Origin of the sequence: Actinoallomurus oryzae, assembly GCF_039541955.1 — a bacterium.
Lineage (GTDB): Bacteria > Actinomycetota > Actinomycetes > Streptosporangiales > Streptosporangiaceae > Actinoallomurus > Actinoallomurus oryzae.
Genome location: NZ_BAABHF010000019.1, coordinates 170,936 through 401,621 on the forward strand (window position 1 = coordinate 170,936; position 230,686 = coordinate 401,621).

The 230,686-nt window shown below is 72.2% G+C and carries 199 protein-coding genes and 1 riboswitch (2 of these 200 cut by a window edge); of the genes, 97 read left to right on the forward strand and 102 right to left on the reverse strand.

The features are described from left to right. Positions 1-933, reverse strand: the beginning of a protein-coding gene (locus tag ABEA10_RS15115; protein WP_345463576.1) for an NACHT domain-containing protein. The gene continues 2,226 nt to the left of window position 1, outside the view; only the first 933 of its 3,159 coding nucleotides appear in the window; it begins with the start codon at positions 931-933; its stop codon lies off the left edge, out of view. A gap of 34 nt (positions 934-967) precedes the next feature. Continuing rightward, on the reverse strand, positions 968-4,975 hold the full coding sequence (eccCa, locus tag ABEA10_RS15120; protein WP_345463579.1) for a type VII secretion protein EccCa: 4,008 nt from the start codon (positions 4,973-4,975) through the stop codon (positions 968-970). Between the two features lie 123 nt (positions 4,976-5,098). Between eccCa and ABEA10_RS15125 the strand changes: the two genes are divergently transcribed. After that, a complete protein-coding gene (locus tag ABEA10_RS15125) occupies positions 5,099-6,457 on the forward strand; it encodes an EsaB/YukD family protein (protein ID WP_345463581.1) in 1,359 nt (452 codons plus the stop codon). Here the strand turns inward: ABEA10_RS15125 and ABEA10_RS15130 are convergent. The 7 genes from ABEA10_RS15130 to ABEA10_RS15160 form a co-directional block, all read right to left on the reverse strand. Next, positions 6,442-7,074: a DUF2238 domain-containing protein gene (locus tag ABEA10_RS15130; protein WP_345463584.1), complete on the reverse strand. Its 633-nt coding sequence runs from the start codon at positions 7,072-7,074 to the stop codon at positions 6,442-6,444. The two genes, ABEA10_RS15125 and ABEA10_RS15130, sit on opposite strands and share 16 nt — an antisense overlap. A gap of 164 nt (positions 7,075-7,238) precedes the next feature. After that, entirely contained in the window at positions 7,239-8,336 is a 1,098-nt protein-coding gene (locus ABEA10_RS15135) for an Hsp70 family protein (protein ID WP_345463587.1), read from the reverse strand. Next, the gene (locus ABEA10_RS15140; protein WP_345463590.1) at positions 8,336-9,043 is read right to left on the reverse strand and encodes a response regulator; all 708 of its coding nucleotides are present in this window, start codon (positions 9,041-9,043) and stop codon (positions 8,336-8,338) included. The genes ABEA10_RS15135 and ABEA10_RS15140 overlap by 1 nt, the downstream gene beginning before the upstream one ends. Next, positions 9,034-10,689, reverse strand: a complete 1,656-nt coding sequence (locus tag ABEA10_RS15145; protein ID WP_345463593.1) for a sensor histidine kinase — start codon at positions 10,687-10,689, stop codon at positions 9,034-9,036. The genes ABEA10_RS15140 and ABEA10_RS15145 overlap by 10 nt, the downstream gene beginning before the upstream one ends. Positions 10,690-10,909: 220 nt before the next feature. Next, positions 10,910-11,896, reverse strand: coding sequence for a 1-acyl-sn-glycerol-3-phosphate acyltransferase (locus ABEA10_RS15150; RefSeq protein WP_345463597.1), 987 nt, complete (start codon positions 11,894-11,896; stop codon positions 10,910-10,912). Positions 11,897-11,907: 11 nt separating this feature from the next. Then, on the reverse strand, positions 11,908-12,732 hold the full coding sequence (locus ABEA10_RS15155) for a patatin-like phospholipase family protein (RefSeq protein WP_345463600.1): 825 nt from the start codon (positions 12,730-12,732) through the stop codon (positions 11,908-11,910). Between the two features lie 86 nt (positions 12,733-12,818). Beyond that, positions 12,819-13,736, reverse strand: coding sequence for an SDR family oxidoreductase (locus tag ABEA10_RS15160; RefSeq protein WP_345463603.1), 918 nt, complete (start codon positions 13,734-13,736; stop codon positions 12,819-12,821). Between the two features lie 53 nt (positions 13,737-13,789). On the opposite strand from ABEA10_RS15160, the gene ABEA10_RS15165 reads away from it, so the two are divergent. Next, the gene (locus tag ABEA10_RS15165; RefSeq protein ID WP_329237901.1) at positions 13,790-14,392 is read left to right on the forward strand and encodes a TetR/AcrR family transcriptional regulator; all 603 of its coding nucleotides are present in this window, start codon (positions 13,790-13,792) and stop codon (positions 14,390-14,392) included. A 116-nt stretch (positions 14,393-14,508) separates the two neighbouring features. On the opposite strand, the gene ABEA10_RS15170 is transcribed toward ABEA10_RS15165, so the two are convergent. After that, the gene (locus ABEA10_RS15170; protein ID WP_345463615.1) at positions 14,509-14,907 is read right to left on the reverse strand and encodes a hypothetical protein; all 399 of its coding nucleotides are present in this window, start codon (positions 14,905-14,907) and stop codon (positions 14,509-14,511) included. 499 nt (positions 14,908-15,406) lie between these two features. Here ABEA10_RS15170 and ABEA10_RS15175 point away from each other — a divergent pair, with 499 nt between their 5' ends. Further along, on the forward strand, positions 15,407-16,195 hold the full coding sequence (locus tag ABEA10_RS15175) for an SDR family NAD(P)-dependent oxidoreductase (protein WP_345463618.1): 789 nt from the start codon (positions 15,407-15,409) through the stop codon (positions 16,193-16,195). A 144-nt stretch (positions 16,196-16,339) separates the two neighbouring features. After that, complete coding sequence (locus ABEA10_RS15180) at positions 16,340-16,963, forward strand: hypothetical protein (protein WP_345463621.1); 624 nt, start codon at positions 16,340-16,342, stop codon at positions 16,961-16,963. Positions 16,964-16,982: 19 nt separating this feature from the next. On the opposite strand, the gene ABEA10_RS15185 is transcribed toward ABEA10_RS15180, so the two are convergent. Together ABEA10_RS15185 and ABEA10_RS15190 are read right to left on the reverse strand one after the other, a co-directional pair. Further along, positions 16,983-18,119, reverse strand: coding sequence for an FUSC family protein (locus ABEA10_RS15185; RefSeq protein ID WP_345463624.1), 1,137 nt, complete (start codon positions 18,117-18,119; stop codon positions 16,983-16,985). Between the two features lie 42 nt (positions 18,120-18,161). Then, positions 18,162-19,148, reverse strand: coding sequence for an AraC family transcriptional regulator (locus ABEA10_RS15190; RefSeq protein WP_345463627.1), 987 nt, complete (start codon positions 19,146-19,148; stop codon positions 18,162-18,164). A gap of 58 nt (positions 19,149-19,206) precedes the next feature. On the opposite strand from ABEA10_RS15190, the gene ABEA10_RS15195 reads away from it, so the two are divergent. Both ABEA10_RS15195 and ABEA10_RS15200 read left to right on the forward strand, forming a co-directional pair. Further along, positions 19,207-20,232, forward strand: a complete 1,026-nt coding sequence (locus ABEA10_RS15195) for an aldo/keto reductase (protein ID WP_345463630.1) — start codon at positions 19,207-19,209, stop codon at positions 20,230-20,232. A 125-nt stretch (positions 20,233-20,357) separates the two neighbouring features. Then, entirely contained in the window at positions 20,358-22,358 is a 2,001-nt protein-coding gene (locus tag ABEA10_RS15200) for a protein kinase domain-containing protein (protein WP_345463633.1), read from the forward strand. A 14-nt stretch (positions 22,359-22,372) separates the two neighbouring features. Here ABEA10_RS15200 and ABEA10_RS15205 read toward each other — a convergent pair whose 3' ends face one another. Further along, positions 22,373-23,212 carry an EamA family transporter gene (locus ABEA10_RS15205; RefSeq protein WP_345463636.1) on the reverse strand — a complete coding sequence of 280 codons (840 nt, stop codon included), beginning with the start codon at positions 23,210-23,212 and terminating at the stop codon, positions 22,373-22,375. Positions 23,213-23,218: 6 nt separating this feature from the next. Then, entirely contained in the window at positions 23,219-23,740 is a 522-nt protein-coding gene (locus ABEA10_RS15210) for a MarR family winged helix-turn-helix transcriptional regulator (RefSeq protein WP_345463639.1), read from the reverse strand. A gap of 147 nt (positions 23,741-23,887) precedes the next feature. Between ABEA10_RS15210 and ABEA10_RS15215 the strand changes: the two genes are divergently transcribed. After that, positions 23,888-25,282, forward strand: a complete 1,395-nt coding sequence (locus tag ABEA10_RS15215) for a sugar porter family MFS transporter (RefSeq protein ID WP_345463642.1) — start codon at positions 23,888-23,890, stop codon at positions 25,280-25,282. A 144-nt stretch (positions 25,283-25,426) separates the two neighbouring features. Here the strand turns inward: ABEA10_RS15215 and ABEA10_RS15220 are convergent, their stop codons facing one another. Both ABEA10_RS15220 and ABEA10_RS15225 read right to left on the reverse strand, forming a co-directional pair. Further along, positions 25,427-26,152, reverse strand: coding sequence for a dienelactone hydrolase family protein (locus tag ABEA10_RS15220; protein WP_345463645.1), 726 nt, complete (start codon positions 26,150-26,152; stop codon positions 25,427-25,429). Between the two features lie 185 nt (positions 26,153-26,337). Next, positions 26,338-27,258 (reverse strand): oxidoreductase, encoded by a 921-nt coding sequence (locus tag ABEA10_RS15225; protein ID WP_345463648.1) that lies wholly within the window; start codon positions 27,256-27,258, stop codon positions 26,338-26,340. A gap of 107 nt (positions 27,259-27,365) precedes the next feature. Between ABEA10_RS15225 and ABEA10_RS15230 the strand changes: the two genes are divergently transcribed. From ABEA10_RS15230 to ABEA10_RS15245, 4 genes are all read left to right on the forward strand, one after another. Beyond that, positions 27,366-27,701: an SbtR family transcriptional regulator gene (locus ABEA10_RS15230; RefSeq protein ID WP_345463651.1), complete on the forward strand. Its 336-nt coding sequence runs from the start codon at positions 27,366-27,368 to the stop codon at positions 27,699-27,701. 262 nt (positions 27,702-27,963) lie between these two features. Next, positions 27,964-28,386, forward strand: coding sequence for a Zn-ribbon domain-containing OB-fold protein (locus ABEA10_RS15235; protein ID WP_345463654.1), 423 nt, complete (start codon positions 27,964-27,966; stop codon positions 28,384-28,386). Next, positions 28,383-29,525, forward strand: a complete 1,143-nt coding sequence (locus tag ABEA10_RS15240; RefSeq protein WP_345463657.1) for a thiolase C-terminal domain-containing protein — start codon at positions 28,383-28,385, stop codon at positions 29,523-29,525. The genes ABEA10_RS15235 and ABEA10_RS15240 overlap by 4 nt, the downstream gene beginning before the upstream one ends. 92 nt (positions 29,526-29,617) lie before the next feature. After that, entirely contained in the window at positions 29,618-31,723 is a 2,106-nt protein-coding gene (locus ABEA10_RS15245) for a DUF6351 family protein (RefSeq protein ID WP_345463661.1), read from the forward strand. Here ABEA10_RS15245 and ABEA10_RS15250 read toward each other — a convergent pair. Both ABEA10_RS15250 and ABEA10_RS15255 read right to left on the reverse strand, forming a co-directional pair. Beyond that, positions 31,714-32,202 (reverse strand): DUF6194 family protein, encoded by a 489-nt coding sequence (locus ABEA10_RS15250; protein WP_345463664.1) that lies wholly within the window; start codon positions 32,200-32,202, stop codon positions 31,714-31,716. The two genes, ABEA10_RS15245 and ABEA10_RS15250, sit on opposite strands and share 10 nt — an antisense overlap. A 167-nt stretch (positions 32,203-32,369) precedes the next feature. Next, on the reverse strand, positions 32,370-33,029 hold the full coding sequence (locus tag ABEA10_RS15255; protein ID WP_345463667.1) for a TetR/AcrR family transcriptional regulator: 660 nt from the start codon (positions 33,027-33,029) through the stop codon (positions 32,370-32,372). A 155-nt stretch (positions 33,030-33,184) separates the two neighbouring features. Between ABEA10_RS15255 and ABEA10_RS15260 the strand changes: the two genes are divergently transcribed. Beyond that, complete coding sequence (locus ABEA10_RS15260) at positions 33,185-34,138, forward strand: amidohydrolase family protein (RefSeq protein ID WP_345463670.1); 954 nt, start codon at positions 33,185-33,187, stop codon at positions 34,136-34,138. Positions 34,139-34,228: 90 nt separating this feature from the next. Here the strand turns inward: ABEA10_RS15260 and ABEA10_RS15265 are convergent, their stop codons facing one another. The 3 genes from ABEA10_RS15265 to ABEA10_RS15275 all read right to left on the reverse strand — a co-directional run bounded on the left by ABEA10_RS15265 (position 34,229) and on the right by ABEA10_RS15275 (position 38,761). Beyond that, on the reverse strand, positions 34,229-35,377 hold the full coding sequence (locus ABEA10_RS15265) for a phosphoribosylaminoimidazolecarboxamide formyltransferase (RefSeq protein ID WP_345463673.1): 1,149 nt from the start codon (positions 35,375-35,377) through the stop codon (positions 34,229-34,231). Positions 35,378-35,409: 32 nt separating this feature from the next. Beyond that, positions 35,410-35,494, reverse strand: a riboswitch (ZMP/ZTP riboswitch). Between the two features lie 10 nt (positions 35,495-35,504). Then, positions 35,505-37,604 carry an acetate--CoA ligase family protein gene (locus tag ABEA10_RS15270; protein ID WP_345463676.1) on the reverse strand — a complete coding sequence of 700 codons (2,100 nt, stop codon included), beginning with the start codon at positions 37,602-37,604 and terminating at the stop codon, positions 35,505-35,507. Further along, positions 37,601-38,761 carry an acyl-CoA dehydrogenase family protein gene (locus ABEA10_RS15275; protein ID WP_345463679.1) on the reverse strand — a complete coding sequence of 387 codons (1,161 nt, stop codon included), beginning with the start codon at positions 38,759-38,761 and terminating at the stop codon, positions 37,601-37,603. Before ABEA10_RS15275 ends, ABEA10_RS15270 begins: the two co-directional genes overlap by 4 nt. Positions 38,762-38,928: 167 nt before the next feature. Here ABEA10_RS15275 and ABEA10_RS15280 point away from each other — a divergent pair, with 167 nt between their 5' ends. Further along, the gene (locus ABEA10_RS15280; RefSeq protein WP_345463681.1) at positions 38,929-39,567 is read left to right on the forward strand and encodes a TetR/AcrR family transcriptional regulator; all 639 of its coding nucleotides are present in this window, start codon (positions 38,929-38,931) and stop codon (positions 39,565-39,567) included. A gap of 52 nt (positions 39,568-39,619) precedes the next feature. Continuing rightward, positions 39,620-40,981, forward strand: coding sequence for an NAD(P)/FAD-dependent oxidoreductase (locus ABEA10_RS15285; RefSeq protein WP_345463684.1), 1,362 nt, complete (start codon positions 39,620-39,622; stop codon positions 40,979-40,981). On the opposite strand, the gene ABEA10_RS15290 is transcribed toward ABEA10_RS15285, so the two are convergent. The 4 genes from ABEA10_RS15290 to ABEA10_RS15305 form a co-directional block, all read right to left on the reverse strand. Beyond that, positions 40,978-41,988 carry a hypothetical protein gene (locus ABEA10_RS15290; protein ID WP_345463688.1) on the reverse strand — a complete coding sequence of 337 codons (1,011 nt, stop codon included), beginning with the start codon at positions 41,986-41,988 and terminating at the stop codon, positions 40,978-40,980. The genes ABEA10_RS15285 and ABEA10_RS15290 overlap by 4 nt on opposite strands. A gap of 180 nt (positions 41,989-42,168) precedes the next feature. Then, entirely contained in the window at positions 42,169-42,804 is a 636-nt protein-coding gene (locus tag ABEA10_RS15295) for a CehA/McbA family metallohydrolase (RefSeq protein WP_345463691.1), read from the reverse strand. Then, entirely contained in the window at positions 42,801-43,646 is an 846-nt protein-coding gene (locus ABEA10_RS15300; RefSeq protein ID WP_345463694.1) for a MaoC/PaaZ C-terminal domain-containing protein, read from the reverse strand. Before ABEA10_RS15300 ends, ABEA10_RS15295 begins: the two co-directional genes overlap by 4 nt. A 2-nt stretch (positions 43,647-43,648) precedes the next feature. Next, complete coding sequence (locus ABEA10_RS15305) at positions 43,649-44,566, reverse strand: SDR family oxidoreductase (protein WP_329237973.1); 918 nt, start codon at positions 44,564-44,566, stop codon at positions 43,649-43,651. A 185-nt stretch (positions 44,567-44,751) separates the two neighbouring features. Here ABEA10_RS15305 and ABEA10_RS15310 point away from each other — a divergent pair, with 185 nt between their 5' ends. Beyond that, entirely contained in the window at positions 44,752-45,525 is a 774-nt protein-coding gene (locus ABEA10_RS15310) for an SDR family NAD(P)-dependent oxidoreductase (protein WP_329237976.1), read from the forward strand. Between the two features lie 194 nt (positions 45,526-45,719). Here the strand turns inward: ABEA10_RS15310 and ABEA10_RS15315 are convergent, their stop codons facing one another. The 3 genes from ABEA10_RS15315 to ABEA10_RS15325 form a co-directional block, all read right to left on the reverse strand. Beyond that, positions 45,720-46,124: a hypothetical protein gene (locus tag ABEA10_RS15315; RefSeq protein WP_345463700.1), complete on the reverse strand. Its 405-nt coding sequence runs from the start codon at positions 46,122-46,124 to the stop codon at positions 45,720-45,722. A 58-nt stretch (positions 46,125-46,182) separates the two neighbouring features. Beyond that, positions 46,183-46,704 carry an SPW repeat protein gene (locus tag ABEA10_RS15320; protein ID WP_345463702.1) on the reverse strand — a complete coding sequence of 174 codons (522 nt, stop codon included), beginning with the start codon at positions 46,702-46,704 and terminating at the stop codon, positions 46,183-46,185. Positions 46,705-46,808: 104 nt separating this feature from the next. Then, positions 46,809-47,882 carry a glutamate--cysteine ligase 2 gene (locus ABEA10_RS15325; RefSeq protein WP_345463705.1) on the reverse strand — a complete coding sequence of 358 codons (1,074 nt, stop codon included), beginning with the start codon at positions 47,880-47,882 and terminating at the stop codon, positions 46,809-46,811. A gap of 97 nt (positions 47,883-47,979) precedes the next feature. Here ABEA10_RS15325 and ABEA10_RS15330 point away from each other — a divergent pair, with 97 nt between their 5' ends. Together ABEA10_RS15330 and ABEA10_RS15335 are read left to right on the forward strand one after the other, a co-directional pair. Beyond that, positions 47,980-48,633, forward strand: coding sequence for an MFS transporter (locus tag ABEA10_RS15330; protein WP_345463708.1), 654 nt, complete (start codon positions 47,980-47,982; stop codon positions 48,631-48,633). Positions 48,634-48,739: 106 nt separating this feature from the next. Further along, positions 48,740-49,243 (forward strand): MarR family winged helix-turn-helix transcriptional regulator, encoded by a 504-nt coding sequence (locus ABEA10_RS15335; RefSeq protein WP_345463711.1) that lies wholly within the window; start codon positions 48,740-48,742, stop codon positions 49,241-49,243. 42 nt (positions 49,244-49,285) lie between these two features. Here ABEA10_RS15335 and ABEA10_RS15340 read toward each other — a convergent pair whose 3' ends face one another. After that, positions 49,286-49,945, reverse strand: a complete 660-nt coding sequence (locus ABEA10_RS15340; protein ID WP_345463714.1) for a GntR family transcriptional regulator — start codon at positions 49,943-49,945, stop codon at positions 49,286-49,288. A gap of 321 nt (positions 49,946-50,266) precedes the next feature. Here ABEA10_RS15340 and ABEA10_RS15345 point away from each other — a divergent pair, with 321 nt between their 5' ends. The 3 genes from ABEA10_RS15345 (at position 50,267) to ABEA10_RS15355 (ending at position 53,248) form a co-directional block, all read left to right on the forward strand. Continuing rightward, the gene (locus tag ABEA10_RS15345) at positions 50,267-51,451 is read left to right on the forward strand and encodes an acyltransferase family protein (RefSeq protein ID WP_345463717.1); all 1,185 of its coding nucleotides are present in this window, start codon (positions 50,267-50,269) and stop codon (positions 51,449-51,451) included. A gap of 103 nt (positions 51,452-51,554) precedes the next feature. Then, the gene (gene ligD, locus ABEA10_RS15350) at positions 51,555-52,520 is read left to right on the forward strand and encodes a non-homologous end-joining DNA ligase (protein WP_345463720.1); all 966 of its coding nucleotides are present in this window, start codon (positions 51,555-51,557) and stop codon (positions 52,518-52,520) included. After that, a complete protein-coding gene (locus ABEA10_RS15355; RefSeq protein ID WP_345463723.1) occupies positions 52,517-53,248 on the forward strand; it encodes a maleylpyruvate isomerase family mycothiol-dependent enzyme in 732 nt (243 codons plus the stop codon). Before ligD ends, ABEA10_RS15355 begins: the two co-directional genes overlap by 4 nt. Positions 53,249-53,326: 78 nt before the next feature. Here the strand turns inward: ABEA10_RS15355 and ABEA10_RS15360 are convergent, their stop codons facing one another. Continuing rightward, entirely contained in the window at positions 53,327-54,607 is a 1,281-nt protein-coding gene (locus ABEA10_RS15360; protein ID WP_345463726.1) for a serine hydrolase domain-containing protein, read from the reverse strand. A gap of 210 nt (positions 54,608-54,817) precedes the next feature. Here ABEA10_RS15360 and ABEA10_RS15365 point away from each other — a divergent pair, with 210 nt between their 5' ends. Beyond that, positions 54,818-56,980: a molybdopterin-dependent oxidoreductase gene (locus ABEA10_RS15365; protein WP_345463729.1), complete on the forward strand. Its 2,163-nt coding sequence runs from the start codon at positions 54,818-54,820 to the stop codon at positions 56,978-56,980. A gap of 27 nt (positions 56,981-57,007) precedes the next feature. Here the strand turns inward: ABEA10_RS15365 and ABEA10_RS15370 are convergent, their stop codons facing one another. From ABEA10_RS15370 to ABEA10_RS15385, 4 genes are all read right to left on the reverse strand, one after another. Continuing rightward, complete coding sequence (locus ABEA10_RS15370; RefSeq protein WP_345463732.1) at positions 57,008-57,517, reverse strand: DinB family protein; 510 nt, start codon at positions 57,515-57,517, stop codon at positions 57,008-57,010. Continuing rightward, complete coding sequence (locus ABEA10_RS15375) at positions 57,514-58,008, reverse strand: SRPBCC family protein (RefSeq protein WP_345463735.1); 495 nt, start codon at positions 58,006-58,008, stop codon at positions 57,514-57,516. Before ABEA10_RS15375 ends, ABEA10_RS15370 begins: the two co-directional genes overlap by 4 nt. Positions 58,009-58,114: 106 nt before the next feature. Beyond that, on the reverse strand, positions 58,115-58,732 hold the full coding sequence (locus ABEA10_RS15380; RefSeq protein WP_345463738.1) for a TetR/AcrR family transcriptional regulator: 618 nt from the start codon (positions 58,730-58,732) through the stop codon (positions 58,115-58,117). A gap of 242 nt (positions 58,733-58,974) precedes the next feature. Continuing rightward, a complete protein-coding gene (locus ABEA10_RS15385) occupies positions 58,975-60,168 on the reverse strand; it encodes a DNA polymerase domain-containing protein (RefSeq protein WP_345463741.1) in 1,194 nt (397 codons plus the stop codon). 149 nt (positions 60,169-60,317) lie between these two features. Between ABEA10_RS15385 and ABEA10_RS15390 the strand changes: the two genes are divergently transcribed. From ABEA10_RS15390 to ABEA10_RS15400, 3 genes are all read left to right on the forward strand, one after another. Continuing rightward, the gene (locus ABEA10_RS15390; RefSeq protein ID WP_345463744.1) at positions 60,318-61,226 is read left to right on the forward strand and encodes an alpha/beta fold hydrolase; all 909 of its coding nucleotides are present in this window, start codon (positions 60,318-60,320) and stop codon (positions 61,224-61,226) included. Positions 61,227-61,235: 9 nt separating this feature from the next. Then, complete coding sequence (locus tag ABEA10_RS15395) at positions 61,236-61,823, forward strand: hypothetical protein (RefSeq protein WP_345463746.1); 588 nt, start codon at positions 61,236-61,238, stop codon at positions 61,821-61,823. Between the two features lie 63 nt (positions 61,824-61,886). Further along, positions 61,887-62,453 (forward strand): hypothetical protein, encoded by a 567-nt coding sequence (locus ABEA10_RS15400; RefSeq protein ID WP_345463748.1) that lies wholly within the window; start codon positions 61,887-61,889, stop codon positions 62,451-62,453. Positions 62,454-62,474: 21 nt separating this feature from the next. Here ABEA10_RS15400 and ABEA10_RS15405 read toward each other — a convergent pair whose 3' ends face one another. After that, positions 62,475-63,284: a dienelactone hydrolase family protein gene (locus ABEA10_RS15405; protein ID WP_345463751.1), complete on the reverse strand. Its 810-nt coding sequence runs from the start codon at positions 63,282-63,284 to the stop codon at positions 62,475-62,477. A gap of 124 nt (positions 63,285-63,408) precedes the next feature. Here ABEA10_RS15405 and ABEA10_RS15410 point away from each other — a divergent pair, with 124 nt between their 5' ends. The 4 genes from ABEA10_RS15410 (at position 63,409) to ABEA10_RS15425 (ending at position 68,421) form a co-directional block, all read left to right on the forward strand. After that, the gene (locus ABEA10_RS15410; RefSeq protein WP_345463754.1) at positions 63,409-65,013 is read left to right on the forward strand and encodes a glycosyltransferase; all 1,605 of its coding nucleotides are present in this window, start codon (positions 63,409-63,411) and stop codon (positions 65,011-65,013) included. 3 nt (positions 65,014-65,016) lie between these two features. Beyond that, positions 65,017-66,111 carry a phosphotransferase family protein gene (locus tag ABEA10_RS15415; protein WP_345463757.1) on the forward strand — a complete coding sequence of 365 codons (1,095 nt, stop codon included), beginning with the start codon at positions 65,017-65,019 and terminating at the stop codon, positions 66,109-66,111. 11 nt (positions 66,112-66,122) lie between these two features. After that, a complete protein-coding gene (locus ABEA10_RS15420) occupies positions 66,123-67,082 on the forward strand; it encodes an acyltransferase domain-containing protein (RefSeq protein WP_345463760.1) in 960 nt (319 codons plus the stop codon). A 106-nt stretch (positions 67,083-67,188) separates the two neighbouring features. Continuing rightward, positions 67,189-68,421, forward strand: a complete 1,233-nt coding sequence (locus tag ABEA10_RS15425; RefSeq protein WP_345463763.1) for a DUF4241 domain-containing protein — start codon at positions 67,189-67,191, stop codon at positions 68,419-68,421. A gap of 121 nt (positions 68,422-68,542) precedes the next feature. Here ABEA10_RS15425 and ABEA10_RS15430 read toward each other — a convergent pair whose 3' ends face one another. After that, positions 68,543-69,355 (reverse strand): S1 family peptidase, encoded by an 813-nt coding sequence (locus ABEA10_RS15430; RefSeq protein WP_345463766.1) that lies wholly within the window; start codon positions 69,353-69,355, stop codon positions 68,543-68,545. 397 nt (positions 69,356-69,752) lie between these two features. Between ABEA10_RS15430 and ABEA10_RS15435 the strand changes: the two genes are divergently transcribed. After that, positions 69,753-70,502, forward strand: coding sequence for a hypothetical protein (locus tag ABEA10_RS15435; RefSeq protein ID WP_345463769.1), 750 nt, complete (start codon positions 69,753-69,755; stop codon positions 70,500-70,502). 7 nt (positions 70,503-70,509) lie between these two features. Here the strand turns inward: ABEA10_RS15435 and ABEA10_RS15440 are convergent, their stop codons facing one another. From ABEA10_RS15440 to ABEA10_RS15465, 6 genes are all read right to left on the reverse strand, one after another. After that, positions 70,510-71,151 carry an SRPBCC family protein gene (locus tag ABEA10_RS15440; protein WP_345463772.1) on the reverse strand — a complete coding sequence of 214 codons (642 nt, stop codon included), beginning with the start codon at positions 71,149-71,151 and terminating at the stop codon, positions 70,510-70,512. Then, the gene (locus ABEA10_RS15445; protein WP_345463775.1) at positions 71,148-71,495 is read right to left on the reverse strand and encodes an ArsR/SmtB family transcription factor; all 348 of its coding nucleotides are present in this window, start codon (positions 71,493-71,495) and stop codon (positions 71,148-71,150) included. The genes ABEA10_RS15440 and ABEA10_RS15445 overlap by 4 nt, the downstream gene beginning before the upstream one ends. A gap of 45 nt (positions 71,496-71,540) precedes the next feature. Then, entirely contained in the window at positions 71,541-72,335 is a 795-nt protein-coding gene (locus ABEA10_RS15450; RefSeq protein WP_345463778.1) for an endonuclease/exonuclease/phosphatase family protein, read from the reverse strand. Further along, entirely contained in the window at positions 72,332-75,430 is a 3,099-nt protein-coding gene (locus tag ABEA10_RS15455) for an alpha-mannosidase (protein WP_345463781.1), read from the reverse strand. The genes ABEA10_RS15450 and ABEA10_RS15455 overlap by 4 nt, the downstream gene beginning before the upstream one ends. Further along, positions 75,430-76,785, reverse strand: a complete 1,356-nt coding sequence (locus tag ABEA10_RS15460) for a 6-phospho-beta-glucosidase (protein WP_345463784.1) — start codon at positions 76,783-76,785, stop codon at positions 75,430-75,432. Before ABEA10_RS15460 ends, ABEA10_RS15455 begins: the two co-directional genes overlap by 1 nt. Positions 76,786-76,946: 161 nt before the next feature. Continuing rightward, the gene (locus tag ABEA10_RS15465) at positions 76,947-77,783 is read right to left on the reverse strand and encodes a class II fructose-bisphosphate aldolase (RefSeq protein ID WP_345463787.1); all 837 of its coding nucleotides are present in this window, start codon (positions 77,781-77,783) and stop codon (positions 76,947-76,949) included. Positions 77,784-77,901: 118 nt separating this feature from the next. On the opposite strand from ABEA10_RS15465, the gene ABEA10_RS15470 reads away from it, so the two are divergent. From ABEA10_RS15470 to ABEA10_RS15540, 15 genes are all read left to right on the forward strand, one after another. Next, positions 77,902-79,272: an FGGY-family carbohydrate kinase gene (locus tag ABEA10_RS15470; RefSeq protein ID WP_345463790.1), complete on the forward strand. Its 1,371-nt coding sequence runs from the start codon at positions 77,902-77,904 to the stop codon at positions 79,270-79,272. Further along, positions 79,269-80,033 (forward strand): ATP-binding cassette domain-containing protein, encoded by a 765-nt coding sequence (locus ABEA10_RS15475; protein WP_345463793.1) that lies wholly within the window; start codon positions 79,269-79,271, stop codon positions 80,031-80,033. Before ABEA10_RS15470 ends, ABEA10_RS15475 begins: the two co-directional genes overlap by 4 nt. Then, complete coding sequence (locus ABEA10_RS15480) at positions 80,030-81,058, forward strand: ABC transporter permease (protein WP_345463796.1); 1,029 nt, start codon at positions 80,030-80,032, stop codon at positions 81,056-81,058. The genes ABEA10_RS15475 and ABEA10_RS15480 overlap by 4 nt, the downstream gene beginning before the upstream one ends. A gap of 35 nt (positions 81,059-81,093) precedes the next feature. Beyond that, positions 81,094-82,077 (forward strand): ABC transporter substrate-binding protein, encoded by a 984-nt coding sequence (locus tag ABEA10_RS15485; protein WP_345463799.1) that lies wholly within the window; start codon positions 81,094-81,096, stop codon positions 82,075-82,077. A 41-nt stretch (positions 82,078-82,118) separates the two neighbouring features. Beyond that, positions 82,119-82,919, forward strand: coding sequence for a DeoR/GlpR family DNA-binding transcription regulator (locus ABEA10_RS15490; protein ID WP_345463802.1), 801 nt, complete (start codon positions 82,119-82,121; stop codon positions 82,917-82,919). After that, on the forward strand, positions 82,916-83,857 hold the full coding sequence (locus ABEA10_RS15495) for a 1-phosphofructokinase family hexose kinase (protein WP_345463805.1): 942 nt from the start codon (positions 82,916-82,918) through the stop codon (positions 83,855-83,857). Before ABEA10_RS15490 ends, ABEA10_RS15495 begins: the two co-directional genes overlap by 4 nt. A 439-nt stretch (positions 83,858-84,296) precedes the next feature. Continuing rightward, a complete protein-coding gene (locus ABEA10_RS15500) occupies positions 84,297-85,271 on the forward strand; it encodes a dihydroorotate dehydrogenase (RefSeq protein WP_345463808.1) in 975 nt (324 codons plus the stop codon). Next, positions 85,268-86,527, forward strand: coding sequence for an MFS transporter (locus ABEA10_RS15505; protein ID WP_345463811.1), 1,260 nt, complete (start codon positions 85,268-85,270; stop codon positions 86,525-86,527). The genes ABEA10_RS15500 and ABEA10_RS15505 overlap by 4 nt, the downstream gene beginning before the upstream one ends. A 70-nt stretch (positions 86,528-86,597) precedes the next feature. After that, complete coding sequence (pyrE, locus tag ABEA10_RS15510) at positions 86,598-87,218, forward strand: orotate phosphoribosyltransferase (RefSeq protein WP_345463814.1); 621 nt, start codon at positions 86,598-86,600, stop codon at positions 87,216-87,218. Beyond that, positions 87,215-87,625, forward strand: coding sequence for a hypothetical protein (locus tag ABEA10_RS15515; RefSeq protein ID WP_345463817.1), 411 nt, complete (start codon positions 87,215-87,217; stop codon positions 87,623-87,625). Before pyrE ends, ABEA10_RS15515 begins: the two co-directional genes overlap by 4 nt. Then, positions 87,622-89,031: a Zn-dependent hydrolase gene (locus tag ABEA10_RS15520; protein WP_345463820.1), complete on the forward strand. Its 1,410-nt coding sequence runs from the start codon at positions 87,622-87,624 to the stop codon at positions 89,029-89,031. Before ABEA10_RS15515 ends, ABEA10_RS15520 begins: the two co-directional genes overlap by 4 nt. Next, positions 89,028-89,894 (forward strand): iron-sulfur cluster-binding protein, encoded by an 867-nt coding sequence (locus ABEA10_RS15525; protein ID WP_345463823.1) that lies wholly within the window; start codon positions 89,028-89,030, stop codon positions 89,892-89,894. Before ABEA10_RS15520 ends, ABEA10_RS15525 begins: the two co-directional genes overlap by 4 nt. Positions 89,895-89,970: 76 nt before the next feature. Continuing rightward, positions 89,971-91,407, forward strand: a complete 1,437-nt coding sequence (locus ABEA10_RS15530; protein WP_329238098.1) for a dihydroorotase — start codon at positions 89,971-89,973, stop codon at positions 91,405-91,407. After that, positions 91,404-92,720: an MmgE/PrpD family protein gene (locus tag ABEA10_RS15535; protein ID WP_345463828.1), complete on the forward strand. Its 1,317-nt coding sequence runs from the start codon at positions 91,404-91,406 to the stop codon at positions 92,718-92,720. The genes ABEA10_RS15530 and ABEA10_RS15535 overlap by 4 nt, the downstream gene beginning before the upstream one ends. Positions 92,721-92,804: 84 nt before the next feature. Continuing rightward, positions 92,805-93,635, forward strand: a complete 831-nt coding sequence (locus ABEA10_RS15540; RefSeq protein WP_345463831.1) for an IclR family transcriptional regulator — start codon at positions 92,805-92,807, stop codon at positions 93,633-93,635. A gap of 52 nt (positions 93,636-93,687) precedes the next feature. Here ABEA10_RS15540 and ABEA10_RS15545 read toward each other — a convergent pair whose 3' ends face one another. After that, positions 93,688-94,815 carry a diaminopropionate ammonia-lyase gene (locus tag ABEA10_RS15545; protein WP_345463834.1) on the reverse strand — a complete coding sequence of 376 codons (1,128 nt, stop codon included), beginning with the start codon at positions 94,813-94,815 and terminating at the stop codon, positions 93,688-93,690. Between the two features lie 289 nt (positions 94,816-95,104). On the opposite strand from ABEA10_RS15545, the gene ABEA10_RS15550 reads away from it, so the two are divergent. After that, a complete protein-coding gene (locus ABEA10_RS15550; RefSeq protein WP_345463837.1) occupies positions 95,105-95,812 on the forward strand; it encodes a VOC family protein in 708 nt (235 codons plus the stop codon). 106 nt (positions 95,813-95,918) lie between these two features. Continuing rightward, positions 95,919-96,914, forward strand: coding sequence for a hydroxymethylbilane synthase (hemC, locus tag ABEA10_RS15555; protein WP_345463840.1), 996 nt, complete (start codon positions 95,919-95,921; stop codon positions 96,912-96,914). Between the two features lie 42 nt (positions 96,915-96,956). Here the strand turns inward: hemC and ABEA10_RS15560 are convergent, their stop codons facing one another. The 11 genes from ABEA10_RS15560 to ABEA10_RS15610 form a co-directional block, all read right to left on the reverse strand. Beyond that, positions 96,957-98,393: a M20/M25/M40 family metallo-hydrolase gene (locus ABEA10_RS15560; protein ID WP_345463843.1), complete on the reverse strand. Its 1,437-nt coding sequence runs from the start codon at positions 98,391-98,393 to the stop codon at positions 96,957-96,959. A gap of 13 nt (positions 98,394-98,406) precedes the next feature. Beyond that, positions 98,407-99,006 (reverse strand): DUF5825 family protein, encoded by a 600-nt coding sequence (locus tag ABEA10_RS15565; protein WP_345463846.1) that lies wholly within the window; start codon positions 99,004-99,006, stop codon positions 98,407-98,409. 39 nt (positions 99,007-99,045) lie between these two features. Beyond that, positions 99,046-100,893 carry a RiPP maturation radical SAM C-methyltransferase gene (locus tag ABEA10_RS15570; RefSeq protein ID WP_345463849.1) on the reverse strand — a complete coding sequence of 616 codons (1,848 nt, stop codon included), beginning with the start codon at positions 100,891-100,893 and terminating at the stop codon, positions 99,046-99,048. Positions 100,894-101,008: 115 nt separating this feature from the next. After that, entirely contained in the window at positions 101,009-102,175 is a 1,167-nt protein-coding gene (locus ABEA10_RS15575) for a cytochrome P450 (RefSeq protein ID WP_345463852.1), read from the reverse strand. Between the two features lie 98 nt (positions 102,176-102,273). Continuing rightward, the gene (locus ABEA10_RS15580) at positions 102,274-104,166 is read right to left on the reverse strand and encodes an AfsR/SARP family transcriptional regulator (RefSeq protein ID WP_345463855.1); all 1,893 of its coding nucleotides are present in this window, start codon (positions 104,164-104,166) and stop codon (positions 102,274-102,276) included. A 63-nt stretch (positions 104,167-104,229) separates the two neighbouring features. Continuing rightward, positions 104,230-105,288, reverse strand: a complete 1,059-nt coding sequence (locus ABEA10_RS15585) for a methyltransferase (RefSeq protein WP_345463858.1) — start codon at positions 105,286-105,288, stop codon at positions 104,230-104,232. 305 nt (positions 105,289-105,593) lie between these two features. Then, the gene (locus tag ABEA10_RS15590; protein WP_345463860.1) at positions 105,594-108,608 is read right to left on the reverse strand and encodes an alpha-mannosidase; all 3,015 of its coding nucleotides are present in this window, start codon (positions 108,606-108,608) and stop codon (positions 105,594-105,596) included. A gap of 55 nt (positions 108,609-108,663) precedes the next feature. After that, positions 108,664-109,980, reverse strand: a complete 1,317-nt coding sequence (locus ABEA10_RS15595; RefSeq protein ID WP_345463863.1) for a sulfatase-like hydrolase/transferase — start codon at positions 109,978-109,980, stop codon at positions 108,664-108,666. Beyond that, positions 109,977-110,879 (reverse strand): carbohydrate ABC transporter permease, encoded by a 903-nt coding sequence (locus tag ABEA10_RS15600; protein WP_345463866.1) that lies wholly within the window; start codon positions 110,877-110,879, stop codon positions 109,977-109,979. Before ABEA10_RS15600 ends, ABEA10_RS15595 begins: the two co-directional genes overlap by 4 nt. Next, complete coding sequence (locus tag ABEA10_RS15605; protein WP_345463869.1) at positions 110,876-111,781, reverse strand: carbohydrate ABC transporter permease; 906 nt, start codon at positions 111,779-111,781, stop codon at positions 110,876-110,878. The genes ABEA10_RS15600 and ABEA10_RS15605 overlap by 4 nt, the downstream gene beginning before the upstream one ends. A gap of 9 nt (positions 111,782-111,790) precedes the next feature. Then, positions 111,791-113,074, reverse strand: a complete 1,284-nt coding sequence (locus ABEA10_RS15610) for an ABC transporter substrate-binding protein (RefSeq protein WP_345463872.1) — start codon at positions 113,072-113,074, stop codon at positions 111,791-111,793. Between the two features lie 184 nt (positions 113,075-113,258). Between ABEA10_RS15610 and ABEA10_RS15615 the strand changes: the two genes are divergently transcribed. The 6 genes from ABEA10_RS15615 (at position 113,259) to ABEA10_RS15640 (ending at position 120,714) form a co-directional block, all read left to right on the forward strand. Beyond that, positions 113,259-114,482 carry an ROK family transcriptional regulator gene (locus ABEA10_RS15615; RefSeq protein ID WP_345463875.1) on the forward strand — a complete coding sequence of 408 codons (1,224 nt, stop codon included), beginning with the start codon at positions 113,259-113,261 and terminating at the stop codon, positions 114,480-114,482. A gap of 210 nt (positions 114,483-114,692) precedes the next feature. Beyond that, the gene (locus tag ABEA10_RS15620) at positions 114,693-115,574 is read left to right on the forward strand and encodes a formylglycine-generating enzyme family protein (protein WP_345463878.1); all 882 of its coding nucleotides are present in this window, start codon (positions 114,693-114,695) and stop codon (positions 115,572-115,574) included. A gap of 281 nt (positions 115,575-115,855) precedes the next feature. Continuing rightward, a complete protein-coding gene (abc-f, locus tag ABEA10_RS15625) occupies positions 115,856-117,499 on the forward strand; it encodes a ribosomal protection-like ABC-F family protein (protein ID WP_345463881.1) in 1,644 nt (547 codons plus the stop codon). Beyond that, complete coding sequence (locus tag ABEA10_RS15630) at positions 117,492-119,099, forward strand: ABC-F family ATP-binding cassette domain-containing protein (protein WP_345463884.1); 1,608 nt, start codon at positions 117,492-117,494, stop codon at positions 119,097-119,099. The genes abc-f and ABEA10_RS15630 overlap by 8 nt, the downstream gene beginning before the upstream one ends. Positions 119,100-119,202: 103 nt before the next feature. Then, positions 119,203-119,784: a TetR/AcrR family transcriptional regulator C-terminal domain-containing protein gene (locus tag ABEA10_RS15635; protein WP_345463887.1), complete on the forward strand. Its 582-nt coding sequence runs from the start codon at positions 119,203-119,205 to the stop codon at positions 119,782-119,784. Positions 119,785-119,931: 147 nt separating this feature from the next. Then, entirely contained in the window at positions 119,932-120,714 is a 783-nt protein-coding gene (locus tag ABEA10_RS15640; RefSeq protein ID WP_345463890.1) for a S1 family peptidase, read from the forward strand. A gap of 161 nt (positions 120,715-120,875) precedes the next feature. Here ABEA10_RS15640 and ABEA10_RS15645 read toward each other — a convergent pair whose 3' ends face one another. Next, positions 120,876-121,700 carry a helix-turn-helix transcriptional regulator gene (locus tag ABEA10_RS15645; RefSeq protein WP_345463893.1) on the reverse strand — a complete coding sequence of 275 codons (825 nt, stop codon included), beginning with the start codon at positions 121,698-121,700 and terminating at the stop codon, positions 120,876-120,878. 127 nt (positions 121,701-121,827) lie between these two features. Here ABEA10_RS15645 and ABEA10_RS15650 point away from each other — a divergent pair, with 127 nt between their 5' ends. Beyond that, positions 121,828-122,874: an NAD(P)-dependent alcohol dehydrogenase gene (locus tag ABEA10_RS15650; RefSeq protein ID WP_345463896.1), complete on the forward strand. Its 1,047-nt coding sequence runs from the start codon at positions 121,828-121,830 to the stop codon at positions 122,872-122,874. A gap of 107 nt (positions 122,875-122,981) precedes the next feature. Here ABEA10_RS15650 and ABEA10_RS15655 read toward each other — a convergent pair whose 3' ends face one another. From ABEA10_RS15655 to ABEA10_RS15665, 3 genes are all read right to left on the reverse strand, one after another. Beyond that, complete coding sequence (locus tag ABEA10_RS15655) at positions 122,982-124,232, reverse strand: cytochrome P450 family protein (protein ID WP_345463899.1); 1,251 nt, start codon at positions 124,230-124,232, stop codon at positions 122,982-122,984. 204 nt (positions 124,233-124,436) lie between these two features. Beyond that, positions 124,437-124,733 (reverse strand): MoaD/ThiS family protein, encoded by a 297-nt coding sequence (locus tag ABEA10_RS15660; protein WP_345463901.1) that lies wholly within the window; start codon positions 124,731-124,733, stop codon positions 124,437-124,439. After that, on the reverse strand, positions 124,730-125,845 hold the full coding sequence (locus ABEA10_RS15665) for a WD40/YVTN/BNR-like repeat-containing protein (protein ID WP_345463904.1): 1,116 nt from the start codon (positions 125,843-125,845) through the stop codon (positions 124,730-124,732). The genes ABEA10_RS15660 and ABEA10_RS15665 overlap by 4 nt, the downstream gene beginning before the upstream one ends. 237 nt (positions 125,846-126,082) lie before the next feature. Here ABEA10_RS15665 and ABEA10_RS15670 point away from each other — a divergent pair, with 237 nt between their 5' ends. Then, on the forward strand, positions 126,083-127,321 hold the full coding sequence (locus tag ABEA10_RS15670; protein ID WP_345463907.1) for a serine hydrolase domain-containing protein: 1,239 nt from the start codon (positions 126,083-126,085) through the stop codon (positions 127,319-127,321). Between the two features lie 98 nt (positions 127,322-127,419). Then, positions 127,420-129,000 carry a MocR-like pyridoxine biosynthesis transcription factor PdxR gene (gene pdxR / locus ABEA10_RS15675; protein WP_345463910.1) on the forward strand — a complete coding sequence of 527 codons (1,581 nt, stop codon included), beginning with the start codon at positions 127,420-127,422 and terminating at the stop codon, positions 128,998-129,000. Positions 129,001-129,028: 28 nt separating this feature from the next. On the opposite strand, the gene ABEA10_RS15680 is transcribed toward pdxR, so the two are convergent. Together ABEA10_RS15680 and ABEA10_RS15685 are read right to left on the reverse strand one after the other, a co-directional pair. Beyond that, entirely contained in the window at positions 129,029-129,886 is an 858-nt protein-coding gene (locus tag ABEA10_RS15680) for an NAD-dependent epimerase/dehydratase family protein (protein ID WP_345463913.1), read from the reverse strand. Between the two features lie 103 nt (positions 129,887-129,989). Next, on the reverse strand, positions 129,990-130,787 hold the full coding sequence (locus tag ABEA10_RS15685; protein ID WP_345463916.1) for a DeoR/GlpR family DNA-binding transcription regulator: 798 nt from the start codon (positions 130,785-130,787) through the stop codon (positions 129,990-129,992). 84 nt (positions 130,788-130,871) lie between these two features. Here ABEA10_RS15685 and ABEA10_RS15690 point away from each other — a divergent pair, with 84 nt between their 5' ends. The 5 genes from ABEA10_RS15690 to ABEA10_RS15710 all read left to right on the forward strand — a co-directional run bounded on the left by ABEA10_RS15690 (position 130,872) and on the right by ABEA10_RS15710 (position 135,541). Beyond that, on the forward strand, positions 130,872-132,143 hold the full coding sequence (locus tag ABEA10_RS15690) for a four-carbon acid sugar kinase family protein (protein ID WP_345463919.1): 1,272 nt from the start codon (positions 130,872-130,874) through the stop codon (positions 132,141-132,143). Further along, positions 132,140-133,582 carry an FGGY-family carbohydrate kinase gene (locus ABEA10_RS15695; protein WP_345463922.1) on the forward strand — a complete coding sequence of 481 codons (1,443 nt, stop codon included), beginning with the start codon at positions 132,140-132,142 and terminating at the stop codon, positions 133,580-133,582. Before ABEA10_RS15690 ends, ABEA10_RS15695 begins: the two co-directional genes overlap by 4 nt. After that, a complete protein-coding gene (locus ABEA10_RS15700; RefSeq protein ID WP_345463925.1) occupies positions 133,579-134,460 on the forward strand; it encodes a hypothetical protein in 882 nt (293 codons plus the stop codon). Before ABEA10_RS15695 ends, ABEA10_RS15700 begins: the two co-directional genes overlap by 4 nt. A gap of 226 nt (positions 134,461-134,686) precedes the next feature. Continuing rightward, a complete protein-coding gene (locus ABEA10_RS15705; protein WP_345463928.1) occupies positions 134,687-135,322 on the forward strand; it encodes an aspartate/glutamate racemase family protein in 636 nt (211 codons plus the stop codon). Between the two features lie 15 nt (positions 135,323-135,337). Continuing rightward, positions 135,338-135,541, forward strand: coding sequence for a hypothetical protein (locus ABEA10_RS15710; protein WP_345463931.1), 204 nt, complete (start codon positions 135,338-135,340; stop codon positions 135,539-135,541). Between the two features lie 15 nt (positions 135,542-135,556). On the opposite strand, the gene ABEA10_RS15715 is transcribed toward ABEA10_RS15710, so the two are convergent. The 3 genes from ABEA10_RS15715 to ABEA10_RS15725 form a co-directional block, all read right to left on the reverse strand. Further along, entirely contained in the window at positions 135,557-137,719 is a 2,163-nt protein-coding gene (locus ABEA10_RS15715) for a choice-of-anchor P family protein (RefSeq protein WP_345465147.1), read from the reverse strand. A gap of 514 nt (positions 137,720-138,233) precedes the next feature. Beyond that, complete coding sequence (locus tag ABEA10_RS15720) at positions 138,234-138,707, reverse strand: cupin domain-containing protein (protein ID WP_345463934.1); 474 nt, start codon at positions 138,705-138,707, stop codon at positions 138,234-138,236. Positions 138,708-138,898: 191 nt separating this feature from the next. Further along, a complete protein-coding gene (locus ABEA10_RS15725) occupies positions 138,899-139,120 on the reverse strand; it encodes an AsnC family protein (RefSeq protein WP_345463937.1) in 222 nt (73 codons plus the stop codon). Between the two features lie 582 nt (positions 139,121-139,702). On the opposite strand from ABEA10_RS15725, the gene ABEA10_RS15730 reads away from it, so the two are divergent. After that, positions 139,703-142,912 carry a DUF2961 domain-containing protein gene (locus tag ABEA10_RS15730; RefSeq protein WP_345463940.1) on the forward strand — a complete coding sequence of 1,070 codons (3,210 nt, stop codon included), beginning with the start codon at positions 139,703-139,705 and terminating at the stop codon, positions 142,910-142,912. Between the two features lie 14 nt (positions 142,913-142,926). Further along, entirely contained in the window at positions 142,927-144,633 is a 1,707-nt protein-coding gene (locus ABEA10_RS15735; protein WP_345463943.1) for a family 43 glycosylhydrolase, read from the forward strand. 30 nt (positions 144,634-144,663) lie between these two features. Here the strand turns inward: ABEA10_RS15735 and ABEA10_RS15740 are convergent, their stop codons facing one another. Beyond that, positions 144,664-145,431 (reverse strand): hypothetical protein, encoded by a 768-nt coding sequence (locus tag ABEA10_RS15740; RefSeq protein ID WP_345463947.1) that lies wholly within the window; start codon positions 145,429-145,431, stop codon positions 144,664-144,666. A gap of 264 nt (positions 145,432-145,695) precedes the next feature. Here ABEA10_RS15740 and ABEA10_RS15745 point away from each other — a divergent pair, with 264 nt between their 5' ends. Next, positions 145,696-146,652 carry an NAD-dependent epimerase/dehydratase family protein gene (locus tag ABEA10_RS15745; protein WP_345463950.1) on the forward strand — a complete coding sequence of 319 codons (957 nt, stop codon included), beginning with the start codon at positions 145,696-145,698 and terminating at the stop codon, positions 146,650-146,652. On the opposite strand, the gene ABEA10_RS15750 is transcribed toward ABEA10_RS15745, so the two are convergent. After that, on the reverse strand, positions 146,628-147,017 hold the full coding sequence (locus ABEA10_RS15750) for a MerR family transcriptional regulator (RefSeq protein WP_345463953.1): 390 nt from the start codon (positions 147,015-147,017) through the stop codon (positions 146,628-146,630). The two genes, ABEA10_RS15745 and ABEA10_RS15750, sit on opposite strands and share 25 nt — an antisense overlap. A 95-nt stretch (positions 147,018-147,112) precedes the next feature. Between ABEA10_RS15750 and ABEA10_RS15755 the strand changes: the two genes are divergently transcribed. Continuing rightward, a complete protein-coding gene (locus tag ABEA10_RS15755; protein WP_345463957.1) occupies positions 147,113-148,162 on the forward strand; it encodes an aldo/keto reductase in 1,050 nt (349 codons plus the stop codon). A 16-nt stretch (positions 148,163-148,178) separates the two neighbouring features. On the opposite strand, the gene ABEA10_RS15760 is transcribed toward ABEA10_RS15755, so the two are convergent. After that, a complete protein-coding gene (locus ABEA10_RS15760) occupies positions 148,179-148,442 on the reverse strand; it encodes a VOC family protein (RefSeq protein WP_345463961.1) in 264 nt (87 codons plus the stop codon). 224 nt (positions 148,443-148,666) lie between these two features. On the opposite strand from ABEA10_RS15760, the gene ABEA10_RS15765 reads away from it, so the two are divergent. Next, entirely contained in the window at positions 148,667-149,440 is a 774-nt protein-coding gene (locus ABEA10_RS15765) for a helix-turn-helix domain-containing protein (RefSeq protein ID WP_345463964.1), read from the forward strand. Beyond that, a complete protein-coding gene (locus ABEA10_RS15770; RefSeq protein ID WP_345463967.1) occupies positions 149,437-150,207 on the forward strand; it encodes an MBL fold metallo-hydrolase in 771 nt (256 codons plus the stop codon). Before ABEA10_RS15765 ends, ABEA10_RS15770 begins: the two co-directional genes overlap by 4 nt. A gap of 10 nt (positions 150,208-150,217) precedes the next feature. Here the strand turns inward: ABEA10_RS15770 and ABEA10_RS15775 are convergent, their stop codons facing one another. The 11 genes from ABEA10_RS15775 to ABEA10_RS15825 form a co-directional block, all read right to left on the reverse strand. After that, positions 150,218-151,204 (reverse strand): N-acetylglucosamine kinase, encoded by a 987-nt coding sequence (locus ABEA10_RS15775; RefSeq protein ID WP_345463970.1) that lies wholly within the window; start codon positions 151,202-151,204, stop codon positions 150,218-150,220. Next, positions 151,204-152,463, reverse strand: a complete 1,260-nt coding sequence (locus tag ABEA10_RS15780; protein ID WP_345463973.1) for a 6-phospho-beta-glucosidase — start codon at positions 152,461-152,463, stop codon at positions 151,204-151,206. The genes ABEA10_RS15775 and ABEA10_RS15780 overlap by 1 nt, the downstream gene beginning before the upstream one ends. After that, on the reverse strand, positions 152,460-153,797 hold the full coding sequence (locus ABEA10_RS15785) for a GH1 family beta-glucosidase (protein ID WP_345463976.1): 1,338 nt from the start codon (positions 153,795-153,797) through the stop codon (positions 152,460-152,462). The genes ABEA10_RS15780 and ABEA10_RS15785 overlap by 4 nt, the downstream gene beginning before the upstream one ends. Further along, positions 153,794-155,641 carry a hypothetical protein gene (locus tag ABEA10_RS15790; RefSeq protein WP_345463979.1) on the reverse strand — a complete coding sequence of 616 codons (1,848 nt, stop codon included), beginning with the start codon at positions 155,639-155,641 and terminating at the stop codon, positions 153,794-153,796. The genes ABEA10_RS15785 and ABEA10_RS15790 overlap by 4 nt, the downstream gene beginning before the upstream one ends. Then, the gene (locus ABEA10_RS15795) at positions 155,632-158,262 is read right to left on the reverse strand and encodes a glycoside hydrolase family 2 protein (protein ID WP_345463982.1); all 2,631 of its coding nucleotides are present in this window, start codon (positions 158,260-158,262) and stop codon (positions 155,632-155,634) included. Before ABEA10_RS15795 ends, ABEA10_RS15790 begins: the two co-directional genes overlap by 10 nt. After that, the gene (locus ABEA10_RS15800; protein ID WP_345463985.1) at positions 158,259-160,802 is read right to left on the reverse strand and encodes an alpha-mannosidase; all 2,544 of its coding nucleotides are present in this window, start codon (positions 160,800-160,802) and stop codon (positions 158,259-158,261) included. Before ABEA10_RS15800 ends, ABEA10_RS15795 begins: the two co-directional genes overlap by 4 nt. Before the next feature lie 40 nt (positions 160,803-160,842). Next, positions 160,843-161,430: a D-sedoheptulose-7-phosphate isomerase gene (locus tag ABEA10_RS15805; RefSeq protein ID WP_345463988.1), complete on the reverse strand. Its 588-nt coding sequence runs from the start codon at positions 161,428-161,430 to the stop codon at positions 160,843-160,845. Positions 161,431-161,495: 65 nt separating this feature from the next. Further along, on the reverse strand, positions 161,496-162,473 hold the full coding sequence (locus tag ABEA10_RS15810) for an ROK family protein (RefSeq protein ID WP_345463991.1): 978 nt from the start codon (positions 162,471-162,473) through the stop codon (positions 161,496-161,498). 3 nt (positions 162,474-162,476) lie between these two features. Further along, the gene (locus ABEA10_RS15815) at positions 162,477-163,406 is read right to left on the reverse strand and encodes a carbohydrate ABC transporter permease (protein WP_345463994.1); all 930 of its coding nucleotides are present in this window, start codon (positions 163,404-163,406) and stop codon (positions 162,477-162,479) included. 1 nt (position 163,407) lies between these two features. Further along, complete coding sequence (locus tag ABEA10_RS15820; protein WP_329238263.1) at positions 163,408-164,355, reverse strand: carbohydrate ABC transporter permease; 948 nt, start codon at positions 164,353-164,355, stop codon at positions 163,408-163,410. Further along, entirely contained in the window at positions 164,355-165,713 is a 1,359-nt protein-coding gene (locus ABEA10_RS15825) for an extracellular solute-binding protein (protein ID WP_345464005.1), read from the reverse strand. The genes ABEA10_RS15820 and ABEA10_RS15825 overlap by 1 nt, the downstream gene beginning before the upstream one ends. 307 nt (positions 165,714-166,020) lie before the next feature. Between ABEA10_RS15825 and ABEA10_RS15830 the strand changes: the two genes are divergently transcribed. Next, positions 166,021-166,746, forward strand: coding sequence for a hypothetical protein (locus tag ABEA10_RS15830; RefSeq protein WP_345464008.1), 726 nt, complete (start codon positions 166,021-166,023; stop codon positions 166,744-166,746). A gap of 105 nt (positions 166,747-166,851) precedes the next feature. Here the strand turns inward: ABEA10_RS15830 and ABEA10_RS15835 are convergent, their stop codons facing one another. Continuing rightward, positions 166,852-167,979, reverse strand: a complete 1,128-nt coding sequence (locus tag ABEA10_RS15835) for a LacI family DNA-binding transcriptional regulator (RefSeq protein ID WP_345464011.1) — start codon at positions 167,977-167,979, stop codon at positions 166,852-166,854. A 127-nt stretch (positions 167,980-168,106) separates the two neighbouring features. Between ABEA10_RS15835 and ABEA10_RS51120 the strand changes: the two genes are divergently transcribed. Together ABEA10_RS51120 and ABEA10_RS15840 are read left to right on the forward strand one after the other, a co-directional pair. After that, complete coding sequence (locus ABEA10_RS51120; protein ID WP_425550909.1) at positions 168,107-168,550, forward strand: transposase; 444 nt, start codon at positions 168,107-168,109, stop codon at positions 168,548-168,550. Further along, a complete protein-coding gene (locus tag ABEA10_RS15840) occupies positions 168,468-169,211 on the forward strand; it encodes an RNA-guided endonuclease InsQ/TnpB family protein (protein WP_345464014.1) in 744 nt (247 codons plus the stop codon). Before ABEA10_RS51120 ends, ABEA10_RS15840 begins: the two co-directional genes overlap by 83 nt. A 16-nt stretch (positions 169,212-169,227) precedes the next feature. Here the strand turns inward: ABEA10_RS15840 and ABEA10_RS15845 are convergent, their stop codons facing one another. The 4 genes from ABEA10_RS15845 to ABEA10_RS15860 form a co-directional block, all read right to left on the reverse strand. Continuing rightward, on the reverse strand, positions 169,228-171,042 hold the full coding sequence (locus ABEA10_RS15845) for an alpha-amylase family protein (RefSeq protein WP_345464017.1): 1,815 nt from the start codon (positions 171,040-171,042) through the stop codon (positions 169,228-169,230). A 174-nt stretch (positions 171,043-171,216) separates the two neighbouring features. After that, on the reverse strand, positions 171,217-173,028 hold the full coding sequence (locus ABEA10_RS15850; RefSeq protein ID WP_345464020.1) for an MBL fold metallo-hydrolase: 1,812 nt from the start codon (positions 173,026-173,028) through the stop codon (positions 171,217-171,219). A gap of 90 nt (positions 173,029-173,118) precedes the next feature. After that, the gene (locus ABEA10_RS15855) at positions 173,119-176,244 is read right to left on the reverse strand and encodes an amidohydrolase family protein (protein WP_345464023.1); all 3,126 of its coding nucleotides are present in this window, start codon (positions 176,242-176,244) and stop codon (positions 173,119-173,121) included. Between the two features lie 192 nt (positions 176,245-176,436). Then, entirely contained in the window at positions 176,437-178,515 is a 2,079-nt protein-coding gene (locus tag ABEA10_RS15860; protein ID WP_345464026.1) for a glycoside hydrolase family 3 C-terminal domain-containing protein, read from the reverse strand. A 364-nt stretch (positions 178,516-178,879) separates the two neighbouring features. Between ABEA10_RS15860 and ABEA10_RS15865 the strand changes: the two genes are divergently transcribed. From ABEA10_RS15865 to ABEA10_RS15890, 6 genes are all read left to right on the forward strand, one after another. Continuing rightward, a complete protein-coding gene (locus ABEA10_RS15865; protein ID WP_345464029.1) occupies positions 178,880-180,616 on the forward strand; it encodes a serine/threonine-protein kinase in 1,737 nt (578 codons plus the stop codon). Between the two features lie 405 nt (positions 180,617-181,021). Continuing rightward, entirely contained in the window at positions 181,022-181,612 is a 591-nt protein-coding gene (locus ABEA10_RS15870; protein ID WP_345464032.1) for a TetR/AcrR family transcriptional regulator, read from the forward strand. After that, positions 181,609-182,754 carry a nucleotide disphospho-sugar-binding domain-containing protein gene (locus tag ABEA10_RS15875; protein ID WP_345464035.1) on the forward strand — a complete coding sequence of 382 codons (1,146 nt, stop codon included), beginning with the start codon at positions 181,609-181,611 and terminating at the stop codon, positions 182,752-182,754. The genes ABEA10_RS15870 and ABEA10_RS15875 overlap by 4 nt, the downstream gene beginning before the upstream one ends. A 319-nt stretch (positions 182,755-183,073) precedes the next feature. Next, a complete protein-coding gene (locus ABEA10_RS15880; RefSeq protein WP_345464038.1) occupies positions 183,074-183,574 on the forward strand; it encodes a hypothetical protein in 501 nt (166 codons plus the stop codon). Continuing rightward, positions 183,565-184,209: a DUF6585 family protein gene (locus ABEA10_RS15885; protein WP_345464041.1), complete on the forward strand. Its 645-nt coding sequence runs from the start codon at positions 183,565-183,567 to the stop codon at positions 184,207-184,209. Before ABEA10_RS15880 ends, ABEA10_RS15885 begins: the two co-directional genes overlap by 10 nt. A gap of 262 nt (positions 184,210-184,471) precedes the next feature. Further along, on the forward strand, positions 184,472-185,071 hold the full coding sequence (locus ABEA10_RS15890; RefSeq protein ID WP_345464044.1) for an LURP-one-related family protein: 600 nt from the start codon (positions 184,472-184,474) through the stop codon (positions 185,069-185,071). Positions 185,072-185,138: 67 nt separating this feature from the next. Here the strand turns inward: ABEA10_RS15890 and ABEA10_RS15895 are convergent, their stop codons facing one another. After that, complete coding sequence (locus tag ABEA10_RS15895) at positions 185,139-185,588, reverse strand: type II toxin-antitoxin system PemK/MazF family toxin (RefSeq protein WP_345464047.1); 450 nt, start codon at positions 185,586-185,588, stop codon at positions 185,139-185,141. A 194-nt stretch (positions 185,589-185,782) separates the two neighbouring features. On the opposite strand from ABEA10_RS15895, the gene ABEA10_RS15900 reads away from it, so the two are divergent. From ABEA10_RS15900 to ABEA10_RS15915, 4 genes are all read left to right on the forward strand, one after another. Then, entirely contained in the window at positions 185,783-189,055 is a 3,273-nt protein-coding gene (locus ABEA10_RS15900; protein ID WP_345464050.1) for an FtsX-like permease family protein, read from the forward strand. A gap of 130 nt (positions 189,056-189,185) precedes the next feature. After that, positions 189,186-191,846, forward strand: a complete 2,661-nt coding sequence (locus tag ABEA10_RS15905; protein WP_345464053.1) for an FtsX-like permease family protein — start codon at positions 189,186-189,188, stop codon at positions 191,844-191,846. Continuing rightward, positions 191,843-192,790, forward strand: coding sequence for an ABC transporter ATP-binding protein (locus ABEA10_RS15910; RefSeq protein WP_345464056.1), 948 nt, complete (start codon positions 191,843-191,845; stop codon positions 192,788-192,790). Before ABEA10_RS15905 ends, ABEA10_RS15910 begins: the two co-directional genes overlap by 4 nt. After that, complete coding sequence (locus tag ABEA10_RS15915) at positions 192,777-193,448, forward strand: ABC transporter ATP-binding protein (protein ID WP_345464059.1); 672 nt, start codon at positions 192,777-192,779, stop codon at positions 193,446-193,448. Before ABEA10_RS15910 ends, ABEA10_RS15915 begins: the two co-directional genes overlap by 14 nt. A 140-nt stretch (positions 193,449-193,588) precedes the next feature. On the opposite strand, the gene ABEA10_RS15920 is transcribed toward ABEA10_RS15915, so the two are convergent. Then, positions 193,589-194,149, reverse strand: a complete 561-nt coding sequence (locus tag ABEA10_RS15920; RefSeq protein ID WP_345464062.1) for a NuoB/complex I 20 kDa subunit family protein — start codon at positions 194,147-194,149, stop codon at positions 193,589-193,591. Positions 194,150-194,239: 90 nt separating this feature from the next. Here ABEA10_RS15920 and ABEA10_RS15925 point away from each other — a divergent pair, with 90 nt between their 5' ends. Then, positions 194,240-195,136: a LysR family transcriptional regulator gene (locus tag ABEA10_RS15925; RefSeq protein WP_345465149.1), complete on the forward strand. Its 897-nt coding sequence runs from the start codon at positions 194,240-194,242 to the stop codon at positions 195,134-195,136. Between the two features lie 195 nt (positions 195,137-195,331). Here ABEA10_RS15925 and ABEA10_RS15930 read toward each other — a convergent pair whose 3' ends face one another. Continuing rightward, positions 195,332-196,861 (reverse strand): MDR family MFS transporter, encoded by a 1,530-nt coding sequence (locus ABEA10_RS15930; protein WP_345464065.1) that lies wholly within the window; start codon positions 196,859-196,861, stop codon positions 195,332-195,334. 306 nt (positions 196,862-197,167) lie between these two features. Next, positions 197,168-197,644 (reverse strand): DUF4232 domain-containing protein, encoded by a 477-nt coding sequence (locus ABEA10_RS15935; RefSeq protein WP_345464068.1) that lies wholly within the window; start codon positions 197,642-197,644, stop codon positions 197,168-197,170. Positions 197,645-198,185: 541 nt separating this feature from the next. Between ABEA10_RS15935 and ABEA10_RS15940 the strand changes: the two genes are divergently transcribed. The 3 genes from ABEA10_RS15940 to ABEA10_RS15950 all read left to right on the forward strand — a co-directional run bounded on the left by ABEA10_RS15940 (position 198,186) and on the right by ABEA10_RS15950 (position 200,874). Then, positions 198,186-199,202, forward strand: coding sequence for an alpha/beta hydrolase (locus ABEA10_RS15940; RefSeq protein WP_345464071.1), 1,017 nt, complete (start codon positions 198,186-198,188; stop codon positions 199,200-199,202). Between the two features lie 179 nt (positions 199,203-199,381). Next, positions 199,382-200,098, forward strand: a complete 717-nt coding sequence (locus ABEA10_RS15945; protein ID WP_345464074.1) for an HD domain-containing protein — start codon at positions 199,382-199,384, stop codon at positions 200,096-200,098. A gap of 191 nt (positions 200,099-200,289) precedes the next feature. Beyond that, positions 200,290-200,874 carry a hypothetical protein gene (locus tag ABEA10_RS15950; RefSeq protein ID WP_345464077.1) on the forward strand — a complete coding sequence of 195 codons (585 nt, stop codon included), beginning with the start codon at positions 200,290-200,292 and terminating at the stop codon, positions 200,872-200,874. Positions 200,875-200,986: 112 nt separating this feature from the next. Here ABEA10_RS15950 and ABEA10_RS15955 read toward each other — a convergent pair whose 3' ends face one another. After that, on the reverse strand, positions 200,987-201,889 hold the full coding sequence (locus ABEA10_RS15955; protein ID WP_345464080.1) for an alpha/beta fold hydrolase: 903 nt from the start codon (positions 201,887-201,889) through the stop codon (positions 200,987-200,989). Here ABEA10_RS15955 and ABEA10_RS15960 point away from each other — a divergent pair. Further along, entirely contained in the window at positions 201,876-202,553 is a 678-nt protein-coding gene (locus ABEA10_RS15960) for a TetR/AcrR family transcriptional regulator (RefSeq protein ID WP_345464083.1), read from the forward strand. The two genes, ABEA10_RS15955 and ABEA10_RS15960, sit on opposite strands and share 14 nt — an antisense overlap. On the opposite strand, the gene ABEA10_RS15965 is transcribed toward ABEA10_RS15960, so the two are convergent. Beyond that, positions 202,522-203,298 carry an AraC family transcriptional regulator gene (locus tag ABEA10_RS15965; protein WP_345465151.1) on the reverse strand — a complete coding sequence of 259 codons (777 nt, stop codon included), beginning with the start codon at positions 203,296-203,298 and terminating at the stop codon, positions 202,522-202,524. The two genes, ABEA10_RS15960 and ABEA10_RS15965, sit on opposite strands and share 32 nt — an antisense overlap. Positions 203,299-203,304: 6 nt before the next feature. Between ABEA10_RS15965 and ABEA10_RS15970 the strand changes: the two genes are divergently transcribed. Continuing rightward, entirely contained in the window at positions 203,305-203,676 is a 372-nt protein-coding gene (locus ABEA10_RS15970; protein ID WP_345464086.1) for a DoxX family protein, read from the forward strand. Between the two features lie 17 nt (positions 203,677-203,693). Here ABEA10_RS15970 and solA (ABEA10_RS15975) read toward each other — a convergent pair whose 3' ends face one another. Genes solA (ABEA10_RS15975) through ABEA10_RS15985 form a run of 3 tightly spaced genes read right to left on the reverse strand, consistent with a single transcriptional unit; the run spans position 203,694 to position 207,438 of the window. Continuing rightward, positions 203,694-204,824 (reverse strand): N-methyl-L-tryptophan oxidase, encoded by a 1,131-nt coding sequence (solA, locus tag ABEA10_RS15975; RefSeq protein WP_345464089.1) that lies wholly within the window; start codon positions 204,822-204,824, stop codon positions 203,694-203,696. A gap of 20 nt (positions 204,825-204,844) precedes the next feature. Beyond that, positions 204,845-206,032: an N-methyl-L-tryptophan oxidase gene (gene solA / locus ABEA10_RS15980; protein ID WP_345464092.1), complete on the reverse strand. Its 1,188-nt coding sequence runs from the start codon at positions 206,030-206,032 to the stop codon at positions 204,845-204,847. A gap of 50 nt (positions 206,033-206,082) precedes the next feature. Next, complete coding sequence (locus ABEA10_RS15985) at positions 206,083-207,438, reverse strand: MFS transporter (protein ID WP_345464095.1); 1,356 nt, start codon at positions 207,436-207,438, stop codon at positions 206,083-206,085. A 143-nt stretch (positions 207,439-207,581) separates the two neighbouring features. On the opposite strand from ABEA10_RS15985, the gene ABEA10_RS15990 reads away from it, so the two are divergent. From ABEA10_RS15990 to ABEA10_RS16000, 3 genes are all read left to right on the forward strand, one after another. Continuing rightward, the gene (locus ABEA10_RS15990) at positions 207,582-208,472 is read left to right on the forward strand and encodes a LysR substrate-binding domain-containing protein (protein WP_345464098.1); all 891 of its coding nucleotides are present in this window, start codon (positions 207,582-207,584) and stop codon (positions 208,470-208,472) included. 67 nt (positions 208,473-208,539) lie between these two features. Then, positions 208,540-209,094 carry a hypothetical protein gene (locus ABEA10_RS15995; protein WP_345464101.1) on the forward strand — a complete coding sequence of 185 codons (555 nt, stop codon included), beginning with the start codon at positions 208,540-208,542 and terminating at the stop codon, positions 209,092-209,094. Next, on the forward strand, positions 209,091-209,531 hold the full coding sequence (locus ABEA10_RS16000) for a DUF3592 domain-containing protein (protein WP_345464104.1): 441 nt from the start codon (positions 209,091-209,093) through the stop codon (positions 209,529-209,531). Before ABEA10_RS15995 ends, ABEA10_RS16000 begins: the two co-directional genes overlap by 4 nt. A 15-nt stretch (positions 209,532-209,546) precedes the next feature. Here ABEA10_RS16000 and ABEA10_RS16005 read toward each other — a convergent pair whose 3' ends face one another. Genes ABEA10_RS16005 through ABEA10_RS16015 form a run of 3 tightly spaced genes read right to left on the reverse strand, consistent with a single transcriptional unit; the run spans position 209,547 to position 212,767 of the window. Then, entirely contained in the window at positions 209,547-210,569 is a 1,023-nt protein-coding gene (locus tag ABEA10_RS16005) for a LacI family DNA-binding transcriptional regulator (protein ID WP_345464107.1), read from the reverse strand. Between the two features lie 32 nt (positions 210,570-210,601). Beyond that, complete coding sequence (locus tag ABEA10_RS16010; RefSeq protein ID WP_345464110.1) at positions 210,602-211,462, reverse strand: DUF6807 domain-containing protein; 861 nt, start codon at positions 211,460-211,462, stop codon at positions 210,602-210,604. A gap of 51 nt (positions 211,463-211,513) precedes the next feature. After that, on the reverse strand, positions 211,514-212,767 hold the full coding sequence (locus ABEA10_RS16015) for a Gfo/Idh/MocA family protein (protein ID WP_345464113.1): 1,254 nt from the start codon (positions 212,765-212,767) through the stop codon (positions 211,514-211,516). Positions 212,768-213,033: 266 nt separating this feature from the next. Between ABEA10_RS16015 and ABEA10_RS16020 the strand changes: the two genes are divergently transcribed. The 4 genes from ABEA10_RS16020 to ABEA10_RS16035 all read left to right on the forward strand — a co-directional run bounded on the left by ABEA10_RS16020 (position 213,034) and on the right by ABEA10_RS16035 (position 217,645). Next, positions 213,034-214,005, forward strand: coding sequence for a carbohydrate ABC transporter permease (locus tag ABEA10_RS16020; protein ID WP_425550915.1), 972 nt, complete (start codon positions 213,034-213,036; stop codon positions 214,003-214,005). Continuing rightward, the gene (locus tag ABEA10_RS16025) at positions 213,992-214,858 is read left to right on the forward strand and encodes a carbohydrate ABC transporter permease (RefSeq protein ID WP_345464116.1); all 867 of its coding nucleotides are present in this window, start codon (positions 213,992-213,994) and stop codon (positions 214,856-214,858) included. Before ABEA10_RS16020 ends, ABEA10_RS16025 begins: the two co-directional genes overlap by 14 nt. Positions 214,859-214,935: 77 nt before the next feature. Further along, a complete protein-coding gene (locus tag ABEA10_RS16030) occupies positions 214,936-216,189 on the forward strand; it encodes an ABC transporter substrate-binding protein (protein ID WP_345464119.1) in 1,254 nt (417 codons plus the stop codon). Between the two features lie 64 nt (positions 216,190-216,253). After that, the gene (locus tag ABEA10_RS16035; protein ID WP_345464122.1) at positions 216,254-217,645 is read left to right on the forward strand and encodes a Gfo/Idh/MocA family protein; all 1,392 of its coding nucleotides are present in this window, start codon (positions 216,254-216,256) and stop codon (positions 217,643-217,645) included. A gap of 61 nt (positions 217,646-217,706) precedes the next feature. Here ABEA10_RS16035 and ABEA10_RS16040 read toward each other — a convergent pair whose 3' ends face one another. From ABEA10_RS16040 to ABEA10_RS16050, 3 genes are all read right to left on the reverse strand, one after another. Next, positions 217,707-218,567 carry a DUF6745 domain-containing protein gene (locus ABEA10_RS16040; RefSeq protein ID WP_345464125.1) on the reverse strand — a complete coding sequence of 287 codons (861 nt, stop codon included), beginning with the start codon at positions 218,565-218,567 and terminating at the stop codon, positions 217,707-217,709. A gap of 232 nt (positions 218,568-218,799) precedes the next feature. Continuing rightward, positions 218,800-219,081, reverse strand: coding sequence for a hypothetical protein (locus tag ABEA10_RS16045; protein WP_345464128.1), 282 nt, complete (start codon positions 219,079-219,081; stop codon positions 218,800-218,802). 149 nt (positions 219,082-219,230) lie between these two features. Then, positions 219,231-219,713, reverse strand: coding sequence for a hypothetical protein (locus tag ABEA10_RS16050; RefSeq protein ID WP_345464131.1), 483 nt, complete (start codon positions 219,711-219,713; stop codon positions 219,231-219,233). Between the two features lie 369 nt (positions 219,714-220,082). Here ABEA10_RS16050 and ABEA10_RS16055 point away from each other — a divergent pair, with 369 nt between their 5' ends. From ABEA10_RS16055 to ABEA10_RS16065, 3 genes are all read left to right on the forward strand, one after another. Further along, positions 220,083-220,766 (forward strand): hypothetical protein, encoded by a 684-nt coding sequence (locus tag ABEA10_RS16055; RefSeq protein WP_345464134.1) that lies wholly within the window; start codon positions 220,083-220,085, stop codon positions 220,764-220,766. Positions 220,767-220,966: 200 nt separating this feature from the next. Next, entirely contained in the window at positions 220,967-221,734 is a 768-nt protein-coding gene (locus ABEA10_RS16060) for a 3-hydroxybutyrate dehydrogenase (RefSeq protein WP_329238403.1), read from the forward strand. 109 nt (positions 221,735-221,843) lie between these two features. Then, on the forward strand, positions 221,844-223,709 hold the full coding sequence (locus ABEA10_RS16065; protein WP_345464142.1) for a helix-turn-helix domain-containing protein: 1,866 nt from the start codon (positions 221,844-221,846) through the stop codon (positions 223,707-223,709). Here ABEA10_RS16065 and ABEA10_RS16070 read toward each other — a convergent pair. Genes ABEA10_RS16070 through ABEA10_RS16090 form a run of 5 tightly spaced genes read right to left on the reverse strand, consistent with a single transcriptional unit; the run spans position 223,699 to position 228,264 of the window. Then, the gene (locus tag ABEA10_RS16070; RefSeq protein WP_345464145.1) at positions 223,699-224,706 is read right to left on the reverse strand and encodes a branched-chain amino acid ABC transporter permease; all 1,008 of its coding nucleotides are present in this window, start codon (positions 224,704-224,706) and stop codon (positions 223,699-223,701) included. The two genes, ABEA10_RS16065 and ABEA10_RS16070, sit on opposite strands and share 11 nt — an antisense overlap. Continuing rightward, the gene (locus ABEA10_RS16075; protein WP_329238410.1) at positions 224,703-225,566 is read right to left on the reverse strand and encodes a branched-chain amino acid ABC transporter permease; all 864 of its coding nucleotides are present in this window, start codon (positions 225,564-225,566) and stop codon (positions 224,703-224,705) included. The genes ABEA10_RS16070 and ABEA10_RS16075 overlap by 4 nt, the downstream gene beginning before the upstream one ends. 10 nt (positions 225,567-225,576) lie before the next feature. Then, positions 225,577-226,818: an ABC transporter substrate-binding protein gene (locus ABEA10_RS16080; protein ID WP_345464150.1), complete on the reverse strand. Its 1,242-nt coding sequence runs from the start codon at positions 226,816-226,818 to the stop codon at positions 225,577-225,579. A gap of 11 nt (positions 226,819-226,829) precedes the next feature. Next, positions 226,830-227,522, reverse strand: a complete 693-nt coding sequence (locus ABEA10_RS16085; RefSeq protein ID WP_329238416.1) for an ABC transporter ATP-binding protein — start codon at positions 227,520-227,522, stop codon at positions 226,830-226,832. Further along, a complete protein-coding gene (locus ABEA10_RS16090; RefSeq protein ID WP_345464153.1) occupies positions 227,509-228,264 on the reverse strand; it encodes an ABC transporter ATP-binding protein in 756 nt (251 codons plus the stop codon). Before ABEA10_RS16090 ends, ABEA10_RS16085 begins: the two co-directional genes overlap by 14 nt. A gap of 309 nt (positions 228,265-228,573) precedes the next feature. On the opposite strand from ABEA10_RS16090, the gene ABEA10_RS16095 reads away from it, so the two are divergent. Both ABEA10_RS16095 and ABEA10_RS16100 read left to right on the forward strand, forming a co-directional pair. Further along, positions 228,574-229,926 carry a tannase/feruloyl esterase family alpha/beta hydrolase gene (locus ABEA10_RS16095; protein WP_345464156.1) on the forward strand — a complete coding sequence of 451 codons (1,353 nt, stop codon included), beginning with the start codon at positions 228,574-228,576 and terminating at the stop codon, positions 229,924-229,926. Between the two features lie 31 nt (positions 229,927-229,957). Beyond that, on the forward strand, positions 229,958-230,686 hold the 5' portion of the coding sequence (locus ABEA10_RS16100) for an extracellular catalytic domain type 2 short-chain-length polyhydroxyalkanoate depolymerase (protein ID WP_345464159.1). Its footprint extends 285 nt past the window's final position; only the first 729 of its 1,014 coding nucleotides appear in the window; its start codon is at positions 229,958-229,960; the stop codon falls past the right edge of the window.

The following is a 230,686-nucleotide window of genomic DNA, read 5'->3' on the forward strand; positions in this document are numbered from 1 at the left end:
GGTGAACCGCCGCGTCTGCAGGACGGTGGCGCCCTCGATCGGCGTGGCCTCATAGCCGCGGGGCCGCGACGTGATGACGTAGTCGTTCTCCGGATACTCCCGGATCTGGAGCTCGATCCAGTCGGCGACCCGCCGGCGGTCCGCCTCGGAGGCGACCTCGTCGAGACCGTCCAGCAGCACGAGGCAGTTTCCGTCGCGGATCTGCCGTTCGAACCAGCCGGACGGCTCGTCGGGGCCGAGCCGGCCGAGCGTGTCGTGCACGACCTTGTCCAGCGCGATCCGCGGTGTGGTGTTGATCGTGTGGATGTGGTCGCGCAGGTACAGCAGGATCGGGACCGTCCGTCGCCGGCCCCTGCGGTGCTGGCAGATCCGGCGCGCGGTGTACCGCAGCAGCGTGGTCTTCCCGCTGCCGGGCGCCCCGACGACCGCGATGACGGCCGGAGTCACCCGGTCGAGGAAGTCGGTGATGGAGCGGCGTTCGGTCGACTCGGAGGCGGCGTCGGCCAGCAGGTCGCCGCGTATCTGGTTCGGCGCCCTGACGGCCAGGCTCACGTCGATGTACACGTCGTCGAGGTCGGGCGTGTAGAACCCGGGCGTCGACAGCCCCTTCTGGTCGATCTTCTGCAGGTTCTGCGCGAGATGGTGGAGGTACTTGCCCTTGAACCGTGTGAGCCTGATGCCCAGCGCCCGGTCGGCGCCCTCGATCCACGACGCGCGCCGGCGCTGGACCAGGTCCCGGACCATGCCGGCGACGAACCGTCCGACCGTGACCACCGCCCAGTACGCGATGACCGAGAGAACGGCGATCACCGGATGCTCGCGGACGAGACCGTGCGCCAGCGCGGCCACGGCCGACGGAGGGAGCAGCAGCGTCACGAGCCACGCCAGCTTCGGCAGGCCGGACCAGAGGTTGCCGTCTTCCTTGCCGGGCATCGATGTGAGTCTCTCCCTGGAGGCCATGTCCGGGCTACACGTCGGTGGGCGTCTCGAGGGCGCGGCCGACGCCGCCCGGCTCCCCACCGCCGTACAGGGCGGTCTGGACGACGCGGGACCCCGACCGCCGATCGGTGAGAACGCCCCGGCCCTGGGGGAACGGACGGGGTCTGACGCCGGCGAGAACGCCCTCGTCCCTGCCGCCTGACATGATCAGCGCGGGTGACGCCATATCGGTGACGCGCTGGATGATCGGGTCGAACATGCCCCGGCCCGCGCCCCCGATGCCGCGCGCCACGATGACGTGCAGGCCGACGTCACGCGCGGTGGAGACGAACTCCGCCAGCGGCAGCAGCGGGTTGCCCGAGGGCGCGGCCACGAGCTCGTAGTCGTCGGCGAGCACGAACACCTCCGGCCCCTTCCACCATGACCGGGCCCGCAGCTGCTGCGGCGTGACGTCCGCCGACGGCAGCCGCCGGGCCAGCGAGTCGCGTACGTCCCGCACGAGCCTCTCCGCCGCCGACACCGACGCCGCGTAGCCGATGCGGTGCTCGCTCTCGGTCGCCTGCAGCAGGCTCTGGCGGTAGTCGAAGACGACGAACCGGGCCTCGTCCGGGGTGTACCGCTCGGTGAGCGCGCTCGCGATCTGCCGCAGGAGATTCGACTTGCCGCATTCGCTCTCGCCGATGACCAGGAAGTGCGGCGCGGCGTCGAAGTCCAGCAGCACCGGCGCCAGCGCATCCTCGTCGATGCCGATCGGCACCCGCCGCCCGGTCTCCTCCGCCGCCGGAAGCGCGGACGACGGGAGCACCGCCGGCAGCATCCGGACCTGCGGCGCGGCCGGGCCCGTCCACGACTCGCTCACCGCGTCGGCCAGCCGCCGCACGCCGTCGGCGAGGTCGTCGGTGCCGGACACGCCGTCGATCCGCGGAAGCGCGGCGAGGAAGTGCAGGCCGTCCGGGGTGATCCCCCGCCCCGGCCGTCTCTCCGGGACGTTGGCCGCCGCCTTCCGGTCGAACGCGGAGTCGGCCGGGTCGCCGAGCCTGAGCTCCAGGCGGGAACCGAACATGTCGCGGATGCTCGCCCGGAAGTCGTACCACCGGTTCGCGGAGGCCACGACATGGACGCCGTAGGCCAAGCCGCGTGTCGCCAGGTCGGTGATGACCGTCTCCGCCTGCTCGAAGTCCTGGCGCACGCCGAGCCAGTTGTCGACCACGAGGAACACGTCGGCGAGCCCCGAGCCGTGCGCCCGCCGGTACGCCTCGACGCCGTCGACGCCCTGCTCGGCGAACCGGCGTTCCCGCTCGGCGAGGATGGCGGCGACCTCGGCGAGCGTACGGTGGACGCGGTCGGGATCCAGCCGGTCCGCCACGCCGCCGACGTGCGGCAGCGCCCTGAGGCCGCCGAGAGCGCCGCCACCGAGGTCGAGGCAGTAGATCCACACCTCCTGCGGCGTGTGGGTCAGCGCCAGTGAGGCGATCAGCGTCCGCAGCACCGTCGACTTCCCGCTCTGCGGCGCGCCGACCACGGCGACGTGCCCGGTGGAGCCGGACAGCCCCAGCCACAGCGTCTCGCGGCGCTGGTCGGACGGCCGGTCGACGGCGGCGACCGCGGCGTTCAGCCGGCCGCGCCCCTCCCAGTCCGCCGTGGTCAGGCCGAGGTCCGGTGTGGTGCGCAGAGGAGGCAGGAGCCGGTCGAGCGTCGGGGACTCTTCGAGCGGCGGCAGCCAGATCCGGTGTGCCGGCGGACCCTGGCCGGCGAGCCGTTCGACGACGACGTCGAGCACGCTTCGCTCGTCTTCCTCGTCGTCCCGCACCGTCGGCGGGCCCGGAGTCTCGGTGGCCTCCGGGTCGACGCGGCCGGTCACGAACGGCACGACCTGGGCGGCCCGCGCGTCGTCGCGGCCCTGCCGCGCGTACGGGCCGGGGGCCCCGGACCGGCCCGGTTCGTACGCTCCGGAGACGCTCGCCGCCATGAAGCGGACCATCGAGTCGTTGTTGATCTTCAGGTATCCGTTGCCGGGGGCCCGTGGGAGCTCGTACGCGTCGGGGACGCCGAGGACGGCCCGTGACTCCGAGGCCGAGAAGGTGCGCAGGCCGATGCGGTACGACAGGTAGGTCTCCAGGCCGCGGAGCTTGCCCTCCTCCAGGCGGTGCGAGGCGAGCAGGAGGTGCACGCCGACCGACCGGCCCAGCCGGCCGATCATCACGAAGAGGTCGATGAAATCGGGTTTGGCCGACAGCAGCTCGGAGAACTCGTCCAGCACCACGAACAGCGTGGGCATCGGCGGGATCTGGGCGCCGCGCTCGCGCGCGGCCTCGTAGTCGCGCAGCGAGGCGTGGTTACCGGCCGTCCGCAGGAGCTCCTGCCGCCGCACCATCTCGCCGTGCAGTGCGTCGTACAGGCGGTCGACCAGCGGCAGCTCGTCCTCCAGGTCGGTGATGAGCGCCGCGACGTGCTGGAGACCGTCGAGGCCGAGGAAGGTCGCGGCGCCCTTGAAGTCGACGAGAACGAAGTTGACGACCTCCGGGGAGTGCGTCATCGCCAGGCCGAGGACCAGGGTGCGCAGCAGCGAGGACTTCCCCGAACCGGTCGCCCCGATGAGGAGGCCGTGCGGGCCGTCACCGCCCTCGGCGGACGCCTTGATGTCGAGCTCGACCGGGCGGCCGTCGGTGTCGACGCCGATGGGCACCCGCAGGCGGTCGCGGTGCGCCCGCTGCCTCCAGAGGACCTCCGGGTCGGCGCCGCGGGCGTCCGGCACGCCGAGCAGCGACGGCAGCGCCATGCTCGCGGCGGTGTAGTCCTCGCCCGGCGTGCGCACCGGGCTGATGCGCAACGGCGCGAGCTGGCGGGCCAGGGCCTCGGCCTGGGGAAAGCCGACGTGGTCGGGTGTCCACACCGGCTCGCCGGCCGGGTGATCGCGCACGCGCACCTGGTCGTAGGAGACCTCCAGCGACAGGGTCGTGTCGTCCGGCCACCCGCTCGTCGCTCCGCTCGTCGCGCCGCCGACGTCGATGACGCACACTCCGGCGAGGCCCTCGGCGCCGAGGGAGGAGTCCGGCGTGACGACGCCACCGTCCAGGATGACGACGTGGAACGGCGCCTGGAACGGGTCGCCGTGCCGGCTTCTGCGCGGGCGGTAGCCGAGATCGAGGAGATTCTCCAGCTCGGTGAGATCGTCGGCGAAGAGCCGGGTGGGCCCGGCGGCGTCGCGGGCGGTCGGATGCGACGCGTGCGGAAGCCATTTGATCCATTCCCAGTAGGGGACCCGGTCCGTCGACGCGCAGACGGATATCCGCAGATCCTCGGGAGCGTGGAATGCGGCGAGCTGCATGATCGCCGCGCGAAGCATGCCGCAAACGGCGTCTCTTTCTCCGGACAGGACAATGCGGCCGAACGCCTGAAGAGCGATTCCCACCGGGGCGTCCGGCAGAATGGAATGGCTGGCGAGGAGACGGCGAAGGGCTTCCGCGCTGACCGGTTCGAGATCATCGACCGGCGGCGTCTCCGGCCGGACGAGCTCTGCCGCGAGTTGCTGCGGGCCGGTGCCGAAACGGGCGACGCCGAAATCGGAATCGTCCGGACGCCTCTCCCAGAGCCTTGAGCTCGTGACGAGCGACCACAGGCGTTCGGGGGCCGGATGCATCCAGGTCAGCGCGGCGCGCTGGTCCCGGGCGATCCTGCTGAGCCTCGTGTGTATTTGCCGCAGGTAGCGCAGATAGTCGCGCCGGGCGGCCGCGGGACGCATGCTCGCCGACGGCTCGTGGGCGCTCTTGCGGCCCAGCTGACCCGCGACGGCCATCATCACCGTCAGCGCCAGGACGAGGATCGCGATCTTCAGCAGGCGGTCGGCCCGGTCGTCGATCAGGACCAGGACCATCGTGGCGCAGCCACCGGCCAGCGCGAGATACGTCAGCGTGTTGTGAAAGCCCGTATCCGTGGTTCGCGGGAGTTCGGGAGGCGCCTCGATGACGATCTCGGCGCGCGGCATGGTGGGAGGAACTCTGCGCGCCTTGCGCCGGACGAGGACGGTGCTCGGCAAGCCACCACTCCCGATGCGTTGGATTCTCGAGTCAACTTCCGCCAGTCTAGGAACAGACCGCCCCGGGTCGCATCAGTTCGGCGATCCTGCTCGGCGACGGTAATACGGCAATGCGAGGCCCTGGTGAATCTTGCGGAAGACGAGGAGCTGTGCCGGGTCACGGTCGAAGGACCCCAGCGCCGGGTCGACATGGCCCTTCCGGTCGACGTGCCGTTCGCCGATCTCCTTCCGGTGATCCTGAGTTACTCGGGCCGGGACCTGGCCGAGGTGGGGCTCGAACACGACGGCTGGGTCCTGCAGCGGCTGGACGAGACCGCCATCGACGCGAGCATGACGCCGGCACAGGTCAGCCTCACCCACGGCGATGTGCTCTACCTGCGCCCGGCGATGCGGCAGCTCCCCGAGTTCTCCGTCGGCGAGGCCGGCGCGCCCGAGGGCGCCGACTCCGGCTCGGCGGAGGGCCTCTCCACCCTCACGGTGAGCGTGACGGGCGGCGTGCCCGCCGCCGCGGTGGCGGTTCTGCTGCTCGGCGGATTCCCCTGGATCGCGGCGACGGCCGTCGCCGGTGCGCTCGCCCTCGTGTTCCTCGGCCTGGGCGCGGTCGCGGCGCGCCGGCCGTGGGCGTCCGGCATCGGCCTCGCCTGCCGCCTCGGCGCTCTTCCTCTGGCGCTCCTGTCCGGCCTCCACACCACCGACCTCGCCCACCTCGACCTGCCTCACGCCCTGACGGGCCTGGGCGCGCTCGCCTCGGCGGCCCTGGCCGGCGCGGTGCTCGCCGACGGCGCGGTGCCGGTGTTCTCCGCGGTGGCCGGCGTAGCGCTGGCCGGTACGGCCGCCACCGGTCTGGCCCTCATCGTGCCCGAGCTGTCGGTCGCCGCCGCCGTGGCCCTCGTCACCACCGTCGTGCCGGCGGTCCAGCGGACCGTCCAGTGGACCACGCGGCGGATCAGGGCCAGGACACCGCACGTGCCCATGCAGCTGGAAGAGGCGCCGCCCGAGCCGCGGGGCGCGTGGTCGTACCGCGCGGAAGGCGTGGTGACCGGGTTGGCGCTGTCGACCGGCGTCACCGGTGCCCTCGCCGTGGGGATCCTGGCCTTCTCCGGCGGCGGGTTCGCCTGGGCGGTGGGCGCGGCGCTCCCCTTGGTCCTTCTCATCCGCGCACGCGACACCCGGAGCGACCTCACAGGTCACACGCTGGTGCTGTCCGGCACGGCGGGCCTCGCGCTGCTCCTGATCGGCCTGTCCCGCGCGTCCTTGCCTCTCGCCGCGGTGCTGCTGGCCGTGCTGATCGCCGGAGCGGCCACGTTCGTCGCCGTGTGCCTCTGGCGCAGCCGCCGGCCGCGGGAGCCGTACCCGTCCGTGATCCGCCGGCCCGCCCCCTGGAGCCGGACCCTGGGCGTCACGGAGGCGACGCTGATGCTCGCGAGCGTCCTCCTGGCAGTGGCGCTGGCGGGCGTCTTCGCCGGTCACGGCGGGCTGTAGTCCTCCCGCGCGTCCCCGGCGCCATGCGCCGGCGCGGGACGGGCCGGGCCGAGCACGGCGACGAGCACTCCGGCGACCGTCGCGCCGGACAGGCCCAGCACCTCGTCGCCGATCGTGTCGCGGTAGATGCCGATCACCTCGTCGGTGTTCATGATGAACGTCGCGTACTCGGCCAGCTCCCACAGGATCGCCGCGATCGCGCCGAGACCGGCGCAGGAGAACGCCAGCATCCACCGCGGCAGCGCCGGACCCCGCCGCAGCGCGGCGCCGAACGCGGCGCTCACCAGGGTCCAGTTGGCGAAGTGGCAGAAGTCGTCGAACCAGGTGAGGGTGTCGTAGAGGTTCGCGGCGTTGCCCGCGACGTCGATGACGAACGGGGCGACGACCAGCGCGTCCACGTCCCAGGGGTACCGGGCCGACCCGCGCAGGCGGCGGGCGATCGACCAGACGACGGGGACGAGCACCGCCGCGATGGGGTAGGTCATCGCGCGGATGCCCATGGCCTTGTCCGCGAAGCGGTCCCAGTGCGGGTGCGCGAGCGCGAACAGCAGCAGCCCCGCCAGCGCCGCCTTCATCGCGAGGGACAGGGCGGCCCACCACGTCGTCGCACGGTTCACAGCCGCCATTATCCGGTCGGCCGCCGGGCGGTCCCCGATCCTCGGAGAAGTTCCCCGCCGCGGTCCGCGGTGCCGACGGCCAGGCGGCGCTCCACGCGGTGCCGGCGGTCAGGTCACGAGCCGCACGGTGCCGATGGCCAGGCCACGGACCGCCGCATCGGCGGTCAGGTCACGAGCCGCGCGATTCCGGTGGTCAGGGCGCGGGCCGCGGTGCCGGTGGTCAGGGCGCGGGCCGCGATGGCGGCGCCGAGGGCGACCGCCTGGTCCGGGTCGACGGTCGTGTCCGCCACGCCGCCGAGCCGGCGTTCGATCATCCGCCGCACCATCGGCATCCGCGTCGACCCGCCGACGAGCAGGATGCGGTCGATCCGCGACCAGCCCACGCCCGCCCGGCCGAGGACGTCGTCGGCGACGTCCGCGGTCCGCTGCAGGAGGTCCCGCGTCATCTGCTCGAACCGCTCGCGGCTGACCTCGACGGTGTAGCTCCGGTCGGGGCCGCCGAGGAACAGCCGTGTCTGGAACGCGCGGCTGAGCGCGTGCTTGGCCTGCTCGCACCGCTCCCGCAGCTCGGCCTGGCGGCAGCCGCCGTCGAGCAGCTCGGGCCCGGCCAGTTTCCGCACCTCCGAGGCCACGTGCTCCATGAGCCGGCCGTCGAAGTCGAAGCCGCCGAGCCGGCGGTCGCCGCCGGTCGCGACGACCCGGGTCTCCTCATCGCCGACGGTCATCACGGTCACCTCGAGCGTCCCGCCGCCGAGGTCGTACACCATCACCGTGCCCGGCGTGACCCTGAACGCCAGGCCGGCCGCGACGGGCCCGTCGACCAGCCCGGCCACGGTGAGGCCGGCCGCCTCGGCCGCGCTCCGCAGTGCCCGCCGGCCGGCGTCTCCGGCGCGGGCGGGCACGGCCAGGACGAGGCCGCCGGCCGGTTCGCCGAGCGCCGCCGCGGCGTCCTCGGCGAGCCGTCGCAGGATCAGGCCCTGGATCTCCGCGGCGCCGCGCACGCCGCCGTGGGAGCCGGTGAACGTCCAGCCGGGGGCGTCGTCCCGCCGTTTGACCAGTTCGACGCAGTCGCCGGGGACGTTCTTCGTCGCGTGCTTGGCGGTCTTGCCGACCAGGGCCTCGCCCGCGCCGGCGAGGAGGACGACGGAGGGTGTGAGCAGGTCACCCTCGTGGTTCCACAGCAGCTCCGGCCGGCCGCCCGGCCGGGCCGCCGCGACGGCGGAGTACGTGGTCCCCAGGTCGATGCCGATCGCCGGTGCCATCACGCCTCCCGGTCCCGGGCCGTACGGGCGCCGGGCGGGCGCGCCCCCGCGCTGCGCAGCCAGGCCAGCACGGCTAGGACGCGTTTGTGGTCATCGGGCGACGCCGGGATGTCGAGGGTCTTGAACACCTCGCTGAGGTACGCCTCGACGGTCGGGACGGCCACCTTCATCCGCTCGGCGATGGCCTTGTTCGAACGGCCCTGGGCGAGCAGTTCCAACGCCTCGCGCTGCCGCGCCGTGAGCAGGGCGATGGGGTCCTGGACACGGCGGGTCCGCAGCATCTGCTCGGCCAGCGCACCGTCGATGACCGTCTCTCCGGCGGTGACGCGGGCGAGCGCGTCGACGATCGTCTGCGCGTCCTTGATGCGCTCCTTGCCGAGGTAGCCGATGTGCGTGCCGTCGCCGATGGCGGTGATGCGCCGCAGGTACGCGGGCGTCATGTGCACCGAGAACATCACGATGCCCAGCCGCGGATCGTCCGCGCGCAGCCGCTCGGCGGCGTGCAGCCCGTCGTCGTCCTGCGGGCGCCCGAGGTGCCCGCCGAAGTTGATGTCCACCAGCACCGCGTCGGGCCGGTGACCGCGGACCTGGACCAGCAGCTCGGCGGTCGTGGCGGCCTCGGCCACCACGTCGACGCCGAGGGCCTGGATGCTCTGCCGGTACAGGTCGCGGAGCATCGGCACGTCGTCCGCGACGATCACACGCACGGGATCCTCGCGATCACGTGCGTGCCCGCGCCGCGCGGGCTGCGGACGTGCAGGCGCCCGCCGTACGCCTCGATGCGGTCGCGCAGCCGGGCCAGCCCGGGCCCCTCGCCGTCGGCTCCGCCGACACCGTCGTCCTCGACCTCGGCGACGATGACACCGCCGGACCGCCGGACGTCCACCTGGACGTGGATCGTGCCGGCGTACTTGTGCGCGTTCGTCAGCGCCTCGCTGACGAAGAAGTAGACGGTCTTCTCCACCGTCGCCGGCAGGCGGTTCTCCGGGACGGTGAGGTGCACGATCAGGCCGAGGCCGTCGGCGGTCTCCTCGATCGCCGCCGCCAGGCCCGCGTGCGTCAGCGTGTGCGGGTAGACGCCGTGGGCGAGGTCGCGCAGCTCCCGCAGGGCACCCGCCACGAGCCGGTCGGCCGTCTCCACGAGCGCCGGAACCTGCCCGGGCCCGGCCTGTTCGATCTTGGACAGGGCCACGCGCAGCGCACACAGGTCCTTCTGCGCCCCGTCGTGCAGGTCGGCGACGATGAGCTGGCGCGCGTCGTAGTCGGCGGTCAGCAGGCGCCGCGACAGCATGAGGTTCTCCAGCGCCAGCTTGCTGATCGCCACCGCGGCCCCGGCCAGGTCGCCCTCTCCGGCCACGCCGGCGTCGACGACCAGTAAAGCCAGCCGCCGGCCGCCACGGCCGTGCACCGGGATGGTGCGGCGGTCGCGCGAGGAGGCCGCGACGTCGGCCGGTTCGCCGTCCACCGTCAGGTAGCCGCGATCGGCCTCGGACCAGACCAGCAGGTCCAGGCCGGGATCGCGCAGATTGTGCCGCAGCAGCTCCCGCAGCAGGTGCGTGGTCGGATACCGGGTGTCGAACACGGTCATCAGCGAGGACAGCCGGGTCAGCCGCCGCTGCGCGAACGACACCAGGAACGCGAGGGGCACGCCCAGCTCGGCCATGCCCTCGATGGCGAACACCTCTTCGTGCCGGCCGGCGAGCGAGGTGATGACGACCACGGCGCCCGAGGCCGCCGCCGCCAGAATGCCCGCGGTGGCCACCGGCAGCCGCACGGTGCGGTCATGCCGGCCGCCGACGCGCAGCCCCCGCAGCATGAACGCCAGGAAGCCGAGCGCGAGCAGCGCGCAGCCGACCGCCAGCGTGTACTCGAGGACGTCGTAGAGCCGCCGGTCCGGCCACAGGTTCGGCCACCAGGTCGCCGGCGTGGCATGGGGAATGCCGACCCACGCCGGCCGCGCGACACACGCCTCGATCGCCGGAAGGCCGAGCACCCAGACCGCCATGACCACCATGAAGCGGCGCCGGTGCCGTCCCAGCGACGGCGCGGGATAGCGCAGCAGCGCCCACGCGGTGAGGGTGATCGGCAGGTACTCGAAGACCTGCGCGTACAACGGGCCGGGGCCCGACGCCCACTCATCCGCCCATTCCAGTGGTCGGGTGACCCCCGACGCGATCAGGACGTACCCCGTGACCCGCTGTTCCGCATCCCCTGCCAGGAGCGCCCCCGCTCCGATGGCCCCAGCGGATACCAGCAGGTTGACCACGGTCGTGAGTGGGTGCCGGACCCAGAGCCCCCCCTCGGCCACCGCGGGGACGAGCACGGCTGCCACCAGCGCCGCCTGGACCGTCACCGATCTCCACCGCGGCGAGCCCGCCATCCAGGCCGACGGCCGATACCGTCCGGTCCGAGTGGAGGGAACCGCGGCTGTCATGACACTCCCCTTTGCCAATCCACCGGCTGACGGTCCCCGGTTGCCGGGCACCAGCTTGCCGTCGGATCCGACCATTAGATACCGGGCTACCCCGGTAGAAGTACCGAGAACTATGCGCTAACCCCACACAGCGGGGCCATCATCCCTGCTCACGGCCTTCCGGACGGTTCTCTGCGACCCAGGCGTCGATGGTCTCCCACCAGTCGAAGAGCCAGCGTTCCCGGTGCTCCGCCGGAATCTCCTCGTGGGGAATCCTCCACCAGCGGGCGCGCAGAGGCTGGTCCATCGGGATGTTCCGCCAGACGTCGGACGGGGAGAGCAGGTCGTCCGCGCCGGTGTGCGCGACGAAGACGACGTCGGCGTGCGGCGCGGCGGCGAGCGCGGTGAGAGTGCCGGTCGCGCGGGGCGGCAGGACGTTCGGCATGGCGCGCGCCCGTTCCGCCGCGGCCCGACGGCCCCTCCGGCGCAGGCTGCGGATCGCGCGTACGCGGCGGCGCGGGGTGAAGTTGCCGCCTTCGGGGAAGATCAGCAGCGCGTCGCGGCCCTCCAGCCCGGCGGCCAGCCGTTCGATCTCGGCCACCGGCCGCCCGCCCGGCTCCTCGTTCCCCGTGACGAAGACGTTGGGCAGCCGTCCCAGCACGACGTCGACCGCCGGGTCGAGCCGCAGGGCCGCCTTCATGACGATCCGTGGCCGGCGCCCGTACACGTTGAGGAGGAAATGCACGATCAGGAACGAGTCGCCCGGTCCGGCATGCCGGCTCAGCACGATCACCGGCCGGTCCGAGGAGGCGTTCAGTGGTTCCTGGACCTCGATCGTGAGAGCGAGCGCGCGCGACCCGACGCCGTACATCCGGCCGAGGAACCAGGCGCACAGCGCGTAGTGCCGCTCGCGTACGGTCTCGGCGTCGCCGCGGGCGGGCCACAGCGCGAGGGCGGCGCAGAGCACGACGCACTCCATCACCAGCCACGACACCACGATGACCGTCACCCGCGCGACGCGGCGGCGGCCACGCGAGACGACCAGCCCGAGGAGAAGGACCGGCGTGCCCACCGCGACGGCGACGGCCGTGAGCACGACCAGCAGCGGGATGAGGGCCAGTCGCCGGACGAACCGTGGCGGGATCATGAGCCCGACGCTCAGTCACCCGCGAGGTACGCGCTGGTCGCGCGGTACGCCCGCTCGATGTTCGCCTCGACCCGCGAGGCGTCGCGGTAGCGCAGCTGCGACAGGCCCGCGCCCGCCACGGCCCCGCCGGTGGGGAGCACGTGGACGGTCACGTCATCGGGCAGTTCCGCCATCTCCTCGGCGAACCGGTGCCGCCGCGCGATCTCGAAGGCGACCAGGCCGACCTGCCAGGGCCGGGTCGGCCTGGTGAGCGGGGTCTCGATGCGGCCGACCTGGAGGACGTAGATCGTCCGGGCGCCCTGGCGCAGCGCCCGGCCGATCGGAATGCTGTGCACGAGCCCGCCGTCGTAGAAGTGCTCGTCCCCGATCCGCACCGGCGGAAGGACGCCGGGCACCGCGCAGGACGCGAGCACCGCGGGAACCAGCGGCCCGTGGGTGAACCACCGGGCCTCGGCCCGCTCGATGTTGGCCGCCACGCAGTGGAACGGCACCGCCAGGTCCTCGATCCGGTCGACCGAGATGAGCGTGTCGAGCGCCGTGGCCAGGAGGCTCGTGGAGTGCAGGTGAGTGCCCGACCGGATGAGCGTCGACACGCGGGTCAGGAAGGAGCCGGAGAAGACCGAACCCGCGCCGTCCCCCAGCCACGCCGTGGCGAGCAGGTCGGCCGCACCGCCCGGGTCGGCGGCCACGAAGGCCCCGTTGAACGCGCCCACCGAGGTGCCGACGACGAGGTCGGGCCGGATGTCCGCCTCGGCGAGCGCGCGCAGCATGCCCACCTCGTGGGCGCCCAGCAGACCACCGCCACCCAGCACGAACGCCGTTTTGGGACCTTCCACATCGTCTCCCGTCGAACGACCGCAGCTTGCTCCTCTTACCCAATCGGGACGATCGATCACCGGCTCGCCCGGCCCGGCTCAGGGGCTCAGACCCGTACGGGGACACGCGACGGCTTCCGGCGGGCCAGCTCGGAGTGGTAGCCGCGGCCGATCCGGTCGGCGTTCTCGCGCAGGTAGTCCGTCAGGCGGGTCGGGCAGGTGGCCTCGCCCTCGACCATGATGAGCTCGGCCATCAGCCCGTCGATCTCGTCGCGGGTCAGCACGACGTCCCTGGTCACCAGCGACAGCCCGCGCAGGAGCAGCGAGACGGCCGCCGGCGGGAGGTGGACGGGCCGGAACCGCCGGCCGATCGCGCCGGCGATGGCGCCGACCAGGTCCTCGAAGGTGAACCACTCGGGCCCGACCGCGTCCACCACCGTGTCGTTCTCCTCCGCCCCGAGCCGGACGCACAGTTCGGCGAAGTCCTCGACGTACACCGGGCGCAGGCGGTACCGCCCGTCACCCGGGATGCCGAACACGCCGAACCGGCGCAGCAGCCAGGCGATGTTGTTGAGCAGGATGTCCTCTCCGCCGAAGATGACACCGGGCCGGACGATGGCGTACGTCATGCCGCTCTTCGCGACGAGGTCCTCCACCTCGGCCTTGCCGCGGTAGTAGTCGTAGAAGGAGTCGGCGTCCGGGTTGGTGATGCTGACGTGGACGACGCGCTCGACGCCGGACCGGGCGGCGGCCTCCAGCAGCGCGGCGGTGTTGGCGACGGCCTGCCGGTGGCTGGTGCCGCCCGGCGCGTACCGCACCCAGTAGGTGTTGTAGAAGGTGGTGACACCCGCGAACGCCTCGTCGAGCGCGCCGGGGTCGTCGAAGCGGTAGGGGAACGCCGCGATGTCCGCGTCGGCGGGTGCGTGCCCCGTCAGCGTACGGACCGTGCGGCCTGCGCTCTCGAGGCTCCGCCTGAGATAGGTTCCGGTGTATCCGTACGCTCCGGTCACAAGATCGGTCGGCATGACGTCACCTTTTCTCCCTGGAGGAATCGCGTCCATGGAAATCATACATACGTATGAGTGAACGGCAGGAGATCACGCGCGCCCGCCTGTTGCGAGCGACGCTGGAGGTGCTCGGCCGGGGCGGCGTCGCGCGGACGACCTCGCGGGAGATCGCCGCCGCGGCCGGGGTGAACCTCCAGGCGATCACGTACCACTTCGGTTCCAAGGACGACCTCGTCGCCCAGGCGCTGGTCGACGCGGTCCGCACCTGGATCGAGCCCGCGCGCACGGCGCTGACCGGCATCGCGGGCGACCCGCTCGGCGGCCTGTTCGCCACGATCGAGGCGCTGCGGGAGGCGCTCGACGAGGCGCACGCGCACGTCCCGGCCTACCTCGAGGCGCTGGCGACCGCGGCACGCGACGAGGCGGTCCGCGCCCCGATCGTGGCGCTGCTGACCGAGCTGCGGGAGGCGCTCGCCGCGAGCATCGGCGAGCTGCGCGACGCCGGGCTCCTCGCCTCGTGGGTGGAGCCGGAGCCGATGGCCGCCCTCATCGTCGCGGCGGGAGACGGGTTCGTGCTGCACACGACCCTGGACCCGGAGGCACACGCCCCCGGCCCGGCACTGGACCAGGTCACCCGGCTGCTGCTGGCCGCGATGCGCGACCAGCCCGAGTGACCCGGGGCGCGCCCGAAAGCCCGGCGGGAGCGGAGCGGGCGCCGACGTGGCCGGCCCGCTCCCCCGTCGACCGGGGAAGCGGGCCCAGTGGTTCGGTCCGATCCGGCGCCCCCTCTTCAGCGGTCGCAGGCGGACCTGATCCGGTCTCCGGCACTCATCAGGCTGGTGCCGGTCGCGGGGTACTGCGGTCCGCCGCGGTCGCCGCGGTCCATCGCCGTGAGCTGCTGGCTGAGCTGCTCGAGCGCGGAGGCGGCGTCGTTCGCCGCGCTCTCGACATCGCTGTCGCCGGAGTCCCGCCCTTCCTGCCTCATCGCGGTGGCGCTGTTGTAGTAAGTGCGAGCGAGCCCGTTCGGATCATTGTTCTGGGAAATGCCACTCTGGCTCACCTGCGAAATCGTGTCCTGGAGCTTGTCACAGGCGGATTTCTTGTCATCGTTGCCGCACGCGGCCGCGGACGTCGCCAGTGTCGCGGCGAGAGCACACGCTCCGGCGATTCGTATCGGTGTTCTTCGCATCGAACTCGACTCCTTTCGGGGGCCGGCGACGAGCTACCGCCGCCCGTCGTGGTGCCGTGTCAAGATCTTTCGTTCACCTCCTTCGATCTGGAAACATCATGCATCACTCTACGTGTTCGTCCCATCACTTTCGGGTTAGGTCTCAGGACCGGTGAATCCGCGCCCTTCGAAAAGGGCTGACCTGCGGAAATGTGAAAGGCGCCGAAGGAAATACCGGCCGGTCCGGCCGTATCGATCACTCCGCGGCCGTGAGAAGGGCCGCGGACCCGGCCTTTCCCTCACCCGGCAGACGGAAGATCGCGATGCGGCGACGCGACAATTGCGGCGATCCGTCGCCGCGGCGAAGACCAACAGCGCGCCCCGGCGACCGGTGTACCGCTTCCGGCCGGTGAACGTCCCGGCGCCGCGGCCACGCTCCGGGGTGGGTGATGCATGAGACCCGCTCCCGCGTTCGTAGAGTAGGCGATCGCTCACCGTTCGCTGGGTACGGAGGAACTCTATGGACATCGATCTGAGCGGACGCACCGCCCTTGTCAGCGGATCGACCAAGGGGATCGGCCGGGCCATCGCCGCCCGGCTGGGCCGCGCCGGCGCCGCCGTGGTCGTCAACGGACGGAACGCCGACCAGGTGGCCGCGACCGTACGCGACCTCGCCGGCGACGCGGGCCCCATCCGGGGCATCGCGGCGGACCTGGCGTCCGCCGAGGGCGCGGCCCGGCTGTTCGACGAACTCCCCGAGGTCGACATCCTCGTCAACAACCTCGGCATCTTCGGGCCCCGGCCCGTGCTGGAGATCGACGACGACGAGTGGCGCCGCTACTTCGAGGTCAACGTGCTGTCCGGCGTGCGGCTCACGCGCCACTACCTGCCGAAGATGACCGAGCGGGGCTGGGGACGCGTGCAGTTCATCGCGAGCGACTCGGCCGTCGTCATCCCCGAAGAGATGGTGCACTACGGCATGACGAAGACGGCGCTGCTGGCGGTGTCGCGCGGGTACGCGAAGGCCGCCAAGGGCACGGGGGTCACCGTCAACGCGGTCATCGCCGGGCCGACGCACACCGAGGGCGTGGAGGACTTCGTCGCCCAGCTGGTGGGCGCCGACGTGCCGTGGGACGAGGCGCAGCGGCGCTTCATGACCGAGCACCGGCCGAGCTCCCTGATCCAGCGCTTCATCGAGCCGGAGGAGATCGCCGACATGGTGGTCTACCTCAGCTCGGAGAACGCCTCGGCCACCACCGGCGGCGCGCTCCGGGTGGACGGCGGCTACGTCGACAGCATCCTGCCCTGACGGACCCGGGACGCCGCCTCACGGCTTGGTCTGCGACCGGTACCGATCATCACCAGCAGTGGCAAAAACGCGCGTCCGGCTCTCCACGCGGGCCGGACGCGCGTGATGACGTCTCTCCGAACACCAGAACTCGGAGGACTCTTGATGATCAGATCTCTGGCCGGATACGCGGTGACGGCCGCCACGCTCGTGACCGGCGGCGGCCTCGCTCTCGTCGCCGCGCAGGCGCCCGCGTACGCCGGCGGCTTCTCCACGGTCTACTCCTGCGACGTCCCGATGCTGGGATCCACGACCGTCGTGCTCGACGGGTGGCTCTCCTCGCCGGGCCAGACGGCGGTCACCCGGCCGACCGGCGTCCGCCTGCACCTCTCGCGGCTCGCCGTCAACGCTCCGGTGCCCATCGGCTCCTGGAGCGCCTCGGCGTGGATCAACGTCGGCGGCGCGGAGAACACCGCGTTCCGGGTGGCCGGTGCCGGCGGCTACGTGCCGGTGGGCCAGCCGATCCGCGGCGACCTCACCGGCGACTGGACCCCGGCCGTCGGCGGCACCGACACGCTCAGCGTCGGCCGCCTCAAGATCACAACGAACAGCCCGGCCATCGGCACGGTGACGGCCCGCTGCGTGCCGAACGACCGGCCGACGGCCGAGACGCTGGCGGTCCTGCCGTCGTACCACCCCGGCTGGAGCGGTCCGATCGTGCCGCCGTACGCGGGCTGGGCGCGTCCCGTCGCGCCGTACCGGCCCAGCTGGAGGGGCCCGCTGGCGTGACGCCGCGCCGGGACCTGGCTCACGGCTCCCGTCCGTGGGACAGGTCCTGGTCGGCCGCGAGGCCGGTGAGCATCCGGTCGATCTCGATGAGGAGCGGTCCGTGGATCAGCCATCCGTCGAGCCGGAACTCATCGGCCCGCAGCCGTTCGTGCAGATGGCCGCTGCGCTCGCGCGCGGACTCCAGAACCTCCGGCAGGTCCGGGGCACCGGTGCCGAGGAACCTGCGCCGGTAGGCGCGCACGACCGTGGCGCCGTGGCGCAGCATCTCGGCGTAGACGGCGAGGAACCGGGGGTCGGGATCGGGCATGCCGTCCGCGCCTGCGTCGACGAGGGTCCGGCAGATGCCCTGCGTCTGCTTGGCCACGATCTCCAGGGGCAGCAGCACCGGCGACAGGTCCTCGCCCCGGCCGCCGGGCCGCGGGCGCGGGTTCATCCGCATGCTCTCCCGGCCCCGCCGGATCGCCGCCCACGCGTCCTCCGTACGGGCCCTCAGGTCGTCCGACCGGCGCAGCCAGTCGCGCGCGTCGTCCGCGTCCCACTCGCCGGCGAGGCCGTCGCCGAGCCGGTCGAGCTGACCGGCGATCTCCTCCGCCACGCCGGTCACCGACTCGTGGGCGTCGCGCAGGTGCGTCGGAGGCAGGATGAGGGCGTTGACCAGCACGCCGACGGCGATGCCCAGCCCGGTCTCGACAAGACGCCAGGCCATGGCGTGCCCGGTCGGCTGCCCCGAGGTGATCACAAGCACCGCGGTGAGCGGACCGTAGATCCCCTGATCGCCGAAGGTCCGCCAGTTGACCAGCGGCATCGTGACGAGCAGCACGACGATGAGGGCCGTCGTACGGTCGCCCGTCACCGCGTACCCGCCGGTCGCCACGACCACGCCGAAGACCACCGCCAGGGCCTGTTGCAGGCCCTTGACCACCGAGCGGTACACCGTCGTGTGCACCATGACGAGGGCGGCCCACGGCGCGAGGGACGCCAGGGGCGCGTGCAGCAGCTCGTACGCGACGACCCACGCGACGGCCGCCGCGACCGCGGACTTGACCGACTGGACGAGCAGGTCGCGCTCGCGGCTCGGGCCGCGCAGGGCGCGCCTCAGCGACCGGAGTCCGTATCCGGCGTGCCAGCGCAGCCACTCGACCGGGCGTACCACCATGGAGCACGACTGCCCGGACAATCGGACGATTAACGCGAGCTGCTACACACGGTCGCCGTGGACGCCGCGCAGGGTCAGCTCACGGTGGCGGGCCGGCGGGTGGCCGGTCATTCGCTTGAACGCGTTGCTGAAGGCGCTCTCGGAGCTGTACCCGAACTCGGCGGCCACCGAGCCGACCGTGCGTTCGCTCGACCGGAGGACGCGCGCCGCCGAGCGAATGCGCCAGCGCGCCAGGTAGTCCAGCGGTGGCAGGCCCACAAGCGTCTTGAAGCGCAGCGCGAAGGTGCTGCGGGACAGGCCCGCCGCGGACGCCAGCTCGGCCACCGTCCAGCGCCGGGCCGGCCGACGGTGGATCAGCGCGAGCGCGACGCCGATGCTCTCGTCGGTCAGGGCACGCAGCCAGCCGGGCAGCTCGCCCCCGCCACCAGAGACCAGCAGGGTGCGCAGGGCCTGGACGAACAGGATTTGGGTGAGCTGCTCGCGCATGCTCGCCGCACCGGGCGCGTCGCCGAGGGTCTCCTCGCCGAGCAGCTCCAGGATGGGCCGCAGCACCTGAGCACGGTGGCTGTCCGCGCCGATCCGCACGCAGGGTGGCATGTGGTCCAGTAGCAGGGCCGCGGTCGTGTCGTCGAACAGAACCGCGCCGCCGACCAGCACCGTACGGTCGCCGGCGTGGACGTTGTACCGCACCGTCTCGGGCCAGGCGCCCTCGAACACGGCGTAGCCGTCGACGGGCTCGGTCTCCAGATCCGAGGCCGAGGAGTACGGCCTACCGCTGGAGAGCAGGTAACAGTCGCCGGTCTCCAGGCGGACCGGCCCGGCGCCGTCGGCGATGATCCAGCACCCGCCCGCCAGAACCGCCCCGATCTTGATGTGCCGGTATCCGCGGTCGAAGCGCAAGGCCCACCGGCCGCCCGCCTCGAAGCGGGACGGCGACGCGACGTGCACGTCGAGCAGCGCAAGTACCTCGGAGAGCGGATCCACATGGTCCCCCGGACGGTCGAGCAGGCATTCCGGACGCTGAGTCATGGTGGGCCCGGATCGGCGTTCCTAGCCTGATCAGCGAGTCTACGAAAGGACAAAGCCGATGCGGTTCGCACAACTCGGGGCGACGGGCGTCTATGTCTCCCGGATCGCCCTAGGCACGATGACCTTCGGCGGCGCCGGCAGGCAGCCCTGGGACACCATCGGCGCCCTCGACCTCACCGCCGCGGACCAACTGCTGGGCGTGGCCCTTGACCACGGCGTGAACCTGATCGACACGGCCGATATGTACGCCGACGGCGAGTGTGAGTCGATGCTCGGCCGGCTGCTCGCCAAGCGCCGCGACGACGTCGTGCTCGCCACCAAGCTGGCCGCGCGGATGGGGACCGGGCCCAACCATGTCGGCCTGTCGCGGCTGCACGTCATGCGGGCGCTGGAGGACAGCCTGCGCCGGCTCCGCACCGACCACATCGACCTTTACCAGATCCACAGTGCCGACCCGATCACCCCGATCGAGGAGACCCTCTCCGCGCTCGACGACGCCGTACGGCAAGGCAAGATCCGCTACATCGGCGCGTCGAACCTCGCGGCGTGGCAGTTCGCCAAGGCGCTCGGGGTCGCGGATCGGCGCGGCCTGTCCCGGTTCGTGGCGTCGCAGTCGTACTACTCGCTCGCCGGCCGCGACATCGAGGCCGAACTCGTGCCGCTGCTGACCGAGGAGAACGTCGGGCTGCTCGTGTGGAGCCCGCTGGCCGGCGGATTCCTGACGGGCAAGTTCGACCGCTCAGGCGGCACCGAGGCGAACGCCCGGCGGTCCAGCGCCGACCTGCCGCCGGTCGACAAGGATCGCGCGTACGACATCATCGACGTGCTCCGCGACATCGCGGACCGGCGCGGCACTACCATCGCGCGGGTCGCGCTGGCGTGGGTCCTCGCCCAACCGCCGGTCACCAGCGTCATCGTGGGTGCGCGGCGTCCGGCCCAGCTCACCGACAACCTCGGCGCGCTGGAGTTGGAGCTGAGCACCGATGACCTGCGGCGTCTCGACGAGGCGAGCCGTACGCCGCTCGGCTACCCGGGCTGGATGCAAGCCGGTGTCGCCACCTGGCGCCATCCACAGACCGCCTGACCCTCGCGGACCGGTGCTGCACGAGCTACGGTCGTCGAGACGGGACGCGACGAAATGGGCTGCGGGTGGACGGTCGACGACGTACGGGCGCGAGGACACCGTTACGGCCCGGCGATCCCGAGCGGGTGGGTCCGTACACACTCCTGGCGCGGCTCGGCGAGGGCGGCATGGGCGCCGTCTACCTCGGGCGCGGCCCGGACGGGCGCCAGGTGGCGGTCAAGGTGGTACGCCCGGAGCTGGCGCAGGACGCGGGGTTCGCCGCGCGCTTCCAGGACGAGGTGAACAACGCCCGGCGGGTCGCCTCGTTCTGCACCGCCCAGGTGCTCGACCACGGCGAGTCAGGCGGCCGGGCGTACATGGTGACGGAGTACATCGACGGGGTCTCGCTCAAGGACTACGTCAGGCAGAACGGCGAGCTGTCGCCCGGCATGCTCCACGGCGTGGCCGTCGGGGTGGCCGCCGCGCTGGTCGCCATCCACGCGGCCGGGCTGATCCACCGCGACCTCAAGCCGGCGAACGTCATGCTGTCCTACTCCGGTCCGCGCGTCATCGACTTCGGCATCGCGCGGGCGCTCGACGCCGCCGCCGGGCTCACGATGACGGGCCGGCTCGTCGGGAGCCCGGGCTGGATGGCGCCGGAGCGCATCCTGCGGCAGCAGGTGACGACCGCCGCCGACATCTTCTCGTGGGGGTGCGTCGTCGCGTTCGCCCGCACCGGCGTCAATCCCTTCGGCACCGGCGACTTCTCGGTCATGTCCGCGCGGCTGGTGCACGGCGAGCCGATGATCGGCGACCTGCCCGCTCCCCTCGACCGGCTCGTACGGGCGGCGCTGGACAAGGACCCGCGCAACCGGCCGACCGCCCGGGACCTGCTGCTGGCCCTGGTCGGCGGTGAGACCGGTGATGCCGGCGAAGCCGCGGTGCTGGGCACCCTGACGGCCTGGCAGGACGCGGTACCGCCGGCGGGCCCCGACCCCGGTCACGGCCCTGTCCCCGGTCAGGGCTCCGTGCCACCCGCCGGGCCGGGCACGCCCGACGGGCCCGGTCACACCGTCGCGGCCGGGTCCGGCCTGCCCGGCGGACCGGGGCGGACCGTCGAGACCACGCCGGACCGTACGGCCCCGGGCGGGACCGTCGCTCCGGGTGCCACCGCCCCCGGCGGGTCCCGGCGGGGCAGGGTGCTCCTGGCCGCCGCGGCGGCGGTCGTCGTCGCGGCGGCGGTGACCGGCTGGCTGGTCACCCGCGACGACGGAGGAAAGCCCTCCGGGGCCACGGCCGGGGCGGGACCGGCGCCGTTGCCGAGCGACGCCCTGCTCGTGCGCATCGACCGGCAGAGCGGCTGGCCGAGCCGTTGCCACGGCAGCATCGGCAGGCTCGTCCCGACGACGCGTGTGGCGACCAAGGTGATCAGCGACGACGACAAGTGCGACATCCTGCCGCGCTGGTCGCCGGACCGGAAGCGGATCGCCTTCACCCGGAACGTCAGCGCCACGGTCAACGAACTGTGGATCACCAACGCCGACGGTTCCGGGACGCCCCGGATGATCACGAACATCATCGACGGCCGCACCCGTACCGCCTGGTCGCCGGACGGCAAGAAGGTGGCGATCGTCGCCAAGACGCCGTCGGGACGGCAGATCGCCGTGATCACGCTCGCCCGCCCGCAGACGCCGTTGCTGCTCACCGGCGACGGCGACGACAAGGACGACCCGGCCTGGTGCGGGAGCCGCATCGCGTTCTGGAGCACGAAGAGCGGCACCCAGCAGATCTACACCGTCGACGCGGCGACGGCGGGCGGCCGGTGGACCCAGGTCACCCATGACGAGCACGACGTCAACGACCCGTCGTTCTCGCCGGACTGCAAGACGATGGCCTACACCGAGCAGCCGGCCAAGGACGCCCGGCACATCTGGCTCACCCCGTCCGACGGCACCGGCACGCCGCACCGGCTGACCTCGGAGGCGACCCGCGACATGGACGCGACCTTCTCGCCGGACGGCGCGTGGATCGCGACCGCCCGCGGCGAGACGGCGCACCAGAGCATCTGGGCGGTCCGCGTCGACGGCACGGGCGCGGTGCCCGTCTCCTCCGGCGACCTGGGCATCGCCCACCCCGACTGGTCCTGAACGGCGACGCCGCCCTAACCGAGCGTGAGGAGGCCGATCGCGGCGGCGGCACCGAGGAGGCCGGCGGTCTGCGGGACGTTCAGCCGCTCACGCAGCGCGGTGATGCCCAGCAGGACCGGGATCGCCGGGTAGAAGGAGGACAGCACGACCGCCACGACCAGCATCTCCTCCCGCGTCGCCGCCAGGTAGAACATCAGCGCGGTGGCGGCCAGAGCGCCGGCGCCGGCCGCGAGGAGCACCTGGCGTACGCCCGCGCGCCGTGCGGCGGTGCCGGCCGTCAGGAGCAGCGGGAGGATGGTGAGCGCGGCGGCCAGGCGGCCCGTGACGACCGGCCAGGCGCCCGCGCGCGGCGCGGCCTGGGCCAGCGCGACGTACTGCAGGGCGATGCCGGTGCCGGCGACCAGGCCGTCGAACGCGGAGGCGCCCGTACGCCGTCCGCCGGCCGGACCACCGCGGGAGACCAGCCACAGGGCGGGCACGGCCACGGCGATGCCGAACCAGGACAGGGCCGAGGGGTGGTCGTCCAGCAGCGCGACGCCGACCACGGCGGGCAGCGCGACACCGCTGACCGCGCTGACCGGCACCACCACGCTCATGGCGCCACGGCTGAGGCCGCGGAACAGCGACAGCATGCCCACCCCGGTTCCGACTCCGGACAGCGCACCCCAGCCGAGGTCGGACGGCGGCACCGCGGTCACCGGGAACGCCGGGGCGGCGGCCAGCGCGAGCACGAGGCCGCCGACCTGCCCGGCGAGGGCGACGGCGACGAAGCCCGCGCGGCGTGAGAGCAGCCCGCCGCCGAAGTCCGACAGCCCGTAACACACCGCCGACGCGAGCGCGAGAAGCGTACCCACGCCCGCTCAGTCCGGCCGATCGCGCTCGGCCTGACCGACCGGGCAGACCGCGTCGTCCGTGCAGGCGCCGCGGTCGCAGAACCGGCAGAGCAGCTCGGTGTCGCCGATCTCCCCGTACGCGCGGGCCAGCAGCTTGGCCAGCAAGACCGCCAGCGCCTGGTGCTCCTCGTCGTCGAGGGCGCCGAGCAGATGGGTGAGCGGAGCGTCGCGCGCGGTCAGCAGGTCACGCGCGAGCCGCCGCCCGGCGCGCGTGGACGTCACGGTGACGCTCCGGCCCTCACCGGGCCGCCGCTCCACCAGGCCGGCGGCCTCCAGGGAGTCGACCATGCGGGCGGCGGCGGACTGGGTGAGCCCCACCCGGCGGCCCAGCTCGGTCACGCCGACGCCGCGCGACCAGTACAGCACCACGAGGGCCGACGCTCCGCTGACGCTCACACCCGCGGCCCGCGCGGCACCGGCCAGCGCGAGGTCGCCCACGGCCAGAGCGGTGGCACCCAGGAGGTTGGCGGTACGCGCTCTATCATGCATGACTCATGCATATCACAGCCCGGCGGACTCACGGCGCGTACATGAAGGCACGCAAACCGGGTAGACGCGATGACCGGTGCGGAAACGCCGCGGCTCGCGACGTCCGCGCCGATCGGCGGCGTGAGAACGTCGAGAGGAGTACATGGCATGCCGAGTTTCACGCGCGAGGCGGCGCGTAATCCGTTCATTCTGAAGATCTCGCTGCTGGCCGCCCTCGGCGGGCTGCTGTTCGGCTACGACACGGGCGTCATCTCCGGCGCGCTGCTGTACATCAAGAAGGATCTGCACGCCGGCGACCTCGCCCAGTCGTGGATCGTGGCCGGCCTGCTCGTCGGCGCGGTGTTCGGCGCGCTCGCCGGCGGGCGCCTGGCGGACCTCATCAGCCGGAGATGGACGCTGCTGGTCAGCGGTCTCGTGTACGTCGTGGCCGCCTTGGCGGCGGCGTTCTCCCAGTCGTCCGGTCAGCTCGTCGCGGCACGGATGGTGCTGGGCCTGGCCGTGGGGGCGGCGTCGGCCGTGGTGCCGCTCTACATCGCCGAGCACACGCCGCCGAAGATCCGTGGTGGCACCGTGTCGTACAACCAGCTGATGGTCACCGTCGGCATCCTCGTGGCGTACCTCGTCGACTTCGCGCTGCGCGGCATCGGCTCGAACTGGCGCTGGATGCTCGGTCTCGGCGCCCTGCCGGGCGTGTTCCTGGTCCTCGGCATGCTCTTCGTGCCCTACTCCCCGCGCTGGCTGATGCAGCGGGACCGCCGGGACGAGGCCCGCGAGGTGCTGCGCCGCACCCGCGGGGGCGAGGACTACGAGGAGGAGATCACCGAGATCGAGTCGGTGCTGTCGGAGGAGCGCCGCGCCGGGCTCGGCGCGCTGCTGCGGCCGTCGCTGCGGCCGATGATGGTCGTCGGGATCGGCCTCGCCGTCATCCAGCAGGTCGTCGGCGTCAACACGGTCGTGTACTTCTCCCCGACCATCCTCACCTACACCGGCCTGCACGCCAACGACGCGATCGCCCAGGCGCTGTCGGTCGGCATCACGAACGTCGTCTTCACCGTCATCGCGGTCCTGCTGCTCGACCGGGTCGGCCGCCGCGTGTTGCTCATCGTCGGCACCGTCGGGCTGACCATCGCCCTCCTGACGCTCGCCGCGTTCTTCGCCTTCCACTGGCAGCACTCCGCACCGTGGGTGGCGCTGGTCGCCCTGGTGGTCTTCATGGCCTCGTTCGCCGTCGGGCTCGGCCCGGGGTTCTGGCTGATGATCTCCGAGATCTTCCCGCTGGGCGTACGGGGCACGGCGATGGCGGTGTGCAGCGTGTTCAACTGGGCCGCCAACTTCGTCGTCTCCTACTACTTCCTGCAGCTGGTCGACGCCATCGGCAAGGCCTGGACGTTCAGCCTGTACGCGGTGATGGGGCTCATCGGCATCGCGTTCTTCGTCACCAAGGTCCCCGAGACCAAGAACCGCACGCTGGAGCAGATCGAGCGCGACCTCGGCGCCCCATCGTCACCCGCGCGCGCGAGCACGCGCCACCGGACGGCCTGACTACGGATCAGCAGGTCGAGGGTTCGAATTCCTCCGGCTGCGCCCAGGTCGGCGGCCGGTTCCTCCCGCTGCGCGACCCGGACGCGCCCGAGCTGGACGAGCACGACGACGGCGGGCAGCAGTGAGCGTCAGAAGCCGACCAGATCACTCCGTTACGGGCAGGCATTCGGCGAGCAGGTCGACGACGTCGCGCCAGGCTCGCTGCGCGTGACGTGGGTGATAGCCGACGCCGGGTACCACGGCATGGTCGACCGGTGGGTGGTGGAAGGCGTGCAAGGCTCCGCCGTAGACCACGAGGCGCCAGTCGACGCCTGCGGCCTGCATCTCGGCCGTGAACGCGTCCCGCTGCGCGGGAGGCATGATCGGGTCTTCGGACCCGACCCCGGCCCACACCGGGCAGCGAATGCCTGCCGCCTCGCCCGGTCGGCCCGTGGTCAGTGCGTTGACTGTCCCGATCGCGCGCAGGTCGACGCCGTCGCGCCCGAGTTCCAGCGCGATCGCGCCCCCGGTGCCGTAACCGATAGCGGCGATCCGGTCGGGGTCGGTCCGCGGTTCGGCGCGCAACACGTCGAGCGCTGCGTGGCCGATGCCCCGCATCCGGTCGGGGTCGGCGAGCAGCGGCATGCAACGGGCCAGCATCTCCTCGGGGTCGCCCAAATAGCGCCCGCCGTGGATGTCGAAGGCCAGCGCCACGTATCCCAGCTCAGCCAGGGCCTCGGCCCGACAGCGCTCGACGTCGCTGAGCCCCAGCCCCTCGGGCCCGACCAGAACCGCGGGCCGACGGTCGACACCGGTGGGGAGCGCGAGGTGTCCGATCATCGTTAGGCCGTCGGCCGGGTATTCGACCGTGCGTGTTGTGACCGTCGTCATGAGGCTGGACTGTAGTGATCCGTCGAGCCGGTCGGGCCGGTGTTCGCCGCCGGCAGACGAGGTGCCGCATGGTCGGCCAGACGGGTTGACCAAGGCCGCGGAGGAGGTGGCCGGCGCCCCGGCCGCCCCGCAAGTTGAGCTCTCAGGCTGCGGTGAAGCCTCCAGCGACGGGCAGGTGAGCGCGCTCACGAGTGCTCCACGAGGTCGTAGCGGACGCCGGTCAGTTGCGCGGACCGCAGCCACAGGCGGCGCTGCAGGTCGGCGTCGTGGGACTCTGCGCTCGACTCTCGGCGGACCGGATGTCCCTTGAATTCCATGCGGCCGTCCGGGCAGTAGTACTCTCCGCCACGGGCCGCCGGGTCAACGGCGGCGCGCACCAGCGACAGCGCTCCGATCTCGGCGGGATGGGTGATCGGCCGCCAGATGCCCCATGAGGCGCCGCGGGCCAGGGTGTAGACGGGCATGTTCCGGTTGAGCTCGGTGCGGGCGCCGCCGGGATGCGCGGCCAGTGAGACGGTCCGCGCGCCGGACGCTTCGAGGCGACGCTGCAGTTCGTAGGCGAAGAGCAGGTTGGCCAGCTTGGACCGGCTGTAGGCCGATCCCGCCCGGTACTTGCGCTCGGACTGGAGATCGGTGAAGTCGATCCCGCCGCGGGTCTGGCGATGCGCAGGGCTGGTCACGGTGACGACGCGGGCGCCGTCGACGTCGTGCAGCAGGTCGAGCACCAGGCCGGTGAAGGCGAAGTGGCCGAGGTGGTTGGTGCCGAACTGCATCTCGAAACCGTCTTCAGTACGCCCGTACGGCGTCCGCATGATCCCGGCGTTGTTGATCAACAGGTCCAGCTTCGGGTAGTCCCGGTGCAGGTCGGCGGCGGCCTGGCGGACCGAGGCGAGGGAGGCGAGGTCGAGGTGCAGGATCTGTGCTCCGCGGCCGATGCGGGCGGCGGCGGTGGCCGCCTTCTCAAGGTCCCGGCAGGCCAGCACGACGGTCGCACCGTGCTCGGCGAGGAGCCGTGCGGTCTCGAAGCCGGTGCCGGTGTTGGCCCCGGTGACGACGGCGATCCGTCCGTACAGGTCGGCTATGTCGGCGGCGGTCCATCGGGTCATGACATCCTCCAGACGTCCGGGTAATAACCGGGACGCACGTCCCGGTTACTTTCCCGACGAAGGAGTCGCTCGTCGAGGCGGTCCTGCTCAGTCGGGTAGAAGCGATCGTGGAGCGGGCGGAGTCGCTGCTCGAGGCCGACGATCCGGGAGCGGCGTTCTTCGACTTCTTCGCCGGCCTGGTCGCCGAGGGGGCGGCGAGCCAGGGCCTGGCCGAGGCATTGATCGGTGCGGGATTCGATCTGGAGGCCATCTCCACCGGCGACGACTACAACGTGATGGGCCTGCTGCAACGATTGCTGGTCCGAGCCCAAGGGGCCGGGGCCGTCCGGAGAGACGCCGAAATCAGCGATCTCAAGGCACTGATCGGAAGCTGCACGTCGCGGCGGGACGAGGTCGCACGGGAGCGGATGGTCGCCATCGTCCAGGCCGGGCTGCGCCCCTGAGTTACGCCGGGCTGCGCCCCTGAGTTACGCCGGGCTGCGCCCCTGAGTTACTTCGCGGCACAGGACGAACTCCGTGACCGCGTGACCGACGAGAGCGCCGGCAACGCCGCACGAACTCGGCCGCGGGACGCCGGGGCCCATGGTCGCGGAGTGTCACCGTCGGTGCGAATCGCGACGCTGGCCATCTTTTAGAAAAGCGTTCTAGAATCGGGATCGCATCCGCGAGGGGGTGCTCAGGCAGCTTCCACGGAGGGGGCGAGGCATGTCGGCCGACCGGCCCAAGGCGATCCCCAGACCGACACCCGAGACGCGACCGTTCTGGGACGGCGCCGCAGCCGGTGAGCTGCGGATCCAGCGCTGCGTCGCCTGCGCCCGGCACTACTTCTACCCGCGCCCGCTCTGTCCCCACTGCGGGTCGGGCGAGGTGGAGTGGGTGACGGCCAGCGGACGGGCCAGCCTCTACTCCTACGTCATCAGCCACCGCCCGGCACCGGGCTTCGCCGGCGACGGCCCGTACGCGATCGCCGTCGTCGAGCTGGAGGAGGGCGTGCGGATGATGACCAACATCGTGCACACCGAGATCACTCCGGAGAACCTCGAGCTGGACATGCCGCTCCGCGTGGTGTTCGAGCCACGCGGCGACGTCCACCTCCCCCTCTTCGAGCCGGCGCGGGAGGTGTCGTGACCGCGGTCATCGTCGGTGCGGCCGAGACCGACGAAGTGGGCCGGCTGCCGGAGCACTCGGCGTTCCGGCTGCACCTGGAGGGCGCGCGCAACGCGCTCGCCGACGCGGGCCTGACCAAGGACGACGTCGACGGGGTCGCGACGGTCGGCACGCCTGGGCCGGTGCAGGTCGCGCACGCGCTCGGCATCACCCCGGCGTGGCTCGACGGCACCTCGGTCGGCGGCACGTCGTTCCTGTTCCACGTACGCCACGCGATGGCGGCGATCGAGGCCGGGCTGTGCCACACCGTGCTCGTCACGCACGGCGAGTCCGGGCGGTCGCGGGTCGGCGCGCCGCCGCGGGCGTTCGGCTCCGACTCGCTGCTGGGCCAGTTCGAGCTGCCGTACGGGACGATGGGGCCGGCCACGACCTTCACCGTCACCGCCCTGCGGTACATGAAGGAGACCGGGCTCACCCACGAGCAGCTCGCCTCGGTCGCGGTCGCCCAGCGCCGGTGGTCCAGCCGCAACCCGCGCGCCGCGATGCGCGACCTGGTCACCGTCGAGGACGTGCTCGCCTCACGGCTCGTCGCCTACCCCTTCCACCTGCTCGAATGCTGCCTCGTCACCGACGGTGGCGGGGCTCTGGTCGTCACCTCGCGCGAACGCGCCGAGGCGCTCGGCACCCGCAAGCCGCCCGTGTACGTGCTGGGCGCCGGCGAGTCGGCCGAGTCGCCGATCATCTCCCAGATGGAGGACTTCACCACGTCGCGGTCGTTCCGCCTGTCGAGCCAGGCGGCGTTCGCCGAGGCGAAGATCACCCACGGCGACGTCGACCACCTGATGATCTACGACGCGTTCGCGCACGTGCCGATCTACGGGCTGGAGGACATGGGATTCGTCGGCCGGGGCGAGGCCGGCGCCTTCATCGCGGAGGGGCACACGTCCCCGGGCGGCCGGCTGCCGATGAACACCAACGGCGGCGGCCTGTCCTATACCCACACCGGGATGTACGGCATGTTCGCGATGCAGGAGTCGATCCGGCAACTCCGCGGCGAGGCCGCCGCCCAGGTGCCCGGCGTCGAGATCGGCGTCGTCCTCGGCAACGGCGGAATGTTCATGTCCGCCGCCACACTGGTGCTGGCGAACCGCCTGCCCTGACACTGGTCCCCGGCATCCGCCCGTGCCTCCTCGGGCGGTGACCGGTCCCCCGGCGCCGCGCCCCGCGGTGCCCCGACTGAGCGGAGTGGCCCGTGGCAGATCCACGACGGCTCCTCACCGTCGCCTGCGTCACGCTGGCGACGGCGTTGTCTCTCGTGCCGGGCGCGGCGAGCGCGTCGCCGGCCTCGCACGAGCGCCTGACCATCACGTCCGTGTCCAATCCCCGGCCCGACCTCGTCAGCGGCGGCCAGGTGCTGATCCGCGTCGTCCCGTCGGGCTCCTCGGGCTCCCACCGGGTGACCGTCACCGCGAACGGGCACGACGTCACCGCGGCGCTGCGCCGGGAGCCCGACGGCAGCCTCCTCGGCACGGCCGGCGGCCTGCGCGATGGCGCGAACACGATCGAGGCCCGGCAGTCCGGCGCCCGCGCCACGCTGCGCGTCGTGAACCACCCGATCACCGGACCGGTCTTCTCCGGCCGGCAGCAGCTCCCGTTCTACTGCGAGACCCAGGCGTTCGGGCTGCCGGCGGCCGGCCAGCCGTACTGCTCGGCGCCCACGCAGGTCACCTACCAGTACCGCACGACCGCCGGGACGTACGCGCCGCTCGCCGACCCCTCCGCACGGCCGGCCGACCTGGCCACCGCGACGGTCGACGGCACGAAGGTCCCCTACGTCGTGCGGGTCGAGCGCGGCACGATCGACCGCGCGGTGTACGAGATCGCGGCGCTGTACGACGGCGCCGCGCCCTCGCCGACCACGCCGGACCGGAGCTGGAACGGCCGGCTCGTCTACACCTTCGGCGGCGGCTGCAACGCCGGATACCACCAGGGCCGCTCGACCGGCGGCGTGCTGAACGACCTGTTCCTGGGGCAGGGGTACGCCGTCGCCTCCTCCACCCTGAACGTCCTGGACAACAACTGCAGCCCGATCATCTCCGCCGAGGCGGCGATGATGGTCAAGGAACACTTCGCCGAGACGTACGGGCCGGTCGCCCACACCATCGGCTGGGGCGGCTCCGGCGGCGCGATACAGCAGTACGACATCGCCGAGAGCTACCCGGGCATCGTGGACGGCATCATCCCGGGCGTCTCCTTCCCCGACCCGCTGACCACGCTCGGGCCGGTGACGGACTGCCGGCTGCTGGACCGCTTCTTCGCCGGCGCGGGGGCCGCGTTCACCGACGCGCAGAAGAAGGCGATCGCCGGGTTCAACGACTTCACCACCTGCCCGTCGTGGGACCAGACGTTCGCCAGCCGCGCCACCGCGACGGACAGCTGTGACACGGCCATTCCGGTCTCCGCGCGCTGGAACGCGGTGACGAACCCCTCCGGCGTCCGGTGCAACGCCGACGAGCAGTTCGCCAACCAGCTCGGCCGCGACCGGCGGACCGCGTTCGTCCGCAGCACGCTGGACAACACCGGCGTTCAGTACGGCCTGGCCGCGCTGAAGGCCCACGCGATCACGCCGGCCCAGTTCACCGCGCTCAACACCGCGATCGGCGGCCTCGACTACACCGGCAGGCCCGTGGCGGCCCGCACCGAGGCCGACCCGAAGGCGCTCGCGGCGGCGTACGCGAACGACATCGTCAACTCCGCGGCGCAGGGCCTGCGGCAGACCCCGATCATCGACCAGCGCACCGACCTCGACCTCGCCGGGCCGGGGAACGACATCCACACGACCGAGTGGTCGTTCGTGATGCGGCAGCGCCTGCTGCGGTCGAACGGCACGGCGGCCAACCAGGTCATCATCGAGAGCGACACGTCCCCGGCGCAGGTCGCGGCGGCGGCCGCGTACGAGCTGGACGCGATGGACCGCTGGCTCACCGCGATCGACGCCGACCACTCGGGCCGTGACCTGCGGCACAAGGTCCTCACGGACCGGCCCGCGGATCTGGCCGACGGCTGCTACCTGTCGGCCACGGACCGGATCCGCGAGCCCCTCACCTACCCGTCCGGCGGGCGGTGCGGCGCGCGGTACCCGGTGGCCTCCGACACGCGCATGGTGGCCGGGGAGCCGCTCGCCATGAACGCCATGAAGTGCGCGCTGACGCCGCTGGACTTCCGCGACTACCCGGTCACCTTCACCGCGGACGAGCAGCGGCGACTGCGGGCGACGTTCCGCACGGGCGTCTGCGACTACGACCGGCACCCCACCGGCTGGCGCAAGCCCACCGGCACCTGGCTCTCCTACCGCTGAACCCCGCCGCCCCGTGCGGTGCGGCGTTGATACGCACGCACCGCACGGGCGTGGGCGCCGGTGAGGAGTTTCCGCGCCGGCTCCGCGGTCCTCTCCCCCGGGTTGAGGATGGCGACCCAGGACTGGGCCGCGTACACCGGGTGCGGGAGCAGCGTGTCCAGCGCGGTGTAGTCGACGTCCGCCGGCGGGGAGGGGTGTCCGCCGATCAGCTCCTCGAACGCCGCGCGGCCGACGGCGATGTTGAGCCGGAACACTCCGGGGCGGTTCAGGTCCGAGGCGGTGTCGAAGCCGTCGTAGTCCTTGGTGACGATCGTGGCGAAGGGCATCCGGCGGTCGGCGGGCGTGTCGCCGTCGGGGTCGTGGAAGAAGAACGTGTCGCCCCAGGCGACCTCCGGCGCTCCGGTCTCGGCGCTGGCGGTCTCCGCCACGACGCCGGGCAGAGCCGTCACGAACGCGATGATCTCATGCTGCGATTCCATGCCTTCGAGCGTCTCATTGAAGCACCCAGTGAGACTTTCCCCGCGAAGTCGCAGGAAGAGCACCGCCGAACCCTCAATGCCAGGAGATCAGGCAGCGCTCGAGAGTCCGGGGCGCCGTACGGCTCCACCGCCTCGACCTGGCCGAGCCCGTTCGTGAGGAAGACTCGTCACCGGTCCGGCCCGCCGGCGGCGAGACCGCCGAGGACCAGTTCCAGCTTGGCCGACAGCGCCGGGCCGAGCGCGAATGGCGCCGGCCCCCCGGTGATCTGCGGCAGGACCCAGCGACTGACCGTGTCCGCGTAGCAGGCCGAGAGCACCTCGGCGACCGTCTGTGCCGGTACCGCGGCGCTGAACTCCCCTCGGTCCTGGCCCAACCGCACGACGGCTCGGAGCGGCTCGAAGGTCGGGAACGGCTCGCCGGCGTCACCGATCTCCGTCATCCGGCCCTGAACCAGCACGATCGTCAACCGGACATCGGACTCGCTGAGCCGGGCGAGCAGGGCGAACTGTTGCCGGAGGAGCCCGGCGGCGGACACCTGCCGGCCGTCCTCCTCCCCCGCCACGCCCGGCAGAGCGGCGGCGAGCCGCTCGCCCCGCTCGGCTCGCCAGGCCGCCAGGATCGCCTGCTTGGCGGGGAAGTGGTTGAACAGTGTCCGGCGGGCGATGTCCGCGCGGTCCGCGATGTCGTCCATCGTGGCGTTGGCGTACCCGCGTGTGCAGAACAGCTCCAGCGCGGCCTCCAGGATGCGGCGCCGGGTGCGCTCACGCTGCCGGGCCCTGCGGTCGGCGACCGGGGGTGCCTCGCTGTTGCCGGTGACGTTATTCATCTCCCTCATCATCCCAGTTACCGCCGCTGATCGCTCGACTGTGGTGCACTCCAGTGCATTGTTGCACTAGAGTGCACTCATGGCGAGCGTCCACGCCCGCCCCGCGACGGTCGTCGTCATCCCGTCGTTCGATCCGCGATGGAGAGGAATCACCGATGTCGGCTCGCAGCTCGGCCATCGACTTTCACGCGCACTTCGTGCCCGACTTCTACCGGGACGCAGCCGTGGAAGCCGGATACGGGAATCCGGACGGCATGGCGGGGTTCCCGCACTGGAGTGTGGATGAGGCGCTGGCCATGATGGACCGGTGCGGGGTCGCGGTGGCGGTGGCCTCGGTGTCATCGCCCGGAGTCCACTTCGGCGACGACGCCGCGGCGCGGCGGCTGGCCCGCGGCGTCAACGAGTTCAGCGCGACCGTAAGGGACGAGCACCCGGACCGGTTCGCCTTCCTGGCCTCGCTGCCGCTGCCCGACGTCGAGGGCGCGCTCGCCGAGATCGCCTACGCCTGCGACGTGTTGCACGCCGACGGCGTCACGCTGAAGACGAACGCCCACGGGCTGTACCTCGGAGATCCGGCGATGGAGCCGGTTCTGGACGCCCTCGACCAGCGGCACGCGCTCGTCGTCCTCCACCCGACGTCGCCGCCCGGCGGGGAGGTGGTCTCGCGGGGCTGGGGGCGGCCGATGATCGAGTTCCCGTTCGACACCACGCGGGCCGTCGCCGACCTCCTCCTGCGCGGTGGGCTCATCCGCCATCCGGGCATCCGGATGGTGGTTCCGCATGGCGGCGGCGCCCTCGCGACGTTCGCCGACCGCGTCGACGAGTTCACGCGCATCTTCGGCGTCGCCGACGGTCCCGACGTGGCCGGCCAGCTCCGGAACCTCTACTACGACCTCGCCGGTTTCCCGGTCCCACGGCAACTGCCATCGCTGCTGGCGATGACCGATCCCTCCCACCTGCTGTACGGAACGGACTGGCCGTGGACGCCCGAGGCGGTCATCGCCGCCGTCACCGCCGAGATCCAGGCGACCCCGCTCCTCGATCAGGACCAGGTCACCGCCATGATGACGACGAACGGCCTCCCGCTGCTCGACCGATTCGGCGCCTGAGAAAGCGCGTCGGAACCGCACCACGCCCCGTCCGAAGCCATCCGGTCGACGGCCGGCGGGCCGCCGCGCCGCTCACGCGTGCACCCCGGCTCAGTGGTGGAAGAGCCGGAGCCCGGTCCGTACGAGCGCGATCCCGTGTTCGCGGCAGGCGTCGGCGACCTCGCCGGACCGGATGGAGCCGCCCGGCTCGGCGATGTACGCCACGCCGTGGCGGCGGGCGTGGTCGACGTTGTCGCGGAAGGGCAGCGCGCCGTCGGAGGCGAACGCCACGCCGGTCAGGCGGCGCGCCCACTCCTCGCGGTCCGCCGCGGTGAGGCCGGTGACCGGGCCGGACAGCGCCTCGGCCAGCCGCCGTTCCTCGTCGGGGGTCAGGCCGCCCTCGGCGTACCGGATCCGCCAGTTGAGCCGGTCCTGCGGCCGGGCTCCCGGTACGAAGGCCAGGCCCCGCACGGCCGGATGACGCCGTAGCCACCAGATGTCGGTCTTGCCCCCGGCCAGGCGGGTGCAGTCGACGCGCGACTGCTGCCCCGCGCCGACCCCGAGCGTCATGCCGTCGCGCACGTAACAGACCGCGTTGGACTGGGTGTACCGGAGCACGACGAGCCCGAGCAGCAGGTCCCGCACGGCGGTGCCGGGCGGCGCCGCGTCACCGGCCGGGTCGAGCAGGTCGCGCGAGATCGGCGCCTCGTCCCGGTCCTGCGTCAGTTCGACGCCGAAGACCTCCCGCCGCTCGCGCGCCGGCGGGGCGAACGTCTCGTCGGCCTCGAAGACCACGAAGCGGTCCTTCTTCTTGCGGCTCAGGGCGGCCACGGTGCCGGGGGCGTAGCCGGGCGCCACGATGCCGTCGCTGAACACCGGGCCCAGGGCGTCGGCGAGCTCGGCGTCGACCGGGTGCGACACCGCCACGAAGTCGCCGTAGGAGGACCGGGGGTCGGCGTCGCGGGCGCGCAGGTAGGCACTGGTGAGGTCCCCGACGTCGCCGAGCCCGTACGGCTCCGCGGCGACCGCGTCGACCGGCCCGGACACGGCCGCCCCGGCCGGCGACACGTGCTTGAACGACGCGGCCGCCGGGCGGCCGAGCACCCGGCTCGCCTCCCGGACGAGCTGCCAGCCGTGGAGCGCGTCGAGCAGGTTGATGTAGGAGGGTGTGCCGTTCAGCGGCCGGAGCGGCGTGCCGCCGTCCTCCACCGATGTCGCCCGCGCCTCCTGGTGCGGGTTGGTGCCGTAACGCAGCTGCATGCCGTGGCCTCCTCAGCGGTCGATGTCGCTGATGGAGGCGCCCAGGCGGTCGGCGCCCGCATCGATGGCAGGCCGCTTCCCGGTGGTGATCCACCCTCGCCAGTCGCGGCCGCCGCCAGCGTACCGGTCACGTACGCCAGGTCACCAGGGCGTCCAGGGCCTCGATGCGTGAGCCGCGGACCAGCAGCGGGTTGATCTCCAGCGACTCCAGGTCGTCGCCCAGCGCCCCGGCGAGGTCCGCGACGCGCGTGATGACCTCGGCGAGCGCGTCCAGGTCGGCCGGTTCGGTGCCCCGCGCGCCGGTCAGGAGCTTCGCGCCGCGCAGCTCGCCGAGCGCGCGGCGGACCTCGGCGGCGTCCACCGGCAGCAGGCGCAGCACCGAGTCCTTCAGCACCTCGACCCACACGCCGCCGAGGCCGACCGCGAGCACGAGGCCCCAGGCGGGGTCGCGCACGACGCCGGCCAGCAGCTCGACGCCGCCCTCACGCTGCGGCTGGACGAGCGTGCCCAAACCGGACGCGCCGACCGCCGCGAGGATCTCCCGGTGCGCGCGCCGCACGTCCTCGGCGGAGCCGAGCCCGAGGCGTACGCCGCCGACGTCGCCCTTGTGGCCCAGGCCCTCCGCGGCGGCCTTGAGCACGACCGGATGGCCGAACCGCTCGGCGGCGGCCACGGCCGCCTCCTCGTCGGGCGCGAGCTCGGACGGCACCACGGGCACGCCCGCCTCCGCCAGGAGCGCGGACGCCCGGTGCTCGGCCCACACGCCGGTCCGCTCGCCGCGCACCACGGGAGGCGGCGTCGCGGCGCGCGGGCGTACGGCGGCCCGCTCGCGCGCCGCCGACCAGCGGACGGCGGCGCCGATGGCCGACATGCCGTGCTCGATGCCGCCGACGACGTGCGGATACCCGGTGCGGTCCTGGAGGGTACGGGCGAAGGAGCCGACGTCGGTCAGCACGTTGCCGACGATGACGACCGGACGCGGCGACTCCGCGATGATGCGCGTGCTCTTCTCGTACAGCCGGAACACCGGTTCGGGGTCGGGCGGCTCGGCGCGCGGCAGGTCGGACAGGAGCATGACGACGTCGATGCCCGGGTCCTCGGCGACGATCCGCAGCGCGCGGGAGAGCAGGGTGCGGTCGACGACGACGTACCCGGTCACGTCGAGCGGGTTCGCGGGGCTGCCGAAGTCCGGCATGATCTCGGTCAGCCGGGCGACGGTCTCCTCGGCGAACGCCGGCAGCTCCAGCCCCTCGTCCTCGGCGCGGTCGGCGATGATCTCCGATGCGCCGCCCGACGGCGTGACGACGCCGAGGCGGGGCCCCGGCAGCGGCCCGGACGACGCGAGCAGCCCGGCCGTGATGATCAGATCCTCCAGCGAGCGGACGCGGATGACGCCGAGCTGCCGGAAGGCCGCGTCGATGACGGCGTCGTCACCGACGAGAGCGCCGGTGTGCGCCTGCGCCGTACGGGAGGCGAGCCCGCTACGGCCGATCTTGAGCGCGACGATCGGCTTTCCCGCCGCCAGCGCGCGGCGCGCCACCCGGGCGAACTCCTCCGGCCGGCGGATCGACTCGAGGAAGAGCGCGATGACGCGGGTCGCCGGGTCGTCCACGAGGTGGTCGATGACGTCGGTGACCGAGACCACGGCCTCGTTGCCCATCGAGGTGAGCAGGCTCAGGCCGATGCCGCGGGCCTGGCTGAACGCGAGCACGGAGCTGGCCAGCGCGCCGCTCTGCAGCACGACGCCGACCGATCCGCGCAGCAGCGGCGGCGGGATCGGCAGGCCGTACGGGGTGATGCCGGCCCCCGCGTTGATGTAGCCGTTGCCGTTCGGACCGAGCACGGTCAGGCCGTTCGCCCGGCAGAAGGCGGTGAGCTCCTCCTCGCGCTTGCGTCCCTCCGCCCCGGTCTCGCCGAAGCCCGCGGTGAGCACGACGTAGTGGCGGATGCCGAGCCGCGCCCCCTCCTTGAGCACGTCGAGCACGACCGGCGTCGGCACCATGACGTAGACGAGGTCGACCGGTCCGGGCAGGTCGCTCAGGCTGCGGTAGGCCCGCTCGCCGTGCACGATCTCGGTGCGGGGGTTGACGAGGTGGACCGGACCGGCGAACCCGTGCCGCCGCAGGTTGGCGAAGGTCGCCACCGACCAGCCCGACTTGTCGGTGGCGCCCACCATGGCGATCGAGGCGGGCGCGAACAGGCCGCGTACACCCTCCCCGGCCGTCATTCGCCGATGCCGCCGAGGCGAACGTGACCCTTCAGGAGGTTGCGGGCGATCGTCCGGCGCTGGATCTCGTCGGTGCCCTCGTAGATGCGCAGGAGGCGCAGCTCGCGGTACCAGCGTTCGATCGGCAGCTCCTTGGTGTACCCCATGCCGCCGTGGATCTGCAGCACGCGGTCGACGACCTTGTTGGCCATCTCGGCGCCGTTGAGCTTGGCGATGGAGGAGGCGTGCCGGGCGTCGAGGCCGTTCTGGACGCGCCAGGCGGCGTACAGCGTGAGCCACTTGGTCGCCTCGATCTCCACCTGGGAGTCGGCGATCTGCCACTGGATGGCCTGGTACTCCCCGATCAGGTGGCCCATCGACTTGCGGAGGCCCGCGTAGTCGATCGCCATCTGCAGGAGGCGCTCGGCCGCGCCGATGGCCCTCGCCGGGATCATGAAGCGGCCGTTCCTGATCCACTGCATGGCGAGCTCGAAGCCCTTGCCCACCTCGCCGAGCACGTTGTCGTGCGGCACGCGTACGTCGTCGAAGACCAGGGACGCGGGGCCCCACTCGCCCATCGTCGGGATCGGCTCGGACTTCCAGCCCATGTCGCGGTCGACGAGGAAGCAGGTGACGCCCGCGTCGGGGACCACCGCGAAGACCATGACGAAGTCGGCCTCGTTGCCGTTCGTGATGAAGGTCTTCTCCCCGTTGATGATCCAGTCGCCGCTCGCGTCCTTGACCGCGCGGGTGGTGATGTTGCGGGCGTCGGAGCCCGCGCCGGGCTCGGTGATGGCGAAGCAGGACCGCCGCTCCCCCTCGATCGTGGGGATCAGGTAGCGCTGCTTCTGCTCCTCGGTGCCGGCGTAGAGGATGTTGTCCGCGCTGCCGCCGAAGGTGAAGGGCACGAACGTACGGCCGGTCTCGATGGCGAGGATCGCCGACATGACCGCGCCCGCGTTCAGCCCGCCGTACTCCTCGGGGGTGTTGATCCCCCAGAAACCGGCCTTCTTGGCCTTGCGCTGCAGCTCCTTGATCACGTCGGGGGCGAGGCCGGGGCGGCCGGCGCGCTCGTTGCGCAGCACCTCGTCCTCGAGGGGCATGACCTCTTTGCCGATGAAGCTGCGGACGGTGTCGCGGATCTGCCGCTCTTCGTCGCTGAGCGAAAAGTCCACCATCGGACGACCCCTCCACACGAGAAACAAGTTTCTAGAACGTGACTCTAAAACCAGCCTGCCCGCCGCCCCGGAAGGTGTCAAGACCGCAGCAGAGGACCTGTTCGGCCTGTTAGCGCCGATTTTGGAATACGGTTCCGTAACCTGGGAGGGACGACACGAGGTGTGTGATGGCACGCAAGACGAACAGCCGCGCGGCGAACGCGAACGCATGGCGGTGGAGCCGGACCGCCGAGACCCGCCGGGGCATGCTGGAGGCGGCCCGCGAGGTGTTCACCGAACGCGGCTTCGCGGACGCGAGCGTGGCCGACGTGGTCGAACGCGCCGGATCCAGCGTCGGCAGCCTCTACCACCACTTCGGCGGCAAGGCCGAGCTGTTCCTCGCGCTGTGGGAGGACCACCAGGCCGCCCATGAGGCGGCCGCGTCGGCGGCCGTCGCGGCCCTTCGCGAGGCAGGCGAGACGAACCCGCTGGAGCTGTTCATCGCCGGGGCGCGGGCGTTCCTGGAGGGCTCGTGGCAGCGGCGCGACCTCGTACGGCTGCTGATGGACGGCGACGGGCCGCCGGGCTTCGAACTGATGCGCCGCACCCGCAACCGCGAGTGGGTACGCCAGAACGCCGTGCTGCTGGGCGCGGGCACCGACCCGGTGGACCGCGTCACCGTGACCGTGCTGACCACCGTCATCGGGGAGACCGCCCGCGAGGTCGCGGCCTGCGAGACGAAGGCGGAGGCCGACACGGTGGCCGCCGCCGCGATCCACCTGATCCGCCGCCTCGACCCGCTGACGGAGGTCGAGCAGCACGACTGACCGCGCGCGTCGCCGCCGTTCCGGCGGGATCGAAGGCGCGTAGCATCGTGTCGTGCAGACGGTGACCCTTGTGGGCGCGGGGATCGTGAATCTGATCACCGCGCTCGACCTCGTCCGGCACGGCTACGACGTGGCCGTCTACGAACGGGCACCGGACCCCCGGGCCGGAGCGGACTGGACCGCGTACGGATGCACGCGGGGCGGCGGGGACGGCCGGATGTTCACGCTGACCGAGGCCGACAGCTACCACAACCGGTCCTGGCACGCGGACGGCACATCCAATGGCCTGCTGAACCAGCCGATCTCCGACCACGGGTGGCTGGTCGCGAAGGCCGGCAGCCTGACCGAGGCCGAGCGGCGCTGGGCCGACGCCTTCCACGGCGTGCCGCCGGAGCTCGCGCAGACCTACAACGACGACATCTTCGCGGTGAACCGGGAGGCCGGGGAGCTGTGGACGGCCCTGATCGACGCCGAGCCCGCGCTGTTCGGCGCCGACACCGGATACACCGACGGCGTCCTGCGCCTGTTCACCGAGGACGACTACTTCCGCTGGCACGTCGCCCGCAACGAGCGCGTCGGCGCCACCCGGCGGGTGCTCACGCCCGGCCGGATCGCCGCCGGCTACCCCGCGCTGGAGGCGGCCTGCTCCGACGGCACCATCGCCGGCGGCATCGAGGTGGTCGGCTTCACCGTCAACGTGCACCGGTTCGTGACGCGCCTCGTCGACCTGCTGGAGCCGGAGGTGCGGTTCCACTGGAACACCGAGGTGGCGCGGATCCGGTGGGCCTCGCCCGGCGTCGCGGCCGGGCTGGAGCTGGCGAGCGGTGACCTCGTGAGCGGCGGCCACTGCGTGCTGAGCCCCGGGGCGTACGGCAACGACCTGCTGCGGGGCACCGCCTCGTACGAGCGGATCCAGGGCATGCTCGGCGTGTGGTTCACCGTCCCGAACGTCGAGCCCCGGCTCGAACACTCGCTGAAGATCGCCCGGAAGGGACACCGGGCCGAGGAGACCAACGTCACCCTCGCGACGGCGGCGGACGGCGAGCCCGTGCTGGTGTGCGGGTCGGGCTACGGCTGGACCGGGCTGCGCCCGGGCAACATCGACCTGGCCGAGCTGGACGTGCTGTACGACTCGCTGGAGGACACGATCCGCCGCTTCTTCCCCGCGACGCACGCGGCGGCGCACGACGCCGGCACCTTCACGACGAGCCGCCGGCTCTGCGTGCGGCCGTGGACGGCGTCCTGCCTGGGAGTCTTCGAGCGACTCGCGACCACGACCGGCGGGAGGCTCATCGTGACCGGCGGCCACAACACCGGCGGCTTCGCCCAGTCACCCGCGATCGCCGAGGCCGTACGCGCCGCCCTCGAAGGCCGCGAACACTCCATGCACGCCCGGTACGCCCCGACGCGCTAGTTCTTCCGTCCCCCGACCAGTTTGAGGATCACGTGGTTGTCCTCGCCGTACTTACGGCTGAACAGGTTGTGCACGGTCGCGTAGTCCTCGGTGCTGGGCTCCAGGGTGACCAGTGAGAACGGGCCGCGTCCGATCTGCTCGCCGGTGACGTTGTCATCGAAGGTGCGGACCACGAGCCCGGAGATGCCGTTCTCCGCGTTGGCGGCGATGATGGGCTGCCCGCTGATGAACGTGTCCTCCTCCGACATCACGAACCCGACGTCGTAGGTCTGACGGTCCGCGCCCGAGTCGACGATGATCGTCGTCTTCCAGAACTGGTCCAGGGACCGGGTGCTGCCGGCCTTCCAGAGCTCGTCGAACTTGTCGCCGACGAACTTGCCGAGCTGGCTGTCCGGGCTGGTCAGGTACTGCGTGGCGTTCCAGGAGGTGACGTTCACGGGATAGAACGAGACGGTCACCTGGGTGTCGACCTGGTACATCTGCACCGGCGGCAGCGCCGAGTAGACCCGCACGTCGATGTTGTGGCGGTGCACCTCGGGGATGCCCGTGTGCACGAACTCGTGCAGCACACGCAGGTTGTCGAGGATGTCGCCGACCACGTTCGTCTGCCGCAACAGCTCGTCCGCCCGCTGCTCGGCCGCCCGCGCGTCCGGGCTCAGCAGCAACATCTTGATCTTGACCTGCTGGCGCAGCGCCTCGCGCAGGGATTCGAGGAACCTGTCCTGATAGGTGCCCTGGAGGAGGTCCGTCCACAGTTCGAGGATGAGGATCTCACGGCGGGCGTCGCTGGCCCGCTTGATGAAACCGCCGCGGTCGAAGCCGTCCCGCACCGTCTCGCGCTGCCCCTCGACGCGGGCCATGAACGGCGAGACGGCGAACAGCACGATGATCGTGCCGATGAGGTCGGCGCCGAGGTTCAGGCTGAGGTTCTTGCCGTAGTCGGGCAACGAGGCCGAGAGCACGAGGAGCACCGCGACGACCGCGCCGAGCACGACGGCGATCCACAAGTAGGTCTTGCGACGCTGTAAGTAAGCCCAGATGTAGCTTCCAGGCCTCGGGGGCCGGCCTTCCTCGCTCACCCAGAGATCTCCCACGTCTTCGGTCTGACCACACATCGGTATATCACGCTGGTGTTCCGCACGGTGTCGCTGAGCGACATCCGGATCCGGGCCCCCCGCCGGTGGTCGTCATCGCCCGAGGTAGCCGACGTGCGGGCGGTACTCGCCGACGATCCGCCCCGCGCGGAGGGCCGCGAGGAAGTCCTGGGGACCGTCGAAGTCGGGCATCTCTACGTAGGCGGCGCCGACGCCCTCCGGGTCGTGGGCGTCCGAGCCGGCGCCGCCCGGCAGGCCGTACGCCTCCGCGAAACGCGCCGCCCGGCGGTTGAGCTCCTGGTCGGCGATCTTGGCGTTGAAGACCTCGACCGCGTCGAGCGCGCCCGCGGCGTGGAGCGCGGCCAGCCCGTCGGCGCCCAGGCCGGCCCGCGCGGGGTCGTACGGGTGCGGGGCGTAGACCAGCCCGCCCTGCTCGCGGACGCGGCGTACGGCGTCCGCGAGCGGCAGCACGTACGGGATGCGCCCGGTGAGGAACAGGCCGATCACCTCGCCGGCACCGGTGCGGATCTCCTCACCGACGACGATCCTGGCGCCGACGTCCCGCTCGATCGCCTCGTGCGCGCCCCGCAGCGTGTGGTGGTCGGTCACGCACACGACGTCGAGCCGTTCCGCCCGTACCCGCTCGGCGAGCCGCTCGACGGTCGTGACGGCGTCGCCGGAGTGGACGGTGTGCAGGTGGCAGTCCACCCGCACCCGTCGCCGGCTCACCGGAAGCTCGCCCGGCCCCGGTCGATGACGACCGTTCCGTCCTCCTTCGCCGTACGGAACAGGGCGGTCGTCCCCTCGGCCCAGATCGACGTGGTCAGCGACTCCCCCGGCATCACCGGGCTGCTGAACCGGCCCGACATCGCGGCGAACCTCGCCGGGTCCGAGCCGGCCATGGTGTGCAGCAGCGCCCGTCCGGCGACACCGTACGTGCACAAGCCGTGCAGGATCGGCCGGTCGAAGCCGGCGCGGGCGGCGAACGCCGGGTCGGAGTGCAGGGGGTTGCGGTCGCCGGACAGCCGGTAGAGCAGTGCCTGCTCGGGCCGGGTGCGGTACGTGACCTCGTGGTCCGGCGCGCGGTCCGGGAGCTTCCAGTCGTCGCGCGGGCCCCGGTCGCCGCCGAAGCCGCCCTCGCCGCGGATGAACACCGAGCCGCGCGAGGTGATCAGCCGCTCGCCGGTGTCCGGGTCGACCGCGGTGGACTCGGTGACGACCAGCGCGCCCGAGCCCTTGTCGTAGATGCCGGTCACCTTCGCGGTGGCGCGCAGCGTGCCCTCGGGGGGCAGCGGCCGGTGCAGCTCGAAGGCCTGCTCGGCGTGGACGAGCATCGCGGGGTCGAAGTCGCCGATCCGGCGGGCGCCGGGCACCTGGGCGAGCAGCACCGCGTACGTCGGCAGCACCCGCTGCGGCGTGCCCCCGGTGTTCTCGGTGGTGAAGGCGAGCTCGCTCAGCGGATCGTCGAGACCCGCGCCGACGCCGACCGCGTACAGCAGCGCGTCCTTGGAGGTCCAGGAACGGTCGTGGGGCGCGGACTCCACGCCGATCGCACCGTGGTCGAGTGGCATGGTCAGCTCTCCGGCGTACGGCCGTCGGGCATGACGTTCGGCGCGGCCTTCTCGACCAGGCCGGGGATGACCTCGCCCAGCTCGGCCGGGTCCCAGCGCGCGCCCTTGTCGGCGCCGGGACCGGCGCGCCAGCCCTCGGCGACGCTGATCACCCCGCCACGGACGTTGAACACCCGGCCGGTGATGCCACGGGCCTGGTCGGAGCCGAGCCAGACGACGAGCGGGGCGATGTTGTCGGCGGCTCGCGGGTCGAAGGCCTGCGGGTCGTCGCCGCCCTGCCAGCGCACGAGGTTCTCGGTCATGCGGGTGAGCGCGGCCGGGGCGACCGCGTTGACGGTCACGCCGTAGCGGCCGAGCTCGCGGGCGGCGATCACGGTCAGCCCGGCGATGCCGGCCTTGGCCGCGCCGTAGTTGCCCTGGCCCGCGTTGCCGTAGATGCCCGAGGACGACGTGGTGTTGATGATCGCGGCGTCGACCGGTTCGCCGGCCTTGGACCGGGCCCGCCAGTAGGCGCCGGCGTGCCGCAGCGGCGCGAACGTGCCGCGCAGGTGCACCCGGATGACGTCGTCCCACTCCTCGGCGGTCATGTTGACCAGCATCCGGTCGCGCAGGATGCCGGCGTTGTTCACCAGGACGTGCAGGTCGCCGTAGGTCTGCACGGCCGTCTCGATCAGCCGCTTGGCGCCCTCGAAGTCGGCGACGTCGTCGCCGTTGGCGATCGCCTCGCCGCCGGCCGCACGGATCTCGTCCACGACCTCACCGGCCGGGCCCGTCGACGAGCCGCTCCCGTCCACCTCCGCCCCGAGGTCGTTGACGACCACCTTGGCGCCCTGCCGGGCGAACTCCAGCGCGTGCCCGCGGCCGATGCCGCGCGCGGCGCCGGTCACGATCACCACGCGGCCCGCAACGATGCCGCCCATTAGCCCTCCTTCGCCGGAGGAGTGACCGGACGCGCGCACCCTTCGCCCGCTCCGTCACTCATGAGACCTCGGCCACTCCGACTCGCCGTTGTTTTTAGAATGAACTTCTAGAAAAGTCTCCGGAGGACTAGCCTTCGTGTCAACCCTGGGAGATCCGTTCCCCGGCTTCGGCGAAAGGACCGGTCATGGGCATTCTCGACGGCAAGGTGGCGATCGTCACGGGGGCGAGCCGCGGCATCGGCGCGGCCATCGCACGGCGGTTCGCCGCGGAGGGCGCGACGGTCGCCGTGACCGCCCGCACCGTCGACCCCGCCCAGACGCGTCTGTCCGGCACGATCAACGAGACGGTGGCGCACATCGAGGCGGCGGGCGGCCGGGCCCGCGCGTACGCCGCCGACCTGTCCGACCCGGCCGCCCGCGTGTCGCTCGTCCGCGACGTCACCGACGACCTCGGCCCGGCCGACATCCTGGTGAACAACGCCGCCGTCACCTACTTCTCCCCGGTCGCCGACTTCACCGACCGCCGGTACGCGCTGATGTTCGAGGTGCAGGTCACGGCGCCGTTCCACCTCGCACGCCTCGTCCTGCCGGAGATGCGCTCGCGCGGGCGCGGCTGGATCCTCAACATCTCCTCGCTGGCCTCGCGCCATCCCGCGCTCGAGCGGAACCATCTCCCCGGCGGCACGGTGTACGGCATGTGCAAGGCGGCGCTCGAACGGTTCACGACCGGACTGGCCGCGGAGGTCCACGGGGACGGGATCGCGGTCAACTCCCTGGCGCCGAACCGCGTCGTGCCCACGCCGGGCACGCTGTTCCACCGGCTCACCACCGAGGACGACCCGAACGCGGAGCCGCCCGAGGTCATGGCCGAGGCCGCCCTGGCCCTGTGCGGCGGCGCGGACCTGAGCGGCCGCATCGCCCTGTCCCAGGACCTGCTCACCGAACTCGCCGGACGGTGACGGCCGCCCGGTTCGCGGCGACAGGGATCTTGTGACCACGTTGTCATTGATGTCATTGATGATGAAGTTTTTGGGGATGCGTCGCCTTAGGGTTGGTTCGTGGTCAGTGAACAGCACGCAGCCGACGGCGGACCGCGCGGCCCCGCTCTTGAGAGGGGCCGGGCGGGTGGCCATGGCCGGCTACGGGCGGCCGTTCACGCGCGGCTGGAGGAGATGCGGTTCCGCCACGGCGTCCTTTTGATGGTCGCGGGGGCGGCGGTGCTCGTCGCGGCGGTCACCGGCCTGACGCTGGCGCTGCCCGGCGGCTCGTCCGGGAAGAGCCCGGGTGCGGGCCCGCCGCCGGTCGCCGCGCCGTCCGCGTCGTCCTCGCACGCTTCGAGCCCGGCGGACTTGACGCCGGAGCCGCGCGGGTCGGCCCCTCGCCCGCAGGCCTCGTCCTCGACGCGCGTGGGCTCGTCGAGCCCGCGGCCGACGGCCCGCCCCAGCGCCTCCCCGACGGCGAGCGGCCCGCCGGCCTGGTGGCCGACGGACGACCCGTGGCCGGGACGTTCGCACCGGCACCGCGGCCCGCCTCCCTGGTGGCACGGCCGCTGAGTCAAGCCGCGGGCCTCACGAAGATGCCTCCGTGAGGCCCGATCGTCTCGGCTACCGCTACCGCTACCGCATGGCGGTGGCCGCACGGGCTCGGCCGCGGCGGCGCATCCCCATCATCGCGACGGTCGCCAGACCCAGAGCGGTGGCGACGAAACCGACCGCGACATTGTTGGCGACGATGCCCGCCCGGGCGCCGTGCCCGGCGGAGACCACCCAGGGCGAAATGATCATCCAGACCCCGAGCGGAACGATCACCCAGCCCAGGCCGAGCGTCCGCTCCGGAATCAGCGCCAGGCCCAGACCGATCACGGCGAGCGCGATGCCGATGATGAGGTTGTTCACCGTGTTCATGTTGCCGGTGTGAAAATGGATGACCCACGGCGAGATGGCCAGGTACAGACCGGTCATCAGGACCAGACCCTCGAGCATCTCCATCCGGCGGCCCTCGACCAGCCGTGCGTAGCGTTCGCGCATCTCGGCTGCGTCGGGATGCCCTGCCATCCCCGAAGAATGGCGAGAGATACCAGCCATTCCGATCGCCTTCTTTCGGAAAGAGGATGAGTCCCCTGATTCATCCTCTGTCATTATCTCTCGTACTCCATACCCGGGATCAGCGGGGTGACCTGGTCATACGTCATCGGGAACGCCGCCCGGCGCGACGGCGGGGCCCCGGGCGGCGCGCCGTCGGCTCAGCCGCGCAGGGTCTGTTCGACCGCCGCGCGTACGACGGCGGCCAGGTCGCCGGTCCGGTCGTAGGTGAGGCGTTGCCGGCTCGCGCCGTCGCCCCGGTCCAGCAGGCGGGCGGTCAGATCGAACGCCGCCTGACGATCGCCCAGATCGGTCAGCGCCGGCGTCACGTGGTCGAGCAGCGCCCGTACCGCCTCCCTCGCCGGGACCGGGCGCAGGGTCACCGGGTGTACCAGCTCCCCCTCCAGCCCCGAACGGCTCGCCCGCCAGGAGGCCATGCGGAGCAGTTCCGTCCGCACCGGCGGGGGCGGGTCGCCGGCCCGCCATTCGCGGGCGGCGGTCTCGACCAGCGCGCGTACGAGCGCCGCCAGCAGGACCGCGTCGTCGGCCACCGTGCACACGTCCGCGATCCGGATCTCCACCGTCGGATAGTGCCGCGACAGCCGGGCGTCGAAGTAGATCATGCCCTCGTCCAGCAGCACACCGCTGTCGATCATGGCCTGGACGGTCTCGTGGTAGGTCTTCGGCGTGCCGAACAGCTCGGCCGGGCCCGCGGACGGCCAGCGTCCCCAGACCTGCTGCCGGTAGCTGGCGTACCCGCTGTCGTGTCCCTGCCAGAACGGGGAGTTGGCGGTCATCCCGAGCAGCACCGCCAGCCACGGGCGGATCCGGTCCAGCACCGCGACGCCCTCGTCATCGGACTCCACCCGTACGTGGACGTGACAGCCGCAGGTGAGCTGTTCCTGCGCGGTGAGGGCGTACTCCTTGGCCATCCGCAGGTAACGCTCCTTCGGCATGGTCGACGGGTACACCGCCAGCGGCGAGGTGGCCAGCGCGACGACCTGGCAGTTCTCGCGCCCGGCGGCGTCCGCGGCGGCCCGGCGGCGGGCACGCAGCTGGCCGGCCAGCTCGTCGAGCGTCGTGCACGGGACGGTGTCGGTCTCGACCTGCTGGCGTTGCAGCTCGGCCTCCGGCCCGCCCTCGGCGCCGCCGGTGACGACCTCGGCGAGCGCCACCGTGGCGCCGCTGCCGGGATCGACGAGCAGCATCTCCTCCTCGACACCGAAACTACGCACGGTGAACCTCCATGCTCGCGAACGTGACGACCCGGATGCTCCGGTATCCGCTCCGGGGAAGGTCCCACTACCCGATCCGTGCCCTGAATATAGAGACATGGCCCACATCCACCGTTCCGAGGACGATCGGCGCCCGGACCCTCCGGCGTGCGCGCCCGAGAGCCCCGCGGCGGAGCTGCCCATCGACCACTCCACGGAGTCCACCCACGCCGTCGAGCCACCCGAGACACCCCGTACGGAGCGGATGGAGGGCGCGCTCACCCGCGCGCTGCGGCCCGCCCCCGTGGTGCCGCGCTGGATCGGCCGGCTGATCATCGCCGTCGGCCTGCTCATGCTGCCGTGGGTCGCCGGACTCGTCTTCATCCTGCCGACGCGACACGAGGCGGCGCACTACGGGGCGTCCTGGATCGGTTTCGATCTCGCCCTGTGCGGGATGCTGATCCGCACCGGCTGGCTCGCGCAGAAGGGGCGCGAGCACATCGAGCTGAGCGCCGCGATGACCGGCACCCTGCTGCTGGTCGACGCCTGGTTCGACGTGGTGACGGCCGACAGCCACCGCGAGCTGGCGATCGCGCTGCTCTTCGCCTTCTGCGGCGAGCTCCCGCTGGCGGCCTTCTGCCTGTGGATCGCCGGACGCGTCGAGTTCCGCCGGCAGCGGCGCGCCGAGGCGATGTCGCGCCTGGTGCGGCAGTGGTCGGCACGCCTCTCGTACGACCGGCGCGCCCCCTCCGCGGAAGATCCCGAACGGTGACCTCTCCGGCGCGGAGGCGGCGGGACCCTCAGACCATCGCCTGAGAGGTCTCCAGCACCTCCCGCAGACGGGCGGCGTACGCGCGGGGGTGGGACAGGTCGCCGTTGTGGCCGCCGGGGAACTCCGCGGGCTCGGTGCCGAGCGCCTTGGCCAGTTCCTCGGAATCGAGCTGTTCCTGCTGGGGCGCACGCTGATGAAGCTCGGCGAGGAGGCCATCCCGGCCGAAGGCGTCGGCCGGCGCTCCACGAGTCACCGGTCGGTCCTCATCGTCGCGAGCGAGATCCGCGATCGGCCGGGCATCTCGGTCGGCGAGATCGCGACGCGCACGGGCTTTCCGCAGAGCAAGGTGTCGGCGTGCGTGGCGCGGCTGCGCGAGGCGGGCGCGATCGTCACGGAGACGGATCCGGCCGACCGGCGGCGGCTGCTGATCCGGCCGGCCCGGGAGGCCTCCGCGCGCGTCGCGGAGATCCGCGCGGTCTCCGTCGACCGGGCCGTCGGCGCGGCGCTCGGCACGGACGACCCGGAACGGATCGCCGAGGTCGTGGGTGCGCTGGAACTGCTCGCGAGCCGCCTGTCCCCCGCCGTCGCCGAGGACGCCCGCCGACCCTGATCCGGAGGGCCGCCGGAGGCTCCCGTCGCGGGGGCCCGCGGGCTACGCGGGCTCGGCGTGCCGGCGGGCGGTCTCGGGAAGAGTGCGGATCACGCTGCGCAGGTGGGCGCGGGCGGCGGCTTCGGCGGCCTCCGCGTCGTGGGCGCGGATCGCGTCGATGATGGCGAGGTGTTCGGGCAGGGAGACCGTCGGGCGGCCCGGGTGCATCGCCAGGCGGAACTGGTGGCGGACGTTCTGGGCACGCAGGCGTTCGAGTACGGTCGCGGCGGTGTGCTGGCCGCTGATCTCACGGATCCGGCGGTGGAGGCGCTCGTTCAGGCGCGAGTAGCCGAGCACGTCGCCGGACGCGACGGCCTCACGCATCTTCTCGCCGATCTCCTCCAGCTCCTCCGACTCGGACTCGGTGATCCGGGTGGCGGCCTTCGCGGCGCACAGGCCCTCCACCACCATGCGCACCTCGGAGATCTCGATCGCCTCTTCGAGGCGTACGGCGCGGACGCGGGCGCCGCGGTTCTGCACCCGCTCGACGAGTCCCTCGTTGGTCAGTTCGAGCAGCGCCGCACGCACCCTGGCGCGGCTCGCGGCGAAGCGCTCGGACAGGTCCGCCTCGACCAGGCGCTGGTTCGGGACGAACTCGCCGGTGAGGATGGCCTCCCGGATGTCGGCCACCACGGGCCGGTCGTCGCCGTTGTCCTCCCCCACACGGTCCCCCTGGCCACCGAGATCGTCTTGTGGATCCAACTCTAGCCATGAGCGGACCCGCCCCGAGCGCCGACGGCCCTCCCGCGTGCGGGCGCACGCGGGTCCCCAGGTCCGGCCGTGGCGACGGCCCACGCGAGATCGCCCCGAGCCTCGCCGGACCCCGGACCCCCTGTCCCTTCGTGCACCGCGAGTTCCCGATTGGTCCCTGAGAGTTCGCCAAGTCCGGTTCGCCGGGGCGGCCGGAGTGGGTAAGGTCGGCGACGCCAGTTCGGTCCTGGAGCCGCCGGGATCGATGAAGCCGGACGACCGAAGTAGATCGTGATGAGCACCCCCCAGTCATCGGCGTTCGAGCCGCTCCCGCGGCCTCCGGCCGCCCTGCCGGCGCCGTCGTCACTCGCGGAGCCGGTCACGGAGCCGGCCGCCGCAGAGCCCGCCCGGAAGCCGCGACAGCGCGACCCGTTCTTCGACAACGCCAAGTTCTTCGCGATCCTGCTGGTCGTCGCGGGTCACATCATCCAGAACCTCCGCGACGTCCACTTCGCGCACGCGCTCTACCTGTTCGTCTACACCTTCCACATGCCGGTGTTCATCGTCATCACCGGCTACTTCACGCGGCGGTTCACCTTCGCGGGCGGGAAGGCACGCAAGCTGCTCACCAACGTGGCCGTGCCCTACTTCGTGTTCGAGACGGCGTACTCCACCTACCACTGGGCGGTGGGGCACTCGAAGTTCGAGCTCAGCCTGCTCGACCCGTACTACCTCACCTGGTTCCTGATGGCGCTGTTCGCCTGGCGGCTGTCCACGCCGGTCTGGCAGCAGATCCGCTTCCCCATCGCGGTCGCCGTCGTGATCAGCCTGCTCTCGGGGATGAGCCAGTTGCCCGGCACCCTGGAGATGAACCGCGTCTTCGGACTGGTGCCCTTCTACGTCCTCGGCCTGTTCCTCAAGCCGCAGCACTTCGAGATCCTCAAGAAGGGCTGGGCCGCCGTCCTCGGCGCGCTGACCATGGTCGGCGGGTTCGCCGTCACGTACCTCTTCGTCGACCGGCACATGGCGACCGAGTGGGTGTACTGGCGCACCGGCAACCCGAAGCTCCACGTGAACAACCTCGTCGGGACGGGCATGCGGCTCGGCCTTCTCGTGGCGGCGACCGTGCTGGTCATGGCGTTCCTGACGCTCGTGCCGCGGCGACAGCACTGGTTCACCTCGCTCGGGTCGGCCACGTTGTACGCCTACCTGCTCCACGGCTTCGCGACCAAGCTCGCGGACTACTACGGCTGGTACGACGTCGCCTTCCTGCACACGGTGCCGGGCGTGGTGGCGGCCGGGGCGGCCGGCGCGCTGCTGGCGACGCTGCTGTGCACACCACCGGTGCGCTGGCTCATGCACTGGGCCCTCGAACCCAACATGGCCTGGGCGTTCACCGCCCTGCGCCGGCCGAAGAACTACCTGTACTCCGGACGCCGCCGACGACACGCACAGGCCGAGCCGGAGCAGGCCGGCTGACCTTCCGCGCGGACCGACCGCGACCGCCCGCGCTCCGTCCGCTCACCCGGCCGCGGGCGTACGGGACTTGACCCGGCGTCCCGGCGCCCGCCAAGGTGAGCGGATGAGCGGCGCGGGGGAGACGCGGGACGGGGTGTCCCTGACGAACCTCGATCAGCCGCTGTTCGCGGGCGCGGACGCCACCAAGCGCGACCTGGTCGACTACCTCGACGCGGTACGCGACCGGATCCTGCCCGCGCTGCGCGGCCGGCCGCTCTCGGTGGTCCGCGTGCTGCGCGGCCAGGACCCCTTCATGCAGAAGAACGTGCCCAAGTACGCGCCGCCGTGGGTGGCCACGGTCACGCTGTGGGCCGAGACGTCCCGGCGCAAGGTGTCCTACGCGCTGTGCGACGACCGCCGTACGCTGCTGTGGTTCGCCAACCAGCGGGCGGTGGAGTACCACCCTGCGCTGATCCGCGCCGGCGACCGGGCGCACGCCACCCACCTCGTCCTCGACATCGACCCGCCGGACGGCGGCGCGTTCACCGAGGCCGCCGGCGCCGCGCGGCTCGTGCGCGAGGTGCTGGCGGACGTGGGCATGGCGGGTGCCGTCAAGACCAGCGGCGCGAAGGGCCTTCACGTGTTCGTGCCGATCACGGAGGCGCCGCACGAGGAGGTCGCCGCCGCGACCCGCGCGGTAGCGGCGCGGGCCGAACGCCTCGACCCCGGCCTCGCCACCACCGCCTTCATCCGCGAGGACCGCGCGGGCAAGGTGTTCCTGGACTCGACCCGCTCCGGCGGCGCGACGACCGTGGTGGCGGCCTACAGCCCGCGCGTACGTCCCGGTGCGCCGGTGTCCTTCCCCGTGTCGTGGGACGACCTGGACGCGGTGACGCCCGCCGACTTCACCATCCGTACGGTGCCCGGCCTGGTCGCGGACCGCGACCCGTGGGCGGAGGAGATGCCCGCGCCCCGCCCGCTCGACCCGGGCCTGGTCGAGGAGGGGCGCACGATCCCGGTCGCCCGGGTCCAGGCGATGCACGAGGGCAAACGCCGCGCCCGCGCCCGCCGCGCCAAGGAGGATCCATGACGATTTTCGATGATCTGACCGCCGAGCAGGACCGGCTGGAGGACATCCTGGCCGGCCTGGACGAGGCGCAGTGGGCCTCGCCGTCCGGAGCCGAGGGGTGGACCGTCGCGGACGTCGTGCTCCACCTCGCCCAGTCCGAGGAGGGCGTGTCGGCCTCGGCGGCCGGCGTGGGCGAGGCGATCCGCCCGTCGGAGGGGTTGTCGGTGGACGAGACGATGGACCGTCTCGTACGCGCGGAGCGCACGGCGCCGGAGCAGGTGTTCCGCCGGTGGCGCGAGGCACGGCGCGCCGCGGTCGCCGCCCTGCGGTCGGCCGATCCAGGGCGCCCGCTGCCGTGGGTCGAGGCACCGCTGAAACCGGCCACGCTCGCGACCACCCGGCTGGCCGAACACTGGGCGCACGGCCTCGACATCACCGGTCCGCTGGGCCTGCCCTTCCCCGACACCGAGCGGCTGCGTCACATCGCCTGGCTGGCCCACCGCACGCTGCCGTACGCCCTGGCGCTGACCGGAGCCGGCGACCATCCGGTGTCGTGCGCGCTGACCGCCCCGGACGGCACGAGCGTGTGGCGGTACGGCCCGGACGACGCGGAGTCGGCCATCACCGGGCCCGCCGGGGCGTTCTGCCGCGTCGCGGCCCAGCGGCTGAGCCCGACCGAGTCCGGGCTGCGCACCACCGGCCCGTACGGCGCCGCCGCCCTGAACGTCCTGCGCACCTACGCCGCGTAACCGCCGGGCCTCCTCGGCGGCCCGCGCGGATCCCGGGCGGATCCCGGGGGGTCCATCGGTCCGGGAGAAGCGGCGCGGTCAGAGGCGCGTGCCGGTGACGTCGCCGGACGGCCAGTCCGGCATGTCGTCCGCCGTGTCGTGCAGGGCCGTGTCGATGTCGCGATAGGGCTCGCCCGACGGGTCGTCCCGCTGGTCGAACATGACCGCCCAGGTCAGGCCGTCGAAGCGGCGGACCAGCAGGGTGTGGGTGCCCGGCAGGCTGCCGCTGTGCCAGGTGACGGGGCCGCGGTCGGTCCGCCGCACGTGCCAGCCGCAGGCGTAGTACCGGCCACGGGCGGCGCCCGTCTCGGGCACCGCGAGCGCCTGGGCCACCGACGCCGCGGACAGTACCGGGGTCACGCCGTCGTACACCCGCGCGAGCCGCACCAGGTCCACCGCCGTGGCCAGCCATCCGCAGTTGAACGCGTTGTTCTCCTGGTTGAAGGTGCCGTAGGGGGCGGCCACCTGCGCGCCCGAGGGGTCCATCACGGTCGTGCCCTTGTACTGGGAGTAGTAGGGCACCTCGCCGGCCGCGGGCAGCAGGGTACGGCCGAGCCGCATCCGCGTGATCCCGAGCGGGGCCAGCACGGCGTCCCGCACGTACGCCGCGTACGGCCGTCCGGTGACCTTCTCGATGATCCGGCCGAGGAGCAGGTAGCCGTAGTTGCTGTAGGCGAACGCCGTGCCCGGCGCGTGGTCGAGGGGCCGCGCCGTGACGTACCGGACGATGTCGTCCTGGCCGATCGGCAGCGGCCGACCGAGCGCCGTGGCGATCGCCGCGTCGTTGAACATCGGGTCGCCCGACACCTCGCGGTCCCAGCCGCCGAGGTGCCGGAGCAGTCGCGCGACGGTGACCTCCGCGAGGCGCGGGTCGGCCGGCGCGCCGACCTTGAGCAGGTCCGTCATCCGGTCGGACGGCCGGAGCCGGCCGTCCTGAATGAGCCGCAGGACGGCGGCGGCGGTGACCGGCTTGCTGACGCTCGCGGTACGGAACAGGGAGGCCGGCCCGGTGTCCCGCGTCGCGCGGGCCCCCCAGCTGTAGCCGCGCGCCAGCAGCAGCCGGCCGCCGCGCGCCACGGCGAGCGAGCCGCACGGGATGGAGCGCTCCTGCATGAAGGCCCTGACGGTGTCGTCGAAGTCCTCCAGGCCGCGCAGCATCGGCCCGGTGACGCGCCAGAGGCCGCTGTCCCCGGCGGGCAGGGTCGCGCCGGTGCGTACGGTGGCTCGCGCGGTACCCGGCCGGGCGGGTAAGACGGCGGCCGCCCCCGCGAAGCCCGCGAGCCTGCCGAAGTCACGCCGGGAGAACCGGTCGGCCGTCAACGCCCCTCCAGAAAACGCGGTCCTGCCAGGGCGGCGGGTCACCGGCCTGGTAAAACTGCGCGATCCACAGTCATCGCGGGCTACGTGACCAGGCGGCGGCCCGGCCACGCGGCCGATCGGGGCGGCTACCGCTTCTCTTTCCCGTCCCGGCCCGCGGATACGCCGCCACCGGACAAATGCCCTTCAAAAGTGGTTACTTACAATGCGGTTATGGCCACCGAGGAACGGGTCACCTACTGCCGGATCTGCGAGCCGCTGTGCGGCCTGATCGCCACGGTGGAGGACGACCGGCTGGTCCGGCTGCGGCCCGACGACCGGCACCCGCTGTCGCGCGGTTTCGCCTGCCCCAAGGGCATCGCCATGACCGACGTGCAGAATGACCCGGATCGCGTACTCCGCCCGTTGCGCCGTCGCCCGGACGGCTCCGGGTTCGAACCGGTGAGCTGGGACGACGCGCTCGGCGACATCGGCCGGCGGCTGCGGCGGATCCTGCGCGACCACGGCGGCCCGGCGGTCGGCTGGTACTTCGGCAACCCCGGGGCGTTCTCCTACTCCCACGCGCTGTGGCTCCAGGGGTTCATGACCGCGGTCGGCTCGCCGAACCTGTTCACGGCCGGTTCGCAGGACATCAACAACCGGTTCGTCGCGAGCCGTCTGCTCTACGGCTCGCTGACCCGCGTGCCCATCCCGGACCTGGCCCGCACCGAGTTCCTGCTGATCGTCGGCGCCAATCCGCTGGTCTCCCACGGCAGCGTCGTCAGCACGCCGCGGATCCGGGACCGGTTGCGCGCGATCACGCGGCGCGGCGGCCGGGTGGTCGTCGTCGACCCGCGCCGGTCGGAGACGGCACGCGCCTTCGAACACGTGCCGGTACGGCCGGACGGCGACGCCTGGCTGCTGTTGTCCCTGCTGCACGTGATCTTCGCGGAGGGGCTGGAGGACGGCGCGGCCATCGCCCGGCAGGCGCGGGGCCTGGACGAGCTGCGCGCCATGGCCGCCGGCCATCCGCCGGAGTCCACCGAGGGCCGTACCGGCGTGCCGCCCGACGTCGTACGCCGGCTGGCCCGCGACCTGGCCCGGGCGGGCAGCGCGGTGGCGTACGGGCGCACCGGCTCGTGTCTGGGCCGGCACGGGACGCTCGTGGCGTACCTGCTCGACGCGCTGAACGTCGTGACCGGGAACCTCGACCGGCCCGGCGGCGCGGTGTTCGGCTCCTCACCGCTCGGGATCGAACGGCTCGCCGACCGCTTCGGCCTCGCCTCGTACGCCAAGCGGCGCTCCCGCGTGGGCGGCTTCCCCGACGTGCTCGGCAGTTTCCCGGCGGCGCTGATGGCCAAGGAGATCACCACGCCGGGCGCGGGCCGGGTGCGGGCGCTGTTCGTCTCGGCCGGGAACCCGGTCGTCTCGGTGCCGGACGGCGACGAGCTGTCGGCCGCCCTGTCCGGGCTGGAGTTGTTCGTCTCGATCGACCTGTACGTCAACGACACCAACCGGCACGCCGACTACGTGCTGCCGGCGGCGACCTTCCTGGAGCGCGAGGACCTGCCGGTGGCGAACCTCGGCCTGTTCACCACCCCGTTCGCGCAGTTCACCGAGCCGGTGCTGCGGCCGTACGGCGAGGCACGGCAGGAGTGGCAGATCATCGACGCGATCGCCCGCCGGGCCGGGCTGCTGCTCTTCGTCCCGCGCCGGCTGGGCCGGGTCCTTGGCCCGGCGCTGCGCCGCTTCCCGTCGCCGTCGCCGGTGTTCCTGCTGGATCTGGCGGTCCGGCTGGGCCCGGGCGGCGACCTGTTCGGGCTGCGGCGGGGCGGCCTCAGCCTGCGGGCGCTGCGGCGGCGTCCGCACGGCGTGGTCCTCGCCGACCACGTACGGACGGGGGTGCTGCGGTCGGTGGTACGCCACCGCGACCGACGCGTACGGCTGGACCCGCCGGAGATCCTCGCGGAGTGCGCACGGCTCGGCGCGGAGGAGGACCCGGCCTACCCGCTGCGCCTGATCGGGCTGCGCGAGCTGCGGTCGCAGAACTCCTGGATGCACAACTCCGTGACACTGATGCGCGGCGACCGGACGCACACGGCACGGATCCACCCGGCGGACGCGGCCGAGCACGGACTCACCGACGGCCGGCCATGCCGGATCACCTCGCCGTACGGCACGATCGAGCTACCCGTGACGGTCACCGACGAGGTCATGCCCGGGACGGTGGCGGTCCCGCACGGCTGGGGCCACCGAGGCGGCGGCTGGCGACGCGCCAACCGGGCCGGCGGCGCCAACGTCAACGTACTGACCTCCTCCGACCCCGCCGACCTGGAACGCCTGGCGGGCATGGCCCACCTCAACGGCGTACCGATCCGCCTGGGCCCGCCCGGGTGACCGGCGGGCCCTCACCCGGTCACCGAGCTAGCCGGCGTAGGGGTCACCGCCGAGCCAGGTGGTGCCGTCGACCAGTTCGCGCACCGCGTCCAGATGGCCGCTGTGGCAGGCGACCTCGGTGAGCACGTGGATCAGGATGTGCCGCACGTCAGGCAGCCGCCAGGTCGGCCAGATCTCCACGGGCCAGGCGGCGGGCTCCTGTTCGGGCGCGGCGGCGGCGAGCACGGCGTCCGCGCGCGCGATGGCCGCCCGGTAGCCGGCGAAGACCTCCTCGGCACTCATCCCCTCGGGTACGTACCAGTGCGTCTCCGCGCCCGCCGTGAGCTGTCCGGCCACCTCCGGCTCGCCCGCGATCACCCCGGAGAACCAGAAGCGTTCGACATCCAGGGTGAGGTGGCGCAGCAGTGCCAGGCAGCTCCAGCCGCTGGGCAGCACCGGCCGCCGCAGATCCTCCTCCGAGAGGCCTTCGAGAATCCCGACGACGTGCTCACGCTGGCGGTCCAGAGCGCTCTTGAGGACGTCGAGTTCGGCGTTCACCGGGCGGCGCACAGTCCGGCGAGGCGTTCCAGAGTGCTCGCCATCTGCTTCTGCCACCAGGCGCGCCCGCTGTCCACTTCCGCGCGTTTGTCCTCCGGCATGCGCGAGCCGTCGAAGATCTCGGTCACGACCGTCGCCTCCGCCCCGTCCGGGACCAGGTCGAAGATCCACCGGTGGCCCCACGCGGCCCCCGGCGCGATGGCGTCCGGGTGCCCGCGACCGGGTCTCGGCTCCCAGCCGATGCGGCGGTCCGGCTCGTACTCGACGACGTGGTTGTTCATCTCGTAGTCGCCATAGCGCTCGTAGTGCATCCGCATCACGAAGACGTCCCCGACGCCCGAGATCACGGCGTCGGAGACGCCACCGCGCAGCATCCCCGAGCCGTCGAAGTCCGGATGCCGTCCGGGGTCGGCCAGGATCCGGAAGATGTCCCGCACCGGGGCCCCGATGCGCCGGGACACCGCCACGGGCTCGTCCGCCGTACTCGTCATTCACGCGCCTCCGTCAACCGCAGACCATGCACCTGACTGCGGCCTGGACGCTACACCGGAGGCACGACAATGCCTGGCGGTGACGTCGCGGGGGCGGTGAGACGTCCTATGCGCCGGCGCCTTCGAGGAGGTGGGAGTCGATGATCTGGTGCAGCGTCGCAGGGAGTTCGGCGACCGTCGACCGGCCGGTTCTGGCCAGCAGGATCAGACCCTGGAACTGAGCGAGCAGGATGCGTGCGAACAGGACGGGGTCCACACCCGGCCGCAGCGTGCCCTGGTCGGCCGCGTGGCGGCACAGGACGGCCAGCCGCTCCTCCCACTCGGCGAACACGCCGGCGAGGTGGTCCCGCACGGACTCGTCGGCGATGGCGAGCTCGGCGGCCAGGTTGCCGAACGGGCAGCCGACCGGCGCGCCGAAACGGCGTTCGAAGTCCGCCTGGATGTGGCCGACGGCGTCGGCGACCGCGTGCAGACGCCGGGCGGCGTGGTCGGTGCCACCGCACGCGGCCCCGGCCTCGATGCGGGCCCACAGTGCCAGGGCGTGCCGGTCGATCACCGCCTTGACCAGCTCGGTCTTGGAACGGAAGAAGTAGTAGAAGGTACCTCGGGGGACGCCGGTGGTGGCGCACAGCTCATCCACCCCGACGGCCTGGTAACCGCGTGCCAGGAACAGCCGGGCCGCGGCTCTGACCAGCCGCTCCCGCGCGTCGCTCGAACGACCCACCCGCCGAAAATCCCCGATGGCGACCGGTCTGTCAATCGGCCGTGCACTCACGGTGATAAACAGACCACGCACCGGACATTCGTCGGGGGAAGTACAAGCCTCCAGCCCTACGAGCCGAGGGAGCGATTCGGTGTGACCGGCGGTCCTGGCGGTCGGCTCCACGTATGGCTGGACCACCCAGGTCACGAGCCGAGTCCCGTCAGCCGGTCCACCTGACTGCTCCGAGGTAATCGTGCATACGTTCAGCCGGACCACGGGTCGTAGTCGATCTCCAGCGGTTCCTGCGGTGGGCGTTCGTTCTCGGGGACGTGCTGGAGGTTGACGCGGATGCGGTACCAGACCGAGCTGCGGCCGCGCATCCCATCGGTCAGGATGTCGGCGGCCTCCAGATGGCGCACCACATCGGAGTGGCGGGCCTTCCAGCGATCCAGCGCCGCCAGCGCCTCGTCCTTGGTACGGGCGCGGGCGATTTCGATGAGGGGCATCGTCGGCTGCCTGCGGCCCTTGCCCTTCGGGGGCTTCTCCGCCGGGCCCAGGCGTTCGGCCAGCTCCAGCAGCGGTTCCAGGGAGCCCGCGGTGCCTTCCATGTCCGCCCAGGGGTCGCCGATGGACGCATACCGTCCGGGGACCGTGGTCATGGTGTACTCCCCGGGACGGCAGCCGGGCACCTCGTCCCAGGTGAGCGGGGTGGACACGCGAGCGTCTCCGGTCGGCCGTACGGAGTAGGCCGAGGCGATCGTGCGGTCCTTGGCGTTCTGGTTGAAGTCGACGAAGACGCCCTGCCGCTCCTCCTTCCACCAGCGGCTGGTGGCCAGGCCGGGGGCGCGGTTCTCCACCTCGCGGGCGACGGTCTCGGCGGCGAGCCGTACGTCGCGGTAAGGCCACCGGGGATCGATGCGCGTGTAGATGTGGAATCCGCGCGAGCCGGACGTCTTGGGCCACGCGGTCAGGCCGTGGTCCTCCAGAACCTCCTTGGCGACCAGGGCGACCTCCACGATCTGTCCCCACGGGACGCCGGGCACCGGATCGAGGTCGATCCGCAGTTCGTCGGGGTGGTCGAGGTCCTCCGCGAGCACCGGGTGCGGGTTGAGGTCGACGCAGCCGAGGTTCACCACCCAGGCGAGCTGCGCGGCGTCCCGGACGACGACCTCGTCGGCCGAACGGCCCGACGCGTACTGGAGCCGCGCCACCTCGATCCAGTCCGGCCGCGTGGCCGGGGCGCGCTTCTGGAAGAAGGCCTCCTCGTCGATCCCCTTGACGAAACGCTTGAGGATCATCGGCCGGCCCGCGACGCCGCGCAGCGCGCCGTCGGCGACGGAGAGGTAGTAGCGAACGAGGTCCAGCTTCGTGTGACCGCCGGAGGGGAAGACCACCTTGCCCGGGTTGGTGACCGTCACCTCACGCCCGGCGACCTCCAGGACCTGCGACTTCGGCATGCGCTCACCATAGATCGCCACGTGCGCGGAAAGAACACCCAACTCGGGAGCGGCTTGCTCCCGACACCTACATTATACCAAAAGAATCGCATTTCAGCGACCATTAATGGGAAATGCGAAAATCAATTTGGTCCGCTATATTCGCGGCCATGAATTCCACGGAAAGGACCTTCGTCAACTCGGCCGGGCTGCGCCTGTGGACCGAACGGTTCGGCGCTCCGGAGGATCCGGCGATACTGCTGATCATGGGGACCGCCACACCGGCGATCGGCTGGCCCGGCGAACTCGTGGAGACGCTCGTCGGCGGCGGACACCAGGTGCTCCGCTTCGACCACCGGGACACCGGCAGGTCCGACTGCGTGGACTTCGCCACCCACCCGTACACGCTGGCGGACCTGGCCGCCGACGCCGTCGCCGTGCTCGACGGACACGGCGTCGCCGCCGCGCACGTCGTGGGGGCCTCCCTCGGCGGCGCGATCGCCCAGTGGCTCGCCGTACACCGCCCCGAGCGGGTCCGTACGCTGACCGCGATCATGACGGGTCCGATGGGCGCGGACGCCGGTCCGGCCTGGGCACGCGCGCTGGCCGGGCAGGCGCCCGACCCCGACGACCTGCCGCCGCCCGCGCCCCGGTTCCTGGAGCACCTGGCCCGGAAGGCGCGGATGCCGCGCACGACCCGCGAAGAGCGCATCGCCGCGGACCTGGAGACCTGGCGCGTGCTGAACGGCGACGTGCTGCCCTTCGACGAGCCGGCCGCCCGGCGGCTCGTGGCCGACTCCCACGACAGTGCCGACGACCCCGCCGCGGCGGCCAACCACGACCTGGCCTCCCGGCGGATGACCGACGACCGGCGCGTCCCGCTGACGTCGATCACGGCGCCGACGCTGGTCGTGCACGGCACCGAGGACCCGCTCCGGCCGCTGCCGCACGGCGAGGCGCTCGCCGCCCAGATCCCCGGCGCCCGGCTGCGGACGGTTCCGGGCATGGGGCACACGTTCCTCTCCCCCGGCCTCCCCCGCCGGGTCGCCGAACTCCTCCTGGAACACACGATGGTTTGATGGACGGTCATGAAGGGGTTCGCCCGGCGGGAGTTCCAGCTCGTCCTGCTGCGGCGCATGGCCGACTACCAGCCCGACCTGGTGGCCGGGGCGATGCGTTCGCTGGGGGCCTCGCGCACCGAGATGCGGCAGGTGAACGCCCGCTGGCAGCGGATCCTGCGGTCGCGGGCCTTTCCCGGCGGTGAGCGCCGGCTGCGCCTCGTGCTCGGGCCGCCCGCCGACGGCGCCGAGCGGACGGTCGGCGACGTGACCTGCCGTACGGACTGGTGGGACCTGCCGCTCTGGCCCGATCTGCGGTTCGAGGCCCTCATCGGGCCCGACGGGTCGGTGCTGCACGAGTGGCTGGTCCGGCCGGAAGGGGCCCCGGGACCGCGGATCGACGGCGTCGCGGACCTGACGCCGTGGTCGTGTGTCGTCTCCGACGTGGCGGAACGCTTCCCGCCGGCCCGCCACCAGGCCGACACGGTGCCGAGCCGGTGGAAGGTGGGCTTCACGGCTCCCGGCGAGAACGCCGCCGCGCGCTCGTACGTCGCCCATTTCGTGTGGGGACTGTTGCAAACCGTGGAACAGGACGGTCCCCGCGCCGTGTCACCATGAGGGGACTCATGCGAGTGCCGGGACGCCCCCCGCCCCGGTGAATGAGGCAGCGAGGACTCCTCAGTGGCAAAGCTCGACATCACCACGCTGACCCAGGCCGCGGACGAACTCCTCCAACGCGTCGAGAACCCGCACCGCCGGCGAATCTTAGAGAACTACCGCCGCCACGCGCTGCTCCAGGTGACCGGCCGGTGGAAGCAGATCTTCGTCCCGCAGATGACGGTCGAACACCCCGTCTGCTACCTCAACCTCAACCGCACGAGCGCCACGCTCGACGGGCCCGATGAGGTGGCCGCCTTCTACCGGACGCTGGCGAACAGCGGGACCAACGTCATGGTGCTCCAGGACGAGCAGCTGGCGGTGGCCGACTGGGGGCTCGCGACGGAGGCGACCTTCAACACCTACGCCCGCGGCCACGTGATCCCGGACGGCGACCCCGAGGGGTACTACCTCGTCCGCCAGCGGATCGCCATGCACTGGCCGTACGACCGGCGCGGACGCCTGGTCGGCGGGCACTTCTACGAGCATGCCGACCTGACCGAGGTGCGGCGGATCGCGGAGCCGGACTTCATCACCGTCGCCGACGCGCGCGCCGGCCTCGACCCGCTGATCCGGCCGCTGCCCGGCTGACGGACCGGCTGACGGACCGGCTCAGCCCGGGATGAGCCGCTCGCGCAGGAACTCCACGACCCGCTCGCGGGCGGCGAGGGCCGGGTGGCCGGGCTCCTCGCGCACCTCGGCGGTCAGCACCGAGTGCGCCGCCCGGCCGAAGCCGCCGGCGTTGCCCGGCGAGGAGTCCAGCTCGATGATCTCGAACGCGTCGCCGAGACGCTCCCGCAAGGTCGCGAAGCGGTCCGGCGGACACATGCGGTCGGCGCTGAAGCGCAGCCCGAGCAGGCACAGGCCGGATGCGGTCGTACGGTCGGCCACGGTGGCGAGCTCGTCCTGGGAGAGCCCCGGATCGCGCCGGCGGGCGCCGCCGACCGGGAAGGGCACCGCCGGCTGGCTGAGCACCGAGGCCAGCACCACCTCGTCCACGGCGGTCGCCAGGGCGAACCCGCCGGTGAAGCACATGCCGATGACGCCGACGCCGGGACCCGGCGTGCGGGCCGCGAGGTCGCGGGCGAGTTCGCGCAGGTAGTCGGCGACGGGCCGGTGCGCGTTGGTCGCGAAGGCGCGGAACTCGGCCGACACGCAGAGCCGGGCGATCGTCCCGGCGGAGTACGGGCCGGTGACCGGCCGGCCCGGCGTGCCGAACAGCGACGGGATGACGACCGTGAATCCCTGTTCGACCAGGTGGTCGGCCAGGCCGAGTACCTCGGGCGAGATGCCTGGGACCTCCGGGACGAGCACGACACCGGGCCCGTCGCCCTTCTCGTACACGTCATGCGTGATCCCGGCCCCGGTGAACGGGGCGCTCTTCCAGCCGCTGAGCTCCGAAGTCGGCGCCGAACCCGTCACGATGCCTCCCTAGTCGTCGCGTGTCCGGGTCATCATCGCGAACCGGGCAGGGCGCGTCGAGCGGAATCGGTTTCCTCCTCCGGCCAGGGGAACCGTCGGGCGGCGATTCACGTCTCATTCGCTGATGCCGGGCAAATCGTGGGAAAGCAACAGCATTCGCAAGGGGACCGGTGTCACGCTCATCGTGGCGTCCCTGATCTACGCGGGCTGGATCGTCGCCGACCTCACCGTTCGCGACCTGTGGGTGTCGCTTCCCTTCCTGCTGGCGAACGCCTTCCTCATCGGCCTGCTGTTCGTCACCGTGTACGACAACTGGAACCGGCTTCCGCTCGCCGTCGCCGCGCCGCCCGACCTCGCCGAACCGTACGTCGCCGTGCTCGTGCCCACCTACAACGAGCCCCCGGCGATGGTGCGGCGGACCCTGGAGAGCGTGCTCACCCAGCGGTGGCGCCACGACCGCCTCGTCGTGGTGATCGGCGACGACGGGCACCGCCCCGCCGTACGGACGATGGTGGAGGACCTGCGGCGGCGCTTCCCGTCCGCGCCGCTGCACTACCACCGTCCGCCGCGCCGGCACACGCCGGAGCGGCGAGGCGACGCCAAGGACGGCAACCTCAACTCCATGCTGGACTTCGTCGCCCGCGCGTACCCGGAGGTCGAGTTCGTCGAGACCCGTGACGCCGACGATCTCGTGGGCGACCCGGACTTCCTGCGGCACACGGTCGGGCACCTCGTCCGCCATCCGGGCATCGCGTACGTGCAGACCGTCAAGGACGCGCACGTGAGCCCCGGCGACCCGTTCGGCAACCGGCGCCGGTTCTTCTACCGGGGCATCATGCTCTCGCGGGCCGCGGCCGGGGCGGCGTTCCCCTGCGGCAGCGGGCTCGTGTGGCGGCGGTCGGGCCTGGAGACGATCGGCGGCTTTCCCACCTGGAACCTGGTCGAGGACCTGTACTCCGGCTACCTCGCGCTCCAGCACGGCCTGCTCGGGGCGTACCTGCCGATCGACGGAGCGGTCGGCCAGGTCGCGCCCGAGGACCTGCCCAACGTCCGCAAGCAGCTCGGCACCTGGGCGATGGACACCATGAGGATCTTCTTCTGGAAGTCGCCGCTGACCGCGCGCGGCCTGTCGTTCCGGCAGCGGCTGCAGTTCCTGGAGGTCGGGCTGTTCTACCTGTCGAGCGTGCCGACGCTCGTGCTGATCCTCACCCCGGCGTGCTGCCTGCTGTTCGACGTGCGCATGTTCTCCCAGCACGTCGTCGCGCACGTCGTCTACTCGGCCGGGTACGTCACGCTGCTCGCGGTGTACATGTACCTGCTGGGCAACGGCACGTCCTGGCGCGAGGTCGTGCGGGCCAAGCAGATGTGGGTGGGGCTGATGTTCGTCTACATCTCCGCCTGCCTGCGGGCGCTGCGGTACGGGCCGCGCCGCAAGCCGGCGTACCGGGTCACCCGAAAAGACCGGCGGGCCGGGCTGTACCTCAAGGAGGTGGCGCCGCACATCGCCCTCGTCGTGCTGCTCGCCGCGGCCGTCGCCCGCCACCTGCTGTCGCGCTCCGGCTGGCACCGGCTCGACCTCGGCTCGATCTTCTGGGCGGTCAGCTACGGGACCCTGCTGTGCGCCTTCATCCGGCGGAGCTGGTACGGGCTCGGAGAGCCGCCGCCCGCGCCCGCCGCCCCTGCCACCGAACCGGCCGCCGACGTCGGCGAGACCGCGCTGAAGGGCTGACCCATGACGCCGAGAACCTACTCCGAGCGCCTCGGGCGGATCACGGACCGCCAGCTCCAGGCCGCCCTCGACCGTCATCGGCTGGGCCGCCTCGTCGACGCCGAGCCGATCCCGCACGGGCACTTCGGGCAGAACCTCTTCCTGCGCAGCACCGGCGGCGAGTACGTGCTGCGCGGCAACCCGTCGTTCCCGGGCCAGTTCGCCACCGAACGGTTCCACGTCGAACTGCTGGCCGGGGCGACCCGGGTGCCGGTCCCGTCGCCGTACCGGATCGACCCGGATCCCGGCGTGTTCGGGTGGAGCTACGTCATCATGCCGCGCATGCCCGGTCTCCAGCCGTCCGCCCCGGAGGTCCGCGACCGCCTGGGCAGCGCGGAGAAACACGGCATCGCGCGGGCGCTGGGCGCCAACCTCGCGGCGATGCACGCGGTCACGAGCGACCGGCCGGGCCGGTTCGCGGCCGAGACCGGGGCGGCCGGGCCGCTGGAGGCGCCCGGCGAGTCGACCTGGAGTGCCGGGCCCCGCAGGCCGTGGACCGGCCCGTACGCCCGGTGGGTCGCCGAACGCGTCACGCACCGGCTGGAGACGGCCCGCGGCCACGACGGGCGCGCCACCACCCCCGCCGACCTGGCCTGGGTACGCGGACTTCTCGCCGACGGCGCCGAGGCGATGGCCGAGCCGTTCCGGCCGTGCCTCGTCGTGGAGGACTACAAGGAGGGCAACCTCGTGGTGACCGGCGAGGGCGCCGACTGGACGGTCAGCGGCGTCTTCGACCTGGTCGAGTGCTACTTCGGCGACCCGGAGGCGGACCTGGCGCGGACGGCGTGCTCCTATCTCGACGAGGACCCCTCCCTGGCCCGTGCCTTCCTCGGCGCCTACCTGACGGCGCGCCCGCCCCGGCCGGGGTTCCGGCGGCGCGCGACGACCTACCTGCTCCAGGACCGCGCGCTGCTGTGGGAGTTCTTCCAGCGCAACCGCCTGCGCTGGTGGCCGGAGACGTGGACGTTCCGCGACTGGGCGGGCCGCTACCTGTCCCTTCTGGAGCCGGTCCTGAACGCCGCCGGAAACCCGGAGACGGAGGTCCGGCCCGGCGGATAATGAATCGGGTGATGAGCCGACGGAACCCCAGCGAGGTCGCCGAGCGACTCCACCTGCCGCCGGAGGCGGCCGCCCGGGTGCGCGGGCTGGACGGCGAGGCGCCGCCCGAGCCGCGCCTGCCGCCGTACGCGGAGGCACCGGCGCTGCTCGACCGGCTCGCGGTCGCCCCGCGGGACGCCGCGGAGATCCTCGCGGGCTGGCCGTCCGGCGACTGGCCGCCCGAGCTCGGCTGGCTCCTCGGGAAGGTCGTCGCCGCCGTGCGCGCGGACCTGGGCGGGGCCGCGTGGCTGGTGCCGGGCCCCTCGCTGCCGCGTGACCGCGGTCCCGCCTGGCGGCACTTCTACGTCTACGCCTACCTCGCCCTGCTGAACGACGTGCGCGCGTACCACGCGCGGCACGGCGTCCCGGACGACGTCTCGTGGACCACGCTCGCCGACCTCGGCCGCAACCTCGCCATCGACCGGCGCATGAACGGCGAGGGCTGGCCCGTGATGCTCCAGTGGCTGACCCTGCACGTCCGCGGCGGCATCTACGAGCTGGGCCGGCTCCAGTTCCAGCGGCGGCAGACCCCGGAGTCGCGGGCGTTGGCGCTGCACATCCCCCGCTCCGGCCCGCTCACCCCGGGAGCGTGCGACAGGTCGTTCGCGTGGGCACGGGAGTTCTTCCCCCGGCACTTTCCGGACGAGCCGTACGACGAGGTGACGTGCGGCTCGTGGCTGCTGGACCCGACGCTCGCGGAGTACCTCCCCGCCGACTCCAACATCCTCCGTTTCCAGCGCCGCTTCGAGCTCCTGCCGGGCGGCGAGGACGGCACCGAGGACTTCCTCCGCTTCGTGTTCGGCACGCTCGCGACACCGCTGGACGAGCTCACGGCACGGACCTCGCTCCAGCGCGCCGGGCTCGCCCACCTCCGCGCGGGCGGCCGCTGGCTCAACCGCAAGGGCCGGGTCGCCCTGAACGGCCGGCCGTGAGCGTCCGCCGACGCGGACCGAGCGACCGGCCGGAGGCTCTTTGTCGGCCCAGATGGCTAGGTTGGTCCGCCGGCAGGTGCGGACGGAATGCGGTGATGACGTGCTCGTGGATCAATTGCTGGTCTCCTACTGCGAAGGCTGGGACGCCGGGGGGCGGCGAGCCGTCGGCCCCCTGTCAGCGGCCCGGGCGGAGGAGCGCGACCGGGACGGCGAGCAGTACACGGTGCTGCTGTCTCTCGGCGAGCGGCCGACGGCCACGATCGATGTGGCCTGGACAGAGCACTACTGCGCGGTCTGGCTCTTCGACGAGCGGCTTCGTCGCAGGTATCAGGCGGAGTTTCGGCGTCTGGCCCAGGACCGCATGTTCTTGGCGCACGCCCGTCGATGGGATTACGGCGACGACGCGCAGGCCGAGTTCGACGAACGGGCCGTGACGCGTACGGTGACGATCTCACTGGACGGCCGCATGACGATCGAGGACAGGCCGGAGGGCCGGTGCGGCGGCCTGGCCGTGACGAATCAGAACGTGTCGCCGGAGGACTGCTGGGACGTGGTCCCCGTGTTCGGCGAGTGGCGGCGCCTCGTGGAGACGGTCTTTCGCGCCATCGGGTACGACGCGGCGCCGGATCTCGTCCTGCATGACGCGTCGGACCCTCAGGGGCAAGGGCTCTCCGCCGACGAGCGGCCCTGGAGGCCGCCCCGGCCGCTCCGGCCCGCACCGCTTGAACCCATGTTCGCCAAGGGGACTCGGTACCGGCTCGAACACGGCGCCGAGGTGGTCGTCGAGACGCGTCAGGCGGGCGCGTTGCGCATGACCTCCGGGATGCCGGCCGCCGCCGACCCTGGTTGGCTGCGCCCCGACGTCGCGCCGTTCACCGCCGCCGTCGCCGCCGGCGAGTACCCCGTGGAGCTCTCGCTCATCCGGTTCGCCGCCGAACCCGGCCACCGTCGTGTGGCGGCGGCCAGGCTCACCGTTCGCGACGAGCCCGTCGCCTCCTGGGAGCTCGCGCTCCGCCCGGACCAGGATCCACGTCTTCTGGGAGACGGGGAGTTCTTCGGCTTCGGCGTCGATGCCGGCATGGGGTGTTTCGTCGACGCCGAAGCGGCCGAAGCCCTGGCGGACATCGTGGAAGAGACCTACGAGGACGCCTTCGAGGACCTACTGAGCGACCAGGCCGTGGAAGTGTCCGATCCGGCGACCGGCGCGAACCTGATCGCGTTCCCCAGCGGCTGGGGCGACGGGGCGTATCCGACATGGATCGGCCGGACCACCGACGGTGAGGTCGCCTGCTTCGTCGCCGACATGCTGGTGCTGCACACAGCGACGATGCTGTCATAGCCGGACGCGCACCGGCACGCCTACGCGACCGACGGTCACGCGGCGCCCCGGCCGGCCACCTCCCACGCGGGCGGACGGCGGCTCGACCGCGTCGGCGGGCCGCGCCGAGCGCGCTCGCCGGTCAGTAGACGGTCAGGCCGTAGGCGTTGAGGATCTCGATGATCGGCTGGAAGAACGTGACGCCGCCCGAGGTGCAGTCGCCGGTGCCGCCGGACAGGATGCCCAGCAGGGTCGAGCCGTCGTACAGTGCGCCGCCGCTGTCGCCCGGCTCGGCGCAGACGTTCGTCTCGATCAGGCCGTTCACCGTGCCCTCGGCGTAGTTCACCGACGCGTTCAGGGCCAGTACGGTGCCGCAGTGCACGCCGGTCGTACCGCCCCGCATGCAGACGTGCTCCCCGACGTACGCGCCGCCGGCCCCGGTGATGTCCTGCTGGCCGACCGTGCCGTCGTGGGACACGTTCCCGGTGTAGCGGACGATCGAGTAGTCGTTGCCCGGGAAGCTGGTGCCGGCGGTCGGGCCGATGAGGGCGCCGCCGAGGGTGTACCAGGTGCTCGCGGCCGTTCCGCAGTGCCCGGCGGTGACGAAGTAGTACGCGCCGCCGCCCGTGACGTTGGCGCCCGCCGTGCAGCGGTACCCGCCGCCGGTCACCGGGTCGCCGCCGCTCAGCCGCAGGCCGAGGACGCCGTCGATCCGCCGCAGCCGCACGGCGTCGCCGTAGGGCCTGGTCGCGGCCTCGACCCGGTCGAGCCGCGCGCCGGTCACCGTACGGTCGGCGAGCACGACGACGGTGTCCGCGCGGGGGTCGAGCAGCCAGGCGGTGCCGGGGACCGCGCCCAGCGCCCGGGCCACCTGCCGGGCACGCGTCTCGCCGGAGGCCGTGTCCGCCCGTGCGGCGGCCGGGACGAGCAGCGCGGCGGCGACCAGCGCGATCACCGCGCCGATTCCTCTTCCGATCCGACGACGCCGTGGTCTCACGTGGTCCTCCTCATGCGCCGGCACGCGCGGCGGGGTGCGCGTTCCCGGCCATAGTGTGAATCCGCGCTCAGCCGCCGTACAGGTCCGTCCGAGACCGGTTCGGGCCAGGTCGCAGGCCACCTTGGACGATCACCGAGGAGAGTGGATTCCGGTCCGGGATCCGGTGAGGTGAACCGAACCCCGAATCCTCGTGATCGCACGATCGCGCCCGCCGGCGCGCGCCGGGACCATGAACGCGTCCGGACACCACAGCGGAGCCGTCCACGCGGTACGGCTCCCTGGAAGAGGCGTTCCCGACCCTGACCTCGGCCGCCGCCGAGCACCGCGGCCGGCCCGTCCGTGAGGAGAGCACGTCATGACCACCACCGTCCACCGTTTCGCCGCCGCGTCGCGGATGGAGTGGATCAAACTGCGGACCCTGCGCTCGACGTGGTGGACGCTCGCGGTCACGGTCGCCGGCGCCACCGGGATCGGGGTCGCGGTGGGCGCGAACAGCAAGGACGCGTCCGCCGACCTGACGAACAACGTGCTCGCCGGGGTCGCGCCCGGCCTGCTGCTGGTCGGTGTCCTCGGCGTGCTGACGATGACCGGCGAGTACTCCTCGGGGATGATCCGCGCGACGCTCGCCGCCGTGCCGGACCGGCCGCTGCTGCTGACCGCCAAGGCGACGGTCTTCGGCCTGGTGACGCTCGTGCTCGGCGAGGTGACGGCGTTCGTCGCGTTCCTCGCCGGCCGGGCCGCGCTGCACGGCCGGCTGACCGCACCGGGCCTCGGCCAGCCGGGCGTGCTGCGCGCGGTCGTGCTCTCCGGCGCGGGCATCGCGCTGATGGGGTTGTTCGGCCTCGGGCTGGGCGCGATCGTCCGTCACTCGGCCGCCGCGCTCGCCACGTACGTCGGCGTGGTCTTCGTCGCCGGGCAGTTGCTGCTCGCCGTCGCGCCCGCGGCGGTCCGCTGGGTGCCGCCGGCCATCGTCGGCGACTCCCTCGGCGTGTCCCGGACGGCGTCCGGCGACCTGTCGCCCTGGGCGGGGCCGGCGGTGCTGTGCGGGTACGCGGCGGTGGCGCTGGGCGCCGGGGCCTGGACGCTCACCCGCCGCGACGGGTGAGCGGCGGTCAGGACTCCTGCGGGGGAACGGCCGTGTAGGCGGCGGTCGTGCGGGCCGCCGCCGCGCGGGCCTCCTCTTGCGGTGCGCCGCCGGCGATGTGCGCCTCGCACCAGCGCTCGCTGCTCACGGTCATGAAGCGCCGGGCCTCGTCCGAGGCGGCCCACGCGGCGCCCTCGGCCGGGTCGAAGGTTCCGCCCGAGGACAGGTGGAGGTCGAGGCCGAGCAGCCCCATCTCCCATCCGATGCCGACCGCGCCCGGGCCGAACTGGGCCCAGTGCTCGTCCACCGGGATCGTGTGTTCGAGCTCGAACCGGGTGCCGCCCGCCGGCTCCGGGACGAGGCGGACCTCGATCCGGCTGTGCCCGCCGGCGAACTCCCACGTCGTCGCGAAGCTCTCCGGCGGGTCGCAGCGCTCGATCGTGCCGCCCGCGTTGCCCTCGAACTGGAACCGGCCGCCCTCCTTCAGCTCGCCGGAGATCGGCAGGAACCAGCGTGGGATCCGCTCGGGGTTCGTGCAGGCGTCCCACAGCTCGTCGACGGTGGCGTCGTAGGTCCGGGTGAGGGTCACGACGCGGGCCTCACCGGCCTCCAGGACGCGGTCGCCGACGGTGCGGGTGACGCTGTTGAGCTGCTCGATGACGTCGATCACTGTTCCTTCTCCTTCGGCTGACGGCGCTCGCGCCGGCCTCGGGCCAGTTCGGTGGCCAGCGCGTCCAGGTGCGGCGTCCAGTAGCGACGGAACCGGCCGAGCCACTCGTCCACCTCGCGCAGCGGGGCGGAGTTCACCGCGTAGAGTCGCCGGGTCCCCTCGGGCCGCACGGTCGCGAAACCTCCGTCGCGCAGCACCCGCAGGTGCTGTGACACCGCCGGCTGAGAGATGCCGAACTCCTCCTGGATGACCGCGCAGACGGCACCGGAGGTCTTCTCACCGTCGGCGAGGAGCTCCAGGATCCGCCGGCGCACCGGGTCGCCGAGAACGTCGAACGCGTGCACGGCGGTCACGCTATCGGCATCCGCTTATATAAGTCAACGCGAATATTAGTCCGCCGCTATGACGACGTCGCTGACCAGGCCGAAGTGATCCGAGGGCCACACGCCTGCGGTAGGCGTGGCGAAGGCGAGTTCGGTGTGGCGCGGCTCGCCGAGCAGGCCCGTACGGCCGGTGAAGATGTAGTCGATACGCCGCGACGGCTCGCGGGCCCGGCGGGCGTAGTCGTTGACGCGGGAGAACGTCTCCCCCGCCGACCCGTCGCCGCCGTGGATCCACGCGTCCGCGAAGCACACGCTCTCCCCGTCCACCACGTGCAGGCCCCGCAGGTAGCGGATCTCGTCGGCGTCCGGCTCGGCGTTGAAGTCGCCCATGATCACCGGTGGCAGGTCGCCGGTGAGCTCGGCGGCCCGCGCGGCGATGAACCGGACCTGCGCGAGGCGTGCCGCTCCGTGATCGCCCTGCCAGTCCAGGTGAGTGACGAACACCGGGAGCAGGCCGGCGGCCGACTCGACGGCAGCGTACAGCAGCGCCCGCTCCTCGGCGCCCGGCGGGGTGGGCAGCGGCAGGACGCGCTGCTCGCGGATCGGCAGCCCGCTGAGCAGCGCGTTGCCCAAAACGCCTTCGTCGAACCGCGCGGCGGGCGCGTACGCGACCTCGTACCCGAGCCCGGCGGCGATCGCCGCGGCCTGGCACGAACCCGACCGTTCGTCGCGCATCACCTCCTGCAGGCCGACGAGGGCCGGCGAGAGCCGGGCCAGCTCGGCCTGGATCAGGCCGAGCCGGTCCTTCCAGGGGCCGCGCCGGCCCCAGAGGTTGAGCGTCGCGACGCGTACGGTCGTCATCCGGCCGGGCGCAGCCGCAGGGTCAGCACCTGGAACGGGCGCAGGGTGAGCGGGACGCTCCCGTCGCCGTCGAGCGCCACCGGCCGGTCCGGCAGCGGCCGCTCCAGCAGGTCGGTGACCTCCACCGAGGCGACCGGGAACGACGTGTGCAGCCGCGTACTCGCCCGCCCGCCGAGGGACTCGTACACGCGCACGACGACGTCGCCGGACCGGTCGTCGGCCAGCTTGACCGCTTCGACGGAGGCCGCGTCGCCCTCGACGGACACCAGCGGCGCCGGTCCGGACCCGCCGGCGCTCACCCGCAGGGGCAGGTTGAGCGCGTACCCGCCCGCCACCGCGCCGGCGACGGTCGCGCCGGGCAACAGGGTGTGCGACATGCGGTGCCGGCCCTGGTCGGCCTCGGGGTCGGGACTGCGCGGCGCGCGTACGAGGCTGTAGCGCGCGGTCGTCGTCGTACCGCCGTCCTCGCGGGTCGTGCGGGTGACGTCGTGGCCGTACGTGGCGTCGTTGGCCAGGGCGATGCCGTAGCCGGCCTCGGCGAGGTGGATCCAGCGGTGGCAGGAGATCTCGAACCGGGCCGAGTCCCAGCTCGTGTTGGTGTGCGTCGGCCGGTACACGTGGCCGAACTGGATCTCGGCCGCGGACCGGTCGGCGTGCACGTCGAGCGGGAACGCCAGCTTGAGGATCTTCTCCCGCTCGTGCCAGTCGATCTCGGTGTCGATCCGCACGGCGGGGCTGCCGGCGGTCACCGTGATCGTCTGGGTGATCCGGGAGTCGCCGAACGAGCGGTCCACGCGCACGGAGGCGACCAGCGGTCCCTCGTCCACCACGGTCACGGAGTCGGCGTCGGTCAGGTCGGTGTGCCGCCGCCGGTAGTGCCGGTCGACGTCCCAGGCGTCCCAGTGGTTGGGCAGGTCGGTGTGCAGCTGGAGCAGGTTGCCGCGGGCACCGGATGCGAGCAGCTCACGATCGGCCACGAGGTCGCGTACGGAGGCCAGCAGGCCGTCCGCGTCGACCTCCACCCGGACGAGACCGTTGTCGAGGAGGCGCCCGTCCACCGTGACCGGCTCGGGCGGTGCCGAGGCGCCGAGCGGCGCCGCCCCCGAGCCCGGGACCTCGGTGAACACCGCCACCGACCCATCGGCGAGGGGCTGGGCGCCGGTGTCCGGGGCGAGCTCCGCGGGTACGGTCACGACCTCCGCGCGCGCCCGCGGGCTCGTGTTGAACACCCGCCCGGGACCGTTCTCCCCCGCCAGCGCGGCCGTCGCGGCACGCGTGATCTCCTCCAGCTCGGCGTGCACCCGCGCGTAGGTGGCCTCCGCCTCCCGGTGCACCCAGGCGATCGAGGAGCCCGGCAGGATGTCGTGGAACTGGTGCAGCAGCACGGTCTTCCACAGCCGGTCCAGGTCCTCGTACGGGTAGTCGAAGCCGGCGGTCAGCGCGGCGGTGGCCGCCCACAGCTCCGCCTCGCGCAGCAGGTGCTCGCTGCGGCGGTTGCCCGCCTTCGTCCGCGCCTGGGTGGTGTACGTGGCGCGGTGCAGCTCCAGGTACAGCTCGCCCGTCCAGACCGCCGCGTCGGGGTACTCCGCACGGGCGGCGGCGAAGAACGCGTCCGGGTTCTCCACCACGACCTTGGGCGATCCTTCGAGGTCGCGCAGCCGCCGGGCCTTCTCCAGCATCTCCCGGGTGGGGCCGCCACCACCGTCGCCGTGGCCGAACGGCAGGAGCGAGCGGGTGCCGCCGCCCTTGTCGGCGTAGTTGCGCACCGCGTGGGCCAGCTCGGCGCCGGCGAACGTGCCGTTGTAGGTGTCGGCGGGCGGGAAGTGGGTGAAGATGCGCGTGCCGTCGATGCCCTCCCACCAGAACGTGTGGTGGGGGAACTTGTTCGTCTGGTTCCAGGAGATCTTCTGGGTGAGGAACCACTCGTTGCCGGCCAGCACGGCGAGCTGCGGGTACGCCGCGGTGTAGCCGAACGAGTCGGGCAGCCACACCCCCCGGGTCTCGACTCCGAACTCCTCCAGGAAGAACCGCTTGCCGTGGATGAGCTGGCGGGCCAGCGCCTCCCCGCCCGGCAGGTTGCCGTCGGCCTCCACCCACATGCCGCCGACGGGCGCCCACTGCCCGGCCTTGGTGGCGTCGCGCATCCGCTGGAAGATCTCCGGGTAGCGGTCGCGCACCCAGGCGTACTGCTGCGCCTGCGAGCAGGAGAACACCAGCTCGGGGTAGTCACCGGCGAGCGCGGTGACGTTGGCGAAGGTCCGCGCGGTCTTGCGCTGGGTCTCGCGGATCGGCCACAGCCAGGCGCTGTCGATGTGTGCGTGGCCCGTGGCGGAGATGGTGTGCGCGCTCGCGTGCGCGCGCCGGGAGAGCACCTCGGTCAGCGTCGCGCGCGCCCGCGCGGCCGTGCCGGCGACATCGTGGATGTCCAGCTCGTCCAGCATGTGTTCGAGCGCGCGCAGGATCTCGTGGCGGCGCGGGTCGTCCGTGGACAGCTCGTGCATCAGCTCCGACAGCACCTCGACGTCGAGCCGCAGGTGCCAGACGTCCTCGTCGAGCACGGCGAGGTCGGCGCCGCCGAACCGGTAGAGCGGCTCGTCGCCGGCGGTCGCCAGGTCGCCCAGGGGCGTCGGGACGAACCCGTCGCCGAGGATGTCGGGGTTGGCGGCCATCTCGACGAGCAGGCCGACCTCTTCCCCACCGGTCACGGCGTCGCCGACCGGGACGTACTGGTTCAGCGGCTCGATGCCCTTGATCGGCCGGCCGTCGAGGTCGTGCACGAGCCCCTCGGCCTGAAAGCCCGGCCCGCGGCCGGTGAACCCCAGGTCGAAGACGGCCTCGACGCGGCGGCCCGCCCACTCCGCCGGCACGGTCGCGGTGGCCCGCAGCCAGCTCGTCGCCCAGGCGCGGCCCCAGCGGTCGCCGGGCGCGAACGGGGTGTACGCGGCGGCGAGGGCCTCGGCGACCGGCACCGGCTCGCCTGGAACGTGCCAGACCTCGGCCGTCATCGGCAGCCGCTCGGCGTACGTCGCGGGCGCGAGGCGTTCGCGCACCACCCGGTCCAGCCGGTCCTCGACCTGCCTGCGATCGTCGTGCATCAGCGATCCGCCTTCCCGCGTAGGTACCCGAGATGAGGAGAGTCCGTCTCGTAGCGTTCGAGGAGCCGTCGCGCCACCGCGACCGAGTCGACCAGCGGATGGGTCGCCAGCGCGCGCAGCGCGGCGGCCCGCGAGCCGGTGGTGGCGGCCGCCAGCACCGCGCGCTCGACCGCCTTGATCGTGGTGACCAGGCCCAGCGCGTGGCCCGTGAGGGGGTCGGCGGTGACCGGCCGGGCGCCGTTGCCGTCGACGAAGCAGGGCACCTCGACCACCGCGTCGTCGTCGAGACCGGCGAGGGCACCGCGGTTGCGCACGTTGAGGATCAGGGTGGTGCGCTCGTCGTGGGCGATCGCGCGCATGAGCGCCAGCGCGACCTTCTCGTATCCCCCCGACTCCAGGTCGCTGGCCGCACGCTCACCGGCGCCCGCGGCCTCGCGGTTCTCGGCCATGTAGGTGGACTCGCGCGCCCGCCGCGTGGCCTCCCACGCTTCCAGCGCGGAGCCCGGACCGCCCGCGGGGCGCGCGTAGAAGTCGCACTGCTGCTCGAGCACGAGCGCGCCGCGGCTGCGCTCCGCGGCGCGCATCGCCGCGACCGCGTCGCGGTTGAAGTCGTAGTAGTGCAGGTACTCATTCGGGATCGCGCCGATCGCGCGCAGCCACTCGGCGCCGAACAGCCGGCCCTCCTCGAAGGAGGTCAGCGCCGCCTCGTCCGCCAGCAGGTCCGGCAGCACATCGCGCCCGCCGACGCGGACGGCGCGCAGCCAGCCGAGGTGGTTGAGGCCCGCGTAGTCGAACCAGGCGCTCGCCGGGTCGACGCCGAGCGCGGCGGCGACGCGCCGGCCGAGCCCGACCGGTGAGTCGCAGATGCCGATCACCCGGTCGCCGAGGTGCCGGGACATCGCCTCGGTCACCAGGCCCGCCGGGTTGGTGAAGTTGATGACCCAGGCGTCCGGCGCGACCGCGGCGACCCGCCGGGCGATCCGCACCGCGACCGGGACGGTGCGCAGGCCGTACGCGATGCCGCCCGCGCCGACCGTCTCCTGGCCCAGGACGCCTTCCTCCAGGGCGATGCGCTCGTCGGCGACCCGCCCCTCCGTGCCGCCGACGCGGATGGCGGAGAAGACGAAGTCGGTGCCGGTCAGGGCCTCGTCGAGGTCGGTGGTCGCCGTCACCGACGGAGGGTCCGGGACCCCGGCGGCCTGATCCGCCAGCACCCGGCCGATCACCGCGGTGCGCGCCGGATCGAGGTCGTGCAGGACCACCTCGGTGACGCGTCCCTTGCCCTGGTCGGCCAGGAGGGCCCGGTAGACGAGCGGCACGCGGAATCCGCCTCCGCCCAGGATGGTCAGCCTCATGCTCGGATCACCATGCGAGCACGGTAGCGCGCGTGCGACCGGTCCTCGTCGCCGCGCACGGCGGTCTGTGTCCTGGAGTTCGGCCGGCGCTCCTCATCTCCCGGACATTAGAACCTGACTACACGTAAAGGATCAACGCCTCTCCCGGCTCCGGGGCCGGGTCACCCGCCGGAGATGGTGCGGAGAATGCCGGCGACCGCGGCGGCCACTCCGTCGCGCGCGGGCCGGAGGTACTTGCGGGGATCGGTCAGGCCCGGGTCGGCGAGTGCGTCGCGCACGGCGGCGGTGAAGGCGACGTTGAGCTGGGTGCCCACGTTGACCTTGGTGAGACCGGCGGCGACGGCCTGCCGCAGGTCCTCGTCCAGGACGCCGCTGGAGCCGTGCAGCACGAGCGGGACCGGCACGGCGGCGCGGATCTCGCCGACCAGGTCGATGTCGAGGCGCGCGGCCTTGACGGTCATCGCGTGCGAGCTGCCGACCGCGACGGCGAGGGCGTCGACGCCGGTGGCGGAGACGTACTCCGCGGCCTCGGCCGGCTTCGTACGCGCGGTCGGCGAGTGCACGCCGTCCTTGCCGCCGACCTCGCCCAGTTCGGCCTCGAGCCAGAGGCCGTTGGCATGGGCCCAGTCGGCGGCCGACCGGGTGGCGGCGACGTTGTCGGCGTAGCCGAGCCGCGACGCGTCGTACATCACCGAACCGAAGCCCGCGTCCGCCGCGCGGTGCAGCAGGTCCAGGTCGTCGACGTGGTCGAGGTGCAGGGCGACCGGGACGCCGGCGGTCTCGGCGAGCCGGGCGCAGGCCGCCGCGAGCGGCTCGACCCGGCCGTCGTGGTAACGGACCGCGTTCTGACTGATCTGCAGGATCACCGGTGCGCCGGCCAGCTCCCCGCCGGCCACGATGCCCTCGGCGTGCTCAACGGTGATCACGTTGAACGCTCCGACGCCGCGGCCGGCGTCGCACGCGGCGGCGACCAGCTCGCCGGTACCGGTCAGGGACACACGCCCTCCATCGAAAAAGAGCTCTGAACTGGGGGTTGACGATTCCAACGAATCCCAACTATAACCATGTGATCCCGAATTAACCAGGATGAAACGCAACTTCGATTGGTGGCTCACCGTGCCTGACCTGCTGGTTGGCCTCGATGTGGGGACCAGTTCCGTCAAGGCCGCCGTCTGTACGGCCGAAGGCCAGGAGCTCGCCCACGGAAGCGCTCCGCTCGCCTGGCGCACCGTGTCCGTCGGGACGGCTCTCGGGACCGAGACCGACCCCGGGCAGGTGCTCTCCACGGTACGTGCCGCCCTCGCCGAGGCGCTGGCGCGGGCACCGGAAGGCCAGGTCATCGGCCTGGGCGTGGCCGGCATGGCCGAGTCCGGGGTGCTGCTCGGGCCGGACGGCCGGCCGGTCGCGCCGCTCATCGCCTGGCACGACGGCCGCGACCGCGAGCAGGCCGCACGGCTGGCCGACGACCTCGGCGAGGAGGAGTTCGCGGCGGCGACGGGCCTGCCGCTCGGCACCCAGTGGTCGCTCACCAAGCACCGCTGGATGCGCGAGCACGACACCCGGATCGAGCGGGCCGTGCGGCGGCTGAACGTCGGGGAGTGGGTGGTGTACGCGCTGGGCGGCGAGCAGGCGTCGGAGTACTCCCTCGCCTCGCGCACGGGCTGGCTGCACCTGCGCGACCGGACGTGGTGGGAGCCGACGCTGGAGTGGGCGGGCGCGGACCGGTCACTGCTCCCGCCGCTGGTGCAGGCCGGGACGCCGCTCGGCCGGGCCGCCCCGGACCGGGCCGGCGACCGGCTCGCCGGCGCCGTGCTCACCGTCGCCGGGCACGACCACCAGGCGGCCGCCGTCGGCGCCGCCGCCACCGGAGACGGCGACGTCCTCGACTCGTGCGGCACCGCCGAGGCGCTCGTGCGCACCGTGCCGGCGCCGCTGCCCGAACCCGCGGTCGTCGAGCTCACCCGGCACGGGGTGACCGTGGGCTGGCACGCCCTGCCCGGCCGGCTGTCCGTCCTCGGCGCCACGCGCGGCGGCCTGCTGCTGCAACACGTTCTGCGGCTGCTCGGCCGGGAGCGCGCCGACCTGCCGGAGCTGGACCGCGCGGCCCTGGAGACGGATCCGGGTCCGCTGCGCGTCCGGCTCGCCGACGACGGCACCGCGACCATCTCCGGCGCCGGGCGCGACGGAACGCCGGCGGCCGTCTGGCGGGCCGCGCTGGATCAGGCGACCGCCGAGCTGGAACGCCTGCAGCAGATCATGTCGGCCGCCGCGGGCCCGTACGGGCAAGTGGTGATGACCGGCGGATGGGCGCACAGCGAGGCGATGGTCGAGCTGCGCCGCCGGGCCTTCGGGGGCGCCCGGCGGAGCACGGCGATACAGGCGGGCGCACGGGGCGCGGCGCTGCTGGCCGGTCAAGCGGCGGGCGTGCGCGCCCCCATCACCAGTCCGGTCCCCCCGATGAGAACCCCAGGCGAGGAGAGTTCATGAGTGAGCCGCTGCTTGAGGCCCGCGGCATCCAGAAGAGCTTCGGGCAGGTCCACGCGTTGCGCGGCGCCGACTTCACGGTGCACGAGGGCGAGATCGTGGCCCTGATCGGCGACAACGGCGCGGGCAAGAGCACGCTGGTCAAGATCCTGTCCGGGGCCGACCAGCCGGATGAGGGGCAGATCCTGGTCGACGGCGGGCCGGTCTCGATGCCCAGCCCGCACGCCGCCCGCGACCTCGGCATCGAGACCGTCTACCAGGACCTGGCGCTCGCCGCCGACCTGGACCCGGCGGCCAACCTCTTCCTCGGCCGCGAGATCTTCCGGTCGGGGCTGCTCGGCCGCCTGGGCTTCCTCGACAAACGCGCGATGGCCCGCGACACCGCGAACGAGATGGCCCGCCTCGGCGTACGGCTGAAGGACGCCACCGCCCCGGTCGCCGCGCTGTCCGGCGGGCAGCGGCAGAGCGTCGCGGTGGCGCGGGCCGCGATGTGGGCCAGCCGCGTGATCTTCATGGACGAACCGACCGCGGCGCTCGGCGTCGTCCAGACCGAACAGGTCCTCCAGCTGGTCCGCCGGGTCCGGGACGAGGGGATCGCGGTCGTGTTGATCAGCCACAACATGCCGCAGGTCCTGGAGGTCGCGGACCGGGTCGAGGTGCTGCGGCTCGGCGCCCGGGTGGCGCGGTTCACCGCGGCCGACGCCACCGTCGACGACCTCGTCGCGGCGATGACCAGCGGAACCACAGAGGAGCGTGCCGCATGACGACCGTCGACTCCAGCACCACGACGCAGGGACCGGCGCCGGCGTCGGCCTGGCGTTCCCTCGGTGACCGCGTGCGCCACGGCGAGACCGTGCGCATCTTCGGCGCGCTCGTGATCCTGTGCGCGGCCTTCTCGATCCTGCGCCCGCACGCGTTCCCGACCACGGCGAACATCGTCAACATCGCCTCGGACGCGTCGGTGCTGCTCGTCCTCGCGGTCGGCGGGACGTACGTCATCCTCACCGCCGGAATCGACCTGTCCGTGAGCGGCGTGCTGGTCTTCGCGGGCGTCATCTCCGCCAAGATCATGGCCGCGCTCGGGGGCCAGTCGGTCGGCGTGCTGCTCCTCAGCCTGGCCGCCGGGCTCGTGGCCGGGCTGGCGTGGGGCCTGATCAACGGGGTGCTGGTCGCCAAGGCGCGCATCCCGGCGCTCATCGTCACGCTCGGCACGATGGGCGCCTCCCAGGGCGCCGCGCTGCTCATCACCAATGGCGTGGACGTCCGCGACGTGCCGTTCAACCTGGTGCTCAGCGTCGGCTCCGGCAAGGTGGCCGGGGTGCCGTGGCTGGTGGTCATCGCCCTGGCCGTGGCCGTCGTCGGCGGCGTCATCCTGTCGCAGACCAGGTTCGGCCGGTACACGTACGCCGCCGGCTCCAACGCCGAGGCGCTGCGCCGCACCGGTGTCGCCTCCGCCCGCCATCTGATCAAGGTGTACGCGGTCGCGGGGCTCCTGGCGGGCCTGGCCGGGTACCTGTCGCTGGCGCGGTTCGCCACCACGACCCTCGGCGGTCACGCGACCGACAACCTGTCCACCATCGCGGCCGTGGTCATCGGCGGTACGAGCCTGTTCGGCGGTCGCGGAACCATGATCGGCACGGTCATCGGCGTCTTCATCCCGACCGTGCTGCAGAACGGGTTCGTCGTCCTCGGCGTCCAGGCGTTCTGGCAGCAGGTCGCGGTCGGCGTCGTCCTCATCGCCGCCGTCTACCTCGACCAGATGCGACGGGCCGCCCGACAACGGCCCTAGGCAGCTCCCCTCATTCGGAATCTCACGGAGGAACGATGCACACCACGAAGGTGCTCGGAGTGGCGGCGGCGCTCGCCCTCGGGCTGGCCGCCTGCAGCAGCGGGAACAGCGGAGGCGGCGGCGGGTCGACCGGCGACATCAAGGGGAAGACGATCTCCTTCGTCCCCGGTGTCTCCGGCGACAGCTTCTACATCACCATGCAGTGCGGCATCCAGGCCGAAGCGGCCAAGAACGGCCTGAAGGTCGACATGCAGGCGCCGCAGCAGTTCGACGCGTCGCTGCAGACCCCGATCGTCAACGCCGTCGTCGCCAAGAAGCCGGCCGGGATCCTGATCGCCCCGACCGACGCCAAGGCGATGGTGCCGCCGCTGCTCCAGGCCAAGCAGGCCGGCATCAAGATCGGCCTGGTCGACACCACGCTGGCCAAGGACGGCATCGCCTCGTCCAGCGTCTCGACCGACAACCTGGTGGCCGGCGCCGCGGCGGCGGACGCCCTGGCCAAGCTCATCGGCCAGAAGGGCAAGGTGCTGGTGATCGCGTTCAAGGCGGGCGCCTCCACCTCGGACGACCGTCAGCACGGCTTCGAGCAGGAGATCAAGAAGTACTCCGGCATCAAGTACCTCGGCGCGCAGATCAACGACAACAGCCCGGCCAAGGCCGCCTCGATCATCTCCGCCACGCTGTCGGCCAACCCCGACCTGAAGGGCGTGTTCGCCACCAACCAGTTCGCCGCCGAGGGCGCGGCGACGGGTCTGCGCAACGCGGGCAAGCAGGGCACCGTCAAGACGGTCGGCTTCGACGCCGGGCCGGTGCAGATGCAGCAGCTCAAGCGCGGTGACGTCCAGGCGCTCGTGGCCCAGCAGCCGTACCAGATCGGCACGCAGGCGGTCGACCAGCTCGTCGCGTCGCTGACGGGAAAGAAGCCCACCGCCAAAATCGGGACAAGCACCACCACGATCACCCAGGATGACCTGTCGAAACCGGCAGGTCAGCAGGCCGCCTACAAGACGTCCTGCTAGGGGGTCGCGCCGCGCCCCCGTGCACCATGAAGAAGGGACCGATGGTGGCATCGAGCGATCGCGTACGCCGATCCGGCCGTCCTCCGTACGCCGCGCAGCGTCAGCAGATCCTGCTGCAGACGCTGCGCAGCGCGGGGCGCATCGACGTCACGGACATGGCGGAGCGGCTCTCCGTCTCGACGGAGACGATCCGCAAGGACCTCAGCGAGCTGGAACGCCAGGGCCTGCTGCACCGCGTGCACGGCGGTGCGGTGGCCGTGGAGGACCTGTCGTTCGAACCGGCGGTCGCGGCGCGCACCGAGTACACCGAGGAGAAGCGGCGGATCGCGGGGGCGGCGCTGGCCGAGGTGCCGAGCGAGGGCGCGGTGCTCATCGACGCCGGGTCGACGACCGCCTGCCTCGCCGAGCTGATGCCCGGCGACCGCGACCTGGCCGTCTTCACCAGCGCCCTGACGATCGCCATGACGCTGGCGACGCGTCCGCGGCTCACCGTCCACACCCTGGGCGGCCGGGTGCGCAGCCGTACGTTCGCCGAGGTCGACAACTGGGCGATCCGCGCGCTGTCGGAGATCCGGGTGGACGTCGCCTTCCTCGGCTCCAACGGGTTCACCGTGGAGGACGGCCTGCGGACTCCGGACGAGTCCGAGGCGACGGTGAAGCGCCTCATGCTGGGCGCCGCGCGCCGCCGGGTGCTGCTCGCCGACCACAGCAAGGTCGGCCACATCAGCCTCTACAAGTACGGCGACCTTTCCGACATCGACCTGCTGATCACCGACACCGGCCTGTCCGACGCGGACGTCCGCCGGTTCGAGGACGTGGGAGTAGAAGTGAAACGCGCATGATCGTGACAGTCACCCCCAACCCGAGCGTCGACCGGACACTCGCCGTGGGCCACCTGAGCCACGGCGAGGTAGTGCGGGCGAGCACCAGCTGGAGCGAGCCGAGCGGCAAGGGCGTCAACGTGTCCCTGGCGCTGAACGCCCACGGGTACGCGAGCCGCGCGGTGGTCCCCGTCGGCGGGGCCGAGGGCGCCCGCCTGGAGGCGATGCTGCGCGAACGGGGCCTGGAGTACGTCACCGTGCCGATCGCCGGCGAAGTGCGCAGCAACATCAGCGTCCTGGAGCCCGACGGCACGGTCACCAAGGTGAACGAGCCCGGCCCGCGCCTGTCCGACGCGGAGCTGAAGGCGCTGGTCGAGGCGGCGATCGGCGCCGGCGAGCGGGCCGAGTGGCTCGTCGGGTGCGGCAGCCTGCCGGTCGGTGCCGGACCCGGCTTCTACGCCGAGCTGGTCGGCGCGGCCCGGCACACGCCGGCGCGCATCGCGGTGGACAGTTCAGGGGCGCCCCTCGCCGCGGCGCTGCCCGCCGGCCCGGACCTCATCAAGCCGAACGCCGACGAACTCGCCGAAGCGGCCGGCCGCGCCATCGAGACCCTCGGGGACGCCCTGACCGCCGCCCGCCGTCTCCGGGAACTCGGCGCCGGAACCGTCCTGGCCAGCCTCGGCCCGGACGGCGCGGTACTCGTGGAAAAGAACGAGGTCGTGCACGGGGAGGCCTACGTCGCCGATCCCCGAAGCACCGTGGGCGCCGGTGACGCGCTGCTCGCCGGCTTCCTGGCCGCCGGCGCACGCGGGCCCGAGGCGCTGCGGACGGCGCTCGGCTGGTCCGCCGCCGCCGTACGGCAGCCGGGCACCGTACTGACCGCCGACGGCACCGACACCACCGCGGACGTCACCCTGCACGACCGCCTGGACGTACGGCGGCGCCTCCGCCATTCCTGACGCTCGCCGACGCGCCCCCTGACCTCGGGCTCAGGCCGGCGGGGCGGACGTGACAGCGCGGCACGGCGGCACGCCGCCCCAGCACCCGGCACGCCCGACGCCCGCGCCCGGACCGTTCAAGCGCCCGGCGCCCCACGCCCGGACCGGTGCCCGGCACCCGAACGATGCACGGCGTCCGGTGCTCCGCGCCCGGCGCCCCAACTCGACGCCCCACGCCCGGAGCCTGGCGCCCCGGACCGCTCCAGCGCGCCCGCGCCCAGCCACGCGCCTGCGCCTGCGCCTGCGCCTGCGCCATGAGTATCAGCGTCACCAGTTCCGTACAGCGGAAGCGTCTCTTCAACCTGAACGAAGTAGATGCCGGGGAACTCTTGACTCAATCCCGTGAGCTCACCAATCATTGGTCACCTCACGGAAGGGGTCCTTCGGTTTGACGGAAGCCATGCAAGAAGTGTCACTCGACGGCCCGGGCCCGACCGCGGCGGAACGGCTGGTGACACGTCTGGGTCCCCTGACGCTGCGCAACCCGGTCCTGCCCGCGTCCGGCTGCTTCGGCCCCGAGCTCGCCTCGGTCATGCCGGTCGACCGGCTCGGGGCGGCCGTCACGAAGACGGTGTTCAGCGACGTACGGTCCGGCAACCCGGCGCACCGGATCACCGAGACGCGGAACGGGATGCTCAACTCGGTGGGCATCCCGTCGATCGGTGCGACGCGTTGGCGGGCCGAGACCCTGCCCGCCCTGCTGGACTGCGGTGTCCCCCTGGTCATCAGCCTCGGCGGGCTCGCGGAGGCCGACTACCGCCGGGTGGCCGAGGATCTCACCGGCGTCCCCGCCGCCGCCTTCGAGCTGAACGTCTCCTGCCCGAACCTGGAGGCGGGAGGCGTCGAGCTCGGCGCCGACCCGGCCGCCGTCACCCGGACCGTCGCCGGAGTGCGCGAGGTGACCGACCTTCCGCTACTGGTCAAGCTGACGCCCAACGTCGCGTCCGTCGTGGAGCTGGCCCAGGCCGCCGTACGCGGTGGGGCCGACGCCGTCGTCGTCGCGAACACGTTCGTCGGAATGGCCATCGACCTGCACCGTCGCCGGCCGGTGATCGGCAACGGTGTCGGCGGGTGGTCGGGCCCGGCGGCCAAACCCCTCATCCTGCGCATGGTCTGGCAGGTCGCCGAGGCGGTCGACGTCCCCATCGTCGGCTGCGGCGGCATCACCAGCGCCCACGACGTCGCCGAGTACCTGGTCGCCGGCGCGAGCGCCGTGCAGGTGGGCACCGCGACCTTCACCCGCCCCCAGATCATGACCGAGATCATCGCGGACCTCCCGCGCGTCCTCGACGAGCTGGGCGTCTCCCGAGTCACCGAGCTCATCGGCACGCTCCGGTCGGACGCCCGTCCTTCCCCAGAAAGGACCACGCCTTGACCGACGTCGACCACCACGCAATGGCCGATCCCCCCACCAGCCGTACGGCGGCGGCCGACGAGAAGCCGAGCCGGTACGGAATCCAGGCCGTCATCGGCGCCGCCGTCGGATACGCGATGGACGGGTTCGACCTGCTCATCATCGGGTTCGCGCTCACGGCGATCAGCGCGACGTTCCACCTGTCCGACACCCAGGCCGGCAGCCTGTCCACGTTCACCCTGGTCGGGGCCGTCGTCGGTGGCGTCGTCTTCGGCATCCTGTCCGACTACCTCGGCCGCGTCCGGGTGCTGACCTGGTCGATCCTCATCTTCGCCGTCTTCACGGGGCTGTCGGCCGCCGCCTGGAACTACGAGTCGCTGCTCGCCTTCCGCGTGCTCGCCGGGATCGGCCTGGGGGGTGAGTTCGGCATCGGCATGACGCTCGCCGCCGAGGCGTGGCCGGCGAAGAAGCGCGCACGCGCGACCGCCTGGGTCGCCAACGGCTGGCAGGGCGGCACGCTGCTGGCCTCGGCGGCGGCCGCGATCCTGATCCCGATCGGCGGGTGGCGGCTGCTGTTCGTGGTCGGGATCTTCCCGGCGATCATCGCCTACCTTCTGCGCCGGCGGCTGCACGAGCCCGACATGTTCACCAAGCTCAAGGCGGAGAAGGCGAAGACCGACTTCCCGGTGCGCAAGCTCTTCGCCGATGTGCGCACCACCCGGACCACGATCGGGCTGCTGGTCCTGACCTCGGTGCAGAACTTCGGGTACTACGGCGTGATCACCTGGATGCCCACGTACCTGTCCCGCTCGGTGGGCAGCTCGTTCAACAAGTCCGTGGCCTGGACCGCCGTCACGGTGGTCGGGATGATCATCGGCGTCTTCATCTTCGGCAAGATGTGCGACACGGTCGGCCGCCGCAAGAGCTTCTTCGTCTTCGAGATCGGTGCCATCGTCGCCGTCCTGGTCTACGCGAACCTGTCGTCCAGCACCGCGCTCCTGTTCGGCGGCCTCGTCATGGGTGCCTTCATCAACGGCGCGATGGGGGGCTTCGGCGCCCTGCTCGCCGAGCTCTACCCGACCGAGGCGCGCGCCACCGCGCAGAACGTGCTCTGGAACCTGGGCCGCGGCGTCGCCGGCTTCGCGCCGCTCATCATCGCGGCGGTCGAGACGGCGCACGGCTTCCCGTTCGCCATCAGCACGCTCGCCGGCATCTACGTCCTGGCGATGATCGCGCTGCTGGTCATCCCCGAGCGCAAGGGGGCCGAGCTCGCCTGATGCGTACTCCCGAGCGGCCCCGTTGCCGGCAGGTCACGAGACAGGTCACGAGAAAGGACAGGGCGATAGCATGACGGTGTCGCTTCGTGAGGCGCTCGCGTCGGGCGGCCCGGAGGTCTTCCAGGACCCCGGCGACCGGCGAACCGAGCTGGCCCGCGACGTCGTGGCGGCCGCGTACCTGCGCGGTGACTACGTGCTCTCATCCGGGCAGGCCAGCGACTTCTACTTCGACAAGTACCTCTTCAACACCAAACCGACGGTGCTCCGGCGGCTGGCGAGCCTGCTCGCCGAACGGCTGCCGGCCGACGTCGACCGTATCGCCGGCCCGGAGCTCGGCGCGGTGCCCCTGACGACGGCCCTGTCGCTGGAGACCGGGACGCCGTTCGTCGTGGTGCGGAAGGCACGCAAGAAGTACGGCACGGTGACCCGCCTGGAGGGCGAGCTCCACGCCGGAGAGCAGGTGGTCCTGATCGAGGACGTCGTGACCACCGCGAGCCAGGCACTCGCCGCCGCGAGCACGGTCACGGCCGCCGGTGCGAAGGTCAGCACGATCATGGCCGTGGTCGACCGCGAGCAGGGCGGCGGCGCGGCGATCGCGGCCGCCGGATACCGGTTCGACCCTCTGTTCCGCCTCTCCGAACTGCTCAACGTCAGGGCGAGCGCCGACGATCCGAAGGAGAACCGTCCATGAATTCCACGTCCGCGACCCCGTCGTCACTTCGCGACCCGAAGCGCACGGAACGGGTCGGCGCGGCCCTCGCCGAGCGGCTGCGCCCGCACGAGCCGGCCTTCGTCGTCTGCTGGGACACCAGTGAGGACGTCGTCCTGGCGCACGTCGTCGCGCGCGAGCTCGGGGCCGACCTCCTCCTCGCCAACGAGATCGAGGGCATCGTGGCGCTGGAGTACGCGCTTCCCGACGGCGCGACCGTCGTCCTCGTCGCCGAGTCCCTCGACTCGCCGACGGCCGTGGCCGGCCTCGCCGGCGTCGTCGATCACGCGAAGGCCCGGGTGGCGGCGGTGGCGACCGCGCACGGCCGAGTCGAAGTCGCCGGTACCAAGGCCGAAGGGGTGGCGGTCGTCACCGCGGAGGAGGCATGAGCGTCACCTCCGAAACGCGTGCGGCCACCGGCCGCACCCGAGCGGATTCGCCCACGGCCGGTGCGGCCGGCCGTTCCAAGCGCGGTGCCTCGCCACGGCGCGGGCCGGACGCGCCGCCGGCGGGGGCCGGCGGCGCCTCCGGACCGCTGCCGGCGAGCGCGCCGCGGATCGCCGACGCCCTGGAGGAGCTGGCCGGGCTGAGTGAGGGCGGCCCCGGCGTGACACGGCTCGCGTACTCGCCGCTGGAACGGCAGGCGCACGAGCTGTTCGCCTCGTGGATGCGTGCCGCGGGATGCACCGTGACCGTCGACCCCGCGGGCAACACGATCGCCACCCGGCCGGGACGCCGCGCCGACGCGCCCGCCCTCGGCACCGGCAGCCACCTGGACTCCGTCTACAACGGCGGCCGTTTCGACGGGATCACCGGGGTCGTCGCGGCCGTCGAGGTCGCCCGGCTGCTGGCCGAGGCGAAGATCGAGACCGAGCACCCGCTGAAGTTCGTCGCCTTCGCCGGCGAGGAGGGCGCCCGGTTCGGCCAGGCCTGTCTCGGGTCGAAGCTGGCCGCCGGGCTGTCCTCGGTCGCCGAGCTGAACAGCCGGCGCGACCGGGACGGCGTCTCCGTCGCCGACGCGATGAGCGCGCTGGGCTTCGACCCGGCGCGGGCCGTCGCGAACCCCTGGCGCCCGCAGGACTGGGCGGCCTTCCTCGAACTCCACGTCGAGCAGGGCAGCGTCCTCGAACGCGGTCAGATCAGCGTCGGCGCGGTCGATCTCATCTCCGGCTCGACACGGCTGGAGCTGACGCTCGACGGGCAGGCGTCGCACACCGGCGGCACGCCGATGCGCGGCCGGTCCGACGCGCTCGCGGCGGCGAGCGAGGCCGTGCTGATCGCCGAGGAGCTCGCGCTGGACACCCGGCATCGCGGTACGCGCGCGACCGTGGGGCGGCTGGAGGTCTACCCCGGATCGATCACCACGATCCCGGGCCGGGTGACGTTGAGCGTCGACGTCCGCGACATCGACGCGGACCGGCAGCGGCTCACCGCCGCCGAGATCGTACGGCGCGTCCAGGCCGTCTGCGACCGTCGCCGCGTGCGCCTCGACGTCCGCCTGCTGGCCGACACCTCGCCGGTCGTGCTTCCCGTCTGGGTGCGGCGGTTCATCACCACCGCGGCGAGTGAGCTCGACGTCAGCTACCGCGTCATGACGTCGGGCGCGAGCCACGACGCACAGATGATCAATCGGATCACTCCGGCGGGGATGGTCTTCGTGCCGAGCCGGGCCGGCCTGTCGCACGTCCCCGAAGAATGGACGGCACCCGACGAGATCGCGACGGGCGTCCAGGTGCTGGCCGCCGGGCTGCTCCGGCTGGACCGCGACCTGACCGAGCTGGCGGGCCGGCGATGAGCACGGTCACGCCGCCGGTCGGGCGGGCCGCGACGAGCGGCATGGCGTCCGGAGGCGCGCTGACGGTACTCCCGGACAACCGGCGCCCGCGCCCCGTCAGCGTCGACGCGCCCGTCGTCGCCAACCGGCACCTCACCGACCGGTACTGGCGGCTGACCGTCGAGGCCCCGCAGGTCGCGACGACGTTCCTGCCCGGCCAGTTCGTCATGCTGACGGTCACCCGCGACGTCCGCGAGGGCCCGGTGCTGCCGCGGCCGATGGCCGTGTACGACGCCGATCCGGGCACCGGCCGCGTCGACGTCGTCTACTCGGTCGTCGGCGCGGGCACCCGCGCGCTCACCACCTTCACGACGGGCGAGCACATCGGCCTGGTCGGCCCGCTCGGCCGGGGCTTCGACCAGCCGGCGGGCGACCTGCTGCTGCTCGGACGCGGTATCGGCACGTGCTCTCTGACCTCGCTCACCCTGCGGCCGGCCGCCGGCACGACGCTGACCGCGGTCGCGTCCGGCCGCCACCCCGGCGCGGTCATCGGCCCGGAGCTGTACGCGGCGCGCGGCGTCCGCTGCCTGCCGGTGAACGACACCGACGGGTCGTCCGATCCCGGCCGGCTGGGACTACGGCTGCGCGCGCTGCTCGACGGCGCCCCTCCGGCGTTGATCGCGGCGTGCGGCTCGGCCCGGCTGGAGGCGCTGGCACAGCGGCTGGCCGGGATCTGGGGCGCCGAGGTCCAGGTCGCCCTGGAGGCGCACATGGCCTGCGGCCTGGGCTACTGCCACGGCTGCTCGACCGGTGACCGTACGGCGTCGTCCGAGGCGCCGCTCGTCTGCCGCGACGGCCCGGTCTTCGGGCTGCCTCCGGCGTAGGGCCGCCCGGGCCCGCTCACCGCCGACATCCACCCGGCCCATCGCGGCCGACGTTCGTTCGAAAGAGGAGTTCGTTTTGAAGCTACTGGTCCGCAACGGCACCGTGGTCACCGAGAGCGGTCTGGTCGACGCCGACATCCTGTGCGTGGACGGCCGGATCCAGGAGCTGCTGGACACGGGCACCCCGGTCGCGTCCGACGAGGTCGTCGAGGCGCGCGGCCGGCTCGTCTTCCCCGGTTTCATCGACCCCCACGTGCACAGCCGCGATCCCGGTTCGACGCACAAGGAGACGTTCGAGCACTCCACGCTCGGCGCCCTGTGCGGCGGTATCACGACCGTCCTGGAGATGCCGAACGCGATCCCGGCCGTGGCCGACCTCGCGACCTTCCACGCGCGGCGTGCCGAGCACGAGCCGCGCACCTGGGTCGACTTCGGCCTGTGGGGCCTGGCCCTGGGACCGGACAACGCCGACGAGATCGCGCGGATGTTCGAGGCGGGCGCGGTGGCGGTCAAGCTGTTCTGGGGCTACGCGCTGCACCGCGAGACCAAGGGCCTGGTCTACAACTTCGCCGACGAGCCGCCGGAGAACCTGCTGCTGCCGCCGGAGAACGGCGAGGTCCTCGAACTCTTCCGCGCCGTCGCGGCGACCGGCGGCGTGCTCGCCGCGCACTGCGAGGACCGCCACGTCCTGGCCGAGTCGGCCGAACGCCTCGGCCACCCGATCGAGACCTACGCCGACCTGCTGGCCGCGCGACCGGCCGTCGCCGAGGCCGCCTCGATCGCGGTCGGCGCCCAGTTCGCCCGCGCCACCGGCTGCCGCTTCCACGTGGTGCACATGGCCTCGCGGATGGGCGCCGACACGGTACGGAAGGCGCGCGAGCTCGGTGCGCCGATCACCGCCGAGACGTGCCCGCAGTACCTCACCCTGACCGACGCCGACGCCGAGCGCCTCGGGCCGCTCATGAAGGTGTACCCGCCGGTGCGCGAGGCCGACGACCAGGACGCCCTGTGGGCCGCGATCAACGACGGGACGATCTGCTCGGTCGGCTCCGACCACGCGCCGCACACCCTCGAGGAGAAGAACCTCGGGTTCGGCGCCGCACCGGCCGGGGGCGTCGGCATCGAGACGCTGGCGCCGCTGCTCGTCGACGCCATGTCCCGGGGCCGGCTGACGCCGGGGCGGCTTTCGGAGGTGCTGTCCAGCGGCACCGCGCGGCTGTACGGCCTGTGGCCGCGCAAGGGCGTCATCCGCCCCGGAGCGGACGCGGACCTGACGATCGTCGACCCGGCCGCCGAGGGTGCCGTGCGCAACGACCGGCTGCACGCGCTGAACCCGGTGAGCACCTGGGACGGCACTCCCCTGAAGGGCGTCATCACGGGCAGCGTCCTGGGCGGGCGCCTCTCCATGAGCGACGGCGAGCCCGTGGGCGAACGCCACGGCCGGTTCGTACGGGCCGACCACGCCGCGACGCGTGCCGCCGAGGCCGCGCGCACGGGGGCGCGGGTCGCGTGAGCGGACCACTGCTCGACGACCTGGTGGAGGCCGCCCGCGGGCTGGCCGAGCGCGGACCGTCCGCGGACGTGCGGCGGCACGCGGCGCTGCTCGCCGCCGACACGCTCGGCGTCATGCTGGCGGGCGGCCGGCGCCCGGAGGCGGTGGCCCTGGTCTCCGGCGATCCGCTGACCGGGCCCTGGGCGCGCGCCCAGCCGGGCTCCGGGCCGGCCGCGCGGTTCATGACGGCCGGCGGCGGCTGGGGCGCGCCCGACCGCGCCGCCTACGTGAACGCGACCGCGACCTGCGCGCTCGAACTCGACGAGGGCATGCGGCCGACGGGGCATCCGGCGGCGCACGTCCTGCCCGCGGCGCTCGCCGCCGCGGAGGCGCTGGACCGCGACTGGGACGAACTGCTGACCGCGTTCGTCGCGGGTTACGAGGTGGCCGCCGGGCTGTTCGCCGGCATCCGGCTGCGGCCTCCGACGCATCCGCACGGCCACCTGGGCGCGGCCGGTGCGGCCGTGGCCGTCGCGCTGCTCGCGGGCGACGACCCGCTGCCCGCGGCGCGCGCCGCGACCACGATCCCGCTGCTCACCACGTGGGCGCCGTGCCTGGAGGGCGCGAACGTCCGGAACTCCTGGGCCGGGCACGCCGCGGCGGCGGGCCTGCTCGCGCGGCGGCTCGTCCACGCCGGGTACCGCGGGGCCGGCACCGCGCTGGAGACCGCCTTCGACGGTCTGGCCGGCGACCGGACCGAGGTGGACCTGGGAGAGGTCGGCACCCGCATCACCGGCGGCTACATCAAGCTGTACTCGGCGTGCGCGATCACGCATTCGGCGGTCGAGGCCGCGCTCTCCCTGGCGCCGGTCTCCCCCACGTCGGTCGCATCGGTCCACGTGACGGTGAACGCCAACAGCATGAAGACGGCGGCCCAGCCGGCCGGCAACGACCTGTCGCGGCGCTTCTCCATCCCGTACGCGGTCGCGGTGGCGCTCCTGCGCGGCGACGCGGATCCCGCGCGCTTCGACCGGCCCGACGCCGAAGCCCTGGAACTGGCCGCGAAGGTGACCGTGGCGGAGGACCCGGAGGCCACGGCGGCCTGGCCGGAGTACGCCCCGGCCACCGTCCGCCTGACGCCGGCCGACGGCCCGGTCCGCACCGCGCACGTCGACGACGCTCTCGGGCATCCGGGAAACCCCGTCGGCCCGGACGCGGTGCGCAACAAGTTCCTGCGGCTGAGCGGCCGCCCCGCCGAGGTCTGGGATCTGCTGACCGGCGGTCACTCGTCGCGGAAGGTCCGGCATGTCCTTGACGCCGTCACCCGTACATGACTCGGGCAGGTCTCGCGCGGCCCGGCCTCGTCGATGCCGGCCGCATCGGCGGGGGCTACTCTCTCTCCGGGGAAGGAGAAGATCATGCAACCCGTCACGCGCGCGCTGTCGGTTCTGAAGACGCTGGCGGCGCATCCCGAAGGCCTGCCGCTGGCCACGCTCTCCCGGGAACTCGGCGTGCCGCAGGGAAGCATGCATCGGCTGCTCGCCGTGCTCGAAGGCGAGAAGTTCATCTCCCGGTCGCCGTCCAACCGGCACTTCTTCCTCGGCCCCGCCGCGCGGCAGCTCAATGACGAGAACGCCCGTCACCACTCGCTGCTCGTCCCCTCACATCCGGCCCTGGCCAAGGCCGCCGAGGACAGCGGCGAGACGGTCTTCCTCACCGAACTCGTCGGCGATCGCGCGGTGTGCGTCTCCCTGGTCGAGTCGTCCCACGCGCTGCGGATGTTCGTACGGATCGGCCAGGAGATGCCGCTGCACGCCGCGGCGTCGGCGCGGACGCTGCTCGCGCACCTGCCCCCCGAGCAGGCGCGCAGGCTGCTGACCGGCCGCGAGCTGCCGGCGTACACGGCGGGCACGGTGACCGACCCGGACGAGCTGATGGGCCTGCTCACGCTCATCCGCGCCCGCGGCTACGACGTCTGCGACGACGAACTCGACCGCGGCGTGTGGGCCATCTCCGTGCCGGTCCGCGCCTCGACCGGCCGGGTCGTCGCATCGGTCACGCTCGCCGGCCCCGGCCACCGCATCACCGAACCGCATCATCGCGACAGCTACCGCGAACTCGTCTTCGAGGCCGCGCGCTCGATGAGCGCCGACCTGGGCTACGCGGACCAGGAGAGCGAACCGGCCATGGCCGGCGAACCTCCGGTCCTCGACGACATCCAGGGCCTGTCCGAAAGTCCCCGTCCGTAGCGAGCGGCGTCCAGGCGTCGCGTCGCGAGGCGGAGGAGCGCGAGCGGGTCCCTCACCCGGCGACGGCCGCGCGGTACGCGTCGAGGTCCGTCACGCCCTCGGTGCCGACCACCAGGACCGTGCCCTCGCCGGCGTGCGGGAACGCCTTCTCCCGCAGGAGTACGGCCAGGCCCGCGAGGCCGGCCGCGCCGCTCTCGCTCGACGCGATGCCCTCCGCCGCGAGCCGTCGCATCGCGTCCCTCACCTCGTCGTCGGAGACCGCCACGGCGGCGCGCAGGCCGCGCCGCAGCACCGGCCACGCGACGTGCGACACCTCGCCGCAGTTGAGCCCCGCCATGATCGACTCGTGCGGGCCCGGAACCGTGACCGGCCGTTCCGCGGCCAGCGACCGCCGGACGCAGTCGGCTCCCAGGGGCTCGGCCGTGACGACGTCACAGCCGCCGGCGGCCAGGCTCTGGACGGCGGCCGCGGCGAACGAGCCCACGCCCGCGGGCACCAGAGCCAGCGTGAACCCGGCCGCCTCACCGGCCGCCTCCCCGAGCTGGGCACGGGCCTCGCGGAAGATCGTCCCGTACCCCTCCACGATGGCCGCGGGGATCGTCTCGTATCCGGGCCAGGAGGTGTCGGAGACGAGCAGCCGGTCCGCGTGCAGGCGCGCGTCGGCGGCGGATCGGCGGACGGCGTCGTCGTAGGAGCCGCCGACGACCACGATGTCCGCTCCCTCGTCCTCGATCGCCGCGATCCGTTCCTCCGACAGCCGGAACGGGACGAAGACCCGGCAGCCGAGCCCGAGCAGGGACGCCATGTGCGCGATGGCCCGCCCGTGGTTCCCGTCGGTCGCGGTCGTGAGCGTCGTGCCGGACGGCAGCGACCGCGCCGCGGCCAGCGTCGCGTCGAACCGCGGCGGCAGGGCCGTGCCGAGCCGCTCGGCGATCGCGCGGTGCACCGCCCACGCCGCCCCGACGATCTTGAATGACGGCAGACCGAGGCGCTCGCGCTCGTGCTTGACGAAGAGCCGCCCGACCCCCAGGCCGGCGGCCAGCCGGGGCACCTCGACCAGGAGCGTGGCCTCGAACCCGGGCAGCGAGTCGTGGAACGCCTCGACGTCGGCGGCGTGCGGCGCCGGGCCGCTCACCTCGCGCCCGGCCCAGCGCGCGTTCATCGAGACCCGGTCCGGCACGGGAATACCTCCATCGACATCGCTCATCGGCACTGCCGACAGCGTGATGGCTCGGCGCCGCCGAATCTTCGTCTCCGGCTCCCAACTCCACGCCGCGGGTTTGGCCGTACGTACTGATCCGGGCTCCGCCGCGCATCGGCCCGGAGGAGACCGGGCGACCTCGGAACCCGGCCGCACGCGGGAGTCTGCCAAACTTGGCGATCATTCGTACGGTCCGGCGCACGGCAGAGGGCCGAGCCGGTCGGCGCCGGACCGGTATCGCCGTACGCACGACGGGAGGTTCGGTGGCGTGTCCTTCGCGCACGAACAGACGGGGCCGGTCGGGGTCGTCTTCGAGGCGCTCGACCCGGGAGCGCTGGCCCGCTTCTGGGCCGGGGCTCTGAACGGGACGACGCCCGAGGAGAACCTCGGCGGCGAGCAGACGGTCATCCGCACGGGCGACGCCGTCCTGCGGCTGCGGTTCACGCCGGCCGCCCGGCCGAAGACGACCAAGAACAGGCTCCACCTGGACCTGGCCGGCGGGTCCGACCCGGCCCGGGAGGTGGAACGCGTCCTCACGCTGGGCGCCTCCAGGGCCGACATCGGACAGGGTGAGGTGCCCTGGACGGTCCTCGCCGACCCCGAGGGCAACGAGTTCTGCGTGCTGCCCGAGGAGGGTTCCGCGGGAGGTCTCGCCGCGATCTGCCTGGACGCCGCCGATCCGGACGTACAGGGCCGGTTCTGGGCTCCGGCCCTCGGGTGGCGGATCGTGGATCAGGGCGACTGGGGGATCAGCCTCCGCTCGCCGTCGGTGCGAGGCCCCAGGATGGTCATGGGTCCCCCCGCGGCCGCCAAGGCGGGAAGGAACCGCCTCCTCCTGGAGATCGCCGTCCACGGCGACGACCCGGCGACGGCGGCGGACCGGCTGACGCGGACGGGCGCCACGAGGGCCGATGCCGAACGGACCGGCCTCCTGGCGGATCCCGAAGGGAACGAGTTCCTCCTCGCGGCACGGTGATGGCTGCCGGGATCGAGGGGGCGGGCGCCGCCCAGATCATCACCTACGACGCGGCGGACGCCGCCGGGACGCTCACGACCGACCCGTACCGGACAGGGATATCGCTGTGACCGACACGACGACGACCGTCACCGACCGCTCCTTCGAAGAGGCGCTGCCGAAGCGGCGCCTGCGGATGGGGAGCCGGACCTCGCATCTCGCCCGCGCGTACGCGGGTCGGGTCGCCGACGCTCTGCGTCTGGTCGCTCCGAACGTCGATGTCGAGATCGTCGGCATCGAGACCTCCGGTGACGCGTGGAAGGGTGACCTCGCCCGGCTCGGCGGTAAGGGCGCCTTCATGAAGGAGATCGACAAGGCGCTGGCCCTGGGCGAGATCGACATGGCCATGCACGCGATGAAGGACGTCCCCGGCGACGTGCCGCTGCCCCGCGGCCTGGTGTTCGCCGCCTACCTCGAACGCGACGATGTCCGCGACTGCGTCGTCTGGCGCGCCGGCTCCCGGTACGAGTCCCTCGACGATCTGCCGCCCGGCACGGTGATCGGCACGTCCGCGGTGCGCCGCAAGGCGCAGATCCTCCGGCGCCGGCCCGATCTTCAGGTCGTACCGTTCCGCGGGAACGTCATCCCTCGCCTGGCGAGGCTGGACGAGAACGACGACGGAATCGAGGCGATCGTCCTGGCCCACAGCGGCCTGATGCGCGCCGACGCCGGCGACCGGATCGGCGAGACCTTCCCGATGGACATGATGTGCCCGGCGGTCGGCGCCGGCGTCATCGGCGTGCAGTGCCGCGAGAGCGACGAGGGCGTCCGCGGGCTGCTGCGGCTCATCGACCACGACGAGACCCGCCGCCACATCACGGCCGAACGCGCGATGCTGCACGGCCTGCAGGGGCACTGCAACAGCCCGATCGCCGGTCACTGCTCGACGACCCCTGACGGCCGGCTCTCGCTGACCGGCATGGTGTTCTCCCACGACGGCGGCGAGTTCGTCCACGCGCACGGGCAGGACGAGCGCGACCGCGCGCACGAACTCGGCGCACACGTCGCGGCCACGCTCGCCCGTGAGGGCGCCCGCGACATCATCGCGGGCATCCCGCACTGAGCCGATGCCCACCGTCCTGCCGATCCGGCGTACCGGCTGCGGCTACGGGGCCTTGGCCTGACGCACGTCCGAGGTGTCCATGGCGAAGCGGCCGATGGTCCAGGCGATCGCCGGCACGTTCTCGTCCAGGGCCTGGAGGCTCAGGTTCGCCACCCGGTCGCACGTCTGGTGATAGCAGTGGTCGTACTGCTGCCCCGCCTGCCCGCCGAACATCGCCGCCTCCTCCGGCGTCTTCAGGCCGATCGTGCCCATGTCCATCCCGCCGACCGCTATGCCGGCCGTCACGAACGGTGCCTGGTCCGAGCCGACGCCCGTCACCGGCTCGGTCTCGAACGGCAGGCCGGCGCGGGTGAAGTACTGCTCGAACACCTTCGTGACGGTCGCCGATCCCGGTGCCTCCGGCACGTCGCCGTCGATGAGGAAGCGGGCGAAGTTCGGCGAGGCGATCAGCTCGAAGTTCTCATAGAGGTCGATGGCGGCCCTCTCGGCGGACGACAGGTGCTCGACGTAGTAGTCGGAGCCGACGTCGACCTGCTCCTCCGCTCCCCAGAAGGCGAACCGCACCTTGTCGCGTACGCGGTTCTGGAACGGGGCGAGCCGCTTGGCCGTCGCCAGCAGGGCGGCCACGCTGCTCGCGTTGTCGTCGATGCCCGGCCCCTCGGGCACGCTGTCCAGATGGGCGCCGGCCATCACGATGTGGTCGGCGGAGCCGCCACGCGTCTCCGCGAAGAGGTTGACGGTCTTCTTGTCCGCGACGTGGCCGCGGAGTTCGAGGTGGAAGGTGACGGGGTGCTGCGCGGCGTCGGCGCTCAGTTGCCCGGCCTGCGCGGGCGAGATGGTCGCCGAGGGGATCGTGAAGTCCGAGGGGGTGAAGACGTGCAGCCGGTAGATGTTCTCCGGATCCGGCACCGGCAGGTACATCAGCATCGCCAGGCCTCCCAGCCCGGCGATCACCTTCTGCTGGTTGGCGTACCCGCAGGAACTGCGCGGGGTGAGCACGATCGCACCGCGTACCGGAAGCCCGTCGTAGTCCGCGGCCGTGCATCCGCTCGTGCCGTCGGCCTTGACCGGCGCGAGGACCAGGGGCGCCGTTAAGCCGCCCTCGGGGGTGACCGGCGAGCCGTCCAGCATCAGCGTGCGGATCGTACGGGCGTGCGGGGCGGTCTCCCGGCCGGACTCGGCGTCGAACACGAACTGCCGGTAGGGCACCGTCTGGCTCTTCACCCGGTAACCGGCGGCGGTGAGTTGCTCGGTGACGTAACGCGCCGACGCCGCGAATCCCGGCGTGGCCGTCGCGCGCTGGCCGCCGTCCTCGTCGGCGATCCGTTCGAAGACGCGCAGGTGAGCGAGGGCTTGCTGCCCGGACGTGGTCTTGGCGAGGTGGTCGGCCAGCCAGAGATCGTCGTCCGGGGCCGAGGTGGCCGCGGTCAGCGAGCCGGTGATGGCCACCGCGGCGACGGCGGCGAGAAGGGTTCTCATCGGACTCCTCGGGTCAGATGGCGGTGCACGGTATCGGCCATCGACGTAGCCGATAGGGCAGACACAGCGCATCACGGCCGTTACTGATGATCAAGCCCGACCGCACCAGCCCGATGAAGGCGGAGGACTCTTCCGAGGGCCCCGGGCGGTCGAGATTCCGGACGAGCCTGATCTCCTGCGTTCCCCGGAGGGTGATGGGCACGGCCGGGCCGCGCCGCTGATCGGTGACGGTCACGAATCCCGGCCCGACCCGGTAGTGACACAGCCCGTACCGGTAGGCCGAGCGCCACGACGGGTCCCCGGCCCGTGGGGGCAGGTGGTACAGGAGCCGGGTGTCGCAGCCGAGATCGCCCGCGCTCTCCCAGACGACGTCGATGCCATGGCTCGCCGCCTCGCGCAGGAACCGGAGGAAATGGAGGAGTCCGTCGTCGGCGCCCACGGTCTCCCGTATCCGCACCTCCCGTACGCCGGCCTGCCACAGCAGGTCTCCGGCCACCGCGTCCAGGCCGGGTTCGTACGGGGTCCCGGTGACGATCAGGACCGGGGCGCCCGCGCCGCCCGCGAGGCGTCGCGACAGCTCCGACGTGCTCACCTCGAGGCGATCGCCGGGCACGGCGCCGGGCCTCCGCACGGCGAGTGTGGTGTCGATGACTCATCCCCCCTCGGCGACGCGCAGCGGCCTGCGGTCGGTGGCCAGCGCGACGACCCGGCCGTCGTCTTCGAAGACCAGCCCCGCGCCGCGGAGCTCACCGACCCATTTCCGCAGCGTCTCCTCGCTCGTCGCGAACCCCTCCGCCGCCAGCTCGCGTGCGAGGGCCGCGATCGTGCGCGGCCGTTCCAGCAGCCGGTACGAGCGGGCCTGTGCCGGATCGCTCAGGACGTACTCGCATCGGGGCCGGCCCGCGCGGCCCTCGTCGATCACCAGCCCGTCTTCGGTCTCCCGCCAGGTCAGCGTGCTGGCCGCGTGGTCGTGCCGCCAGGCCGCGATGGCGGCACGGAGGTCGGACGCGACGTCCTCGCCGATGCCCTGCGGCGGCGCCTCGAACTGGTACGCCAGGTCTTCGAGCTCGGATTCGGGCAGGTCGTAGGCGTGCTGGTACATCCGCGAGGGGCGTCGCTCGGCGAAGCCCCGCTCGGGTGACCGGAAGTGCGGGCTGAACCGCTCGATCAGGACGCGGACGGATCCGGACGGAGGCTGCAGGTGCACCATCGCCGGTATCTGCTCGATGACCGGGCGGTAGTCGCCGGCCCGCTCGTCGGGGAACCCGTACAGGTAGTTCCAGTCCACCGTGAGCTGATGCTCTTCGCTCGCGCGGAGCAGGAACACGTTCTGCGTCCCGTGCACGCCCTTGTCCATGAGCCGCAGCGCGCGGGAGTTCAGGCTCTCGATACCGGGCTGGATGTGCGTCACGCCCGCGTCCCGCAGCACGGCGAGCTGGTCGGGCTTGAGGTTGGCCTTGACCTCGTACCGGACCCGCAGGTCCCAGCCGGACTCCCGGATCCGCGGCATGAGTTCGGCGAGGTAGGCGAGGTCGAGGATGTTGTCCACGGTGACGATGTCGAGCACGCCGTGGGTCTCCACCAGGTGGGTGATGTCGTCCCAGACTCGTGTGGCCGGCTTGGCGCGGAACTTCATGGTGGTGCCGTTCAGACCGCAGAACGTGCAGTGGTGCTTCTCGCCCCACCAGCAGCCACGGCTCGCCTCGTACAGCAGCACCGGGCTCAGCCGCTCGGCGAACCTGCCGGCGCCGTAGGCCGACCACCAGGCCGTGAAGTCGGGGCGGGGCACCATGTCGATCGGCACCATCGCGGCCGGCGGTCCCGCGACGCTCTCGCCGTCCGGCCCCCGGGTGACCACCCCCGGCACACCGGCCGGCGCCCGTCCCTCGCTCAGCGCGTCGAGCAGCGCGACGAAGGCGAGCTCGCCCTCGCCGCTCACGACGTGGTCGACGAAGGGGAAGTTTCGGTGCAGGGCCGCACCCATGGGACCGTCGCAGTTGCCGCCGCCGAACACCACCTGGACGTCCGGGCGGAGCTGTTTGATGCGCCGGGCGACCGCGAGTGAGGAGACGTTCTGCTGGAAGGTCGTGGTGAAGCCCACCAGGTCCGGCCGCTCTCGCAGAATCTCCCGGGCGGCCAGCTCGACGAAGCCGGCGGCGTGCTCGCGCATGCGCAGCGAGGCGCCGGGTTCGAGGTTCCGTGCCTCCAGATAGGCGCGGTACGTGTCGACCCGCCAGGCCGGATCGTCGTACAGCGCCCCGGCGAAGATCCACTCACCCATCGCGTGCCAGACCCCGCGGTCGGCGACGTAAGAGTACTCGGCCTCGGCGATCTGACCGCCGGAGACGTCGAGGAGGTACTCGGCCCAGCGCAGGTTGCCGTAGTAGTCGACCACGGTGTGCGGGTCGCGGCAGGCGCCGACCCGGGCGCGCAGCAGCCCGATGGGCAGGCACGGCGTCTCGAGCAGGTGCCAGGGCATCGAGACGAGGCAGACACGCATGGGGCCTCCCGGGACCGGTTGGGGGGCGGCCCTGTGCCCCGGGCACCAGGCCGCGGGGCACAGGGCCGATCACTGGGTTCAGTGCACGTAACGCATCGCACACCTCCTTCGAGTGCTAGACGACGCGGGCCTCGAACCGAGACGGCCCGCGGAGGGTCAGGTTGCGCCGGTAGACCGGCGCCGTGACGGCACGGATCCGGCCGCACTCGGCGGCGAGGATCCCCAGGACGACGCCCGCCTGTAACGTCGCGAGAGACTGTCCGAGGCACGAGTGCGCGCCACGGCCGAAGCCGACGTGCGGGTTCGGATCACGGCCGAAGTCCAGTGCGTCCGGGTCGGAGAAGCGCGCCGGGTCCCGGTTGGCCGCGCCGAGAAGCATCGTGACCGCCTGGCCACGGCGGATGACGGTCCCGCCGATCGAGGTCTCCTGGACACAGGCCCGGCCGTCGGCCTGCACCGGCGAGACGTAGCGGACCAGTTCCTCGACCGCCACCGGCGTCTCGGCCGCCGCGAACCGGCCGAGCGCGTCCGGCACCGCCGCCATCACGGCGAGGGCGCCCGCGAGCAGCCGGCCGGCCGACTCGAATCCCGCGTGGAACACCGCGCGAAGCGTGTTGAGCAGGATCGGCCGCTCGATGCCCGAGTCCGCGCCGTGGGCCGCCACGTAGCCGACGAGACCGGCGTCCGGCGGATCGGCGAGCCAGCCCTCGGCGAGTTCGGCGAGCCGTGCGCGCGCCACCACCGCCGGCTCGTACGTCTCCGGCCACACCCCGGCGTCCATGCCGTCGACGATCGCCTGGGAGGTCGGCAGGAACCACTCCGGATCCGGTCGCGCGACGCCGAGCACCGCGACGATGGTGTCGAGGGCGATCGGGGCGGCGAACTCGGTGACGGCGTCGAAGGAGTCCTGGCGGCGTACCCGCGCGAGCCGCTCGCGGACCCGGTCGGCGATCATCCGCCGGAGCGCCGGATAGTCGAGAGTACGGACGGCGTTCACCATGAAGTGGCGGATCAGCGTGTGCTCGGGCGGATCGAGCGACTGGATGCTGAGCAGCGGAGTCGGGATCTGCTCCCCCGTACGGCGCCAGTCCGACGCGAACGCCCGTGAGTTCCGCAGGACGGCGGCGCAGTCCTCGTAACGCGTCAGCACCCAGGAGTCGATCGCCTCGCTCCAGTAGACGGGTTCGGACTCCCGCAGCCGGGCGTACGCCGGATACGGATCGCGGAGTGTCTCCGGCTCGGCCAACGCGAGGATCCGGTCGGTCGACAGGGTTTCGGGCATCGGGGAGCAACCTCCTGAGGACATCACACGCGGTCCGCAGCCATACGGAGTCTTGGCCGACGGCTTGCACGTCCGCTTTACATCTGCTTTACGCGAGGTCAGAGGACGGAGTTCAGCATGTGGGCCAGGGCCCGATCGCTGGGACCGCTCCAAGTCATAGGGCGAGCGCCGACCGTGCCGACCGCGCGCCGTACGTCCGCCGGCTCCTCGACGTGAGCTCGCTCCAGGGCGAAGGCGCGGAGGATGCCGTCGAAGAAGTAGCGAACATGCCCTCCGGGCACGCGCACCGACTCCAGCAGGTGATGCTGGGCGAGATGGTCGAGCAGGCGGCCCGCGCACGTGACGCCCTCCCCGGTCACCGCCGCGCAGATCCAGTCCGCGAAGTGGGAGGTGTGCAGCAGCGCGAGCCTCCGGAAGGCCCGCTTGGCCCGTGAGTCGAGGCGTTCGTAGCTGAGGCGGATGCTGGAGCGCATCGACAGGTCGCCGATCGCGAGCTCGTCCAGCGGGGCCGTGCGGAGCCGGCCGGCGACGCCGTCGAGCGTCGCCGCAGGGCTCACGGCCAGCATGGATCCGGCGATCCGGATCGCGAGCGGCAGGTGCTGGCACAGGCGGACGACCTCGGCGGCCGTACGGGTCTCCGACACCGCAGGCTCGTGGCCGGAGACGCGCGAGAGCAGCTGGACCGCCTCCTTGGGGCCGAGCGCCTCGACGACCAGATGCCGGGCGCCTTCGAGGCCGGCGAGGCTCTGGCGGCCCGTGATGATGACCGCGCAGCCGGCGGACCCGGGCAGCAGCGGGCGGATCTGCGCCTCATCCGCGCAGTTGTCCAGGACGAGGAGCAGACGACGGTCGGCCGTGAGGCTCAGGAAGCACTCGCGGCGTTCTTCGACGTCGCCGGGCAGGTCGGCGGCGGGCACGCCCAGCGTGCGCAGGAAGCGCTCGAGTACGTACGAGGGCTCCAGCGGGCGCGGGCCCAGGCCCTCCAGGTCGATGAACAGCTGGCCGTCCGGGAAGTCCCGGCGCACCTGGTGCGCGATCCGGACGGCCAGCGTCGTCTTCCCGACTCCCGGTTTGCCGACGAGCTTCAGGACGGGCAGGGATCTCCGCCTGCCCGGCCGCCGGTCGCCCCGCAGGACCTCGCAGCCGTGGGCCACCTCCCGCGAGCGTCCGGTGAAGTCGCCGATGCAGGAGGGGAGCTGGGCGGGGACGGGCCACCGCGCGACCACGCTCTCGGGCGCGGTGAGGTTCGGGGCGGAGTTGAGGATGGCCTCCTGGAGGCGGCGCAGTTCGTACCCCGGTTCGACGCCCAGCTCGCTCATCATCATGCGCCGGGTGCCGCGGTACTGCTCCAGCGCCTCGGCCTGGCGGCCGGAGCGGTACAGCGCGAGCATGAGCTGGCCGCGCAGCCGTTCCCGGAAGGGATGGATGGCGACCAGCGCCGTCAGCTCGCTGACCAGCCCGGTGTGGCGGCCCAGCACCAGCTCCGCGTCGAGCCGCTCCTCGATGGCCCGCAGCCGCTGCTCTTCGAGGCGGCAGACCTCCGCGGCCACCGCCGGCATCCCCTGGACGTCGAGGAACGGCGCCCCGCGCCACATGTGGAGTCCGTCGCTCAGGAGCCGCACCGCCGCCTCGTGCCGCCGTTTCGCCAGTGCGTCGCGCGCGTCGTCCAGCATCGACTCGAAGCGCGCCGAGTCGAGGTCGGCGCCGTCGCAGCTCAGCAGATAGCCCGGTCCGCAGGTGCGCAGGCTCTCGGCGGCCGCGTCATCGCCACGGTCGCGCAGCTGACCTCGGATGCGTGAAACGTACTGCTGAACGAGGTTGTTCGCCGATTCGGGCGGCTGGGAGCTCCAGAGTTCGTCGACGATTCTGGAGGTGGAAAGGACATGATTTCGATTGATGACGAGTAAGGCGACGATAGAGCGTTCTCTGGGGCGTAAAACAAGCGGTTCGCTGCCGGTTACCGTAAGTGCCCCTAATACACCGTACTTCATACGAAGAAATACCCCCAAGATCCTGACGAGCCATTGGGTGTCTGGTGTCCCACTGATTCCCGGTCACACGTCCGGTTTCGCGTCGAGCAGGCAGAAACCGGAGGGCGCGGTCAGCGTCTGTTCCACGGAGTATCCGGCCCGTCGCAGCAGCTCCTCGTACTCCCCGACCGAACGGCTCTGACCCCCGAGGAGCACGAGCATGGCCAAATCCCGGATCGCCGCTTCCAGCGCATCGTCGATCTTCAGCGCGCGCTCGATGAGGAGCAACCGTCCGCGCTCGCCGATCGAGGTCCGGCAGTTGCGCAGGATGCGCAGCGCCGCTTCGTCGTTCCAGTTGTGGATGACCGACTTGATGACGTAGAGGTCGGCCCCTGGGGGAACCTCGGCCAAGAAGTCGCCCGCGACGAGTTCGCACCGGTCCGCGACGGCGCGGTCCTCCATCGTCCGCCGCGCGATGCCGATGGTGGCGGGCTGCTCGAACGCGATGCCGCGCAGTTTCGGGGCGCGCACCAGGAGCTCGGCCAGCAGGGTGCCGTCACCCGCGCCCAGGTCGGCGACCACACCGTCGTCCGGGAAGTCGTACAGCCCGAGGATCTCCTGGAGGAAACGCTCGGTGTTGAACCGCATGGTGCGCGCGAACGACACCGCCGCGTCATCGTCGCCGTCGAAGTGACGCCACAGATCACGGCCGTAGCGGTGCTCGAAGGCGGACTCCCCGGTCCGCAGCGCGTAGTCCAGCTCGGACCAGGCTCCGTAGTACTCCGCGCCCGCCATCAGCGCGTGGCCGTAGAGGATGCCGGTGTCACGGCGGAGCGACTCGATCAGTGCCGTACCGCGATACGCGTTCTCCCCGGCCGGCTCGACGAGTCCGAGCCCTTCCAGCGCACGCAGGTACCGGCGCAACGTCGGGACGCCGATACCCGTCAGCCCGCTGAGCTCGGCGTCGGTGAGCGTCCGGTCCGCGAGATGGTCCGGGATCCGGAAGCGGACCGCCGACGCCACCAGCTGGGTGCGGATGTGACCGTCCAGCAGGGCGCTGAGACGCTCGAACACGGCCATCACGCGGACACGCGCGTCGCCGGCCACCCCCGCTCGGGCTGGGCCGATAACGCGTATCGGCATGCACCGAACGTGACCTCATCGACCGCGCGGTCCGGCATTTCGGAAGCCGGTTCGGCCAGGAGCGCGCAACCGGTATTGAAAGCGCGGAGTTCGATCGGATCGACGGCGTCAGCGGTTGCGGGCACTTTTCCTCCATGGTCGGCGTACACGAGCACATCCGGCGCATATTCGGCCAGATGTCCGGATTACTGCACCTTCCGACCTCAGCACGGATTCATCCCATTTTCACGCGACGTTACTGACCGGTATCGGCCGCTCGTGCGGGATTGACGGTCCGTGCTCACGGCCACCCGTGCGGCCCCCCGCTAACCCCGCCGCAACCGCAGCGTGACGATCTCGAAGGGCCGGAAGGCGATCTCGATCGGTTCCCCGGCCGCCCACGCGGAGGACTGCACCACGGTGTCGGCGAGGCCGGCCGCGTCCCGTTCGAGCAGGTCGGTCGTCCAGGCCCGCTCGACGGGCTCGGAGACCTCGACGCGCGCCCGCGTCCGGCCTCCCCGCGCCTCGTAGAGCCGCACGACGAGGTCGCCGGAGCGGTCCTCGGCGAGCTTGACGGCCTCCACCACGACCGCGGTCGAGGAGACCGTGACGAGCGGGGCCACCGGGCCGCCTCCGGTCACCGTGCGCACCGGGAGGTTGAGCCGGTAGCCGGTGTCGAGGGCCTCCAGCACGGTCGGGGCGGGCCGCAGCGCGGTGCGCAGGACATGTTCTCCCTGGTCGGCGTGGGGGTCCGGGAAGCGCGGCGCGCGCAGCAGCGACTCGCGCACGAGCGTGACCGTCGAGCCGTCGGGCGCCCACCGGCGGGTGATGTCGTGACCGTAGGTCGAGTCGTTCGCGACGGCCGCGCCGAAGCCCGGTTCGCCGACGTGCACCCATCGGTGCGCCGCCGTCTCGAAGCGCGCCATGTCCCAGGAGGTGTTCGCGTGGGTGGGCCGCTGCACGTGCCCGAACTGCACCTCCGACGACGCCCGGTCGGCGTGCACCGCGAGCGGGAACGCGAGCTTGAGCATCTTCTCCCGCTCCTGCCAGTCGGTGCGGGTCTCGATCTCCAGTTCGGGCGAACTCTCCGCGAGCCGGAAGGTCTGCGTGAACGTGGAGCGGTGGAACGAGCGCCGTACGATGAGCGCCTCGCCGGTGGCCTCCACGGCGTCGGCCTCGCGCAGCTCGGTCACGGTGTGCCGGTAGTGCGCGTCGATGTCCCAGGCGTCCCACTGGTTCGGGGTGTCGCGGAACACCTGGAGCAGGGCCGCCGCCTCGCCGGCCGCCACGAGCTCCCGCCCCGAAGAGGCTTCGACGAACGAGACGAGCAGGCCCGTGGCGTCGAAGACGGCCCGGACGACGCCGTTGTCGAGCACCCACCCCGGATCGGCGACGACGGGCGCCACGCGGGCGGGCACGGGCCCGGCCGCCGCTCCGAGCGCGGGCGCCCCGGCCGCCGCGACCGGTGCCGTGTTGAAGACGACCGGCGCCGAGCCCGGCCCGGCGAGCGCCCGCTGCGCCTCGTCGATCAGCGGTTCGAGCGCGGCGGCGACGGCCGCGTAGTTGCGCTCCGCCTCCTGGTGCACCCAGGCGATCGAGGAACCGGGCAGGATGTCGTGGAACTGCTGGAGCAGCACGGTTCGCCACGCGTCGTCGAGCGTCTCATGCGGATAGTCCGCGAGGCCGCGCCAGGCCGCGGTCGCGCTCCAGAGCTCCGCCTCGCGCAGGAGGTGTTCGCTGCGCCGGTTGCCCTGCTTGGTGTTCGCCTGGGAGGTGTAGGTGCCCCGGTGCAGCTCCAGGTACATCTCCCCCGACCACGTCGCCGGCGCCGGGTGGGTCTCCCGCGCGAGTTCGAAGAAGCGCTGCGGCGTGCCGACCTCGACCCGCGGCGACCCCTCCAGCGAGCGCGTACGAGCGGCGGCCTCCATCATCTCCCGGGTCGGCCCTCCTCCCCCGTCGCCGAATCCGAACGGCGTGAGCGAGACGTTGGAGACGCCCTTCTCGGCGTACTGCCGCTGGGCGCGGGCCAGGTCGGCGCCGGAGAGGTCGGAGTTGTAGGTGTCGGCCGGGGGGAAGTGCGTGAAGATGCGGCTGCCGTCGATGCCCTCCCACCAGAACGTGTGGTGCGGCATCCGGTTGGTCTCGTTCCAGGAGATCTTCTGGGTGAGGAACGCGTGCGCGCCCGCCGCACGCGCGATCTGCGGCAGCGCTCCCGTGTAGCCGAACGAGTCGGGCAGCCACACCTCGTCGGGCTCGAAGCCGAACTCGCGCAGGAAGAAGCCCTTCCCGTACACGAACTGGCGCGCGAGCGCCTCGCCGCCGGGCATGTTCGTGTCGGACTCGACCCACATCCCGCCCACCGGCACGAACCGCCCCTCGGCGACGCGCCGGCGGATGCGCTCGAACAGCGCCGGATAGTGCTCCTTCATCCACGCGTACTGCTGGGCGCTGGAACAGGCGAACACGAAGTCCGGGTACTCGTCCATGAGCGCGAGCACGTTCGAGAACGTACGGGCGCACTTGCGGATCGTCTCGCGCGTCGGCCACAGCCAGGCCGAGTCGATGTGCGCGTGCCCCACCGCGATCACCTGGTGCGCGCTGGAGTAGGCGGGCGAGGCGAGCACGTCCGCCAGGGCCTCCCGGCCCGCGGCGGCGGTCTCGGCCACGCGGTCGGGGTCCACGACGTCGCACATCCGCTCCAGCGCGCGCAGGATCTCGGCGCGGCGCGGCAGCGACGCCTCCAGCTCCTCCATGAGGCCGGCGAGGGTCCGGCAGTCCTGGAGCAGGCCGTAGACGGTCAGGTCGCGCTCGACGAGGTCGACGCGGCGGAGCGTGTAGATGGGCTCGGTGCCGGCGGTCGCCTTGTCGCCGAGCGGGGTGGGCAGGTAGAAGTAGTGCCCGCCCACGTCGGGGTTGGACGCGGCCTCGATGTAGAGGTCGACCGGCCCGGGCCCGACGGGCACGGCGTTGTTCAGCGGCTCCAGGCCCTTCACGATCGTGCCGTCGGGCCGGTAGATGAGGCCCTCGGCCTGAAAGCCCGGCTGCCGTGCCGAAAAGCCCAGGTCGACGACCATCTCCAGCGCGACGTCCGGGCCTCCCCACCCCTCGGGAATCTCACCGGTGACCCGGAACCAGGTCGTCCCCCACGGCCTGCTCCAGGACGTGCCGGGCTTGAAGACGGTGAAGCTCTGCGCCGCCGCCTCCGCGAACGGCACCGGCTCGTCGGGCACCTCCCACGCCGTCACGTCGAGCGCGACGTGACGGCGCTCCACGGCGGGCGCGATCCGCTCGCGTACGAAGCGCTCGACGCGCATCTCGATCTGGGGGGTGGTGTCGTGCATGAAGGCTCCTGACCGTGGCAGAGGTGAGGGAACGGAATGCGGCGGAACGAGCGGGCTAGCGAACCGGCGCCTCGCCGCGCCAGCCGGCGCAGCGCTCCGCCCAGCGTTCGAGTTCCTCGCGCATCTCGCGGAACCGGTCCGGGTGCGTCCGCGACAGCTCGCGCCGCTCCCCCGGGTCGTCGAGGAGGTCGTAGAGGCCCTCGGGCACGGCCACGTCCACCTGCATGCTCTCGCAGGCGTCCAGCACCACCTTCCAGCGGCCGAGCCGGCCGGCGAGCTGCCCCTCGTACTCCCAGAACAGCCAGCGGTCGGGGCCGGCCTCGCCGCTCTTCAGCAGCGGCAGCAGCGACGTGCCGTCGATCGTCTCGTCGGCGGGCTCGGCGCCGTCCACGGCCTCGAGCACGGTGGGGACGACGTCGGCCATGCAGCCGACCACGTCACCCGGCCCGCCGGCCGGAATCGCCGCGGGCCAGGAGATGATGGCGGGCACGCGGATACCGCCATCGAAGAGCGAGCCCTTGTGGCCGCGCAGGCCGCCGGCCGAGCCGCCGTCGTAGGAGACCTCCTCCCCGTCGAGCCAGTTGCGCTCCTCGATCGACGGGCCGTTGTCGGAGGACATGAAGACGATGGTGTTCTCGCGCAGGCCGAGCCGGTCGAGGGCGTCGAGGATCTCCGCGACGCCGTCGTCCATGGCCTTCACCATCGCCGCCATCATGCGCCGGCCGTCCGGCAGGTGGGCGAACCGCGCCATGTACTCCTCGGGCGCGTGCAGGGGGTAGTGCGGCGCGTTGAACGGCACATAGCAGAAGAAGGGGCGTTCGGCGTTCCGCTCGATGAAGTCGACGGCCCGGCGCGCGATGACCGTGGTGAGGTACTCGCCGTTCAGCCAGACCTCGTCCTCGCCCTCCCACAGGTCGTGGATCGGGTTGTGGTCACCCCAGTAGTAGATGTGGGAGTAGTAGTCGACGCAGCCGGCGCGGAAGCCGAAGTGCTCGTCGAAGCCGCGGTGCAGCGGCCCGTAGGCCGGGTCGGCGCCCAGGTGCCACTTGCCGAAGATGCCGGTCGCGTAGCCGCGCTCCCGCAGGGCGCTCGCGAGCGTCGGCTGGGGCGGGAGTCCGGGGGTGCGCCGCGTCCCGCCGAGGATCGCCTCCACACCGGCGTGCGCGGGGTGGCGGCCCGTGAGGAGCGACGCCCGGGAGGGCGAGCAGACGGGCGCGTTGGAGTACCACTGCGGCAGGCGGACGCCGGAGGCGGCGAGCCCGTCCAGCGCGGGGGTGTCGAAGTCGTCGGCGCCGAAGCAGCCGAGGTCACCCCAGCCCAGGTCGTCGGCGTAGATGACGACGACGTTCGGGCGTTCGTCGATCGGATTCATTCTTTGACGCTCCCAGCGGCCATTCCGGCGACCAGCCGTTTCTGTACGACGGAGAAGAGGACGATGGTGGGGACGGTCGCCACCGTGGCGGCGGCCATGATCACGCCCCAGTCGCTCGTGTACTCCCCGAAGAAGGACGACAGCCCCACCTGCACGGTCTTCAGGTCCTCGCTCGTGTTCAGCACGCTCGCGAAGAAGTACTCCTCCCACGTCGCGATGAAGGTCGTGACGATCACCGTGACGATGCCGGGCAGTGCGATCGGGAAGACGACCCGGAAGATCACGCCCACGTTCGAGCAGCCGTCGATGCGCGCCGCCTCGTCGAGCGCGATCGGAATGGTGTTGAAGTAGCCCATCAACAGGTAGATCGCGAGCGGCAGGGTCATCGCGGTGTACACGATGATCAGGCCGACGTAGGAGTTGAGCAGGCCGAGCTCCCCGAACGAGAGGTAGATCGGCGTGATCAGCACGACGAAGGGCAGCAGCTGCGTCGCGAGGACGACCATCATGATGGTCCGGCGCAGCCGGAAGGCGAACCGCGACAGCGCGTAGGCCGCCAGGCTCGCCAGCACGACGGTGCAGACCGTGCTGACGGCGGAGACCAGCAGGCTGTTCCCGATGTACCGCGCGAAGTCGGAGTTGCCGAACAGCCTGGAGTAGGCGCCGAACCCGAGCCCGTCGAAGTACCGGCTCCAGGGCAGCCGGGCGGCGAGCGCCGTCGTCGGCCGCAGTGAGGTGAAGACCATCCACAGGACGGGGAAGACGATCACGAGCAGGATCGCGAAGGTCGGCACGATCACGAGCAGGTCGCGCGGCCGCCGCCGGTTCGGGTCGCGCCTCGGGGCGGGCCTCTTTCGCTCGTCACGGCGGGCCGGCCTCGACGTCACGTCGGCGGTCATGCGGACCGTCCTTCCCGGTCACTCGTCACCCGCAGGTAGACCAGGGCGAACACCGCCATCGTCGCCGTCATGACGATGCCGATCGCGGCGCCCTGTCCGAGGTCGTTGGCCACGAACGCGGCCGAGTACAGCTGGGTGGCGAGCACCTGCGTGTACGTACCCGGCCCTCCCCCGGTCGAGAGCCAGACGTAGACGAAGTTGTTGAACGTCTGGATCACCGTCATGAGCACGACGACGACGATGACCGGCCGCATGTTGGGCAGCGTGATGTGGAGGAAGGACTTCCAGCGCCCCGCGGAGTCGATCGCCGCCGCCTCGTACTGCTCCTTGGGGATCGACTGCAGGCCCGCCATCATCACGACCACGACGAAGGGCAGCTCACGCCAGACGATGATGGCGATCACCGACCACCACGCGGTGCTCGTCTGGGCCAGGAAGGGCACGCCCTTGGACACGAGGTGCGTGCTGACCAGGAACTGGTTGAGCACTCCGGTGTTGGCGTCGAAGATCGACTTCCAGCAGGCGACCGCGACGACCGGCGGGAGCATCCACGGGACGAGGACGAGGGTGCGGCACAGGCCCCTCAGGTGCCACCGCTGGAGCACCCGGCTCTGCAGAAGGAGCGCGAGCGCCAGGCCGAGCACGAGCCGGATCGCCACCGTGAGCGCGGTCAGCCAGAAGGCCGTGTTGAGCGTGGCGCTGCCGATCTGCGGGTCGCTGAAGATCGCTTTGAAGTTGTCGAACCCCACCCACTCGGCGTCGCCGGGCGCGTCGTACGGGCTCAGCTTCTGGAACGCCAGCACCACGTTGTACACGCTGGGGAAGACGAACAGGACGCCGATGACGATGAGAGCCGGTGTCGTCAGCGCGTACGGCTGACGTCGTGCGGAGCGGGAGGCCATCGGCACCGCTCAGCCCTTCAGGCCCTTGGTCAGCCCGGAGATGATCGCCCCGGCGGCCTCCGAGCTGGACGACTGGCCCGAGTAGACGGCGGAGAAGTGCTGGTTGACGAGCTGCTCGATCGAGGCGACCGTCATGTCGGAGCCGATGTAGCGGGCGAACGAACGGGAGTGCGGCAGCTGCTTGACGTAGCCCTGCTGCGACTTCGGCACCTTCAGCTCGGTGAGGGTGCTCGTGGAGGCCGGGTACTGGGAGTAGGTCTTGAACGTCGTGGCGCTCATCAGGTACTTGATGACCTGCCACGCCTCGTCCGGGTGCTTGCTGTTGCGGTTGATGCCGAGGGCGCGACCGCCGAGGTGCGTCGTGCCGTCGGTCAGGCCCGAGGGCATCGGCGCGGTCGTCAGCGTCGTCCCGGCCGCCTTCGCCTGCTTCTCCAGGGACGCGAAGGTCTCCGGCGGCTCGTAGCTCATCGCGCACGAACCGGTCGCGAGGCCGTTGACGATGGAGGGGTCGCTGTAGTCCTGCACCGCCTGGTCCGCCTTCGGTGAGGCCCCGGAGGAGAACAGGTCGGCGAAGTACTGGATCGCGCTCGCGAGCTGGGGCTGCGCGATGCCGGGCTGCCACGTGCCCGAGGCGTTCTTCTGCACGAGCGTGCCGCCGTGCGCCCAGATGTAGTAGTTGATCGCGTTCCACTGGGAGCTCGTCGCGGAGCCGGAGGCCGCGAAGCAGAAGCCGCTGGTCTTGCCGGAGCTGTGGGAGCTGATCTGCTTCGCGTCGGCGGCGAGCTGCTCCCAGGTGGCCGGCGGGCTCGAGACGCCCGCGTCGGAGAGTGCCTTGGGGTTGTAGACGAGTGCCATGGTGTCGGCCGTCCAGGGCATGGCCCAGGTCTTGCCGTCGAAGGTGACCATGTCCTTCGCGAGGAGGCTGTCCGTCCCGCCGGGCAGGGGGTCCTTCTTCATGAGGTCGTCCAGCGGCAGCAGGATCTTCGGCTTGGCGACGAACGCGACGTCGGCGTAGCCGATCTGGTCGATGTCGGGCCCGGACCCGGAGTTGGCCTCACGCGCGAACTGCTGCACGTTGTTCGGGCTCAGCGTCTGCATCTCGACGTGGATCTTCGGGTGGCTCTTGTTCCACGCGTCGATCGCGGTGGTGAGGCCGGCGACCTCGCCCTTCGGGTCGAACTGCCGGAAGACCAGGTTCACCGAGCCGGATCCGGAACCGGAGCCCGAGCACGCCCCGAGGGGAAGGACGAGGCTCAACATTGCGGCGGCCACGGCCGACTTCGTGAACTTCATGCTGCAACTCCTTCAGAGGCACTGGCCCGCAGCGGGATTCCAGGACGCTAACACAATCAATTTGATTTACAACAGACTCTTCCGTGACCTACGATCTCCGCCGTCAGCGTGTGATCTACGATCTGTTTGCGTCAGCGCGGAAGCGCGCGTGACGGCCCCCACTCGCCGGACCGGGAGGATCGCGATGGAGCGACGGGGATCGAATCTTCCGCGCGTCGGCGACTACAACCAGCTGCTCATCCTTGATCTGGTACGCCGAAGCTCGAACATCAGCCGTGTCGAGCTGTCCGAGCGCACCGGCCTGTCGGGGCAGACCGTCTCCAACATCTGCCGTCGCCTCGTCGACGCGGGGCTCATCGAGGCCGCCGGGCGCGTGGCGGCCGACACCGGAGCGCGCCGGACGATGTTCAGAGTGGTCCCGCAGGGCCGGTACTCGGTCGGTCTGCACATCGACCCGGCCCGGATGACGCTCGTACTCCTCAACCTCGCCGGTGAGGTCGAGGACCGCGCCTCGATCGTGACCCCGACCACGGACGGCCCGGAGGACGTGCTCAAGGCGATCGTCGACGCGGTCGCCGACCTCGTGGGCCGCCGGGGCATCCCCCGGCAACGCGTGTCCGGGCTCGGTGTGTCGGCTCCCGGGCCCATCAAGGCGGACTCCGGCTCGCTGGTCGGGCCGCCCAACCTCCGCGGCTGGGGCGTCGTACGGCTCCGCGACGAGCTCGAGAGCCGCGTCGGCCTGCCGGTCGTGCTGGAAAAGGACACCATCGCCGCCGCCACGGGCGAACTCTGGGCGGGCGGCGGCACGCTCTCGAACTTCGCCTGCATCTACCTCGGCACCGGGATCGGCGCCGGCGTCGTCCTCGACGGCGAGGTGATGCGCGGCACGTCCGACAACCTCGGCGAGATCGGCCACCTCAGCGGCGATCCCGACGGACCCCGCTGCCCGTGCGGCGGGCGCGGGTGCATCGCGATCACCTCCGCCCCGGTTCACCTCGTCTCCGCGGCCGCCGGCTCCGGCACGATCCCGTCGGTGGACCTCGACGATCCCCTGGCCGTCGAGACCGCGTTAAGGCATCTCTGCGCCCTCGCCGACGGAGGCGACGAACAGGCGCTCGCCATCGTCGAGAAGTCGGCGCGCGCCATCGCCCGCATCGCCGGCAACCTCGCCAACATCCTGGACCTCGACGCCGTCGTCCTGGGCGGGCCGAGCTGGTCCGCGCTCTCGCGGATCTACCTGCGGGTCGTGCCGCCGATCACCGCCTCACTGCTCACGGTGAGCGACGTGCACACGGTCGAGGTGCGCGGCACGACCCTGGGCGAGGACGGCGGCGCCATCGGCGCGGCCTCGCTCGTCATGTCGTCGATGGCCTCGGCACGCTCCGACCACCTGCTCGTCCCCCATTGATCGGAAGCGATGTCACCGGCACGCGCCGCCCGGCCCGTACGCGGACGGCAGGTGTCGCCCGGCCCGAACACGGACGGCAGGTGTCGCCCGGCTCGTACGCGGACGGCACGCACGCCGGTGACCCGGTCGGCCGCCAGGGCGTGGGCCTTGACATGATGCGGGTCACGCACGCCAGGAGGTTGCTCGTGCACGTCAGGAGGTTGTTCGCGCATGTCCGGATGCTGTCCCCCCTCGCGCTCTCAGGGCCGGGAGGTCCCGCATGACCTGCCGAGCCGCGGCCACGCCTCCGGCGACCTGATCACGCTGCCGGGCGGCACGTTCCTGATGGGCACCGAGGACACCGACGGATTCCCCGACGACGGCGAGGGGCCCGTCCGCGAGGTCACCGTCGCGCCCTTCGCCATCGATCCGTACGGCGTGTCGAACGCGCGGTTCGCGGAGTTCGCCGACGCGACGGGCTATCGAACGGATGCCGAGGAGTTCGGCTGGACCTATGTCTTCGCCAAGTTCCTGCCCGGCGAACTGCGCAAGAGATCGCCGAGGCCGCCACAGACGCCATGGTGGTGTGGCGTCTCTGGAGCGTACTGGCGGGCGCCGGAAGGGCCCGGGAGCACGGTCGAGGACCGCTGGGACCACCCGGTGGTACACGTGTCATGGCGTGACGCCGTCGCGTACTGCGCCTGGGCCGGCCGGCGGCTGCCGACGGAGGCCGAGTGGGAGTACGCCGCACGTGGCGGTCTGGAGCAGGCCCGTTACCCGTGGGGCGACGAGCTCACCCCCGACGGCGAACACCGGTGCAACATCTGGCAGGGCCGCTTCCCGGTGCGCGACACCGCGGAGGACGGTTACGCCGGCACCGCTCCGGTGGACGCCTTCCCGCCCAACGGCTTCGGGCTCTACAACGTTTCGGGCAACGTGTGGGAATGGTGCGCCGGACGGTTCCGTACGAGCGACGCCGAGCGTCCGATGCGCGGCGGCTCGTACCTGTGCCACGACTCCTACTGCAACCGCTACCGGGTCGCCGCACGTACGTTCAACAGCCCCGACAGTTCGAGCGGCAACCTGGGCTTCCGCTGCGCCGCCGACGTCTGACCGGCACTCCGCCGCGCTCCGCGCCGGATGCCGGTCAGACCTCGCTCTTCGCTCTCCTCCGACGAGCTACTACGGCGAGCCGAGCTCCTGGTAGCGTTGGCGGACGACCTCGGGAAAAGGGAGAGCCGAACATGGCAGGTGACGACGACATCTCCGGGTGATGCCCGGAAGTAGTCGGCCGCAGGCAGGCGAGACGCCGCCGTGGCCGTTCTGTCGTCGTCCCCTTTGAACCCTTGCCGGGCGCCTTGGGCGCGCCCGCGTCATTTCCGAGGACCACCTCCATGTCCGACGCATGCATCGTCTGCTCGAACCTGTCCTTCTCCTGGCCGGACGACACGCCGGTCTTCCAGAACCTGTCCTTCACGGTCGGCGGTGGCCGTACGGGCCTGGTCGCGCCGAACGGCGCCGGTAAGAGCACTCTGCTCAAGCTGATCGCGGGTGAGTACCGGCCCGGCGGCGGGACCGTCTCTGTCGACGGAGTGGTCGGCCATCTGCCGCAGAGCCTGCCGCTCACCGGCGACCTGACGGTGGCCGAGGTGCTGGGGATCGCCCCGATCATCCGGGCGATCGACGCCGTCGAGTCCGGTGACGTCGATGAGGCGCACTTCACCACGATCGGCGACGACTGGGACATCGAGGAGCGCACCACGGCCCAGCTGGACCGGCTCGGTCTCGGCGACGTCGCCCTCACCCGGCGCTTGGACACCCTCAGCGGCGGCCAGGTCGTCTCCCTGGGCCTGGCCGGCCGGCTGCTGAAGCGCCCCGACGTCCTGCTGCTGGACGAGCCGACCAACAACCTCGACCTCGACGCGCGTCACCGGCTCTACGGCGTGCTCGACGATTTCAGCGGCTGCCTGCTGCTGGTCAGCCACGACCGGGCGCTGCTCGACCGCATGGACCGCATCGCCGAGCTCGACCAGGGTGAGGTCCGCTCCTACGGCGGGAACTTCACCGCCTACCAGGAGGCCGTACGCACCGAGCAGGAGGCCGCGGAAAGGACCGTCCGCAACGCCGAGCAGCAGGTCAAGCGGGAGAAGCGGGAGATGCAGCAGGCCCGTGAGCGGGCCGAGCGGCGGGCGAGCAACGCCGCGCGCAACCTCGACAGCGCGGGGCTGCCGAAGCTCTTCGCCGGGAACATGAAGCGGCGCGCCCAGGAGTCCGCGGGCAGGGCGAGCCAGACGCACTCCGCGCGGGTCAGCGATGCCAAGGCCCGGCTCGATGAGGCCGGCCGGGCCCTGCGCGACGAGCAGAAGATCGCCCTGGAGCTGCCCCGCACCAACGTCCCGGCCGGACGCACGGTCTTCCGCGGCGAACGCATCCAGGTCCGCCACGGCGACCGTGCCGTCTTCGCCGGGGACGGGGCCGGCCTGACCGTCCAGGGGCCCGAGCGGATCGCGCTGACCGGGCCCAACGGCTCCGGCAAGTCCACTCTGCTCCGCGTAATAAGCGGCGAGATCGAGCCGGAAGGCGCCACGATCAAGCGCTTCGACGGCCGGATCGCGTACCTGTCCCAACGGCTGGACCTGCTCGACCTCGAACGCACCGTGGCGCAGAACCTGGCCGCCTTCGCGCCCGGCATCCCCGACGCGCAGCGGATGAACCTGCTCGCCCGCTTCCTGTTCCGGGGTTCCCGCATTCACCTTCCGGTCGGCGTGCTGTCGGGCGGCGAGCGCCTGCGGGCCACCCTCGCCTGCGTCCTGTACGCCGAACCGGCGCCGCAGCTCCTGCTCCTGGACGAACCGACCAACAACCTCGACCTGGTGAGCGTCGGCCGGCTGGAGAGCGCGCTCAACGCCTACGAGGGCGCGTTCGTGGTGGTCAGCCACGACGAGCGCTTCCTGGCCGAAATCCGGGTCAACCGCCGGCTCCGGCTGTCCGAAGGCCGGCTCGTCGAGACCGGTGCGCCGGCGGTGCCCCATGCCTGAGCCGGCGCTGCTCGCCCACGATCTGGTTCGCACGTTCGGAACGCGGCGAGTGCTCGACGGTGTCTCCCTCACCGCCGCCCCCGGGCAGCGGATCGGGCTGATCGGCGAGAACGGCGCGGGAAAGTCGACACTGCTGCGGCTGCTCGCCGGGGCCGACGAACCCGACGCCGGTACCGTCGTACGCCCGCCGGACCTCGGCTTCCTGCGCCAGCAGATGCCGTACGAGAGCAGGTCGACGATCGCCGACGTGATCGACGACGCCCTGCGCGGAGCCCGCGAGGACCTCGCCGACCTGGACCGGCTCACCCGGGCGCTCGCCGAGACACCGCAGGACTCCCCCGGCCACGCTCACCTTCTCGGCGAGTACGGCGAGCGGCTCGAACACGCGCAGGAACATGAGGTCTGGGACGCCGACCGGCGCGCCGAGATCGTTCTCAGCGCCCTCGGGCTCGGCGGGCTGAGCCACGACCGCACGCTCGGGTCGCTGTCCGGCGGGCAGCGCGGTCGGCTCGCCCTGGCCGCGCTCCTGGTCCGGCGGCCCGCGGCGCTGCTGCTCGACGAGCCGACCAACCATCTCGACGACGCCGCGGCGGCCTTCCTGGAGGAGCAACTGCGGGGGCTGCCCGGCGTCGTCGTGGTGGCGAGCCACGACCGGGCGTTCCTCGACGCCGTCTGCACGGACCTGGTCGACCTGGATCCCTCGGTGTCCGGCCCGATCCGCTACGGCGGCGGCTACACCGCCTACCAGGCGGAGAAGCGTGCCGAGCGGGAACGCTGGCAGAGACGTTTCGCCGAGGAACAACAGGAACTCGCCGACCTGCGCCGTACGGTCGCGGTGACCGCGCACCGGGTCGCGCCGGACCGCGAGAGGCGCGACAACGAGAAGATGGGATACGGGCACTCCGGCGGCCGGGTGCAGAAGCAGATCTCGCGGCGGGTGCGCGACGCCGCCCGCCGGCTCGACCGGCTGGGGCGCGACCAGGTCGGCGAGCCGCCGGAGCCGCTGCGGTTCCGTGCCGCGACGCTCGCCTCCGAGTCCGCCGACGGAACCCTCCTGTCGCTGCGCGGCGTCCGCGTACCCGGACGGCTCGCCCTCGACCGCCTCGACCTCGCGGCCGGCGAACGGCTCCTGGTCACCGGGACGAACGGAGCGGGGAAGTCGACGTTGCTCCTGCTGCTGGCCGGCCGGCTGGAGGCTCGCGGCGAGGTACGGCGGCGCTGCGGGCTGAGGGTCGGGCTGCTCACCCAGGACACCGTGTTCGCCCGGCCGGACCGCACCGCGCGGCAGACCTACGAACAGGCGCTCGGCGTCGAACGCGCCGAGTCCGTACCACTGCGGTCCCTCGGCCTGATCGGCGACCAGGACCTCGACAGGCGGGTGGGGGAACTGTCCGTCGGGCAGCGTCGCCGGCTCGCCCTGGCGTTGCTCATGGCGGACCCGCCGGAGCTGCTGCTGCTCGACGAGCCCACCAACCACCTGTCGCCCCGGCTCTCCGACGAGCTGGAGGAGGCCCTGGGCACGACCGCCGGCGCCGTCGTGGTCGCCAGCCACGACCGATGGCTGCGCTCGCGCTGGACCGGCCGCGAACTGCGGCTGTGAACCGCCGGGGAGGACTTCCGGCGCTCGGCCGGCGGACTTGCCGATCGCCGTCATCGCGTTCTCGGCCCCGCCCGCGGCCGATGGCGTGGATACTTAAAAAATCATGAACGTCGACGACACGTCCGAACCACCCTCGCCGTCCAGTGCCGACTCCCTACGACGCCAGGTGGTCGAGGTCGCCACCGAGATGATGCGGGGCCCGGCCGCCCCGGCGCGCGGGGGCTCGGAGTCATCTGACCAGTCCGCGATGACCCTCTATCTCGCGCTGCTGACCGACCGCCTGCCGGTCTACGCGCGCACGATGATGGAGCTGGAGTCGCGGGCCGGCAAGGCGAGCGTCGAGGAGAACCTCGTGCCCGTCGCCCAGGCGACGATCCGGTTCTACTGCGAGATCCTCGCCGCCAAGGTGAGCGTCTTCACCAAACCCGACCAGCTCCTCCAGCTCCGGCGGGTGCTCACGTCGCGCGGCATGGGACCGCAGGCCGCGGACACGCGGGTCGCGGCCTACCTCGGCCAAGAGCGCGAGCTGGGCCGCATCGCGGCCGACGTCGACTGCGACGCCGCCGCCCAGCTTCTGATCGGCACGTGCGTCAACTACGCGTTCACCAAGATGCTCCTGGACGACGTCATGCCGCAGGAGCACTTCATCGACCGGGCGATCCGGGGACTCCGCCTCGCGCCGTGAGACCGGTCGGCCCGGCGACGGGCTGCTCGGCCCGAGAGGCACGTGCACCGTCCCTTCTCGCCGTCGCGGGAACGCGCTCCGATCGCACGGCGAGGCACCTGACGAAGTCGAGATCCGATCGGGATCTTCGCTGTCTACCGTGAGCTCATGCGAAGACGATTTGTTCTTGCCTCCCTCGGATTGGCCGCGTCTCTCATGGCCGTGGCCGGCCCCGCCTCCGCCGTCACCTACGGCTCCCCCGACGGAAACGCCCATCCGGAGGTCGGAGCTCTCATCGCCGACCAGGCCTACTCTGACGGGACATGGGCCTACTGCAGCGGCACGCTCGTCTCGCCGACCGTTTTCGTGACCGCCGCCCACTGCGGTGACCCGGGGCAGACCACCGCCCGGGTCTCCTTCGCGAGCAAGTACCAGCCCGGCGCGACGACCTACAACGGCCGGTACATACCCAACCCGGAGTACAGCGGTAGCCAATCCGACCCGCACGACATCGCCGTGGTCGTCTTCGACAAGGCCGTACCGAAAATCACGCCCGCCAGGCTTCCCACCGCCGGCCTACTCGACGGCATGAAGATGGCCGGGACCCTGCAGACGTCGACGTTCACCTCGGTCGGATACGGCTCGCTCGCCCCGGTGAACGGCCCCGGCGGGAAGACCTACGTCTACACGGACACCCGCAACCAGGCGTCCGGATCCCTCAACAGCCTCACGAACGCATGGCTCCGGCTGTCCCAGAACCCCGCGACGGGCAACGGCGGCACGTGCTACGGCGACTCGGGCGGCCCGAACTTCCTCGGAGACACCGGCTGGAACCTCCTGGTCGCCACGACGATCACCGGTGACACGGCCTGCCGGTCGACGAACGTCGATTACCGGCTGGACACCCCCGACGCCCGAGCCTTCCTCGGCCAGTACGTCACCCTTCCCTGAACCACACCGAACCTGGGGCAGGAATTCAGCAGCCGGGCTCGGAGATCTCCTCCCTGGCCACACTTCATACCTGGCCGCACGAACGACCCTGGGCGCGATGCGCTCAGGGTCTTTCAGGCGTCCAGAGAGTGGGCAGAAGCGCGGGTGAACCGCCGATGGCGTCAGTGACCGCGGTGTCGGGTCGCGGCCATCGTGGCGAGCAGGGCCAGGGACTGCTCGTCCGGCGAGCCCGGCCGGGCGTGGAGGACGGTGAGCACCTGGCCGTCCTCCAGCGGCATCGCGTGGAAGCGGAGGCTGATCACGCCCAGCTCCGGGTGTCGGAAGCTCTTCGCGCCCGCCGTGGTGGTGCGGACGTCGTGACGGGCCCACAGTTCCCGGAACTCCTGGCTGTGCAGCGAAAGTTCGCCGATGAGTTCGGTCAGCTCGGGGTCGTTCCGCTCGGTTCCGATCCGGGCCCGGAAGTTGGCGACCGCGTCCGACGCCGCCGCGTTCCAGTCCACATGTGTCTCCCGAGTCCCAGGGTCCAGGAACACCGCGCGCAGCAGGTTCGTCCCGGGCACGTAGCAGGAGGCCAGCTCGCATGCCAGGGCGTTCGATCCGACGACGTTCATCCGGCGGCTGGTCACCGTGGCCGGTGTCGTCGTCCAGGCGTCCAGTAGTTCCTGCACGGTGTCCGACACCCGCTCCCGGGTGCGCGTGGCGGTCGGTGCCGGGCGGGCCAGGGCGTACAGGTGCTCCGTCAGTTCCTCGTCCAGTCGCAGCGCCCGGGCCAGCGACTCCAGGACGCTCTCCGAGGGCCGGTGGCCGCGTCCCTGCTCCAAGCGTACGTAGTAGTCCGCGCTCACTCCCGCCAGGAGGGCCAGTTCCTCGCGCCGCAGCCCCGTCACGCGGCGGCGGGCGTCGCCGGCGTCGCCGAGGCCCACGTCCTTGGGCCGGACCAGGGCTCGGCGAGCCCGGAGGAACTCTGCGAGAGCGGCGTTGTCCATCGCTTCAGGCTACGTCCGGCCGTCCGGTACGAGGGTGGCCCTGGGATTCCCAGTCATCGGCCACCGATGGTGGGACGGCGCGGTCCGGCGCCAGCATGGGCGTGTTGTGAACGAGAGGAGATCCACCATGCGAACGGTCAACGGCTGGGCCGCCCAGGCGCCCGGGTCGGCGTTGGCGCCCTGGCGCTTCGAGCGCCGTGAGCTGCGACCCACCGACGTCGCGCTGCGGGTGACGCACGCGGGGCTGTGCTTCACCGACCTGGAGGCCGTGCGGCCCCAGCCGGGCCACGAGTGGCCGGACGTCTTTCCGCTGGTGCCGGGCCACGAGATCGTGGGTGAGGTGGTGGCCGTCGGCGGTGCGGTCACCGGCTTCCGGATCGGCGATCCGGTCTGTGTTGGGAACATCGTCGATTCGTGCGGGGTGTGCGAGGCCTGCCACAACGGTGATCAGGAGTTCTGCGCGGAGTTCCCGACCCTGACCTACGGGGGGCGCGATCGGCACGACGGGTCCCTGACCCAGGGCGGGTTCAGCGACGAGTACGTGGCCGACCAGGCGTTCGTGTACCGGCGTCCCGAGGGGCTCGACCCGGCCGGGACCGCGCCGCTGATGTGCGCGGGGATCACCACCTGGGTGCCGCTCCGGCGGTGGGAGGCCGGCCCGGGGCAGACGGTCGGCGTCATCGGCCTCGGCGGGCTCGGGCACGTGGCCGTGAAGCTGGCCAAGGCGCTCGGCGCCGAGGTCGTGGGCTTCACCACCTCACCCGACAAGGCGAAGGACATGCTGGGACTCGGTGCCGACGACGTGGTGGTGTCGACCGACGCCGAGGCCATGGCCGCGCAGCGCGGGAGATTCGACCTCATCCTCGACACCGTGCCCCGCGCGCACGACCTCTCGCCCTACCTGACGGCGCTCCGCTTCGATCGGACCCTGTGCACGCTCGGCATCGTGCCGGAGCTGTCCTTCACACCTCAGGCCCTGCGGTTCGGACGCAAACGGCTGGCGGCTGCGGGCAGCGGCGGCATCACCGACACCCGGGAGATGCTCGACTTCTGCGCCACCCACCACGTGACCGCGACCGTCGAGGTACTGCCGGTCGCCGAGGTCAACACGGCACTGGACCGGCTGGCCGCCGGCGACGTCAAGTACCGGTTCGTCCTCGACCTCACGTCCTGACGAACGCGACGCCTCCCCCTGCCTGGCGGTCGACCTCCCCCCAGGTGCGTGAATCGCTGTCGCAAGAAAAGCCCTGAGACGCATGATCTCAGGGCTTTCCATGCCGATCAGACAGGTCGGCAGGGGCGGGGTCGAACCGCCGGCCCTCCGCTTTTCAGACGGACGGGCAGGCTTTGGGAGGTGTTGGTGAACAGGGACTCCGTGGGCGTGAGTGCGGTCGGCTCGACGGCCAGAGCCAGGTCCGGATAGCGGGTGAAGAGCGCGCGAAGCGCGACGGTGGCTTCGAGCCTGGCCAGGGATTCACCGAGGCACACGTGGGGGCCACCGCCGAAGGCCAGGTGTTTGGTCTTCTCTCGGGAGATGTCGAATCGGTCGGCGTCGGGGCCGTGCTGGGCCGGGTCGCGTCCGACCGCGCTGTACGGGGCCAGGATCGCCTCCCCGGCGGGGATGGTGACGCCGGCGATGGTGATGTCCTCCTTCGGGTAGCGGGCCATGAAGTTGCCGATCGAGGCGTCCCATCGCAACACCTCCTCCACCACGGCCGCCCAGGTCGCCTCATCACCGCTCTGGGCGAGGGCTCGCTGGTCGGGATGGGTGAGAAGAGCCCGGGTGGCGTTGAGGATCAGGCTGAGCGTGGTCTCGTGGCCGGCGGTGAGCAGCAGCCACAGCGTGTCGACCAGCTCGGACTCGGTGAGCGCGTCGGGATCGTGGGCGCAGGCGGTGAGGAGCGCGCTGGTCAGGTCATCGCCGGGCCGGTCACGCCGCAGCGTGATCAGCTCGTGCAGCAGCCGGACTCTGTCGTGCTGAGTCCGGGTCACCTCATCGGGAGTGGTGGTGGAGCGGAAGATGGACTCCACCAGTTCCCGCAGCCGAGGCCGCCACGGCTCAGGCACGCCGGTCAACTCGCAGATCACCTGCATCGGCACCTGAACGGCGAAGTGCGGACGGAGATCGACCGAGCCGTCAGGGGCGGTGTGTCCGGGCAGGGCATCGAGCAGGTGCTCGGCGATCTCGGCGATGCGAGGCCGGAGTTCTTCGACGCGGCGGCGGGTGAGGGCCTGGGTGACGAGCCGCCGCAGACGGTGGTGGCGGGGGCCGTCGGCGGTGACCATGTTGTCGACCTTCAGCATGCCGATCAGCGGCCAGTCGTCCGGGATCCGGCCGTCCCGGATGGCGGTCCAGTTACGCCAGTCCTTGCTCACGCGCTGGTCTTTGACCAGGGCGGCGAGTTCGATGTGGCGGGTGACGGCCCAAGCGTGGACGCCGCCGGGGAGGATCACGCGGACGACCGGACCGGCCGCACGGAGGCGTGCGGCCTCGCCGTGGTGGTCGGCACCGGTGGGGTCGAGCGTGATCACCGGGATCGACGGTAAAGCCTCATGGGGGGACGTCATCGGCTGCCTCCAGAAAACGCGCACGGTCGCCGGGTGCGGGGGTCATGCCCGAGGTCCACCATGCCTCAGGCAGGTGTTGAAGCGCACGGGCGAGGCCGCCGGGCGTCGGGGTCCCGGCGGCCGCCCGGCACCGTACGGCCGGTATGGCCGGTATGGCCGGTATGGCGGTCAGCCGCCCGCCATGGCGCCGACCACGAGGAACGGCTCGGCACCGCTGACGACCGCGTCGGGCAGTGGGGCGTCCGGTGGGTCGTGGGACAGGTCGTCCTCGCAGGCGTAGAACCGGATGAAGGCGCGGCGCCGCCCGGTGCCGTGGTCGCGGATCGTGCCGCGCAGCATCGGATACCGCTCCTCGAGCGCGTCGAGCACCGAGTTCTGCGTGACCTCCCCGTCGACGTCCAGCTCGACCTCGGCGCCGGCGTGCGCGAGGACCCGCAGGTGCGCCGGGAGCACGACGCGGATCACGGCAGTGTCTGGACTTCGACGGACAGGACGGCCGGCAGATCGCGCACGATGGGCGCCCACGTGTCGCCGGCGTCCGGCGAGGCGTACACCTGCCCGCCGGTCGTGCCGAAGTAGATGCCGCAGGAGTCGAGACCGTCCACGGCCATCGCGTCGCGCAGCACGTTGACGTAGCAGTCGCGCTGCGGCAGGCCGTTCGTGAGCGGCTCCCACTCGTCGCCGCCCGTACGGCTGCGGTAGACGCGCAGGCGCCCCTCCGGCGGGTAGTGCTCGGAGTCGCTCTTGATCGGCACGACGTAGACGGTCTCCGGCTCGTGCGCGTGCACCGCGATCGGGAAGCCGAAGTCCGACGGCAGGTCACCGCTGACCTCGCGCCAGGAGTCGCCCCCGTCGTCGCTGCGCATGACGTCCCAGTGCTTCTGCATGTACATGGTGTCGGGGCGCGCGGGGTGCAGCGCGATGCGGTGCACGCAGTGGCCGACCTCGGCGTCCTCGTCGGGGATGCCGCCGGACCGCAGCCCACGGTTGGCCGGCTGCCAGGTCTCGCCCGCGTCGTCGGTGCGGAAGACGCCCGCGGCCGAGATGGCGGCGTACATCCGCGCCGGGTCGTCCGGGTGGAGCACGATCGTGTGCAGGCACATCCCGCCGGCCCCGGGCTGCCACGAGGAGCCGGAACCGTGTCCGCGGAGGCCGGGCAGCTCCTGCCAGGTCGTGCCCCCGTCGGACGACCTGAACAGGGCGGCGTCCTCGACCCCGGCGTAGATCGTGTCCGGGTCGGTGGGCGAGGGCTCCAGGTGCCAGACGCGCGCGAACTCCCAGGGGTGCGGCGTGCCGTCGTACCACTGGTGGGTGCCGGTCTTCCCCTCGTACCGGAACTCGTTGCCGACCGGCGACCAGGTCGCGCCCCCGTCGTCGGACCGCTGGATCAGCTGGCCGAACCAGCCGGTGGACTGGGCGGCGAACAGCCGCGAGGGGTCGGCGGGCGAGCCGGTGACGTGGTAGATCTCCCAGCCGCCGAAGTGGGGGCCGCTCACCTCCCACCGCTCGCGCCGGCCGTCCGACGTCAGGATGAACGCGCCCTTGCGCGTCCCGACCAGTACCCGTACTCCGCTCATGAGCCCTCCTTCGGGGGGATGACCAGGGCTGTCGTGTCGCCGACTCGCTCACCGCGTGCGCTCACTGGTGCTCCCTCGTTCGTACGGTGACCGCCGGTCGCGGCTCACCAGGGATTCTGACCGATGCCTCCGACGAAATTCATCGGTACGCGGCGATGTCCCAAATGTCGGCCGCCGCGGCCCGCACCGCCATCATCGACTGAGCCCCCATTCATCTCACTCACCAGGAGGAGACACATGCACGGTCCGGCGGGCACCTCACAGGCTTCCCGAACCCCACGTGCCGACGGCTGGGCCGCGCCCGGCTTCGAAGCCGTACGCGACGGCTTCGAAGCCGGGCAACGAGACGATCCGGGAGCCGCTCAGCTCGCCGTCTACCAGGACGGGAAGCAGGTCGTGGACGTGTGGGCCGGCGCCGACGTCATCGGCGGGCGGCCGGTGGACGGCGGCTCCCTGAGCGTGGTCATGTCCGTGACCAAGGGCGTCGTCGCCACCTGCGCCCACCTGCTCGCCCAGCGTGGACTGCTCGACCTGGAGGCGCCCGTCGCCGCCTACTGGCCCGAGTTCGCCCAGAACGGCAAGGAGGACGTCAAGGTCGGCGACCTGCTCGCGCACCGCTCCGGGCTCTCCGCCTTCCCGCCGGAGGCCCGCGTCGGCCTTCCGCAGCTCCTCGACTGGGACCACTGCACCCGCGTCCTCGCCGCCATGGCCCCGCTCTGGCGGCCGGGCACCGCCTGTCACTACCACGCCTTGACCTACGGCTATCTGGTCGGCGAGGTGATCCGCAGGATCACCGGGCACAGCGTCGGAGCCATGCTCGCCACGGACCTGTCCGCCCCGCTCGCACTCGACCTGTGGATCGGCCTGCCCGCCGCCGAAGAGTCCCGCGTGCTCGCGCAGTTCACCCGCGAAACGCGCCCCACCGCCCGGCAGGTCGACGAGGAGCTGGCACGCTTCGGCCTCGGCCGGAGCGACCCGCTCGTCGGCGGCACGCTGGCGACCATGGCCTCGGTGGCCGAGGCCACCGAGGCCTTCAACAGCCCCGCCGCCATCGCCGCCGAGATCCCGGCCGCCAACGGAGTCGGCAACGCCCGGTCCCTGGCCCGCCTGCATGCCGCGCTCATCGGACCCGTGGACGGGACGCGGCTCCTGACCGCGGACACCGTGGAGCGCGCCACCGCCCCCCAGACCGATCATCTGCCGGCCCCGAGCCCTTTCGACCGCCTGCCCGCCGACAGCCGGTCCCGCCACGCATTCGGCTACGAGCTGCCCGCCTCCCACCTGCCCATGCTGGGAACCGGTTCCTTCGGCCACGCGGGCGCCGGCGGGCGCCTGGCCTTCGCCCAGCCCCGGACCGGAACCGCCGTCGCCTACACCTGCACCACCCTGGCATGGAACCCGGCGGCGGGACCCGACCCGCGGTGGGTCCCCTGGACCGCCGCCCTGCGCGACCGCCTCGGCATGCCCGCGGTGTGACGTCACGGCTCCCGCGGTGTCCGGTACCCGCCTGGAGCCCGCCGGGGACCGTCGGGGAGCCTGGTGCCGTGGGGCGAAGGCCGAAGTGAGGGGGCACGATGGCCGGAGACCGTACGGAGCGGGGCGGCTCGGGGCTCGATCTGCACCTCGATCTGCGTCTCGAACCGGCCGAGGGCGGGGTCGGGCGTGCGCTGGAGCGGGCGCTGCGCGAGGCGGTGGGCTCCGGGCGGCTCCCCGCGGGGACGCGGTTGCCCGGCAGCCGTGGTCTCGCCGCCGACCTCGGGCTGTCGCGGGGCACGGTGGTACAGGTGTACACGCAGCTCATCGCGGAAGGATGGCTGACCGGGACGCCCGGATCCGGCACCCGGGTGGCGGGCCTTCCGGCCGGACCGGGCGAGCCGCCCGCCGGGCGGCGGCCGTGGCCGCGCGCCCGCCTCGGCGTGCGTGACGCCTCCGGAGCCGGAGGGCGTTCTCCCGGCGGCCGGGACGCTCTGGACCACGGCGGCCCCGGCGCCGGGTCACCGCCGGATGATCAGGTACGGCCCGGCACGGTCCTGGGCGGTCACGAGCCGATGCCGCACCAGGGCTGGGCCGACCTGCGGCCCGGCCGGCCCGATCTCAGTTCCTTCCCCCGTGCCCTGTGGGCGGCGAGCGTCCGGCGAGCGGCAGCCGCGGCGGATCCCGGCCTGTTCGACTACGGCGAGCTCGCCGGCGTGCCGGCTCTCCGGGCCGCCGTCGCGGGCTACGTCTCCCGTACGCGCGGCGTGCGGGTCACCGCCCGGACCGTGGTCGTCACGGCCGGGTTCTCGCACGGACTGGCGCTGCTGGCCCGTACGTTCGCGCGTCTCGGCGTGCGGCGGGCCGGGATCGAGGATCCCTGCCTCGCCCGTCACCGCAGACTGCTCGAAGTCGCGGGCCTGGAGACGGTTCCGCTGGCCGTCGACGCGGACGGCGCCGACCCGGCCGCCCTGGACGGCGGCGTCGGAGCGGTCCTCCTGACGCCGGCGCACCAGCATCCGCGGGGCGCCGTCCTCGCGCCCGGCCGCCGCACCGCCTTCGTGGACTGGGCACGGCGCAACGGCGCGTACGTCATCGAGGACGACTACGACGGCGAGTTCCGCTACGACCAGCGGCCGGTCGGGGCGTTGCAGGCGCTGGCGCCCGACCGCGTCGTGTACGGCGGGACCACCAGCAAGGCGCTGGCGCCCGGCACGCGCATCGGCTGGCTCGTGGTACCGGAGGAGCTCCGCGGGCCGCTGCTGGACACCATCGAGCACACCGCCGCGACGGTACCCGTCATCGACCAGCTCGCGCTCGCGGACCTCATCGGCCGCGGCGACTACGACCGCCACATCCGGCGGCTGCGCCTGGCCTACCGCCGGCGCCGTACGGAGCTGGCGGAGCGGCTGGCCGCCGTCACGCCCACACCGCTGGAGGGGATATCGGCGGGCCTGCACGCGCTCCTGCCGGTCGCCTCGGTGGAACGGGAGCGAGCGCTGGTCACCGCCGGCGTGCGGGCCGGGGTACTGACGCACGGCCTGCAGTCCTCGGACGAGTGGCACACGACGGAGACCCGCACGGCGGCTCTCATCCTCGGGTACGCGACGTCGCCGCCCCACGCATGGCACCGCACCCTCGACCTGCTCACGGAACTGATCGCGACCGTCGGCGACCGTTGAGCCCAGGAGGCGACGACCGTCCCTGGTCTCACGGCGGGAAAGCGGCGAAGCCCTTTCGCCAGGAGGGCCGGCCGGGAGTCCAGCCGAGTTCTTCGCGGGCACAGGCGTTGTCTGCCCCGCGGGCCCAGCCCTGGCGTTCGGCGTTCCCGGGCGCGGGACGCGGCCCGCCGACCGCCTCGGCGAACACCGAGACCCAGTCGTCCGCCGGGGCGGGTTCGTCGTCGCAGATGTTGACCGCGGCCGACGGCCAGGTCAGCGCCCGCACGGCCGCCTCGGCGGCGTCGTCGGCGTGGACGAAGCTCGTCACGTCGGCGCCGCCGGTCAGCCCGCCCGCGCGTGCCCGATCCGCCATCATGCCGTCCGCCGCGTACCAGGTGCCCGGCCCGTACAGCATCCCGTACCGCAAGATCACCCACTCGGGAAGCTCCCGTACGGCCGCCTCCAGGGACCGTACGCCCTCGACGGACGTTCGGCGCGGCTCGGGCGCGGTCAGGTCGAGCGGCACGGACTCACGGGCCGGCTCCTCGCCCGGCTCGTACGCCCACGCGATGCTCTGCGCGACGATCCGTGGCACGCCCGCCTGCAGCGCCGCGTCCACCAGGTTGCGGGTGCCGGCGACGCGGATCCGCGCGTTCGCCTCGGTGACGCCGCGGCTCAGGTCCGTGAGCTGGTGCATCACGACATCGGGTGACGCGACGCGCACGACGCGCGTGAGCGCCTCCGCGTCGTAGACGTCGGCGAGGGCGGGCACGGCGCCGAGCGCGAGCAGGGACGCGCCGCCCTCCGTCGTACGGGTCAGCGCGGTGACGCGGTGGCCCTCGGCCACGAGCAGCGGAACGATCCGACGGCCGAGAACGCCCGTCGCGCCGGCGAGGAACACGTGCATCCGGAGGACCTTTCGGGATCGTCGCGGAACCGGCATGTCGTTCACGTTAGGAAGCGACCGGACCGGGCTCATAGACCACTTGCGAGCCGATCCGGTGTACCGGTCAGATTTCCGCGACCAGCAGCCTCGTCCCGGGCGGCAGCGCGGCCCGCTGGGCCTCGGTGATCCCGGCGTCGGTGACGAACGCGTCGATCTCGGAGTGGTCGCAGATCGGAACGGGCGCGGTCTGGCGCAGCTTGGCGGAGTCGGCGAGCAGCACGACGTGGTCGGCGATGCCGATGAACGCGCGCTTGACCTCGGCGTCGAGAGGCGTGGCGCAGTACGCTCCGCGGTCGCCGAGCCCGCTCGCGGCCAGGAAGAACGTGTGCACGCGCAGCCGGCCGATCGCGGCGACGGTGTCCGGGCCGGTGAACGCCTTCGTCGGCGGATGGTGGAAGCCGCCGAGGCCGATGAGGCTCGTGCCGGAGCGCTCCCCCAGCACCGTCATCGCGGGCAGGGAGTGGGTCACGACCGTGACGTCGCGATCGTCGGGCAGGAGCCGGGCCAGCTCCAGCGTCGTGGTGCCCGCGTCGAGGCCGACGGTCGCGCCGGGCTCGACGAAGCGCAGCGCCAGCTCGGCGATGGCGCGCTTCTGCTCCGAGCGCGCCTGCGACCGCACGCCGAACGGCGAGCGCGGGGTCACGCCGCCCGGGGCCAGCGCGCCGCCGTAGACGAGCTCCGCGAGGCCGAGTTCGGCGAGTCTCTGCAGGTCGCGCCGGACCGTACGCTCCGAGACGGCCAGCTCGGCGCCGAGGTCGGGAGCCGACACGTAGCCGGTCTCACGGAGCCGGCGCAGGATCTCCTCGCGACGCTCGGGCGCGGAGTTGTACCGCAGCTCGCCGCCGCGCTCTCGGGTGACCACGGCTCGACCGTACCCGCCCTCTTGCCAAAATGTCCGAAGTCGGACGACAATTGTCCAAAGTTTGACACCTTTCGGGGAGGACGAGTGCGGGAGGCGACCTGGCGGGCGGAGATCGCCGCCGACGACCGGTTCACGGTGATCGTCGACGACGACCCCACCGGCACCCAGGCCGTGAGCGACGTCGACGTGATCCTGCGCCCCGGCCGGGCCGCGTTCGACGCCGCCGCCGCGCACCGCTCGGTGTTCGTGCTGTCCAACAGCCGGGCGCTGCCCGAGCGTGAGGCCGCCGCGCTGGTCGCCGGCATCGCCCGTACGGCACAGGACGCGGCTCGCGCCGCCGGACGTCCGCTCCGGCTGGTCCTGCGCGGCGACTCGACCCTGCGCGGGCACGTGTTCGCCGAGGTCGACGCCGTGTCACCGGGGACGCCGGTGCTGTTCGTGCCGGCGTTCGTCGACGGCGGCCGGTTCACCGAGGGCGGCGTGCACCGGCTGCGCACACCGTCCGGGCCGGTCCCGGTCGCCGAGACCGAGTTCGCCCGCGACCCGGTCTTCGGCTACACGAGCCGCGACCTGGCGGGCTGGGTCCGCGAGGTGGGCGGCGGCCGGCGGCACGCCGTGACGGTGCCGCTGGCGCGGCTGCGCGAGCGCGGGCCCGACGCCGTCGCGGACGCCCTGGCGGAGGCCGGACCTGACGCCGTCATTGTGCCCGACTGCGTCACCGAGTCCGACGTGCTGGCGGTCGCGGCGGGGCTGGTGCGCGCGGAGCGCCGGGGCGCGCGGGTGCAGGTCCGCTGCGCCGCGTCGCTCGCCGCCGCGCTGGCCGGTCTCGCCACCCGGCCGCTCGACCGCGTCGCCGTGCCGCCGCCCGGGCGGGTGCTGGTCGCCTGCGGATCGTTCACCGAGGCCAGCACCCGGCAGCTCCGCGCCCTGGACGGCCTGTGGGAACGCCGCGTCGAGCTGCCGGTCGCCCCGCATCCCGGCGACGACCGCGCGCTCGCCCGCGCCGTGCGCGAGCGCCTCGCCGAGGACGGCCGCGCGCTGCTGGCGACGGACCGCGCGCCCGGCCACGACCGGGTCCCGGCGGCGCCCGCGCTCCTGATGGACACCCTCGTCGCGACGGTGCGGCACCTCGCGCCGGAGGTGGACCTGGTCGTCGCCAAGGGCGGCATCACCTCGGCCCGGCTGGCCACCGACGCCCTGGCCGCCACGAGTGCCCACGTACGCGGCCAGATCCTGCCCGGCGTCCCGGTGTGGGACCTGCACACGCCACTGGGCCGGCCGGCGTACGTCGTCGTGCCCGGCAACGTCGGCGCCGACGACACGCTCCACCGCATCCTCGCCCAGGTCGGCCCGTGACACTCCCTGTGTCGACCATCACGCTCGCGGGCGTCGACATCGGCACCACGCACACCAAGGCCGCCGTCTACCGGCCGGACGGCACGTGCCTCGCCTCACGCCGGGCCGCGACGGCCGGCGACGCGGACGCCCTGCGGGCGACGGCGCTGCGGCTGCTCGCCGAGTGCGTGGCCGAGACCGGGACACCGCCGGTCGCCGTCGGCGTGGCGAGCATGGCCGAGACCGGGGTGCCGCTGGACGCCCACGGTGAGCCGGACGGACCGCTGCTGGACTGGCGCGACGGCAGCGCGGCGTACGAGGCCGATGAGCTGGCGCGCGCGGTGGGGGCCGAGTCCTTCTTCTCCCTCACCGGCCTGCGTCCGGGCGCGAAGCTGCCGCTGGCCCGCTGGATGCGGCTGCGCCGCCACGCCCCGGACGTGCTCCGGGACATGGCCCGCTGGGCGAGCGTCGCCGACCTCGTCGCCGCCTCCCTCACCGGCGTGCTCGCGACCAGCCCCACGCTCGCCTCCCGCACCGGCGCGTACGACATCCGCCGGGGCGCGTACCGGGCCGACCTGCTCGACCTGGCGGGCCTGTCCCCCGATCGGCTGCCGCCGGTCGTCGCCGGCGTGGCCGGGCGGGTCGGTACGGCCGCCGCCGGGCGTACCGGGTTGCTCTCCGGCACGCCGGTGGTGGTGGCCGGGCACGACCACATGGCCGCGGCGTGGGCGGCCGGGGTCCGCGCGCCGGGTCGGGTGGCGGACTCCATGGGTACCGCGGAGGCGATCGTCACGCCGGTCGCGGCGGTACCCGCGCGGGTCGTCGCCGGCGCGACCGTCGGCCCGTTCGTGGACGGCGCGTCGTACTGCCTGATCAGCGGCCTGCCCGCGAGCGGCGGCCTGGTCGGCTGGCTGCTCGGCCGGTTCGCGCCGGCCGGGCATCCCGACCCGCACCGGTGGTTCACCGAGCTCGTCGGCCCGCCCGAGGCGCCGCCGACCGGCATCACCGTGCTGCCGTACCTGCGGGGCCGCGCCACCCCGGAGCCGGATCCGCGCCGGACGCTGTCGGTGCACGGCCTGCGGCCGTCGCACACCCTCGCCGATCTGGGCCGCGCCGTGCTGGAAGGGCTGTCGATGCAGGCCCGGTGGATGCTCGACACGGCGAGCGGCGGCGTACGGCCCGGCGCGGTCACGGTCTTCGGCGGCCCGGCCGCCAACCCGACCTGGATGTGGATCAAGGCACGGCTGACGCCGGCACCGCTCGCGGTGGTGCCCGGCGCGCACGGCGCGGCCCTCGGCGCGGCCCAGCTCGCCGGCCGCGCGATCGGCGTTCCGGACACCTCCGTGCCCGCTCCGCCCCAGGCTCCCGTCCCGGCACCCGAGTGGGAGGAGGCGTACCGGTCGAGGTTCCTGCCGCTGGCCACCGCGCCTTCTCCCTCCGACGAAGAGGAAACACAGTGACAGCTCCGACCCTCGACCGCCTCGCGCGGCCGTCCGGGACCTTCGCCATGGTCGCCATGGACCAGCGCGAGAGCCTCCGTGCGATGTTCGCCGAAGAGGGGCATCCGTCCGACGACGCGACGCTGACGGCGTTCAAACTGGAGGTGGCGGACGTACTCGCGCCGCTGGCCTCGGCGTTCCTGATCGACCGGCACTACGCGTACGCCGACCTCGTACGGGAGCGGCCGCTGCCGTCGAGCTGCGGGCTGATCCTCGCGGCCGACGCGCTGACCCACATGCCGGGCGGCGTCGTCGAGGACACCGAGCTGGACCTGGCGGTCGACCCGGGGCACGCGCGGAGCGACGGCGCCGTGGCGCTGAAGCTGCTCGTCATCTGGAAGCGCGACGGCCAGGAGGCGCGCCGGGAGGAGATGACCCACCGGTTCGTCGCCCTCTGCCGCGACGCCGGGCTGCTGTCGGTGCTCGAACCGGTCGCCGTCCCGGCCCCCGGGCAGACCGACTTCGACCTGGACGCGGCGATCCTCGACGCGGCCTCCGTGCTCGGCCCGTCGGGACCGAGCCTGTACAAGGCCCAGGTGCCGAGCCGGGGACGCGGCTCGATGAGCGAACTGGTGGCCGCCTGCGAGAAGCTGGACGGCCGGCTCTCCCGGCCCTGGGTCGTGCTGTCCAACGGCGTGGAGGCGGCGGACTTCCCGGCCGCCGTCGAGGCGGCCTGCCGCGCGGGCGCCTCGGGCATGCTCGCCGGCCGCGCCCTGTGGCGCGACGCGATCGCCACCCCTGACCCGGCGGCGGCACTGCGGGCGCGCTCCGCCGACCGGCTGCGACGCCTGGGCGAGACCGTCGACCGCTACGGCCGCCCGTGGACCGAGGCCGGCTGATGCCCGCTGTGAGAAAGCCCATGACCGAGCGCGGCGAGAGAGTCGAAGGCACCGTCCCCTCGGTCACTTCCCCGACGAAGGAGGGTCCATGACCGAGCGAAGCGAGGGAATCGAGAACACAGCCCCTGTGGTCACCCCCTCCGACGCAGGAGGACCCATGACCGAGCGAAGCGAGGGAATCGAAAACACAGTCCCTGTGGTCACACCCTCCGACGCAGGAGGACCCATGACCCGGGTCTGTCTTCTGCACACCGTCACGAGCCTGCCCGCCGTCTTCGCCGGCCTGCTTCCCGCCGAGGTCGGTGCCGTCGACGCGGTCAACATGGTGGACGAGACACTGCTGCGGGACACGATCGAGTACGGCCTGCTGCCCCGCACCCGCCGCCGCGTCGCCGCGTACGCGCGCTTCGCGGCGGAGTCGGGCGCGGAGGCCATGCTGGTGACATGCTCGTCGATCGGTGAGGCGGCGGAGGAGGCGGACGCGGAAGCGGGCATCCCGGTGTACCGGGTGGACGCTCCGATGGCCGCGGAGGCGGTGCGCACGGGTGGGCGGATCGGGATCCTGGCCACGCTCGCCGCGACACTGCGGCCGACCGGCGACCTGCTCCGGCGCGAGGCGGCCGGACCTCGGGAGATCCGGGAGTCGGTGTGCCCGGGCGCGTTCGAGGCGCTGAAGGCGGGCGACACGACACGGCACGACGCGATCGTCGCCGCCGAGGCCCGCCGCCTGGCCGCCGAGGTCGACGTACTCGTCCTGGCCCAGGCCAGCATGGCCCGCGTGGTCGACGCCCTCCCGCCCGGAGAGGTGAACGTCCCGGTCCTCACCTCCCCCCGCTCGGGAGTCCGCCAACTCCGCCCGTAGGCCACCCTCTGACCGGTGGTGTCAGAACTGATCACCAATGCGGTCCAGGAAGTCGCCGAACTCGCCGCCGACATCCGCGACATGCTCGACAGCAGCGAGGCATCCACGGGCGCACACACCTGGCCCAAGGCCGGCATGGCCTGCGTGGCCGACCTGACGGCGCCTGAAGCCCGGCCGAGGCCGGGCGGAGCTACGCCGCCCGGCCTCGGGGTTGGTTGATCCAGGTGGGTTGGGTTATGGGCAGTTGCCGATATCGCTCTCGGAGGACGCCAGGACGACATTGGTCTTGGCCAGGCCGAGGGCGTTGACGGTGACGTGTACGGCGTTGACGGTCAGGCCCTTGTCGGGGGTGGTGATCGGGGTCTGCTCGTTCAGAACGAGCTTGACGACGCCGACGTTGACCATGGTGTTGGGTTGGATCACGGTGGGTTCCGGGATGATCACGGTGTTGCCGACCTTGAGGTAGGCGATCGTGGTGGTTCCGGTGGATCCGGTGCAGGTGGTGGTGGAGCCGGAGTTGATGGTCTTGACGCTGATCACCGGGATGCCGCTGATCCCGATGGTGGTGTCGTCGATGGAGGCGGTGGCCACGGACTTGCCGGGGAACTCGGTGGTGGCGACCTTGGCGCACAGGGCGTGCGCGCTGATCAGTCCGCTGAGCGTGGCGGTGCAGGGCACCGAGGTGCTGCTGGTCGAGGTGGTGGAGATGTGGCCGGTGTCGGGGGTGGGCGCGATGTGCACCAGTTGGATCCCGGCCAGGTCGGCGTCGGCGGCCAGGCCGTAGGCCCGTCCGGTCAGCCGCTGCGGTGTGACGGTGACCTGTTCGGCGCTGCACGGTGAGGTGACGGAGTTGTTGTCGGCGTCGCCGCCGTAGGTGGCGGTCCACCGGTAGGTGCCGGCCGCGCCGATGGTCACGTTGCCGGATGCGGCGGTGCCGCTGCCGGACAGCGTGTCGGTGCGGGTGGCGATCGGCGTCGTGCAGGTGGTGTCGCCGGGGGCGTACAGCTGGAACGTGACGTCGCCGGTTGGGTGGTACCCGCCGGAGATGGTGGCGGTGTCGGACACGACGCCGCCGGCAGGCACGGTCCCCGAGGGGGTCGTGGCGATGCCCGGGGTGGCCTTGACGACCACGACCTGTTCATCGCCGCACGAGGAGGTGACCGGGTTGTTGCTGTCATCGCCGCCGTAGGAGGCCACCCACCGGTAAGTGCCTACGCCGCCCGCGGCGATGTTCCCGGACGCCGCGGTGCCGCTGCCCGACACTGTTCCGGTGCGAGTCGCGATGGGCGTCTTACAGCCGGTGTCGCCGGGCCCGAACAGCTGGAACGTGACGGTGCCGGTCGGGTGGTAACCGCCGGTCAGAGTCGCTGTATCAGAGACGTTCCCGCCCGCGGGCGCCGAGTCCGATGGCGTGGTGGCGATCGACGGGGTCACCTTCGGGACGTGTTCGGTGATCGTTTCAGTGAAGCCTGGTTGCAGGACGCCGTTGAGCAGGAAGTCCACCTTGCAGTTCAGCGTGCCTCCCGGTGCGGCTCCGGCGCCGGCGGAGACGACCTCGGTGAAGTTGGCGTCATCGCCGCTGGTCACCGTCCGGCTGTCCGGGGTCAGGGAGACCGACAGGTTCGGGTCGCAGTCGCGCAGCCGGTGGGTGACCGTGACCGGCAGGTTGTGCAGGGCCGCCAGGATAGTGCTGCTGACCTGCGAGGCGTCGATGCCGGAGAACAGCTGTCCACCCGTGGCGTTGGTGATCGCGGTCGCCTGCCCGGTCGAATCCAGCCCGGAGAGGTCGAGCGCCAGCACGGTGATGCCGGCCGCCTGCAGAGCGCTGGTCGCATCGGCCAGCGTATGGCCGTTGCTGGGGTCATGGCTGGGGGCGTCCCCGATCAGCAACACGATCCGGGAGCTGTTCGACCGGAAGTCGACCGCCCCGGACGCGACCTGGAACAGACCGTTGATGCCGTCCTCGGGGTAGTCGCCGCCGCCCGTCGCGACCAGCGAGTTGAGACCGTTGGCGACGTCGGTCTGGTTCGCGGTGAGGTTCTGCGCCACCCGGAACGATGTCGCGTCCGTCGACACGTCCCTGTACTCGGCGACCGCGAACTGCGCGTCCGGCTGTGCCGAAGCGACGTTGGACAAGATGGTGTTCGCATTGGCCTGGACGTTCGAGATGACCCCGCCCATGCTCCCCGTCGTGTCGATCAGGAACGTGATATCCGGCTTTGGCGGGATCGCCGGAGTGGACACAGTCTTGGCGATCGTCGCCGATTCGCCCGGGGACAGGTTCAGCGTTACGTCGGACGGGGTCACCCCGGGCGTGGCGGACGCCGTCCCCACCCCGGCCACCAGCATTGCACCAGCCACCACCACGCACACGGCGGCCCGTAATCTTCGCGTCATTCTCACGGTGTCATTTCCTTCTGGCATGGCGTCATGCCATAACTAATTTGGGATCGCTGGCCGTGCAGAATATCTGTGATCGCGCCGCCCGGAATGCCCCCTTTTCACGTCCTGGCGCACGCGGATACCAAATGACATTGCTTGACAACCCTCGGCGACCCTTTCAGCGCCAGCCGCTGATCAACGAGGTAGGTGTGGCCACGGCCATAGAGTGACCGGTCGCCAAATAGATGTAAATAGGCCCTTTACTGTAAGTTCCCGACTGGCCACAGTAGGCCACGCTGCGGCGATGAAATGCCCACGAGAGAGGCGGTGATCCTTTTTTGGGTATGCCCGATGAAATGACTGATCCGCAGTTTGCCGCTTCGAAAGAGAGCGACCGTTTCCGGTCCTCTGGACCGCCTGAATTGCGGTTATGGGCATCGCCGCAGAGCCGACCGACGACTTCTCGCGCGGCAATCAAATCCGGCCGGCTCAGCTCGATCGGTGCGCACTCGCCGGAAAATCGGGGCGGTCAACGCTCCGGGAGTGGGCCGATCAGCTCGATGCCGTACTCGGCACCCAGTGCACGGAACCGCTCCGGCGTTCCCGCGTCCTTCTCGAGGACGCGGTGCACGTCGCGAAAGAAGCCCTCGGATCCGCCGGGGATCATCATGGTCAGTTTGCGTCCGCCACCCGGGCCCGCGCGCAAGCCGTGGGGCAGGCCTCCGGGGACGAACACCACGGCTCCGGTCTCGGCCGGCATCCACTCGCCGGCGACGTAGAAGTCGTAGTGACCATCGAGGATGTACCAGAGTTCGGCGACGTCGTGCCGGTGCAAGGGGGTGGCGAAGCCGGGCGCATCCATGCCCTCCAGCAGACCCAGGCCGCCGCCGGTCGACTCGGCGGACGCCTTCAACCTCATGACCGAGCCCTCGGGCGCCGCCGCCGGTTCTCCCTCGCCCGCGGCCAGGGCGTACGGGCGGAGCATCTCGTTCTCAGCGACCATCGTTACGCGTCCACAGGCCCGGTCGTCACGCCCCTACGGCACGGTGCAAAGGTCAAAGCAAGGAATGTACACCCATGTGCCCGCATAAGACGATCTTGGCATGGCCGTGATCATCGGGCTCACGTGCGTCCCTCGATAAGGGCGCCGACGTGCTTGACGGTGCGGATGATGGGGCGGTCTCGTCGACGGGGTCACGGACAGCCACAGCCGGCCGTCATCTCGATGCCGAACAGCGCCGCGTCGTGCACGCCGACGGTGTGCGGCCAGCGGTAACGGCGGGCGAACGTCTGGTCGGAAACACCCGGGACCGCGGCGACCCGGCGGACCGGGATCCGGCCGTCGATGACCAGGGCATTGGAACAATCGCCGATCCAGGCCGTCGATCGTGACGGATTCCGGCTCAGACACGCCATCGGCCTCGGATACCGCCAGATCATCCTCTTCCCGTGAGGACACCTCCGCGCCGGTGTGGCCGCCCCATGTCCGGATCCGGTCGTTGACAGCGGTACGTCCAATTTCTAGGTTCTCGGTCAGAAATCGATTTCAGAAATCGATTTCTCACCCGCCCGGTGTCCCGATCGCTCGGCCCCCGACCGTCGCCGGCAGGCGAGGAAAGTGAGTCGGAGATGGCATCTCCCCGACGAACCGAAGGTCGCGGAAGGGCGCGCCGGTCCGGGTCCATCGCGGGGCGTCCGGCGCACCGGACGCGGCGCGCGCTCGCGGGACCGTTTCCGGTCCTGCTCGCGCTGGTCGTCTCTTCGCTCGTCGCGGCCCGCCCCGCCTCCGCGTCAGCGCCCGCCTCCACCGCGGCCCGGCCCGCCTCCGCACCAGCGCCCGCCTCGGTCACCGGCCGCCCCGCCTCCCTCGCGGCTCGGCCCGCCTCCGCACCAGCGCCCACCTCCACCGCGCCGCGCACCCCCGCCCCGGCGGGGCCCGCCGCCGTCGCGGCCCGCCCCGCCTCCGCGTCAGCGCAGCCCGCCGCCGCGGCGCGGCCCGTGTCCGTCGCGGCGCCCGGCTCGGCCGCGGCGCCCGCGCCCGGTGGCAAGGGGCCGGTCGGCTGGGACACCTACCGGCACCTCGACCGGTTGCCCTACCTCACCACCGGCGTCACCACGCACGAGTTCTCCAGCTACGACCGCGCGGGCGGCAACGACGACGGGTTCAACGGCACGTACTCCTGCCTGCGCACCACCGGCGGCGGATGCGTGATCGCCGAGGACTCCGGGCCCGGGGAGATCAGCTCGATCTGGTTCACCCGCGACAACGGCGACGTGTCCGCCACCGGGCGGATCACGATCGTGCTCGACGGGAGGACGGTGCTCGACGACTCGCTCCAGAACGTCGTGAACGGCGGCCACGGCGCGCCGTTCGTCAGCCCGCTCGTCGCCGACGCGGACCAGAGCTCCGGCGGCGTCTACATCAAGGTGCCGATGCCGTACCGCACCTCCATGACCGTCACCACGCAGAACAAGCCGCTCTTCTACCACGTCACCTACCGGCACTTCCCCGACGCGGACGGCGTCGCCACCTTCGACCCGGCCGACCACGCCGACGACGTCGTCGCGATGCTCAGGGCGGCCGGCACCAAGGACCCCAAGCCGACGGCGTCCGGGGCGACCACGCGTACGGTCGGCCTCTCCCCCGCCGCGGGGGTCACGGCGAGCATCGACCAGCCCGCCGGGCCGGCCGTCATCACCGGCCTGCGCGTCAGGCTGCCCGACCGGTCCGACGACACGCTGGAGAAGGTACGGCTGCGGATCGCCTTCGACGGCCGGACCACGGTGGACGCGCCGATCGGCGAGTTCTTCGGCGCGGGGCTCGGCGAGCAGAAGGTGAGCGCGCTGCTGTTCGCCGTCGACCCGGCGAGCGGCTGGTACTCGGCGTGGTGGCCGATGCCGTACCGCCAGGAGGCGACCGTCGCGCTCGTCAACGGCACCGCGCACGCGCTGAACGGGATCAGCGTGGAGCTGACCTCGGCCCCCGACTCCCAGTGGACGAACGCCCTCGCGCCGAGCGGGCCGGCCGCCTACTTCACCGCCTCGGCGCACCGCGCCGTCGCCACGCCGGGTGACGACTGGCTGTTCGCCGACACCGGCGGGCGCGGCAAGTTCGTCGGCGTCTCGGAGACGATGCGCGGCCGCATCCCGGACACCAGCGACAACACCCGCGCGTACCTCGAAGGCGACGAGCGCGTGTACGCCGACGGGTCGAGTACGCCCGACCTGCACGGCACCGGGACGGAGGACTTCTATGAGTCCGGCTGGTACTTCAACCGGGGCACGTTCACGGCGCCGTTCAACGGCGAACCCGGCCACGAGAAGAACGGCGGCGGCTGCGACCACGAGTGCGACGGGGCGTACCGGCTCATGCTCGCCGACGCGGTGCCGTACGCGCACGCGCTGAGGTTCGGGATCGAACACGGGCCGCAGGACGACGCGGACGCGGAGTACTCCTCGACCGCCTTCCTCTACACCCGGACGACCGTCGCGAACCACCGGACCGACACCGTACGGACCGGCGACGCGGCGAGCCGGACGGCCCACGCCTACACCGAGTCCACCGCGGCGAGCCAGTACGCCCTGGACTCCTCCTACGAGGGCGACGACGACGGCGTGCCGGTCACCGCGCAGGTGCGGAGCACCACCGGCCAGGTCGCGTTCAAGCTCGGCACGGACGCCGCGAACCAGGGTGTCCTCCTCCGCCGTACGTCCGACCAGCAGGCGGCGTACCAGAAGGCCGACGTGCTGGTCGACGGCACCGCGGTCGGCACCTGGGTGCAGCCGCAGGGCAACGGCACGCACCGGCTGCGCGACGACGCGTTCCCGCTGCCCGCCTCGGCGACCGCCGGCAAGACGTCGGTGACGGTCACGCTGCGGCCGGTCGCGGGCGCCCCCGCGTGGACCGCCGCGCGGTACACCGCCGACAGCCTCGTCACCCCGTACGCCGACGCCTCGCCGCCGGGCGCGCCGACCGGCCTGGCGCGGACGGGCGGGCGGCGGCACGCCGTCCACCTCGCCTGGGCCGAACCGGCCGACGACTCCGGCGTCACGGCGTACCGGATCTACGCCTCGGCCTCGGCGGACGTGCCGATCGGCCCGTCCACGCTGGTGGGGACCTCGCGCCTGCCGGTGTTCACGTACGGGTCGCGGCCCGCGCGTCAGACGCTGCACTACCGGGTCGTCGCGGTCGACAGCGCCGGGAACGCCGGACCGGGCTCGGCGGTGCTCGGCGCGACCACGGCGAACCCGGTCCGTACGGACCTGGACGGCGACGGCCGGGACGACGCGCTGACCTTCACCCGGGGCACGGACGCCGACGTGTACGCCTCGCTCTCGGACGGCACGAAGTTCGTGCAGGACGGCTGGAAGTGGGACGACTACTTCGCGGCGGGCACCGAGGTGCCGGAGACCGGCGACTTCAACGGTGACGGCAAGGACGACATCGTCACGTTCACGCGCGGCACGAACGGCCAGGTCTGGGTGGCGCTGTCGAACGGCTCCGGCTTCGGGGCGGCCACGGTCTGGCACAGCCACTTCGCGATCAACGACGAGATCCCGGCGGTCGGGGACGTCGACGGCGACGGCCGGGACGACATCATCACCTTCACCCGCGGCGACGCCGCCGACGTCTTCGTCTCCCTCTCCGACGGCACGAAGTTCGTCCAGGACGCCTGGAAGTGGCACGACCACTTCGCCGTGGGCACCGAGATCCCGGCCGTCGGCGACGTCAACGGCGACGGCCGCGCGGACATCATCACGTTCACGCGTGGCACGAACGCCGACGTCTACGTGTCCCTGTCCGACGGCACCAGGTTCGTCCAGGACGCCTGGAAATGGCACGACCACTTCGCCGTGGGCGACGAGGTTCCGGCCGTCGGGGACGTCGACGGGGACGGCCGGGACGACATCATCACCTTCACCCGCGGCGACGCCGCCGACGTCTACGTGTCCCTCTCCGACGGCACGAAGTTCGTCCAGGACGCCTGGAAATGGCACGACCACTTCGCCGCCGGCACGGAGATCCCCGGGATCGGCGACTTCGACGGCGACGGGCGCGCCGACGCGGTGACGTTCACGCGCGGCACGGCCGCCGACGTCTACGTGTCCCTGTCCGACGGGACCAGGTTCGTCCAGGACGGCTGGAAGTGGCACGACCACTTCGCCGCCGACACCGAGTGGCCGCAGCCCAGCAGGCTCCTGCCGTGAGGAAGTGACAACAGGTGCGCAGAACGCTTCTCGTGGCGCTCGCCACTCTCGCCGCCGCCCTGACCTGCGTGCCCGCCAAGGCGTCGCCGGTCGCCGGCGCCTGGGTGACGGCGGGCGCGTTCACCAGGGTCTACGACCCGAGCACGCCGACCCAGCAGTGGTACATCAACGACCACACGTTCGTACGGGACGACGCGGGCACCTGGCACATGTTCGGCATCACCCACGCCGAGCCCGCCGACCCGGTCAACGAGGTCGAGTTCGCGCACGCGACCGCGCCCTCGCTCGGCGGCCCGTGGACCAAGCAGGCGCCCGCGCTGACCGTCGACCGCTCCTACTTCGGCGAGACGCACCTGTGGGCGCCGCACGTGATCCACGTCGGCGGCACGTACTACATGTTCTACAACGGCGGAGGCACCGACCTCACCGACACGGCGATCAGCCTGGCCACCTCCACCGACCTGGTCCACTGGACCCGGCTCGCGAGCGGTCCGCTGTTCCGCGACGGGTACGAGGCGCGGGACCCGATGGTGACCCGCGTCGGCGACCGGTGGGTCATGTACTACGACGCGACCAGCGCACCGTCGGGCGGCAACCACGTCGTCGCGTACCGCACCAGCACCGACCTGATCCACTGGAGCGGGCGGAACATCGCCTACACCGATCCGACCACCGGCGACTGCTGCGGGAACACCGAGTCGCCGTTCGTCGTGCACCGCGGCGACTGGTGGTACCTGTTCATCGGCCCACGGCTGGACTACTCCGGCACCGACGTGTACCGCAGCCGCGACCCGTTGCACTTCTCATCGGCCGACACGGTCGGCCACATCGCCTCGCACGCCGCCGAACCGGTGCTGGACCAGAACGGCACCTGGTGGATCAGCGCCGCGGGCTGGGGTAAGGGCGGTGTCTACCTCGCCCCGCTCACCTGGCATGACGGTCCGGTCAGCGGCCCTCACCTGTACGCGATGCCCGCCGACCGGTCCGCCGTGTCACGCTGGGACGGTTCGGCCTGGACCGTGGTCGGCGGCCCGGCGGGGCATCTGTACGGCGGTGGGTACGGGCTGTTCGCCACGGACCCCGGCACCGGCGACATCTACCGCTACAACGGCACCCCGGGGAACTGGAGTCGCGTCGGCGGACCCGGCGCCTCGTTCGCGGTGAACGCCGGCGCCCTGTACGGGCTGGCCCCCGACCACTCCATGGTCCTCCGGTGGAACGGCGACGGCACCGCGTGGACGAAGATCGGCGGCCCGGCGGGCCAGATCTACGCCGGCGGCGACCAGCTGTTCGCCACGAACCCCGACACGGGCGACATCTACCGCTACAACGGCACTCCGGAGAGCTGGACCCGGGTCGGCGGACCCGGCGCCTCGTTCGCCGTGAACGCCAACGGCCTGTACGCGCTGGCCCCCGACCACTCGAAGGTCCTCCAGTGGACCGGGCACGACACGACGTGGACGCAGATCGGCGGCCCGGCGAGCCACATCCACGCGGGCGGTGAGGACTTCTTCGCCACCGACCCGAACACCGGTGACATCTACCGCTACCTCGGAGTGGAGAACTTCTGGGCCCGTGCCGGCGGCCCGGGCGACGTGTTCGCGGTGAACGACACGTCGCTGTACGGCGCCTCCCGGGCGGGCCTGTTCGCCTGGTCCGGCACCGGTACCGCTTGGACCCGCATCGGCGATCCCGTCTCCGAGGTCGTGGCAGGACCCTGACCTGTGAATTCGGAGCGCGGGGATGACCGCCTACCGGCCGAGGTCCGCCAGAGGCGTCCAGTCGCCGTCCCAGAAGACCATGGTGGCCGGGGAGATTCCCAGCCGCCGCAGGGTCGCCGAGAACGCCGGGAGGGCGACGGCGGGCGCGTTGGTCTTGGGCACGAAGAACTCGATTCGGTGCCCGTTCTCATCGGGTTCGCCGGAGTCGGCCTCGCCCTGGACCGCCCGCGCGATCTCGGCGATCGCCTCGTCCGGCACGGTTTCACCGGCCGGAGTGATCATGACGATGTCGTAGTCGGTCCGCTGGTCGCTGCCGAAGGGCCGGACCTCGGGCGAGATCACGCCGAGGAGTTGTTCGAGGGCGAGCAGGCCGTCGTCGGCGAAGACACAGGACGTCGCCAACACCTTGCGCAGCCGGTCGCGGTCGACGGGCGGCGCTTCCGCCGTCCGCGCCCAGGCCATGATCCGGTCGAGCAGGTCCTCGTCCTCGGCCGGCTCCGACTCGGGCAGGGGAACATCGAGTTCGGCAACGGCCCGTTGGTGATTGATGTAGGCGTTCCACCGGGGCGTACCGTCCAGATAGCCGGTGATCCCGGCGAAGTCGCTGTCACAGACCGCCGACAGCAGAGCCGGGCCGGGGATGCCCGAGAGCGCGGCTTCGAACTGCTCGTAGTTCGTGATCTCGCCGGTGAGGTAGGTCCACCCGTCCACCGCCACAGCGGCGCGCTCGTGATCGGGAAACCGCACGCGCCCGTCAGCCGGAGCGCGAAACGCCAGATAGGCGGCCCAGGTACCCATGTCATCACCCTTCGTCGCAGGTATGGCGGCACGGTAACGACGAGGTACGACATCCGCGGCCCTCAACGGCCCATGGCCGCCCATGAAGCCGGGTGAGGGGGTCCCTGATCGCGCTCTGGCGCGGTCAGGGACCCCCTCACCATCCCGGCTCGCAGGACCGCGCTGGCCCGATCTCTTTTGCCGTTTCGGCAAAGGGGGTTGGTGTCGCGTCATGTGCGGGCCGAGGCTGCGCGTTGAAGCGATCCCCAGCCTGAAAGGCATTCGATGCACGTCTTCGTCACCGGCGCGAGCGGCTACATCGGCGGCACCGTCGCCACTCGTCTGGTCCGGGCCGGTCATACCGTCACCGGGCTGACCCGGGACCGGACCAAGGCCGAGGCGCTCGCCCGTATCGGCGTCCGGCCGGTGGTGGGTCTCCTGGACGACCCCGATGTCCTCACCGACCAGGCGCGCCGCGCGGACGCGGTGATCAACGCGGCCGACAGCGACCACCTCGGCGCCGTCCGGACACTGGTCGCCGCGCTCGCCGGCTCGGGCAAGCCGCTGATCCACACCAGCGGCTCCAGCATCGTGGGGGTGGGCACGGACGGCGAGGCGTCCGCCACGGTCTTCGAGGAGGACGTCCTCGACGAGGGATCCGGCTGGGAACCGAACCATCCCGTACGCCGGGCTCGCGTGGCCATCGACCGCCTGGTCCTGGCCGCCGCCGAGCAGGACGTACGCTCCGCGGTCCTGTGCAACAGCCTCATCTACGGCCACGGACGAGGCCCGGCCCGGGACAGCGTCCTGATCGCCGCGCTCGTGAACCAGGCCCGCGCCGCCGGCGTGGTCCAGCGGGTGGGCGCCGGCCGCAACGTCTGGTCCAACGTCCACATCGACGACGTCGCCGACCTCTACCTTCTCGCCCTGGCGAAGACGCCCCCCGGCACCTTCTACTTCGTGGAGAACGGTGAGGAGTCCTTCGCCGCGATGACCGACGCCATCGCCGCCGCGCTCGGCCTGCCCGGCCCCCGGCCCTGGGACCCCGACGCTCCCGGCAACCTCTGGCACCCCGAGTTCGCCCGTCACGCCCTGGGCTCCAACAGCCGGGTTCGCGCCACCCGAGCCCGCGGCCTTCTCGGCTGGCGCCCGCGGCATCGGTCGATCACCGGCTGGCTCACCACCGGCCTCGTCCCGGACTCAGGTGGTCCCGGGGGTCACTCCGCGGGCCGGTCCAGGTGATCCTCGTAGACGGCGATCTTGTGGTTGATCACGTCGAGACAGCGGTGGAGGTCGGCGATCTGGGCGAAGATCCGCCCCTGCTGCTCGCGCAGCAGGGCCAGCCGGTCCCCCTCGGTGCCGGCTCCCTGGCGCGCCAGTTCGGTGTAGCGGCGGATCGCCGGGATGGGCATGCCGGAGGAGCGCAGCACGATGCAGAGGTTGAGCCAGTCGACGTCGTGCTCGGCGTAGACCCGCCGGCCCCCGGGCCCGCGCCGTACGGGGTTGGCCAGGATGCCCTCGCGTTCGTAGAAGCGCAGAGTGTCCACGCTCAGGCCGGTACGGACGGCGACTTGGCCGATGGTCAGGCTCTGTGGGGAATCGCTCACGGACCCAGGATGGGGCTTGAGCTGGAGTCGGGTCCAGCTCCTAGGGTGCGGCGGACGGGCCAAGGCCACTTCCGATCTTTCACAGGAGCCTCACCTTGCGTTACCGCTATCTCGGCCGTACCGGTATGGAGGTCAGCGTCCACTGCCTGGGCACCATGATGTTCGGCGCCGTGGGCAACCAGGACCACGACGACTGCGTTCGCATCGTGCACGCCGCGCTGGACGCCGGCATCAACTTCGTCGACACCGCCGACATGTACTCGGCGGGCGAGTCGGAGGAGATCGTCGGCAAGGCTCTGCGGGGGCGACGCGACGAGGTGGTGCTCGCCACCAAGGTGCACTTCCCGATCGGCGAGGGCCGCAACCGCGGGGGCAACGGCCGGCGGTGGATCACCACGGCGGTCGAGGACAGCCTGCGGCGGCTGCGCACCGACTGGATCGACCTCTACCAGGTCCACCGGCCGGACCACGCCACCGACATCGAGGAGACCCTGTCCGTGCTGACCGACCTGGTGCGGCAGGGGAAGATCCGCGCGTTCGGCTGCTCGACCTTCCCCGCCGAGGAGATCGTCGAGGCCCACCACGTCGCCGAACGCCGCGCCCTGCACCGGTTCCGCACCGAGCAGCCCCCGTACTCGATCCTCGCCCGAGGCGTCGAGGCGAACGTGCTGCCGACCTGCCGGCGATACGGGATGGGCGTGCTGACCTGGGGTCCGCTCGCCTCGGGCTTCCTCACCGGCCGCTACCGCAAGGGGCAGGCCATCGATCTGAGCACCGGGCGCGCCGCGCTCACCCCCGGCCGCTTCGACCCCGCGCTGCCGGTCAACGCCACCAAGCTGGACATCGCCGAACGACTCGTCGAGGTCGCCGACGGCATCGGGAGCACCCTGCCCGAACTCGCGGTGGCCTTCGCGGCGGCGCACCCGGCCGTCACCTCGGTCATCGTCGGTCCGCGCACCATGGCACAGCTGGAGGCGCTGCTCAAGGGAGCGGCACTCACGCTGGACGACGACACGCTGGACCGCATCGACGCGATCGTGCCGCCCGGCACCAACGTCTACCAGCCGGACGGCGCGTGGACCCACCCGGCTCTGGCCGAGACCGAGCAGCGCAGACGGCCCCTGCCGGACCGGCCGGCGGCATGACGCCCGGCGGCCCCGCTCAACCGGCGGGACGGTGATGGACGTACTCCACCACCGCCCCGTCGGGGTGCCGCGCGGTGAAGCCGGCGCCGACGGGCACCTGCTTGAGCGACCCGACGACCTCGGCGCCCGCGCTCAGCAGCCGTTCGAGGTACGGCTCGACGTCGTCGACGAGGAGCGTTCCGGTCGTGGCGCGGAACGGGCGCAGGGACTCCTCGTCGCCCTCGATGATCAGGAACGCGCCGACCGCGGCCAGGACGAGGTTCTTCTCGGGATAGGGCATCCGTATGTCGACGGTCGTGCCCTGCGTCTTCTCTAGAAGCCGATGGCCTCCTCCAGCTCGCCCGGTCCGACGAAGACCCGGATGAGGACACGGGGTTCCGTCCGGTGGGACGAGTCGGGGTCACGGCGCCAGATCTGTTCTGTCATGACGGTCAGCCTGTCGCGCGCTCCGCGATCGTGGCAGTACACGAAATGTCCTGTTGGCCAGACTCATAGGCTGGCCGTATGTCCCCCGGCATGTCCTCCGCCCCGCTCCGCCGCGAACTCGGCGGGTTCCTCCGGGCGGTGCGTGAGCACACCGCACCCGCCGACGTCGGCCTGAGCACGGGCGCGCGGCGCCGTACGCCGGGGCTGCGCCGCGAGGAGGTGGCGGCGCTGTCCGGCGTGAGCATCGGCTGGTACACCTGGCTCGAACAGGGCCGGGTCGCGGTGTCACGGCAGGTGCTCGACTCGGTGTGCCGGGTCCTGCGCATGGACCCCGGGTCCCGCCGCCACGCCCTCGAACTCGCCGGATACCACGAGGAGACGGCACCACCGGCGGACCGCGACCACCTGCGGCGGCTCATCGGCTCCTGGCCCGGCACCCCGGCGCTGATCCTCGACGAACGCCTCGACCTCGGCGGGTGGAACCCCGCGTACGCCGACCTGGTGCTCGACCTGTCCACGGTCGCACGGGAGCGGCGAAACCTCCTGCTCCTGCTCGTCGGTGAGCTACGCGACGCGGTCCCGGACTGGGCGCGTCTCGTCCGCGGCCTGTACGGCCAGTTCCGTACGGGCACCGACCGGCGACCGGACGATCCCCGCGTACGCGACATCCGCCGGCTACTGGCCACCCAACGCCCCGACCTCGCGCACTGGTGGGAATGCCGGTCGGTGGCGGACTTCACGCCGACCACCGTCGAGGTGCGCGGCGTCCCGATGACCCTCTCGCTGCTGCGACCGGTCGGCACCGCGGACGCCTCGGTCCTCGTCCACACCCCCACGGACGGCCACGAATGATCAACGATCCCCTCGATCTCACCGTGCTGGGCTCCGCGACGCCGTACCCGAGTGTGGACAATCCGTGTTCCGGCTACCTGGTCTCCAGTGCGGGTACCCGGGTGTGGGTGGACGCCGGCACCGGGACGCTGGCTGAGCTGCGACGACACGTCCGGCTGGACGAGCTGGACGCGATCTGGATCTCGCACCTGCACGCCGATCACAGCGCGGACCTGCTCACCGCCTACTACGGCGCCCTGTACGCCGACGTCCGGCTCGCGGCCCCCATCCCGCTGTACGGCCCGCCGGGCGTGGCCGACCGGCTGGCGCACTTCCTCACCAACACCTCCACGCGCAGCCCCGTCGAATCCGCCTTCGCCGTCGACGAACTCCACGACGGCCACCAGGTGCGTGTCGGCACGCTCACGCTGACCAGCCGGGCGGTCGCGCACGGCATCCCCGCCTTCGCACTGCGCGTCGAAACCGGGGGACGGTCACTGGTCTACTCCGGCGACACCGCGCCCTGTGCCGGCCTGACGCAGCTGGCGGAGGGATGCGATGTGCTGCTGTGCGAGGCCGACAGCGCACAGGTAACCCGAGAGGAGGAACGGGTCCACCACACACCGGAGGAGGCCGGTGACACCGCCGCCGCGGCCGGGCCGGGACGGTTGGTCGTCACGCATGTCGGGCCTTTTCTCACTCCGCGGCAGGCGGTCGCCCGCGCCTCCACCCGGTTCGATGGGCCGGTCGAGTACGCCGCGCCCGGCGCCACCTTCTCGATCGGCTGAGCTTCGCGGATCAACCGAGGTTCGCCGGCCGATCCGGGACCGCGGTGCGGAAGGCCCGGCGGACGGCTTCGGCGGGCACCGCGGCGCCGGTCCGGTCCAGGCCGAGCAGCGCCGCGCCCGCGACCGGGGGCGCGTCGACCACGGTGAGGGTGAACTCCTGCTGCAGATCCGGTGCCGCCTTCCACACCGCGCTCAGGAGACGGCCCGCCGGGTCGGCGAACAGGCCGCCGCCCAGCACGAGCGTCCACGGGCCCTCATCTCCCAGGCTCCGCCGCGCCGCGCGGGCCATGGTCGCGACCTCACCGGCCAGTTCGCCCACCACCGACGCGGCGACCGGGTCGCCGGCGACCGCCTGGTCCAGGAGCACCGGCACCAGGACGCCCAGTTCGTCCTCGGTCAGCGAGCCCGCGAGCAGCGCCTCTCCCACCGCGCGCACCGACGCGACGCCCAGCGTCGAGCAGACCGCGTCGCGCAGGGTGGTCGACGGGCCCCGGCCGTCCTCGGCGCGGGCGGCGACGCGTACCGTCTCACGGGCCAGGAAGTCGCCGGCGCCGCTCAGGTCGCCCGTCTGCCAGCCCAGCGACGGCAGCTCCCAGGCGGAGGAGCCCGCCCGCGCGACGCACTTCAGGCCCGCGCCGCACACCACGCCGACGGCGGGCGCCCCCGACGGAGCGCCCAGGCGCAGCAGCGCCCACGCGTCGTTGCCGACCTCGACGGAGCCGAACACCCCGAGTGAGGCCAGCGCCTCCCGCCGCTCCGACGCCTGCCACGGCACGTCCACCCCGGCCAGGTAACAGGCGGCGTGCACGTCCGACAGGGTCACGCCCGCGGAGGAGGCCGCGACGCCCGCCAGCCGGGCGATCAGCGCGGCCACGGCCGGTGCGGCGAGGGCGCAGCCCGGCCCGCGGACCCAGGCCAGGAGCGTCCCGTCGCCGTCCAGCAGCGCGACGTCGGTCTTGGAGTTGCCGCCGTCGACCGCCAGGACCGGCGACGGCATCACGCCGCCCAGGGCAGGGCCGCGCGGTTCGCCTCCAGCAGCAGTTCGGTGAGCCGGTCGGCGACCGCGTACTGCCCCACGAGCGGGTGGGCCAGCAGCGCGCGGAACACCCGGTCGCGGCCCCCGTGCACGGCGGCCTCCAGCGCGAGGTGCTCGTACGCGGTGACGTGGGCGATGAGCCCGGACAGCAGCGGCTCGACCGGCGCGACGGGCAGTGCCGCCGGGCCGTCGGCGCCGACGGTCGCGGGGACCTCGATCACCGCGTCCTCGGGCAGGAACGGCAGCGCGGAGCCGTTGCGCAGGTTCACCACGTGCGTGCGTCCGTCGCCGTCGCGCAGGGAGGCCATCAGGTCCAGCGCCGCCTCGGAGTAGAACGCGCCGCCGCGCCGGGTCAGCAGCTCCGGCTTGGTCGTCACCGAGGAGTCGGCGTACGCCTCGAGCAGCCGGCCCTCGATCTCCATGACCTCCTGCGCGCGCACGCCGTTCGCCTTCTGCTCGGCGACCACCTCATCGTGGGCGTAGTAGTAGTGCAGGTAGTAGGAGGGCACGGTGCCGAGCCGCCGGACCAGGTCCACCGGCAGGCCGGTCGCGGGCGCCACCCTCTCGCCGTACTCCCCGAGCAGGCGCGGGAGCACGTCGACGCCGTCGAGCAGCACGCGGCGCTCCCACGTCAGGTGGTTGAGCCCGACGTGGTCGAGGGTCAACCGCGACGGATCGACGCCGAGCACCTTGGCGAAGTGCCGCTGGAACACCACGGCCGCGCTGCACAGGCCGACCACCCGCGTGTGACCCGCCTGGAGCAGCGCCCGGGTGACGATGCCGACCGGGTTGGTGAAGTCGATGATCCATGCGGACGGGTTGACCGCGCGTACCCGCTCGGCGACGTCCAGCATCACCGGCACGGTGCGCAGCGCCTTGGCCAGGCCGCCGGCGCCGGTGGTCTCCTGGCCCAGGCAGTCGCAGCGCAGCGGCAGCGTCTCGTCCTGGAGCCGGGCGGCCTGGCCGCCGACGCGCAGCTGCACCAGCACGATGTCCGCGCCCTCGGCCGCGGGGGCCAGGTCGGTGTGCGTGGTCACGGACGCCGGGTGACCGCCGGCGGCGAACATGCGGCGGCTCATCGCGGCCAGCACGTCCAGCCGGCCGGCCGACACGTCGTGCAGGGCGACCTCGGTCACGTCGAGCCGGTCGCGCATGCGGACCAGGCCGTCGATCAGCTCCGGCGTGTACGTCGAGCCGCCGCCGACGATGGTGAGCTTCATTCGTCCTCCTGGAGGTCGACCACGGCGTTCGCGGCGATCACGCGGGCGTAGTAGCGGGCGCTGTCCTTGACGCGCCGTTCCTGGGTGGCGCGGTCGACGTGGACGAGGCCGAAGCGCTGGGCGTACCCCTCGGCCCACTCCAGGTTGTCCAGCAGCGACCAGTTCAGGTACCCGAGCACCCGCGCACCCTCGTCCATCGCCCTGGACAGCGCGAGCAGGTGCCGCCGGAGGGCGTGCGCGCGCCCGGTGTCCCGTACGCGCCCGGCGGCGTCCGGCTCGGCGTTCCACACGCCGCCGTTCTCGGTGATCAGCAGCGGGATCCCGTAGTCGCGGTGCAGCCGTACGAGCAGGTCGTGGAAGGCGCCGGGCACGTCCTCCCAGCCGCTCTCGGTGCGCGGGACGCCCTCCTCGGCGCGCAGCACCTTCCAGGGCAGGCCGTCCTGGGGCGCGGCGGCGACCCGGCGGCGCGTGTAGTAGTTGACGCCGAGCAGGTCCGAGCGGGTGCCGATGACGTCGAGGTCGCCGGGGCGCACGAAGTCCAGCGGGCCGACCAGCCGCTCGAACAGCGCGACCATGTCCGCGGGGTACTCCCCACGCAGGACGGGATCGAGGAACCAGCGGTTGGTGTACCCGTCCGAGCCCCAGGCCGCCTCCGCGTCCGCCTCCGAGGCCGGGTACGTGGGGTAGAGGCTCAGCGGGATGCCCGCCCGGGCGTCCGGGCGCCGCTCCCGGATGCGGCCCATCGCCAGACCGTGCGCGAGCAGCAGGTGGTGGGCCACGAGCACGGACGTGCGCAGATCCCGCTCCCCCGGCGCGTGCAGGCCGAGCCGGTAGCCCAGCACCGACACCACCCACGGCTCGTTCACCGTCAGCCAGGTCGGCACTCGGTCGCCGAACGCGTCGAGGCAGACCTCGGTGTAGGCGGCGAAGGCCTCCGCCGTCTCGCGCGACTTCCAGCCGCCGCGGTCCTCCAACGCCTGGGGCAGGTCCCAGTGGTAGAGGGTCGGCACCGGGGTGATGCCGCGTTCGAGCAGACCGTCGATCATCCGGTCGTAGTGCGCGAGGCCGGCCGGGTTGACCGGGCCGGTGCCCGCCGGGACGATCCGCGGCCAGGCGAGAGAGAACCGGTAGGCGTTCATGCCCAGGCCCGCCATCAGGTCGGCGTCGGCCGGCCAGCGGTGGTAGTGGTCGCAGGCCACCGCACCGGAGTCGATGCCCCGCTCGGCGGTGAAGGTGTCCCAGATCGACGGGGCCCGGCCGTCCTCGGCCACCGCGCCCTCGACCTGGTACGCCGACGTCGCGGCGCCCCACAGGAAATCCGGCGGAAAGTTCACCAGTCCACTCCCGGGAGGTTCAGGGCGGCCTCGCAGCCGAGGAGGAGAACGCCGACGCTCCACGCGTGCGAGAGCGTGAGCAGCATCCCCTTCGCCTGGAAGCACGCCGTCTGGTAGTAACGTTCGCTGGCCATGCCCTTGTAGGCGTTGAAGTCGCCGTCCTCGCGGGCGATGAACTGCCGGAAGCAGGCGAGGTTCTCCCGGGTCAGCTCCAGGTAGTACGGATCGCCGGTCGCCTCGGCCAGCTCGACCATCTCCGGCAGGCAGATCAGTCCGTACGCGTGCAGGTGCTGGTTGCTCGGCGACGCCTGGTCCGCGCCCCGGCTGCGGAAGCCGTACGCCCCCAGCAGCGTGTGCGGGTCGAAGCGCACGTCGTAGGTGTAGCGGAAGGTCAGCATCCAGTCCGCGGCGCGGCGGGCGAGGTCGCGCCAGCGCGCCTCGCCGGTGACCCGCCACAGCGCCATGTACGCGAGGATCGCGGCGTACCCGTCCTCGGACGTCGGCGCCAGGTCCACGTCCTCGGGCGCGCCGTGCAGGAACTCCTCGTCCACGAAGTGCGCGTAGTGCTCACCGCCGCGGACCGCCGCGGGCAGGTAGGCCGGATCGAGGTCGGCGGCCTCCGCGAGAGCCGCCACCCAGGTCAGCCCGGCCGCGCCTTCGCGCGACAGGACCCGCCCGTCCTCGGCGTGCAGCATGCTGCCGAGGTTGCCGTCGGCGCTCTGGCTCTTGACCGCGACGTCCAGGTTGCTGCGCACCGCGCGCTCCCAGGAGTCGCGGGCGACGCCCGCCGCGCGCTCCGCGAGGACCGCCCGGTGCAGGAACAGCGTCGCCTCGGCGAGAGTGCGGGCGTGCAGGCCGCCGGGCACCGGCGTCCAGCTCCCGACCCAGCCGCGGCTGCCGCCCCACTGGCCCCAGAACGTGCCCGACGGCGCGAGGTTGGCGCAGATGTGGTCGATGACGGCGGCGCCGGCCGCGACCTCCTCGGGCAGCCTCCGGCGGCGGCCGTGCGCCAGCAGCGCGTGCGCGTACGGGATGCCGCTCACCCAGGCGACGTGCATCGCCTCCCGGTCGCCGAGGCCGCGGACGTTGCCGTTGAACTCCCGGTCGAACGCCGCGGTCTCCAGGAGCACCGCCGGGTCCGGCCGGTAGTGCCAGCGGTGCAGGCCGTATGCGGCCAGGTCGGCGGCCTCGGCCACGCCGACCCAGGGCCGCAGCGGCTCGGTGGCCGTCCGCGCGTGCCGCTCGCGGAGCACCGGCGCGTACGCGTGCCGGTCCGCGGCCAGCGGGTAGACGCACAGCTCGACCGTGTGCCGCTCCCCCGGCCGCCACAGGTGGGTCCGCGCCATCGGCGGCAGCGGCACCTTGTCGCCGTAGTAGCTGACCGGCGCCTCACGGTAGGGGAACTCGGCGTGCAGGGTCGCGGTGCCCGCCTCCCAGGCGAAACCGATGCCGGTCAGGCCGAGAGAACTGTTCTCGTCGACGGCCAGCGCGAGCCCGCCCTCGCCGGTCCAGGCGAACACGGCGGGCGTCGCGGCGCGGTCGGCGCGGAAGCTCCACGCGGGCGAGACGAACCTTTCGGTGTCGGCCTCCCGCGCGTACCGCGGGTACAGCCGGTCGTTGCCCTCCGGGCGGTTCTCGCCGTAGAACAGCCCGGGGATCAGCCAGTACGGGTCGTCCTCGGCGGGCAGGCTCGCCGACACCCGCAGCCGCCCCTCGGCGGGCTCGGTCCCCCGGTAGGTGGCGGTCACCGTGACGGTGACGCCGCCGGCCGGGGTCGGGCCGGCCGAGCGGTCCAGCTCCACGTCGAACACACCGGGGTCGAGCCCGGTGACGGTCAGGTCCATGTCCGCTCCCCCTCGGAGTCCTCGGTCAGTACGCGGGTTCCCCGGCCGGCGTGCGGGTCCTCGGTCAGCACGCGGGCGGGAACGTTCCAGCCGTCGAGCAGCACGCGCCGCTCGGCGGGCGGCACGCCGTCCCACCGGCACCGCAGCACGATCTCCTCGCCCGGCAGCAGGTCGACGGCGTTGTCGTCCCAGCGGGCCCAGCCGGGCCGGTCCGCCGGGCGTCCGTCGAGCAGCCGCACGAACGGCGCGGCCGGGCCGTCCTCGTGCCGCAGCCGCAGCGCCCACTCGTCGCCGGAGGCCGACAGCCGTACGGCGATCCGGGCCGGCGGGAGCGCGAGCAGCGCGCCGAAGCCGGTGCCGGCGGTGAGGAGGTACCGGTTGCGGTACGTCCGCCCGCCCACCCGCAGCGCCAGATCGAGGAGGAAGGGCGCGCCCGCCGGCGTGGCCGTGGCGCAGCGAATCTCGCCGAGGGGCCGCAGGCCGCCCACCTCGCGCCGAGATCCTTCCGCTTCGCCCCACGATCCGTCCGCACCGCCGCGCGATCCGCCCGCCTCGGTCGCGGGGCCCTCTGCCTCGCTTCGCCACGCGGCGGACGCGATCTCCTCGCCGTCCAGGCTCAGCACCCGCGCGGTGACCTCGCCCGGCGCGGCCCACACGGTGGCGGTGAACTCCTCACCGGTCACGCGCGGCGCCGGAAGGGCCGCGCAGACGAGCGGCGAGCGGTACGCGCGCCGCACGTAGTGATAGGCCGCCTTCGGCTCGCCGAAGTAGTCGACGGCCGCCGTGCACCAGCCGTTGGGGAAGGACTCGTTGAGCTGCCACGGCAGCACGCCGCAGCTCTCGGGCCGCCGCCGGTTGGCCTCGACCGCGTACCGCAGGCCGTCGGCCTGGAGGAACTGGCTCGCCCGCGACATCGCGGCCAGGTCGCCGATCGCGTCGTCGAAGGCCGCGCGTACCAGGGGCTCGTTGTTCCACCACCGGCCCAGGTGGTCCCAGACCGGGTCGCCGTGCGTGGGCAGCGTCGCGCCGGGCACGACCGAGGCGATCGCGCGGACGTTGCTCATGCCCTCGACGCCGAACTCACTGAGCAGCAGGCCGCGCCCCTCGTCGTAGAGCCGGTAGTGGTCGTCCAGTCCCTGGTGCTCCCAGGGGCCGTGCACGTCGTGCTGCTCGGGCACGGTGCGCACGCTGTCGAGGGTGTTGCCGAACACCGGCCCGGACGGCGAGGTCGGCAGCCACCGCCGGTCCGGGTCCAGGCGCGCGACCACGTCGTGCAGCGCGGCCAGCACCGGGGAGTCGCCGTCCGTCAGCGGGACGCCGCCGGCGTTCTGCAGCTCGTTGCCGCCGCACCAGATCGCCAGGCTCGGATGGTTGCGGCGCGCGGGCACGATCCGCTCCGCCTCGGCCCGCATCCGCGCGACGAACGCCGGGTCCGCGCTGGGCACGCTGCTCATCCCCGAGCTGGACTGGGCGAACTCCTGCCACACGAGGATGCCGTACTCGTCGCACAGGTCATAGAAGGCCTCGCTCTCGATGAGGCCGCCGCCCCAGACCCGCAGCATCATCACTCCGGCGTCGCGGGCGAGCGTGAGCAGATGGCGGAGCCGGTCCTCGCCGGCCGCTCCGTACATCGCGTCGGCGGGCACCCAGTTCCAGCCCAGGATGTCGACCGGTTCCCCGCCGACCGTCAGCCGGTACGGCAGCGCGCTCGCCGGGCCGCCCGGCTCGCGGACGAAGCCGATGTCGCGGAAGCCCACGCGGACCCGGCGTTCGTCGCCGGGCCGGCCCGAGCCGTCCCGTACGGCCGTGTCGAGCGTGTACAGGTACGGCTCGCCGAAACCGTTCGGCCGCCAGAGGCGCGGCGAGGGCACCTCCAGGACGAGCTCGGTGACCGCGCCGGTGAGCGGCACGACGGACTCGGCGACCGCCGCGCCGTCCGCGTCGCGCAGCACGCACGCGACGGCCGCCCCGGCCACGTCGCCGTCGGCGGTCACCGTGACGGTGAGCCGGTCGGCCGCGGGCCGCGCCCACACGTCCGCGAGGCGCACCGCGCCGGTGATCCGGAGCCGCGCCGGGCCCCACAGCCCCTGGTGGACGAGGCGCGGGCAGAAGTCCCAGCCGTAGCCCATCCGGCCCTTGTGCACGGTCACGGCCTCGGTGTGGCCGACCTGCGGTTCGCTGACGGGAGCCGGGTCGACCACGACCGCGAGGGTGTGCTCGCCGGCGCCGAGCCGGCCCGTCACCTCGGTCACGAGCGGGACGAACGTGCCCTCGTGCGCGGCCACCCGCTCGCCGTCGAGGTGCACGGTCGCGGAGTGGTCGACGCCGTCGAACTCCAGGAACGCCCGCTCGCCGTCCGCCAGGGCGGGCGCGCGCAGCGTCGTCTGGTACACCCAGGTCCGCTGCGGCACCCACTCCGACAGCAGGCTCTGCCGCGCGACGCGCGGATCGGGCACCTCGCCCGCCGCGAGCAGGTCCGCCAGGACCGAGCCGGGCACCCGCGCGGGCACCCACCGGCCGCCCACGTCGCGGGCGTGCAGCTGGGCGCGGTGGAGCTGCCAGTCGTCGCCGAGGAAGCCGCGCAGGCGCCAGCCCTCGTCGAGGGCGACCACGGACGTCATTCCGTACGGTCCAGGGTGGTGTCCTCCGGGCGGTCCTCCGACCCGCTCAGCGGGCGTTCCAGCAGGTCCGTCTCGACCACCGGCAGCGCCCGGTCGTCCGGCACGAACAGGGTCTTGATCTCGTGCGGGTCGAACTCCGCGATCACCGTGCGCCGCAGGAACGGCAGGTGGACCGTTGCGGTCGCCGCCGCGCCGTCCGTCTCGTAGCCGCGCACGATGTGGCCGCCGCCGTCCTCGGCCCGCTTGACCACGGTGATCACGACGTTGCCCGCGTCGCGTACGTCGGCGAAGGACCGGTGCTGGGGCAGCGGACCGTCGTGGAAGGACTCCAGCAGGGCGACCGGGCGCTGGTCCAGCTCGGCGGCCGCACGCGGCGTGCCGGCCGCGCGCCAGTCGCCGTCGTGCGGCAGCAGCCGGTACGTGAACCGCTGCACGCCCTGGTCCATCGCCTCGAAGTCGCCGTCCTCGGGCAGCGGCTCCGGGGTGTGCCAGGCGTACGGCGGGCTGCGCAGGACCGTGACGCCGAGGTCGCCGCCGGACACGTCGCCGCCGTACTTGGCGTCGTTGAGCACCGACAGCCCGGCCGGGCCGGCGGGCGTCTCCCCGGAGACGTCCACCCAGGTGTGGCTCACCGTCTCGTGGCCGTCCGGGACGCGCTCCAGGTGCCCGTACGGGATGGCGTGCGTCGCGGTCACGCCGGTCAGCGCGGTCGGGAAGCGCAGCTTGAGCATCCTCAGCCGCTCGTGCCAGTCGACGGTCACCCGGACCTCCAGGTGTCGCGCGCCCGCGACCAGCACGTAGTCCTCGCGCATCGTCGAGGAGCCGTACGCGCTGTCGACCCGCACCACGTGGCGCACCGGACCGGACTCGACCACGCGGACGGACGTCGGGGTGAACCGGCCGATCACGTCGCGGTAGGAGACGACGCTGTGGCCCCAGGTGTCGGTCCGGTCGTCCAGGACCGCCGCGTGCGCCGCCCGCGCCGCCTCGTCGTCGATGAGGTCGACGCCGCTCGCCTTGTGCACGAGGCTCGACAGCCAGCCGGTCTCCGGGTCGATCTCGGCCCGCAGGTGCTCGTTCTCCAGGACGGTGCCGCGCTCGGCGACCGGGCCGCTCGCCGGGTCGGCGTACAGCCGGTAGAGCCGGTAGCCGAGCGGCGGCAGCTCCACCGGCACCACGAGCACGCGACGCCCGCCGCACACCGTGGACGAGCGCGCGACCTGCACGGGCACGCGCCGGTCCGCGTCGTCGACGGCGACGATCGCGCCCCGGCCGAGCTGGGCGCCGAACTCGACCTCGACCGTGGTCGCCACCGGCCAGGGGTGCGGGTTGAAGACGGCCAGCGGCGCCATCCCCTCCTCGGGCGCGACCGCGATCTGGCGGCTGATGCCCTGGATCGCCCGGTTCTGCAGACGTGCCGCGATCGAGCGGGCCTCGCCGAGCTGGTCGCGCGCGTCGTCGTACGCGCTCGGCAGCGCCGTGCCGGCCGCCGTGTCGTGGAAGTGGTTGAACAGGACCTGCCGCCAGGCCGTCTCGAACTCCCCGGTGACCGGCGCCATTCCCGCCACCTCGCCGGCGATCGCCGCCCACTTCTCCGCGGCGGCGAGCGCGTGCTCGGTGGTGCGGATCAGCTTCTTGATCCCCGAGTGCGCGGAGTAGCAGCCGACTCCGTGCGGCTGGATCTCCCCGGTGTACTCCGGCAGGTCGCCGTCCGCGGCGTCGTCGAAGAACGCGGCGGCCGTGGAGAAGATCATCCGGGGGAACTGGTCGCTGCCGTTCAGCTCGACGATGCTGTCGATGTTGGCCCGGGTCGGGCCGCCGCCGTGGTTGCCCACGCCGTAGAAGCACATCAGCGGCTCGGTCGTGTGCGGGAGCTGGGCCAGGGCCTTGCCGACGTGGGTGCCCAGGTGCCCGGCCGGGCTGCAGTACTCGTGCGGGATCCGGTAGGTCAGCACCCGGGAGCCGTCCGCCGCCCGCCACCAGAACGTCGGGCCGGGCAGCTCGGCCTCGTGCGGCTGCGGCCGCATGAAGGCGTACGTGTCCATGCCGGACTTGCTGAGCAGCTGCGGGATCACGGCGTTCTGGCCGAAGGGGTCGACGTTGCAGCCGACCGAGGCCATCCTCCCGAACCGGTCGACCAGGAACCGCTGGGAGTACAGCGCGTGCCGGACGAACCCCTCGCCTCCCGGGATGTTGCAGTCGGGCTCGACCCACCAGCCGCCGACGATCTCGAACCGGCCCGCGCGCACCTGTTCGCGCAGCGCGTCGAACAGCTCGGGGTCGTGTTCCTCGATCCACGCGAGGTACCCGATGGAGTCGCAGGTGAAGACGAAGTCGGGGTACTCGGCGATGCGGTCGAGGGCGGCGCGGAACGTCGCGCGCGCCTCCTGCAGGCCCTCCTGCCACGGCCACAGCCACACCGCGTCGATGTGCGCGTTGCCGATCATGTGCAGGGGCCCGCGGGTGGCCTGCCCGATCGGCGGCGCGGGACGGGCGGGGGACGCGGTACGCGGCCGGGGGTCCGGTGTCGCGCTGATCATGGTGAAGCGGGGATTCCTTCCAATGGGGGGTGCCGGTCCCTTACGAGGACGCGGCGGCCCAGCGGTCGATGTGCTCGCTGAGCAGGTGCAACAGCAGGACGTGCGCCTCCTGGACGCGTGCCGTACGGTCCGAGGCGACGGCGAGGACCCGGTCGGCGTGCTCGGCCGCCGGTCCGCCGCCGCTGTCCGCGTGCCCGGTGAGCAGCACGGTCAGCGCGCCGGCCTTGCGGCCCGCGGCGAGTCCGGCGACGACGTTGGGCGAACGCCCGCTCGTGGTGAACCCCACGACGACGTCGTCCGGGCCGGCCAGCGCGGTGACCTGGCGGGCGAAGACGTCGTCGAAGGAGTAGTCGTTGCCGATGCACGTCGAGACGGTCGGGTCGGTGGACAGCGCGACGGCGGCGAGCGGCCGGCGCTCGCGGCAGTACCGGCCGATGAGCTCGCCCGCCAGGTGCTGGGCGTCGGCGGCCGAACCACCGTTGCCGAAGGAGTAGACGACACCCCCGCGCTGGAGACGGTCGCTCACCTCCTCTCCAAGCGACTCGACCGCGGGCACGAGGCCGCGGACCGACTCGATCACGGCGAGGTGCTCCTCGAGATGCTCGGCGAGTGCAGGCTGATCGGTCATGGAATCCTCCTTCGTCGGAGAGGGTGACCACAGGGGCGCGTCTTCGATTCCCTCGCTTCGCTCGGTCATGTGGATGCTCCGGTGGAGTCGTCGAGGTGGAGGAAGGCCGAGGCCGCCGCGCCGACCACGCCGACCGTGTCGCCGTGCGCGGACAACTCGACGCGGGCGGCGGCGCCGGCCGGCCGCATGGCCTGCGACAGCGCCGCGCGGCGTACCGGCAGCAGGAGGGCGTCGCCGGCGCGGGTGACGCCGCCGCCGAGGACGACGAGCCGGGGCTCGACCACGTTGATCATGACCGCGAGGGCGCGGCCCAGCGCGGCGGTGGTCTCGTCCCACAGGCGCCGGGCGAGCGGGTCGCCCCGCATCGCGTGCGCGGAGACGGTCTCGGCGGTCACCACCGGGACGTCCCGCATGGAGGACGCCTCGCCGCCGGCGAGCGCCTCGTTCGCGCGCCGGGCGATCGAGCTGCCCGAGGCGTACGCCTCGATGCAGCCGCGCTGGCCGCAGCCGCAGCGGCGGCCGTTCCAGTCGATGATGACGTGCCCGAACTCCCCGCCGTTGCCGGCCGCGCCGCGGTACAGCCGGCCGTCGAGGATGACGCCGCCGCCCACCCCGGTGGAGACCGTGAGGTAGAGCATCTGGCGCACGTCGCCCCAGCGTCCGTAGTGGTATTCGCCGAGGGCGGCGGCGGTGGCGTCGTTCTCCAGGAACGACGGCCGGCCGTACGCCGCGTCGACCAGGTCGACGATGGGCACGTCGTCCCAGCCCGGCAGGCCGGGCGGGCCCTGCACCCGGCCGGTGACCGGGTCGAGCGGGCCGCCGCAGCCGATGCCGACCGCGGCCATGTCCTCGGCGCCGCAACCGGCCTCGGCCAGGGCGTCCCGGCCGAGGTCCAGCAGGCGTTTGACGGTCGTTTCCGGGCCCTCCTCGACCCTGGTCGGCGTCCGTACGAACGACCGTACGTCACCGGCCCGGCCCACGACACCGGCGGCCAGTTTGGTGCCGCCGATGTCGAGGGCGAGTACGTGATCCCCGAGTGTCACGTGTCAGCCCTTCCGGCCCGTGGTGGCGATGCCCTCGATGATGTGCCGCTGGGCGAAGGCGAAGATCACGATCATGGGTATGGTCGCGATCAGGCTCGCCGCCGAGATGATCTCCCAGTGGTGCTCGCCGCCGTTGCCGAACGTGTCGATGATCGACTTCAGGCCGCGGGGCATCGTGAACAGCGAGGTGTTCTGCAGGTAGATGAGCGGTTTGAGCAGGTCGTTCCAGCTCGCCTGGATCTCGAAGATGAAGACGATCGCCAGCGCCGGCCGCGCCAGCGGCAGGGCGATGCGCCAGAACAGACCGAAGAAATTGCAGCCGTCGACGCGAGCCGCCTCGAACAACTCCCGTGGCAGCGACAGGAAGAACTGCCGCAGCAGGAAGATGTAGAACGCCGAGCCGAAGATGTTCTGCGCCCACAGCGGGACCTGGGTGCCGGTCAGTCCGACCTTGTTCCAGATGATGTAGACGGGGATCATCGTGACCGCGCCCGGCAGCATCATCGTCGCCAGCACCAGGCCGAACAGCACGTTGCGCCCGGGGAACCGGAAGTAGGCGAACCCGAACGCCACGACGGCGCTGCTGATGGTGACGGTCGTCGCCGCGGCGATGCCCACCACCGCGCTGTTCAGCAGCCAGTGGAGCATGTCCCCGTAGTGCCAGACGTCGGCGAAGTTGGCCGGCCGCCAGCGGTGCGGGATCAGCTTGTTGTCGAACACGTCGGTGCGCGGTTTGAACGACGCGCTGATCAGCCACAGGAACGGATAGGTGAACAGCACGCTGACCAGCGCGAGCAGCACCACGTACGGCGCGCGCTTCCAGGGCGGGACGCGCTCGCGGCGCCCGGCACCCGGCCGGGCGGCCTTGGCATTCCGGGTGGCCGGGCCCTGGGACGCGGGCGTGGCGGTCAGGCCCGCGGGAGAAGCGGCCATGTCAGTCCCTCTCCCCCTCGTAGTAGACGAACCGGCGCGAGACCCGCACCTGGATCGCGGTGATGATCATGATGACGATGAACAGCAGCCAGGCCAGCGCGGAGGCGTAGCCCATGTGCAGGAAGCTGAAGCCCTGCTGGAACAGGTAGATGACGTAGAACAACGCCGCGTCGTTGGCGTAGGTGCTGTTCTGCTGGCCGCCGAAGAACATCGTGTACGCCTGGTCGAACATCTGCAGCGCGGAGATGGTCTGCACGATCAGCGTGAAGAACAGCGCGCCGCTGATCATCGGCAGCGTGATCTTGCGGAACCTCATCCACGGGCCCGCGCCGTCCAGGGCCGCGGCCTCGTACAGGTCCTTGGGCACCTGGCGCAGCGCGGCGAGGTAGATGACGACCATCCCGCCGACGCCCCACAGCATCGTGAGCGCCAGGCCCGGCTTGACCCACGCGGTGTCGGTGGTCCAGTTCGGCCCGTCGATCCCGACCACGCGGAGCACGCGGTTGAGCAGGCCCTGGTTGCCGTTGAGCAGCAGCAGGAACAGCGCGCCCGCGGCGACCGGCGGCGTCATCACCGGCAGGTAGAACACCGTGCGGAAGAAGCCCGACGCCCGGCCGACCCGGTTGAGGATCATCGCCAGGATCAGCGCCACGACCATCGCGGTCGGCACGTACATGACCGCGTAGATGAGGGTGTTGGTGAGCGCCTTGCCGACCTTCGGGTCCGAGAACATCTGGCGGTAGTTGTCCCAGCCCACGTTGCGGGGAGAGCTGATGGCGTCGTAGTCGGTGAACGACAGCACCAGGCTGGCGATCATCGGGCCCAGCGTGAAGACGATGAACCCGACGATCCAGATGCCGATGAAGCCGTACGCCGCGCGCGTCTCCCGGCGGCGGTTGCCGCCGCTCCGCTTCCGGGTACGCCCGGCCGTCGCGGTGACCGCCGCCATCACTTCACCGCGCTGAACGCCTTGGCGGCCTCCGACTGCGCCTGCTTCATCGCCGCGTCGGGCTTCTGCTGACCGGACAGGGCCCGGTTCACCGCGTCGGTCCACGCGGTCTTGATCTCGCTGCTCGCCTTGGACGGCGGGATGCTGAAGGCGTAGTCGGTGGAGGCGTAGTAGTTCTGGATGGCCTTGTCGAAGCCGGTCGTGCCGGGCTTGACGTACTTGGCCTTGATCTGGGCGTCCGCGGTCGGGTTGGCGGTCCACAGGCCGGTGAAGATGGACTTGTTCTTCTCCACCGTCGCCTGGCGCGCGGCGGCGGCCTTGAGCCACGTGTCGGTGGCGGTCATGAACTTCATGTAGTTGACCGCCGCGGCCGGGTTCTTCGAGCCCTTCGGCAGGCACCACGCGCTGCCGTTGGAGAAGCTGATCGGCTTGCCCTGCCGGTCGGTGAAGGGAATCGATTCCAGATCGAGCTTCGGCGTCGCCTGCACGAGGACGTTGACGTACCAGCCCTCCCAGGGGAACGCACCGGCCTGTCCCTTGTTGAACTCGTTGCCCGAGCCGAACAGGTCCCAGGCGTCGCGGAAGGCCTTGAACTTCGACCAGCCGCCCTGCTCGCCGATGAGGCTGAGCGCGTACGTCAGGGCCTCGATGATCCTGGGGTCGGCGAGGTTCGGCGAGCCGTCGGGGTTGATCATGTCCGCGCCGTTGGCCTTGGCCCACAGCGGGAGGAACTCCGGCAGCTTGGGGTCGAACCCGATGCGGGTGATCTTGCCGCCGCTCACCTTGTAGAGCTTGGCGGCGTTGGTGTGCAGCTTGTCCCAGTCGGTCGTCGCGAGGTCGGCCGCGGTGAGCCCCGCCGACCGCAGCACCTTGCCGCTCATGAGGATGTTGCGGGTGTCGTAGAACTCCGGGACGCCGTAGACCTTCCCGTCGATCGTCACCTCCTTCGCCGCCGCCGGGCGGTAGAGGCTCATCTTGATGCCGGCCTTGTCGATGAGGTCGTCGAGGGGCTGGATGGCGCCCTTCGCCGCGTAGGAGCCGACGAGGTCACGGTCGAGGTACACCAGGTCCGGCGGGTTCCCGCTCGCGATCGCGGACAGGAACTGCTGCGGGTCGAAGTCGCCCTCGTTGATGTTGACCTGGACCTTGGGATAGGCGCTCTTGAACGCGTTCCGGCGGGCCCCGCCGACGTCGTCGGGCTTGCCCAGGCCCTGGATCGACACCGTGCCGGTGTCGCCCTTGGACGCACCGCCGCCGCTGCTCGTGCTCTTGCCGCCGACACCGCCGCAGGCGCTCGTGACGGCGCCGAGTGCGAGCGCTCCCGCCGAGCCGGTCAGAAAACCGCGTCGGGTGATCATTGCTCACTCCTCACAACCAGGCGAATGTCCGGGCCAGGCGTGAAGAGTACGCGGTGACCTGCGGTTTCCGGTTAATCGGGGCACTGCAGACGCGTGGAGGACCGGCCGGGACATTGAATGTGGCATCGTTACCACAGTGCGGTGACCATATTTTCGGCCCGCAGTCACTGTCAAGACCGTGTTTCGGACGCATTAACGCGCCGTTCCCGGCGGCGGCGCGGGCCGCCGGACCGCCCCTCCACGCTCCCATTGATCACGCAACGTCACAGACGGGCGAAGCCGCACACGCTGAAATCGCCGTGCTGCGATGCTGGACCCGACCTCGCCACCCCGGGCGGATATCGGATCAGATCATGATGAGAGGTGGCCCGCGGAGATGTCGTTGAGAAGATCGGCTGAGCACCTTCGCCGGAAGGCCGAACCGCATATACGCGACGCGGACGCGAATGCGGCAGCCGGCAGGTACGGCGCGGCGCTCTCGGCGAACACGACCGCGGTCCAGGTCGTAAGACGCCTCCGCAAGGTGGAGCCGGAAAACCGCCGGCACCTCGCGGTTCTGGGATCGCTGTATTACAACCAGGCACTGCTGCTGGAGAAGAACGGACGGGGACTGGACGGCATCACCGCCGCACGCAGGGCGGTCCTGTACTACGAGTCACTCGACCCGACCCGACGTGGGGAAAGAAGCGTCTCCGAAGCCGTGACCGACGACGCCCTCATTGCAGGTGACGGCGACCCGATCGACGCCGCGCGGCTCATCGCCCATCTCGCCGACAGCCGGGCCCGTCTCGCGCGCCTTCTCGGCAGCCATGGACACCCGGACCATCACCGCGACCGCGAGCTACGGCGATTCGACCTGGATCCACGGCTCACTTTGCGACACGAGATCAACGTCCTCGACGCGCAGGCATGCTTGACCTATAAAGCGCTGGTCGAATGCTCCCGTTACACCGAGGCGGATTACGAACGGGTACTCCAGGAGAGCGGCGAAGGGCTCGGGCGATACCACGCCCGATTTCCCAATGATCGATGACTCGGTCCGAGGCGGGCCGACACCCCGCACGCCCCCCTGTTCATCACCCAGCGTCACGGTCGCCGGAGCCAGGGAAGGCCCGGCCCGGCGCGAGCGGCGTGGGGGTCAGGCCGTCGGCGCGGCCGTGGCCGGGCCGGGGTCGGGGCGGACGGAGGCGGCCGTCGTCGTGCGCGGCGGTGCGGTGGAGGCGCGTACGACGATCGAGGGCTGGATGTAGCGCACCGTCGTCTGCCCGGCCGGGGCCCCGGCGATGCGGTCGACGACGAGCTGCGCGCAGGCCCGCCCGAGGTCGTCGGTGTGCTGGTCGACCGTGGTGATGCCCGGCGAGACCATCGACATCCACGGCACGTCGTCGAACGCGACCAGCGAGACGTCCTCGGGCATGCGGTGGCCGCCCTCCTGGAGCGCCTGGAACGCCCCCTCGGCCAGCCGGTTGTTCGCGGCGAACAGCGCCGTGACGTCGGGCCGGCGTTCCAGCAGCGCGGTCACCGCCGCACGCGCCGTGTCGGGCTGGAACCTGGTCGGCACGATGAGGCCCGGATCCACCGGCAGGCCCGCGTCGCGCAGGGCCGCGCGGTAGCCCGCGAGGCGGCCCGCGCCGGTCGTCCAGTCGGTCTCGTCGATCAGCAGCGCGATGCGCGTGTGCCCGAGCTCGATCAGGTGGTCGGTGATCCGCCGCGCGCCCTGGACGTTGTCGACCAGCACGCCGTCGGTGGTCAGGCCGTCGACCATGCGGTCGGCCTGCACGACCGGGACGCCGTCGTCCATCAGCATGCGCACCGCGCGGTCCGACACCGGCGTGATGATGGCCGCCGAGACGCGCACGGCGAGGAACGTCCGGGCACCCTCGGCCTCGGCGTCCTGCTCGCCGTCGTTGTTGACGACGATGACGTGGTAGCCGGCGGAGCGCAGTCGCTGCTCGATGCCGGCCGCGAGGTTGGCGTAGAACGGGTTGCGCAGGTCGGAGATGAGCACGCCGACCGCGCGGCTCCGGCGGTTGCGGAGAGTACGGGCGTTGATGTCCGGGACGTACCCGATGCGCTCGGCCGCCTCCAGCACCCGCGCCCGCACGTCGGCCCCGACGTAGCCGTTGCCGCTCAGGGCGCGGGACGCGGTGGAGGGTGAGGTCCCGGCGGCGCGGGCGAGGTCCTGGATGGTCGGCCGCCGGCGGGGCCGGGGAGGGGGTGTGCCGTTCGGCCGGTGTTCGGCACCGTCCTCACGTCTACGCCCCATCGGGCACTCCCGTGCAGACCGTCGCTTTCAGACGACGGGGAAACCGCAGCGGTATGGCCGCCAGGTCTTGAATGTGCGTTGACCCGTCGGGTCTGCGCATCAGGAGTCTCCATTCATCGCGCGTGAGATGTGCGGCGCTGTTATTGATGATGGTGTGACTCGTCGGGTGCGTTTACTCGGTGCGGCGTACGGCGTCAGGCACCACATGTTGCGGTGCCGGAAGCACCGCCGCCCCGTCCTCGGCGTGCGCGTTGGGACCCGCCCGAAGCAACCGCTCCATACCAGGGCCGACGAGCATGCTCGGCAGATCACGGCTTTCCAGATGATGCCTGACCGTGTGGGGCTGTTCGTCATGGCACGCTTGAAGCATTCACCGGTGTCCGTAGCCAGCCAGTTCAAGTGTTCCATCTCCCATCACTTCGCCACCGAATTCGCCGTCTCGCGCTCCCATTTGCCCATGGCGTGGTGCGTGTCTGGAAGATCATCGGGTGCTGTACAACGCGGCGTTGGAGCACCGGCGTACCGCCTACCGCACGGGTGTGAGCGTCCGGTATGGCGACCAGTCGGGTGAGCTGAAGGATATCCGCGCCGATGATCAGGATGGGCAGGGCCGGTGGTCGTTCTCTTCTCAGCAGGCCACGTTGCGTCGTTTGGACAAGGCGTTCGCGGCCTTCTTCGCCCGTGTGAAGGCGGCCTCCGCCGAGCGTCTGGCCGCCGCTCAGCGCGGCCTCGCCCGGAAGAAGCGCGGGTCCAAGCGGCGCCGCAAAGCCGTCGCGAGGGTCGCGGCCCTGCACGCCAGGGTGGGCAGGCAACGCCTGGACAGCGCACACAAGGCCGCGCTGGCGCTGGTGCGCGCCTACGACCTGATCGTTCATGAGGATCTGCGGGTGGCGAACATGACCCGCTCCGCCTCGGGCACGGTCGAGCAGCCGGGCCGCAACGTGGCTGCCAAGTCCGGGCTGAACCGTTCGATCCTGGACGCGGGTTGGGGGGTGTTCCTGTCGGTCCTCGCGGACAAGGCTGAAAGCGCCGGTCGTGAGCTGATCGCAGTCGAGCCCCGCAACACCTCCCGCACGTGCTCGCGATGCGGGCACTGCGCACCGGAGAACCGCCGCACCCAAGCAGCATTCGCCTGTACGGCCTGCGGTCACACCGCACACGCCGACGAGAACGCGGCGATCAACATCCTCAGGGCAGGGCTTGCCCTTCGCGACGCTGCGAAAGCGGCTTAGCGAGAAGCCGCTCCCATCAAGGAGCGGAGGAGTCACGGCGGTCGATTCTATGTCGCGGCGCGGTGAGCCCATGCTCCGCGCGGTAGGCCGCCCAGGCGTCCGCTACCGCCGCCCAGGTCGCCGCCCCGACGCGTCCCGGCTCCCAGTCCATCCCGTCGGCGTAGTACAGCGCGGGCACGCCCAGGCGCGGCGCGGCAGCGGCGTACGCCCACAGGTGCCGCTCCCCGGGCAGGCGCCAGCCGTCGGTGTCCACCGGCATCTCCGGGCACGCCGCGTGCACGACCCGGGCCCGGTAGGTCATCTGCTCGACGACGGCCTCGTCCGAGGGCGGCACCAGCCCTTCGGGGTGGTCGTTGTGCAGCGCGTCGTTGAGCCGGATCATGTCGGTGACGTCGAGGAAGCCCGGATCGGGCGTGTGGGTGACGATGAGCGAGTCCGGCTTGACCCGCTTGGCCGCCCGGTAGGCGACCGCCAGCAACTCGTGCAGCAGGTCGAACCCCCACGACGGACCGGCGTGGCGCAGGGCCGTGCCGGACGGCGTGCGGCCGGTGAAGTCGATCTTCAGGCCGTCGGCGTTCAGCCCGTCCGGGCCCAGCATGGACGCCATGGCGTCCTCGATGACCGCCCGGCCCTCGGGGCTCTCCGGGTCGATGGCGAGCGGTGTGCCGTCCGGGGCGCGCACGCACGCCTCGGCGGGGGCGCCCTCGGGGTCCCAGGCCTTCCACCAGAGCAGCACCCGCTGCCCCCTCGCCTGCCGGTCGGCGACGAACCCGGCGAGGTCGGGCCACTTGGCCGCGTCGGGCCGGCACGTGGCGTACCGCTCCTGCCACTTGTCGTCCACGACGATCGTCCCGGGCACGATGCCGCGACCGGCCAGGGCGTCCAGCCACTCCTCGTACAGCGCGCGGCGCGACAGCGCGGGCGCGGGTGACCCGTCCGCGGCGGCCAGCGCGCACTGGGCGCCCCAGCCGCAGAAGATCGGCTGGAGCCGGTCGCCGTCGGGTGGACGTGCGGCGACGGCGGGCGCGAGGCCGCGGGCGGCCAGCTCGTCGCGGTACGCGCGCAGCCCCGCGTACGGGTCGGCCGCGCCGAACAGCAGCAGGACCTCGGGTGTGGTGAAGACGCCCTCGGCGGCCGTGTGCCCCTGGTACTCACAGCGCAGGCTGAACCCGCCGGGCGTCGGGTCGTAGACGACGTCGACGAACGTGCGCCGCGCCGACGCGAGCCCGAGCATGAGCCAGGGTCCCTCGGGCAGGCTCCGCTCGTCGGCGGCCCGTGCGCGGGACAGCCCGAAGCAGGTCGGCGCGGGCGTGAACAGCCACCGGCCCACGCCCGGCTCGCCGCCCTCGCCGTTGACGCTGATCACGGCGGGCTCTACCGCCGGGCGGGCGACGCGCCAGGGGTGGTCCGGGTTCGGGGAGAAGACGGTGTGGTGGGCCGCTCCGCTCGGCAGCACGCCCTGTGGCAGCCGCGCCCCGCCGAGCAGCCGCACCGTGGTGACGCGGCCTTCGCCGCGCACGGTCGCACCGAAGGTGATCCGGCCGGGGTGGAACTCCACCACGTGCGTACGCGCGGCCCACAGCGAGCTGGCGCAGGACACGGTCAGCCGTACGCACGACTCGGTGGACTCCCAGGTGACGTCCTCGACGCGGGTCGTCTCGTCCGGGCCGTCGAGCGTGTCGACGGAGGCGAGCAGCCGCAGCATCCCCCAGGACCCGCCGTCCGCCCCGGTGACGTCGGCCAGGAGCCGGCCGCGGTCGATGACCGCGGTGTAGTGCCCGGCCCGGATCTCCAGCCGACCGCCGGCCTCCACCGCCGCGACGCGTCTCATTGGTCGCTCACCCTCCTCACTCGCTCCGCGGCCGGACTCGTACCTCGCCCGGCCACTCCACTCGCTACGTCGGGCTCACTCCGGCTCACTGGTCGTTCACCCTCCTCACTCGCTCCGCGGCCGGACTCGTACCTCGCCCGGCCACTCCACTCGCTACGTCGGGCTCACTCCTGGTCATCGCACGTCCACGAGGGCTTCGGCCTGCTGGCCGAAGTCGCGGTCGCCGGCGGTGAGGTTGGCGGCCAGCCGGGCCCTCCGTCGGCGGCCCGGCGGCGGTACGACGGTGAACCGCGCCACCGCCTCGCCGCGTCCCTCCGCCTCGACGACGCGGGACGCGGGGGTGACCCGCCATCCGGCGGGCGCCACCAGGTCGACGCGGAGCTCACAGCGCTGCCGGAACGGGTTGACGACCTCCACCTCGAGCTCCTGGCTCTCGCCTCCGGCCACCACCGACCGGTACGGCAGGATCCGCGCGCCGAAGCCCTCCGCGCCGAAGTCGACCTCGTCCAGCGGCAGCAGCGCCCGGTGCAGCCGGGCCAGTTCCTCGCCCTTGGCCAGGAGCATGTCGAGGTACCGGTCGTCGACCGCGCGCGGCTGCCAGTGCCCGCTGATCATCAGGTCCGGCGACAGCCGGCGGTAGAGCAGCGCGGAGTCGACGAAGTCGTCGAACCGGAACCGGTTGCGGTACTGGAAGTTGAGCACCTCGGTCCGCTCGCCGTCGACCCACCCGCCGTCCTGCTGGTCGCCGGTGGCCAGGACCTTCCTGCCGTCGGCCTCGAACGCGATCGCCACCGCGTACAGCGTGTGGCCGGGCAGTGGGTACATGGTCAGCTCGTACTCGTGCCACCGCACCGGGACGCCGGGCGCGACCACGCGGTCGACGGGCAGCGGGTCGTACCAGAGGCACGGCAGGTCGTACCGGCGCGGATCGCGCAGGATCGGCGCGATCGACTCTCCGGCCCAGATCTCGGCGCCCTCGACCTCGTGCAGCAGACCGAAACCCGCCACGTGGTCGTCGTGGTAGTGGGTCGGGATCGCCACCTCGACCCGGTCGACGCCGTACGTGCGCTTGAGGGCGTCGAGCGAGGCGAGCCAGGGACGGCGCGAGGACCGGTCGTCGCCGACCGGCAACCCGGTGATCATGTCGAGCCCGTAGTCGATGAGCAGCGCGGCGCCGGAGTCCGACAGCAGGGCGTAGCTCGTCGCGAAGGAGGTGCGGTTGCGCAGCAGGTGCGGGGTGACCTCCTCGTACGGCCGCCGCAGCCAGGCGTCGAGGTCCCACGGCTCGTCACGGCGGAAGTCGACCAGGGCCTGCAGGTTGCGCCGGGTCTCGGCGATCGCCTCCGCCGGCTCGGCGATCGGGCGGCCGTGCGAGGGCAGCACGAGGTCGGGGGCGCGCTCGGCGACCAGGCCGAGGGAGATGACCGACGCGGCGGCGCCCTCCAGCGCGTTGTAGCCCCGTTGCAACGCCGACACCGACCAGATGGTGCCCGGCCCGTACAGCAGGTCACCGGTGAAGGCCATCCTCCGGCCGTCCAGCTCGGTGACGTAGCTGACCGATCCCAGCGTGTGCCCGGGGGTGGGCATCGCGTGGACGTCGACCCCGCCGATGCGCGTGGTGCGGTACTCGGGAACGACGCCGTGGACCGGCACGTCCTCCAGCAGCGAGAACCGGTCCTGGCGCAGGTCGTAGTAGTTGTCGATGACCCGCGTCTGCCAGTGCGTGCCGACGTCGGCGAACAGGTCCCGCTCGGTGGAGGGCACCCAGATGCGTATCCCGGCGGCCGCCGCGCGCGCCAGTCCCTGACCCTGGTCCCGATGGTGATGCGTCATCAGAACGTCGGTGATCCGCTCGATCCCGTGGTCCGCCAGGTGGTCGAGGACCGAGCCGGAGCCGAAGTCGATGGCGACGGCGTCCGTGCCGGTGACGAGCAGGTAGACGTTGCAGGTGTCATCATGGACGCGCAGGCTGTCCGTAATACGCATATGGGAACGATTCCATACGGATGGACCAGCGGGGAAGTATCCCCGCCGGGCCCATCCCGGCATTTCGGTCTCGTACGGACGCCGGCGCGGTCAGCCCTCCGCGCAGCAGGACCGCTTGCTCTCCTCCAGGTAGTGGGGGTCGTGCCACCAGTACTTCCGGTTCGCCGGGTGCTCGGGGAGCTTCGGCAGCATCCGGCCCTTGGGCGCGGCGACCGTGCGGTCCGGGGCGGCGAACGGCGCGAGCAGGTCGTCCACCGTGTGCAGTTCGCCGTTCACCATCACCTGCCGCACGTCGGCCGCCCGGGTGATGTCGGTGAGCGGGTCGCCGCCGAGGAAGGCCAGGTCGGCGTACATGCCCGGCTTGATCTGGCCGAGCGGCTCCGCCAGGAACTCCCCCGGCACCCGCGTGGCCGTGGTCAGCGCCTCGTACGGCGTGAGCCCGTACTTGACCAGGGCGCGCAGGTTCATGTGCGTGCTGACCGCGGTGTGGTCGATCGGCGAGTCCGTACCGGTGATCACCCGGCCGCCGGCCCGTACCGTCGCGACGACCTGGGCCACCTGGGCGGCGAGGTTGCGCTCGTTCACGGTCTGGTCGGTGGTCTGGGCGGTCTTGACGGCGGCCTGGAGCGAGGCGTACTCCCAGGAGGGGTACAGCGTCTTCACCCGCCGGTCGGTGACCAGCGAGGTGTCCTCGCGGAACATCGTCGCCGCGACGAACAGCGTCGGCGTCCGTACCGCGCCGGAGGCGGTGAAGATGTCGATGACGTCGCGGTACCCGGTGCCGAGCGCGGTGACGGTGCGCGAGTAGCCGAACCGGTTCGTCGCGCCGATGTGCTCCATGCCGTCGCCGCCGAACGCGGTCGCCGGGTAGTGGTAGTGCGACGTGGCGTGCACGCCGTGCTCGTGCGCCCAGGTGATGACCTTTTGCTGCCACTCGGTGGGCAGCCGCACGTAGGCCTTCATCAGGTCGTAGTCGAGGGCGCCGGCGCGTTCGAGCTCGAGGGCGAGCTGGTCGTCGTCGAACGTCGGCCGCATGAAGTTGTAGAAGATGCGCGGCCCGTCGACGGCCTCGCCCGTGGCGAAGTAGCGCGGGGCGACGCGGGCGCCGGACTGGAACGACTCGCGCGCCTCGACCATGTGGTACGCCGGGCTGCCGGGCGAGCGGGTCGTGGTGATGCCGAGCGACAGCCAGAGCCGTCCCTGCCGGTCGCCGTACTCATATCCCTGCATCTCCCGGTGGTTGTGCATGTCCACCAGGCCCGGGACGACCACGGAGTCGCCCGCGTCGACGACCTTGTCGCCGCGTCCGTGGCCGCGCGGCTCGACCGCGGCGATGCGATGCCCCTCGACCACGATGTCGACGTTGTCGCGGAGCTTGCGGCTGCTGCCGTCCCACATGCGCGCGGCGCGGACGACGGTGCGCCCCTTGGAACGGGTGTTGGCCCAGGTCAACGGCATCGGCAGGGTGCGGGTACGGCCGCCGTCGACGGTCACGAGGCGGAGCCGCCCGTTGTTCAAGTACAGCAGCTGCCGCGAGTCGCCGCTCCAGCTCACGGCGTCGGTCACCTCGTGGGTGATCTGCCGGGGCTTTCCGGCGGGCGTGCCGTCGGGATGGACGTCGACCACCCACAGCACGCTCGCGACGACGAACGCCATCTTCGTGCCGTCGGGCGACCACACGGGGCCGTCGTCGCCGCGCGTCTGGATGGAACGGTCCGGCAGCGGGTCGACGTACGTGCCGGCGCCGGTGTGGCGGTTCACCAGGAGGATCTTGCTGAGCCCCTCGCGGTAACGCGCGGAGTACGGCTTGATCGCCGCGAGGGCGATGACGTCGCCGTCGGCGGACCAGGTCGGCCGCCCCGGCTCGAAGGTGGCGGTGTAGACCTGCTGGACGTCGCCGGAGTCGACCTCGACGGTGTAGAGGGCGCCGGTCTGGTCGAGGAAGGCCAGACGCGAGCCGTCACGGGACCAGGTGCCCGACACGGCGGCGGCGTCCGGCAGGTCGGTGAGGCGGCGGTCGGTGCCGGTGCGCAGGTCGCGGATCCAGATGTCCAGCTTGCCGGCCCGGTCGGTGGAGTAGGACAGGTACCGGCCGTCCGGCGACCAGGCCGGGGCGCTCTTCCACCAGTGGTCACGGGTGAGCGGGCGGGGCGCCTGGCCGATCGTCATCGTGTAGATGTCGTTGAGGGCGCGGAACGCCACCTGCCGGCCGTCCGGCGACAGCACCGGGCTGCCGATGCCGACGACGGGCCGCGGCTTGGCGGAGTCGAAGTCGCGCCGGCGCTTCCGGTACGCCGGTGCGGTGACGGTGACGCCCGCGGTGAAGCCGATGTCCTTCCGCGTGCCGTCGCCTACCGAGCGGCGGCGGATCTTCCCGTCGGCGGTGTAGAGGAACTCGTCCCGCGAGCGCCATGACACGCGGAAGGGGAACACCTCCTCGCCGGTCACGAGCGGCTCGCCCGAGCGCCAGAGCTCGGTGTGGCCCGGTCGGGTGAGGGAGTACACCAGATCCTGGCCGTCCGTGGTCCAGGCCGGACTGTGGATCACCTGGTCGGCGGGCACGGTCACCGGGGTCGTACGCTCGCCGGTACCGAGGTCGATCACGTCGATCCGCGTGTTGGCCACGACGAACGCGATGCGCGTGCCGTCCGGCGACCACGCCGGTTCGTACTCCTCGTCGGTGGTGTCGGTGAGCGCCGTGAGGTCGCCCGACGCCACGTCGAGCGTGTGGATGCCGTAGCTGCCGGTGAGGTCGGAGGACAGCACGATCCGCCTGCCGTCCGGGGAGAAGCGCGGCTCGCGGTGGTCGTACGGCCCGTGGGTCAGCCGGCGCGCCCCGGACCCGTCCGGGCGGATCATCCAGATGTCGAAGACGCCCTCGCGGTAGGACTGGAAGGCGATCCACCTGCCGTCGGGCGACCACTCGGGCTGGGCGATGTCGTACAGGTCGCTGGTCAGCCTGCGGGCCTGGCCGCCGGAGGCCGGCAGCACCCACAGCACACCGACGAGGTCGATGGCGATGAACCGCCCGTCCGGCGACAGCTGCGCCGCCACGTCGGTGCCCTCACGCAGCCGGACGGTGCGGCCACGGCCGGGCGACTCGGGCGCGGCGGCCTCGGCCGGGCGCGCCGCGCCGACGTTGATACCGCCGATTCCGGCGATCGCGGCGGCGCCCGCCGCACCCGTCAGGAGGCTGCGCCTCTTGATGCCCGCCATGTGCCCTCCGTCCTCGCGCGGACCGCGCGGACGCCCGGCGGGGCCCGCCGAGCGCCGATCGTTCCGGTGAGGAAACTAGCCGCCGAAACAACCCCTGAACAGCACAATGTCCTGTTTCGGCCCTGCCGCGGGAGCGGGCGATCCGCTGACCTGGGCGTTCTGTTGGTAACGATCTGACAATGTCCCGACCGGTCAGTATGTGGGCAGAGTCACGGACGCCGACAACGGCAGGTTCCGCGAGGAGTCGCCGGCCGCGATCGTGTACCGGCCGCCGGGGACGGTCCAGCGCTGCGCGGTGGTGTCCCAGACCGAGAACGCCCGCCGGTCGAGGGTCAGCCGCACGTGCCTCACCTGACCGGGCCGCAGCGTGACCTTCGCGAACCCCTTGAGCTGCCGCGGCGGCTCACCGGCCGACGCGGGATCGGCCACGTACACCTGGGCGACCTCCGCGCCCGTGCGCGAACCGGTGTTGCGCACGTCGAGGCCGACGGTCACGCGCCCGTCGCGATCGGGCCGGCCCACGGTGAGGTGGCCGAACGAGAATCGCGTGTACGACAGGCCGTACCCGAACGGGAAGAGCGGGTCCTGGCCCTGCGCGTCGTACCAGCGGTAGCCGACCTGGAGCCGCTCGGAGTAGGTCGCCACGCCGTTCACGCCCGGGTAGCGCTCCGGCGAGCTCACCGGCGTCTGCGTCTCGCCGCGCGGGAAGGTCACCGGGAGCTTGCCCGAGGGGTTCACGTCGCCGAACAGCAGCGCGGCGAGCGCGTTGCCGTCCTCCTCGCCCGGGTACCAGGCCTCGAGCACCGCCGGGACGTCGTCGATCCACGGCATCAGCACGGGCGCTCCGGTGTTCAGCACCACGATCGTGTGCGGGTTCGCGGCGACGACCGAGCGTACGAGGTCGTCCTGGGCTCCGCTGAGCGACAGGCTCGTACGGTCCGTGCCCTCCTTCTCCGTGTCGCCGACGATGACGACGGCGACGTCCGAGGACTTGGCGAGCGCGGCGGCCGCGGTGGGGTCGGCGCCGTCGGAGCTCCGCACGGTCACGCCCGTGCCGGCACGCTTGGTGATGCCGTCGACGGGGCTGACGGTGTAGAGCGGGTTGACGTGGGCGCTGCCGCCGCCGCCCGGGTGCGCGGCCTGGGCGTACGGGCCGACGACCGCGATCGAGCGCAGGTGGCGCGCGTCGAGCGGCAGGGCCGCGCCGGCGTTCTTGAGCAGCACGCCGGTCTGCTCGGCGACCGACCGCGCCACCGCTCCGCCGGCGGCGGCGTCGATCGGCGTGACGGTCCGCGGGTGGTCGAACAGGCCCGCGCGGATCTCCACCGCGAGCCGCCGCTCGATCATCGTGTCGAGCCGGCCCATGCTCACCGTGCCGTCGAGGACGGCCTGCTTCAGCTCCTGGTCGTACGGGCCGTTGTCGCGCAGCTCGAGGTCCTGGCCGGCCCGGGCCGAGCCGACCGCCGTGTGCGTGGCGCTCGCGTCGGACTGCACGAAACCGCCGAAGCCCCACTGGCCGCGCAGCACGCCGGCGAGCAGGTGCTCGTTCTCGCACATGAAGGCGCCGTTGACGGACGGGTAGGCGCACATCACCGAGGCGACGTGTCCCTCCTTCACCGCGGCCTCGAACGCCGGCAGGTGGATCTCGTGGAGGGTGCGGTCGTCGATCTCCTCGTCGATGGTCCTGCGGTTGGTCTCCTGGTCGTTGGCGGTGTAGTGCTTGACCTCGGCCAGCACGCCCTGGCTCTGGATGCCCCGGATGTCGGCCACGGCGAGCCGCCCGGCGAGGTAGGGGTCCTCGCCGTAGTTCTCGAACGCCCGGCCGTTGCGGTAGACGCGCACCATGTTCACGTCGGGGGCCTCGATCAGGCTGTGCCCGACGTCACCGGTCTCGCGGCCCTCGACCTCGCCGTACCGCCGGGCCAGCTCCGGGTCGAACCCGGCCGCGAGGGCGACGGGCGCGGGCAGCGCGGTCGCGTTCGGCTGCTGCGGCACCGCACCGGTCCCGACCCCGGCCGGTCCGTTGGAGATGAGGAAGTCGGGGATGCCCAGCCGCGGGATCCCGGGTACGAAGCGGGAGACACCCCCGGCCCCGGTGCCGGTCGTGTGGACCTGGGAGATCTTCTCGTCCAGCGTCATCTGGGCGACGAGGGCGGCGGCACGCCGCTCGGGCGTCGGAGGCGCGGCGCCCGCCTGCGCTCCGTTCCCCACGGCGAGCGCGCCGAGCGTGAGGGCCGCCGTCGCGGCGAACGCGGTGGGCAGGCGTCTCATGAATCCTCCTTCGTCGGTGGGGCGATCCCGGGTCGCGCGCCACTGATTCGCTCGCTCCGCTCACTCATGAGACCTCCCTCGCCGAAGGGGCGATGGTGCTTCTTGGAGATCGGCCGGGCGGCTGTCAGACAAACACCAGACATCCGATGCGTCAATACCGCCGCGCCCGCCAGGCCTGCGAGAAGTGCCAGGTGACAGCCTCAAACGCGGACATACATCGGATCTCTCGCCAGCCCCTTAACCGGGATAGATCATTAGAAAAGAACACGAACAGTGACGTTCAGGTTGCGAGGGGCTGTGGTCGGTTGCAAGATCTATGCCCCAAGAAGATCAGTAATCGGCGGGGGTCGAGAAAGGCGTGCTCGTGGACAGACCGTCCGCACCGAAGACCATCGGCGGCGAAGTCCTGCCTCCCGGCGCGGAGCCGCTGGAGGCCGGCGACCCGGCCGAGATCGGCGGCCACCGTCTGACGGCGCGGCTGTCGACCGACGGCACGAGCATCGCCTACCTGGCGTCCGGTGCCGACGGCGGGCACGTCGTGGTGAAGACGACGCGTGCACCCGACCAGACCCAGGCGCGGCGGGATCTGCGGATCGAGGCGTCCTGCGCCCGGCGTCTTCCTCCGTTCTGCACGGTCGCGCTGCTGACCGACGGCACCGACCACACGCCGCCGTATCTCGTCCGGGAGTACATCGAGGGTCCCTCGCTGGCCCAGTACGTCGAGACTCTCGGCCCGCTGGACGCCGAGCAGCTCATGGCGCTGGCCGTCGCTCTCGGGCGGGCGATCGCCGCCGTCCACGGCGCGGGCCTGATCCACTGCGACCTCAGGCCGGCCAACATCCTCCTGGCGGCCAACGGCCCGCGGATCATCGGCTTCTCCATCGCGCAGGAGGCGCCCGTCTCCGGCCGTCCCGCCGAGCTCGGCACCGTGCCGTACGAGCCGGGGTGGGTGGCGCCGGAGCGCGTCGACGGCTTCCCGGCCGGCCCGGCGTCCGACATCTTCGGCTGGGGCTGCCTCATCGGGTACGCCGCGACCGGGCACAGCCCGTACGACGGCAACGGCGGGGACGGGCGGTGGAGCGTCGCCGGCGAGGAGAACCTGGCGGCCCTGGACGAGCCGATCCGCGGACTGGTCGAGGCGGCGCTCGCGGTCAACCCGGCCGACCGGCCCTCCACCGGCGAGATCGCCTCCCGGCTCGGCGGCACCGCCGAGAAGCCGCGTCCGATCTCCCCGCCCGCCCAACGCGCGCTGCCCGCGCGTCCCGTCGAGTCGTCCGTCGACGCGCCGACGGCCCCGATGTCCATCGTGGCGCCGGAGATCCTCGCCGAACTCACCGGCGAGGCGCCGCCCGCCCCGTCCGCGCCGCCGGCGGCACGCGAGCCGGTGCCCGACCTGCCCCGGCGCCGTCCCCACCACGTCCCCGAAGCCGTCGGAACCGACGCCTTCCCCACCTCCGCGACCGACGCTCTGGCGACCGAGGCTCTGGCGACCGCCCTGACGACCGAGTCCCTCGCGGCCTCCGGTCTCCAGGACGACGGGCATGACGACGCTCCGGTCGCGTCTTCGCCGCACCCCGCCGGGTCCTCGCTCCGGAACGAGGCGCCGCCGCGGCGTGTCGACTACTCCTCCGGCACCGCCGGACGGCCGCGCAGGGAACCCGAACGACGTCCGCGGCGGCTCCGTGCCGTCGCCATGGTCGCCGCGCCGGCCGCGCTCGTGGCCGTCCTCGCCACCGTGATCGCGATGGTCGCCACCGGCGCCAAGGACCAGCCGGCCGGGCCGAGCAGCGCCGTACGGCCGGGCCAGGGCCCGGCGGACTCCGGGGCTCCGACGCCACCCGCGCCGGACGCGCCCGGCCGCCGGTCGTACCGGCCGCGTCACGCCGCCGCCGCGCCCGCCCCCTCCGGCTCACCGACACCCACACGTCGCCGGCCCACCGCGACGAGTTCGGCGCCGAGCCGGCCGAGCGGCGGGCACAAGCCAGGGTCGCCGCACCCGTCCTCTCCGCCGCCCAAGTCGCACACGCCGACGCCGACCCCGACGCCCACGCCGACCGAGACGGCGCACACGAGTGAGACGGCGTCCGGCGTCTCCGGCTGACCGGACGAGATCTTCATTCACTTCTGAGCGACGGTTCTCCGGCGCTCCTGGGGCCGTGGTGATCCGGACCGGCGCCGCGGCTCCCGGTCATCGTTGAGGCGGTAGTCGCCTCGGTCGTAGGGCCGCTCCCGATGCGATGCCGTTGCCGCCGGGCCGCCGGACCGTCTCGAACGACCTCACCACCCCGCGGCCACCTCCGATGGTGCGACCGGGACGCAGGCATGGAATCCGCGCCGAGCGGCGTCGGCTCGCCGCGCGTGGCCATCGGCATCGAACCGGACGGCCCACCTGGACCGGCACGTCCTCGGCGCGCAGCGCCGCATCACCACTCTCAGCGCCGACGGCTCAGAGACGTCTGTCCGGCCTCGATCGCGGCAAGGGCTATTTAGTGTTAACTTGATTGACATGAATTCCCGCTCTTATCGGATGCGGGCCAGGGCGGAGGCCGCGGAGGACACGCGGCGGCGGGTGTTCGACGCCGCGGCCGACCTGCTCCGCCGGCGGCTGCGCGTCGACATCCGGCTGGAGGATGTCGCCGCCGGCGCGGGAGTGTCGGTGCAGACCGTGCTGCGGGTGGCGGGCAGCAAGGCGGATCTGTTCCGGGTGGCCTTCGACCAGGTCCTCTCCGAGATCACCGGGCAGCTCAGTGACGCCGAACCGGGTGACGTCGACGCCGCCGTACGGACCTGGTTCGACCACTACGAGCAGTTCGGCGACGTGGTGATCCGCACCCTGGCCGAGGAGGCGGATTCGACCGTCGTCGGCCCGATCGTCGAGGTCGGCCGGACGAAGCACCGGCAGCGAGTCGAGCAGCTGCTCGGCCCGCTACTGGCCACGCGGCCCGCGGAGCAGCGAGACCGGGCCATCGACGCCCTGGTCTGCGCCTGCGACGTCTACACCTGGAAGCTGCTGCGGCGTGACTTCGGCCGTCCGCGCGCCGACGCCGAAGCGACCATGCGGCTGATGATCGAGTCGATCGTGGAGACGCGAGAATGACCGGATTTCTGTTCCTGACCTGGCCCGGTGCGGGCAACCAGGTGCCCGAGATCGGCATCGCCGCCGCGCTGCGGGCCGCCGGGCACCGGGTGACCTTCGCCGGGTACGCGGCGCAAGCCGGGCGGTTCGAGTCACTCGGGTTCGCCTTCCGCGTGCTGCCCCACGCCCAGAGGAGGTGGCCGGCGCAGCCGCCGCAGGACTGGATGCCGGCCCTGGTCGACGCGGTGTGGGCATGCGGCGGCCATCTGGACGATATTCCGCGACTGCTCGCCGACGAGCCGGCCGATGTGCTGGTCGTCGACTGCCTGATGTTCGGCGCGCTGACCGCCGCTGAGCGTGTCGGCGCCCGGACGGCGGTGCTGGTGCACAGCTCCCCGGGTGCGTTGTCGCCACCCGGCGGGCCCTTGGAGCGGCTGCTGCTCCCGGCCGTCAACGAGGTGCGCGCCGCCGGGGGGCTCACGCACCTCACGCGGTTGTGGGACGCGTGGACGCCGTTCCCGACGCTGTGCACCAGCGTGCGGGAGCTGGACCCGCCGGCCCAGCCGCTACCGGCGGAGTTCACCTTCGTCGGTCCCGTCGACGAGCCGTCCGGGCCGTCCGGCTGGACGTCGCCCTGGCCCGCGGATGACCCGCGCCCGCTGGTCGTGGCCGGCTTCTCCACCGGACCGGCGTGGGACCAGGCATCCCGGGTGCAGCGCACGCTCGACGCACTCGATGACGGCTGCTACCGGCTACTCGTGACCACCGGCATGGTCGACCCGCAGCGGGTCCGCGTGCCGGGCGACGCCGCCGTCGTTCCGTTCATTCCACACGGCGAGGTGTTCCCGGGTGCGTCCGCCGTGGTGACCCACGCGGGCCACGGCACGGTGGCGACGGCCATGCGGCACGGTGTGCCGGTCGTCGGTCTGCCCAACCCGGCCGCCGACCAGCCGGCGCTGGCCGCCCACCTCGCCGAGCGGGGCGCAGGGATCGCACTCGACGGAGAACGAGCCACCTCGGCGGAGATTCGCGCCGCCGTCGACAAAGTGCTGAACGACAACGGCTACCGTGACGCGGCCGCCACCATCTCCGCGGCGATCGCCGCCGCGCCCGGTGCCGCCGGGGCCGCCGACCTGCTCGCCAGGCTCGGCGCGGAGCGATGAATCCTCTGGTGCCCATGACCGAGCGAAGCGAGGGAATCGATAGACGCGCCCCTGTGGTCACCCTCTCCGACGTAGGAGGGCTCATGACCGAGCGAAGCGAGGGAATCAAAAGACGCGCCCCTGTGGTCACCCTCCCCGACGCAGGAGGGCTCATGACCGAGCGAAGCGAGGGAATCAAAAGACGCGCCCCTGTGGTCACCCTCCCCGACGTAGGAGGGCTCATGACCGGACGACGCCGCGGCGGCGGATCCGCCCAGGGCCCTGGTTCGCACCGCCGGGTCTCCAGCACCGGCCGGGCCGCGTTCCGGCAGAGGAAGCCATGACACGGCAGCCGTCAGGAAGGCCCGCACCGTGGGTCGTCACGATCGCCTGGGCGGGCTGTCTTCTGCTCGGACTCGTTCTGGCCGGGCTCGGAATCGCCGCGCTGGTCGCGGCTCTCCGCCCGCACCACGATCTCCCCGGGGTCGTCATCGGGGTGGTCGCGCTGCTCGGCCTGCCGCTGGGGGCGGTCACCATCACGGGAGCGCTCCAGGTCCGCGGGCGCGACCCCGGCGGGTTCGGTCCCGCGAACATGGGCCTGAAAATCGCGGGAATCTTCGCGTTCGGCACTATGGCCTACGGCATGAAGAACGACGACTGGGCGCACTTCTGGTGGTCGCTGGCAGTGGCCGCCGTCATCGGACTACTCCTTTTCACGCTGTTCTATGTGCGGGAAACACTGGCCCAGAACACCCGAGCCCCGACGACAGGCCGGTCGCGAAATGAGATAACACGTCTTGAGCGGGAACATGTGAGCCAAGGTCACGAAAGGTGCTCCTGATCATGGCGCTCGAATCAGCGATACACCAGGCAGCGGCCGAGGCCGGGCTTGGACGGAAGATCGAGACCTTCGCCCTGCAGGGTTGGCGCAATCGTTCCATGCGGAAGATCACAGTCGCCCATGTTTTCGAGAACGGCTGCGTCTTCAGCCACCACAAGAAGGAAATAGTTCATGCTGTCAGGTGGGACGCGATAACACGCTTCCGCCGCAGAAGAAGTTTTTTGACGGGCCCCATAAAAACGCCCTACAACTTCGAATTCAGCACTTCTGACGGCGGTAAGTTCGATCTGGTCGGCGTCGGCAGTCCTCCGGACAGGCCATGCGGTCTGGAGCGGTTCGCCGATGTGGTCGAGCCGCTGATCACCGCGGCTCAGCTGCCCCGGTTCCGGGACGCTCTCGACCGCGGCCGGCGGGTGGAGTTCGGCTGGCTCGCCGTCGAGCCCGCAGGCATCCGCCGCGGGCGGACACTGCTGTCATGGCCCGAACTGGATGAAGTACGGCTGCACGAGGAAAAGATCAGTGTGAGGCAACACGGCAGGCGATTCCGGTGGGCCGGCGCGTCCGTGCCGGACGTGCCGAACCTGGGCGCCTTCCTGGCCCTGACCCGGTCACCGGCCGAGGACTGGCGTCGATGACCGCGGACGTGGGCTCGCGCCGCCGGTGAGGTCTTGAGGACGCCGGCTCCGCCGGCCGGCCGAGGCTCGGCGCCTGCTCATTCGAGCCGCGCGAGCGGCTCGGCCTTGCCGTGGCCGACGGCGTCACCGACCCGCTGGACGTCCGCCGACCTGCGTCGGCGACGAGACATTTCTGGATGAGGTCGTCTCCGAGGACAAGACGTACTCTTCACCATTCGTGTAGCTTTTCTCGCCATTCGATGCCGCGAGAACGGGATACCCGATGGACTTCGAAACGCTCCAGACTCAGCAGCGCCTGCTCGTCCGGCAGCGCGTCCGGCCCATGGTCAACCAGTACGAGGTGCACACCGAGGCCGCGGACGGGTCCGAGGGCGAACTCGTCGCCTTCGCGCAGCAAAAGCGCATGGCGTTCAAGGAACAGGTGACCATCTACACCGACGACACCAAGCAGCACGCCCTGTTCGGCTTCAAGGCGCGCAAGCGGCTCGACCTCGCCTCGGCCTACGACGTGACCGATCCGCAGGGACGCCCGATCGGCGTGTTCCGCAAGGACTTCAAGGCGTCGCTGATCGCCTCGACCTGGCACCTCGAGCAGCCGGGGCTGGGCGTGACCACCGGCTCCGAGCGCAACAAGACCGTCGCGATCCTGCGCCGGGTGTGGGACTTCATCCCGTACGTGGAGATCCTGCCGTTCGCGTGGCCGTACCACTTCGACTTCACCGCGGACGGGCAGGAGACCTTCAGCGTGGACAAGAAGTTCGGCCTGCGCGACCGGTACGTCATCGACATCAAGGACCCGCGCCTGGACCGCCGGCTCGTCATCGCACAGGCGGTCGCGCTGGACGCACTGCAGCACCGCTGAGCCACCGCGCGAGCCCGGGACCCGCGGCGCGCGGGTCCCGGCCCGTCACGGGGAGATCCGAGCGGCGTCAGCTCCGGGGGCGGGTGGGCGTCCAGCCGTGCAGCCGCATGAGCACCGCCGCGACGCGGGCGAACCGCTCGGGGTCCAGCACCGCGCCCTCCCGGCGGATGTCGTCCTCATCCAGGGCGAACACGCGGTCCAGCCGCAGGTAGGAGTCCCGGCCCTCGCGGTCCCAGGCGCCCGAGCCCAGGTCGAGCCAGTCGTCGGAGTGCTCGTGGCGGCGGCTCGACAGCATCATGGCCAGCAGCCGCCGGCGGTGGCGGCCGACGACGAGCAGCGGCCGGTCCTTCCCGCGCTCGGGGTCCTCCTCGTACGGCACCCACGCCCAGACGATCTCACCGGGGTCGGCCAGCCCGTCGAGGTCCGGGGAGTACTCCAGCGTCGCCGCCCGCTCGGCGGTGTAGATCTCGCGCACCGCGTCACGTGCCGGCCGGGGAACCTCACCATGATCAAGCATTCGCGCAGCCTACCGGTCCCGGCTCGCCGTACCGACCGGTGCGGGAGGGGAACGGGGAGGACGGGCGGTGTCCGGGCGGACGCGGACGTTCACGGGCAGATCTCGAACGCAACACCGTTTCGTGACCTGTCTTGCCGGGCTTCACCGCCGCGCGCGAGCATGAGCCGTTCGGGGAGCGCGCTGGAGGCGACGGGGTGCACAGACGGGGCTTGGTCGTCCGCCGCGCGCTGGGTCATCGCCTGCTTGTCGTCGCCGCCTCGGCGACCGCCCTCTTCGCCGTCACGGTGCTGGCGGCGCTCGGCGGATACACCGCGTCCGTCACCGGCGAAGGGCTGCGGGCCACGCTCGCGGGCGCGACCTGGGACGAGGCGGGCACCCGCATCACCACGTCCGTCGCGGCGCGCGACATCCCCGCCGAACAACGCAAGGTCACGGCGGCCGTCGCGAAGGTCTACGGCCGCGTCCCGGTGGCGATCTCACTCAGCGCGCGCGGCGACTCCTACGCCGTCCCCGGGCAGGAGCACAGCGCCCACCCGCAGCTCACGGCGTTCGCCACCTACTCCGGCATCGAGGGCCACGCCCACCTGACCGGCGGCCGGTGGCCCACCGCCACGACCGGGCACACCGTGGAGGCGGCGGTGCCGGTGAAGGCCGCCCGCGCGATGCGGCTCCACACCGGTCAGGTGGTCACGCTCCACAGCCGCGTCGGGGGCCCGCCGGTCACGGTGCGGATCACCGGCCAGTTCACCCCCGGCCGGGCCGACGACTACTTCTGGGGCGGCGACAAGCTCGTCACGACGGGCGTCGAGCGGCTCGGCTACACCACGTTCGGGCCGCTGGTCGTGCCCCCGGCCACCTTCACGACGCGGTTCACCACCTCGGTCACGGCCCGCTGGCTGGTGCTGCCCTCCGTACGGGAGATCCGCTCCGGGCGGCTCGCGGACGTCGCGGCGCGGGCCCGCGCGCTGCCCGCCACGCTCGGCTCCGGCTCCGGCGGCTCGGGCTACGCCGTCAAGTCCTCCGTCGCGGACCTGCTGACGCAGGTCGACCGCGCGCTGCTCGTCTCACGCTCGACACTGCTCATCCCCGCGCTGCAACTCGTCGTACTGGCCGTGTACACGCTGATGCTCGTGGCGCGGCTCCTCGCCGAGCACCGCCGCCTGGAGATCACCCTGATGCGGGCCCGGGGCGCCTCCACGCGGCAGATCGCCGCGCTGGCCGTCGGCGAGGGACTCCTGCTCGGCCTGCCCGCGGCGGTGGCCGCGCCGTTCCTCGCGCCCCTCCTGGTGCGAGCGGCCATGGCCACGCCCCTCTTCGGCACGCCCGGACTGCGCGTCGACCTCGCACCGACCCTGCTGACCTGGGCGATCGCCGTCGCCGGCGCGCTGGTGTGCGTGGTCGCGATCACCCTGCCGCCACTGCGCGGGATCCGGCGGACCTACGTCGCGACGATGGCCGCGCGCGGCCGGGGCGAACGCCGGGCGATGCTCCAGCGCGCCGGGGCCGACCTCGCCCTGGTCGTCCTCGCCGCGCTCGCCGTCTGGCAGCTCGCGCACTACGGCGGCCCGGTGACCGCGACCGCCGCCGCGGGCGCGGGCATCGACCCGCTCATCGTCGCCGGTCCGGCGCTCGCGCTGCTCGCCGGCGGCGTGGTGATCCTCCGGCTGGTCCCGGTCGTATCCCGCGCCGGTGAGCGGGCCACGACGCGCGGCCGGGGCCTGGCGCCGGCGCTCGGCACCCGGCAGGTGAGCCGCCGCCCGCTGCGCACCGCCGGCCCGGCGCTGCTCCTGGTGATGACGGTCGCCGTGGGTGTCCTGTCGGTGGTGACCGGCGTGACCTGGCGGCAGTCACAGATCGACCAGGCCGACTTCCAGGCCGGCACGGACCTGCGGATCGACGCGCCGAGCGACCAGGGCTCACCCGCCCCGCCCGGTCAGGGCGGGCGCTACGCGCGGCTGCCCGGGGTGACCGCGGTCAGCCCCGTCCTGCGGGACACCGCCTCCACCGGCAGCACCGACGTCACGCTCCTCGCGGCCGACGCCGGCGCGCTGGGCCGGCTGATGCGGACCCGCGCGGGCCTTCCACCGGGCGTCACCTGGCAGGCCATGTCCGCGCGGCTCGCCGCCACCGGCACCGGGCTGACCGGCGTCCCCGTCCCGGGCCGGCCGAGCCGGCTCTCGGTCGGGCTGCGCTTCGGGCCGTCCGGGAGCGCCGACCCGGCGTCGGTGTCCCTGGTCGTCAGCGACGCGCTGCACACGACGTACGAGATCGAGATGGGCGCCGTCCCGGCGGACGGCGCGACCCACACCAAGGTGATCGACCTGTCCGCGCTCGCCGGCCGCGACGGCGTGCTCTCCTATCCCCTGGCCGTCCGCGGTCTCCGCTTCACCTACGTCCGCACCCGGGCGACGCCCGCCGCCCGGCTCGCCGTCACGTCCCTGCGGCCCGGCACGGCGGGCGGCTTCGGGCCCGCGCTGCGCCGGCCCTCGGGAGCTCACTGGTCCGGGCAGGTCACGCTCAGCGCCGGGGTGGGCTCGGCGATCGGCTTCGGCTCCGGCGGGCTGGTGACGGCACGCCTGCCCGCGACGACCGACCCCACGACGCCGATGCCGCAGGTCTCCGGCGGCGTCGTCCTGCGCGCCGGGCCCGCCGCCGCGGGGCACACCGTCGCCCGGCCCGGTCCGATCCCGGCGATCGTGACCCGTGACCTGGCCGCCCGCGCCCACGTCACCACCGGCGGCCGGCTGGACCTGACCGAGAACGGCGTCGACCAGCCCCTCACCGTCGCCGGGATCGTCGCGGCGCTCCCCTCCACCACGCCGGGAGCCCCGGCCGTCCTGGTCGACTGGACCGGCCTCGGCGACGAGGCGCTGGTAAATGGGCTCTCCGTACCGCCGCCGACCGAATGGTGGCTGGCCACGCGCGGGGCCGACCCGGCCGCCGCCGCGCGCGTGCTCGGCGCGCATCCGTCCTGGACCGGGACGACGGTCGACCGGGCCGCGCTGCGGCACCGGCTGCGCGACGCGCCGCTGGGCGGCGCGCTGCAGGGCGCCCTCATCCTCGGGTTCGGTGCCGCGCTCGTGTTCGCCGCGATCGGGTTCGCGGTCAACACCGCCGTGTCCGCGCGGGAGCGGGCGGGAGAGTTCGCCATCCTGCGCGCCCTCGGCGTCCGCGGGCGGCAGGTGCTCGGGCTGGTCGCCGTCGAACAGGCCTTCCTCGTCGGCATGGGCCTGGCGGGCGGGCTGCTGCTCGGCATCGTCGTCGCGCGCCTCGTGGTGCCGCACGTCGTGCTGACAGTGAGCGCGACCGCGCCGTACCCGCCCGCGCAGGTCATCCTGCGATGGCCGGTGGTGCTGGCCATGCTCGCCGCCATCGTCGTCCTGCTCACCGCGGTGCTGCTCCTCCTCGTCCGCTCGCTGCGCCGCGGCGGCCCCGGCCAGACCCTGCGGCTCGGGGAGGACCGATGAGAGCGGTGCGGGAGAACCGGCAGCTCGGCGCCCAAAACCACCCCTCCGACCAAGGAGGGCCCGTGAGAGAGCGAAGCGAACGAACCGGCGACGCGGCGCGCAAGGTCACCCCTCCGACGGAGGAGGACTCATGAGCCTTCTGCTCCGTCGGACGGCGCGCGCCCAGTGGGCGTCGCTGCTCGTCCTCGGGCTGCTCGTGCTCGTCAGCGCGTTCCTGGCCGACGCCGGTCCGCGCACGCTCGTCGCCGGGTACGACCGCGCGGCGCGCGAGACCGTCGCCGGCGCTCCCTTCGGCAGCACCGACCTGGTCGCGACGGCCCAGCTCAGCCCGGTCGCGACGACGGACGAACGGATGCGCGCCGGCTTCTCGTCCGCGTCCGCCGAGGGACTCGCGGCGCAGAGCGCGCGGTGGCTGGGGATGTTCCCGCCGACGCTGCGGCGCACCATCGTCACCACCGACCGGAACGCCGCGACCCCGTTCATGGGACTGACCGGCGCGGGTTCGCGCCAGCTGTCGCTCGCCTTCTCCGGCACCGCGCCCGGCCACATCCGCTACGTGTCCGGGCGCCCTCCCCGCGCGCCGGAACCGGCGGCGCACGGTCCGCGCTTCGAGGCCGCCCTGCCCGTACGCGCCGCCCGGCGGCTCGGCGTCAAGACCGGTGACGTCGTGACGACCACGAGCCAGCCGGCCCTCGAGGTCCGCGTGACCGGCCTGTTCACCCCGGCCGACCCCGGCAGCGGCTACTGGCCCGCGCACCACCGGTACGAGGACGCGGAGCTGAAGAAGACCCCGGGCGGGCAGGTCATCATCCTGGCGACCGCGCTGGTCGACCCCTCCGGCTACCGTGCGCTGTGCGTGCGCACGCCGTTCCGCATCGATCTCACCTGGACCTACAGCCCGGCGGCGTCGCGCGTCACGGCACGCGACGCGCCGACGCTGGCCGAGGACGTCCAGCGGGCCGCCGAGGCGCTGCCGACGGTACGCGTCGACGCGGCGGGCCCCACGCTCGACACCCGGTTCGACGACATCCTGGATGACTTCGTCCACCGGCTGCGCACGACGCAGACGCTCCTGTCGCTCTCCCTCGCCGGGCTGTTCGCCGCGGCCCTCGGCGTACTGGGCCTGGCCGCCCGGCTGCTGTCGGCCCGGATCGCCGCGGACCTCGCCGTCCAGGCGGCGCGCGGCGCGTCGCGTACGCAGCTCGCCGGGCTGGCCGCCGGCCTGGCCGCTCTCGTCACGCTGCCCGCGGCGGCGCTGGGCCTGCTGGCGTCCGCGCTGTCGGCCGACGGACCCGCGCAGCCGGTGTCGCTCGCCGCCGTCGCGGTGTCCGCCGTGATCGCGATCGGGCTGCCGGCCGTGGTGGCCGGGCGCCGCGCCCGGCGCCGCGCCCGCCCCTCGCACCGCAGGCTCGTCGCGGAGGCGCTCCTCGTCGTGCTGGCGGTCGCCGGCACCTATCTCCTGCGGCGGCGCGGGCTCACCACCGACACGTGGGGCTCGGGCGTCGACCCGTTCCTGTCGGCGGTGCCCGCGCTCCTCGGCGTCGCGGCGGGCCTGATCGTGCTGCGGATCCTGCCGGTTCCGCTGCGCCTGGCCGGCCGGTTCCTCGCGCGAGGCCGCTCCGCCGTGCCGTTCGTCGGCGTCGCGCGGGCCTCCCGCCAGGACGCCACGGCCGTGCTTCCGCTCGTGGTCCTGCTGCTCGCCGTCGCCGTCATCGGATTCGGCTCGACGGTCGAGACGAGCCTGGCCCGTACCCAGCGCATCGCGACGTACGAGGCGGTGGGCGGTGACGCGCGCGCCGACGCGCTGACCATGGACGCCCGGGTGGTCGACCGGGTTCGCCGCTCGCCCGGCGTCCGCGCCGCCGTACCGGCGCAGACCATCGACGGCGCGCGCCTGCTGTCCAACGGCGACATCGCCGACGAGCTGACGGCCGTCGGCGTCGACCTCGGCGCCTACCGGCGGATGATGGCCGGCACCGGGCTGCGAATCCCCGACTGGCCGCGGACCCGTCCGGGCGATCCGGTGCCGGCGCTGTTCTCCCCCGCCGCGCGCCGCAAGGCCACCGGCGGCGGGCTCGCACTGTCGACCGACTACGGGCGGCGGATACCACTGCGGATCGCCGGCACGATCACGCGGTTCCCCGGCCGCTCGCCCGGCGGGGAGTTCGTGCTGGTGCCCGCCGACGCCCTCGCGCGCGCCACCGGCGGCAACGTCGGGTCGGTCTCCATCTTCGTCCGCGGCGAGCACCTCGACGTCGCCGCGCTGCGCCGCGCCGTCAGCCGGCCCGAACTGGGCGAGGCGGGCGCCGGCAGCGTCACGACGTACCGGATGACCCACGACTCGTTCACGCAGGGCGAGCTCGGCCACCTCGTCGGCCGCGGCTTCGGCCTGACCGGGGTCCTCGTCGCCGGCTACGGGACGCTCGCGGTGCTGGTGATCCTGTTCGCCGGGGCCGCCGAACGCGGGCGCGCGGTCTCGTACCTGCGCACACTCGGACTCAGCCGACGCCAGGCGCGCTCGCTCGCGTTCGTGGAGATCGCGCCGACCCTCCTCACCGCGTCGGTGGCCGGATGGGTACTGGGTCTCGTACTGCCGCGGCTGCTGGGACCGGCCATCGACCTGCGCCCGTACACCGGCGGATCCCCGGTCACCCACTACGTGCCCGACCTGCCCCAGGCGGCCGGGCTGGCAGGCGGCCTGCTGGTCTTCGCCGGGCTGGCCGTGTTCATCGACGCCGTGACCGCCGCACGCCGCGGTCTCGGCGGCGTCCTGCGGATCGGAGAAACATGACCGACGCACCCGATCTCACCGAGTTGGAGCGGCGGGCCGCCGGGCGCGGCCCGGAGTACGGCGAGAAGGCGCACATCGTCTGCGACAACCTCGTACGGATCTACCAGACCGAGGGCGTCGAGGTGATCGCGTTGCAGGGCCTCGACCTGCTCGTCGAGGAGGGCGAGATGGTCGCCCTCGTCGGCGCCTCCGGGTCGGGCAAGTCCACGCTGCTGAACATCCTCGCCGGGCTGGACGTGCCGACCGCCGGCGTGGCCCGGGTGGCCGGCGCGGACCTGCTCGACATGTCCGGCCGCGACCGGCTGCGGTTCCGCCGCGAGCTCGTCGGGTTCGTCTGGCAGCAGACCGCGCGCAACCTGCTGCCGTACCTGACGGCCGCCGAGAACGTCGAGATGCCGATGCGGTTCGCGGGCGTCGGGCGCCGGGAGCGCCGGGAGCGCGCGGCGGCCCTGCTGGACCTCATGAGCGTCGGCGACCGCGCCGCCGCCCGGCCGGCCGAGATGTCCGGCGGCGAGCAGCAGCGCACCGCCATCGCGGTCGCGGTCGCCAACCGGCCCAAGGTCGTCCTGGCCGACGAGCCGACCGGCGAACTCGACACCGCGACCGGCGCGCAGGTCTTCGGGGCGCTGCGCCGCGCCAACCGCGAGCTGGGGGTGACCACGGTCATCGTCACGCACGACCCCGAGGTGGCCGGCAGCGTCGACCGTACGGTCGGCATCCGCGACGGCCGTACGAGCAGCGAGATCCTGCGCCGGACCACACGCGACGCGTCGGGCCGCGAAGAGGTGATCGCCGAGGAGTACGCCGTGCTCGACCGGGCGGGGCGGCTGCAGCTGCCGCGGGAGTTCACCTCGGCCCTGGAGATGAAGGACCGGGTGCGCCTCGCGCTGGAGACCGACCACATCGGCGTCTGGCCGGACCGGAGCAATGATGATCACCGTTGAGGGCCTGAACAAGACGTACCGGACCGGTCACACGCCGGTACGGGCGCTGCGCGACGTGAGCCTGCACGTCGCCGAGGGCGAGCTCCTGGCCGTGAAAGGCCGGTCGGGCTCGGGCAAGACGACGCTGCTGAACCTCATCGGCGGCCTCGACACCCCTGAGTCGGGCCGCGTCGTCGTCGGCGAACACGAGGTGACGGCGCTGAGCGAGGCCGGCCTGCAGCGGATGCGCCGGGAGACCGTCGGCTTCGTGTTCCAGTCGTTCGGCCTGATCCCGGTCCTGTCGGCCGCCGAGAACGTCGGCGTCGCCCTGCGCCTGACCCGGACACCGGCCCGCGAGCGGGAGGAGCGGGTGCGGCTGCTGCTGGCCATGGTGGGCCTGAGCGACCACGCGCGCCAGCGCCCGTACGAGCTGTCGGGCGGTCAGCAGCAACGGGTCGCGATCGCCCGCGCGCTGGCCCACCGCCCCCGGGTGCTCATCGCCGACGAACCGACCGGGCAGCTCGATTCGGAGACGGCCCAGTCGATCATGCAGCTGATCCGCGCGGTCGTCCGCGACCAGGGTGTCACCGCCATCGTCGCCACCCACGATCCACTCCTCGTCCGCCACGCGGACCGGTCGATCGAGCTCAGCGACGGGACTCTGCCCGCGGACGCCTGACCCCGGCGGCGCCCGGTTCCCTGCCGTGTCCGTCCGCTGCCGAGAGCGGTGCGGCACACGGATCCCGTACCGGCTGCCATCGTCCGTTACGGGTGACGCTCAGGCGGCCGCGCGGCCCGGTCGGTGGTGGTCGCCGACGGTCATCCGGGCTTGGCGGTCAGCGGCAGGTCGACCAGCGGCAGCTCGGTGAGCCGTGCTCGCTCCTCCGCGACGATCTCGGCGCGCCGATGGGCGCCGAGTTTCTCGTTGCCCACCTTGTCGTGCAGCTTGACGATCGCGTCCAGCAGCATCTCCGGGCGCGGCGGGCAGCCGGGCAGGTAGATGTCGACCGGAACGATGTGGTCGACACCCTGGACGACCGCGTAGTTGTTGAACATGCCGCCCGACGACGCGCACACTCCCATGGCGATCACCCACCGTGGCGCCGCCATCTGGTCGTAGAGCTGCCGCAGGACCGGGCCCATCTTCTGGCTGACGCGGCCCGCGACGACCATGAGGTCGGCCTGCCGGGGACTGCCCGACGGGCGCTCCATGCCGAAACGCGAGAAGTCGTGCCGAGGGTCGCCGACGGCCATCAGCTCCATTCCGCAGCACGCGAGGCCGAACGTCATCGGCCACATCGACGACTTGCGCGCGTGGCCGAGCACGGTCTCGACCGTGGTGAGGAGAAAGCCGGCAGGAAGGTGTTCTTCGAGTCCCATAACACTTCGAGGCTTCCCGGCGGGCCTGCGGCGATCAATGCCGGATTTCGTCACGATCGTTAAGCGGGGCGACATAATGGCCAGGTGGAGATGCGCGAGATCGAGGCGTTTCTGGCGGTGGCCGAGGAGCTGCACTTCGGCCGCGCCGCCGAGCGCCTGCGCGTCAGCACTCCCCGGGTCAGCCAGTCGGTGCGCGCGCTCGAACGCCGGGTCGGCGCGCCGCTGTTCGAACGCACGAGCAGGCGGGTGCGGCTGACGTCTCTGGGCGAGCAGCTGCTGGCGGAGATGCGGCCGGCCTACGAACGCATGGACCAGGCGCTGCGCCGCGCCCGGCGGTCCGCGAGCCACGAGTTTCTCCGGGTCGGCGTCGCGACGAGCGTTCCGGCAGCCGTCGCGCCGCGACTGGTCGCGGCGTTCGAGCGGCTGCGCCCGCAGTGCGCCGTGGTGCGGTCGACGCATCCCAACACCGACCCGGCTCGCTGGGGGGAGAACTGGCCGGTCGACGTGTTCGTCGCGTGGCTGCCCTCCGACCCCGCCCTCCGTGACGGCCCGGAGTTCCAGGTCGGGCCGGCAGTGCTGCGCGAGGAGCGCGCGGTGCTGGTCGCGGCGGGCCACCCGCTGGCCCGCCGCGCCGTCGTCGACGCCGAGCTGCTGGCCGACTACGACATCCTCTACCCGAGCGACTTCCCGGCGCGGTTCGCCGACCTCTGGATACCGGCGCAGACCCCGGCGGGACGCCCGCTTCGCAGGATGCCCATCAGCGCCTCCGCGTCCATCGAAGAGGCGATCATCCTGGTCTCCGGAGGTGAGGTCGTACACCTGACCATGGCCTCGCTGCGCCCGGACGATCCCCACGTCGTCACCGTGCCCGTGTCGGGCCTGCCGCCTCTGGAGTGCGCGCCCGTGTGGCTCACCGGGACCGAGACCGACCTGATCCACGACTTCGCCAAGGCCGCCGCGCAGGCGTTCGCCGCGCCCGAGAGGTGAGCCGGTTCGTCACGTCCGCTCGCCGGTGACGGTCAGACCGGTCCGCTCCATGCCAGTTTTACACCGTCGTAGATTTTTTGCCCTGTTCTGTCGCGACCACTAGGTAGTTGACGGTTAAATGAGTTCGTCCGCCTCCCCCGTGTCAGCCATCGTCTCGGACGAACTGCATTCACCCGATGCGGGGAGGCGGGCGCCTCAGCTCTCGCCGACCGGCCGGTCGATCTTCCTCGGCATGAGCAGCAGCGCCGCCACGCCGAGCACGGCCACGACGACGAGCGCGACGAAGACGTGGTGCGCCGCGCCGTACAGACCGTCGCGTACGAACGCCTTCACGTCAGGGGCGCCCGTACCGCCGTGCCCGGTGAGGGCCAGGCTCGACGCGTCGACGCTCTTGGGCAGCCGCCCGGCCAGCGCGGACGGCGGGTGCGCGAAGCGGTCCGCGAGAGTGGCGTTGGCGATCGCGCCGAACACCGCCGCGCCGACGGCGCTGCCCAGCGACCGGCTGAACATGTTGATGCCGGTCACGACGCCGCGGCGCTCCCAGCCGACGACCGACTGGGCGGCGACGAGCACCGGGCTGGCCATCAGGCCGAGCCCCATGCCGACGAGGAAGCAGACCGCCGCCACCTCCCACACGTGCGAGCGGGTGCCGAGCAGGAGACACAGCGCGGTGCCCGCGACCAGGATCACGTTGCCCGTGAGCCCGGTGTCGCGGAAGCCGATGCGCAGGTAGAGGCGGCCGGAGAAGGTCGCCGTGAGCGGCCAGCCGACCGAGAGCGCGGCCAGCACGAACCCGGCGAGCAGCGCTCCGGTGCCGAGCACGGCCTGGGCGTACGTCGGCACGTACGAGCTGAGCCCGATCATGACGGCACCGACCACGACCGCCGAGAGGTTGCCGCCGGTGAGCACCCGCCGACCGAAGACCCAGAGCGGCAGGATCGGCTCGGCCGCCCCGCGCTCGACCAGGACGAACCCGGCGAGCATCACCGCGCCGACGGCGAAGACCGTACAGCTCGTCGCGGACGCCCAGCCCCACGAGACGCCGCCCTCGAGCAGCCCGAGGATCACCAGCGAACAGCCGCCGGTCAGCAGCACCGCGCCCGCGTAGTCGATCGTGTGGCTGCGCCGCACCACCTTCTCCTTGAACCGGCGGGCGAGCATCCAGGCGGCGACCGCGCCCAGCGGCAGGTTCACGAAGAAGATCCAGCGCCATGAGACGTACTGGGAGAAGACGCCGCCGAGGGTCGGCCCGACCACGGCGGCGATCCCCCAGACGCTCGCCAGGTACCCCTGGACGCGGGCCCGCTCCTCCACCGTGTACATGTCGCCGACCATCGTCATGCTCATCGGCTGCACGGCGCCCGCGCCGACGCCCTGCACGGCACGGAAGGCGATCAGCGCCGGCATGTTCCACGCGGCCCCGCACAGCACCGAACCGAGCAGGAACACCCCGATGCCGAAGAACATCACCGGCCTGCGCCCGACGACGTCGGCGAACTTCCCGTACAGCGGCACGGTGACGGCCTGGGTCAGCAGATAGATCGAGAACAGCCAGGGGAACTGGGAGAACCCGCCGAGGTCGCCGACGACGGACGGCACCGCGGTAGCGATGATCGTGCTGTCCAGCGCTACGAGGCCGGTGCTGAGCATGAGAGCCGCGAGCACGGGCCCGCGCTCCGACCGGAAACCGACCCCCTTGACGGGTGCGGCCGAAGTCGTCGTCACGTACGGAGAACCTTCCTTGGGGGCAGCGTCGGGGGCCGGTCCCGGCGCCCGAGAACGTGACCGGCCCCGAGGGTGGACAACCGGCCGGATGCCCGAACCATTCCGCGATGACACGATGCGGACGCCGAAGCCTCCGGAGACCGTGCGGACGTCGGGTTCGCGGGCCGCCGCTCACCGGTGTCGCGGCGAGCGGAATTCATCGGCCGAATGGCTCATGAGGCGCTCAGGTCGTAATTCCTTTTGCGCCGGGAGCGGGATCTCCCCGTTCCCGCTCCCGAGTCTTCCGCCGGTTCCGTTCGGAATGAGTCAGGTGAAATTGACGCCGTTCATGGTGGGCTGGAGTGTGCCCAGGGTGATGCTGTCACAGATCGGTGGCTGGTAACCGTCGTCGAGGCCGTGGTAGCTGAGCGGAATCCAGGAGCTGTGCCAGGCGACGCCGAGGCCGCTGGTGGCGCCGCCGGGGCAGCCCTTCTCGGTGTGCCACTTGGTTCCGGCGAAGGCCGAACTCCCGGGCCGCAGCGTGATGGTCCGGCCGGCGCCGGGGTAGCTCAGCCGCGTCGAGGGAATCACCGCGTAGTTGTGTTGCCCGCCCTTCCCGATCAGCGCCCAGCCGGCGGGCAGGGAGCAGCTCTCGCCGGACCGGTTGGTGAGGGTGAGCGTGGCGATCGCCTGCTCCGCCTCCTCTTCGCCGGAGTTGGGAGGTTGGAGCTGCAGATCCCCCCCTGAGCTCGGATGCCATACAGCTCGGCGTGTCGCCCTGACCGGTGTACGCCGTCTTCGCACTCTTGCCATGGGTGCTACTGGCGGGCGATGGCGTCGTCTCCGACGAACCAGCCGCCGTCGACGCCTTGCCGTCGGCGTTGCAGCCGGCCAGAGCAAGAGCGACCATTCCGCCGCCACAGGCCAGAGCAGCGGTCGTACGCAGGCGCTTGAACTGCATGAGTAAAGCCTCCCCGGTTGCTTAATGAATCGGTTGGTTCGATGTCAGGTAATGGCGCGGAGGTTCACATAATTACCCGGGTTTTCCGCCGTGACGGTTGTCACACGAACCCCGGAAGCCGACGCGGCATCGGAGTAATGAGCAGCGGGTGTTCACCGTGCCTGACCGGATTTCCACTCGGCCGGATTCGACTCCGAATGGCCCCTGGACACCGTTGCGCGCCCTCGCCCGGCGCCACGGCGCTCTGGTATGGACGACGGTTTCCGGGCACCGTACGGTAGGCGCCCGCCCCTGCCGACGAGTCCTCGCGAGGTTGATTCGATGTCCCGACGCGGAAACGACCCCAGCCGCCCCCCACTTTCCGTGCGGATCCAGAAGCCCGCCATGCGGCTCATGTTCCGGCTCCCCGAACCCGTCAAGCGGCGTATGGCCGGACCCACCGTCCAGATCGACGGCCAGGCACTGGGCCTCGACGCACAGCTGCTGGTCGAGATGAGCCGTCGCGTCGGCTTCTCCCTCGTCGTCAACGAGTCACCGGACGAATCCCGCGCGGCCATGGAGAGCGGCCGATACACGCTGGAAGGGCCACGCTATGAGGACATCGTCAGCGAGAACCTGGCGATCGACAGCACTCACGGCGACCTCCACGCGACCCTCTACACGCCGCGGCACCTCACCGCCTCCGCCGCTCCCCTGCTGGTGTTCTTCCACGGCGGTGGATGGGTCATCGGCAGCCGGACCTCCTACGACCCCCTCGTGCACTTCCTCGCGCACCACGCACAGGTGAAGATCATGTCCGTCGACTACCGCCTGGCGCCCGAGCATCCGTTCCCGGCCGCCTCCGAAGACGCGCTGGCCGCGTTCGAACACGCTCACCGGCACGCCGATGAACTGGGCGTCGACCGGGCGCGCATCGCCGTCGGAGGCGACAGCGCCGGTGCCCACCTGTCCGCCGTGCTCGCCCAGGTCACCGCACGTGGGGAAGGTCCGCGCCCGTCACATCAGTTCCTGTTCTATCCCGCCACCGACCTCACGCGGCGCCGTCCCTCGCGGGACCTGTTCGGCGACGGACTCATCCTCACCGACCACGACATCACCTGGTTCGCCGACCAGTACGCCGCGGGCGCCGACCGATCCGACCCGCGGCTGTCCCCGCTGCTGGGCGAGGTGGACGCCTCGCTCCCGCCGGCGTACATAACGACCGCCGGATTCGACCCGCTGCGCGACGAAGGCGAGCGATACGCGGAAAAGCTGCGGCAGGCCGGCGCGGAGGTGACCCTGCACCGCGAGACCGACCTCGTCCACGGCTACCTCACCTTCTTCGCCGTCGCAGCCCGCTTCCGGGCGGCGGCGCTGGAGGTCGCGCGAGCCATCCACGACCGCATGCACCACAGTCCCTGAACCGCCCCGGCCGGATCGCGACGGCCGCCCTGCGGATGAAACGGTGGGAGCCCTCCGGACCGGCCGGAGCTCCGGAGCCGCGTCAACCGGTGGACCCCGGAACACCCATGGCCGGATCCTGATGAAAATGGGCAATGCCGCCACTCGCGGATTCGGCGGGGCGGGGCGAACCTCGATGTATGACCTGTGATGTTCCGGACCACGTGCAGAATTCGACGGACGGCCGGGCGAGCGACGCGACCGCCGGCGTTACAGCGCTGCCCGACACGCCGCCGGCACGTGCGGCGCTCGGCCTCGTGACCGCCGTCGAATCCGACTGCATCGCCAACCACAGCATCCGCAGCTACCTGTTCGCCCGGCTGATGGCCCGCAGTACCGGCATGGTCTCCGGGCGTGAGTACGACGACCGTCTGCTCTTCCTGGCCTGTGTCATGCACGACCTGGGGTTGGCGCCCGAGGGCGAGCACACCCAGCGGTTCGAGCTCGTCGGCGCCGACCGCGCCGCGGAGTTCCTCACCGAGCACGGGCTTCCCGCCGCCGAGGTCGACGCGGTGTGGGAGGCCATCGCGCTGCACACCACACCGCAGATCGCCGAACGCCGCGGACCGCTCTGCCTGCTCGTACGGGCGGGCATCGGAGTCGACTTCGGAGGTGCTCTCAGCGCCGGTCTCGACCCGATGGCGGTGACCGACGAGGAGGCCGAGGCCATCCACGGCGCCTATCCGCGGCTGGCGATGATCAGCTCGATCGTCGATGCCATCGCGACTCAGGCGGCGAAGCACCCGGCGAACGGACCAAGTTATTCCCTCGGCGGCGAACTGCTGCGCGAGCGCGGAAACCCGCCGAGGCCGACCCGGATGGAGGTGGCCGCCCTCTCCTCCCGATGGGCAGGCTGAAGCTGCACGACCAACGGAAGGAACTGATCCCTCCTCCGGGCGATGGGCGGCGCCGGTCTTCGCTCCGGAGAGGGAGGTGAGGGAACCCGGCGGCAGACCACCATGGCGATCACTCATTCAGCATCTCCTGAACGGTGATCCACATGATCAAGGCGTCGCTCCGATCCGTTGCCACACTCGCGGTTGCCGCCGTGACGGCGACCGTGGCGGGCGTCCCCGTCGCGGACGCCGTACCCACCCACGAGGTAGGGGACGCGCAGGGCCTACGCACCGCGACCGCCCCCGCCGCCAAGTCGACGTCCGGCATCAGGGGAAAAGCGCGGATGTACTTCCCGGCGCCCGGCAACCACATCTGGGTCACGGTCGACGCCCACAGCGAATTCGGCGCGAGCCCCGGCATCCCCACGCGGTCCTGGGGGACGTTCCGCATTTACCACGGATTCGACCAGCCGGGTGTCCCGGCCAACTGGGGCGACTTCGAAGTCGACTGCCTGACCACCGGTGGCCCCACCGCGACCGTGACCGGACGGCTGGTTCGGACCACGCCCGGTGGCCCGTGGGAGCAGGCGGGCTACCTGAAGCGGCACATTCGCATGGGCGTGAGCTTCTACGTCGCCGGCAGGGGTGCGGGCCCCAGCCGCATCGGGTTGTCCGCGGGCACGCCGGAAGGGGAACCGCTGCTGACCAGGTGTATGGCCCCGGCCGCCGACGCCCCCCTGATCCGGGGCGGCTACACACTGAAGGACAGGGTCCCCACGGCCGACCACGGGCGATGAACGGTCTCGGCTCGCCGGGCTCTACGCGGACCGCCGACGCTCAAGGAACGGGCGAGGAGATCTGGGCATCACCGTTGCGAGCGTGGCCGTCAGAGGTGAGCGCCGAGGCCGATCAGAGGGCGGGGACGTCCCGGTCGAGATGATCGACGAAGCTCAGGATGCGGGCGTTGACCTTTTCCGCGCACTGGCCGGAGACGGCGTGGGTCGCCTCCGGCCACAGCTCGGCCCGCACCCCGGGCATCAGGTCCTGCGCTCGCCGGAAGGCGCGGCGGGGGTCGTGCATGACGCTGCGGCCCGCGATGACCACCAGGCTGGGCACGCGGATCGAGCGAAGCCGGTCGTCCGAGAACGGTTGCGGCAGGGGAAGCGCGACGCGATAGTGCCGCATGCCGGCGGCGATGACGCGCGCCACCGGGTCGTGCACGTCCACCTTGCCCTGGCCGTCGACGTACGCGAGGAACCGGGGCAGTGCGCGGTCCGCCGTGAACGGCAGGAGTGTGGGAATGGTGCGGAGCACCGCGCCGAGGGGGATGCGCGCGAAGGTGCTGGCCGGGTCCAGGAGGGTGAGCGAGGCGACCCGCCGCGGCGCCCGCACCGCGTAGTTGCAGGCCGCCCACCCTCCCATGGACATGCCCACCAGGTGGGCGGCCTGGACCCCGAGTTCCTCCAGCGTCTCGGTGAGCCATGCCGCCTGGTCGCCGGCGTCTCGGACCGGGGCCGTCTGCACGCTGCCGCCCGGTTCGCCGAGCAGGTCCACCGAGAACACACGGCGGCGTTCGGCCAGCGCGGCGATGTTGGGGCGCCACATGACGCTCGTCCCGTTCCTCCCGTGCAGTAGCACGAGGGGAACCCCGCCGGCGTCGCCGAAGCGGTAGACGCGTACCCGGCCGAACGCGGTGGGGACGTCGTGCCGGTCCGCGGGCTCCGGAAGCGCTCGCATGCCCTGCTCGTAGGCGCGTTCGAACTGCGCGTGGCCCGCCGGCGTCGTGAAGTGGCCGATCTTGGCGGAGGACATCCGGCCCCTTTCGCAATATGATCGTATTGTAACCTTCTGTCGCGAGCATAGCGGGCGGGGAAGAGGGAACGTGCCGAGGCGGGTCGACCATGATGAGCGTCGCAGGCAGATCGCCGAGGCGGTCCTGCGCATCGCGGCAGGCCGCGGCCTCGAAGCGGTCAGCATGCGAGAGGTCGCGGCCGAAGCGGGTGTGTCCATCGGCCGGGTTCAGCACTATTTCGCGAGCAAGGATCAGATGCTGGTGTTCGCGGCAGGCCGGCTGCGAGAACACCTCGAACAGCGCATCCGGCGAGGCCTCCCGGCCGCCGGCCCTCCTCATGCCCCGCTGCGATCGCTTCGCGCCGTTCTGGTCGCGCTGTTGCCGCTCGATCGAGACGGCCGGGAGGACGCGCGGGCCGGTGCCGCGGTGCTCATCCGGGCGCTGGGCGAGGCCGAACTCGCCGAGCGGTACCGAAGCGGCCGGTCCGACATCGTCGCGACGATGGCAGAGTGGCTTCGGTCCGCCGCGGACGCCGGCGAACTGCGGGGCGACCTGGACCCCGGACTGGAGGCGAGCGTTCTGCTCGCGCTGGTGGGCGGGCTGGCCTCAGATCTCCTTCTCGGTCACCACACTCCCGAGCAGGCGATCGCCATCATCGATCACCAGCTGAAACGCCTGTCCTGAGGCCCGAGCGGGCGATCGACGCCGGTGTGCGCCCGACGAGAGTACGGGCGGTGCGTGTCAGGTGGGCCTGGTCGGCGAAGCCCGCGGTGGCCGCGGCCGTGGCCACCGACTCCCCCGGCAGGTCCGCCACGGCCGCCCGCAGCCGGGCCCACTGCCGTAGCCGCGTGAGCGGGATGCCGATCGAAGCATGGACGAGCGCGCGCAACCGAGGCGGGGAGAGCCCGACGTCGGCGGCGATGGAGGCGATCGCGGCGCCGGATCCGGCCCGTGTGCTCTCTCGCACCGCGTGAGCGACCCGGGGGTCGAGGGGCCGGCCCGCTCCGATGAGGTTGAGAAGTTCGGAGCGCGCCGCGGCCAGGTCGCCTTCCGCGCCGGGGCCGTGATCGCCGGGGTGGTGGAGGGCGGCGAGGACGCGTCGTGTGGCGGACTCGTCGAGCCGCGTCAGGCCCGGGCCGGGGAGCAGCACCCAGGGGTCGAGGAAGACGGCCGCGTAGCCGGACGACACAGCGCAGGTGTGGGCCAGTTGCGGAGGCACGACCAGCCCGGCGGCCGCGACGGTGCGACCTGCGCCGTGTGCGACCTCCACATGACCGCCGAGGGGCAGGACGACCTTCCACGCCGGGTGCCGGTGGAGGGCGACGCCGGCCGGGCCGGACTCGGCGAACATCGTCGCGGCGGGGCCGGCGGCGAAGTCGACTCGGCGATCGTTTCGTTCAAGCGCCCACGCGCGCGTTGGGACGACCATCACGGCATGCACGCTATCGCGGCCATCGCATTGGCGATCTTCCTGATCAGTGTGGGGATCGGGCACTTCCTCGTCCCCGGTTACTTCCGCTCTCTGGTGCCCTCCTGGCTGGGCCGGGCCGGGCTGCTGGTGGCCGTCGGCGGCGTGGCGGAGATCGTCATCGGAGCCGTACTCCTGGCCCCGCGGGGCCGGGAGGCCGGCGGCTGGGCCGCCGCCGCCCTGATCACGGTCTACCTGGTCTGCCATCTGGACGCCCTGGTGCGGGCATCCGGCGATCGGCCGCGGCTGCTGGACCGGCCCGTCGGCGTGGCGCTACGGCTGGCCGTCAACCTCGCGTACATCGGCTGGGCGCTCGCGGTCGCGCTGACCGCCGCCTGATGGGACGACCCGGGACGTCAGACCGTGAGGAACCGGCCGGGATCCAGATGATCGATGGGAAGCGTGGTCTCGCCGTGCTGGACGAGGTCGGCCGCGATCTGGCCGAAGGCCGGCGCCATCTTGAAGCCGTGGCCGGAGAAGCCGCCGAGCAGCCAGGTGTTCCGGGCGCCGGGAAGCGCGCCGACGAGGGCGTGCTTGTCGGTGGTGTAGGCGTCCATGTGCGCGGAGACCCGGATCGGCTGCGGCACGAGGCCCGGGAGGCAGGCCGCCACCGCCTCGTTGACCGTGGCGAGATCCCCGGGCGCCACGTTGTGGTCGAGGTCGTCGGCGTCACCGACGTCGCCGTACGTGTCGGACAGCGCCACCTTGACGGATCCGCCGTCGAGGCTGGGGATTCCGAACATGCCGACACCGCGATGCTCGCGGATGAAGATGGGGAAGGCGGCGGGCACGTAGGCGGCCGGGTCATCGGCCATGTACCACGTCATCACGATCTTTCGCGGACTCACGCGGCGGGCCAGTTCCGGCGCGAACCGGGCGGTCCACGGGCCGGCGGTGATCACGGCCTGGGCGAATCGGTAGTCGCGGCCGCCGGCCCGTACGGTCACTCCGTCCGAGGATGGCTCGACCGCCACCACCGGCGTGCCGCTGATCACGCGTGCGCCGAGCCGCCGTGCGCGCAGGGTCGCGGAGATGACGGCGAACTCGGGGCGCAGCACCCCCGCCAGCCGGTCGAGGACGGCGGCCTCACCGGGAAAGAGCGTGTGCTGCGGGTAGCGGCCGGCCATCTGCGTACCGTCGAGAATCTCGTGGGAGAGCCCGAACCGCTCGATGGAGGCGAGCACGTTGCGCATGCCGCCCTCCTCGAGATCTCCGATCATCAGCCCGCCGGTGAGGGTCAGCAGGTCGCGGCCCGACTCCGCCTCCAGCTCCCGCCAGAGTTCGTACGCGCGCAGCAGCGTCGGGACGTACTCCGGCCCCTCCTTGTAGGCGGTGCGGAAGATGCGCGACTCCCCGCCCGCCGCGGACCGGTCGTGTCCCACGCCGAACTGCTCGAATCCGATGGCGTCGACTCCGGCCCGGGCCAGCCGCCACAGCGCCATGGATCCCATGGTGCCCGTACCGATGACCGCGACGTCGGCGTCCAATTTGATGCCTCCTGCTCTCTTCACGACGTACGTGCCGTCGCCGCCAGGTCGGCGGCGACCGTCCGGAGCCGGGCCGGCGAGGCGGCGGCCGGCCGTGCCGGATCGAGGTGGCCGATGGGGAGGGCGGTGCGTCCCCGCAGGACCAGATCGGCGGCGGCGCGTCCGATCGCCGGCGCCATCTTGAAGCCGTGGCCGGAGAATCCGGTCGCCACGACCGTGTTCGGCAGCCCGTCCGGCCGGCCCACGACGGCGTGCCGGTCGTCGGTGTAGCCGTCCATGTACGCGCCGATCCGGACCGGCTCGGGGACCAGGTCGGGAAGCAGGTCCCGTACGGCCGTCCGGATGGTCACCAGCAGGCCGTCATCGACGCCGCGCTCGAGACGGTCGGGGTCGTCCACCCGGTCGTAGCCGTAGTTGACGGCGACCTTCACGTACGCGCCGTCGAGGCTCGGCCAGCCGGAGACGTCGTGGGCGCCGGTCTCGCGGATGAAGATGGGGAAACGCTCGACGTCGAACCAGGACGGGTGCCGGGCGACGAACCACGTCATGACCAGCCGCTGCACGGTCAGCGGCGGGGTGTGCCGCGGCAGCAGGCGGTTGCTCCAGGCTCCGGCGGCGAGCACGACCTGGCCGACCCGCCAGCGCCGCTCCGCCGTACGGATGGTGACGCCGTCGGCGTCGGGCTCGACCGCGACGACCGGGCGGTGCCGGACGATGACCGCACCCAGTTCCTCGGCGCGCATCCCCGCGAGGCTGACGGCGAGTTCGGGCCGCAGGAATCCGGCCTGGGGGTCCAGCACCATCACCTCGCCCGGCTCCAGGCGGTGCTGCGGGTAGCGCCGCCTCGCCTCGTGCTCGTCGAGGAGCTCGTGCGGCAGGTCGTGGGCGGCGGCGCCGGCCAGTACGGACCGGACCAGCGCGCCGTCCGGCGGGCCGATCATGAGACCGCCGTTCAGGGTGAGCACGCTCCGGCCGGTCTCGGCCTCCAGTTCCCGCCACTGGTCCTGGGCGGTGAGCAGGAGCGGGACGTACTCGGCGCCCTCGTGGTAGGCGGTGCGGAAGATGCGCGTCTCGCCGCCCGCGCCCGACCGGTCATGGCCGGGCGCGAACTGCTCGAACCCGATGACGGAGGCACCACGGCGGGCCAGCTGCCAGCACGTCATGCTGCCCATCGTGCCGACTCCGACGACCGCGACGTCGGCGTCCATGGTCGATCCCTTCCCGTTGTCCGCGCGGCGGGTCACGGCGGTCCCGGCGCTCAGGCGTCGCCGGTCGCGGGGACCGGGAACCCCGGCGCGGCCGGTTCGCCGCCGCAGGATTCGGCGAGGTTCAGGTGCCGGGTCTCCGGAGCCCAGGCGACGGAGGCGACGACGCCGGCCAGGACCACGCCCGTACCGATGAGCATGGTCGCCTGCGTCCCGAGGTGGTCGATGCTCATCGGCAGCAGGAACGTGCCCACCGCCGCGCCGACCCGGCTCATCGCCGCGGCGAAGCCGATGCCGGTCGCGCGCAGCTCCGTCGGGAACAGCTCGGACGGGTAGACGGTCTCCAGGTTGCCGGCGCCGGAGACCACGAAGGCGAACACGGCGAAGCACGCGATCACGAGCGCGGTCGAGGGCGCCGGAACCACGCCGAGCACTCCCAGGGACAGGGCGAGCACGACGAACGACCAGATGACGAAGCCGCGCCGGGGCAGCCGGTTCATGACGGCCACGCCGACGACGCCGCCTGCGAGCAGGAAGAGATTCAGGGTCAGGCCACCGGTGAACTCATCGGACAGCCCCAGTGCCTTCAGCACGTCCGGCGCGAAGGTGAACAGTGCGAAGTACGGCAGGACCTGGCAGAACCAGAAGAGCGACGCGAACGCGGTCCGCCGCCGCCAGCGAGGGTGGAACAGCTCGGCGATCGGCGTCTTCGGGGGGCGCGTGGGCGCCTCCCCCAGCACGACATCGGGGCCGAAGGTGTCGCGCAGGACTTGCTGCGCCTCCTCCTCACGGCCGTGCGCGGCCAGCCAGCGCGGCGACTCCGGCGTGCCCAGACGCAGGCTCAGCACGATGACCGCGGGTACCACACTGCTGACCAGCATCCAGCGCCAGGAATCGTCGCCGAGCCCCCGCATCAGATAGCCGACGACGAACGCGACGACGTACCCGACCGTCCACACGGCGTTGAGGGAGGCGAGCAGCGGCCCGCGCTGCCTGCGGGGCAGAAACTCCGCGAGCAGCGCGGAGCCGATCGCGTAGTCGGCGCCGATGGCGACGCCCATCAGCAGGCGTACGACGGCCAGCTGCCACGGCGCGGCGACGAAGAACTGCAGCGCCGAGCAGACGACGAACACCATGAGGTCGGCGGTGTACATGGTCTGGCGCCCGACCCGGTCAGTGATCACGCCGAACACCAGGGCGCCGAGGAAGATCCCGGCGAGCGCGGAGGCACCGATCAGGCCCTCCCACAGCGCGCTCATGCCGACCTGCGGTCCCCAGACCGCCAGGGCGATGCCGATCATGCCGAGGATGTAGCCGTCGATGAACATCCCGCCCGTCGTGACCGCGGTGACGCGCAGGTGGAATCGGCACATGGGAACGTCGTCGAGAGGGATCCGGTTCACGGCCATGGGGGCAGGCCTCCTCCAGGTGATCCGAGCGGCGAAGGCGCACGTCATAGGGTGCGTCCGCGTCTTCAGTGAACGCGAGCGCCAAGTGATACGTCCAATATGGAAATATTGAGGGACCGATACTTGATTCGTATGCTTGGCCGATGGAGCTCCGCCATCTCCGCTACTTCGTCGCCGTCGCCGAGGAGCTGAGCTTCACCCGTGCGGCGGCCCGGCTGCGCATGGCGCAGCCGCCGCTGAGCCAGCAGATCGCCAAGCTCGAGGCGGAGATCGGTATCCGGCTGCTGGACCGTACCTCACGCAGCGTGCAGCTGACGCCCGCCGGATCGGCACTGCTCGATGAGGCCCGCCGGCTGCTCGCCCGGGCCGACGAGGTCCGGCGGGTCGCTCAGAACGTCGGGACCGACCGCGGTGGCGCCCTCCGGATCGGATGCGTCGCGTCGGGGTTCTCCGGTGTTCTCCTCCACCTGCTTCCCGGGTTCCGCACCCACCATCCCGAGGTGCTTCCGCTGGTGTACGAGATGGAGGCCGCGCCGCAGTGCCACGCGCTGATCCGCGGAGACATCGACATCGGGTTCTCCCGGGTCAGCCAGCAGATCCCCGGCGTCCGGGTCATCCCGATCCTCAGCGAACCGCTCATGGCGGCGCTCCCGGCCGGCCATCCGCTCGCGGAACGGCGACGTGTGCCCCTGGTCCGGCTGGCGGGCGAGGCGTTCGTGATGTTCCCCCGCAACGCCGCCCCGGACGCCTTCGACACCATCACCTCGGCGTGCGCCGCGGCCGGGTTCAGCCCGGACATCGCCTACGAGGCCAGCAACGATCACGCCCTGATCTCGATGGTCGCCTGTGGCCTGGGAATCTCCATCGTGCCCGAAAGCACCTCCAACATGACCCTGCCGGGCATCGTCTACCGGCACCTGGCCCGGCCGGCGCCCACGACGTCCATGGCGATCGCGCTTCCCGCGGCCGACCCGGCGCCCCAGGCGCTGCAGATGCTCCGCCTCGCGCAGGACTCGTACGCCGGCCGCGCGTGAAGGTCGGCGCATTCGCGAAACCAGGACGGGGTGCGGAGCGTCGGATCCAGTGGAGGAGGTCGTCGCCGTGACGTTCCCAGACCCTGCCACACCGCCCCGTCCCCCCGAACTGCTCCGGCCGTACGTCGTCCGTGAGCGCTCCGCGCGCTGGATCCTGGAGTTGCCGGTCGCGGTGGTGTTCGGTGCCGGCTGGTACCTGTTCACGACGCGGGTCGTGCACGCCCCGGCCCTGTTCGCGCTGGTGGGTCTCTGCTTCGTCGGCTACGGCGTCTTCCGGGCGGCTCGGCCGGCCCCGGCGCTGCGGGCCGGGCCCGACGGCCTCCGTCTCGACAAGGTCAGCGTGCCCTGGAAGTCGATCCGGGAGGTCGTGATCATGCTGCCCGTCGCCCAGAGCGGACCGTCTCCCGCCGTCGAGGTCGGGCTGCGGCTGCACCACGGAGCCCCGTTGCCCGACGGGATGGACGGTGTCGTCTACGATCCGGGCGATCCGAACGCGATGCAGGTCCGCCGGACCTTCGCGGCGGGCCGAGTCGACCCGGAGCCGCTGGCCGCCGCGGTGAGGGCCTACGGCCGGATCGCCGTCGTCGAGTCGAGGGCCGGCACCGAACGGAGAATCGGATGACCGGCGCGTTTCACTACCTGCTCTTTCCGATCTTCACGCTGATCGGCGCGATCTTCGTCGTCTCCGGCATCCGCACGGTGCGGGAGCACCGGCGGTTCCTGCACACCGCCGTGCGGGTGACGGGAACGGTCACGGCGCTCCGCACGGAGTACTCATCGAGCTCCTCGTCCAACACCCGGTCCGTCGTCTATCGCCCGGTACTGCGCTTCACCACGGTGGACGGACGGATCGTCGAGACCGCGAGCCCGTTCGCCGCCAACCCGGCGCCCGCACGCGTGGGCGCCTCCCTGCCGGTGCTCTACGATCCGGCGGATCCGACCAAGGCCCGGCAGGCCGGCGCGGGCGGCAGCGGCACGTTCCACGGGGTGATATTCACGGCCGGTGGCCTGCTGTTCGGCGTCATCGGCGTCATCGGGGACCTGAGCACGTTCACCTGAGACCCGCCGGCGTGATCAGCGCGGGCGGGTGCTCTCCCGCAGGACGACCTCGCCGCGTACGGAGATCACCCGCGGGGAGCGCCCGGCGGTGTCCAGTGCCAGCTCGGCGGCGCGGACGCCCATCTCCTCCAGGGGCAGACGGACCGTGGTCAGGGAGGGGACGAGATCCCGCAGCGTCGCGATGTCGTCGAAGCCGGCCACCGCGACGTCGTCCGGCACGGCGATGCCACGGGCCCGGAAGGCCGCCATCGCGCCGACCGCCATCACGTCGTTGGTCGCGAACACGCACGCTCCCCCGATGTCCTGCTCGGCGACACGGCTACCGAGTTCGAACCCGCCGTCCCGGGTGAACGCCCCGTGCAGCACCTGGACGGACCTGCGGGCGACGCCGCGCCGCGCCAGTCCGTTGAGGAACCCGGCCAGCCGGTCCGCCGAGGTGGTCAGGTTCTTCGGCCCGGCGAGCACGATGAAACGGCGGTGCCCGAGGTCGAACAGCGCCTCGGCCAGATCACGCGCGCCGGCCCGGTTGAGCGGCTGCACGGTGTGCGAGCCGAGGCGGTTCTGGCTGATGACGGCGACCCGGCCGCCTCCTCCACGGAAGCTGTCGAGCTCCTTGTTCAGCCTCGCCAGGTACGCCTGATCGGTGGTACGGCTGCCCGCGATGATGATCGCCTGCGCGCGCTGGGAGTGCAACGTCGTGACGTACTTCAGCTCCTGCTCGGTGATCCGGTGGGTGCTGCCGAGCATGACCACGAAGCCGCGCTCCTCGGCGACCCGTACGACGCCGTCGGCGATGGTGGAGAAGTACGGGTCGGCGACGTCATGGACGATCAGCCCCACGAGGTTGCTGGCCCCTCGCGCGGTGGCCTGGGCCAGGGCGTTCGGCAGGTAGCCGAGCCGCTCGGCGGCGCGCAGCACGCGGGACCGGTGCGGCTCGCCGACCCTGCGCTCGCCGTTGAGCACCCGCGACGCCGTGGCGACCGAGACGTTGGCCTCCGCCGCGACCATGGCGAGCGTGGCCGGCCCCTGCCAGGTCATTCCCCGCCCTTCGTTCCGGCCCGAGGCGGGCATCAGAGCCGGGCCCGCCGCAACCACAGCTCCACTTGAGAGGTGTCCACGGCTCTCGCGTTCACGATAACGGCTCCGAAGGCACGCCGCAGTTCGCCGCCCGCGCCGAGGGACACGGGGGTCGCCCACGCGAGAGAGGCGCCGATCCCCGGGTAGCCGGCCACGCGGACGAACCAGGGATCCCGCGCGGACGGACCGTCGCCGTGCTCGATGACGACCGACCACTCCCGGCCGTCCGGGTCGGCCGCGGTCACCGCGATCCAGCCGGAGACCGTGCCGTGCACGGCCTCCTCCCCCGAGGCGTCGGCGGTGAAGACGCCGAGCGAGCCGTCGTGGGCGGGCAGCCGCCAGAAGAAGCCGCCGTACCCGGCCCGGTCGCGGCCGTTGGTGGCCGGGCTGCCCAGCTCGATCGGGCGGTCGGTGACGTTGCGCAGGGTGAAGACCAGATCGAGCCGCCAGGCTCCGGGCACCGGCACGGCGGAGGCGCGCAGCGCGCGGTGCTCGGTGAGCAGCACCGAGCCGTCCCGGCCGACCCAGTCGAGGCGCTCCTCCAGGCGGTCCGGGGCGCGCTCCAGCCATGCGCCGCGGACGACGCGGCCATGGTCGTCGAGCCCCTGGTAGCCGCGGTCCCGTACGTACGTGCGGCCGCCCCAGAAGTTGGTCCGGTCCACGTCCTGGACCGCGACGGACACGCCGAGGTGCCACCGGTGGTCCGCCGGGCACGCGTCGGTCACCGTGATGCCGTCGAGGGTGCGCACGGGGTGGAGGTACGGACGGGGGGCCAGGTGCGGATCGAGCCCGTCGCCGTCGTCGTACCGGGCGACGGCCGTGCCGCCCACGCGGAGCGTCGCCGGCTCAGTCACGTGGCCTCCTTCGTGTGAGCCGAACGCCGCTGTGCCTTCGTGTTCGCTCGCTCACCCGGCCTCCCTCACGGCGGTCGTGGCGGCGGACGGCGTACCGCCGACCTCATAGGTGGTGGGCGCGATCGCCCAGGGGGCGTGCAGCTCCGAGTACAGCGCCAGATCCGCCGCGGAGGCCGTCACCAGGTCGTCGATGCCGGAGACGACGAACCGGTCCCCGTGCTCGTCGGCGAGCCGTACGCGGTGCGGCTCGCCGATCTCGGCCGGGTCCGGGGCGGCGCGGACGGCGTCCACGACCGCCGTGAACGCGCCGGTGGCGCGCAGCGGGACGAGGAGCTCGACGGCGTCCGGCCGGGCCACGTGCGCGATCAGGTTCTCCAGCAGGTCGGTCCGGGGGTACAGAGCGGTCTCCCGCGCGCCGTCCGCCTCCAGCCTGACCTCGCCGCGCTTGTAGAAGAGCGTGACGCGACCGCGGGTGCCGTGCACGACGAGGCACGGGTCGTGGTCGGCCGCCGCGCACAGGGTGGCCGCGACGGTGACGGGCGTGCCGTGCCGGGTGTGCACGCGGACGCAGGAGGTGTCGTCGGACTCGATGGCGTTCGCCCGGTACAGCTCGACCTCGATGCGCGCCAGGTCGGCGGGCGCGGTGGCGCGGGCCAGGCACAGCGCGGACGCCACGGCGTGGGCGAACGGATTGGTCAGCGCGCCGTCGACCACGGGCCGTCCGCCGATCGCGCGCCGGCCGGCCCACGGCGACCGGGTGAAGTAGCGCGCCGGCCGTACCCACGCACACGCCCCGGAGATCCCGAGCGGTTCGCCGATCACGCCGTCGTCGACCAGCCGGGCGATCGCCGGGAGCGCCGACGACGCCAGGTCCTGGAACCCGACCTGGCAGGCGCGCCCCGTACGCTCCGCCGTGCGTGCGATCCGGTCGTACTCGGCGCGGCCGGGAGCGGGCGGCTTCTCCAGCAGCACGTGCGAGCCGGCCTCCATCGCCGCCACGGCCAGGTCGGCGTGGGTGTGGATCGGCGTGCAGATGACCGTGACGTCGGGCCGGGTGCGGACCAGCAGGTCCGTCAGGTCGCCGCTCCACGGAGGATCGCCGAGGCCCGCCAGGGTGTCGGCGCTCACGGGCCTGGGGTCGCACACGCCGGCCACCGTGACCGCGCCGGAGCGGACGAGGCGGCCGAGGTTGCGCACATGCGTCCGCCCGTGCCCGTACACCCCGGCCAGTAAGACGCGTACGGGCGTGCCCGGAACGGGCCCGGCCGATGGCTGGCCGGCGGGGGGCGGGAGTCGTTCGGGCACGGGCTCACCATAGATCGCGGAGCGGGAATGGGAAAGCGTTTGCCGTCGCCGGTCACATCGAACGGCGAATGACACCCTTTCACTCACGGTGACGTTTCCGCTGGTAGAGCGGCACGTCAGGCGGGCGAGCGGCGAATAGATGCCGGACGGTGACATTTCAGGGGGTTGACACGCCACGCCTGCCGGGTTTCTCTGGCAAACGTTTACCCACAGGTCGATCGAAGGGGCCGGCCGTGCCCGAGACACACGATCCCCCGACGACCCTGCTGGCCGACGGGGGCGAAGGCCACGGGGACCCACCCGCCGCGCCACCGGGCGAGCGGCACGGCCGTGCGCGGCGCGGCAGCCGTCCGCGACGTTCCTTCTCGGAGCGCTACGCGCACTACTTCTTCCTGGCACCGTGGTTCGCGGGCCTGTTCCTCATCACGCTGGGGCCGCTGCTGGCCTCCGTGTACCTGTCGTTCACGAAGTACAACCTGATCAACGCGCCGGAGTGGACGGGGCTGGAGAACTACCGCCGCATGTTCGGCGACGCGCGCTTCTACCACGCGCTCAAGGTGACCTTCATCTACGTCGGCGTCTCGGTGCCGCTGCAACTCGCGCTGGCGCTGGCGCTGGCCGTGGTGCTCGACCGGGGAATCCGGGGACTGGCGCTCTACCGGTCGGTCTACTACCTGCCGTCGCTGCTCGGCGCGAGTGTCGCCGTCGCCGTGCTGTGGCGGCAGATGTTCGGGACGGACGGCCTGGTGAACGGGCTACTCGGGCACGTCGGCCTGCACGACCTGCCCGGGTGGGTGTCCGACCCACGGTTCGCGCTCGGGTCGTTGATCGTGCTCAACGTGTGGACGTTCGGCGCGCCGATGGTGATCTTCCTGGCGGGACTGCGGCAGATTCCGCGCACGTACTACGAGGCGGCGGCGCTGGACGGCGCGGGCCGGATCCGGAGGTTCACCCGGATCACGCTGCCGCTGCTGTCGCCGATCGTCTTCTTCAACCTGGTACTCCAGCTCATCCACGCGTTCCAGAGCTTCACCCAGGCGTTCATCGTCAGCGGAGGCGAGGGAGGGCCGGCGGATTCGACGCTCTTCTACACGCTGTACATCTACCAGAAGGGATTCGGCAGCTTCGACATGGGATACGCGGCGGCGCTCGCCTGGGTTCTCGTGCTCATCGTGGCGGCGCTCACCGCGATCAATTTCTTCGCTTCGAAATTCTGGGTGTTCTATGGCGACGAGTAGCGTCACGGCGCGGCGATCCCGATCCCGATCCCGGCGTCCCCGGGTGCTGGCGCACGCGGGACTCATCCTCTTCGGCATCGTCATGCTGTATCCGCTGATCTGGATGCTGGCCGGCTCCTTCAAGCACACGTCCGACATCTTCAGCCACCCCGGCCTGTTCGCGAAGAGCTACACCACGAAGAACTACGCCGACGGCTGGACCGCCAACGGCACCTCCTTCGGCCGGTACATCGTCAACTCGCTGATCGTGGTGACCGGGGCGATCGCGGGGAACCTGCTGGCCTGCTCGGCGGCGGCATACGCCTTCGCGCGGCTGGAGTTCCGGGGCAAGAAGATGTGGTTCGCGCTGATGCTCGGCACGATCATGCTGCCGATCCACGTCGTGATCGTGCCGCAGTACATCCTCTTCTCCAAGCTCGGCTGGCTGAACACCTACCTGCCGTTGATCGTGCCGAAGCTGCTCGCCACCGACGCGTTCTTCGTCTTCTTGATGGTGCAGTTCATCCGGTCGCTTCCCCGGGACCTCGACGAGGCCGCCAGAATCGACGGCTGCGGGCACTTCGGAATCTTCTTCCGGATCATTCTGCCGCTCTCGAAACCGGCGCTGGCGACGACCGCGATCTTCACTTTCATCTGGACGTGGAACGACTTCTTCCACCAGCTGGTGTTCCTCACCGACCCGAAGATGTACACCGTTCCGGTCGCCCTGCGGACCTTCGTCGACGCCACCAGCCAGACACCGTGGGGACCGGTCTTCGCCATGTCGATCGTCTCGCTGGCGCCGGTCTTCGGATTCTTCCTCGCCGGCCAGCGGTACCTCGTGCGCGGCATCGCGACAACCGGGTTCAAGTGAACCGAGAAAGGAGAACCCCCGTGTTCCACAAACCTCGAGGCGTCCGCCGAGGGGGCCGGCGTTTAAGAGTGTTCGCGGTGCCGCTCGCCCTGGCCCTGGCCCTGAGCGCCTGCGGCGGAGGGTCGGGCTCGGACGGGAAGATCCACCTGACGATGACGTGGTGGGGCAGTGACACCCGGCACGCGACGACCAAGAAGCTCATCGCGCTGTATGAGAAGTCGCATCCGAACATCGTCATCAGCCCGACGTACACCGGGTGGGACGACTACTGGGACCGGCTGGCCACGACGGTCGCGGGCGGCAACACGCCCGACATCATCCAGCAGGACTTCCGCTACGTGCACGAGTACGCCGACCGCGGCGCGCTCGCCGACCTCAAGCGCTTCATCCCCAGCGTGATCAACGACTCGGAGCTCGACAAGTCGGCCATGTCGACCGGGCGGCTCGACGGCAGGACGTACGCGATCCCAACCGGGGTCAACGCGTTCGCGCTCGTGGTCAACCCCACCCTCGTCAAGCAGGCCGGCGTCCCCCTCCCCGACGACAAGACCTGGTCGTGGGACGACTTCGTGAACACCGCGGCCAAGATCACCCAGGCGACCAAGGGCGCCGTCCACGGCACCGAGGACATGGGCTACTACGACGGCGGGCTCCAGGTGTTCGCCCGCCAGCACGGCGAGGACCTGTTCACCCCCGACGGCAAGCCGGGCATGTCGGTCCAGACGCTCACGGAGTGGTTCAACCTCATCGTGAAGATGCGCGACACCAAGGCGGAGCCGTCGGCGTCGGTGACGCACGAGACCTGGTCCGGCGGCATCGACCAGTCGCTGCTCGCCACGAACAAGGGCGCGTCGAGCTTCTGGTGGACCAACCAGCTGAGCGCCCTGTCCGCCGATTCGAAGGCCTCCCTCGAACTGCGGCGCATGCCGGGTGAGTCACAGGCCGCCAAGCCCGGCACCTTCCTCAAGCCCGCGATGTTCTGGTCGCTCTCGGCCCGGAGCAAGCACCCCGAGGAGGCGGCGCAGTTCGTCAACTTCCTGATCAACGACCCGGAGGCCGCCAGACTCCAGCTGAGCGACCGCGGCCTGCCGATCAACACCCGGCTCCGCGACCAGATCACCGGGCAGCTGAGTCCCGCGGACAAGAAGTCCGCGACCTTCGTCAAGGAGATCACCCCGGAGCTCGCGCCGCCCCCGGCGCTGCCGCCGAAGGGCGCGGGCGACGTGGAGAAGATCCTCAGCCGGATCAACGAGGAGGTGCTCTTCAACCGCGTCTCGGTCCCGAAGGCGGTGCAGGAGTACATCGACCAGGTGAAGTCCGCGACGAGCTGAGGGTGCCCCCGGGCGGCGGCCCGCGGACCGCCGCCCGCCCCGGCACCGGAAGGGAACAGACGGGATGACACACACGGGCCGTACCGATCGCGGTCGCCGGCGGTATGCGCTCGTCGGGACGGGCCATCGTGCCGAGATGTACTTCGCGGCGCTCATCGGAACGCACCGCGACGCCGGAGTCCCCGTCGCCCTGTGCGACACCAACCGTACGCGGATGGCGTACTACCAGGGCCTGTACGCCGACGCGTACGGTGGCGGCGGGGAGCCGCCGGCGTACGACACCGGCGACTTCGAGACGATGCTGGAGCGCGAGCGGCCCGACGCGGTGATCGTCACCACGGTGGACGCCACGCACGCGCGGTACGTCACCGCGGCCCTCGACCGGGGCTGCGACGTGATCTGCGAGAAGCCGCTCACGACCGACGCCGACGGCTGCCGCCGGATCGCCGAGGCCGCGCTGCGCTCCGATGGGGAACTCGTCGTCACCTTCAACTACCGCTACTCGCCCCGGAACTCCGAGGTCAAGCGCCTCCTCATGGAAGGCGCGATCGGCCAGGTCACCTCGGTGGTGTTCGAGTGGGTGCTGGACACCGTGCACGGCGCCGACTACTTCCGGCGCTGGCACCGGCGGAAGGTGAACAGCGGCGGCCTGCTGGTGCACAAGGCGACGCACCACTTCGACCTGGTCGGCTGGTGGCTGGACGACCTGCCGGAGACCGTCTTCGCCCTCGGCGCCCTGCGGTTCTACGGCCCCGACGGGCCGGTCGGCCGGGCCCGGCGCGAGCACGGCGCCCCGCCCGACGACCCGTTCGCCCTCGACCTCGACGCCAGCCCGCGGCTCTCGGCCCTGTACGGGCGAGCGCGCGAGGAGGACGGCTATGTCCGCGACGGCGACGTCTTCTCCCCGGACATCGACATCGAGGACAACATGGCGGTCCTCATCCGGTACGAGCGCGGGCCGGCCCTGGCGTACTCGCTGAACGCGCACGCCCCCTGGGAGGGGTACCGCGTCGCGTTCAACGGCACCGAAGGGCGCCTGGAGCTGAACGTGTGCGAGCGCGCCGCGGTGCTGCCCGAGTCGGCGAACGACGTCCTCGGCCGGCCGCGCCGGCCCGTTCTCGACCCGAGCGCCGCACCCGATCACGCCGACGGCGACGCCGGGTGCCGCCGGCCCGGCACCGAGCTGATCCTCCAGCGGCACTGGTCACGGGCCGAGCGCGTCGCGATCCCCGAGGGCGGTGGCGCGCACGGCGGAGGCGACGAGCGGCTGCTCGACGACGTGTTCCGCGACGCCGCCCCGGACCCGCTGCACCGCCGCGCGGGCTTCCCGGACGGAATCGCCGGCGTGCTGGTCGGCGCCGCCGCGAACCGCTCGATGGCCGAGCACCGCGCCGTCGCGATCGACGAGTTGGGCCTCCCCCGGGAGACCTATGCCCGCGCCCCGACGCCGACCTGACGATGGGGAGGAGCCGGGTGGGGCGGGCCGGGACGTGATCTCGTCCCGGCCCGCCGGTGGGTCATGCCAGGAGCGGATGCCAGCCGTCGCGGTAGCGGACGCCGCCGCGCCGGAGCCGGACCTCGTCGTGCCAGGTTCCGGGGACCGGTTCGGTGTGGACCAGCGCCGGGCGTTCCACCACGACGCAGACGTCCTCGCCCGGCCACCACCAGCCGCAGGAACGCGCCAGTGCGGCCCAGTGGCCGAGGTGGTCGAGCGCGTCCGGCCCGTACCTGGCCAGTCCGAGCCGGTGCAGGGCGTCGTAGTACCCGATCCACGCCGCGTCCTGCTGCCCGTACCAGCACACCGGGACGGGCCGGCCGCCGGCCAGTGTGTTGAGAACCGGCCTGCGGAACCCCTGCGCGAGGCTCCGATGGAGCGCGGTACGGACGCCCTGGTGCAGTACGACGCCCAAGGGCACGCCGATCCCGAACGCCTCCAGCGGTGGCAGTTCGGGCCAGGGGTCCTTGCCCTTCCGCGTCGCGGACAGCTCAGGGTCCGGATGGGAGACCCCGGCACTGAGCGCGGCGCGCAGCCGGGACACGACCACGGCCAGATCACTGGCCGGCGGTGGTGGCCCCTGCGGACGAGGATCGCGAATCCGCTCGTAGAGCCGGTCGAGCGTGGGCAGACCGGCGACGAGCGGGATCGCCTGATGCGGAGATTCGACCCAGGTGAACCGGGGCCTTGGCCGTGACATGCTGGCGTAGATGGCGGTCAGGCTGTCCTCGGCGGTCCGGCGGTCGGCCGGCTGAGTGGACAGGCCGTGGTCGAGCCACTCCTGCCGGATCTTGAGAGCTTCCTGCCAGCGGTCGTGCGCGTCCTTGCCACGGACACGGACGAGAGGCGCAGCGGCGTCATGGCGCCGCGCGGGCGCGGTCAACGCGCGAGGGCGTCGCCGCCCTTTCGGTTGGAGATCATGCTCCGATGATCGCCTGTGCCCGCCGGTCCGCGCAACCCCCGAGACCGACCACCGTCCGAACCGCCGCCGCCCGGCCGGCATCGTCCGAACGCGCCGCTCCCCACCCCGGATTCGGGGCGGCTTCACGGGACGGCGGTCGCGGTCCAGGTCGCCCGTATGACGACGTCGCCGAGCGGCCGGCGGATGTCCGGGGTCAGGGTCTTCGCTGCCGTGGGACGATCGGCGCCTCGTCCTTCTCCGCGTCGGCGGGCGGGCGGGAACCGGGCGGGAGCGTCTTCACCCGCAGGCTGGAACAGGACGGGCAGGACGGGTCGATCCACGGCGGCATGCTCGCCGTCCCCTTGTAGCGCCAGGTGACCACCTGGCCGCCGCGGCCGTCGTCGGCGTGCCACGCCTCGTACACGCTCTCCCAGACGTGCTGGCACGTCAGGCAGTTGAAGGGCCAGGTCTGAAGGATGATGTGCGGCTCTTTCATGATTCGCTGCGCTCCTGGAATCCGGCAGGACGTGCTGGCAGATCACCGTGGGCGCGAACCCGCGGACACGCGCGCGAGGATGAGAGGTCACGGCGGCTCGGAGCGGCCGGGACCACGCGTCGCGGTGTGTCAGGGGTGCGCCGGCGCCGTCACGTACGCGAGGAGCACAGATCGATCAGCAGGTCGGCGCCCGACCGTGCCGCGGACGGACGCGACCGGCGTTCGCCCGGGCGTCCGTTCGCCGGCCGGGCGGTCGCGCCGGTGTCCGTTGCGGCCGGCAGATACCACGACACCGCCCCGGCGTGCCACGGTCCGAGCGCGCGCTGCTGCTGCGCCGAGCCGCGGTGGTTGATGACGCCGCACGGCGGGTGGTGGTGCGGGCGGGGAGCCGGCGCGCACGGGTGGCCGGCATCGGCGACGCTGTCGGTGTCCGGCGTCTCGCCGCGGTTCCGCTCGGCGGGCGGCGGCGCGTCGAAGGCCGACGAGACGCAGGCCCGCGTCGTGGCGCTCAGCACTCCGGCGTGGACGTTCGGCGGGCACAGACTCGAATGGATCACGACACCCACCACCATGAACAGCCACAGCACCCAACGGTGTCCGTGGGCGGCGTCCATGCGCGGGTCCGTAATCATCAGGCGGCATACTACTCTCGGTAATCATCGGCTACGAAGAGTGGAAATCGCCCGGTGCACCGGGCATTCGCCCGCGCGCGAAGACGAGAGATCGCCATGGTTTCCGCCGGCCGCCCGCTCCCCAAGCGGTGCCGATCATGACGCCGGGCCACCGAAACGCCGCAGCGTACGGCGATGGCTACATGATCGAGACGCCCGGATACCGACCAGAACGCGCCACTTCGGGCCGTTGATCATGCGACACCGGCCTGGCCTCCGCAACAGATTTCGTTGACTGTCAGTAATCGACATGTGACAGTGGGCAACGCGCAATTTCGTCGGCGAACCCGGACGACAGGCGCGGTGGCGTCACCGCAGTAAGGAGAAGAAATGCTGGTTCGCAGGCCCTGCCCCGGCTCCTCCCCATTCCTACCCACGGTCATGACGATGGCCGGAGTCGCGCTGTTCACCGCCGCGCTCGCTCCGGACGCCGCCCGCGCCACATCCCGCCCGCGGACGTCCCACGCGCAGGCGGCCCGCGCGCAGGCGGCCCGCGCGGGTACGGGCCGCGCGCACGCGCTGCGGCAGGCGGTGAGCACGGTCGCCTGCGGCGGCTCGCAGACCGTCGCCTACTCCCCCGGGCTGACGACGGAGCCACAGGAGATCACCATTCACGGCACGTCCACTCTCACCCGGTGCGCCTCCAGCGCGGACCCGAACATCACCGCCGCATGGTCGACCTTCCACGCCACCGGCCGGCTCTCCTGTGTCTCCGGCAAGTACTCCGGCACCCGGAAGGTCGTCTGGAACAACGGCCGGACCAGCACGATGTCCTTCAGCTCGGTGGTGTCGGTCGACGCCGACCGGAGCGTGGCCGCGGTCAAGGGCACGGTCACCGACGGGGAGTTCCGCGGGCGGAAGTGGAGCGCGGCCTTCACGATGTTCGCCTCCCGGCCCCGGAACTGCGCCACCAGGGCGGGCCTGCCCACGATCGCGGGCCGGTTGCTGCTGACCGTCGGCTCGACCGTCCCCGTCCTCTCGACACCGCCGCTGTCCCGCCCGACCCGCCGCTGACCGCCCGCCACCCCGCGCGAAGCGCGAGCGGGAAGCCGTCCACAGGTCGTTCTCGGTGCTTGACCGGAGAGGCTGGAAGCATCCGGCACCGGGCGCGTTCTCGCGGGGGGCGCGGCATGTGCTCTACCACATCGATCGGTCCCGAGTCATGGAGACTCCCCCTGTGGAGTGGCCGGGGCAACCGGTCTAGGTTCGCTGGCATGAGTGGTGAGACGGCGAAGCCCGGGGACCTGGCCGGCCGGACCGCGGTGGTGACCGGCGGGGCGAGTGGCATCGGGCGTGCGTGTGCGCGGAGGCTCGCCGAGGCGGGCGCGCATGTGATCGTGGTGGACGTCAGCGCCGACGGGGCGAAGGAGGCGGCGAGCGAGGCGAGCGGCGAGTACCGGGTGGCCGACCTGTCCGAACCGGACGTCGTGGACACCCTGGATCTCACCGCCGACATCCTCGTCAACAACGCCGGTCTCCAGCACGTGGCGCCGGTGCACGAGTTCCCGCCGGAGGAGTTCGCGCGGATCCAGCGGCTCATGGTGGAGACGCCCTTCCGCCTGGCCCGCCGGCTCCTTCCCGGGATGTACGCCCAGGGCTGGGGCCGCATCGTCAACGTCTCCTCGGTGCACGGGCTCGTCGCCTCGCCGTACAAGGTCGCCTATGTCACCGCCAAGCACGCCATCGAGGGCATGTCCAAGGTGATCGCGCTGGAGGCCGCCGAGCACGGCGTGACCTCCAACTGCGTCAACCCCTCCTACGTCCGGACACCGCTGGTGGAGAAGCAGATCGCCGCGCAGGCCCGCGCGCACGGCCTCAGCGAGACGGAGGTCGTCGAGCAGGTCATGCTGGAGCCGGCCGCGATCAAGCGGCTGCTCGAACCCGCCGAGGTCGCCGACGTCGTGGCCTACCTGTGCTCCGAGCAGGCGGCGTTCATCACCGGCTCGTCGATGCCGATCGACGGAGGCTGGACCGCGCACTGACCCTCGACTCCGGATCCACCGCCTCCGAACGCACCGCCCCGGACGCGCTGCTCCCAGACGCCCTGACCCCCACTCCGACGCACTGCCTCCCCGAATCCGGACCCTCCTCGTGAACACGCGGATCTTCTTCGAACTGCTCGCCCGCGAGGCGCCGGCGGTCGACTTCGAGACCCCGATCGCCGAGGCGAGAGCCGCCGGTGCCTCCCCCGCCGCCCTCGCCGAGCTGGAACAGGCGAAGACGGCCGCGTTGCGCGTACGCGCGCTGCTGGCGCGGCGGGCGCGGCGGGAGGTGGAGCTGTCCGCGCTGTTCGAGACCGCGAGCGACCTGGCCGGCCTGCGCGACCTGGACGCGGTGCTGAACGCCATCGTGCGCCGGGCGCGGCAGTTGCTGGGCGCCGACGTCGCGTACATGACGCTGAACGACCCGAGCCGCGGCGACACGTACATGCGCGTCACCGACGGCTCCATCTCGCGGGCCTTCCAGACGCTCCGGCTGCCGCTCGGCGCCGGGCTCGGCGGGCTGGTCGCGCAGACCGGCGCGCCGTACGCCAGCTCCGGCTACCTGACCGACGGGCGGTTCCGGCACACCGGGTCGATCGACGGTGGGGTCACCGAGGAGGGGCTCGTCGGCATTCTCGGCGTGCCGATGCGGCTCGGCGACCGGGTCATCGGAGTGCTGTTCGCCGCCGACCGGGCCGAACGCTCCTACGCCCAGGAGGAGGTGGCGCTGCTGTGCTCGCTGGCCGCCCACGCCGCGGTCGCGATCGACAACGCACGCCTGCTCCAGGAGACCCGCGTCACGCTGGAGGAGCTGAGCGCGGCGAGCGAGGCCGCGCGGGTGCACAGCGACGCGGTGGAGCGGGCCGCGCGGGCGCACGACCGCATGACGGACCTGGTCGTACGGGGCGGCGGGGTCGAGGACGTCGCTTCGGTGGTGACCGACATCCTCGGCGGTTCACTCGTCGTGCTGGACGCCGACGGCCGCCGCCTCGCCGAGGTCGGCCGGGTCGATCGGGTGGACGAGGATCTGATCACGCGGGCGCGCACGCTGGGCCGTACGGCCCGGCGCGGCGACCTGCGCGTCATCACGATCGGCGCGGGCGCGGAGGTGCTCGGCACGCTGGCGCTGCACGCCGCCGGTGACATCGCCGACGCCGACGAGCGGATCCTGGAGCGTGCCGCGCTGGTCATGGCGTTGCTGCTGCTGTTCCGCCGCAACATGACCGAGGTCGAGGGCCGGGTGCGGGGCGAGCTGCTGGACGACCTGGTCGCCGGGCACGTCTCGGACCCGGACGCGCTCGACGCCCGCGCCCGCCGGCTGGGCGTCGACCTGAGCGCCGACCACGTCCTCGTCGTCGCCCGGCACCAGGGCCGGCGCGAGCAGGCGGCGTTCTGGGCGTCGTCGTTCTCCGCGGCCGAGCACGGCCTCAGCACCGCCTACTCCGGCGAGGTGGTGCTGCTGCTGCCCGGCGACCACCCGGAGGAGGCCGCCGCCCGCGTCGCCAAGGAGCTCGGTGCCGCGCTCGGCCTGCCCGCCACCGCCGGCGCGGCCGGCCCGGTCGTCCTGCCCGGCGGCGCCGCGACGGCCCGCCAGGAGGCACGGCGCTGCGCCGACGCGCTGCTGGCCCTCGGCCGCGAGGGCGACGGCGCGAGCGCGGACGGCCTGGGCTTCGTCGGGCTGCTGATCGGCGAGGGCGGCGACACGGGGGCGTTCGTCGAGCGCACGCTCGGCCCGGTCATCGCCTACGACGAACGCCGGGGTACGGCGCTGACGCGGACGATGGCGATCTACTTCGGCACCGGCGGCAGCCTCGCGCGCACCGCCGAACGCCTGCACATCCACACCAACACCGTCACCCAGCGGCTGGAGCGGATCGGCCGGCTCATCGGCGCCGACTGGCAGCAGGCCGACCGGGCGCTGCAGATCCAGCTCGCGCTGCACCTGCACCGCCTGCGCGCCAGCCTCACGTCCTGACCGGTTCGCCGTTCTCCCGCTCGTCGGAGGCCGCGGAGGGTTCGGCGACGGCACGCCCGCGGGTGCGGCGCCCGGTGGTCAGCCACGCGGCGGTGCCCCAGATGCCACGCCGGAAGACCAGTACGGTGAGCGCGAACACGGTGCCCGTGACGATGCCGGTCTCCTCGAAGCCGGCCGTGGACAGGTAGTCGCCCAGCTCGACGATCAGGCCGGCGCCGATCACCCCGCCCCACAGAGTGCCGATGCCGCCGAGGACGACCATCATCACGACCTGGCCCGAGGTGGTCCAGTAGACCTCCTCCAGCGAGACGAAGCCGTGCCCCATGGTGAACAGTCCCCCGGCCAGCCCGGACAGCGCGGCGGACAGCACGAACGCGAGCAGCTTGTACCGGTCGACCGGGTAACCGAGCGCGCGGGCGCGCGCCGGGTTGTCGCGCACCGCGACCAGCACCCGGCCGAACGGCGAGCGCACCACGCGCCAGGCGAACCACAGCCCGAGCACGGCGATCGGCAGGCCCGCGTAGTAGAAGAAGAACGGGTCGGACAGGTCGACGCCGAAGAAGTCGCGCGGGATGCCCTGCAGCCCGTTCTCCCCGCCGGTCAGGCCGCGCCACTGGTTCGCCACGAAGTAGACCATCTGCGCGAACGCCAGCGTCACCATGGCGAAGTAGATGCCGGTGCGGCGCACCGACAGCCAGCCGATCGGCACCGCCAGCACGGCCGCGCCCAGCGCGCCGCCCAACACCGCGACCGGGAACGGCAGCCCGCTGTGCAGGGCGATCAGCCCGGTCAGGTACGCCGAACTCCCCCAGAACGCCGCGTGCCCGAACGACAGCAGCCCGGTGAAGCCGAGCAGGATGTCGACCGCCACCGCGAACAGCGCCCAGCAGACCATGTCCATCGCGACCGGCGGATAGATGATCCACGGCAGCGCGAGCGCGACCAGCAGGCCGACGGCGAGCAGGACGGGCCGGGCGGCCAGCCTCCGGAGGATCACGCGACTCCCTCCTCGCGTCCGAACAGCCCCGCGGGCCGCCAGAGCAGGACCACGACCATGAGGATGAACACCAGCGTCTGCGACAGCGACGGCACGTAGAAGTTGGTCACGGCGGTGAGCACGCCGACCGCGAAGCCGGACACCACCGACCCGAAGATCGAGCCGAGCCCGCCGATGACGACCACCGCGAACACCGCGATGATCAGGTCCGATCCCATGAGCGGGTTGACCGCGCGCATCGGCGCGGCCAGCACCCCGGCGAGCCCGGCCAGCGCGATCCCGGCGCCGAACACCGGGGTGACCCACCGCCCGACGTCGATGCCGAGCGCGCGGGTCAGCTCCGGCCGTTCGGTGGCGGCCCGTACGATCATCCCCGCCCGCGTACGGGACAGCACGTACCAGACGACCAGGCAGGCGACGACGGCGACGCCGAGCACGAACACCCGGTACGACGGGTAGGAGAACAGCCCGAGGTTCACCGAGCCGGACAGCGCGGACGGGCGCGGGTACGGCTGCGACTGCACGCCGTACTCCCGTTTGACCAGGTCCTGCAGGATGAGCGCGATCCCGAAGGTGAGCAGGAAGTTGTACAGCGGGTCGAGCGCCGCGAGCCGGCGGATCAGCAGGCGTTCGACGGCCACACCGGCGACGCCGAGCACGATCGGCACGACGGGCAGCGCGATCCAGAAGCTGACGCCCGCGTCGTCCAGCAGCACGTACGCGCCGAACGCGCCGAGCATGTAGAACGCGCCGTGGGCGAAGTTGACCACGCCGAGCATGCCGAAGATGACCGCCAGCCCGAGGGCCAGCAGGGCGTAGAAGGCGCCGCTGACGAGGCCGTCGAACGCCTGTTGCAGCATCGGACCTCCCTCAGAGCCGGCAGGCCGCGTCGGGCTGCTGGAAGGCCTGGTCGGCGGGGACGGTCTTGAGGATCTTCTCGTAGTCCCAGGGCTCCTTGACCTCCGAGGACGGCTTGACCTGGGCGAGGTAGGCGTCGTGCAGGAGGAGGTGGTCCTGGGCGCGGATCGTGCCGTTCTTGGCGAACACGTCGTTGAACTTGTAGCCCTCGAGCTGCTTGACCACGGCGTCGGACTTGTCGGTGCCGGCGCGCTGGACCGCCTCGAGGTACTCCATGGCGGCGGAGTAGTTCGCCGCGTGCGCGAAGGTCGGCCGCTTGCCGGTCTTGGCGAGGAACCGGTCGGCCCACGCCCGGTTGTCGGGGCTCGCGTTCCAGTACCAGGCGTCGGAGAACTTCGTGCCGGCGAGCGCGTCCGGGCCGACCGAGTGGATGTCGGTGAGGAACATCAGCCCGATGGCCAGGCCGATGCCCTTCTTCTTCAGCCCGTACTCGTTGTACTGCTTGACGAGGTTGACCAGGTCACCGCCGGCCTGCATGGCGCCGAGCACCTGCGGCTTGGGGTTCAGCCCCGGCGCCTTGAGCAGGAACGTGGAGAAGTTGTCGCTGGGGAACGGCGTCGGGTCGTTCTTGACGATCGTGCCGCCGGCGCCCTTGATGGCGGCGCTGAAGCTCTTGGTCATGTCCTGCCCGAACGCGTAGTCCGGGTAGATGATGTACCAGTTCTTCGCGCCGTCCTTGGTGACGGTGTCGCCGGTGCCGTGCGCCAGCATGTAGGTGTTGTAGCCGTAGTGGAACGTGTACTTGTTGCACTGCGCGCCCTCCAGCGCGGTCGTGCCGGCGCCGATGTCCATGAAGATCTTCTTCTTGGTCTTGGCGACGCCGGCCACGGCGAGGGCCGCCGAGGAGGTCGGCACGTCGAGGATGGCGTCGGCGTGCTGCCGGTCGTACAGCTCCTGGGCCTTGGAGCTCGCCACCTCGGGCTTGTTCTGGTGGTCGGCGGTGGTGACCTCGATCTTCTTGGCCACGGCCTTGCCGCCGTACTTGGCCTTGAAGTCGGCGATCGCCATCTTGACCGCCTCGACGCTGGCCTTCCCCGACAGGTCGGCGTAGACGCCGGACTGGTCGTTGAGCACGGCGATCTCGATCTTGCCGTCGCTGATCTTCCCGCCGCCTCCGCCGGGACCGCCGTTGCACCCGGCGGCGAGCAGGGCCACCCCGGCGGCCAGCGCGACCGTACGGCCGAATGGTCTCATCGCGTTCTCCTTCAGATTCCGAGGTAGCCGAGGAGCTCGTGCTCGCGCGCCTTGACCTCGGCGTTGTCCATCGATTCGGCGATCCGGCCCTCGGCGAGCAGGTAGTGCCGGTCGGCCACGGTGGCGGCGAAGTGCACGTTCTGCTCGATGAGCAGGACGGTGACCCCCTGGTCCTTGACGTCGCGCAGGATCCCGCCGATCTGCTGGACGATCAGCGGGGACAGGCCCTCGGTCGGCTCGTCGCACAGCAGGAGCCGCGCGCCCATCCGCAGGACCCGGGCCAGCGCGAGCATCTGCTGTTCGCCGCCGGACAGCCTGGTGCCCGGCGAACGCCGCCGTTCGCGCAGCCGGGGAAAGGTGTCGTACACCTGCTCCAGCGACCACGGCTTCGGCCCGGCCACCGGCGGCAGCAGGAGGTTCTCCTCGACCGAGAGGTTCGCGTAGATCCCTCGGTCGTCGGGGACGTAGCCGAGCCCGCGCCGCGCCCGCCGGTGCGGGGCGAGGCGGGACACGTCCGCGCCCAGGAACTCCACGGTGCCCTCGGCCTGGGCGTGCAGGCCCATGACGCAGCGCAGCAGGGTCGTCTTGCCCGCCCCGTTGCGGCCGACCAGCGTGACGATCTCGCCCTCGCCGACCTCCAGGGACACCTCGCGCAGGGCCCGCGCCTCGCCGTACCAGGCGGACAGGCGGTCAATCCGAAGCATCGGCGTCTCCCAGGTAGGCGGCGACGACCCGGGGGTCACGCCGGATCTCGGCGTACGGCCCCTCGGCGAGGATCCGGCCCGACTGCAGGACGGTGACCTTGTCGGCGAGCGAGGCGACGACGTTCATGTTGTGCTCGACCAGCACGACGGTGCGGCCGTCGCGTACCCGGCCGATCAGCTCGACGGTGGCGTCGACGTCCTCGGCGCCCATGCCCGCGGTCGGCTCGTCCAGGAGCAGCACCTTGGGGTCCAGGGCGAGGGCCAGTGCCAGTTCGAGGGCCCGTTTGTGCCCGTACGAGAGGGCGCCCGCGTGCGTGTCGGCCAGGTCGGCGAGCCGCACCTGCGCGAGCAGGTCCCGCGCGCGGCCGGCGAACCGGCCCATCCGCTTGTCCGAGCGCCAGAACCGCCAGCCGAGCCCGGTGCCGCCCTGCAACGCCAGCTCGACGTGCTCCCGGGCGGTGAGCTGCGCGAACAGGCTCGTGATCTGGAAGGACCGGGCGACTCCGAGGCGGGCGATCCGCTCGGGCGACCGGCCGGCCAGCTCGTGCTCGCCGAACGTGACGCGGCCCGCCGTCGGGCGCAGGAAACCGGTGAGCAGGTTGAACAGCGTCGTCTTTCCCGCGCCGTTCGGGCCCACGAGCGCGTGCACGCCGCCTTCGGGGACATCGAGGTCCACGTCGTCGACCGCACGGAAGCCGCGGAACTCCTTGGACAGGCCCCGGGCGCAGAGAACCGCTGCCATCCGCTCTCCTGTTTCGCCGTTGTCGCGCCGGTATCCACACCGTTCGTTGACCGGGAACCCTAGGACGCGCTCCGGTGGCCGACCATGTGCCGCGGCCACACATTCGTACGCGGGGAGGCGTCCGTCTCCGCCATAGAGGCCCGGTCACCACGGGCGCAGCGGCCGGATCCTCCCCGCCGTCGGTGGCTGATGTGGGTCACGCACACGTCCGGCGACGCGAAAGTGTGGCGACGGGCGATGGAACGCGGGCCGCCCGCGCGGCGACGATTGCGGGCGTTCTCGGGGGCGCCGACGACGCAGGGAGCCTCCATGCCGCGTACCCGTCTCCTCGCCGCGCTGGCCCTCGGGCTCGCAGTGACCGCGTCTCCGGTCACTGCGGCCTCCGCCGAACGCTCGTGCGACGTCGCCATGCCGGGCGCGGCCCATCAGGTCGGCGCGTGCCTGCCCGACCTGACCACCGCCGGCACCGTCACCGACGGCCACAGCGACCCGGCGCAGTGGGCGGGCCTCCAGCCGGCCGGGGCGCGCAACCCCACCGGCGTTCCTGGCACGCAGATCGACGGCTACTTCCCCGACACCTCGACGCTGAACACCACCCACGGCTGGAACCACGACTCCCAGTTCGTGATCCGCCTGCCCGACCGCTGGAACGGCGGGCTCGTGGTCACCGGCACGCCCGGGAACCGCGCGCAGTACGCCAACGACTTCACCATCGCGGACTGGGTGCTCGCCCAGGGGTACGCGTACGCGGCGACCGACAAGGGCAACGTCGGCTCGGCGTTCTACCGGGACGGGCGGCGCCCCGGCGACGCCGTCGCCGAGTGGAACGCCCGCGTGACCCAGCTCGCCCGCGCGGCGAAGGCGGTGGTCGCCCGCAGGTACGGGCGGGCGCCCGCGCGGACGTACGCGGCCGGGATCTCCAACGGCGGCTACCTGGTCCGCTGGCAGCTGGAGAACCACCCGGAGCTGTACGACGGCGGCGTGGACTGGGAGGGCACGCTGTTCCGCGCGGACGGCCCGAACCTGTTCACCTACCTGCCGTCGCTGCTGAAGAACTACCCCGCCTACGCCGCCGGCTCGGCCGGGGCGCACCGGGCGCTGCTGGACGCCGGCCTCGCGCCCGGCTCGGAGTTCCTCTGGCCGTACCACGAGCAGGTCTACTGGGACCTGACCCAGCGGATCTACCGGGAGGAGTTCGACCCCTCCTACGACGGCGCCACCGAGGCGGGCACGCCGTACTGCGCGAGCGGCACCCCCGCCTGCGACGCCGACTACGACTACGCCACCCGGCCCCGGCCGGTACACCGGGCAGTCGCCCGCGTGTCGCTGACCGGGCGGATCCGCAAGCCGCTGATCACCCTCCAGGGCACGCTGGACACCCTGCTGCCGATCGCGCTGGACGGCGACGTGTACGCCCGCATGGTCCGCGCGCACGCCGGCCCGCACCAGGGCGCGTTCCGCTACTACCGGATCGCGGGCGGCAACCACGTCGACGGGCTGTACGACACGTATCCCGACCGGCTGCGGCCGATGCTCCCGTGCTTCCGCGCCGCGTTCACCGCGCTGGAGGGCTGGTCGGCCGGCCACACGCCGCCTCCCAGCGCGACCCTGCCCAGGCCGACCTCCGGGGACCTCGCCAACACCTGCTCGCTGACACCCTGACCAGCGGGCCTCCCTTCGGGAAGGAGCACCAATGAGATCCGTACTGCGCCACCTCCGCCGGGGCGCCGTCGCGCTCGCGGCGACCGCCCTGCTCGGCACCGGGGTCGCCGCACCGGCCCACGCCGCGACGCTGGGCCGCTACAACGTCAGTACCGTCTACGACTCGGGGGTGTCCTCCGGCGGCTTCATGGCCGACCAGCTCCACGTGGCCTACTCCGGCACGATCAAAGGCACCGGAATCTTCGCGGGCGGCCCGTACCACTGCGCCCAGGGCAGCCTCACCACGGCCGAGCTGGCGTGCATGTACAACATCCAGAGCCGGAACCTGCCCTCGCTGGAGCAGACGGCGCGCACCCGCTCCGCGCAGGGCACGATCGACAACGTCGCGAACCTGTCGGGCCACCGCGTGTACGTCTTCCACGGCACCGCCGACACGACGGTCACCGTCGGCTCGTCCAACGACCTCGTGCAGTTCTACCGGGACTTCGGCGCGAACGTGACGTACGACAACACGACCCCGGCCGCGCACTCCTGGGTCAGCCCACTCGGCCCGAACGCCTGCGGCACGAGCTACACGCCGTACATCAACAACTGCGGCAACGACCCGGAGCGGACGATGCTGACCCAGCTGTTCGGGTCGGTCGCCGCACCGGCCGCGAACCCGTCCGGCAGCGTGGTGTCGTTCGACCAGAACGCCTACGCGCCCGGCGGCAGCGCGAGCGCGATCAGCATGGGCGCCACCGGCTACGCGTACGTGCCG

Coding starts and splice junctions, on each gene's coding strand:
- ABEA10_RS15590 (WP_345463860.1), bottom strand. CDS start 108,608: ATGCACGACACCACCCCCCAGATCGAGATGCGCGTCGAGCGCTTCGTA.
- ABEA10_RS16060 (WP_329238403.1), top strand. CDS start 220,967: ATGAGTGGTGAGACGGCGAAGCCCGGGGACCTGGCCGGCCGGACCGCG.
- ABEA10_RS15835 (WP_345464011.1), bottom strand. CDS start 167,979: ATGGGGCGTAGACGTGAGGACGGTGCCGAACACCGGCCGAACGGCACA.
- ABEA10_RS15705 (WP_345463928.1), top strand. CDS start 134,687: ATGACCCGGGTCTGTCTTCTGCACACCGTCACGAGCCTGCCCGCCGTC.
- ABEA10_RS15460 (WP_345463784.1), bottom strand. CDS start 76,785: ATGAGGCTGACCATCCTGGGCGGAGGCGGATTCCGCGTGCCGCTCGTC.
- ABEA10_RS16080 (WP_345464150.1), bottom strand. CDS start 226,818: ATGAGACCATTCGGCCGTACGGTCGCGCTGGCCGCCGGGGTGGCCCTG.
- ABEA10_RS15170 (WP_345463615.1), bottom strand. CDS start 14,907: ATGCGAAGAACACCGATACGAATCGCCGGAGCGTGTGCTCTCGCCGCG.
- ABEA10_RS15165 (WP_329237901.1), top strand. CDS start 13,790: ATGAGTGAACGGCAGGAGATCACGCGCGCCCGCCTGTTGCGAGCGACG.
- ABEA10_RS16005 (WP_345464107.1), bottom strand. CDS start 210,569: ATGACCTGGCAGGGGCCGGCCACGCTCGCCATGGTCGCGGCGGAGGCC.
- ABEA10_RS15375 (WP_345463735.1), bottom strand. CDS start 58,008: ATGACGAGTACGGCGGACGAGCCCGTGGCGGTGTCCCGGCGCATCGGG.
- ABEA10_RS15540 (WP_345463831.1), top strand. CDS start 92,805: ATGCAACCCGTCACGCGCGCGCTGTCGGTTCTGAAGACGCTGGCGGCG.
- ABEA10_RS15135 (WP_345463587.1), bottom strand. CDS start 8,336: ATGGCACCGGCGATCGGCATCGACCTGGGGACCACGTACTCCGCCGTC.
- ABEA10_RS15490 (WP_345463802.1), top strand. CDS start 82,119: ATGGTGGCATCGAGCGATCGCGTACGCCGATCCGGCCGTCCTCCGTAC.
- ABEA10_RS15720 (WP_345463934.1), bottom strand. CDS start 138,707: ATGGTCGCTGAGAACGAGATGCTCCGCCCGTACGCCCTGGCCGCGGGC.
- ABEA10_RS15830 (WP_345464008.1), top strand. CDS start 166,021: ATGCTGGACCCGACCTCGCCACCCCGGGCGGATATCGGATCAGATCAT.
- ABEA10_RS15800 (WP_345463985.1), bottom strand. CDS start 160,802: ATGATCAGCGCGACACCGGACCCCCGGCCGCGTACCGCGTCCCCCGCC.
- ABEA10_RS15390 (WP_345463744.1), top strand. CDS start 60,318: ATGAATTCCACGGAAAGGACCTTCGTCAACTCGGCCGGGCTGCGCCTG.
- ABEA10_RS15875 (WP_345464035.1), top strand. CDS start 181,609: ATGACCGGATTTCTGTTCCTGACCTGGCCCGGTGCGGGCAACCAGGTG.
- ABEA10_RS15215 (WP_345463642.1), top strand. CDS start 23,888: ATGCCGAGTTTCACGCGCGAGGCGGCGCGTAATCCGTTCATTCTGAAG.
- ABEA10_RS51120 (WP_425550909.1), top strand. CDS start 168,107: ATGTGCGGCGCTGTTATTGATGATGGTGTGACTCGTCGGGTGCGTTTA.
- ABEA10_RS15415 (WP_345463757.1), top strand. CDS start 65,017: ATGACGCCGAGAACCTACTCCGAGCGCCTCGGGCGGATCACGGACCGC.
- ABEA10_RS15320 (WP_345463702.1), bottom strand. CDS start 46,704: ATGACAGAGGATGAATCAGGGGACTCATCCTCTTTCCGAAAGAAGGCG.
- ABEA10_RS15210 (WP_345463639.1), bottom strand. CDS start 23,740: ATGCATGATAGAGCGCGTACCGCCAACCTCCTGGGTGCCACCGCTCTG.
- ABEA10_RS15845 (WP_345464017.1), bottom strand. CDS start 171,042: ATGAGACGCGTCGCGGCGGTGGAGGCCGGCGGTCGGCTGGAGATCCGG.
- ABEA10_RS16085 (WP_329238416.1), bottom strand. CDS start 227,522: ATGCTTCGGATTGACCGCCTGTCCGCCTGGTACGGCGAGGCGCGGGCC.
- ABEA10_RS15180 (WP_345463621.1), top strand. CDS start 16,340: ATGATCAGATCTCTGGCCGGATACGCGGTGACGGCCGCCACGCTCGTG.
- ABEA10_RS15765 (WP_345463964.1), top strand. CDS start 148,667: ATGTCCCCCGGCATGTCCTCCGCCCCGCTCCGCCGCGAACTCGGCGGG.
- ABEA10_RS15255 (WP_345463667.1), bottom strand. CDS start 33,029: ATGAATAACGTCACCGGCAACAGCGAGGCACCCCCGGTCGCCGACCGC.
- ABEA10_RS15905 (WP_345464053.1), top strand. CDS start 189,186: ATGAGCCTTCTGCTCCGTCGGACGGCGCGCGCCCAGTGGGCGTCGCTG.
- ABEA10_RS15790 (WP_345463979.1), bottom strand. CDS start 155,641: ATGGACCTGACCGTCACCGGGCTCGACCCCGGTGTGTTCGACGTGGAG.
- ABEA10_RS15855 (WP_345464023.1), bottom strand. CDS start 176,244: ATGGCGGGCATCAAGAGGCGCAGCCTCCTGACGGGTGCGGCGGGCGCC.
- ABEA10_RS16000 (WP_345464104.1), top strand. CDS start 209,091: ATGACCGGCGCGTTTCACTACCTGCTCTTTCCGATCTTCACGCTGATC.
- ABEA10_RS15515 (WP_345463817.1), top strand. CDS start 87,215: ATGAATTCCACGTCCGCGACCCCGTCGTCACTTCGCGACCCGAAGCGC.
- pyrE (WP_345463814.1), top strand. CDS start 86,598: ATGACGGTGTCGCTTCGTGAGGCGCTCGCGTCGGGCGGCCCGGAGGTC.
- ABEA10_RS15645 (WP_345463893.1), bottom strand. CDS start 121,700: ATGGACAACGCCGCTCTCGCAGAGTTCCTCCGGGCTCGCCGAGCCCTG.
- ABEA10_RS15725 (WP_345463937.1), bottom strand. CDS start 139,120: ATGGCGTGTCTGAGCCGGAATCCGTCACGATCGACGGCCTGGATCGGC.
- ABEA10_RS15915 (WP_345464059.1), top strand. CDS start 192,777: ATGATCACCGTTGAGGGCCTGAACAAGACGTACCGGACCGGTCACACG.
- ABEA10_RS15580 (WP_345463855.1), bottom strand. CDS start 104,166: ATGAAGTACGGTGTATTAGGGGCACTTACGGTAACCGGCAGCGAACCG.
- ABEA10_RS15780 (WP_345463973.1), bottom strand. CDS start 152,463: ATGAAGCTCACCATCGTCGGCGGCGGCTCGACGTACACGCCGGAGCTG.
- ABEA10_RS15795 (WP_345463982.1), bottom strand. CDS start 158,262: ATGACGTCCGTGGTCGCCCTCGACGAGGGCTGGCGCCTGCGCGGCTTC.
- ABEA10_RS15615 (WP_345463875.1), top strand. CDS start 113,259: ATGGAGCGACGGGGATCGAATCTTCCGCGCGTCGGCGACTACAACCAG.
- ABEA10_RS15575 (WP_345463852.1), bottom strand. CDS start 102,175: ATGCCCGAAACCCTGTCGACCGACCGGATCCTCGCGTTGGCCGAGCCG.
- ABEA10_RS15275 (WP_345463679.1), bottom strand. CDS start 38,761: ATGGTGGACTTTTCGCTCAGCGACGAAGAGCGGCAGATCCGCGACACC.
- ABEA10_RS15455 (WP_345463781.1), bottom strand. CDS start 75,430: ATGCACGACGATCGCAGGCAGGTCGAGGACCGGCTGGACCGGGTGGTG.
- ABEA10_RS15520 (WP_345463820.1), top strand. CDS start 87,622: ATGAGCGTCACCTCCGAAACGCGTGCGGCCACCGGCCGCACCCGAGCG.
- ABEA10_RS15670 (WP_345463907.1), top strand. CDS start 126,083: ATGCACGGTCCGGCGGGCACCTCACAGGCTTCCCGAACCCCACGTGCC.
- ABEA10_RS15280 (WP_345463681.1), top strand. CDS start 38,929: ATGGCACGCAAGACGAACAGCCGCGCGGCGAACGCGAACGCATGGCGG.
- ABEA10_RS15265 (WP_345463673.1), bottom strand. CDS start 35,377: ATGCAGCTGCGTTACGGCACCAACCCGCACCAGGAGGCGCGGGCGACA.
- ABEA10_RS15185 (WP_345463624.1), bottom strand. CDS start 18,119: ATGGTGGTACGCCCGGTCGAGTGGCTGCGCTGGCACGCCGGATACGGA.
- ABEA10_RS15420 (WP_345463760.1), top strand. CDS start 66,123: ATGAGCCGACGGAACCCCAGCGAGGTCGCCGAGCGACTCCACCTGCCG.
- ABEA10_RS15665 (WP_345463904.1), bottom strand. CDS start 125,845: ATGAGCGGAGTACGGGTACTGGTCGGGACGCGCAAGGGCGCGTTCATC.
- ABEA10_RS15955 (WP_345464080.1), bottom strand. CDS start 201,889: ATGTCCTCCGCCAAGATCGGCCACTTCACGACGCCGGCGGGCCACGCG.
- ABEA10_RS15890 (WP_345464044.1), top strand. CDS start 184,472: ATGGACTTCGAAACGCTCCAGACTCAGCAGCGCCTGCTCGTCCGGCAG.
- ABEA10_RS15605 (WP_345463869.1), bottom strand. CDS start 111,781: ATGGCCTCCCGCTCCGCACGACGTCAGCCGTACGCGCTGACGACACCG.
- ABEA10_RS16025 (WP_345464116.1), top strand. CDS start 213,992: ATGGCGACGAGTAGCGTCACGGCGCGGCGATCCCGATCCCGATCCCGG.
- ABEA10_RS15225 (WP_345463648.1), bottom strand. CDS start 27,258: ATGACCCGATGGACCGCCGCCGACATAGCCGACCTGTACGGACGGATC.
- ABEA10_RS15435 (WP_345463769.1), top strand. CDS start 69,753: ATGACCACCACCGTCCACCGTTTCGCCGCCGCGTCGCGGATGGAGTGG.
- ABEA10_RS15945 (WP_345464074.1), top strand. CDS start 199,382: ATGACCTGTGATGTTCCGGACCACGTGCAGAATTCGACGGACGGCCGG.
- ABEA10_RS15970 (WP_345464086.1), top strand. CDS start 203,305: ATGCACGCTATCGCGGCCATCGCATTGGCGATCTTCCTGATCAGTGTG.
- ABEA10_RS15680 (WP_345463913.1), bottom strand. CDS start 129,886: ATGCACGTGTTCCTCGCCGGCGCGACGGGCGTTCTCGGCCGTCGGATC.
- ABEA10_RS15965 (WP_345465151.1), bottom strand. CDS start 203,298: ATGGTCGTCCCAACGCGCGCGTGGGCGCTTGAACGAAACGATCGCCGA.
- ABEA10_RS15745 (WP_345463950.1), top strand. CDS start 145,696: ATGCACGTCTTCGTCACCGGCGCGAGCGGCTACATCGGCGGCACCGTC.
- ABEA10_RS15190 (WP_345463627.1), bottom strand. CDS start 19,148: ATGACTCAGCGTCCGGAATGCCTGCTCGACCGTCCGGGGGACCATGTG.
- ABEA10_RS15650 (WP_345463896.1), top strand. CDS start 121,828: ATGCGAACGGTCAACGGCTGGGCCGCCCAGGCGCCCGGGTCGGCGTTG.
- ABEA10_RS15775 (WP_345463970.1), bottom strand. CDS start 151,204: ATGCCGTCGCCGGTCCTGGCGGTCGACGGCGGCAACTCCAAGACCGAC.
- ABEA10_RS15250 (WP_345463664.1), bottom strand. CDS start 32,202: ATGGAATCGCAGCATGAGATCATCGCGTTCGTGACGGCTCTGCCCGGC.
- ABEA10_RS15260 (WP_345463670.1), top strand. CDS start 33,185: ATGTCGGCTCGCAGCTCGGCCATCGACTTTCACGCGCACTTCGTGCCC.
- ABEA10_RS15610 (WP_345463872.1), bottom strand. CDS start 113,074: ATGAAGTTCACGAAGTCGGCCGTGGCCGCCGCAATGTTGAGCCTCGTC.
- ABEA10_RS16045 (WP_345464128.1), bottom strand. CDS start 219,081: ATGAAAGAGCCGCACATCATCCTTCAGACCTGGCCCTTCAACTGCCTG.
- ABEA10_RS16050 (WP_345464131.1), bottom strand. CDS start 219,713: ATGATTACGGACCCGCGCATGGACGCCGCCCACGGACACCGTTGGGTG.
- ABEA10_RS15635 (WP_345463887.1), top strand. CDS start 119,203: ATGAACGTCGACGACACGTCCGAACCACCCTCGCCGTCCAGTGCCGAC.
- ABEA10_RS15985 (WP_345464095.1), bottom strand. CDS start 207,438: ATGGCCGTGAACCGGATCCCTCTCGACGACGTTCCCATGTGCCGATTC.
- ABEA10_RS15495 (WP_345463805.1), top strand. CDS start 82,916: ATGATCGTGACAGTCACCCCCAACCCGAGCGTCGACCGGACACTCGCC.
- solA (WP_345464092.1), bottom strand. CDS start 206,032: ATGGACGCCGACGTCGCGGTCGTCGGAGTCGGCACGATGGGCAGCATG.
- ABEA10_RS16055 (WP_345464134.1), top strand. CDS start 220,083: ATGCTGGTTCGCAGGCCCTGCCCCGGCTCCTCCCCATTCCTACCCACG.
- ABEA10_RS15630 (WP_345463884.1), top strand. CDS start 117,492: ATGCCTGAGCCGGCGCTGCTCGCCCACGATCTGGTTCGCACGTTCGGA.
- ABEA10_RS15925 (WP_345465149.1), top strand. CDS start 194,240: ATGCGCGAGATCGAGGCGTTTCTGGCGGTGGCCGAGGAGCTGCACTTC.
- ABEA10_RS15600 (WP_345463866.1), bottom strand. CDS start 110,879: ATGACCGCCGACGTGACGTCGAGGCCGGCCCGCCGTGACGAGCGAAAG.
- ABEA10_RS15990 (WP_345464098.1), top strand. CDS start 207,582: ATGGAGCTCCGCCATCTCCGCTACTTCGTCGCCGTCGCCGAGGAGCTG.
- ABEA10_RS15475 (WP_345463793.1), top strand. CDS start 79,269: ATGAGTGAGCCGCTGCTTGAGGCCCGCGGCATCCAGAAGAGCTTCGGG.
- ABEA10_RS15820 (WP_329238263.1), bottom strand. CDS start 164,355: ATGGCGGCGGTCACCGCGACGGCCGGGCGTACCCGGAAGCGGAGCGGC.
- ABEA10_RS15450 (WP_345463778.1), bottom strand. CDS start 72,335: ATGACGACCGTACGCGTCGCGACGCTCAACCTCTGGGGCCGGCGCGGC.
- ABEA10_RS15715 (WP_345465147.1), bottom strand. CDS start 137,719: ATGACGCGAAGATTACGGGCCGCCGTGTGCGTGGTGGTGGCTGGTGCA.
- ABEA10_RS15815 (WP_345463994.1), bottom strand. CDS start 163,406: ATGGCCGCTTCTCCCGCGGGCCTGACCGCCACGCCCGCGTCCCAGGGC.
- ABEA10_RS15920 (WP_345464062.1), bottom strand. CDS start 194,149: ATGGGACTCGAAGAACACCTTCCTGCCGGCTTTCTCCTCACCACGGTC.
- ABEA10_RS15805 (WP_345463988.1), bottom strand. CDS start 161,430: ATGACCGATCAGCCTGCACTCGCCGAGCATCTCGAGGAGCACCTCGCC.
- ABEA10_RS15760 (WP_345463961.1), bottom strand. CDS start 148,442: ATGCCCTATCCCGAGAAGAACCTCGTCCTGGCCGCGGTCGGCGCGTTC.
- ABEA10_RS16035 (WP_345464122.1), top strand. CDS start 216,254: ATGACACACACGGGCCGTACCGATCGCGGTCGCCGGCGGTATGCGCTC.
- ABEA10_RS15410 (WP_345463754.1), top strand. CDS start 63,409: ATGCCGGGCAAATCGTGGGAAAGCAACAGCATTCGCAAGGGGACCGGT.
- ABEA10_RS15560 (WP_345463843.1), bottom strand. CDS start 98,393: ATGAGAACCCTTCTCGCCGCCGTCGCCGCGGTGGCCATCACCGGCTCG.
- ABEA10_RS15235 (WP_345463654.1), top strand. CDS start 27,964: ATGTCGGCCGACCGGCCCAAGGCGATCCCCAGACCGACACCCGAGACG.
- ABEA10_RS15500 (WP_345463808.1), top strand. CDS start 84,297: ATGCAAGAAGTGTCACTCGACGGCCCGGGCCCGACCGCGGCGGAACGG.
- ABEA10_RS15310 (WP_329237976.1), top strand. CDS start 44,752: ATGGGCATTCTCGACGGCAAGGTGGCGATCGTCACGGGGGCGAGCCGC.
- ABEA10_RS15870 (WP_345464032.1), top strand. CDS start 181,022: ATGAATTCCCGCTCTTATCGGATGCGGGCCAGGGCGGAGGCCGCGGAG.
- ABEA10_RS15740 (WP_345463947.1), bottom strand. CDS start 145,431: ATGGGTACCTGGGCCGCCTATCTGGCGTTTCGCGCTCCGGCTGACGGG.
- ABEA10_RS15395 (WP_345463746.1), top strand. CDS start 61,236: ATGAAGGGGTTCGCCCGGCGGGAGTTCCAGCTCGTCCTGCTGCGGCGC.
- abc-f (WP_345463881.1), top strand. CDS start 115,856: ATGTCCGACGCATGCATCGTCTGCTCGAACCTGTCCTTCTCCTGGCCG.
- ABEA10_RS15910 (WP_345464056.1), top strand. CDS start 191,843: ATGACCGACGCACCCGATCTCACCGAGTTGGAGCGGCGGGCCGCCGGG.
- ABEA10_RS15895 (WP_345464047.1), bottom strand. CDS start 185,588: ATGCTTGATCATGGTGAGGTTCCCCGGCCGGCACGTGACGCGGTGCGC.
- ABEA10_RS15385 (WP_345463741.1), bottom strand. CDS start 60,168: ATGCCGAAGTCGCAGGTCCTGGAGGTCGCCGGGCGTGAGGTGACGGTC.
- ABEA10_RS15770 (WP_345463967.1), top strand. CDS start 149,437: ATGATCAACGATCCCCTCGATCTCACCGTGCTGGGCTCCGCGACGCCG.
- ABEA10_RS15860 (WP_345464026.1), bottom strand. CDS start 178,515: ATGAGACGCCTGCCCACCGCGTTCGCCGCGACGGCGGCCCTCACGCTC.
- ABEA10_RS15220 (WP_345463645.1), bottom strand. CDS start 26,152: ATGACGACGGTCACAACACGCACGGTCGAATACCCGGCCGACGGCCTA.
- ABEA10_RS15195 (WP_345463630.1), top strand. CDS start 19,207: ATGCGGTTCGCACAACTCGGGGCGACGGGCGTCTATGTCTCCCGGATC.
- ABEA10_RS15150 (WP_345463597.1), bottom strand. CDS start 11,896: ATGATCCCGCCACGGTTCGTCCGGCGACTGGCCCTCATCCCGCTGCTG.
- ligD (WP_345463720.1), top strand. CDS start 51,555: ATGAGCGGCGCGGGGGAGACGCGGGACGGGGTGTCCCTGACGAACCTC.
- ABEA10_RS15525 (WP_345463823.1), top strand. CDS start 89,028: ATGAGCACGGTCACGCCGCCGGTCGGGCGGGCCGCGACGAGCGGCATG.
- ABEA10_RS15300 (WP_345463694.1), bottom strand. CDS start 43,646: ATGCCACTCGACCACGGTGCGATCGGCGTGGAGTCCGCGCCCCACGAC.
- ABEA10_RS16095 (WP_345464156.1), top strand. CDS start 228,574: ATGCCGCGTACCCGTCTCCTCGCCGCGCTGGCCCTCGGGCTCGCAGTG.
- ABEA10_RS15270 (WP_345463676.1), bottom strand. CDS start 37,604: ATGACGGCCGGGGAGGGTGTACGCGGCCTGTTCGCGCCCGCCTCGATC.
- ABEA10_RS15305 (WP_329237973.1), bottom strand. CDS start 44,566: ATGGGCGGCATCGTTGCGGGCCGCGTGGTGATCGTGACCGGCGCCGCG.
- ABEA10_RS15365 (WP_345463729.1), top strand. CDS start 54,818: ATGGCCACCGAGGAACGGGTCACCTACTGCCGGATCTGCGAGCCGCTG.
- ABEA10_RS15175 (WP_345463618.1), top strand. CDS start 15,407: ATGGACATCGATCTGAGCGGACGCACCGCCCTTGTCAGCGGATCGACC.
- ABEA10_RS15330 (WP_345463708.1), top strand. CDS start 47,980: ATGGCCCACATCCACCGTTCCGAGGACGATCGGCGCCCGGACCCTCCG.
- ABEA10_RS15355 (WP_345463723.1), top strand. CDS start 52,517: ATGACGATTTTCGATGATCTGACCGCCGAGCAGGACCGGCTGGAGGAC.
- ABEA10_RS15485 (WP_345463799.1), top strand. CDS start 81,094: ATGCACACCACGAAGGTGCTCGGAGTGGCGGCGGCGCTCGCCCTCGGG.
- ABEA10_RS16075 (WP_329238410.1), bottom strand. CDS start 225,566: ATGCTGCAACAGGCGTTCGACGGCCTCGTCAGCGGCGCCTTCTACGCC.
- ABEA10_RS15595 (WP_345463863.1), bottom strand. CDS start 109,980: ATGAATCCGATCGACGAACGCCCGAACGTCGTCGTCATCTACGCCGAC.
- ABEA10_RS15940 (WP_345464071.1), top strand. CDS start 198,186: ATGCGGCTCATGTTCCGGCTCCCCGAACCCGTCAAGCGGCGTATGGCC.
- ABEA10_RS15480 (WP_345463796.1), top strand. CDS start 80,030: ATGACGACCGTCGACTCCAGCACCACGACGCAGGGACCGGCGCCGGCG.
- ABEA10_RS16090 (WP_345464153.1), bottom strand. CDS start 228,264: ATGGCAGCGGTTCTCTGCGCCCGGGGCCTGTCCAAGGAGTTCCGCGGC.
- pdxR (WP_345463910.1), top strand. CDS start 127,420: ATGGCCGGAGACCGTACGGAGCGGGGCGGCTCGGGGCTCGATCTGCAC.
- ABEA10_RS15160 (WP_345463603.1), bottom strand. CDS start 13,736: ATGCCGACCGATCTTGTGACCGGAGCGTACGGATACACCGGAACCTAT.
- ABEA10_RS15620 (WP_345463878.1), top strand. CDS start 114,693: ATGTCCGGATGCTGTCCCCCCTCGCGCTCTCAGGGCCGGGAGGTCCCG.
- ABEA10_RS15850 (WP_345464020.1), bottom strand. CDS start 173,028: ATGCGTATTACGGACAGCCTGCGCGTCCATGATGACACCTGCAACGTC.
- ABEA10_RS15345 (WP_345463717.1), top strand. CDS start 50,267: ATGAGCACCCCCCAGTCATCGGCGTTCGAGCCGCTCCCGCGGCCTCCG.
- ABEA10_RS15640 (WP_345463890.1), top strand. CDS start 119,932: ATGCGAAGACGATTTGTTCTTGCCTCCCTCGGATTGGCCGCGTCTCTC.
- ABEA10_RS15585 (WP_345463858.1), bottom strand. CDS start 105,288: ATGCCGATACGCGTTATCGGCCCAGCCCGAGCGGGGGTGGCCGGCGAC.
- ABEA10_RS15880 (WP_345464038.1), top strand. CDS start 183,074: ATGACACGGCAGCCGTCAGGAAGGCCCGCACCGTGGGTCGTCACGATC.
- ABEA10_RS15570 (WP_345463849.1), bottom strand. CDS start 100,893: ATGCGTGTCTGCCTCGTCTCGATGCCCTGGCACCTGCTCGAGACGCCG.
- ABEA10_RS15825 (WP_345464005.1), bottom strand. CDS start 165,713: ATGATCACCCGACGCGGTTTTCTGACCGGCTCGGCGGGAGCGCTCGCA.